Annotated in this window: 202 protein-coding genes and 2 tRNA genes (2 of these 204 running past the window's edge); 86 read left to right on the top strand and 118 right to left on the bottom strand. The window is 72.8% G+C overall.

The window, feature by feature from the left end:
* The 4 genes from rsmA to DTB53_RS33930 all read right to left on the bottom strand — a co-directional run.
* Window positions 1-16: the start of a 16S rRNA (adenine(1518)-N(6)/adenine(1519)-N(6))-dimethyltransferase RsmA gene (gene rsmA / locus DTB53_RS33915; RefSeq protein WP_003968558.1), read on the bottom strand. Its footprint begins 860 nt before the window's first position; the window shows 16 of its 876 coding nt (coding positions 1-16); the start codon lies at window positions 14-16; the stop codon falls past the left edge of the window.
* Complete coding sequence (locus tag DTB53_RS33920) at window positions 13-1269, bottom strand: resuscitation-promoting factor (protein WP_277816363.1); 1257 nt, start codon at window positions 1267-1269, stop codon at window positions 13-15. The genes rsmA and DTB53_RS33920 overlap by 4 nt, the downstream gene beginning before the upstream one ends.
* Before the next feature lie 118 nt (window positions 1270-1387).
* On the bottom strand, window positions 1388-2263 hold the full coding sequence (locus DTB53_RS33925) for a TatD family hydrolase (protein ID WP_012380544.1): 876 nt from the start codon (window positions 2261-2263) through the stop codon (window positions 1388-1390).
* Window positions 2264-2466: 203 nt separating this feature from the next.
* Entirely contained in the window at window positions 2467-2838 is a 372-nt protein-coding gene (locus tag DTB53_RS33930) for a hypothetical protein (protein ID WP_003968554.1), read from the bottom strand.
* Between the two features lie 452 nt (window positions 2839-3290).
* Between DTB53_RS33930 and DTB53_RS37060 the strand changes: the two genes are divergently transcribed.
* The 5 genes from DTB53_RS37060 to DTB53_RS33950 are packed head-to-tail and all read left to right on the top strand — an operon-like array spanning window position 3291 to window position 7251.
* Window positions 3291-3467 carry a hypothetical protein gene (locus DTB53_RS37060; protein ID WP_003968553.1) on the top strand — a complete coding sequence of 59 codons (177 nt, stop codon included), beginning with the start codon at window positions 3291-3293 and terminating at the stop codon, window positions 3465-3467.
* A gap of 10 nt (window positions 3468-3477) precedes the next feature.
* On the top strand, window positions 3478-4185 hold the full coding sequence (locus DTB53_RS33935; protein ID WP_003968551.1) for a hypothetical protein: 708 nt from the start codon (window positions 3478-3480) through the stop codon (window positions 4183-4185).
* The gene (locus DTB53_RS33940) at window positions 4182-5258 is read left to right on the top strand and encodes a DUF6895 family protein (RefSeq protein WP_012380543.1); all 1077 of its coding nucleotides are present in this window, start codon (window positions 4182-4184) and stop codon (window positions 5256-5258) included. The genes DTB53_RS33935 and DTB53_RS33940 overlap by 4 nt, the downstream gene beginning before the upstream one ends.
* Window positions 5255-6184 carry a DUF6895 family protein gene (locus DTB53_RS33945; protein ID WP_012380542.1) on the top strand — a complete coding sequence of 310 codons (930 nt, stop codon included), beginning with the start codon at window positions 5255-5257 and terminating at the stop codon, window positions 6182-6184. Before DTB53_RS33940 ends, DTB53_RS33945 begins: the two co-directional genes overlap by 4 nt.
* On the top strand, window positions 6181-7251 hold the full coding sequence (locus DTB53_RS33950) for a serine hydrolase domain-containing protein (RefSeq protein ID WP_012380541.1): 1071 nt from the start codon (window positions 6181-6183) through the stop codon (window positions 7249-7251). The genes DTB53_RS33945 and DTB53_RS33950 overlap by 4 nt, the downstream gene beginning before the upstream one ends.
* Before the next feature lie 96 nt (window positions 7252-7347).
* Here DTB53_RS33950 and rsmI read toward each other — a convergent pair whose 3' ends face one another.
* Window positions 7348-8232, bottom strand: a complete 885-nt coding sequence (gene rsmI / locus DTB53_RS33955) for a 16S rRNA (cytidine(1402)-2'-O)-methyltransferase (RefSeq protein ID WP_198409280.1) — start codon at window positions 8230-8232, stop codon at window positions 7348-7350.
* A gap of 53 nt (window positions 8233-8285) precedes the next feature.
* Here rsmI and DTB53_RS33960 point away from each other — a divergent pair, with 53 nt between their 5' ends.
* The 3 genes from DTB53_RS33960 (at window position 8286) to DTB53_RS33970 (ending at window position 11562) form a co-directional block, all read left to right on the top strand.
* Window positions 8286-10055 carry a dolichyl-phosphate-mannose--protein mannosyltransferase gene (locus DTB53_RS33960; RefSeq protein ID WP_012380539.1) on the top strand — a complete coding sequence of 590 codons (1770 nt, stop codon included), beginning with the start codon at window positions 8286-8288 and terminating at the stop codon, window positions 10053-10055.
* A 319-nt stretch (window positions 10056-10374) separates the two neighbouring features.
* Complete coding sequence (locus DTB53_RS33965; protein WP_236586335.1) at window positions 10375-10839, top strand: hypothetical protein; 465 nt, start codon at window positions 10375-10377, stop codon at window positions 10837-10839.
* Window positions 10840-10938: 99 nt separating this feature from the next.
* Complete coding sequence (locus tag DTB53_RS33970; RefSeq protein ID WP_042498654.1) at window positions 10939-11562, top strand: hypothetical protein; 624 nt, start codon at window positions 10939-10941, stop codon at window positions 11560-11562.
* Between the two features lie 175 nt (window positions 11563-11737).
* Here DTB53_RS33970 and DTB53_RS33975 read toward each other — a convergent pair whose 3' ends face one another.
* Together DTB53_RS33975 and DTB53_RS33980 are read right to left on the bottom strand one after the other, a co-directional pair.
* Window positions 11738-11893 carry a hypothetical protein gene (locus DTB53_RS33975; protein WP_003968543.1) on the bottom strand — a complete coding sequence of 52 codons (156 nt, stop codon included), beginning with the start codon at window positions 11891-11893 and terminating at the stop codon, window positions 11738-11740.
* A gap of 159 nt (window positions 11894-12052) precedes the next feature.
* A complete protein-coding gene (locus tag DTB53_RS33980; protein WP_052295645.1) occupies window positions 12053-12460 on the bottom strand; it encodes a hypothetical protein in 408 nt (135 codons plus the stop codon).
* A gap of 374 nt (window positions 12461-12834) precedes the next feature.
* Here DTB53_RS33980 and DTB53_RS33985 point away from each other — a divergent pair, with 374 nt between their 5' ends.
* Window positions 12835-13683, top strand: coding sequence for a hypothetical protein (locus DTB53_RS33985; protein ID WP_012380535.1), 849 nt, complete (start codon window positions 12835-12837; stop codon window positions 13681-13683).
* Window positions 13684-13923: 240 nt separating this feature from the next.
* Complete coding sequence (locus DTB53_RS33990) at window positions 13924-15561, top strand: penicillin-binding transpeptidase domain-containing protein (protein ID WP_003968540.1); 1638 nt, start codon at window positions 13924-13926, stop codon at window positions 15559-15561.
* 188 nt (window positions 15562-15749) lie between these two features.
* Here DTB53_RS33990 and DTB53_RS33995 read toward each other — a convergent pair whose 3' ends face one another.
* Together DTB53_RS33995 and DTB53_RS34000 are read right to left on the bottom strand one after the other, a co-directional pair.
* Window positions 15750-16322, bottom strand: coding sequence for a 3'-5' exonuclease (locus DTB53_RS33995; protein WP_012380534.1), 573 nt, complete (start codon window positions 16320-16322; stop codon window positions 15750-15752).
* Window positions 16323-16353: 31 nt separating this feature from the next.
* Window positions 16354-17559 carry an MFS transporter gene (locus tag DTB53_RS34000; RefSeq protein ID WP_012380533.1) on the bottom strand — a complete coding sequence of 402 codons (1206 nt, stop codon included), beginning with the start codon at window positions 17557-17559 and terminating at the stop codon, window positions 16354-16356.
* A gap of 198 nt (window positions 17560-17757) precedes the next feature.
* On the opposite strand from DTB53_RS34000, the gene DTB53_RS34010 reads away from it, so the two are divergent.
* The 3 genes from DTB53_RS34010 to DTB53_RS34020 all read left to right on the top strand — a co-directional run bounded on the left by DTB53_RS34010 (window position 17758) and on the right by DTB53_RS34020 (window position 20004).
* The gene (locus DTB53_RS34010) at window positions 17758-18477 is read left to right on the top strand and encodes an AraC family transcriptional regulator (protein ID WP_042496963.1); all 720 of its coding nucleotides are present in this window, start codon (window positions 17758-17760) and stop codon (window positions 18475-18477) included.
* A 157-nt stretch (window positions 18478-18634) separates the two neighbouring features.
* Window positions 18635-19156: a YbaK/EbsC family protein gene (locus DTB53_RS34015; protein ID WP_012380531.1), complete on the top strand. Its 522-nt coding sequence runs from the start codon at window positions 18635-18637 to the stop codon at window positions 19154-19156.
* Window positions 19153-20004, top strand: a complete 852-nt coding sequence (locus tag DTB53_RS34020; protein ID WP_012380530.1) for an EamA family transporter — start codon at window positions 19153-19155, stop codon at window positions 20002-20004. The genes DTB53_RS34015 and DTB53_RS34020 overlap by 4 nt, the downstream gene beginning before the upstream one ends.
* Window positions 20005-20012: 8 nt before the next feature.
* Here the strand turns inward: DTB53_RS34020 and DTB53_RS34025 are convergent, their stop codons facing one another.
* Together DTB53_RS34025 and DTB53_RS34030 are read right to left on the bottom strand one after the other, a co-directional pair.
* Window positions 20013-20237, bottom strand: a complete 225-nt coding sequence (locus tag DTB53_RS34025; RefSeq protein ID WP_012380529.1) for a DUF397 domain-containing protein — start codon at window positions 20235-20237, stop codon at window positions 20013-20015.
* Window positions 20234-21112 carry a helix-turn-helix domain-containing protein gene (locus DTB53_RS34030; protein WP_003968531.1) on the bottom strand — a complete coding sequence of 293 codons (879 nt, stop codon included), beginning with the start codon at window positions 21110-21112 and terminating at the stop codon, window positions 20234-20236. The genes DTB53_RS34025 and DTB53_RS34030 overlap by 4 nt, the downstream gene beginning before the upstream one ends.
* Before the next feature lie 165 nt (window positions 21113-21277).
* Here DTB53_RS34030 and DTB53_RS34035 point away from each other — a divergent pair, with 165 nt between their 5' ends.
* The 3 genes from DTB53_RS34035 (at window position 21278) to DTB53_RS34045 (ending at window position 23663) form a co-directional block, all read left to right on the top strand.
* Window positions 21278-21718 carry an ATP-binding protein gene (locus DTB53_RS34035; protein WP_003968530.1) on the top strand — a complete coding sequence of 147 codons (441 nt, stop codon included), beginning with the start codon at window positions 21278-21280 and terminating at the stop codon, window positions 21716-21718.
* A gap of 330 nt (window positions 21719-22048) precedes the next feature.
* Window positions 22049-23119: a hypothetical protein gene (locus DTB53_RS34040; protein WP_012380528.1), complete on the top strand. Its 1071-nt coding sequence runs from the start codon at window positions 22049-22051 to the stop codon at window positions 23117-23119.
* Between the two features lie 70 nt (window positions 23120-23189).
* A complete protein-coding gene (locus tag DTB53_RS34045) occupies window positions 23190-23663 on the top strand; it encodes a GNAT family N-acetyltransferase (protein ID WP_012380527.1) in 474 nt (157 codons plus the stop codon).
* A gap of 143 nt (window positions 23664-23806) precedes the next feature.
* Here DTB53_RS34045 and DTB53_RS34050 read toward each other — a convergent pair whose 3' ends face one another.
* Both DTB53_RS34050 and yczR read right to left on the bottom strand, forming a co-directional pair.
* Complete coding sequence (locus tag DTB53_RS34050) at window positions 23807-24325, bottom strand: hypothetical protein (protein WP_012380526.1); 519 nt, start codon at window positions 24323-24325, stop codon at window positions 23807-23809.
* Between the two features lie 200 nt (window positions 24326-24525).
* Complete coding sequence (gene yczR, locus DTB53_RS34055; RefSeq protein WP_012380525.1) at window positions 24526-25917, bottom strand: MocR-like transcription factor YczR; 1392 nt, start codon at window positions 25915-25917, stop codon at window positions 24526-24528.
* 61 nt (window positions 25918-25978) lie between these two features.
* On the opposite strand from yczR, the gene yczE reads away from it, so the two are divergent.
* Window positions 25979-26704, top strand: a complete 726-nt coding sequence (yczE, locus tag DTB53_RS34060; RefSeq protein WP_106431714.1) for a membrane protein YczE — start codon at window positions 25979-25981, stop codon at window positions 26702-26704.
* A 45-nt stretch (window positions 26705-26749) separates the two neighbouring features.
* On the opposite strand, the gene DTB53_RS34065 is transcribed toward yczE, so the two are convergent.
* From DTB53_RS34065 to DTB53_RS34095, 6 genes are all read right to left on the bottom strand, one after another.
* Entirely contained in the window at window positions 26750-27220 is a 471-nt protein-coding gene (locus DTB53_RS34065; protein ID WP_012380523.1) for a GNAT family N-acetyltransferase, read from the bottom strand.
* 68 nt (window positions 27221-27288) lie between these two features.
* Entirely contained in the window at window positions 27289-28122 is an 834-nt protein-coding gene (locus DTB53_RS34070; RefSeq protein WP_012380522.1) for an SDR family NAD(P)-dependent oxidoreductase, read from the bottom strand.
* Window positions 28119-29285 (bottom strand): serine hydrolase domain-containing protein, encoded by a 1167-nt coding sequence (locus tag DTB53_RS34075; protein ID WP_042498645.1) that lies wholly within the window; start codon window positions 29283-29285, stop codon window positions 28119-28121. The genes DTB53_RS34070 and DTB53_RS34075 overlap by 4 nt, the downstream gene beginning before the upstream one ends.
* A 265-nt stretch (window positions 29286-29550) precedes the next feature.
* A complete protein-coding gene (locus DTB53_RS34085; RefSeq protein WP_012380520.1) occupies window positions 29551-30330 on the bottom strand; it encodes an energy-coupling factor ABC transporter ATP-binding protein in 780 nt (259 codons plus the stop codon).
* On the bottom strand, window positions 30318-31079 hold the full coding sequence (cbiQ, locus tag DTB53_RS34090; protein WP_012380519.1) for a cobalt ECF transporter T component CbiQ: 762 nt from the start codon (window positions 31077-31079) through the stop codon (window positions 30318-30320). The genes DTB53_RS34085 and cbiQ overlap by 13 nt, the downstream gene beginning before the upstream one ends.
* A gap of 1 nt (window position 31080) precedes the next feature.
* On the bottom strand, window positions 31081-32256 hold the full coding sequence (locus DTB53_RS34095; RefSeq protein ID WP_012380518.1) for an energy-coupling factor ABC transporter permease: 1176 nt from the start codon (window positions 32254-32256) through the stop codon (window positions 31081-31083).
* A 212-nt stretch (window positions 32257-32468) separates the two neighbouring features.
* On the opposite strand from DTB53_RS34095, the gene DTB53_RS34100 reads away from it, so the two are divergent.
* Window positions 32469-32945: an SsgA family sporulation/cell division regulator gene (locus tag DTB53_RS34100; RefSeq protein ID WP_003968517.1), complete on the top strand. Its 477-nt coding sequence runs from the start codon at window positions 32469-32471 to the stop codon at window positions 32943-32945.
* A gap of 288 nt (window positions 32946-33233) precedes the next feature.
* Window positions 33234-34025, top strand: a complete 792-nt coding sequence (locus tag DTB53_RS34110) for an ABC transporter permease (RefSeq protein ID WP_003968513.1) — start codon at window positions 33234-33236, stop codon at window positions 34023-34025.
* A 242-nt stretch (window positions 34026-34267) separates the two neighbouring features.
* On the opposite strand, the gene DTB53_RS34115 is transcribed toward DTB53_RS34110, so the two are convergent.
* Window positions 34268-36502: an MMPL family transporter gene (locus tag DTB53_RS34115; RefSeq protein WP_003968512.1), complete on the bottom strand. Its 2235-nt coding sequence runs from the start codon at window positions 36500-36502 to the stop codon at window positions 34268-34270.
* 120 nt (window positions 36503-36622) lie between these two features.
* Window positions 36623-37195: a TetR/AcrR family transcriptional regulator gene (locus tag DTB53_RS34120; RefSeq protein WP_003968511.1), complete on the bottom strand. Its 573-nt coding sequence runs from the start codon at window positions 37193-37195 to the stop codon at window positions 36623-36625.
* Window positions 37196-37379: 184 nt separating this feature from the next.
* Here DTB53_RS34120 and DTB53_RS34125 point away from each other — a divergent pair, with 184 nt between their 5' ends.
* Window positions 37380-40775 carry a S41 family peptidase gene (locus DTB53_RS34125; protein WP_112416020.1) on the top strand — a complete coding sequence of 1132 codons (3396 nt, stop codon included), beginning with the start codon at window positions 37380-37382 and terminating at the stop codon, window positions 40773-40775.
* Between the two features lie 155 nt (window positions 40776-40930).
* On the opposite strand, the gene DTB53_RS34135 is transcribed toward DTB53_RS34125, so the two are convergent.
* The 4 genes from DTB53_RS34135 to DTB53_RS34150 form a co-directional block, all read right to left on the bottom strand.
* On the bottom strand, window positions 40931-41125 hold the full coding sequence (locus tag DTB53_RS34135; protein ID WP_003968509.1) for a hypothetical protein: 195 nt from the start codon (window positions 41123-41125) through the stop codon (window positions 40931-40933).
* A 100-nt stretch (window positions 41126-41225) separates the two neighbouring features.
* A complete protein-coding gene (locus tag DTB53_RS34140) occupies window positions 41226-42119 on the bottom strand; it encodes an SDR family oxidoreductase (RefSeq protein ID WP_003968508.1) in 894 nt (297 codons plus the stop codon).
* Entirely contained in the window at window positions 42116-43069 is a 954-nt protein-coding gene (locus DTB53_RS34145) for an alpha/beta fold hydrolase (RefSeq protein WP_012380515.1), read from the bottom strand. The genes DTB53_RS34140 and DTB53_RS34145 overlap by 4 nt, the downstream gene beginning before the upstream one ends.
* Window positions 43066-44706 (bottom strand): flavin-containing monooxygenase, encoded by a 1641-nt coding sequence (locus DTB53_RS34150; RefSeq protein ID WP_012380514.1) that lies wholly within the window; start codon window positions 44704-44706, stop codon window positions 43066-43068. Before DTB53_RS34150 ends, DTB53_RS34145 begins: the two co-directional genes overlap by 4 nt.
* 168 nt (window positions 44707-44874) lie before the next feature.
* Between DTB53_RS34150 and DTB53_RS34155 the strand changes: the two genes are divergently transcribed.
* The gene (locus tag DTB53_RS34155) at window positions 44875-45519 is read left to right on the top strand and encodes a MerR family transcriptional regulator (RefSeq protein WP_030705679.1); all 645 of its coding nucleotides are present in this window, start codon (window positions 44875-44877) and stop codon (window positions 45517-45519) included.
* Between the two features lie 101 nt (window positions 45520-45620).
* On the opposite strand, the gene DTB53_RS34160 is transcribed toward DTB53_RS34155, so the two are convergent.
* Window positions 45621-46436: an exodeoxyribonuclease III gene (locus tag DTB53_RS34160; RefSeq protein ID WP_012380513.1), complete on the bottom strand. Its 816-nt coding sequence runs from the start codon at window positions 46434-46436 to the stop codon at window positions 45621-45623.
* A gap of 50 nt (window positions 46437-46486) precedes the next feature.
* Here DTB53_RS34160 and DTB53_RS34165 point away from each other — a divergent pair, with 50 nt between their 5' ends.
* The gene (locus DTB53_RS34165; RefSeq protein ID WP_003968503.1) at window positions 46487-46978 is read left to right on the top strand and encodes a GNAT family N-acetyltransferase; all 492 of its coding nucleotides are present in this window, start codon (window positions 46487-46489) and stop codon (window positions 46976-46978) included.
* Window positions 46979-47027: 49 nt separating this feature from the next.
* Here DTB53_RS34165 and DTB53_RS34170 read toward each other — a convergent pair whose 3' ends face one another.
* The gene (locus DTB53_RS34170) at window positions 47028-47501 is read right to left on the bottom strand and encodes a GNAT family N-acetyltransferase (RefSeq protein ID WP_012380511.1); all 474 of its coding nucleotides are present in this window, start codon (window positions 47499-47501) and stop codon (window positions 47028-47030) included.
* A 46-nt stretch (window positions 47502-47547) separates the two neighbouring features.
* Window positions 47548-49059 carry a sigma-70 family RNA polymerase sigma factor gene (locus DTB53_RS34175; RefSeq protein WP_012380510.1) on the bottom strand — a complete coding sequence of 504 codons (1512 nt, stop codon included), beginning with the start codon at window positions 49057-49059 and terminating at the stop codon, window positions 47548-47550.
* A gap of 139 nt (window positions 49060-49198) precedes the next feature.
* On the opposite strand from DTB53_RS34175, the gene DTB53_RS34180 reads away from it, so the two are divergent.
* Complete coding sequence (locus DTB53_RS34180; protein ID WP_042496956.1) at window positions 49199-50302, top strand: helix-turn-helix domain-containing protein; 1104 nt, start codon at window positions 49199-49201, stop codon at window positions 50300-50302.
* Between the two features lie 61 nt (window positions 50303-50363).
* Here DTB53_RS34180 and DTB53_RS34185 read toward each other — a convergent pair whose 3' ends face one another.
* Entirely contained in the window at window positions 50364-51584 is a 1221-nt protein-coding gene (locus tag DTB53_RS34185) for a S1 family peptidase (protein WP_012380508.1), read from the bottom strand.
* Between the two features lie 328 nt (window positions 51585-51912).
* Between DTB53_RS34185 and DTB53_RS34190 the strand changes: the two genes are divergently transcribed.
* The gene (locus DTB53_RS34190) at window positions 51913-52263 is read left to right on the top strand and encodes a hypothetical protein (protein WP_236586331.1); all 351 of its coding nucleotides are present in this window, start codon (window positions 51913-51915) and stop codon (window positions 52261-52263) included.
* A gap of 7 nt (window positions 52264-52270) precedes the next feature.
* Window positions 52271-55720, top strand: coding sequence for a hypothetical protein (locus DTB53_RS34195; protein WP_012380506.1), 3450 nt, complete (start codon window positions 52271-52273; stop codon window positions 55718-55720).
* Between the two features lie 63 nt (window positions 55721-55783).
* Here the strand turns inward: DTB53_RS34195 and DTB53_RS34200 are convergent, their stop codons facing one another.
* From DTB53_RS34200 to galU, 8 genes are all read right to left on the bottom strand, one after another.
* A complete protein-coding gene (locus DTB53_RS34200; protein WP_030115584.1) occupies window positions 55784-56002 on the bottom strand; it encodes a hypothetical protein in 219 nt (72 codons plus the stop codon).
* Window positions 56003-56316: 314 nt separating this feature from the next.
* Window positions 56317-56390 (bottom strand) — tRNA-Ala (locus DTB53_RS34205).
* Between the two features lie 98 nt (window positions 56391-56488).
* Window positions 56489-57700, bottom strand: a complete 1212-nt coding sequence (sepX, locus tag DTB53_RS34210) for a divisome protein SepX/GlpR (protein WP_012380504.1) — start codon at window positions 57698-57700, stop codon at window positions 56489-56491.
* 157 nt (window positions 57701-57857) lie between these two features.
* Complete coding sequence (locus tag DTB53_RS34215) at window positions 57858-58487, bottom strand: GNAT family N-acetyltransferase (protein ID WP_012380503.1); 630 nt, start codon at window positions 58485-58487, stop codon at window positions 57858-57860.
* A gap of 17 nt (window positions 58488-58504) precedes the next feature.
* Complete coding sequence (locus tag DTB53_RS34220; RefSeq protein WP_012380502.1) at window positions 58505-59110, bottom strand: MogA/MoaB family molybdenum cofactor biosynthesis protein; 606 nt, start codon at window positions 59108-59110, stop codon at window positions 58505-58507.
* The gene (gene moaC / locus DTB53_RS34225; RefSeq protein ID WP_042496949.1) at window positions 59107-59607 is read right to left on the bottom strand and encodes a cyclic pyranopterin monophosphate synthase MoaC; all 501 of its coding nucleotides are present in this window, start codon (window positions 59605-59607) and stop codon (window positions 59107-59109) included. The genes DTB53_RS34220 and moaC overlap by 4 nt, the downstream gene beginning before the upstream one ends.
* Before the next feature lie 102 nt (window positions 59608-59709).
* Entirely contained in the window at window positions 59710-61020 is a 1311-nt protein-coding gene (glp, locus tag DTB53_RS34230; protein ID WP_030705691.1) for a molybdotransferase-like divisome protein Glp, read from the bottom strand.
* A gap of 4 nt (window positions 61021-61024) precedes the next feature.
* Window positions 61025-61927, bottom strand: a complete 903-nt coding sequence (gene galU / locus DTB53_RS34235) for a UTP--glucose-1-phosphate uridylyltransferase GalU (protein ID WP_003968490.1) — start codon at window positions 61925-61927, stop codon at window positions 61025-61027.
* Between the two features lie 93 nt (window positions 61928-62020).
* Here galU and DTB53_RS34240 point away from each other — a divergent pair, with 93 nt between their 5' ends.
* The gene (locus DTB53_RS34240; RefSeq protein ID WP_172595323.1) at window positions 62021-62626 is read left to right on the top strand and encodes a 5-formyltetrahydrofolate cyclo-ligase; all 606 of its coding nucleotides are present in this window, start codon (window positions 62021-62023) and stop codon (window positions 62624-62626) included.
* 66 nt (window positions 62627-62692) lie between these two features.
* On the opposite strand, the gene DTB53_RS34245 is transcribed toward DTB53_RS34240, so the two are convergent.
* Window positions 62693-65437, bottom strand: a complete 2745-nt coding sequence (locus DTB53_RS34245) for a penicillin acylase family protein (protein ID WP_003968488.1) — start codon at window positions 65435-65437, stop codon at window positions 62693-62695.
* 277 nt (window positions 65438-65714) lie between these two features.
* On the opposite strand from DTB53_RS34245, the gene DTB53_RS34250 reads away from it, so the two are divergent.
* The 5 genes from DTB53_RS34250 to DTB53_RS34270 all read left to right on the top strand — a co-directional run bounded on the left by DTB53_RS34250 (window position 65715) and on the right by DTB53_RS34270 (window position 71111).
* Entirely contained in the window at window positions 65715-67289 is a 1575-nt protein-coding gene (locus DTB53_RS34250) for a potassium/proton antiporter (protein WP_012380498.1), read from the top strand.
* Window positions 67290-67624: 335 nt separating this feature from the next.
* Complete coding sequence (locus DTB53_RS34255) at window positions 67625-68905, top strand: MFS transporter (protein ID WP_012380497.1); 1281 nt, start codon at window positions 67625-67627, stop codon at window positions 68903-68905.
* Between the two features lie 66 nt (window positions 68906-68971).
* Window positions 68972-69319 carry an FmdB family zinc ribbon protein gene (locus DTB53_RS34260; RefSeq protein WP_012380496.1) on the top strand — a complete coding sequence of 116 codons (348 nt, stop codon included), beginning with the start codon at window positions 68972-68974 and terminating at the stop codon, window positions 69317-69319.
* 102 nt (window positions 69320-69421) lie between these two features.
* Window positions 69422-70306 (top strand): S-methyl-5'-thioadenosine phosphorylase, encoded by an 885-nt coding sequence (locus DTB53_RS34265; protein WP_012380495.1) that lies wholly within the window; start codon window positions 69422-69424, stop codon window positions 70304-70306.
* Window positions 70307-70520: 214 nt separating this feature from the next.
* Window positions 70521-71111 carry an RcpC/CpaB family pilus assembly protein gene (locus DTB53_RS34270; RefSeq protein ID WP_012380494.1) on the top strand — a complete coding sequence of 197 codons (591 nt, stop codon included), beginning with the start codon at window positions 70521-70523 and terminating at the stop codon, window positions 71109-71111.
* Between the two features lie 177 nt (window positions 71112-71288).
* Here DTB53_RS34270 and DTB53_RS34280 read toward each other — a convergent pair whose 3' ends face one another.
* The 6 genes from DTB53_RS34280 to DTB53_RS34305 form a co-directional block, all read right to left on the bottom strand.
* The gene (locus DTB53_RS34280) at window positions 71289-71510 is read right to left on the bottom strand and encodes a hypothetical protein (RefSeq protein ID WP_003968482.1); all 222 of its coding nucleotides are present in this window, start codon (window positions 71508-71510) and stop codon (window positions 71289-71291) included.
* 61 nt (window positions 71511-71571) lie between these two features.
* The gene (locus DTB53_RS34285; RefSeq protein ID WP_012380493.1) at window positions 71572-71967 is read right to left on the bottom strand and encodes a hypothetical protein; all 396 of its coding nucleotides are present in this window, start codon (window positions 71965-71967) and stop codon (window positions 71572-71574) included.
* Window positions 71964-72671 (bottom strand): QcrA and Rieske domain-containing protein, encoded by a 708-nt coding sequence (locus DTB53_RS34290; protein ID WP_012380492.1) that lies wholly within the window; start codon window positions 72669-72671, stop codon window positions 71964-71966. The genes DTB53_RS34285 and DTB53_RS34290 overlap by 4 nt, the downstream gene beginning before the upstream one ends.
* Window positions 72668-73270 (bottom strand): 4Fe-4S dicluster domain-containing protein, encoded by a 603-nt coding sequence (locus DTB53_RS34295; RefSeq protein ID WP_003968479.1) that lies wholly within the window; start codon window positions 73268-73270, stop codon window positions 72668-72670. The genes DTB53_RS34290 and DTB53_RS34295 overlap by 4 nt, the downstream gene beginning before the upstream one ends.
* Before the next feature lie 6 nt (window positions 73271-73276).
* Window positions 73277-75604, bottom strand: coding sequence for a molybdopterin oxidoreductase family protein (locus DTB53_RS34300; RefSeq protein ID WP_012380491.1), 2328 nt, complete (start codon window positions 75602-75604; stop codon window positions 73277-73279).
* Window positions 75601-76710: an MFS transporter gene (locus tag DTB53_RS34305; RefSeq protein WP_012380490.1), complete on the bottom strand. Its 1110-nt coding sequence runs from the start codon at window positions 76708-76710 to the stop codon at window positions 75601-75603. Before DTB53_RS34305 ends, DTB53_RS34300 begins: the two co-directional genes overlap by 4 nt.
* A gap of 197 nt (window positions 76711-76907) precedes the next feature.
* On the opposite strand from DTB53_RS34305, the gene DTB53_RS34310 reads away from it, so the two are divergent.
* Window positions 76908-78014 carry a P1 family peptidase gene (locus DTB53_RS34310; RefSeq protein ID WP_012380489.1) on the top strand — a complete coding sequence of 369 codons (1107 nt, stop codon included), beginning with the start codon at window positions 76908-76910 and terminating at the stop codon, window positions 78012-78014.
* 157 nt (window positions 78015-78171) lie between these two features.
* Here the strand turns inward: DTB53_RS34310 and DTB53_RS34315 are convergent, their stop codons facing one another.
* Entirely contained in the window at window positions 78172-78894 is a 723-nt protein-coding gene (locus DTB53_RS34315) for a helix-turn-helix domain-containing protein (RefSeq protein ID WP_012380488.1), read from the bottom strand.
* A gap of 67 nt (window positions 78895-78961) precedes the next feature.
* On the opposite strand from DTB53_RS34315, the gene DTB53_RS34320 reads away from it, so the two are divergent.
* Window positions 78962-79603: a flavin reductase family protein gene (locus tag DTB53_RS34320; RefSeq protein ID WP_003968474.1), complete on the top strand. Its 642-nt coding sequence runs from the start codon at window positions 78962-78964 to the stop codon at window positions 79601-79603.
* Between the two features lie 252 nt (window positions 79604-79855).
* Window positions 79856-80611, top strand: coding sequence for a DUF6227 family protein (locus DTB53_RS34325; protein ID WP_003968473.1), 756 nt, complete (start codon window positions 79856-79858; stop codon window positions 80609-80611).
* Window positions 80612-80708: 97 nt separating this feature from the next.
* Here DTB53_RS34325 and DTB53_RS34330 read toward each other — a convergent pair whose 3' ends face one another.
* Window positions 80709-82262 (bottom strand): MFS transporter, encoded by a 1554-nt coding sequence (locus tag DTB53_RS34330; protein ID WP_042496938.1) that lies wholly within the window; start codon window positions 82260-82262, stop codon window positions 80709-80711.
* Between the two features lie 61 nt (window positions 82263-82323).
* Here DTB53_RS34330 and DTB53_RS34335 point away from each other — a divergent pair, with 61 nt between their 5' ends.
* Window positions 82324-83466, top strand: coding sequence for a helix-turn-helix transcriptional regulator (locus DTB53_RS34335; RefSeq protein ID WP_042498629.1), 1143 nt, complete (start codon window positions 82324-82326; stop codon window positions 83464-83466).
* Between the two features lie 131 nt (window positions 83467-83597).
* Here the strand turns inward: DTB53_RS34335 and DTB53_RS34340 are convergent, their stop codons facing one another.
* Window positions 83598-84599 carry a sigma-70 family RNA polymerase sigma factor gene (locus DTB53_RS34340; protein ID WP_003968470.1) on the bottom strand — a complete coding sequence of 334 codons (1002 nt, stop codon included), beginning with the start codon at window positions 84597-84599 and terminating at the stop codon, window positions 83598-83600.
* 500 nt (window positions 84600-85099) lie between these two features.
* Between DTB53_RS34340 and DTB53_RS34345 the strand changes: the two genes are divergently transcribed.
* Window positions 85100-86122: a questin oxidase family protein gene (locus tag DTB53_RS34345; RefSeq protein WP_012380484.1), complete on the top strand. Its 1023-nt coding sequence runs from the start codon at window positions 85100-85102 to the stop codon at window positions 86120-86122.
* A 72-nt stretch (window positions 86123-86194) separates the two neighbouring features.
* Here DTB53_RS34345 and DTB53_RS34350 read toward each other — a convergent pair whose 3' ends face one another.
* Window positions 86195-86977: a dioxygenase family protein gene (locus tag DTB53_RS34350; protein WP_042496934.1), complete on the bottom strand. Its 783-nt coding sequence runs from the start codon at window positions 86975-86977 to the stop codon at window positions 86195-86197.
* A 253-nt stretch (window positions 86978-87230) separates the two neighbouring features.
* Here DTB53_RS34350 and DTB53_RS34355 point away from each other — a divergent pair, with 253 nt between their 5' ends.
* The gene (locus tag DTB53_RS34355; protein WP_012380482.1) at window positions 87231-87743 is read left to right on the top strand and encodes a MarR family winged helix-turn-helix transcriptional regulator; all 513 of its coding nucleotides are present in this window, start codon (window positions 87231-87233) and stop codon (window positions 87741-87743) included.
* Between the two features lie 106 nt (window positions 87744-87849).
* Here the strand turns inward: DTB53_RS34355 and DTB53_RS34360 are convergent, their stop codons facing one another.
* Both DTB53_RS34360 and DTB53_RS34365 read right to left on the bottom strand, forming a co-directional pair.
* A complete protein-coding gene (locus tag DTB53_RS34360) occupies window positions 87850-89373 on the bottom strand; it encodes an MFS transporter (protein WP_042496932.1) in 1524 nt (507 codons plus the stop codon).
* A 169-nt stretch (window positions 89374-89542) separates the two neighbouring features.
* Window positions 89543-90223, bottom strand: a complete 681-nt coding sequence (locus tag DTB53_RS34365) for a TetR/AcrR family transcriptional regulator (RefSeq protein ID WP_012380480.1) — start codon at window positions 90221-90223, stop codon at window positions 89543-89545.
* Window positions 90224-90515: 292 nt separating this feature from the next.
* Between DTB53_RS34365 and DTB53_RS34370 the strand changes: the two genes are divergently transcribed.
* On the top strand, window positions 90516-91793 hold the full coding sequence (locus tag DTB53_RS34370) for a M6 family metalloprotease domain-containing protein (protein WP_012380479.1): 1278 nt from the start codon (window positions 90516-90518) through the stop codon (window positions 91791-91793).
* On the opposite strand, the gene DTB53_RS34375 is transcribed toward DTB53_RS34370, so the two are convergent.
* The 3 genes from DTB53_RS34375 to DTB53_RS34385 all read right to left on the bottom strand — a co-directional run bounded on the left by DTB53_RS34375 (window position 91780) and on the right by DTB53_RS34385 (window position 95843).
* Window positions 91780-93579, bottom strand: coding sequence for a class I adenylate-forming enzyme family protein (locus DTB53_RS34375; protein ID WP_012380478.1), 1800 nt, complete (start codon window positions 93577-93579; stop codon window positions 91780-91782). The genes DTB53_RS34370 and DTB53_RS34375 overlap by 14 nt on opposite strands.
* Window positions 93580-93915: 336 nt before the next feature.
* The gene (locus tag DTB53_RS34380; protein ID WP_012380477.1) at window positions 93916-95130 is read right to left on the bottom strand and encodes a CU044_5270 family protein; all 1215 of its coding nucleotides are present in this window, start codon (window positions 95128-95130) and stop codon (window positions 93916-93918) included.
* Window positions 95127-95843 carry an RNA polymerase sigma factor gene (locus DTB53_RS34385; protein ID WP_012380476.1) on the bottom strand — a complete coding sequence of 239 codons (717 nt, stop codon included), beginning with the start codon at window positions 95841-95843 and terminating at the stop codon, window positions 95127-95129. The genes DTB53_RS34380 and DTB53_RS34385 overlap by 4 nt, the downstream gene beginning before the upstream one ends.
* A 209-nt stretch (window positions 95844-96052) precedes the next feature.
* Between DTB53_RS34385 and DTB53_RS34390 the strand changes: the two genes are divergently transcribed.
* The 3 genes from DTB53_RS34390 (at window position 96053) to DTB53_RS34400 (ending at window position 97532) form a co-directional block, all read left to right on the top strand.
* Window positions 96053-96550 carry a GNAT family N-acetyltransferase gene (locus DTB53_RS34390; protein WP_012380475.1) on the top strand — a complete coding sequence of 166 codons (498 nt, stop codon included), beginning with the start codon at window positions 96053-96055 and terminating at the stop codon, window positions 96548-96550.
* Between the two features lie 85 nt (window positions 96551-96635).
* Window positions 96636-97127: a hypothetical protein gene (locus tag DTB53_RS34395; RefSeq protein WP_012380474.1), complete on the top strand. Its 492-nt coding sequence runs from the start codon at window positions 96636-96638 to the stop codon at window positions 97125-97127.
* A gap of 332 nt (window positions 97128-97459) precedes the next feature.
* A tRNA-Arg gene (locus DTB53_RS34400) sits at window positions 97460-97532 on the top strand.
* 80 nt (window positions 97533-97612) lie between these two features.
* On the opposite strand, the gene DTB53_RS37065 is transcribed toward DTB53_RS34400, so the two are convergent.
* Entirely contained in the window at window positions 97613-97765 is a 153-nt protein-coding gene (locus DTB53_RS37065; RefSeq protein WP_159402382.1) for a hypothetical protein, read from the bottom strand.
* A gap of 171 nt (window positions 97766-97936) precedes the next feature.
* Between DTB53_RS37065 and DTB53_RS34405 the strand changes: the two genes are divergently transcribed.
* The gene (locus DTB53_RS34405; protein WP_236586330.1) at window positions 97937-99199 is read left to right on the top strand and encodes an erythromycin esterase family protein; all 1263 of its coding nucleotides are present in this window, start codon (window positions 97937-97939) and stop codon (window positions 99197-99199) included.
* A gap of 162 nt (window positions 99200-99361) precedes the next feature.
* On the opposite strand, the gene DTB53_RS34410 is transcribed toward DTB53_RS34405, so the two are convergent.
* Window positions 99362-100255 (bottom strand): aminoglycoside phosphotransferase family protein, encoded by an 894-nt coding sequence (locus DTB53_RS34410; protein ID WP_042498626.1) that lies wholly within the window; start codon window positions 100253-100255, stop codon window positions 99362-99364.
* A gap of 102 nt (window positions 100256-100357) precedes the next feature.
* Here DTB53_RS34410 and DTB53_RS34415 point away from each other — a divergent pair, with 102 nt between their 5' ends.
* The gene (locus tag DTB53_RS34415) at window positions 100358-101272 is read left to right on the top strand and encodes an ATP-grasp domain-containing protein (RefSeq protein WP_042496927.1); all 915 of its coding nucleotides are present in this window, start codon (window positions 100358-100360) and stop codon (window positions 101270-101272) included.
* A 22-nt stretch (window positions 101273-101294) separates the two neighbouring features.
* Here the strand turns inward: DTB53_RS34415 and DTB53_RS34420 are convergent, their stop codons facing one another.
* Window positions 101295-103289, bottom strand: a complete 1995-nt coding sequence (locus tag DTB53_RS34420; RefSeq protein ID WP_042496924.1) for a DUF8823 domain-containing protein — start codon at window positions 103287-103289, stop codon at window positions 101295-101297.
* A 164-nt stretch (window positions 103290-103453) separates the two neighbouring features.
* A complete protein-coding gene (locus tag DTB53_RS34425) occupies window positions 103454-106198 on the bottom strand; it encodes a serine hydrolase (RefSeq protein ID WP_012380468.1) in 2745 nt (914 codons plus the stop codon).
* 192 nt (window positions 106199-106390) lie between these two features.
* Here DTB53_RS34425 and DTB53_RS34430 point away from each other — a divergent pair, with 192 nt between their 5' ends.
* From DTB53_RS34430 to DTB53_RS34440, 3 genes are all read left to right on the top strand, one after another.
* The gene (locus DTB53_RS34430; RefSeq protein WP_003968450.1) at window positions 106391-107110 is read left to right on the top strand and encodes a GOLPH3/VPS74 family protein; all 720 of its coding nucleotides are present in this window, start codon (window positions 106391-106393) and stop codon (window positions 107108-107110) included.
* A gap of 255 nt (window positions 107111-107365) precedes the next feature.
* Window positions 107366-108223, top strand: coding sequence for a helix-turn-helix domain-containing protein (locus tag DTB53_RS34435; RefSeq protein WP_003968449.1), 858 nt, complete (start codon window positions 107366-107368; stop codon window positions 108221-108223).
* 220 nt (window positions 108224-108443) lie between these two features.
* Window positions 108444-108650 carry a DUF397 domain-containing protein gene (locus DTB53_RS34440; RefSeq protein WP_003968448.1) on the top strand — a complete coding sequence of 69 codons (207 nt, stop codon included), beginning with the start codon at window positions 108444-108446 and terminating at the stop codon, window positions 108648-108650.
* A 126-nt stretch (window positions 108651-108776) separates the two neighbouring features.
* Here the strand turns inward: DTB53_RS34440 and DTB53_RS34445 are convergent, their stop codons facing one another.
* On the bottom strand, window positions 108777-109619 hold the full coding sequence (locus DTB53_RS34445; RefSeq protein ID WP_012380467.1) for a hypothetical protein: 843 nt from the start codon (window positions 109617-109619) through the stop codon (window positions 108777-108779).
* Window positions 109620-109704: 85 nt separating this feature from the next.
* Between DTB53_RS34445 and DTB53_RS34450 the strand changes: the two genes are divergently transcribed.
* Together DTB53_RS34450 and DTB53_RS34455 are read left to right on the top strand one after the other, a co-directional pair.
* A complete protein-coding gene (locus tag DTB53_RS34450) occupies window positions 109705-110487 on the top strand; it encodes an SDR family oxidoreductase (RefSeq protein ID WP_012380466.1) in 783 nt (260 codons plus the stop codon).
* A gap of 523 nt (window positions 110488-111010) precedes the next feature.
* Window positions 111011-112591 carry a sodium:solute symporter family protein gene (locus tag DTB53_RS34455; protein ID WP_012380465.1) on the top strand — a complete coding sequence of 527 codons (1581 nt, stop codon included), beginning with the start codon at window positions 111011-111013 and terminating at the stop codon, window positions 112589-112591.
* A gap of 121 nt (window positions 112592-112712) precedes the next feature.
* On the opposite strand, the gene DTB53_RS34460 is transcribed toward DTB53_RS34455, so the two are convergent.
* Both DTB53_RS34460 and DTB53_RS34465 read right to left on the bottom strand, forming a co-directional pair.
* On the bottom strand, window positions 112713-113828 hold the full coding sequence (locus DTB53_RS34460) for an ADP-ribosylglycohydrolase family protein (RefSeq protein ID WP_012380464.1): 1116 nt from the start codon (window positions 113826-113828) through the stop codon (window positions 112713-112715).
* Between the two features lie 291 nt (window positions 113829-114119).
* Window positions 114120-116525: a tetratricopeptide repeat protein gene (locus tag DTB53_RS34465; RefSeq protein WP_003968443.1), complete on the bottom strand. Its 2406-nt coding sequence runs from the start codon at window positions 116523-116525 to the stop codon at window positions 114120-114122.
* A gap of 408 nt (window positions 116526-116933) precedes the next feature.
* Between DTB53_RS34465 and DTB53_RS34470 the strand changes: the two genes are divergently transcribed.
* The gene (locus DTB53_RS34470) at window positions 116934-118217 is read left to right on the top strand and encodes an aspartate kinase (RefSeq protein WP_012380463.1); all 1284 of its coding nucleotides are present in this window, start codon (window positions 116934-116936) and stop codon (window positions 118215-118217) included.
* A 56-nt stretch (window positions 118218-118273) separates the two neighbouring features.
* Window positions 118274-119098: a 2-amino-4,5-dihydroxy-6-oxo-7-(phosphonooxy)heptanoate synthase gene (griI, locus tag DTB53_RS34475; protein ID WP_012380462.1), complete on the top strand. Its 825-nt coding sequence runs from the start codon at window positions 118274-118276 to the stop codon at window positions 119096-119098.
* A gap of 11 nt (window positions 119099-119109) precedes the next feature.
* Here griI and DTB53_RS37775 read toward each other — a convergent pair whose 3' ends face one another.
* Window positions 119110-119280 carry a hypothetical protein gene (locus DTB53_RS37775; protein WP_236586245.1) on the bottom strand — a complete coding sequence of 57 codons (171 nt, stop codon included), beginning with the start codon at window positions 119278-119280 and terminating at the stop codon, window positions 119110-119112.
* 7 nt (window positions 119281-119287) lie between these two features.
* On the opposite strand from DTB53_RS37775, the gene griH reads away from it, so the two are divergent.
* Entirely contained in the window at window positions 119288-120364 is a 1077-nt protein-coding gene (gene griH, locus DTB53_RS34480; RefSeq protein WP_236586246.1) for a 3-amino-4-hydroxybenzoic acid synthase, read from the top strand.
* On the opposite strand, the gene DTB53_RS34485 is transcribed toward griH, so the two are convergent.
* The 9 genes from DTB53_RS34485 to DTB53_RS34525 form a co-directional block, all read right to left on the bottom strand.
* Window positions 120339-121697 (bottom strand): MFS transporter, encoded by a 1359-nt coding sequence (locus tag DTB53_RS34485; RefSeq protein WP_012380460.1) that lies wholly within the window; start codon window positions 121695-121697, stop codon window positions 120339-120341. The two genes, griH and DTB53_RS34485, sit on opposite strands and share 26 nt — an antisense overlap.
* A 129-nt stretch (window positions 121698-121826) precedes the next feature.
* On the bottom strand, window positions 121827-122747 hold the full coding sequence (griF, locus tag DTB53_RS34490; RefSeq protein WP_012380459.1) for a grixazone synthase: 921 nt from the start codon (window positions 122745-122747) through the stop codon (window positions 121827-121829).
* Window positions 122748-122786: 39 nt separating this feature from the next.
* Window positions 122787-123170 carry a tyrosinase family oxidase copper chaperone gene (locus DTB53_RS34495; protein WP_236586247.1) on the bottom strand — a complete coding sequence of 128 codons (384 nt, stop codon included), beginning with the start codon at window positions 123168-123170 and terminating at the stop codon, window positions 122787-122789.
* A gap of 58 nt (window positions 123171-123228) precedes the next feature.
* Window positions 123229-124599: an aldehyde dehydrogenase family protein gene (locus tag DTB53_RS34500; RefSeq protein WP_012380457.1), complete on the bottom strand. Its 1371-nt coding sequence runs from the start codon at window positions 124597-124599 to the stop codon at window positions 123229-123231.
* Window positions 124599-125657: a class I adenylate-forming enzyme family protein gene (locus tag DTB53_RS34505; RefSeq protein WP_012380456.1), complete on the bottom strand. Its 1059-nt coding sequence runs from the start codon at window positions 125655-125657 to the stop codon at window positions 124599-124601. The genes DTB53_RS34500 and DTB53_RS34505 overlap by 1 nt, the downstream gene beginning before the upstream one ends.
* Window positions 125658-125835: 178 nt before the next feature.
* Entirely contained in the window at window positions 125836-127188 is a 1353-nt protein-coding gene (locus DTB53_RS34510) for an MFS transporter (protein ID WP_012380455.1), read from the bottom strand.
* A 108-nt stretch (window positions 127189-127296) separates the two neighbouring features.
* Window positions 127297-128676, bottom strand: coding sequence for an FAD-binding oxidoreductase (locus DTB53_RS34515; protein ID WP_012380454.1), 1380 nt, complete (start codon window positions 128674-128676; stop codon window positions 127297-127299).
* A gap of 229 nt (window positions 128677-128905) precedes the next feature.
* Window positions 128906-129829 carry an AfsR/SARP family transcriptional regulator gene (locus DTB53_RS34520; protein WP_012380453.1) on the bottom strand — a complete coding sequence of 308 codons (924 nt, stop codon included), beginning with the start codon at window positions 129827-129829 and terminating at the stop codon, window positions 128906-128908.
* 42 nt (window positions 129830-129871) lie between these two features.
* Window positions 129872-130495, bottom strand: a complete 624-nt coding sequence (locus DTB53_RS34525) for an NADPH-dependent F420 reductase (RefSeq protein WP_012380452.1) — start codon at window positions 130493-130495, stop codon at window positions 129872-129874.
* 141 nt (window positions 130496-130636) lie between these two features.
* On the opposite strand from DTB53_RS34525, the gene DTB53_RS34530 reads away from it, so the two are divergent.
* A complete protein-coding gene (locus DTB53_RS34530) occupies window positions 130637-131839 on the top strand; it encodes a helix-turn-helix domain-containing protein (RefSeq protein ID WP_012380451.1) in 1203 nt (400 codons plus the stop codon).
* A gap of 311 nt (window positions 131840-132150) precedes the next feature.
* Here DTB53_RS34530 and DTB53_RS34535 read toward each other — a convergent pair whose 3' ends face one another.
* A complete protein-coding gene (locus DTB53_RS34535; RefSeq protein WP_012380450.1) occupies window positions 132151-133035 on the bottom strand; it encodes an NPP1 family protein in 885 nt (294 codons plus the stop codon).
* 218 nt (window positions 133036-133253) lie between these two features.
* On the opposite strand from DTB53_RS34535, the gene DTB53_RS34540 reads away from it, so the two are divergent.
* Window positions 133254-134303, top strand: coding sequence for an aldo/keto reductase (locus DTB53_RS34540; protein ID WP_012380449.1), 1050 nt, complete (start codon window positions 133254-133256; stop codon window positions 134301-134303).
* Between the two features lie 323 nt (window positions 134304-134626).
* Here the strand turns inward: DTB53_RS34540 and DTB53_RS34550 are convergent, their stop codons facing one another.
* Window positions 134627-137221, bottom strand: coding sequence for a bifunctional FO biosynthesis protein CofGH (locus DTB53_RS34550; RefSeq protein WP_012380448.1), 2595 nt, complete (start codon window positions 137219-137221; stop codon window positions 134627-134629).
* Between the two features lie 150 nt (window positions 137222-137371).
* Between DTB53_RS34550 and DTB53_RS34555 the strand changes: the two genes are divergently transcribed.
* Window positions 137372-138064 (top strand): HAD family hydrolase, encoded by a 693-nt coding sequence (locus DTB53_RS34555; protein ID WP_012380447.1) that lies wholly within the window; start codon window positions 137372-137374, stop codon window positions 138062-138064.
* Window positions 138065-138190: 126 nt separating this feature from the next.
* Here the strand turns inward: DTB53_RS34555 and DTB53_RS34560 are convergent, their stop codons facing one another.
* The 3 genes from DTB53_RS34560 to DTB53_RS34570 form a co-directional block, all read right to left on the bottom strand.
* The gene (locus DTB53_RS34560) at window positions 138191-141688 is read right to left on the bottom strand and encodes an IPT/TIG domain-containing protein (RefSeq protein WP_012380446.1); all 3498 of its coding nucleotides are present in this window, start codon (window positions 141686-141688) and stop codon (window positions 138191-138193) included.
* Between the two features lie 169 nt (window positions 141689-141857).
* Entirely contained in the window at window positions 141858-143342 is a 1485-nt protein-coding gene (locus DTB53_RS34565) for a peptidoglycan D,D-transpeptidase FtsI family protein (protein ID WP_003968433.1), read from the bottom strand.
* Window positions 143343-143541: 199 nt separating this feature from the next.
* Window positions 143542-144387, bottom strand: coding sequence for a TIGR03619 family F420-dependent LLM class oxidoreductase (locus DTB53_RS34570; RefSeq protein WP_003968432.1), 846 nt, complete (start codon window positions 144385-144387; stop codon window positions 143542-143544).
* Between the two features lie 120 nt (window positions 144388-144507).
* Between DTB53_RS34570 and DTB53_RS34575 the strand changes: the two genes are divergently transcribed.
* Entirely contained in the window at window positions 144508-145005 is a 498-nt protein-coding gene (locus tag DTB53_RS34575; protein WP_003968431.1) for an SEL1-like repeat protein, read from the top strand.
* Between the two features lie 89 nt (window positions 145006-145094).
* On the opposite strand, the gene DTB53_RS34580 is transcribed toward DTB53_RS34575, so the two are convergent.
* On the bottom strand, window positions 145095-148049 hold the full coding sequence (locus DTB53_RS34580) for a GNAT family N-acetyltransferase (protein WP_075025253.1): 2955 nt from the start codon (window positions 148047-148049) through the stop codon (window positions 145095-145097).
* Window positions 148050-148175: 126 nt separating this feature from the next.
* Here DTB53_RS34580 and DTB53_RS34585 point away from each other — a divergent pair, with 126 nt between their 5' ends.
* Window positions 148176-148904, top strand: a complete 729-nt coding sequence (locus tag DTB53_RS34585) for a siderophore-interacting protein (RefSeq protein WP_003968429.1) — start codon at window positions 148176-148178, stop codon at window positions 148902-148904.
* A gap of 26 nt (window positions 148905-148930) precedes the next feature.
* On the opposite strand, the gene DTB53_RS34590 is transcribed toward DTB53_RS34585, so the two are convergent.
* The 6 genes from DTB53_RS34590 to DTB53_RS34615 all read right to left on the bottom strand — a co-directional run bounded on the left by DTB53_RS34590 (window position 148931) and on the right by DTB53_RS34615 (window position 157132).
* Window positions 148931-150514, bottom strand: a complete 1584-nt coding sequence (locus tag DTB53_RS34590) for an APC family permease (RefSeq protein ID WP_012380444.1) — start codon at window positions 150512-150514, stop codon at window positions 148931-148933.
* A gap of 227 nt (window positions 150515-150741) precedes the next feature.
* On the bottom strand, window positions 150742-152205 hold the full coding sequence (locus tag DTB53_RS34595; protein ID WP_012380443.1) for an aldehyde dehydrogenase family protein: 1464 nt from the start codon (window positions 152203-152205) through the stop codon (window positions 150742-150744).
* Window positions 152202-153941, bottom strand: a complete 1740-nt coding sequence (locus DTB53_RS34600) for an N-acyl-D-amino-acid deacylase family protein (RefSeq protein ID WP_003968426.1) — start codon at window positions 153939-153941, stop codon at window positions 152202-152204. The genes DTB53_RS34595 and DTB53_RS34600 overlap by 4 nt, the downstream gene beginning before the upstream one ends.
* Before the next feature lie 220 nt (window positions 153942-154161).
* Window positions 154162-155280, bottom strand: coding sequence for an LLM class flavin-dependent oxidoreductase (locus tag DTB53_RS34605; RefSeq protein WP_042496916.1), 1119 nt, complete (start codon window positions 155278-155280; stop codon window positions 154162-154164).
* A gap of 110 nt (window positions 155281-155390) precedes the next feature.
* On the bottom strand, window positions 155391-156176 hold the full coding sequence (locus DTB53_RS34610) for an SDR family NAD(P)-dependent oxidoreductase (RefSeq protein WP_042496913.1): 786 nt from the start codon (window positions 156174-156176) through the stop codon (window positions 155391-155393).
* Between the two features lie 11 nt (window positions 156177-156187).
* On the bottom strand, window positions 156188-157132 hold the full coding sequence (locus DTB53_RS34615; RefSeq protein ID WP_012380440.1) for an LLM class F420-dependent oxidoreductase: 945 nt from the start codon (window positions 157130-157132) through the stop codon (window positions 156188-156190).
* Between the two features lie 228 nt (window positions 157133-157360).
* Here DTB53_RS34615 and DTB53_RS34620 point away from each other — a divergent pair, with 228 nt between their 5' ends.
* Complete coding sequence (locus DTB53_RS34620; RefSeq protein WP_012380439.1) at window positions 157361-157765, top strand: VOC family protein; 405 nt, start codon at window positions 157361-157363, stop codon at window positions 157763-157765.
* Between the two features lie 80 nt (window positions 157766-157845).
* On the opposite strand, the gene DTB53_RS34625 is transcribed toward DTB53_RS34620, so the two are convergent.
* Window positions 157846-158733 carry an MOSC domain-containing protein gene (locus DTB53_RS34625; protein ID WP_012380438.1) on the bottom strand — a complete coding sequence of 296 codons (888 nt, stop codon included), beginning with the start codon at window positions 158731-158733 and terminating at the stop codon, window positions 157846-157848.
* Between the two features lie 155 nt (window positions 158734-158888).
* The gene (locus DTB53_RS34630) at window positions 158889-159719 is read right to left on the bottom strand and encodes a M23 family metallopeptidase (protein WP_012380437.1); all 831 of its coding nucleotides are present in this window, start codon (window positions 159717-159719) and stop codon (window positions 158889-158891) included.
* A 523-nt stretch (window positions 159720-160242) separates the two neighbouring features.
* On the opposite strand from DTB53_RS34630, the gene DTB53_RS34635 reads away from it, so the two are divergent.
* Both DTB53_RS34635 and DTB53_RS34640 read left to right on the top strand, forming a co-directional pair.
* Complete coding sequence (locus DTB53_RS34635; protein WP_012380436.1) at window positions 160243-161601, top strand: MFS transporter; 1359 nt, start codon at window positions 160243-160245, stop codon at window positions 161599-161601.
* 158 nt (window positions 161602-161759) lie between these two features.
* Window positions 161760-162368: a hypothetical protein gene (locus DTB53_RS34640; protein WP_012380435.1), complete on the top strand. Its 609-nt coding sequence runs from the start codon at window positions 161760-161762 to the stop codon at window positions 162366-162368.
* A 157-nt stretch (window positions 162369-162525) separates the two neighbouring features.
* On the opposite strand, the gene DTB53_RS34645 is transcribed toward DTB53_RS34640, so the two are convergent.
* Window positions 162526-164448, bottom strand: a complete 1923-nt coding sequence (locus tag DTB53_RS34645; RefSeq protein ID WP_012380434.1) for an AMP-dependent synthetase/ligase — start codon at window positions 164446-164448, stop codon at window positions 162526-162528.
* Between the two features lie 175 nt (window positions 164449-164623).
* Window positions 164624-165919, bottom strand: coding sequence for an acetyl-CoA C-acetyltransferase (locus tag DTB53_RS34650; RefSeq protein ID WP_012380433.1), 1296 nt, complete (start codon window positions 165917-165919; stop codon window positions 164624-164626).
* 100 nt (window positions 165920-166019) lie between these two features.
* On the opposite strand from DTB53_RS34650, the gene DTB53_RS34655 reads away from it, so the two are divergent.
* Window positions 166020-167342, top strand: a complete 1323-nt coding sequence (locus DTB53_RS34655) for a 3-oxoacyl-ACP reductase (protein ID WP_012380432.1) — start codon at window positions 166020-166022, stop codon at window positions 167340-167342.
* A gap of 5 nt (window positions 167343-167347) precedes the next feature.
* Entirely contained in the window at window positions 167348-168184 is an 837-nt protein-coding gene (locus DTB53_RS34660; protein ID WP_012380431.1) for a MaoC family dehydratase, read from the top strand.
* 32 nt (window positions 168185-168216) lie between these two features.
* On the opposite strand, the gene DTB53_RS34665 is transcribed toward DTB53_RS34660, so the two are convergent.
* Together DTB53_RS34665 and DTB53_RS34670 are read right to left on the bottom strand one after the other, a co-directional pair.
* Entirely contained in the window at window positions 168217-169248 is a 1032-nt protein-coding gene (locus DTB53_RS34665; protein ID WP_012380430.1) for a hypothetical protein, read from the bottom strand.
* Between the two features lie 194 nt (window positions 169249-169442).
* On the bottom strand, window positions 169443-170087 hold the full coding sequence (locus DTB53_RS34670; protein ID WP_012380429.1) for a TetR/AcrR family transcriptional regulator: 645 nt from the start codon (window positions 170085-170087) through the stop codon (window positions 169443-169445).
* A gap of 200 nt (window positions 170088-170287) precedes the next feature.
* Between DTB53_RS34670 and DTB53_RS34675 the strand changes: the two genes are divergently transcribed.
* Window positions 170288-171544 (top strand): alpha/beta hydrolase family protein, encoded by a 1257-nt coding sequence (locus DTB53_RS34675; protein WP_042496909.1) that lies wholly within the window; start codon window positions 170288-170290, stop codon window positions 171542-171544.
* Window positions 171545-171644: 100 nt separating this feature from the next.
* Here the strand turns inward: DTB53_RS34675 and DTB53_RS34680 are convergent, their stop codons facing one another.
* The 5 genes from DTB53_RS34680 to DTB53_RS34700 all read right to left on the bottom strand — a co-directional run bounded on the left by DTB53_RS34680 (window position 171645) and on the right by DTB53_RS34700 (window position 176176).
* Window positions 171645-173015, bottom strand: coding sequence for a dicarboxylate/amino acid:cation symporter (locus DTB53_RS34680; RefSeq protein WP_042498611.1), 1371 nt, complete (start codon window positions 173013-173015; stop codon window positions 171645-171647).
* 445 nt (window positions 173016-173460) lie between these two features.
* On the bottom strand, window positions 173461-173754 hold the full coding sequence (locus DTB53_RS34685) for a DUF4229 domain-containing protein (protein WP_030706020.1): 294 nt from the start codon (window positions 173752-173754) through the stop codon (window positions 173461-173463).
* A 113-nt stretch (window positions 173755-173867) separates the two neighbouring features.
* On the bottom strand, window positions 173868-174389 hold the full coding sequence (locus tag DTB53_RS34690; protein ID WP_012380425.1) for a GNAT family N-acetyltransferase: 522 nt from the start codon (window positions 174387-174389) through the stop codon (window positions 173868-173870).
* Between the two features lie 118 nt (window positions 174390-174507).
* Entirely contained in the window at window positions 174508-175671 is a 1164-nt protein-coding gene (mqnE, locus tag DTB53_RS34695) for an aminofutalosine synthase MqnE (protein ID WP_003968406.1), read from the bottom strand.
* Between the two features lie 49 nt (window positions 175672-175720).
* Window positions 175721-176176, bottom strand: a complete 456-nt coding sequence (locus DTB53_RS34700) for an Lrp/AsnC family transcriptional regulator (protein ID WP_003968405.1) — start codon at window positions 176174-176176, stop codon at window positions 175721-175723.
* Between the two features lie 121 nt (window positions 176177-176297).
* Between DTB53_RS34700 and DTB53_RS37070 the strand changes: the two genes are divergently transcribed.
* Complete coding sequence (locus DTB53_RS37070) at window positions 176298-176444, top strand: hypothetical protein (protein ID WP_158073650.1); 147 nt, start codon at window positions 176298-176300, stop codon at window positions 176442-176444.
* Window positions 176445-176451: 7 nt separating this feature from the next.
* Here the strand turns inward: DTB53_RS37070 and DTB53_RS34705 are convergent, their stop codons facing one another.
* Window positions 176452-177141, bottom strand: a complete 690-nt coding sequence (locus tag DTB53_RS34705) for a UbiX family flavin prenyltransferase (RefSeq protein WP_012380424.1) — start codon at window positions 177139-177141, stop codon at window positions 176452-176454.
* A 120-nt stretch (window positions 177142-177261) separates the two neighbouring features.
* On the opposite strand from DTB53_RS34705, the gene DTB53_RS34710 reads away from it, so the two are divergent.
* Complete coding sequence (locus DTB53_RS34710; RefSeq protein WP_003968402.1) at window positions 177262-177888, top strand: rhomboid family intramembrane serine protease; 627 nt, start codon at window positions 177262-177264, stop codon at window positions 177886-177888.
* Between the two features lie 6 nt (window positions 177889-177894).
* On the opposite strand, the gene mqnP is transcribed toward DTB53_RS34710, so the two are convergent.
* Together mqnP and DTB53_RS34720 are read right to left on the bottom strand one after the other, a co-directional pair.
* Window positions 177895-178815, bottom strand: coding sequence for a menaquinone biosynthesis prenyltransferase MqnP (gene mqnP / locus DTB53_RS34715; RefSeq protein ID WP_003968401.1), 921 nt, complete (start codon window positions 178813-178815; stop codon window positions 177895-177897).
* Window positions 178812-180269 carry a menaquinone biosynthesis decarboxylase gene (locus tag DTB53_RS34720; protein ID WP_012380423.1) on the bottom strand — a complete coding sequence of 486 codons (1458 nt, stop codon included), beginning with the start codon at window positions 180267-180269 and terminating at the stop codon, window positions 178812-178814. The genes mqnP and DTB53_RS34720 overlap by 4 nt, the downstream gene beginning before the upstream one ends.
* Window positions 180270-180477: 208 nt before the next feature.
* Between DTB53_RS34720 and DTB53_RS34725 the strand changes: the two genes are divergently transcribed.
* Window positions 180478-180828 (top strand): PLD nuclease N-terminal domain-containing protein, encoded by a 351-nt coding sequence (locus DTB53_RS34725; RefSeq protein ID WP_172595325.1) that lies wholly within the window; start codon window positions 180478-180480, stop codon window positions 180826-180828.
* An 86-nt stretch (window positions 180829-180914) separates the two neighbouring features.
* Here DTB53_RS34725 and ccsB read toward each other — a convergent pair whose 3' ends face one another.
* From ccsB to hemL, 8 genes are all read right to left on the bottom strand, one after another.
* Complete coding sequence (gene ccsB, locus DTB53_RS34730) at window positions 180915-181994, bottom strand: c-type cytochrome biogenesis protein CcsB (protein WP_003968398.1); 1080 nt, start codon at window positions 181992-181994, stop codon at window positions 180915-180917.
* A complete protein-coding gene (gene resB / locus DTB53_RS34735; RefSeq protein WP_012380421.1) occupies window positions 181991-183778 on the bottom strand; it encodes a cytochrome c biogenesis protein ResB in 1788 nt (595 codons plus the stop codon). Before resB ends, ccsB begins: the two co-directional genes overlap by 4 nt.
* 4 nt (window positions 183779-183782) lie before the next feature.
* Window positions 183783-184565, bottom strand: a complete 783-nt coding sequence (locus DTB53_RS34740) for a cytochrome c biogenesis CcdA family protein (protein WP_003968396.1) — start codon at window positions 184563-184565, stop codon at window positions 183783-183785.
* Window positions 184566-184569: 4 nt separating this feature from the next.
* Window positions 184570-185172 (bottom strand): TlpA family protein disulfide reductase, encoded by a 603-nt coding sequence (locus DTB53_RS34745; RefSeq protein WP_003968395.1) that lies wholly within the window; start codon window positions 185170-185172, stop codon window positions 184570-184572.
* Between the two features lie 67 nt (window positions 185173-185239).
* The gene (locus DTB53_RS34750; RefSeq protein WP_003968394.1) at window positions 185240-186502 is read right to left on the bottom strand and encodes a polysaccharide deacetylase family protein; all 1263 of its coding nucleotides are present in this window, start codon (window positions 186500-186502) and stop codon (window positions 185240-185242) included.
* 516 nt (window positions 186503-187018) lie between these two features.
* Window positions 187019-188488 carry an enterochelin esterase domain-containing protein gene (locus tag DTB53_RS34755; protein WP_012380420.1) on the bottom strand — a complete coding sequence of 490 codons (1470 nt, stop codon included), beginning with the start codon at window positions 188486-188488 and terminating at the stop codon, window positions 187019-187021.
* 329 nt (window positions 188489-188817) lie between these two features.
* A complete protein-coding gene (locus tag DTB53_RS34760; protein WP_003968392.1) occupies window positions 188818-189546 on the bottom strand; it encodes a histidine phosphatase family protein in 729 nt (242 codons plus the stop codon).
* Window positions 189543-190850 (bottom strand): glutamate-1-semialdehyde 2,1-aminomutase, encoded by a 1308-nt coding sequence (gene hemL, locus DTB53_RS34765; RefSeq protein ID WP_003968391.1) that lies wholly within the window; start codon window positions 190848-190850, stop codon window positions 189543-189545. Before hemL ends, DTB53_RS34760 begins: the two co-directional genes overlap by 4 nt.
* A gap of 295 nt (window positions 190851-191145) precedes the next feature.
* Between hemL and DTB53_RS34770 the strand changes: the two genes are divergently transcribed.
* On the top strand, window positions 191146-191730 hold the full coding sequence (locus DTB53_RS34770; protein ID WP_073746161.1) for a hypothetical protein: 585 nt from the start codon (window positions 191146-191148) through the stop codon (window positions 191728-191730).
* Window positions 191731-191927: 197 nt separating this feature from the next.
* Window positions 191928-192170 (top strand): hypothetical protein, encoded by a 243-nt coding sequence (locus tag DTB53_RS34775; RefSeq protein WP_030706015.1) that lies wholly within the window; start codon window positions 191928-191930, stop codon window positions 192168-192170.
* Window positions 192171-192283: 113 nt separating this feature from the next.
* On the opposite strand, the gene DTB53_RS34780 is transcribed toward DTB53_RS34775, so the two are convergent.
* Window positions 192284-192940 (bottom strand): TIGR03086 family metal-binding protein, encoded by a 657-nt coding sequence (locus DTB53_RS34780; RefSeq protein ID WP_012380418.1) that lies wholly within the window; start codon window positions 192938-192940, stop codon window positions 192284-192286.
* 114 nt (window positions 192941-193054) lie between these two features.
* Here DTB53_RS34780 and DTB53_RS34785 point away from each other — a divergent pair, with 114 nt between their 5' ends.
* The 3 genes from DTB53_RS34785 (at window position 193055) to DTB53_RS34795 (ending at window position 195742) form a co-directional block, all read left to right on the top strand.
* Window positions 193055-193876: a helix-turn-helix domain-containing protein gene (locus DTB53_RS34785; RefSeq protein WP_003968387.1), complete on the top strand. Its 822-nt coding sequence runs from the start codon at window positions 193055-193057 to the stop codon at window positions 193874-193876.
* 197 nt (window positions 193877-194073) lie between these two features.
* Window positions 194074-194808 (top strand): Mut7-C RNAse domain-containing protein, encoded by a 735-nt coding sequence (locus tag DTB53_RS34790; RefSeq protein ID WP_012380417.1) that lies wholly within the window; start codon window positions 194074-194076, stop codon window positions 194806-194808.
* Between the two features lie 175 nt (window positions 194809-194983).
* The gene (locus DTB53_RS34795) at window positions 194984-195742 is read left to right on the top strand and encodes an SDR family NAD(P)-dependent oxidoreductase (protein ID WP_012380416.1); all 759 of its coding nucleotides are present in this window, start codon (window positions 194984-194986) and stop codon (window positions 195740-195742) included.
* 48 nt (window positions 195743-195790) lie between these two features.
* Here DTB53_RS34795 and DTB53_RS34800 read toward each other — a convergent pair whose 3' ends face one another.
* Window positions 195791-196984: an RtcB family protein gene (locus DTB53_RS34800; protein ID WP_012380415.1), complete on the bottom strand. Its 1194-nt coding sequence runs from the start codon at window positions 196982-196984 to the stop codon at window positions 195791-195793.
* Window positions 196985-197156: 172 nt separating this feature from the next.
* Between DTB53_RS34800 and DTB53_RS34805 the strand changes: the two genes are divergently transcribed.
* The 4 genes from DTB53_RS34805 to DTB53_RS34820 all read left to right on the top strand — a co-directional run bounded on the left by DTB53_RS34805 (window position 197157) and on the right by DTB53_RS34820 (window position 201896).
* On the top strand, window positions 197157-198011 hold the full coding sequence (locus tag DTB53_RS34805; RefSeq protein WP_012380414.1) for a hypothetical protein: 855 nt from the start codon (window positions 197157-197159) through the stop codon (window positions 198009-198011).
* 190 nt (window positions 198012-198201) lie between these two features.
* Window positions 198202-199047, top strand: coding sequence for a hypothetical protein (locus DTB53_RS34810; protein ID WP_003968381.1), 846 nt, complete (start codon window positions 198202-198204; stop codon window positions 199045-199047).
* 243 nt (window positions 199048-199290) lie between these two features.
* Window positions 199291-199977 carry a hypothetical protein gene (locus DTB53_RS34815; protein ID WP_042496903.1) on the top strand — a complete coding sequence of 229 codons (687 nt, stop codon included), beginning with the start codon at window positions 199291-199293 and terminating at the stop codon, window positions 199975-199977.
* Window positions 199978-200306: 329 nt separating this feature from the next.
* Window positions 200307-201896 carry a DUF2637 domain-containing protein gene (locus tag DTB53_RS34820; protein ID WP_012380411.1) on the top strand — a complete coding sequence of 530 codons (1590 nt, stop codon included), beginning with the start codon at window positions 200307-200309 and terminating at the stop codon, window positions 201894-201896.
* A 71-nt stretch (window positions 201897-201967) separates the two neighbouring features.
* On the opposite strand, the gene lysS is transcribed toward DTB53_RS34820, so the two are convergent.
* Entirely contained in the window at window positions 201968-203740 is a 1773-nt protein-coding gene (lysS, locus tag DTB53_RS34825) for a lysine--tRNA ligase (RefSeq protein WP_012380410.1), read from the bottom strand.
* Between the two features lie 156 nt (window positions 203741-203896).
* Between lysS and argS the strand changes: the two genes are divergently transcribed.
* Window positions 203897-205681: an arginine--tRNA ligase gene (gene argS, locus DTB53_RS34830; RefSeq protein WP_012380409.1), complete on the top strand. Its 1785-nt coding sequence runs from the start codon at window positions 203897-203899 to the stop codon at window positions 205679-205681.
* 78 nt (window positions 205682-205759) lie between these two features.
* Here the strand turns inward: argS and DTB53_RS34835 are convergent, their stop codons facing one another.
* The 4 genes from DTB53_RS34835 to DTB53_RS34850 form a co-directional block, all read right to left on the bottom strand.
* A complete protein-coding gene (locus tag DTB53_RS34835; protein WP_012380408.1) occupies window positions 205760-206116 on the bottom strand; it encodes an antibiotic biosynthesis monooxygenase family protein in 357 nt (118 codons plus the stop codon).
* Between the two features lie 205 nt (window positions 206117-206321).
* On the bottom strand, window positions 206322-206759 hold the full coding sequence (locus tag DTB53_RS34840) for a GvpU-like protein (protein ID WP_003968361.1): 438 nt from the start codon (window positions 206757-206759) through the stop codon (window positions 206322-206324).
* Window positions 206760-206848: 89 nt separating this feature from the next.
* Window positions 206849-208057: a phospholipase D-like domain-containing protein gene (locus DTB53_RS34845; RefSeq protein WP_003968360.1), complete on the bottom strand. Its 1209-nt coding sequence runs from the start codon at window positions 208055-208057 to the stop codon at window positions 206849-206851.
* A 350-nt stretch (window positions 208058-208407) separates the two neighbouring features.
* On the bottom strand, window positions 208408-209223 hold the full coding sequence (locus tag DTB53_RS34850) for a GntR family transcriptional regulator (protein WP_042496898.1): 816 nt from the start codon (window positions 209221-209223) through the stop codon (window positions 208408-208410).
* A 269-nt stretch (window positions 209224-209492) separates the two neighbouring features.
* On the opposite strand from DTB53_RS34850, the gene DTB53_RS34855 reads away from it, so the two are divergent.
* On the top strand, window positions 209493-210677 hold the full coding sequence (locus tag DTB53_RS34855) for an acyl-CoA dehydrogenase family protein (protein WP_012380406.1): 1185 nt from the start codon (window positions 209493-209495) through the stop codon (window positions 210675-210677).
* Window positions 210674-211216, top strand: a complete 543-nt coding sequence (locus DTB53_RS34860) for a flavin reductase family protein (RefSeq protein WP_012380405.1) — start codon at window positions 210674-210676, stop codon at window positions 211214-211216. The genes DTB53_RS34855 and DTB53_RS34860 overlap by 4 nt, the downstream gene beginning before the upstream one ends.
* A 20-nt stretch (window positions 211217-211236) precedes the next feature.
* Here DTB53_RS34860 and DTB53_RS34865 read toward each other — a convergent pair whose 3' ends face one another.
* On the bottom strand, window positions 211237-212700 hold the full coding sequence (locus tag DTB53_RS34865) for a helix-turn-helix domain-containing protein (RefSeq protein WP_012380404.1): 1464 nt from the start codon (window positions 212698-212700) through the stop codon (window positions 211237-211239).
* Window positions 212701-212929: 229 nt separating this feature from the next.
* Between DTB53_RS34865 and DTB53_RS34870 the strand changes: the two genes are divergently transcribed.
* Window positions 212930-213649: a DUF4232 domain-containing protein gene (locus DTB53_RS34870; RefSeq protein WP_012380403.1), complete on the top strand. Its 720-nt coding sequence runs from the start codon at window positions 212930-212932 to the stop codon at window positions 213647-213649.
* A 242-nt stretch (window positions 213650-213891) separates the two neighbouring features.
* Here the strand turns inward: DTB53_RS34870 and DTB53_RS34880 are convergent, their stop codons facing one another.
* The 3 genes from DTB53_RS34880 to DTB53_RS34890 all read right to left on the bottom strand — a co-directional run bounded on the left by DTB53_RS34880 (window position 213892) and on the right by DTB53_RS34890 (window position 216269).
* Window positions 213892-214458, bottom strand: a complete 567-nt coding sequence (locus tag DTB53_RS34880) for a dihydrofolate reductase family protein (RefSeq protein WP_003968354.1) — start codon at window positions 214456-214458, stop codon at window positions 213892-213894.
* Between the two features lie 127 nt (window positions 214459-214585).
* Window positions 214586-215557: an alpha/beta fold hydrolase gene (locus DTB53_RS34885; protein ID WP_052295628.1), complete on the bottom strand. Its 972-nt coding sequence runs from the start codon at window positions 215555-215557 to the stop codon at window positions 214586-214588.
* 67 nt (window positions 215558-215624) lie between these two features.
* Window positions 215625-216269: a hypothetical protein gene (locus DTB53_RS34890; RefSeq protein ID WP_106431777.1), complete on the bottom strand. Its 645-nt coding sequence runs from the start codon at window positions 216267-216269 to the stop codon at window positions 215625-215627.
* A 342-nt stretch (window positions 216270-216611) separates the two neighbouring features.
* Here DTB53_RS34890 and DTB53_RS34895 point away from each other — a divergent pair, with 342 nt between their 5' ends.
* The 8 genes from DTB53_RS34895 (at window position 216612) to DTB53_RS34930 (ending at window position 224121) form a co-directional block, all read left to right on the top strand.
* The gene (locus tag DTB53_RS34895) at window positions 216612-217997 is read left to right on the top strand and encodes an MBL fold metallo-hydrolase (protein WP_042496891.1); all 1386 of its coding nucleotides are present in this window, start codon (window positions 216612-216614) and stop codon (window positions 217995-217997) included.
* 137 nt (window positions 217998-218134) lie between these two features.
* Complete coding sequence (locus tag DTB53_RS34900) at window positions 218135-218719, top strand: rhodanese-like domain-containing protein (RefSeq protein ID WP_012380399.1); 585 nt, start codon at window positions 218135-218137, stop codon at window positions 218717-218719.
* Window positions 218720-218935: 216 nt separating this feature from the next.
* Window positions 218936-219301 (top strand): rhodanese-like domain-containing protein, encoded by a 366-nt coding sequence (locus DTB53_RS34905; protein ID WP_172595324.1) that lies wholly within the window; start codon window positions 218936-218938, stop codon window positions 219299-219301.
* Entirely contained in the window at window positions 219298-220041 is a 744-nt protein-coding gene (locus tag DTB53_RS34910; RefSeq protein ID WP_012380397.1) for a sulfite exporter TauE/SafE family protein, read from the top strand. Before DTB53_RS34905 ends, DTB53_RS34910 begins: the two co-directional genes overlap by 4 nt.
* Before the next feature lie 241 nt (window positions 220042-220282).
* The gene (locus tag DTB53_RS34915) at window positions 220283-221134 is read left to right on the top strand and encodes a DUF4253 domain-containing protein (protein ID WP_012380396.1); all 852 of its coding nucleotides are present in this window, start codon (window positions 220283-220285) and stop codon (window positions 221132-221134) included.
* Window positions 221113-223146, top strand: coding sequence for a hypothetical protein (locus DTB53_RS34920; RefSeq protein ID WP_042496889.1), 2034 nt, complete (start codon window positions 221113-221115; stop codon window positions 223144-223146). Before DTB53_RS34915 ends, DTB53_RS34920 begins: the two co-directional genes overlap by 22 nt.
* Window positions 223147-223194: 48 nt before the next feature.
* A complete protein-coding gene (locus tag DTB53_RS34925; protein ID WP_012380394.1) occupies window positions 223195-223578 on the top strand; it encodes a hypothetical protein in 384 nt (127 codons plus the stop codon).
* A gap of 18 nt (window positions 223579-223596) precedes the next feature.
* Window positions 223597-224121 (top strand): hypothetical protein, encoded by a 525-nt coding sequence (locus DTB53_RS34930; RefSeq protein ID WP_042496885.1) that lies wholly within the window; start codon window positions 223597-223599, stop codon window positions 224119-224121.
* A gap of 28 nt (window positions 224122-224149) precedes the next feature.
* Here DTB53_RS34930 and hemB read toward each other — a convergent pair whose 3' ends face one another.
* The 3 genes from hemB to hemC all read right to left on the bottom strand — a co-directional run.
* The gene (gene hemB / locus DTB53_RS34935) at window positions 224150-225157 is read right to left on the bottom strand and encodes a porphobilinogen synthase (RefSeq protein ID WP_003968340.1); all 1008 of its coding nucleotides are present in this window, start codon (window positions 225155-225157) and stop codon (window positions 224150-224152) included.
* A gap of 170 nt (window positions 225158-225327) precedes the next feature.
* Complete coding sequence (locus DTB53_RS34940; RefSeq protein ID WP_003968339.1) at window positions 225328-226998, bottom strand: bifunctional uroporphyrinogen-III C-methyltransferase/uroporphyrinogen-III synthase; 1671 nt, start codon at window positions 226996-226998, stop codon at window positions 225328-225330.
* Window positions 226995-227713: the 3' portion of a hydroxymethylbilane synthase gene (hemC, locus tag DTB53_RS34945; protein WP_003968338.1), read on the bottom strand. The gene runs 268 nt beyond the window's last position; only the last 719 of its 987 coding nucleotides appear in the window; its start codon lies off the right edge, out of view — the gene reads right to left on this strand; it ends in the stop codon at window positions 226995-226997. Before hemC ends, DTB53_RS34940 begins: the two co-directional genes overlap by 4 nt.

A 227713-nucleotide genomic window follows, 5' to 3' on the forward strand; every position in this document is an offset into this window, starting at 1 on the left:
GCTCTGTGCTGCTCACCCGGTAAGCCTACGGCCGCAGTGGGGCCACGGACTCGCCCCCCGCTGCACGTACAGCTTCTTCGCCCGGTGCGTCTGCTCGGCGGCGGGCGCGTCCTGGGGCCGGCCGCTGCCGCCGAGGGACTGCCAGGTCTGCGTGTCGAGCCGGTACAGCCCGCCGTACGTGCCGCTCGCGTCCACCGCCCCGGGACGGCCGCCGGACTCGCAGGCGGCGAGCGCGGACCAGTTCAGGCCGTCCGCCCCGGCGACCGTCGCGGGGCGCGGCCGGGTGCCGGTGCGCACGACGCGGCTCACCGGCGGGTGGACCAGTTCCTCGGCGGTCCTGCGCGGTCTCTGCCGGACGCCGTTGACGGTCCGGACCGCGTACGTGACCCGGCGTACGCCGTTGCGCCCCGCCCGCTCGATGACCTCGGTGCCCCGGAACAGGGCGGGATCCTCGCTGCGTTCGACGGCGTACGGGACCGTCTCCTCGTGCACCTCGCGGGTGTCGGTGATCCGCATGACGGAGATCGTCTGGCCGTCGCGCGGGAAGCTCGTGGGGGCGACGGAGGTGGTGTCCTGGCCGTGCAGGGTGATGCCGGCCTCGGCGAGGGCCTCGTGGACGGTGGCGGCGTTGGTGCGCAGGGTGCGTTCCTGGCCGTCGGCCATGAAGGTCACGGTGCGTTCGGTGCGGACGGTGAGGGTCAGGCCGGTGCGGGCGATCCGGGTGGAGCGGGGCGCGGAGAGGTGCGCCCCCTCGGCCCGGATCCCGAACGCGCGCAGCGCCCCGGCCACGGTGTCGGCGGTCGTCCAGACCTGGCGGCGGACGCCGTCGAGGGTGAGGGTCACGGGCCGCCCGTGGTCGACGACGACCGCGTCCCCGTGGCCGAGGGCGGTGCCGGGGGCCGGGGTGACGACGTCGTGCGCGCCGACGGTGACGCCCTCCTCGGCCAGGAGCCCGGTGACGTCGTCGGCGAAGGTGTGCAGGGTGCGGGGTGTGCCGTCGACGTTCAGCCGGACGGCCTTGTCGTGGGCGACGAAGGCGGTGGTGCCGCCGGCCAGGAAGGCGACGACGAGGGCCTTCGGGACGAGGCGCCGCAGGCTCTCGGGGTTCGCGACGAGCGTCCGGCGGCGCTCGGCGGGCCGCCGGGCGGCGCCCCGGGCGGGGCTCTGCCGGGGCGGCGCGGGCGGCATCCCGGCGGGCGGCGGTGCCCACGCCGCCCCGGTGGGCCGTGCGCCGCGCGCCGTCCGGTGACCGCCCTGCGAAGTGCTCACGCCGCTCCCGAAGATCCGCCCGCTGCCCGCCCGTCGTGCGCGGGGACGATAGCGGAGCGGCGGTGACTCTCCAAAACGGCACGGCTACGCCGCGTGCCCGGCCGGGTCCGGTCGGCGGTCAGAAATCAAACGCGCGGGCGGTGTTGTCGTAGACCGCGGCGGCCAGCACGTCCTCGTCCAGCCCCTTCACCTCGGCCATGGCGCGGAGCGTGACGGGGATGAGGTAGGGCGCGTTGGGCCGCCCCCGGTACGGGGCGGGGGTGAGGAAGGGGGCGTCCGTCTCGACGAGGACCAGCTCGGCCGGGGCGACGGCCAGGGCGTCCCGCAGCGGCTGGGCGTTCTTGAAGGTCACGTTTCCCGCGAAGGACATGAAGTATCCGGCGCGCGCGCAGATCCGGGCCATGTCGGCGTCGCCGGAGTAGCAGTGGAACACCGTCCGCTCGGGCGCGCCCGCGTCGGCCAGGACCCGCAGGACGTCCGCGTGCGCGTCGCGGTCGTGGATGACGAGGGCCTTGCCGTGCCGCTTGGCGATCTCGATGTGGGCCCGGAAGGACTCCTCCTGGGCGGCGACGCCCTCGGGGCCCGTACGGAAGAAGTCGAGGCCGGTCTCGCCGACCCCGCGTACGTGGTCGAGGGCGGCCAGCGCGTCGATCTCCGCGAGCGCCTCGTCCAGCGCCGCCCTGCCGCCGGGCTCCCGGGCCCCCTGCCGCGCGGTGCCGGCGGTGCCCTCGGCGTACCCGTGGACGATGCGCGGGGCCTCGTTGGGGTGCAGGGCGACCGAGGCGTGGACGGCGGGGTGCGCGGCGGCGGTTTCGGCGGCCCAGCGCGAGCCGGCGACGTCGCAGCCGACCTGGACGACGGCCGTCACGTTCACCGCGGCGGCCCGCGCGAGGGCCTCCTCGACGGTGGCGTCCTGCATGTCCAGGTGGGTGTGGGAGTCGGCGACCGGAACCCGCAGGGGCTCGGGCAGCGGCGGGGCTTCGGTACGGCTCATGCCGACGATCGTACGAGGGCCCCACCCTCGTACGATCGTCGGCTTCGGAAGCCACTCGGGTACGTCATCCGCGACGGAAGGCCCACCCCATCCGCGCCGGAAGGATCACGTCACCCGCAGTGGTCGGTCTGGGTCGCCCCCGGTGACCGGTCCGCGTCACCCGCCGCGGGGGAGCCGGCCCACCCGGGGTGACACGGGGTGGCTCACCTGCGGTGGAAGGGGTGCAGCAGGTCGGACAGCCGCCAGTGGCGGGCCGGGGCGGCGGCGGTCGACACCGTCCCGTCCTTCGCGGCGACCTCCGCCGCGCGCGGCGCCTGCTGCTTGCGCAGCAGCTCCTGGACGCCGGCGACCCGCCCCGCCCGCATGATGCGCACCACGTGTCCGCCGCAGTTCGTGCAGGTGGGCGTGGAGAGCGGGGACGGCACGCGCTCGCCGTCCGCCGTGTAGACGACGAAGGCGTGACCGTGGACGTCGACGTGGTGCTCTATCTCGTAGGACTGCTCCCAGCCGTACCCGCACTTCATGCAGGCGAAGGCATATGCCTCATGGACAGTGGTGGCTGCGATCTCGCTCATGCCTGCTCCTCTTGGCCGCGGGTCACGCGCTCCGGGGGCGGGCGGCCCGCCCGAGGGTTTCGAGCAGGTGTCCCGTCCCCTCCAGTGGACACCTCCACCCGTACGGACGCACCAGCTCAGAGCCAATATTGGTGCGTTCTTGGCCTCCTTTGGGCGTCCTTTGCCGACGCATGGCAGTGGACTGGACCAAGCAGGGCCGACGCGTGACCGCCGCACCACCGAGCGCCCCCGAGCGCGCCGCCCACCGGTCGTGAATGCGCCGGGCGCACCACCCCCACCGGCCCCCCTCACTCCCTTGAATTCCCGGCCTTTTCACCCCTTCGCACGCCGTGAATTCACCATTCAATTGAAATCTCGATTTCCCCGGATGTCGTCCGCCGATTTGCGGCGACCCGATTCCTCCTTTTCACTCATTACGTCCACCCCATTTCCCACAGGACGGGGAACAACCCATGTTCACCACGGACACCACTGCCACCGACGTCGAGCTCGACCTCGAGCAGGCCCTCAACCCGGGCGAGGTCGAAGGCCTGTACCGCGACTCCCGTGAATGCGCCTACCTCGCGCTTCTCGCGGGCGGCGGCGCGCTGCTGCTCTCGCCCCCGACCCCGCGCCCGAAGAAGGGCTAGTCGACGGCACATGGACCAGACACATGCTTCGTCGCCCCTCGCGGGCGCCGTGCATGACCTGGCAACAGAGGTGGTCCTCGCTCTTCGGAGCGGGGACCACCTCGCCACGGTGTGCGGCGCGGCGGGAATCGACGAGGAGAACCGGACCGGAATCGCGGCGGCACGGGTCATCGGGGCCGACCTGCTGCTGCCCAGTGTTCTTTACGGACGTCATCCGCACCCGGGTGACGTCGCCGTGCTGGACCGGGCGGTGCGGGAGTTCCCGCCCAAGCCCGACGCCCCGGCCGCGACGGCCTGGAGCCACTGGCACATGATCTCCACGCTCCAGCGGATCGCGCCGCCCCCGCCGGGAGCGGCGGCTCCCGCCGTGTACGCGGAGCCCGACGCCGCCTGGCTGGAGGGTGCGCCCTGGCAGGCGTTCACCCACCAGCTCTCGGTCCTCGCGCCGCTGGCCGTCCCGGCCGCTCCGTCCGCCGTGCGGCGGGCCGCGACGAACCGGGCCGTCGACCTGTCGCGGGGCTTCGTCCGCGCGGTCCGGCGGCGCGACTGGCTCCAGGCGGCGGGCGCGGGCCGCTGGCTCGCGGCCATCGGCGGCGAACCGGCGACGCTGGGCCTGGAGCGCGGCCTGGACTTCGTCGAGCTGATGGGCGGCCACGACCCCCGGGTCACCCTCCACGTGCGGGCCGCCCGGCTGATGGCCGAAGCGAGGGCCAGGTGACCACGACCGCGACCGAGGGCCCCTCCCAGGACGGCCCCGCCGGGTCCCGGGGCCGCCCGGGGCCCGGACGGGGCGGACCCCGCCCGGGCGCGTCCCCCGGCACCCCGCCCGGAGCCGCGCTCGCGGTCCTCCCCGGCGTCCTGCGCTCCGCCCTCGCCTGGACCGACGCGCACCGGGCGGACTTCACGCTCCCCGATGACGTCCTGGAGCCCCACACCCAGGTCAACGCCACGCTCAAACCGCTCGGCGAACTGGCCCAGCTTGGCTCCACGATCCGCCGCACCACCGACCCCGGCGCCCCGGAGCACGAGCTGGCCGGCGACCTCGTCGCGTACGCCTGGGAGCAGGTGGCGGGGGGCGAGCTGCTGCTGGAGCTGCTGCGCGGCGAGCCGTTCGCCGCCTACCCGTACGAGATCTACGCCGCCTTCGCCGGGTACGGGCTGCGCCACGAGGGCTTCGAGGCGCTGGCCCGCCCGCTCACCGCGACCCGCGCCTGGGCCCACACCGAGCAGCACGCCAACCGCCAGCTCGGCCTGGTCAACTCCGAGCGGCGGGTCGGGGCGGTGACCCACACCGACGCGGGCGCGGTCCTGTCCCGGACCTGGCTCGGCGGTCTTTCGGAGCCCTGGATGTTCGAGGGCCCCTCCGGCTACGCGCTCACGCACACCGTCTTCCACCTCACCGACTGGGGCCGGATGCCCGACCGGGTGCCGGAGAGGATCGACGGCTATCTGCGGACCTGGCTGCCCGCCTGGGCGGACGGCTGTCTGGAGAGCGGCCAGTGGGACCTGACCGGGGAACTGCTCGCGGTGGCGGCCTCGCTGCCGGGCCCGGCGCCGGCGGCCCTGCTGGACGCGGTCTGGCCGGTGCTCGCCGACGTACAGCATCCGACCGGCTGCGTCCCGGAGACCGGCATGCCGGTCGAGGATCCCGCGCCGGACCCGTACCCCTTCATCGACTGCTACCACTCCACGCTCGTCACGGCCTTCGCCGCGGCCCTGTCCCTGAGGTCGCTGCGGTCGCCGGGGCAGACGGACGGGTCCGCGCCCGGCCGGGAAAGGCGGACCGCATGAGCAGCGGCATCCAGCAGATCCACGACGTGGGGGCGAAGGCCCTGGGCTGGCTGTACGAACACCGGGAGGGGTTCCGGCTGGAGGCCGACCCGTCGCCGGAGGCGGGGGTGCTGGACCGCTTCAAGCCGCTGGGCGAACTGGCGCTGATCGGCAAGGTCATCTTCCGCGAGGGCGTGGCGGGCTCGCAGCAGTCCTCCCTCGCCCACAAGCTGCTGGACCACGCCTGGCACGAGCTGCTGGACTCCGGAGCCCGGCTGCTGGAGGGCCAGCGGCGCGAACCGCTCTCGCCGGTGCCGCTGGAGGTCTACGTGCCGTTCCGGGAGCTGGGCTACCGGCAACCGGACCTGGAGTCCGCGATCCGGCTCAACCACCGCCTGGCCAGCTGGGCGGCGCTGGAGGTGCTGCCGGTGCGGCGGCTCGGCCTCAGCGCGATCGAGCGGCGGTTCGAGGTGGAGCCGAGCGTCCCGGAGACGGCGGCGCTCGCGCACACCTGGCTGGCGCGGCGGCCGGAGCCGTGGACGGTCGAGGGCCACATCGGCTACGACATCACGCACACGGTGTTCCACCTCACCGACTGGGGCGAGAAGCCGGCCGGGCTGCCCACCGACATCGCGGAGTACCTGGCGCTGTGGCTGCCGGTCTGGCTGGACGACTGGCTGGACCTGAAGCGCTGGGACCTGCTGGGCGAGCTGCTGGTGGTCGACGCGTGCCTCCCCGAACCGACGCTGGACCCGGCGGCCTGGGCCGGGTTCGCGCAGGCCCAGCAGCCGGACGGGGCGATGCCGGTGGTCGGCGGGATGCCGGAGGGCGACGAGGAGGCGGTGTTCGACCTCGTCTACCACCCGACGCTGGTCGCCGCGTTCGCCTCGGCACTGGCGATGTCCCGCGCCCTGTCCGACCTCTCCACCACCCCGGCCCCGGCATGACGGACACGACGGCGGTCCGTGTGACCGCCCCCGGCTCCCCGGCCGCCACCGCCCGCCTCCTGGCCGAGGCCGCGCACTCCGTCGACGCGCCGGACCTGGTGCTCGCGGTCAGCCGGAACGGAATCCGCACGGTCCACACGGGCGGAAGCGCCGAGCCGGGCCCGGTCCCCCGCGAGCTGATGGCCTACGAACTGGGCTCGGCGTCGAAGCCGTACGCGGGGCTGCTGCTGGCCCGGCTGGTGGCGCAGGGCCGGGTGCGGTACGCGGACCGGGCGGCGGACCTGCTGGCCCCGGGCTTCCCGGTGCACCCGGCGGTGCGCCGGATCACCCTGCGCCATCTGCTCACCCACACCTCGGGGCTGCCGGGGCTGCCCGCCGACTTCTACCCGCAGGCGGTGCCCCGCTGGTCCACCGACCCGTACGGCGGCTACCCGGCGGACCGGGTGGTCCGGGCCTTCCTGCGGGCCCGCCCGCGCCACCGGCCCGGGACCCGCTGGCACTACTCGAACTTCGCCGTCTCGGTCCTCGGCCACACCCTGGCGGCGGCCACCGGCACCCCGTGGGAGGTCCTGCTGCACCAGCAGGTGCTGGCCCCGCTGGGTCTGGACGCGACCCGGGTGCGCCCGGGGCCCGAGGGCGCGGAGGCGGTCGGCCACCGCCGCGACGGGACGCCGGTGCCCGCGCTGGACACCGGGGGCTTCACGGCGGCGGGCGCGGTCCGGGCGACCCCACTGGACCTGCTGACGTTCCTGGAGGCGCACCTGGCGGCCCGCCCGGGCGGGCCCGACCCCCGGGACCCGACGCTGGACGCCGCGCTCACCGACGTGTCCCGCCCGCTGCTGCGACGGGGCCTGCGGCACGCGCACACCCACACGCTCACGTGGTTCCACCACCCGTCCCCGTACGGCCCGGTCCTCTTCCACGCGGGGGCGACCCTGGGCCAGCAGGCCTTCCTGGGCTTCCGCCCGGACTCGGGTCTCGCGGTGGCGGCGACGGCGACGCGGCGGGTGCACCGGGCGGACACGTTCGTCGCGGCGGCGTACGGCCTGCTGACGGAGACGCCGTAGGCCTTCGGCCTGTGGTGCGGGCGCTTCCGGCCGGGTCGTCGGCCGCTTTCCGACGCCCTTGTCCGCGTTCCCGTGCGCGCCCTTGTCGGCGCTTCCCTACGTGCCCTTCTCCGCGTTCTCCTCCGCGTTCTTGGCGGCGACCACCGCGTCGAACACCTCCCGCTTCGGCAGCCCCGCGGCGGCGGCGACGGCGGCGATGGCCTCCTTGCGCCGCTCCCCCGCCTCCTCGCGCACCCGCACGCGCCGCACCAGCTCCTCGGCGTCGAGGTCCCCGGGGCCGCTGTCCGCCGCCCCCTCCACCACGACGGTGATCTCGCCGCGCACGCCGTCCTCGGCCCACACGGCCAGCTCGCCGAGAGGCCCGCGCTTGACCTCCTCGTACGTCTTGGTCAGCTCACGGCAGACGGCGGCGCGGCGCTCGGCGCCGAAGACCTCCGCCATCGCGGCGAGGGTGTCGTCGAGCCGGTGGGGGGCCTCGAAGAAGACCATGGTGCGCCGCTCGTCCCCGACCTCGCGGAGCTTGGAGAGCCGTTCCCCGGCCTTGCGGGGCAGGAACCCCTCGAAGCAGAACCGGTCCACGGGCAGCCCGGAGAGCGCGAGTGCCGTGAGGACGGCGCTGGGCCCGGGGACGGCGGTGACACGGATGTCCTGCTCCACGGCGGCGGCGACGAGCCGGTAGCCGGGGTCGGAGACGGACGGCATGCCCGCGTCCGTGACGAGCAGGACCCGCGCGCCGCCGGTCAGGGCTTCGACGAGTTCCGGCGTACGGGCCGACTCGTTCCCCTCGAAGTAGGAGACGACACGCCCCGAGGTGTGGATGCCGAGCGCCTGGGTGAGCCGGCGCAGCCGCCGGGTGTCCTCGGCGGCGACGACGTCGGCCCGCTCCAGTTCGGCGGCGAGACGGGGCGGGGCGTCCGCCACGTCACCGATGGGGGTCCCTGCGAGCACGAGCGTTCCAGTCGTTCCAGTCACATCAGCCATCCTCGCAGCACGGGCAGCGCCCTTCGCACAGATGCGTTCCCTACGATGGCGCGGTGACGAGTACCGCACCCGAGACCCAGCGGGGCCACGACGCCGGGGACCCGCTCGGCGAACAGCCGACCTCCTGGCAACGGCGGCTGCGCCGCTTCGGCCATGTTCCCCGCCCGGAGACCTCGCTCCGCGACCGGCTCGACCCGCCCTACACCCGGCCCGGACGGCAGGTGTGGTCGGTGCTCGCGATCCCGCCGCACGTGGCCGACCGGTTGGTGCGGTGGTCCGGCTGGGGCGGCCCGCTGCTCGTGACGCTGGTCGCCGGGCTGCTGCGCTTCTGGAAGCTGGACCAGCCGCACGCGGTGATATTCGACGAGACGTACTACGCGAAGGACGCGTGGGCGCTGGTCAACCAGGGGTACGAGGGGTCCTGGCCCAAGGACGTCGACAAGCTGATCCTGAAGGACCCCTCCTCCGTCCCGATCCCGACCGACCCGGGCTATGTGGTGCACCCGCCGGTCGGCAAGTGGATCATCGGGCTCGGCGAGCAGATGTTCGGCTTCACGCCGTTCGGCTGGCGCTTCATGGTGGCGGTGCTCGGCACCATCTCCGTGCTCCTGCTCTGCCGGATCGGCCGGCGGCTGTTCCGCTCCACGTTCCTGGGCTGTCTGGCGGGGCTGCTGCTCGCGGTGGACGGCCTGCACTTCGTGATGAGCCGGACCGCGCTGCTCGACCTGATCGTCATGTTCTTCGTGCTGGCCGCGTTCGGCTGCCTGGTGGCCGACCGCGACCACGCCCGCCGCCGGCTGGCCGACGCGCTGCCCGTGGACGAGGAGGGGGTGCTGCGCCCGGACGCCCGGATCGCGGAGACCCTGCGCCTGGGGTGGCGGCCGTGGCGGCTGGCGGCGGGCGTGATGCTGGGCCTGGCCTTCGCCACGAAGTGGAACGGCCTGTACGTGCTGGCCGCGTTCGGCCTGATGACGGTCTTGTGGGACGTCGGCGCCCGGCGCACGGCGGGGGCCGTGCACCCGTACCGGGCGGTGCTGCGCCGCGACCTGGTCCCGGCCTTCTTCTCCACGGTGCCGGTCGCGATCGTCACGTACGTCGTGTCCTGGACCGGCTGGATCGTCACGGACAAGGGCTACTACCGGAACTGGGCCGCCACCGAGGGCAAGGACTCCTCCTGGAGCTGGCTGTTCCCGGACTGGCTGCGCAGTCTGTGGCACTACGAGAACCAGGTGTACGACTTCCACGTCGGCCTGACCTCGGGCCACACCTACGAGTCCAACCCGTGGAGCTGGCTCGTGCTGGGCCGCCCCGTCTCGTACTTCTACGAGGAGCAGGCGGGCTGCAAGGAGTCGGCGACCGGCAAGTGCGCCAGCGAGGTCCTCGCCATCGGCACCCCGCTGCTGTGGTGGCTGGCCTGCTTCGCCCTGGCGTACGTCGTCTGGCGCTGGTTCTTCCGCCGCGACTGGCGGGCGGGCGCGATCGCCTGCGGGGTGGTGGCGGGCTGGCTGCCCTGGTTCTTCTACCAGGAGCGGACGATCTTCCTCTTCTACGCGGTGGTCTTCGTCCCGTTCCTGTGTCTGGCCGTGACGATGATGCTGGGCGCGATCGCGGGCCCGGCGGCGGGCACGGGCGCCCGGGCCGAACTGGGCCTCACCACCCAGGACCCCACCGGCGAACGCCGCCGCACGCTGGGGGCGATCGCGGTCGGCGTGCTGGTGCTCCTGATCATCTGGAACTTCATCTACTTCTGGCCGCTGTTCACGGGGACGTCGATCCCGGAGGACCTGTGGCGGGACCGGATGTGGCTGGACACCTGGGTCTAGCTGGGGAAACGGCGGGCCCGGCACCTGGTGGTGCCGGGCCCGCCCCGCAGCTGCCCCAGCTCCCCGGCCGAACGGCCCGGGCCCGCCGACGCGTCCGCACCCGCATGCCTGTCGCGCATGCCTCACGCGCATGCCTCACGCGCTTGCCGAACTTCGTGACGCCGGGCCATCCGACGGGCAACACTGGGCACCTGCCGCGCCCGTCGCGTGGCGGCCCGGGCGTCGGGTGAACAGGGAGCATGGGGGCGCGGTGGGACAGCTCGACACACAGGAGACCCGCAGGAGATGGTCGGAAGAGGCTTACTCGGCGTTGGTCGACGTGGCTCGTACGTACCACGCGGTGATCACCTACAAGGAGCTGGCGGAGGAGATACAGGCCCGGTCGGGCATCCGCACCAAGGTCCTGCTCCACAACTGGATCGGCCCGATTCTCGGCAGGGTGGTGCGTGAAGCGCACCGAAGAGGAGATCCGCCGCTGACCGCCCTGGTCGTCCACAGCGACGACGGCATGGTGGGCGCGGGCTACAAGGAGGTCTTGGAGATCGCGGGGCAGCCGCCTCTGGACGGGGTGGAGGAGCGCGAACGGCATGCTGCCGAAGCACGGCTCGCCTGCTACCGGCACTTCGGCGCGACCCTCCCCGCCGACGGCGGAATCGCCGCGCTCTCCCCCAGGCATCAGGCGGCCGTCGAGCGCCGACGAGGCGGCGGCAGGACGCCGCCTCCTGTCTGCGCCGGCTGCTTCGTCGAGCTTCCGGCGACAGGAGTCTGCGACTCCTGCGGCTAGACGTCAGCTGGACGTCGCCCGCACAGCGGCCTCCTCCCCGGAATGCCGGGAGGGGAAAAGACCTCGCCCGCCCCACGCCGGCGGAGAACAATGCCGGGCATGGGGACAGACATTCACGGCTTCATCGAGTGCCGGTGGGATCGCTGGCTGGACGAGGACGACCGCGAGTGGTTCCGGGCCATCGACCTCTCGCACCTCTACAACGGGCGCTCCTACGCCGCCTTCGGCTGCCTGTTCGGTGTCCGCGACACCACTTCGTTCCGGCCGCTCGCCGGCCACCGGGGTCTCCCCCCTGACGTGTCGAAAGAGGGCCTCGCCGACTTCGAGACGTGGAGTGACGAGCTGCACGGCGGCTCCTGGATCTCCTGGGCGGAGCTGGCGGCGGCCGACTGGGACGACGTCGCGAACGAGGTCGACGGCTGTGTCCACGAGTTCCGCCGGAGTTCGGACGGCAGTTGGCGGATGCACGGAAGGAACACCGGCCTCACCCGCTTCGCCGAGCTCTCCGGCCCGGCCGATGCCCGGCAGCTCTACTCCGCGGGCAGCGTCTACCCCGAGAACACCGAATGGCCCGACGGCGACACCCGCTTCCGCGTAGGCCGTCTACGGCGAAGGGACGCCGTGCCCGACAGCGAATGGGGCGCCGTCTGGTCGACCATGCGCACTCTGGCGGATCTGCACGGCGACGAGGGAGTCCGCCTGGTCGTCTGGTTCGACAACTGATGCGCATCCGCTCTCGGCCGGTGCGCCGTCCCCGGCCGCTGTCAACGGGACGCCGATTCCGGAGGATGCCGAAATGCGGGCGGGCCGCGACGACTTCTCGTCGCGGCCCGCCCGCATTTCGCAGGATTCCGTCGGTGACAGAATTCCTGGTCTCCTGCTCCTCTGAACCCGCGGGTTAGAAGAAGTGCTTTCGCCCGCCCACCGCGCGGCCGGTCGCGCCCAGGATCCACAGGATGGCACCCACCAGGATGAGGATGCCGCCGATGGTCGTCAGCAGCCCCATGCCGACGAGCAGGCCGATGATCAGCAGAATAAGTCCAAGGACGATCATTTTCTTTTCCCATCGTCAAGTCGGTTCAGACGCGTTCTGCGCCTGCGCTTCACAACGGCCTCAGTGCACCTCACCGGTACGTCCCGGCTCCGAATGTCGCCGGGACCTCGTTGCGAAGAACCTGGTGCCCGGCAATTCGGCGCTCACACATCAGTCACATCATCGATTTCGCGTTCGCCTCTGCCGCGCCAGGTGGAGGGCCGCCGCCCCCGCGATCGCCAGGAAGAACACGGCGGCCCCGCCCGACATCCACGCCAGCAGGGCCGCACCGCCACCGCCGACATCGTCTTCGCGGGCGACCACCCGCGGATCGTCCGCCTGGTACCGGATCGCCATGGCCGCGCCGACGGACCGCTTGCCGCCCCCGCTGCCCACCGGGAGGTCCGCCACCACGGTCCGCCCGTCCGCCTCGAACTCCACCTCGCACTGGCCCGCCATGCACGATCCACTGGTGTGCAGGGTCGCCTGGGCCCGCTCGCCGTCCCGGAGGGAGCGCAGGTGCTCCGCCGCCGGGAACATCACCAGCCCCGAGAGCGCCGCCAGCAGCAGGCCGAGCGCCAGGGACATCAGCAGGGAGGCGCGGGGCCCCAGCCCGTTCGCGCCGCCCGCCGCGCCCGCCTTCGCCGCACCTGCGTTCACCTGGGCGCGCGCTCCGGACGCGCCCCCCTTCGCTTCGCCGTCCACCTGACTCCGCCCCCCGCCCGCTCCGTACCCGCCCTGCGCGCTTCCCGTGCCCGGCGTGCGTCCGTGGCGCCCGCCGGCGTCCGGCCGACGCTCCGTTTCCTCGGACACGGGCAGGGTAGGCGGCTGACCGAGGTGATTTCAGGGGTGATGTCGGCACTACCGGGCCGACCTCGGCTGCCTGTTGTCGGCAACCACGACCGGGGTGTCAGCGCCCTCCCGTAGGTTGAGCGCCGTCGCAGTCGAACGGAAGGCACACGGTGAAGGCGTACGAACTGGGGTTCGGGGAATCCGCGGACGCGCTGACGGTCCGCCCCGGCAAGCCGGTCGAGACCGATCTGCCCGGAGCCCGCGTCGCCGGGTGGTGCGGCGGTCGCGCGCCCGGCATCGGGACGGCGGCGTGGCCCCGGAGCCCCGTCACCGGACTGCCGATGACCCACGTCATCACCCTCGAACTGCCGGAGGACTACCGGCGCAAGGGCGAGGACCTGGTGGCCCTCTCCCTCTTCCACGCCGACGACCATGTCGCCGACGACGTCGAAGGCGTCGCCGAGCTGCTGGCGGGCACCGCGCCCACCGCCGAACAGGCAGCCGATCCGTTCCTCGCCGAGGTGGCCGCGACGGCCGCGGCCCGCCATCCCCGGCAGCGGGATCTGGAGGACCTCATCGGCGGCGCGCACGCGCTCCTGTGGCTCACCGCCGAGGAGTTCGCCGCGCCGCGCACCGACCCTCCGGCCGACATCCGGCCGGCCGGTCTCGGCGACCGGTACAGCCGCGGCCAGAACGCCTGGGACGACAGCGCCCCCGAGACCACGGTCTGGCTCGGCGAGCGCACCGGCGACCCCAACACCGGCATCGCCCCGTCGGAGGACGGCGCGGGCGGCTATGTGGCCGCCTGGTCCTCCGACGACGACGAGGAACTCAAGACGTTCTGGGCGTCCATCGACGGAACCTCCCACCTGGGCGGAACGATCATGCCCTGCCAAGGGATGCCCACCGGGCTCACCCCGTACGTCTTCGAGCTGGAGGACGGGGTCGGCGGCATCAACCTCGGCGGCGGCAACGCACAGATCGACCTGGAGTCGGACGTCTTCGACTGGGCGCAGTGAGGCGGCGGTGCCGCACGGGGTCGGCGCGCGGCACGACGGGGCCGCCGGGGGCTCGGTCGCGCGGCCCACGTCGGGGCCCGGCGGGTCTCGGCAGGTCTCGGCCACAAAGCGGAGAGCGCTTTCCGGTCAAGCATTCCGGTCCGGTAACAACCCCCTCACCGCCCACCAGAAGCCTTTAGGGTTCCTCACAGTTGCCCCTTGAACGTGTTCAGGGGGGCTCCTGGGGAGGGGGACTGCGAGATGCGCAGTGGAGCGAAGGTCGCCGTGATCGGCGGAGCGTTCGTGCTGGTGGCCGGAGGGGTCGGCTACGGGGCGTACAGCATGCTCGGGGACACCGGCGGCGGGGACGGCGGTACGCGGAGCGCGTCCGCGTCGTCGAAGGTGAAGACCGGGCCGCCGAGCGCCGAGGAGATAGCGGAGACGTCGAAGGGCTTCCTCGACGCGTGGGCGGCGGGGGACGCCACGGCCGCGTCGCTCCTCACCAACAACGAGGCGGGCGCGGAACCGGTGCTCGCCTCGTACGGCGAGGACGCCCGCATCGGCGAGGTGAAGATCACCCCGGGCCCGGCGGTCGGCACGAAGGTGCCCTACACGGTCAAGGCCACCGTCTCGTACGAGGGGAAGTCCAAGCCCCTGTCCTACGCCTCGGAGCTGACCGTGGTGCGCGGCCTGACGACGGGCAAGGCCCTCGTCGACTGGGACCCGACGGTCGTGCACCCGCAGCTGACGGAGGGGGCGACGCTGAGGACGGGCGAGTCCTCGACGCCGACGATCGAGGCCGTCGACCGTGACGGGAAGGTGCTGACCAAGGAGAAGTACCCCTCGCTCGGTCCGATCCTGGACACCCTGCGCGAGAAGTACGGGGCGAGCGCGGGCGGTTCGCCCGGCATCGAGACGTGGATCGAGCCCGCGGACGAGACCCAGCCGGACGTCAATCTGCTGACCTTGGCCAAGGGCAGGCCGGGGAAGGTGCAGACGACGATCGACGCGGGCGCGCAGGCGGCGGCGGAGCGGGCCGTGAAGAAGTACCCGGAGGCCTCCGTGGTCGCGGTGAAGCCGTCCACCGGCGCGATCCGCGCGGTGGCCAACAACCCGGCGACCGGGTTCAACGCGGCGATGCAGGGGAAGCAGGCGCCCGGCTCCACGCTGAAGATCGTGACGGCGGCACTGCTGCTGGAGAAGGGCCTGGTCACGGCCAACGGGGCGGCGGAATGCCCGAAGGACGTGCTGTATCAGGGGCGTTCGTTCCACAACCTGGAGCACTTCTCGCTGCCGGACGGCTCCACGTTCACACAGAGCTTCGCCAAGTCGTGCAACACCGCCTTCATCAAGCTGATCGACGACACGAAGGACGACGCCGCACTCGCCAAGGAGGCGCGGGACGTCTTCGGGATCGGCCTGGACTGGAAGACGGGTGTCGTCACGACCGACGGCAGCGTGCCGGAGGAGACCGGTGGCGTGGCCGCCGCCCAGTACATCGGCCAGGGCACGGTCCAGATGAACGCCCTCAACATGGCGTCCATCACCGCAACCGCCCGCACCGGCACGTTCCGCCAGCCGGTCATCGTCCCGCAGTCCCTGGACAACCGGACGCTGGCGACGGCCTCGCGCTCGCTGTCACCGTCCGTCACCCAGCAGCTGACGACGATGATGCGCGCCACCGCCGCCTGGGGCACCGGCGCGGACGCGATGGCCTCGGTGGGCGGTGACAAGGGAGCCAAGACCGGTTCGGCGGAGGTCGACGGGCAGGAGACCTCCAACAGCTGGTTCACCGGCTTCAGCAACGACCTCGCGGCAGCGGCGGTCGTCCAGACCGGCGGCCACGGCGGCGACGCGGCGGGCCCGGTCGTGGCGGAGGTGCTGAAGGCGGGCGGCTGAGGGTGGGCGGCTGAGAGGGCGGGCGGCTGAGAGGGCGGGCGGCCGAGGGCGGGCAGCAGGCGCGGGACGGGGCACGCGGGGCAGCCCCTCGCCGGGCCGCTCGCCGCTCACCGAGCCGGGCCGGGCGGTTCGCCGAGCCCGGCCGCTCACCGGGCCGGGCGGTTCGCCGAGCCCGGCCGACGACGCCCCTACCCCGCCGCCCAGTCTCCCCGGCCCGCCAGGTCCAGCACCAGGGCGGCGATGTTCCACGCGTCGTCGTCGCCCCGGTGGTGGCGGCCCTCCAGCGGGAGGCCGGCCACCTCCAGGGCCTGGGCCATGCCGGGCCGGCGGCGCAGCCCGTACGAAGCGGTGAAGGCGACCTTGGCGTTCGTGTGCCGCTGCCCGAAGGGGTACTCCGCATCCGTCGCCCGGCACTGACGGGTGAACTGGTTACGGTCGTAGTCGCCCCAACTCGCCCACGGCAGCTGCCCCGTACGGTGCTCGACCGCCAGCACCCGGCAGGCCTCGGCGAAGGGCAGGCCGCCGTCCACCTCCGCCTGCGTCAGCCCGGTCAGCTCTGTGCAGAAGGGGCTGACCTTCGAGCGCGCGGGCCGGACCAGCAGCCGGTGCTTGGCCAGCCGCCGGCCCGCGCGCAGGTCGACCACGGTGAGGCCGATCTCGATGATCTCGTTCACCTGGCCGGGCGGCGGCTGCCCGTCCCAGCAGGTCGCCTCGACGTCCACCACGTTCAGCAACCAGCCGTCCTGCGCTCCCCTGTCCATGGGGCGAGCGTAGGAGCCCGCCCGACCCGGGTCATCCGGGTTTCGCCGCCCCGCTCCCGGAGGGCGCCGCGGTGGCGGTCCCGGGCGACGCGGCCCCCATCACCCCCGGTTCCGGAAGGGTGCGGAAGATCAGCCAGCTCAGCAGGGGCATCAGCGCGAGCGGCGCCAGGGCGGTCCGCAGGGACGTCGCGTCGGCGATCGCCCCGACGGCGGGACTGGCCAGGCCGCCGATGCTGACGGTCAGACCGAGGGTGATCCCGCTGGCGGTGCCGACCCGGGAGGGCAGGTAGTCCTGGCCGAGCGTGACCTGCAACGAGAAGGGCACGTACAGGCCGGCCGAGGTCAGCGCGAGGAACAGGAAGACGGCCGGGCCGGGCACCCACACCACGCCCGTGACCGCCGCGACCGAGACCAGGTACGACCAGCGCGCGACCACCACCCGGTCCCACCGGGCGGCCAGTGACCCGCCGAGCACCGCGCCGACCGTGCTGCCGAGGTAGAGCACGAACAGGGCGGCGGTCCCCACGGCGATGCCGCCGCCCAGGCGCTCGCGTACGTACAGCGAGATGAAGGTGCTCAGCCCGATGAACGCGACCGACCGGAAGACCACGGCCAGGGACAGCCGTACGAAGGAGGCGACGTCGTCGCTCCCGGCCGGCGGCGGCGTCGTCCGGGCCCCGGCAGCCTGCCGCTGCTGGAGGACGCGCACGACCGGCAGGCACAGCGCGGCGCCGACGAGGGCCGGCAGCACGAGCAGGGGCGTCCAGCGCAGCCCTCCGACGCTCATCGCGGCGGCAACCATGAGCGGGGCGAGCGCGAAGCCGACCGTGCCGCCCGTGGAGAACCAGCCCATCGCGCGGTGGCTGCCCCGGCCGGCGATCCGGGCGACCCGGGCGGACTCGGGGTGGTAGGCGGCCACCCCGATGCCCGACAGCGCGACGAACACCAGGGTGAGCGGATAGGAGCCGCTCAGGCCGCTCAGCGCGATGCCGAGCCCGCCGAGCAGGGTGCTCACCGGCAGAAGCCACGGCAGCGCCCAGCGGTCGGTGAGCAGGCCGAACAGCGGCTGGGCCACGGAGGACAGCAGCGTGGCGGCCAGCACGATGCCCGAGGCGACCGCGAGGGAGTAGGAGCGCTCGGCGATGAAGAAGGGCACCAGGGCGGCGACGGAGCCCTGGTAGACGTCGACACAGGCATGGCCCACGGACAGCAGGATGATCGGCGCGTTCCTTCGCATCCCGCCATGGTCCGGCCCCGCGCCGCTGTCGCGCTTTCGATAAACTGCCACATGATGACGAACATCCGCCAGGCTGGGCAGCCGGCTCCGGCCCGGCCCGCTCCGGTCCTGAGGTCCTCGGTCCAACCGGCCACCTCCGCCCGGCAGGCCTCCGCCCGGCGGAATGCGCCGCGGCAGGATTCCGTCCGCCACGATCCGGTGGCCCCGACCCGCACCCGGCGGCTGGCTCCCGGCGGCTCGATCGACGCCCACCGGCACGACGACCACCAGATCGTCTACGCGGGCCGCGGGGTTCTGACCGTCACGACCAGCGCGGGGTCCTGGGTCGCCCCGGCCACCCGCGCGATCTGGGTGCCCGCAGGCACCGTCCACGCGCACCGGGCCTACGGCGAACTCGATCTGCACCTCGTGGGGCTCCCCGTCACCGAGAATCCGCTCGGCCTGGAGACACCGACCGTGCTGGCCGTCAGCCCGCTGCTGCGCGAACTGCTCATCGCCTACACCCGCGCCGAGGACGACGACCGCCCCGAACGGGCCCGCCTGCGCGCCGTGCTCCTCGACCAGCTGCGGGCCTCCGCCCAGCAGCCCCTGCACCTGCCCACTCCCACCACGCCCCTGCTGCGCGCCCTGTGCGACATCCTGCGGGCCGACCCGGCCGACAGCCGTACGCTCGCCGAGCTCGGCCACCTGGTCGGGGCGAGCGACCGGACCCTGTCCCGGCTGTTCCGCAGCGACCTCGGCATGACCTTCCCGCAGTGGCGCACCCAGCTCCGCCTGCACCACGCCCTGATCCTCCTGACCGAACGGACGCCGGTGACCACGGTGGCGCACCAGTGCGGCTGGTCGTCGACCAGCGCTTTCATCGAGGTGTTCCGCCGCACGTTCGGCCACACCCCGGGCTCCCACCGGACGGAGTGAGAGCACCGGCCCGCGCGAGGGGACCGGCGTCCGGCGCTGGGAACGGCGCGCGGCGGCCGGCGCTCGCAACGGCGTACGCGGCAGGGCGTCGGCGGCATCGCGCCCACCACCCGGAACCCACTCGCATGCATACTGCACCGACCGCTAGCGTGCAGCCATGAGCACACCCGAACCCCCCGAAAGCACGCCCGCCGCCGCCCCCGTCTCCCACGCCCACCCCCGGTTCGCCGAGGCGCTGGCCGAGCTGGGCCTCCAGGTCGAGGTGCGCCGCTTCCCCGACGCGACCAGGACCGCCGTCGAGGCCGCGGCGGCGGTCGGCTGCGAGCTGAGCGAGATCGTCAAGTCGCTGGTCTTCACGGCGGACGGCGTGCCGGTGCTGGTCCTGATGGACGGGTCGTCCCGGGTGGACGTCGAGCTGGTACGGCGGGAACTGGGCGCGCGGAAGGTCAAGCGGGCGGACGCGGACCTGGTCCGGGAGACCACGGGCTACGCCATCGGGGGCGTGCCCCCGTTCGGCCACGCCACGAAGACCCGCGTCCTGGCCGACCGGCGCCTCCTCGACCACGCGGTGGTGTGGGCGGCGGCGGGCACCCCGCACACGGTGTTCCCGCTGGACCCGAAAACACTGATCGCCCACGCGGGCGCGACGGTCGCGGATGTGCGCGAGCCCGCCAAGTGACCCCTCTGGTCGCCCTCGCCGTCCTCATAGCCGCCGTCACGCACGCCAGTTGGAACGCCATCGCGCACGCGATCAAGGACCAGCTGCTCTCCTTCACGCTGATCTCCGGCGGCGGACTGCTGATCGGCGCGGCGATGGCCCTCTTCGCCCCGTTCCCGGCGGCGGAGGCCTGGCCGTACCTCCTGGTATCGGCCGCGTTGCACGTGGCGTACATGATGCTGCTGATGCGCTCGTTCACGCTCGGCGACTTCGGGCAGATGTACCCGATCGCCCGGGGCACGGCCCCGCTGGTGGTGACGGTCCTGGCGGCGGTGTTCGTCGGCGAGCGCCCGGACGCCTGGGCCACGGCGGGCGTGGCGGTGGCCTCGGCCGGCCTGGTCGGCCTGGCGCTGTGGGGCATCCGGGGCTCCGGGAAGCGCCCGCACTGGCCGGCGATCGTGGCCGCCCTCGGCACGGGCCTGGCCATCGCCGGATACACGACGGTGGACGGCGTCGGTGTCAGGGCCTCCGGCACCCCGCTGGGCTACGTCGCCTGGCTGATGATCCTGGAGGGCCTGGCGATCCCGGCGTACGCGTACTACCGCCGCCGCTCCGAACTGCTGACGCAGCTCAGGCCGTTCGCCGCCCGGGGCCTGCTCGGCGCGGCCCTGTCGGTGGTCGCGTACGGACTGGTCCTCTGGGCCCAGACGAGGGCCCCGCTGGCCCCGATCGCGGCCCTGCGGGAGTCGTCGATCATCGTGGGCGCGGCGATCGGCACGCTGTTCTTCAAGGAGCGCTTCGGGGCTCCGAGGATCGCGGCGGCGGGGCTGATGGTGGTGGGCATCGGCCTGATGCTGCACACGAGTTGAGGCCCGCTTCAGCGGCCTTCGCCGCCGCCGCCGCCCGCGTACGGGACGAAGGCCGCCCATGCGGTGGGGGTGAGGGCGAGGCGGGGACCCTGCGTGTTCTTGGAGTCGCGTACGAGGACGGCGTCGGAGGCCGCCGCGACCTCGACGCACTCGCTTCCGTTGCTGCTGTCGCTGTAGCTGCTCTTGAACCAGCGCAGCTCGGAAGAGTTCCCGGCAAACGGCTTGCGCATCATGTCTCTCCCAGCACTCTCTCGATGAAGGCCGTCGACTCCGGAGGGGTGAGAGCCTGGGCCCGGATCATTCCACACCGCAGATCAAGGATTCGGACCTGCTTGGGGTCCGAGACCGGGCGACCTGCGAACGCACCCTCGGAGCGCCCCACCGCCGTACCGTCCCTGAACTTCAGCACCTGGATCTCCCCATCGATTCCTGCGTGCTCTTCCCGATCCATCGGCATCACCTGGACCGTCACGTTGCGCAACTTGTTCATGACCAACAGGTGTTCGAGCTGGCGACGCAACACCATCCTGCCTCCGAGGGGACGCCGGAGCACCACCTCTTCCAGGACGAATCCGAGCGTCGGAGCAGGTGAACGCTCGAAGATGGTCTGTCGAGCCATGCGCGCGGCCACTCCGCGCTCGATCTCCTCCTGCGGATAGGCGGGTTGGCGCATCGAGAACAGCGACCGCGCGTACTCGGCCGTCTGCAAAAGACCATGGACGCTGCTGTTGCCGTAAGCGAGAACCTCCACCGCCGCAGCCTCCAGCTTGGCAAGCTCCCGGATCTTCTTCGGATACCGCACCTCCGCGACATCCGGCTTCATCGCCGCGAGCTTGCCGCCCGCCCCCACCGCCACATCCACCGCGTCCATGAACTCCGGGCGCGGAATGCGGCTCCCGCCCTCCACCTTGTAGATCAGGTCCTCGCCGTACCCCAGCAACGAACCCAGCTCGCCCGCCCGCAGGCCCGCCGCCTCGCGCCAGGTCTTGATCTGGCGGCCGACCGCCGCGACGACCGCCGCCCCCGACTCGTCGTCCGGGTCGACCTCCCAGCCGGGTTCGTCCACCGCGTCCTTGCCCCGTTCCGTGCCGTCATCGACCATGCTCATGCGAGCCCCCGCTTCCGACGTGCGTGCCGTTCCTGCCTCAACCTCGTCCGTGCCTCGCACGTCACCGCCGACAGCCCGGACAGCACCGGACAAGCCCTGGACAGTGGCCGTACGCAACGGGCGCATCACTGGGAAAGGTACGCCGGGGCGGCCACGCTGAGTGACATGAACCAAGAAGTCGCCCGCACCCAACACGCGCCCATCGACAGGGCGTTCACCGTGCTTCTCTCCCCCACCCGCCGAGGAGCCCGGCTCGCCCGGCTGCTCACGGCGGCCCATCTCGGCGCGTGGGGACTCCCGGCGCAGGCGGAGAACGCAGCGCACATCGTGGCCGAGCTGGCGGCCAACGCCATGGCGCACGGGCGCGTGAAGGGCCGGGACTTCCAACTCGGCCTCGCTGTCCGCAACGGCACCCTCCGGATCGAGGTCACCGACACGCGCGGCGACAGCGTTCCGCCGGGGCCGGGGGCCGTCAAGCCGCCCGAGGACGACGCGGAGACCGGGCGGGGCCTGCTGATCGTGGAGGCGCTGGCCGACCACTGGGGCATCGCACCCGGACCCGTTCCCCGTAAGACCGTGTGGGCGGAGATCGACCTCGTACGGTGACGGCTCCCGCCGGGTCGTGCGCCGCCGCGACCCGGTGCGTCCCCCAGCCCCCCGGCCGGATCGTTCGCCACCGCGATCCGGTGAAGCGCGACATCAACTACCCAAAGAAACAGGAGAAAGAACCCCACCCGACCCACCCCCGGCGGCCACCTGACGCACCCCAGGGGCTCGTCACCCACACGGGTGAGGTTTTCCAACTCGGCTCGCTTTCGGGCCGGTTGTCCGGCATATGCTCACGCCAGCACCACCCCACCGGACATACGTCGGCCCTCGACCGGGAGTGCAATCCCAACCGAGGGCCTGACCACCAAGGAAGAAAGCCGCTTCCCGATGGATACCCAGCAGAATACTGCGCTCAGGCGCGCCTTGGCAGAGGTTCCCGGACCCCTGCCCACCTCCGGCGTGATCCACGTCGTCATCCCGCACACGGACCGCTTCACGGTCGTCGGCAACCACCTCGCCCAGCACCCCGGCCTCAGCTGCACCGCAGTCGGCATCGCCGTGCGCATCCAGTCGCTGCCCCAGGGCGTGGAGGTGAGCATCAAGGCACTCGCCGCCCGCTGCCGCGAAGGCGAGAAGCGCATCGCGGCCGGTCTGCGCGAGCTGGAGGACTTCGGCTACCTGCAACGCGTCCTGGAACGGCTGCCCAGCGGCCGGGTCGTCACCCGCACGGTGTTCTGCAACCAGCCGGCCGCGCTCCTGCACCCCCGCCACCCGGCAGCCCCGCGACAACCCGCCGCACCGGCACCGCTCCCGTCACCGGAACCCGCACCGACCCCTCCCCCGGAACCGGAACCGGCACCGGCACCGGCGGCCGAGCAGCCCATGCCGCCCGAGCAGCCCGTACCGCCCGATGCACCCGCACCGGAAGCACCCGCGCCCCTTCCCGTACCGCCCCCGCTGCCGCTGCCGCAGGCCGAACCCGTCTCGCTGCCGTTCGTACCACCCCCGACCGCCCCCAAGCCGCCGCCCCGGCCCCTCCCCCGGCCCAGCGATCCCACTCCGGAACTGGACCGCGCGGCCACGGCCTTCCTCGGCGACCTGCACCGCCACGCGCCCCGGTTCATGCTCACCGAGGACGACGTCCGCCAACTGGCCCCCGGCGTAGCGGCCTGGCTCGAACGCGCGGTCCACCCCGACGCCCTGCGCCACGCCCTCACCGACGACCCACCCGTCCCGCTCAGGCGCCCCGCCCTCCTCCTCAAACACCGGCTCACCGAACTGCTCCCGCCCCCGCCCCCCGGCGCCCGCGAACTCGCCGCACTCGCCCACCGCCCCCGCACCACCGTCACCCCCTTCCAGACCTGCGACGACTGCGACCGCGCCTTCCGCTCCCCCACCCCGGGCCGCTGCCGCGACTGCCGGGACCGCCGCTCCGAGCCCATCCGGTCCGCAGCCTGAGCCGGGGGTCCGCCCACCGCTCCGACCGCGCGCTCCGGCCCCCGCCAGGCCGCGACTACGATCCCAGCCCATGACGTCCACCACGCGCAGCGCAGACGGAACCGGGAACGGGAACGCGACACCGGACGCCGACCGGTACGCGATCGACACCGACCCGGACCGCATCGACGTCGGCCTGGTCCACCACTGGCTCTCCACCGACGCCTTCTGGGCCCTCGGCCGCAGCCGTGACCTCGTCGAGCGGTCCCTGCGCGGCTCGCTCAACTTCGGTGTCTACGGCCCCGACGGGGCCCAGGTCGCCTACGCCCGGGTCGTCACGGACCGGGCGACCTTCGCCTGGCTCTGCGACGTCTACGTGGACCCGGCGCACCGCGGCCGGGGCCTCGGCGTACGGCTGGCCACCGCCGTGCGCGACCACCTCGCCCCGTACGAGCTCAAGCGGACGCTCCTCGCCACGCTCGACGCCCACGAGCTGTACGCCAAGGTCGGGTTCGCCCCGTTGCCCGACCCCACGACGCTGATGGTCCTGAGCGCCGAACGGTAGGTGCGCACCGCGCCGGAGGGAGACGGCGCAGCGCCTCGCGCCGACCCCCGCCGAGCTGCCGACCGCCTGCCGTGTCGGCTCGCACGGCCATCCGACCCTGCGGTGCCGCCCTTCGGGCGGCGACGGCAGTGTGACGACAGGACCTAGCAGCCCGCCCCGGCGCCGTCGTTCACATACGACTCGACGCCGACCGAGTAACCGGCCCCGGTGGTGAGGTCGGGGCGGCTTCCGTGGCCGTCCTCCGCGAGGCTCTCGGCGGTGAGGAAGACGATCCGCAGGGTCATGCCCTCCCGGGTGAGGCAGAGGTCGCCTGCCGGAGCGTCGGGGTCCGGGGTCCACCCGTCCCGTACCGCGGCCGTCCGGTAGTGCTCCCCCACCTCGGCCCGCGTACCGGGGAAGGCGTACGTCCGGGCGGCGTGCGCCACCACGTCCCCGCTGTCCGCCCAGCAGCCGGCGTCCACCTCCTCGAACCCCTCGGCGACGGTGGCCCCTTCGGGCCTGGAGCCGAGGACGTCGAGCGCCGCCAGCTCCTTCACCCGGGCGTCGGTCCCCTCGCAGTCCGCGGCGAGGTCCAGCAGCGCGCAGCCGGTGAGCGTCACGGCCGCGAGGGCGGTCGGCAGGAGAAGGGATATCGGGCGGGTGACGCCTGTCCGCAGGGGCACAGCGGGCTCCAGGGTGGGTTTCGGGGCGAGGGGAGAGGAAGATCCTCCCGAACACGCGTCAGTTTTACCAGCAGCCGTACGACGACCGTCCGGCGATGACCATCACCGCACGCGGCGACAGGGGCCCGGCCCGCCGCCGGTCCCCGGCCCGGAAGCTCGGATTCCCGATTGCGGCGGAGGAACGCCCGAGGACATGGCGCTCACGCGATGGGCGCGGGGACGTGCGTTCCGGTCGCGCCTCGCGCGAGTGCCTGTTCCGCCCGCGCGAGTCGGCGGACGGCACGGGCCAGCTGATCCGGAGGGAGCGTGTAGGGGAGCCGGATGTTGCGTTCGAAGGCACCGCCGATCCCGAAGCGCGGCCCGGCCGCGATGGTCACCCCGTGGTCGGGTGCCACGGCGGCCAGCCGCGAGCTGATGGGGCCGGGGAAGGTGGCCCAGAGCGTGATGCCTCCGGGCGGCCTCGGGGCGTGTACGTCCGGCAGGTGCTCGGCGAGTGCCTGCCGCAGGGCGTCGCGTCGGCCCCTGAGCCGGTGCAGGGTCTCCGGCCGTCCGGTCAGGTCCTCGTTCAGGAGCGCGGCCGTGGCGAGTTGCTCGACGACAGGGGTGCCCAGGTCCGTCGTGGGGCGGGACCTCTCGACACGTTCCAGGAGAGGAGGCCGCGCGCGGATCCAGCCGATGCGCAGGCCGCCCCAGATGCTCTTGGACACGGAGCCGATGCTGACGGCTGCCGGCATGTGCAGGGCGAAGGGCTCGGGAGCCGGAGCGTCCAGGGCCAGATCGGCCATGGTCTCGTCGACGATCGTGGGACAGGCGAGCCCGAGCCGTTCGCGCACGCTCGTGGACATGCACATCCCGGTCGGATTGTGGAAGTCGGGGATGAGGTAGGCGAGGTCGGCGGACCGTCCCACCGCGCGGAGCTGCTCGGCGTCCCAGCCCGAGCACGTCACGGCGACGGGCAGAAGCCTGGCCCGGGCCTGGGTGAACGTCGTGATCGCGTGCGGGTAGGTCGGATGGTCGATGAGGACCTGGTCGCGCGGTGACAGGAGGACCCGGGTCAGCAGAGCGAGCGCGTGCTGCGCGCCGCTGGTGATCAGGATCTGGTCGGGCCCGGTGGGCAGCCCCCGCCGCCGGTACCAGCGGGCGACCGCTTCCCGCAGCTCCGCGATGCCGTACCGGTCGTATCCGTGCCGCTCGAAGTGCCTGGGCAGTTGTTCGAGGGCGGTCGCGAACGCGGCGTGCAGGACTTCCACGGGCGCGCTCGGTGCGGCGAAGGAGAGGTCGATCGTCTCCGTGTCCGTGCCGGCCGGGGCATCGGCTGCGGTGTCGCCGGGCAGCCGTACGGTCGCCCTGGTACGCGCCCGGGTGGCGAGGTAACCGCCCTCGACCAGCGTACGGAACGCGGTGCCGACGGTGGTTCTGCTGGTCCCGAGCACGGTCGCCAGGTCGCGCTCGCTCGGCAGCGCCGCGCCGAGGGAGAGCCGTCCGTCGAGGATGAGCAGACGCAGCTTGTCGGAGAGCCGCTGATGTGCGGGGCCGGGCCCCTGCTGCCAGGCGCCCAGCATCCGCGCCACCGCGTGCGAGCTGATCTTCACCGGACCAGCGTAGCCAATCTGGCTATGGAATGCCGGTCCAGATGGGCGAGAGGCTCGCCCCATGGCACCTCCCGCACACACCTCCCCCGCCTCCGCCCCGGCTCCCTGCGCCCCGCCCGTGGTCGCGCGCATGACCGCCCTCGCGCAGCTACGGGCGGGCCGCAAGGCACGTCGGATCCCGCAACTCGCCCTGGGACTGGTGGGGTACGGGGCGTCCGTGATGCTGCTCGTCCTGTCCGGACTCGGCGCGGCCGGCTGGAACGTGCTCACCGAGGGCACCGCGCAGACGCTCGGGATCTCCTTCGGCGTGGCGACGAACCTGATCTCGCTGCTGGTGCTCCTCGCCTGGATTCCGCTGCGCGAACTGCCCGGGCTCGGCACGCTCCTCAACGTTGTGATCGTCGGCTTCGCGGCGGACGCCACCGCGATCGTGGTCCCCGCCCCGCAGGGACTCCTCGCGCAGATCGGCTGCTTCGCCCTCGGCCTCGTCGCGCTCGCCTTCTTCGACGCGCTCTACCTCGGGGCGCAGTTCGGGGCGGGGCCGCGTGACGGCGTCATGACCGGACTCGTACGGCTCAGCCGGCTGCCCGTCGCCGTCGTGCGGACCGGCATCGAGGTCACCGTCGCCTGCGCCGGCTGGCTTCTGGGCGGCACGGTCGGGGTGGGCACCGTGCTGGTGGCGCTGTGCCTGGGGCCCCTCGTGGGGTTCTTCCTGCCGCGGGTGGCGGTTCGTCTGCCCGACGCCGCTTCCGCACCGGCCCGGCGCCCTTCCCGGAGACACGGGTAGGGGCAGAGCGGGCGCGGGCCGGGGCGGTCGCCCCGGTCGAGACGATCACGCCGACAGCTCCGCCACCACCTCCCCGTCCTCCTCCACCCCCGTCGGGCGGAAGCCGAGCGAGGCGTAGAGGTGCGCGGCGGCCAGGTTCTCCGGGGCGTAGGAGAGGCGCACGGCCGTGCCGTCCTCGCGGGCAGAGAGCCAGGACGCCAGGGTCCGTACGGCGGCGCGGCCGATGCCCGCTCCCTGGTGGGCGGCGTCGATCAGCATGCCGCCGATCCAGTGCGAACCGTCCTCGTCCCGGGCCCACATGAGGTGGCCGGTCACCTCGTCGCCCGCGCAGACGGCCAGCGAGGTCCAGGTGTCCTCGCGGCCGGTCAGCACCAGGTAGCGGGCGGCCAGGGCCGGGACCCAGTCGCGCTGGTCGTCGCGGGGCGCGCTGTCGGCGACCGCCCGCCAGTTGTCCGCGTCCACCTCGCGCAGGGTGACGGGGCGGCCGGTCTTGTCCGTGTGTCCGTGGTCGATCATCCGCGCAGGGTAGGTCGCCCGCGCGTTGCCCGACCACGGATTTACGGCCGGGCCCTCGGGGTGCGTGGTTACGGCGCGTCCTCGCGGCCGCGCCCCTCCTGCGGCGCCATCGCCTGCCGGAAGCCCGTGTTCACCGCGAGGATGCCGCCGTCCACGCGGAGCGTCGTCCCGGTGATCCAGGCCGCGTCGGCGGAGGCGAGGAAGGCCACGGCGGACGCGATGTCCTCGGGGGTGCCGACGCGGCCCAGCGGGTAGAGGGCGGCGGCCCGGTCCAGTTCGGCGTCGCGGCCCGCCCAGGCGTCGGTGCGGATCGTGCCGGGGGCGACCAGGTTGACGCGTACGCCGCGTGGTCCGGCGTGGCCCGCCAGCGTACGGGTGAGGCTGGCCAGGCCCGCCTTGGCGGCGCTGTACGCGTGGCCGCCGAAGTCCTGTTCGCCGTTGACCGAGCCGATGGTGACGATCGCGCCCCGCCCCGAGGCGACCAGGTGCGGCAGCGCGGCACGGGCGCAGCGGAACGGGCCGGAGAGCGTGATGTCCAGGTCGCGTTCCCAGACGTCGTCCGACTCGTCCTCGAAGAGCGGGGTGTCCGGGCTCGCCGCGTAGGCGTTGTTGACCAGGACGTCGAGCCGTCCGAAGGCGGCGACCGCGTGGGCGACGGCCGCCTCGACCGCCGCCCGGTCGGCCACGTCGCAGACGGCGGATTCGGCGGTGCCGCCCGCCTCGCGTATCGCCGCCGCCGTGTGGGCGGCGCGCTTCGCGTCCAGGTCGGTGACGAGAACGCAGGCCCCTTCCGCCGCCAGCCGGCGGGCCGTCGCCGCGCCGATGCCCTGGCCTGCGGCGGTGATCAGGACACTGTGTCCGGCGAAGCGGGCGGCCGGGATCTGCGCGGGTGCTGGTGTCATAGCGCCGACCGTACTGCCCTGACCAGGGCCTGGGCACGGGGGTCGGCGGTGACTCCCTTCTGGAGGCCGTTGGTGACGTAGCCGAGCGCGATGCCGGACTCCGGGTCGGCGAAGCCGAGTGAGCCGCCGCGCCCGGGGTGGCCGAAGGAGCCGGGGCCCAGCAGCGGCGCGGCCGGACCGTGCAGCATGTAGCCCAGGCCGAAGCGGGTGTTGACGACCAGCACCCGGTCCGGGCCCGCCGATTCCTCCGTACGGGCCAGGGTGAGCGTGGCGGGGGCGAACAGGCGGCGGTGGCCGTCGACGGGGCCGATCATCGCCGCGTAGCAGCGGGCCAGGCCCCGGGCGGTCGCGATGCCGCCCGATGCGGGGAGTTCGGCCGCGCGGTAGGCGGGGTCGTTCTCGTCGGGGAACGGGTCGATCGCGCCGAACGCCCTGCGGGTGAGGGAGTCCGGGTCCCGGTAGGCCTCGACGACGGAGCGTTTGGCGCGTACCCGCAGGGCCCCCGAGGCGGTGGCCGGGGCGGGGGGCTCCACCGGGCCGATGCGGCCGATGCGGTGGGCCTCGTCGGCCGGGAGCCCGAACCAGAAGTCGAGGCCGAGCGGACGGGCGATCTCCTCGGCGATCCAGCGGCCGATGGTGCGGCCGGTGGCGCGGCGGACCAGTTCGCCGATCAGCCAGCTGTAGGTCTGGGCGTGGTAGCCGTGGTCGGTGCCGGGCTCCCAGTAGGGCCGCTGGGCGGCGACGGCGGCGGGCCCGGAGACCCCGTCGGCGGCCTCGGCGGGGGTGAGGGCGGTGTCCAGGGCGGGGACGCCGGCCCGGTGGGCGAGGAGGTCGCGGACGAGGACGCGTTCCTTGCCGTTCGTCTTGAACTCCGGCCAGTAGGTGGAGACCGGGGCGTCCAGGTCGACCTGCCCGCGCTGGTGGAGCAGCAGGGGGACGGCGGCGGCGATGCCCTTGCCGGCCGAGCGGACGACCTGGACGGTGTCGACGGCCCACGGTTCGGTGCCGTCGACGTCGCGCGTCCCGGCCCACAGGTCGACGACCTTGTGCCCGTGACGGTAGACGGCGACGGCCGCGCCGCGCTCCCCGCGCTGCTCGAAGTTGCGGACGAACGCCTCCGCGACCGGTTCGTAGCCGGGCGCGACCGTGCCCCGTACGTCCACGGCGACGGGCCGGGCCACGGTTTCGGCGACGGCCGCCTCCGCTGCCGCGCCCGTATCCGTGCCCGAGTCCGTGCCCGTGCCCGTGCCCGTGCCCGTGCCCGATCCTGCTCCCGTACCCGGCCCCGATTCCGCTCCGGGTCCCGATTCCGTTTCCGCGCCCGCCGTCGTGCTCACTCCCGCGCTCCCGCTCATCCCCCCATGGTGCACGCCCCGGCACGGTGTTCGGGGGGCGGGTCGCCGTGATGGCCGTGCCGTCACGACCTGTTCACGCCGACGGAACGCCGGCGGAGCGCGGGTCGAAGCCGAACGGCAGCTCCAGCCGGTGGGAGCGCATCAGCTTCCCGTCGCACATGAGGTCCCGCGTACGGTCGTCGGCGGCGATGACGCCCTCGCTGAGGATGACGGCGCGCGGGCAGAGCTCCAGGGCGTACGGCAGATCGTGGGTGACCATCAGCACGGTGACGTCCAAGGAGCGGAGGATATCGGCCAGTTCGCGGCGGGATGCCGGGTCCAGGTTGGACGAGGGTTCGTCCAGGACGAGGATCTCCGGCTCCATCGCGAGGACGGTGGCCACCGCGACCCGGCGGCGCTGCCCGAAGGAGAGGTGGTGCGGCGGCCGGGCGGCGTACTCCTCCATCCCGACCTGCTTCAGCGCGCGCAGCACCCGCTCCTCCAGTTCCGGGCCGCGCAGACCGGCGGAGGCGGGGCCGAACGCCACGTCCTCGCGGACGGTGGGCATGAACAGCTGGTCGTCGGGGTCCTGGAAGACGATGCCGACCCGGCGGCGGATCTCGGCCAGATTCCGCTTGGCGACCGGAAGTCCGGCGACGCGGACCGTGCCCGAGCCGGCGTCCAGGATGCCGTTGAGGTGCAGGACGAGCGTGGTCTTGCCCGCCCCGTTGGGGCCGAGGAGCGCGACGCGTTCACCGCGCCCGACGGTCAGGTTCACCCCGAAGAGGGCCTGGTGGCCGTCGGGGTAGGCGTAGGCCAGGCCGCTGACTTCCAGCGACGGGGCGTCATCCGGGGAGGAGGTCACAGGGTCCATCCCAGCAGACAGACGGCGAGGGCGAGTGCGGGTAGGGCCGCCGCGTACGCCCATTGGGCGCGGGTGGCGGTCACTTCGTCGATGACCGGCATGGTGCCGGTGTAGCCACGGCTGACCATGGCGAGGTGGACGCGTTCGCCGCGTTCGTAGGAGCGGATGAACAGGGCGCCCGCCGAGGCCGCGAGCACCCGCCAGTGCCGTACGCCGCGCGCCTCGAAACCCCGGGAGCGGCGGGCGATCGACATGCGGCGCATCTCGTCGGTGACGACGTCCCCGTACCGGATCATGAACGAGGCGATCTGCACCAGCAGTGGCGGCAGCTTGAGGCGCTGGAGGCCGAGCAGCACGGCGCGCAGCTCGGTGGTGGAGGCCAGGAGCACCGAGGCGGCGACGCCGAGGGTGGCCTTGGCCAGGACGTTCCACGCGCCCCAGAGACCGGGGACGCTGACGGAGACGCCGAGCACGCTCGTCTGCTCGCCCGGCACCACGAACGGCATGAGCAGGGCGAACGCGACGAACGGCACCTCGACGACGAGCCGCTTCAGCAGGAAGCCGACGGGAACGCGGGCCACCGCGGCGACGGCGGCGAGCAGGGCCGCGTACAGACCGAAGGCCCACATCGCCTCGCGCGGGGTGGCGACCACCACGAGGACGAAGCAGAAGACGGCGGCGAGTTTGCAGTGCGGGGGCAGGGCGTGGACCGGCGAGTGTCCGTGCCGGTAGAGCTTGTGGGCGTGGCCCGCGCCCATGTCAGGCGTCTCCCTGGTCGCGGCGGTGGCCGGGGGCGCGGTCGGGGCCGGGGTCTCTGTCGGGTGCGGGGGCGGGGCCTCTGTCGGGGCCGGAGGCACGGTCGGGGGCGGGGCCGGAGGCGGCGTCGCGGTCCTGGCCGTGGGGGGCGGGGTCGTGATCGTGGCGGCGGCGGACCACCCAGAAGACCCCGGTACCGACGACGACGGTGGCGCTGACGCCGATCACTCCGGCGAGACCGCCCGAGAGGCGGGTGTTCGTGATGCCCCCGACGCCGTACTCGGCGAGCGGGGAGTCGGCCGCGCCGTGCTCCTCGGCCGTCTCGTCGATGCCCTGGTCGGCGGCGACCCTCTCCAGACCGTCCAGGTCGGTCGAGGCGTAGAAGGACACGACCCCGGCGAGCAGGAAGGCGGAGACCAGGCCGGTGATCCAGAACCCGCGGGTGGAGCGGGCCGCGAGGGGCGGTCCGGGATCACGGGGGGCGGCGGGGGCGTCGACCAGTTCGCCGTCGACGCGGAGCTTGAGGGGGGCGGCCAGGCCGCTGACGCCGTGGACGAGGTCGGGGCGCACGGCCAGGACGGCGCCCACGGTCAGCGCGGTGATGACCGCCTCGCCGATCCCGATCAGGGTGTGCACGCCGACCATGGCCGTGAAGACCTTACCGATCGGGACGTCGGTGGTGCCGCCGACCCAGTAGAGCAGCGTGAAGGCGGCGGCAGCGGCCGGTACGGAGATCAGGGCGGCGACGAACGCGGAGGCGGTGGCCGATCTGCGGGTGCGCGGGAGCACCCCCGTCAGCAGCCGGAACAGGCCGTACGCGACGAGGACGGTGACCACGCCCATGACGGTGATGTTGACGCCGAGAGCGGTGAGGCCGCCGTCGGCGAAGAAGACGCCCTGCATCAGCAGGACCACGGAGACGCAGAGCACCCCCGTGTACGGGCCGACCAGGATCGCGGCCAGCGCCCCGCCCATGAGGTGCCCGCTGGTGCCGGCCGCGACCGGGAAGTTGAGCATCTGCACGGCGAAGATGAAGGCGGCGACGAGCCCGGCGAGCGGGGCGGTGCGCTCGTCCAGCTCACGGCGCGCGCCGCGCAGGCTGACGGCCACCGCGCCGACGGCGACCACCCCGGCGGCCACGGAGACAGGTGCGTCGATGAAACCATCGGGTACATGCATGGGAAGGCTCCGCTTCCTGCGGGGTCCGCACGGTCTCCACGCCCGTGCGGACGAGGTCCTGCGAGCGGGGTCATGAACCCATCAATAGTAGTGCCCTCCTGCGATCGATGCGCAAGAGCGGAGGCCCGGCAGGTGGATCGGACCCACCTCGCCACTTCCGCAAAATATGGGACATTAGAGGGCAGAGCTATACATATAGGAGGAGCCGGCCCATGTCCCCTGTGATCGAAGTACATGCGCGCGCCCGGCTCATCACCGATGGCCCCCTGACCCGCCCGGTCCCCGTCGATCTGCGCTACGACCCCGCCGACGAGCGGCGCACCGTCCACATAGGGCTGCCCGACGGCACCGACTGGTCCTTCGGCCGCGACCTCCTGGAGCGCGGCCTGCGGACCCCCATCGAGCGCGGCGACGTCCGCGTCTGGCCGTGCGGCCGTACGCAGCTGATCGTGGAGCTGCACTCGACGGACGGGGTCGAGGTGTTCCAGTTCGAGATCCGCACCCTGATCCGCTTCCTCGCCCGCACCCGCGCGCAGACACCGGCCACCGCGCCGGACACCGGCCGGGAAGCGCCGCCGCGACCGCCGTCCCGCACCACCCGCCCGGAGCGGGGCACACCGGAGCGGGGTGCGCGGACGGAGCAGCGGGACGCGCGGGCGGGACGGGGCGCGCAGACCGCTCGCGGCTGAGGCGAGCGCGAGGCGGGGCGCCGGGATGCCGTTCAGTCGCGCCCCGAGCCCCGCCCGGCAGGACCGTCCGAAGCGGCGCCCGATGAGGCGTCCGGCCTCACGCCCGATGCCGGCGTCGATCCCGGTGCCGATGCCGGTGCCGACCCCGGTGCCGATGCCGGTGCCGACCCCGGTGCCGATGCCGGTGCCGACTGCGGCGTCGATCCCGGTGCGGACTCCGGCGCCGCGTGGAGGATGTCGCCTGCCCGCGCAGGCCGCCCCGGCCGCGCAGCCCGAGGAGACCCTCCGATGAGCACCCTCGCCCTCACCGTCCGCGACACCACCACCATGCTGCGCCGCAACCTCCTGCACGCCCGGCGCTACCCCTCGCTCACCCTCAACCTGCTCCTCACGCCTGTCATGCTCCTGCTGCTTTTCGTCTACATCTTCGGAGACGTGATGAGCGCGGGCATCGGCGGCGGGGACCGCTCCGACTACATCGCCTACATCGTCCCGGGCATCCTGATGATGACCATCGGCTCCACCGTGATCGGGGCCGCCGTGTCCGTCTCCACGGACATGTCCGAGGGCATCATCGCCCGCTTCCGCACCATGGCGATCCACCGCGGCTCCGTGATCACCGGGCACGTCGTCGGCAGCGTGCTGCAGATCCTCGCCAGCCTGGTCCTGGTCGGAGCCGTGGCCGTGGCCATCGGCTTCCGCTCCGTCGACGCCACCGCCCTGGAGTGGCTGGCCGCCTTCGGACTGGTCACGCTGTTCGCCCTGGCGCTCACCTGGATCGCGGTCGGGATGGGCATGGCCAGCCCGAACGCGGAGGCCGCCGCCAACAGCGCACAGCCGCTGATCCTCCTCCCGCTCATCTCCAGCGCCTTCATCCCGGCCGACACCATGCCCGGCTGGTTCCGGCCGATCGCCGAATACCAGCCCTTCACCCCGGCCATCGAGACCCTGCGCGGCCTGCTCCTCGGCACCGGGATCGGCCACAACGGCTGGCTGGCCGTCGGCTGGAGCCTGGCCCTGATCGCGCTCGGCCACTGGTGGTCGAAGTCGCTGTTCCTCCGCGACCCGGCGGCACGCTGACCACGTGCGGCGCCCCGGCCCCGTACCGCGCACGGCCCACCTGCCGCGCCCCCGCGCCTCGCCCGCCCTCGGCGGGAGGAACACCTCCGGAAGGGGAAAGCCCCCGTGCTGTTCGCACGGGGGCTTTCGCTGTGCCCCGGTCCCCGTCCCCACAGGTAACCGGCGCTTCCGGGGCCGCGCTCCGCTCAGACGCGGCCCCGGAGCTGGGAGGACACCGTCAGGGCGGCGTCGGGGCGGACGGGTCAGACGCGGACGAGCTCGCGCTCTCCCTCACCGCCACCGTCCCCGTGCCCCTGCCCGGAGCCGGAGTCGTCGGTCAGCTGCTTCTGCAGCTTCTCGCCCTCCACGTCCACGTTGGGCAGCGCCCGGTCCAGCCAGCGCGGCAGCCACCAGGCCCGCTTGCCGAGCAGGGCCAGGACGGCGGGCACGATCGCCATCCGCACCACGAAGGCGTCGAAGAAGACGGCGATGGCGAGCGAGAAGCCGATCATCTTGATCATCTGCTCGCTGGAGCCGATGAAGCCGGAGAAGACCGCCATCATGATCACCGCCGCGGCCGTGACCACCCGGGCGCCGTGCTGGAAGCCGGTCACGACGGCCTGGCCCGGGCTCTCGCCGTGGACGTACGCCTCGCGCATCCGCGTGACGAGGAAGACCTCGTAGTCCATCGCGAGACCGAAGACCACGCCGACCATGAAGATCGGCATCATGCTCATGATCGGGCCGGTCTGCTCGACACCGAAGAGGGAGCCGAGCCAGCCCCACTGGAAGACCGCGACGACCGCGCCGAGGGCCGCGACCACCGAGAGCAGGAAGCCCAGGGCCGCCTTCAGCGGGACGAGGATCGAGCGGAAGACCAGCATCAGCAGGAGGAACGCGAGGCCGACGACGAGCGCCAGGTAGGGCAGCAGCGCGTCGTTCATCTTCTGCGAGAAGTCGATGTTCATCGCGGTGGCGCCGGTGACCAGCACCTCGGCCCCGGTGTCGGCCTTGATGTCCCGGCCCGCGTCGCGGATGTCGTGGACGACCTCCTCCGTGGCGTGGGAGGACGGCCGGTCCTTCGGGATGACCGTGATCGTCGCGGTGTCGCCGGCCTTGTTGAAGACGGGCGGGATGACGGCGCTGACGCCGATCGACTCGATCTCCTCGGCGACCCGGTCGGCGGCGGCCTTCCCGTCGGAGCTGTTCTTCGTGTCGACGACGGCCAGCAGCGGACCGTTGAACCCGGGGCCGAAGCCGTCCGAGAGCATGTCGTACGCCTGGCGCTGCGTGGTCGACTTCGGCTGGGCGCCGTCGTCGGGCAGGCCCATCTCCAGCGAGGCGGCGGGTACGGCGATGATGCCGAGGCCGAGGACGCCGACGAGCATCACCCAGACCGGCTTGCGCAGCACGAACCGCGCCCAGCGGGTGCCCATGTTCGGCTTGGCCTCGGGACGCTTCTCCGCCTCGGCGGCCTTGCGCGCCTTGCGGCCCATGACCCGCTTGCCGGCGAAGCCGAGGGCTGCGGGCACGAGGGTGAGCGCGATGAGGACGGCGATGGCCACCGTTCCGGCGGCGGCGAAGCCCATCTTCGTCAGCATCGGGATGTTGACGACGGCCAGGCCCACCAGGGCGATGACCACGGTCAGGCCCGCGAAGACGACCGCGGACCCGGCCGTTCCCACGGCCCGCCCGGCGGCTTCCTCGTGCTCCCGGCCCTCGGCCAGTTCGGCACGGTAGCGGGAGACGATGAAGAGGGCGTAGTCGATGCCGACCGCGAGACCGATCATCATGGCGAGGATCGAGGTGGTGGAGCCCAGGTCGAGGACATTGGCCAGCGCGGTGATCGTGGAGACCCCGATGCCGACCCCGACGAGCGCGGTCACCAGCGGGAGTCCGGCGGCGACCAGCGAGCCGAAGGTGATGACCAGGACGATGGCGGCGATGACGACACCGATGATCTCGGCGGTCCCGGTGTGCGGCATGACCTGGAGGGCGTCGCCGCCGATCTCCACCTTCATGCCGTTCTGCTGGGCGTCCTTGCCCACGTCCTCCAGGGAGTCCCGGGTCCCGTCGGTCAGCTCCATGGAGTTGACCTTGTAGGAGACCGAGATGTACGCGGTCGAACCGTCCTGGCTCACGGCCTGCTGCTCGAACGGGTCGGCGACCGAGGCGATCTGGTCCGAGCCGGACTGCAACTTCTTGACGATTCCGGTGATCTCGCTCTTGTTGGCGGGATCGGTCACCTTCTCGTCCCCGGGCGCCTTGAAGACGACACGGGCGGTGGCACCGTCGGCGCTGGTGCCGGGGTTGCGCTGATCCAGCAGGTCGAAGGCGCGCTGCGCCTCCGTACCGGGGATGGAGAAGGAGCTGGAGGTGGCGGCGGGCGCGGTGGCCGCACCGATTCCGGCGACCGCCAGCAGCGCCACCCAGATCAGGGCGACGAAGCGACGGCGGCGGAAGGTGAGCCGTCCGAGCTTGTAGAGGAAAGTGGCCACGGGGGCGTACTCCCGGTCAGGTCGTATGAGTGGAGTTGGGCGTGAGGAACCAGCCCGACGACGAGAGCGGCGTGTCAGGTGGAGCGTCGGGGAGAGGGCCGTGCGGGTGGGACGGGGACGTCAGACACCGAGGGCGGGGAGAACCACGGAATCCACGTAGTCGATGAGGAACTCCTGGTCGACAGGGCGGTCCTCGATCAGCTGCCGGGCGGCCAGCGCGCCGACCAGCATGTGCGGGATGTACTTCAGCGCCGGATTGTCCGGTCGCAGTTCACCCCGGTCCATCGCCCGTTGCAGCATCTGGTCGAAGCCGGTCATCTCCGGCTCGATCAGCAGCTCGCGCAGGGCCTGGAGCAGCTCGGGGTACTCATGGACGGCATGGCTCAGACCCCGCATCAGCGCGGCGTCCTTCTCCATCTGGCAGTCGTCGGTCCGGCTCAGCGCGGTGTGGAAGTCCCCGCGCAGCGAGCCGGTGTCGATGTCCGCGAGGTTCCCCGGCTTGTTGTGCCGCAGCGCCTTCGCGACCAGTTCGGGCTTGGAGCCCCACTGGCGGTAGAGGGTGGCCTTGCTCGACCGGGTACGGGCGGCGACGGCGTCCATGGTCAGGGCGTCGTAACCGACCTCGCGGAGCAGGTCGAGGACGGCCTCGTACAGCTCGGCCTCACGCTCGGGGGTCAGCCTGGTGCGTGCCATGTGCCGACCTCCTTCGCTTCACCTGTCCGGTGTCCCGCTCATTCTCACTCAGTCCCGCTCAGCATCGAACGAAACTGTTTCGTACAGCTGAACCGTACCCGCACGGTCCAGCGAAACGAAATCGTTTCGCTTGTGTTCTGCACCACAAGTTGCCCCCGGACCCGCACCCCGAAAACATTGGGGGGTGAGTGACGACGTCGCGTATCTCCGTTTCCCGCACCTTCACCAGGACTTGCTGTGCTTCGCGGCCGAGGACGACCTCTGGGTCGCACCCCTCGCCGCCGCCGGGCACCGCCCCGGACGGGCCTGGCGGCTGACCGTCGACCGGACCCGGGTCAGCCATCCGCGCTTCTCGCCCGACGGGTCGTCCATCGCCTACACGACCTGGCGCACCCTGGACCCCGAGATCCACCTCGCGCCGGTGGACGGCGGCCCGGCCCGCCGGCTCACCCACTGGGGCTCGACCGACGCCCGGGTCTGCGGCTGGAGCCCCGATCCGGGCGAGGCCTGCCAGATCCTCGCCGTCTCCTCGCACAACCAGCCGTTCTCGTACTTCTCCTGGGCCTACAGCGTCCCCACCGACGGCGGCCCCGGCGGCAGACTCCCCTGGGGCCCGGTCTCCGACATCGCGGTCGCCGACATCGACGGCGAGCGCCGGACCCTGCTGCTCACCGGCACGCCCCCGCACGAACCGGCCGCCTGGAAGCGCTACCGGGGCGGGGCCATGGGCCGCCTGTGGCTGCACGGCGAACGGCTGCTCCCGGACCTCGACGGCCACCTCGCCAACCCGATGTTCGTGGGCCGCCGCATCGCGTTCCTCTCCGACCACGAGGGCGTCGGCAACCTCTACTCCTGCCTCATGGACGGCACCGACCTGCGCCGCCACACCGACCACGACGCCTTCTACGCCCGCAACGCCGCGAGCGACGGCCGCCGGGTGGTCTACCAGTGCGCGGGCGAGCTGTGGCTGGTCGAGGACCTGGAGACGCCCGACGCCGGCCCGCGCAAGCTGGAGGTGCGCCTCGGGGGCCCGCGCACCGGCCGGCGCGTCCACCAGGTGCCCGCCGCCAGCAACGTCGACTCGCTCTCCGTCGACGAGACGGGCCGGGCCAGCGCCGTCACCGTACGCGGCAGCCTCTACTGGCTCACCCACCGCGACGGCCCCGCCCGCACCATCGCCGACACCCCGGGCGTCCGGGTGCGGCTGCCGGAGATGCTCGGCAGCGGGGGTCGGGTCGCGTACGTCACCGACGCGGACGGGCCGGACGCCGTCGAGATCGCCTATCTGCCGCGCGCCAGCGGCGACCGCCCGCCGCGCAGGCTGGCCACCGGGCAGCTGGGCCGGGTGCAGGAGATGATCTCCGACCCGGACGGCGAACGCCTCGCCATCGCGTCCAACGACGGCCGCCTGCTGCTCCTGGACACGGCGGAGCCCGGGGCGGAGGCGGCGGAGCCCGCGGAAACCGTGGAGAAGCCCCCCAGCGGTTCGACCCGCGCCGACCTGCACGCGGCCACCGGCGCGGCGACCCCGGACAGCGCGGCCCCGGTCGACGAGCACCCGGGCCTCACCGAGCTGATCCGCTCCGTCAACGGCCCGGTCCGCGACCTCGCCTTCTCCCCCGACGGCGACTGGCTGACCTGGTCGCACCCGGGGGTCGGCCGCTCGCTGCGGCAGATCAAGCTGGCCCGGATCTCCGGCCCCGGCGCACCGGTGATCGTGGACGTGACCAACGGCCGCTTCGAGGACGAGAACCCGGTCTTCACGGAGGACGGCCGCTATCTGGCGTTCCTGTCCTGGCGCGGCTTCGACCCGGTGTACGACGTCCACACCGGCGACCTCTCCTTCCCGCTGGGCTGCCGCCCGTACCTGGTGCCGCTCTCCTCGGCGACCCCGTCCCCCTTCGCGCTCTCGCCCGACGGGCGTCCGGCGGCGGGCGGCCTGGACCCGGTGGACGTGCCGGAGGGCGGTACGTCGGAGGGGTCGACGGTGATGGTGGAGTTCGAGGGGCTGGAGAGCCGGGTGACGCCGTTCCCGGTCTCCGCCTCCAAGTACTCGGCGCTCGCCCCCGTGAGCGGCGGCGGTCTGGTCTGGCTGCGCTGGCCGATCTCCGGGGCGCTGGGCGAGACGTTCGCGAACCCGGCCGACATGTCGGGGCGGCCCACCCTGGAGCACTTCAACATCGCGAAGGCCCGCAGAACCGAACTGGTCGACCACCTCGACTGGTTCGCGGTCAGCGGCGACTCCTCACGCCTCGTCGTGATGGACGACGGCGAGCTGCGCGCCGTCCCCGCCACCGAGCCCGGCGACGGCGACACCACGGTCTACCTGGACCTGCGCCGCATCCTGCACGAGGTCGACCCCGGGGCGGAGTGGCGGCAGGCGTACGGGGAGGCGGGCCGGATCATCCGCGACTACTTCTGGGAACCCGACATGTGCGGCATCGACTGGGACGGGGTGCTGGACCAGTACCGCCCGCTGGTCGAACGGGTCGCCTCCCCCGACGAGTTCGCGGATCTGCTGCGCGAGGTGCTGGGCGAGCTGGGCACCTCGCACGCGTACGTCTCCCCCGCCCGCCGCAACGAGGGCCCGCCGCACTACCAGCGGGCGATCGGCCTGCTGGGCGCCAACCTGGTCTGCCGGGACGGCGCGTGGACCGTCCAGCGCATCCTGCCCGGCGACTCCTCGGACTCCAAGGCGCGTTCACCGCTGGCCGGTACGGGGATCAGGGAGGGCGCGGTCCTCACCCACGTCGACGGCCGGCCGGTGGACCCGGTGACGGGCCCCTACCCGCTGCTGTCGGCGGCGGGCGGCACCACCGTGGAGCTGACCTTCACCCCGGCGGGCGGCGGCCCGTCCCGCCGGGTGGCGATCATGCCGCTGGTCGACGAACGTCCGCTGCGCTACCAGGACTGGGTGGCCAAACGCCGGGACGTCGTAAGGGAGTTGAGCGGCGGCAAGTGCGGCTATCTGCACATCCCGGACCTGGGCGGCTCCGGCTGGGCCCAGTTCAACCGGGACCTGCGCCTGGAGGTGGCCCGGCCCGCGCTCATCGTGGACGTACGGGGCAACGCGGGCGGCCACATCAGCGAGCTGGTCGTGGAGAAGCTCACCCGCACGATCCTGGGCTGGGACCTGACCCGCAACGCCCAGGCGGTCAGTTACGCCTCCAACGCGCCGCGCGGCCCGGTCGTGGCCCTGGCCGACGAGGCGACGTCGTCGGACGGCGACATGATCACCGCCGCGTTCCGGCTGCTGAAGCTGGGGCCGGTGGTGGGCCAGCGCACCTGGGGCGGTGTGGTCGGCATGACCGGCCGCCACCGGCTGGGCGACGGCACGTCGATCACGGTCCCGATGAACGCCGCCTGGTTCGACACGTACGGGTGGTCGGTGGAGAACCACGGTGTGGAACCGGACGTGGAGGCCCTGCGCACCCCGCTGGACTGGGCGGAGGGCCGGTACGCCGTCCTCGACGACGCGGTCCGCCTGGCCCTGGAACTGCTGGCGGCACACCCGGCGGCGACACCGCCCTCGTACGACACGGCCCCGAACCTGCGGAGGCCGCCGCTGCCGCCGCGGTGACCCCGGGGGTCCGGGCGGGCCGGACCCCGGGTGCGCGCCCGGGGGGCCGGGCGCGCACCAAGAAGGAGGCGCACCCGGTCACCCGGGTGCGCCTCCTGGAGCGACGCGTACGCACGCGTGAACCGCAGCACGCACGCGTCACACCTCGATGACCGTCAACGGTCAAAACGCTCGCGCGCCCGGTCCTTCGCGTCCCGGGCACGGTCCTGCATGCCCGAGGAGGAGTCCGACTCCTGGTCGCGGGTCTGGGAAGCCCGGTCCCGGGCCTCGTCCTCGCCCTGACCGGCCTTCTGCTTGGCCTGGTCGGCGAGCTGCTGCGCCTTGTCCTTGAACTGGTCTGCGATACCCATGCCGTTCACTCCTGTGGGATGCGTGGGGTAGGTGGGGGACGGCCCCCCGCGGGGCCTCGCCCAGCCTCGCACGGCCCGACATCCCACGCATTTCGTACCGTTACGTACGGTCAGCACGCTCCGCGCGCGCGTCCTGGTCCGCCGCTCCCCCGGCTCCCACGAGCCCCTTCGACACGGTGTGCAGCCGCGGTTCGAAGCGCCGCATCTCGCGCTGCCCGCCGATCGCGATGACGGACGGCAGGTAGCCGCGGACCGACTGCATCCCGCGCAGCCACCACTGGGCGTACACGTGCGGGGAGCGCCGGGCGATGCCCTCCACGATCCGGTCGACGGCCGGGCCGAGCGGGTACGTGCGGTTCATCGGCCACGGCAGCCGCCCGCGCAGCTCGCGCATCACGTCGTCCCGGTCCGCCCCGCGCACCATGTCGGTGTCGGTCCAGGAGAGGTAGCCGACGCCGACCTTGACGCCCTTGTAGCCGACCTCGGCGCGCAGGCTGTGCGCGAAGGCCTCCACGCCCGACTTGGACGCGCAGTACGCCGTCATCATCGGGGCCGGGGTGATCGCGGCCAGCGAGGCTATCTGGAGGAAGTAGCCGCGGCTCTCCATCAGCACCGGCAGGAAGGCCCGCCCGGTGACCGCGCCGCCGATGAGGTTCACCTCGATGACCCGCCGCCACGCGTCCGGGTCGGAGTCGGCGAACGGGCCGCCCGAGGCGACGCCCGCGTTGGCGACGACCACGTCGACCTTGCCGAAGCGGTCCTTCACCTCGCCTGCCACCCGGGCCATCGCCTCGTGGTCGGTGACATCGGCGTACCAGTGGTCGCTCTCGCCGTGCAGCCGTTCGGAGACCTTCTTCAGCTCGTCCCGCTCCAGGCCGACGAGGGCCAGGGTCGCCCCGCGCGCCGACAGCTTGCGGGCCAGCAGTTCGCCCACGCCCCGGGCCGCGCCGGTGACGACGACGACCTGGCCCGCCAGATTCCGCTTGCCGCTCATGCGACATCCTCCTTCTCCGCCGTGACGGCTTTCCGCTCGGCGGCCGCCCCCGTGGCGACGTACCGGGTGACCAGGTCCCTGATCCTCGCCGTGACGGCCTCCGGGGCCTCCATCGGCGTCATGTGCCCCACGCCCGCCAGCTCGGTCAGGCCGAGCCCGACCGGCAGCGCGGCCGCGATCGCCCGCGCGTGGACCGGCGGGGTCAGCCGGTCGTCCGTGCCGGCGATCACCGCGGTCGGCACCCGCAGCTCGCGCACCCCCGCCGCGAGGTCCAGCTCACCGAGGACATGGCCCCACTCCACCCTCGCGCGGCGGGGGCAGGCGTGCACGATGCGGGCGCAGGAGTCGACCCGGTCCGGTGCCGAACCGGCGCCCATCGTCGCGTACTTGAGGATCCTCCGGGAGACCGGGTTGACCGGGCCGAGCGGCGCCTTCGCGCCCAGTACGGCGGTGGTGAGCCGGGTCCGCAGCGCACCCGCGCGCAGCGGCAGGACGGTGGCCTCGGCGGCCAGCCGCGTACTGCCGGTGGAGCAGAGGAGCACCGCGGCGGCGTGCTCGCGGAGTCCGGGGCGCGCGGCGGCGGCCATCACCGTCATCCCGCCCATCGAGTGTCCGGCGAGCACGGCCCTGCGGCCCGGGGCGAGCGTCGCGGCGAGGACCGCTTCGAGGTCGTCGGCCAGCGCGTGCGTGCTGTAGCCGCCGGGGCCCGGTGCCGGGGTGAGGCCGTGGCCGCGCTGGTCGTAGGCGATGACCCGGTGGTCGGCGGCCAGGTCGCGTATCTGGGCGTCCCAGAAGCGGGTGTTGCAGGTCCAGCCGTGGGCCAGGACGACCGCGGGGGCGTCCTCGGGGCCGTGCAGTTCGACGTGGATCCGGGAGCCGTCGGCGGAGCGCGCGGTCAACTCGGCGGCGGGCACGGGCGGGACGGTGTCACGGTGCAGGAGGCGGCTCATCGCGCGGCCTCCTCGGCGACGGAACCGGCGACCGGACCGACGCCGGAGGCCCTGCCGGAAGCCGGGTCGGACGCGGTGGCGGCGGTCACGGTCTCGCGATCGGCGCGGCCGGGCTGCTCGGGGACGCGTCCGCTCCCTGCGGCCCGCCCCGCCCCGCCCGCCGCACCGGCCCGGACGACGTCGTACTCCGCGAGGTCCACCGAACGCGTCTGCCTGCGGAACTCGCCCGTGGTGCCGGGCCAGACGGTGGTGTTGCGGCCCGCCTCGTCCAGATACCAGCTGGTGCAGCCGCCGGTGTTCCACACCGTGCGCTTCATCCGCCGCTGGACCCGGTCGTTCCACGCGGTGACGGCGGCGGAGCGGGCGCCGAGCGCGACGCGTCCGCCCAGCACGTTCAACTGCCGCAGGTAGTCGGCCATGTAGTTCAGCTGGGACTCGATCATCAGGATCATGGAGGAGTTGCCGAGCCCGGTGTTGGGGCCGATGATCGTCATCCAGTTGGGGAACCCGGCGGCGGTCGCGCCGCGCAGCGAGTTCATCCCGTCCTTCCAGGACTCGGCGAGCGTGATGCCCTCCTCGCCGACGACCCGCTCCGCGATCGGCATGTCCGTGACGTGGAAGCCGGTGCCGAAGATGATCGCGTCGACCTCCGCCTCGCTCCCGTCGGCGGCGATCACCGTGGAGCCGCGTACCTCGCTGAGCCCGGAGGCGACCACGTCCACATTGGGCTGGGCGAGGGCCGGGTAGTAGGTGCTGGAGAGCAGGATGCGCTTGCAGCCGATGCGGTAGTCCGGGGTCAGCTTGGCCCGCAGGGCCGGGTCCTTGATGGCCCGCGCCATGTTGGACTTGGCTATCTTCTCCACCAGGCCCAGCTGGTCGGGGTGCTTGGTGAAGGCGCTGACCTGCAACTCCCTTATGCCCCAGAGCAGTCCGCGGCGCGCTGTGCCGGTGGCGGGGACGGCCCGGTGCAGGGCCCGCTCGGCCTTGCTGATCGTGCGGTCCATGCGCGGCATGACCCAGGGCGGGGTGCGCTGGAAGAGGGTGAGCTTCGCGGTCTTCGGCTGTATCGCCGGGACGATCTGGATCGCGGACGCGCCCGTACCGACCATCGCGACGCGCTTGCCGGCCAGGTCGTAGTCGTGGTCCCAGCGCGCGGAGTGGAAGACCTTGCCGGGGAAGGAGTCGAGCCCCGGTATGGCTGGCGTCTTGGGGTCGGAGAGCGGCCCGGTGGCGGAGACGACGACGTCCGCGTGGAGTGTGGTGCCGTTGGCGGACTCGATCACCCAGTACAGGTTCTCCCTGTCCCAGCTCATCAGCTTCACCTCGTGGTTCAGCCGGATGTGCGGGCGGAGACCGAAGGTGTCGGCGACGCGCTCCAGGTAGGCCCGGATGTGCTCCTGGCCGGAAAAGGTGCGCGGCCAGTCCGGGTTGGGCGCGAAGGAGAAGGAGTAGAGGTGGGACGGTACGTCGCAGGCGCAGCCGGGATAGCTGTTGTCGCGCCAGGTGCCGCCCACCGAGGCGGCCCGCTCCAGGACGACGAAATCGGTGATGCCTTCGCGGCGCAGCCGTACGGCGGCCCCCAGGCCCCCGAATCCGGTTCCGATCACCGCCACACGTACGTGCTCCTGCTGGGCCATGCTGCCGCCTCCCGCGGTACGTCACGCGACTCCGCCAGCAATCACTGGCATGGTTCGGAGAGTAGAGCAGGACCGTACTGATGGGTAGGGGGCGGACCGAGGAAAGTTACCGGCGGTACAACATAGGGTGCCCCTGTGGCCGATGGACGCGAGCACCGCGAATACCGCATGGAGGAGCTGGCCGAGGAAGCCGGCATCACCGTGCGGACCCTGCGCTTCTACCGGGAGCGCGGGCTGATCCCGCCACCCCGCCGCGAGGGACGGATCGCCTGGTACGACGACCACCACCTGGCCCGGCTGCGGACCATCACGGGCCTGCTGGAGCGCGGCCACACCCTCAACGGCATCGCCGACCTCGCGGCCACCTTCGAGAGCGGCCGGGACGTCGCCGAGGTGCTGGGCCTGGGCGAGCCGACCGAGGAGACCCCGGTCCGCCTCACCCCGGAACAGCTCGCGGACTACTTCGAGGGCGAGGTCACGCCCGAGAACCTCGCCACCGCGCTGGACCTGGGCTATCTCGCCACCGACGGGGACGAGATCGTGCACATCAGCCGCCGCCTGCTGGAGGTGTCGGCCGAGCTCGTACGGGAAGGGGTGCCGCTGTCCACGGTGCTCTCCTCGGGCCGCCGCGTCCGCGAGCACGCGGACGCGCTCGCCGAGATCTTCGTACGGGTACTGCATGCCCACACGAAGGAGACCGAACCGGCCCAACTCCGGCCACTGGCCCGCGCGGTGGTCGACGCCGAGCTCTCCATGGCGCTCGACCGGAGGCTGCGCCGCGAGGACGGCACCCAGCCCCCGAAGTCCGGCTGACGCACTCCTCCCCCGGGAGGCCGACGGAACCCGCCGGAGCACCGCCCCGACCCGCCCCGGGGCGCCGGCGGGAACCACAGCACCTCCGGCGCGGTCCGGTACTACCGCTCGTAGACGACCGTCACCGGCGCGTGGTCGCTCCAGCGCTCGCCGTGCGTGGCCGCCCGCTCCACCCAGGCCTTCACCGCGCGCCCGGCCAGCCCCGGGGTCGCCATCTGGTAGTCGATGCGCCAGCCGCTGTCGTTGTCGAAGGCCCGCCCCCGGTACGACCACCAGCTGTACGGCCCCTCGACGTCCGGGTGGAGCGCCCGCACGACGTCCACGTACGCGGCCTCCTCCAGGACCCGGGTCAGCCAGGCGCGCTCCTCGGGGAGGAAGCCGGAGCTCTTGCGGTTGGCCTTCCAGTTCTTCAGGTCCGCCTCACGGTGGGCGATGTTCCAGTCACCGCACACCACCACCTCGCGCCCGTCCGCCGCCGCGCGCGCCTTCAGCCCCTGGAGGTAGGGCAGGAAGGCGGCCATGAAGCGCTCCTTCTCGTCCTGGCGCTCGGTGCCGACCTCGCCGGAGGGCAGGTACAGGCTCGCGACGGTGACCCCGGGGAGGTCGATCTCCGCATACCGGCCGCTCGCGTCGAACTCCTCGGCCCCGGGGACGCCGAAGCCCCCGAAGCCGATCTGGGTCCGCTCCGGGGCCTGGCGCGAGTAGAGCGAGACGCCCGCGCGCCCCTTGGCGGCAGCGGGCGCGTGCACGGTGTGCCACCCCTCGGGGGCGCCCACTCCCTCGGGCAGCTGGGCGAGCTCGGCCCGCACTTCCTGGAGGCAGACCACATCGGCGTCGGTCCCCGCGAGCCACTCGACGAAGCCCTTCTTGGCCGCGGCGCGGAGCCCATTAACATTCACGGAGGTCACTGTCAGCATCCCGAAACAGTACCCACACCACCCCTACGCACAGATATACGATGTTCAGCATGCTTATTCAGACTCGGCCCTTCGACCACCCCGACGCCGTCAAACTCAACGACCAGGTGCAGCTCGAATACGCCGAGCGCTACGGCGACGAGGGCGATGTCACACCGCTCGACCCCTCGATGTTCCTCCCGCCGCGCGGCCTGTACCTGCTCGCCTACGACGAGCTGGACCGACCGGTGGCGACCGGCGGCTGGCGGACGCAGGACCGCAACGACCACGGCTACTGGGACGGCGACGCCGAGATCAAGCGGATGTTCGTGGTACCCGAGGGACGCGGCAGGGGCCTGGCCCGGCGGATGCTGGCCGCCCTGGAGGAGGACGCGCGCGCCGCGGGCCGGATCCGGATGGTCCTGGAGACCGGCGACCAGCAGCCCGAGGCCGTCGCGCTGTACACGTCGAGCGGCTACACCGTCTGCGAGAAGTTCGGCCACTACCGGGAGTACGAGAGCAGCATCTGCATGGCCAAGCCGCTCCAGCGGCCCGGCACCTGATCCGGCTCCCCGTCGCCCGGGGAGCCGGCCCGCCCGGCCGGGCGGTGGCTCAGGAGCTCCCCCCGAGCACCAGGACCACGTGCTCGTCCTCCCCGTGCCGCACCGTGCCGGTCGCCACGAACCCGCACTTCTCCAGGAGCCGCACCGAGCCGGTGTTCCCGGCGGCCGGGTCCGCGTACAGCGGGCGGACCGTCTCCACCTCCAGGAACGCGGCCAGCGCCAGGGTGCCGATGCCCCGGCCCCAGTACGCACGGCCCAGCCAGTAGCCCAGGTAGCGCCGCTCGCCCTCCCACCAGGCCACGATGTTCCCCGCGACGCTCTCCGTGGTGCCGTCGTCCACGACGACCGTCCGCACGAGGTTGGCGGGGTCCCCGAGCACCCTCGTCGTCCAGTGCGCCATGAACGCCTCCCGCTCACGGGGAGGGAAGCGCGATCTCCGCACCGCCTCGGGGTCGTGCTCGTATGCGAGGAAGACCTCCAGGTCCGCTGGTTCGACGTCCCTGAGCCGCACGCTGTTCTCCATGCCGACCGAGTCTGGCACCCGCCACTGACAAGCGGCCGGTCACCGCTCAGCGCGGGGTGGCCAGCACCTGGGTCCAGTAGGGGCCGCGCGGGGAGTCGGCGATGCCCACCCCCACGTGGACGAAGTCGCAGTTGAGGAGGGCGCCGCGGTCGGGGTCGGCGCGCCACTCCTCGACGACCGCGGCCGGATCGCTCATGCCGGTCGCGATGGTCTCCCCGACCGCCGACCAGTCGTAGCCCGCGGCCTCGACCCGGTCGCCCGCGCCCCGGCCCGACGAGTCGGTGTGGTCGAAGTAGTTCCGCGCGGCCATGTCGTCGGAGTGGCGCTGGGCCACCTCGGTCAGCCGGGGGTCGGTCTCCAGCTCCGGGCAGCCGTTCGCGGCGCGCAGCGTGTTGACCCGGGTGACCACGCCCGCTTCCGGGCGGGGGCGCGGTGCGGCGGTCCTGGGCGGCGCTGCGGGCGACGGGGCGGCGGCGGTGGGCGTCCGGGTCGCGGCGGTGCGGCTCGGCGTCGGCGTCGGCGAGGGCGGGGCCGTGGTGGGCGTGGGGCGCGGCTCCGCGGGAGCGGCGGCGGGCGGCGGGGGCGCGGGGCTGTGGGTGACGCCGCCACCGCGTGCCGCGGGCGGGGCGGGGGCGGAGGGCCAGATCAGCACGGCGAGGGCGGTCACGGCTGCCGCGCCGGCCATGAGCCCCGCCGCCTTCCCGGCCGAGAACGCGGCGGGGGCGGACGCGGCAGGGGCCGGGACGGACGCGGCGGCCGGGGCCGCCGACGAGGCGAGGGCCACCGCCGTCTGCTGCCCGCTGTCGTAGAGCGGCACCACGAGGGCAAGCCCGGAGAGCAGGCCCTCTGCCGGGACCAGCCCCGCGCTGCCGTCGGAGCAGGAGGCGCAGCCGCGTACGTGCCGGGCGATCCGCTTGCGCCACAGCGGCGTCGGCGTACCGTCCCAGTCGCCCAGCAGGTCCTCCAGGGCCGGGCAGCGGGGGTCGGACGCCAGGGCCCGGACGACCGTGCGGCCGATGTCGAGCTGGTTCTTCACCCGCTGGACGCGTACGGCGGCGTGCTGCGGGGAGAGCCCGAGCGCCTCGGCGAGCTCGGACCGGGTGAGGTCGCCGGTCGTCTCCAGCCACCACAGGGACAGCACGTCGCGCTCGGAGTCGTCCAGCCAGCGGGTGGCCTCGGCCGTCTCGCGCCGCTGGCCGGAGAGTTCGAGGCGCAGGATCGTCAGGTCGACGAAGTCGGCGGCGGGGTCGGCCGGCTCCTCGGTGGCCTCCAGCGGGGCGGGGCGGTGGCCGAGTCCGGACCAGCGGGTGCGGACCTGGTTCATGGCGATGGCGACGAGCCAGGAGCGGAAGCGGGCCGGATCGCGCAGCGAGGGCAGTCCGGACAGCGCCCGGAGCATGGTCTCCTGCACCACGTCGTCCACGTCCGGATGGCCGTTGAGGGCGCGTCCGACGACGTTGTAGACCAGCGGGAGGTAGTGGGCGGCCAGCCGGTCCCCGGCGGCCCGGTCGCCGTTCCTCGCCGCGATGACCAGAGCGGTGGTGTCCACGCCGTTCACGCCCTTCGTTCGGTTCGCCACCGGAATGTGGGACAGGTCACCCCCGAGGGTTTTGTTATCCGTCCCGCGTCCGGTGGTCCACCAGTATGCGGGGGCCCGTAGGCCGTCCCGCCGAGAGAGTGCCGGGAACGGGAGGGACATGTCGAGCGATACGGACACCGACGTCACGCCGGCGGAGGCCGCGGGCGGCGGAACGGGCGACGCCACCGGTCCGGACACCGCCGGAGCGCGGGCCACCGGAGCGCCGGGCACCGAGGCACACGCCACCGCGGCGCGGACGGGCGAGGCCATCACCACGTCGGCCCTGCACGCGGCAGCGACCGGCGCCGAGACCTTCCCCGGGGCCTTGCGGGAGGCGCTGAACCGGCGCGGGCTGTCCCTGGAGCGGGTGAGCGAACGGCTCCGGGTGCGCGGCATCACCATCAGCCAGGCCACCCTCAGCAGTTGGCAGCGGGGCCGCAGCCAGCCCGAACGGGCCCGGTCCCTGCGCGCGGTGGACGTGCTGGAGGAGATCCTGGAGCTGCCCGCCGGAGCCCTGCGCTCCCTGCTCGGACCGCGCCGTCCGCGCGGACGGATCACCCCGCCCGGCGCGGAGGGGGCGGCGCTCCAGATCCTCGGGGAGGACTCCGTGGTCGAGAAGGCGCTCGGCGCGCGCTTCCGCCACTTCAACCAGGAGACGAGCTCCCTGATGGTCCACGACATCGTGCGGATGGGAGAGAGCGGCACCCTGAGCGCGATCTCCACCACGAACGTGCTGCGGGCCAGCCGGGCGGGGGCCGACCGGGCGATCTTCGTGCTCAGCTTCGACGACGAGGCGGCCGAGCCGGTCGACATCCGGGTCAGCTGCGGACGCCTCGCCGAGGCCACGTACCTGAAGGGGCTCAAATCCCTGGTGCTGGAGATCCACTTCGGCCGGGAGCTGGCCAAACTGGACACCACGGTGGTGAGTTACGCGGTCGAGGTGAGCCCGTCCGAGACCCCTGCCACCCACTACGAGCGCTGGTCGCGGACCAATCTCCACGAGTACCTCCAGCAGGTCTTCTTCCATCCCGGGGCCCTGCCGTCGGACTGCCACCGCTACGTCCGCGAGAAGGTCGGCGCACCGCCCCGCGCCCGGCGGCGCATCCCGCTGAGCGAATCGCACGACGTCCATGTCCTCACCTCCCGGTGCAAGCCCGGCGTCCACGGGGTCGCGTGGGACTACGGGACGGGAACAAGTGGAACGGGAGACCGCCCAGGATGAGTGGACGGCCTCCCGCGTCTGGGGGGGGTGGCCTTCGGCCGGTCGTGGAGCCGTGGTGCGGTTACTTGGTGTTGAGCGTCAGCCCGTAGTACGCGAGGGCGTCGTCGAGCGGCTGGAAGTAGGAGGAGCCGGGCGAGTTGACCTGGCCGTTGCAGCGCTGGTTGGTGGGACCGCCGGACGTCATCCCCTGGGCCTGGTCGCCGGAGATGTACGCGCCGCCGCTGTCCCCTCCCTGGGTGCAGACGCTGGAGCTGGCCAGACCGGTCACGACGGTGTCCGGGCCGCCGTTCTGGTCGGTGTAGGTGACGCTGACGTTGTACGAGCCGACCTTGCCGCAGGTCCACTGGGTGGTCTGACCGGACTTGCAGAGCGCCGCGCCCGAGGGGGCCCGCTTGCTGCCCTTGACCGGGACGGTGCCGGCCCGGCCGTACGTGGTGACGTCGAGGCCGATCGAGTTGCCGGCGTCGACGGTGGCGATGCCCATGTCGACGCTGCGGGTGCCCAGCGCGAAGCGGGTGTGGGTGCCCTTGGCGAACCGGGTGCCGTTGTAGGCCAGCGCCGGCAGGTCCTCGATGCAGTGCCCGGCGGTCACGAGCACCTGCTTGCCGTTGCGGTCCTTGGCACCGTAACCGACGGAGCACAGGTAGCCGTTGAAGGTCATCCGGCTGCCGGGCGGAACGACGGCCTGGGTCTCCAGCTTCTCCTGGCCCTTCACGACGCGCACGGCGTCGCCGTTGCTCCGCGCCGCCTCGAGGAAGCTGCGGGTCGCGGCGTCGGAGTCGCCGTTGACCTCGACGGTCACGGTGTCCGACGCGAGGTCGACGGACCAGGCGGAGACCCCGGCCGGGGCGCTCTTGAGCGCCTTGGCGTCGAGCCGCGCCTTGATCCGGTCGAGCTCGCTCTCGCCCCGCTCGGGCACCCGGGCCTTGAGCCCCGCGGCCCGGACGTCCTCGGCCGCTTTGGCGTCGGCGGCGTTGACGACCAGCGAACCGTCCTCGGCGAAGAAGGCCCCGAGCGTGTCGACCCGGTCCTTCCGCAGCTCCGCGAACCGGCCCTGCTGGTCGGCCTCGCGGTCCAGCCGCGCCACGGCGGCCTTCTCGCTGACACCCAGGGTCGTGGCGAGCGCCTTGACCATCTCCGGCTGGTAGGCCGGAGCCGCCGCGGGCGCCGAGGGCTCCTCCGTCGTACCGGCGTAGGCCCCTGTGGCGACTCCGGCCGACAGAAGGGCGCCGATCGAGGCGGCCACGATGTATCTGCGCGCGTTCTTCTTTCCGTGCTTCACGCGATTCCTTCCGCTACGCAGGCGAGCGTCCAGACAATGGGGGGGGTGGCCACACCGCGCCTGGGGAAGCACGATGTGTTCCATGGACACTGCCCGGCGGCGATGACATGTTCCTGTCGCCGCGCCTCGAACTCTGGCCCAGCCGGAACTGCCGCGACAAGAAGCGGCGGTGGTGCTCTTTTCTACAGAACTGGCCGAGAACTGTAGAGAGATCGACGGAAAGCCCAGGTGCAGACCTTTGCGCGGGGAAAACGCGACCGCGCTGAATCCGGTTCGAACAGCCGTGACCAGCAGTACAGTTGCCATTCGAATGACGGGGGACTTCACCGTGAACAGTGGCCGTCGAGCCGTACTGATGTGGACGGGCCTGGGCGTCGCCGTCCTCGCCGGAGTGCTGTCCTTCCTCAGCTGGGACCGGGCCGACCAAGTGGCCGGAGTGGTCTCCGCCGTGGTGGGCGTGGCGGCCCTGGGAGCCGGCGTGTACGCGGCGGTCGGCCCGCCCCGGGGCCCCGACGTGCGGGTCTCGGCGACCGGAAGGGCCACGTCCCGGGGCGGCGACGCCAACACCGGCTTCGTCGCTCCGGCCTCCACCGCCCCGCCCGGCTCGGTGTCCGTCGACGGCACGGGCGACGCGGAGGCCGACGGGGGCAGCGCGAACACCGGCTTCCGGCAGGGGTAGGCGCGCGGTGGCCGATGCCAGGATCGGAGTGAAGGGGACGGGCGACGCGTCGGCGGAGGGCGGCGTGGTGTTCGTGAACACCGGCGCGGTCACGGGCCCCGTGAACCTGCACGCCCCCCGCACCGCCGTGTCGGGTTATCTGCTCCAGGTCGAAAGGATGGCCGCGGCCGACTTCCGAGGACGTGAGGCCGAGCTTTCGGCACTGGCGGCTTTCGGTACGGAGGCGCGCCCCCCAGGCGGTTCCGGGAAGGATTACTGGCGCTGGCTGGCCCCCGCGTGGGCCGGAAAGTCCGCCCTGCTCGCGGAGTTCGTCCTGCATCCGCCGGCCGGAATCGACGTCGTCGCGTTCTTCATCACCTCCCGCATGGCGGGCCAGAACGACGCCGCCGCCTTCTGCGAAGTCGTCCAGCGACAGTTGTACGCCCTCCTGCGGGAGGAGGAGCCGCTGAGCACTCCGCACACCCGCGACGAACAGCTGCGGCTCGCTCTGGACCGCGCGGCCGAGCGCTCCGCCGCGGAGGGCCGGCGGCTCGTACTCGTGGTGGACGGGCTGGACGAGGACCACGGCGTCACCGCCGGGCCGGACTGCCACAGCATCGCCGCGCTGCTGCCGCGGACGCCTCCGCACGGGATGCGGATCATCGTGGCCGGACGGCCCCACCCGCCCGTTCCGGACGATGTGCCCGGCGACCACCCGCTGTGGACCACGGAGATAGACCACTGGCTGGAGCCCTCCCCCCACGCCCAGGCCACCCGCCGGGACGCCGAGCAGGACCTGCTGCGGCTCCTCGACGGCGGCGGGCTGGGGCGGGAGCTGGTCAGCCTGACGGTGGCGGCGGGCGGCGGCCTCAGCGCCCACGACATCGCGGAACTGACCGGCAGCCGCCCCCGCCGGGTGGAACGCGAACTGTCCGCCGCCAGCGGCCGCAGCTTCCGCCGCCGCGCCGCGCACTGGACGCCCGGCGGGCCGGACGTCTACCTGCTGGCCCACGAGGAGATCCAGCGCGGTGCGGCGGACCTGGCCACGGACGCCGAACTGGCCGACGGCCGCACCCGCCTGCACCGGTGGGCACAGACGTACCGGAGCGCGGGCTGGCCCCCCGCGACGCCCGCCTACCTGCTGCGCGGCTACGCACAGCTCCTGCGGGAACTGGGAGACACCGGCCGCCTGGTGGAGCTGGTCTGCGACACCGCACGGCACGAGCGGCTGTGGCAGGTCACCGGGGCGGACCTGGACGCGCTGAGCGAACTGTCGTCATCGCTGGACCAGTTGGCGGCCCACGGCAGGCAGAGCGGCGACCCGGACGTCCCGGCCGCACTGCGCCTGGCCGCCGCCCGCGACGGGCTGCACGAACGGGCCCGCGCCCTGCCGCCCGGTCTCATCGGCCTGTGGGCCCGGCTCGGGCACACCGACCGGGCCGTCAGCATGGCGGAGTCGCAGCGGGGGTGGTCCCTCCGGTCGCTGTCCCTCACGGCCGTCGCGACGTCGCTCGCGGCCACCGGCCACGGAGAGCGGGCGGCCGTCCTGGCCGACGACGCGGAGACCCCCGAGCTCCGGGACGACTTCCTGTGGGCGATCGCGACGGGACTGGCGGAGGCCGGCCGGTACGCCGAGGCGGTGCGCACGGCCTCCCGGGTCACGGACACGGAAACGAGAGCCGAGACGCTCGTGGCGATCCTCAAGGCGGTGGCGGAGGCGCGGGCGCGGTCGGGACCGGTGGACCCCGATGTCGTCGCCTCCCTCCCGGACGCGGCCATGCGGGCCGTGCGGAGGGTGCCCGACACCGTCGTACCGGTCGAGCTGCTCGCCGATCTCGCCCACGCGTACGCGCTGCTCGGCGACGACCGCGGGGCCCGGGAGGCGGCCGGCCTCGCCTTCGCCGCCGGTCCGGACGACCACGGGTGGCTGCGGGCCCTGTACCTCGGCCGCCTCGCCGTGAAGCTGGCCGGGGCGCCGGGTCTGCGGGAGCGCGCGACCGAGGCCGCCCTGGAGTCGGTGAGCACGGTGGCGTCCGTGGACGACCTCCGGGAACGTGACGCGGCGCTACCCGAGATCGCCGCCGGGCTGGCGGCGGTCGGCCGTCACGAACAGGCGGCGGCCCTGGTCGACCTGCTCCGCCCCCTCCCGAGCGCCTTCTCCAACGGGCTGCTGTCCATCGCGACGGCGATCGCGGAATCCGGTGACCCGGACAAGGCACTGGAGTGGGCCGACCGCATCACCGAACCGGCCGACCGGTGCGAGGCCTTCACCGCGATCGGCAGGTGGTCGGTGACGTCCGCCGACCCCCTGCGAACGCGGGGGATGGCCCAGCGGATTCTCGACGAGCTCGACGGGCTGTCCGACGGGGGCACGCAGGTGAACCAGCTCATCGCCATGGCGGACTTCCTGAGCCGGGCGGGCCAGGACGAACCCGCCAGGGCCGCCGTCGTGGCGGCGACCGATGCCGCCCGGGGCGGCTCCGCCGCTCGCGGCCACGTGGTCACCCAGGTGGCCGTCGCGTCGGCACTGGCCGCGGCAGGGGCCGAGGACGACGCGCACCGCCTCATCGACCTGGCCACGCGGACGGCCGAAGCCGAGGAACCGGGACAGCTCCGCCTCACCTACCTGCTGACGGTGGCCGAGGGCCTGCACGCCATGGGATGCGACGACCGGAGGGACGGGCTGCTCTCCGCGCTGCTCGACGAGAACCGACAGGACGCGCACAACCCGGAGCACACCGTCTCCCTGCAGCGCATCGCGGAGACGTTCGGTGCGACCGGCAGTCCGGACCGGGCCGGGGAGCTGGCGCGCGAACTCCTGGACCGGGCGGCCAACGCGGCCAGCCCGTCCCTGAGAAGCTGGATCCGCTATCGCGCCGCGAACGCGTTCCTCGCGGCGGAGGACATCGACGCGGCCCTGGCGCTCACCGCGGCGCTGCCGGAGGGCGAGGAGTCCTCCTTCCTGTCCGGCGTCGTCCAGAAACTGCTGGAGACCGGCGCTCCGGACCGGGCCGCGCGGCTGGCCGAGGAGCTCTCGGACGCCCACGGAGATCAGGGGAGCCTGAGGTACGTCGCGGCGGACCTGGCGGCCAGGGGCGACACCGCCGGCGCGGTCGCCCTGCTCGACGACCTCTCCGTACCCGCTCTGCGCGAGGTCGCCACGGCGGACGTCGTCGGCGCATCGGCCCGGGCGGGCGCGCCGCACGAAGCCCACGCCCTGGCCCGAGCCATCACCGACCCGGGCCACCGGAGCAAGGCCCTCGCGGCCGTCGCCCGCGCTCACGGCCCCACCGCGGAAGGCCGGGCCCTGCTCGTCGAAGCACTGGCCCTGGGCACCTGGGACCAGTTGGTCGAGGCGGTCGCCGCGGTGACGCCGGAACACCTGCTCCTGCTGGCGGACCTGTCCCGGCCCCAGGTGGTGTCCGCGAAGTCTCGCCCGGCCCTCCCGGAACGGCGGAATCCCGCCCGATCGCGATGACCGGACGGGACCCGTCGACCAGGGCCGGCGTCACCCGGCCACGAACAGGTGCTGCCGCGGGCCCTACTTGGCCGCGTCCAGCGCGGCCAGGGCCTGCGCCCAGCCGACGTACTTCAACTCCGCGAGGTCGGCGACGGTCTTGATGCCGAACGCCTCCTTGAGCAGGTCACCCTGCCGGTCCGAGACCCCCTTCAGCGCGGAGACCGGCGCCGCGAGCACCTCGGGCACGCTCTTGTCCGCCCACGCCTTGTCCAGCACCTTGTCCAGATCGATCGAGGCCACGCTCGTTCCCCTCTTCCCGTCGCGCTCACCACGAAGCGCGCACACCTACGGCGGGGCAGCACGGATCGCGCCCACCCCTGACCGTCATCTACAGACGTGTAGAGCATAGGGAGGGAAGGCGTCCGGAAGTGCGCTTACGGGAAGACGAGCCGACAAAGTCCGAAAGGCGCCGCCCGGCGGCACCGCCCGTGACCGACACCCGGAGGGGCCACGAGGTCACCGGCACGCGGCCGGAAACGACGAGATCCCGCCCCGCCTCACGGCGGAACGGGATCTCGTGACGCTCCTGAGAGCTACTCAGAAACTGTCGTTTGTGGACCTGTGGGGATTTGAACCCCAGACCCCCTCGATGCGAACGAGGTGCGCTACCAGACTGCGCCACAGGCCCTTGCGACGTGTGAAACTCTAGCACCCCCACAGGGGTGCTTGGAAATCCGTTCCTCCGCTGGTCAGCGGTGCCGGGATTTCCGAGCTGCCCCCACGGCCTCACTCGTTGGCCGCACGCGGCCGGTCCTCGTCGTCGTACTGGTCGAAGAGTGGCGTCCGGCCCCGGTCGCGGCTGCGGCGGGACGGGTTCGCGCGCTGACGCGGCGCCGGGTCGACCGCGGGGGCCGTCGGATGCGACGTGCCCGTCTGGGTGGGCTCGGCGGTGCTGGAGCGGGCCGCGCTCCAGGTCTCCGGGTCGTTGACCTCCACGCCGCCCGTGGCCCGGGGGGCGACGGGCGCGGTGACGTAGGTGGGCAGCGGCACGGGCACGGGCTCCCAGCTGTCGCCCTGGACACGACCGCGCTCGCGCTGCTGGTCCACCCACTCCGCGTGGTCCGTCTGCTCGACCAGGGCGCGGCGGCCGGCCTCCTGGGGGGAGACCGTGGGCGTGGGCTCCGGCTCCCGGTGGTGGGACTCCGAGTCGTCGTCGGGCTCGGCGGGGGCGGGAGCCGTCGGCTGGTGCCTGCGGGGACGGTTCTCGCGGAGCCGCTGCGCGGCGTCCTCGGCCCGGCGGCGGTCCATGGTGAAGGCGAACCGCCGGCGCTCCTGGGCGCGCAGATGCACGATGTACGTGCTCAGCAGCACGGCCGGGACCGCGGGGGCCCAGAGGAAGCCGAGACCGCCGACCGCCGCGACGACCGCTCCCAGGGTGAAGGCCAGGAAGAGGACGACGGTGGTCCGCCTGCGCCGCGCCAGGACCTGGGAGCGCTGCGCGCGCCGGGCCCGCTCGGCATCGGCCTCGCCGGAGCGGGGGCGCCGCCGGGCGGGTGGCACGTGTTCCGCGGGGCGCTCGCCGGACCGGCGCTCGTGCGCCTGACGGTCCGCCGGCTGATGCGCCGCTCGCCGCTCGTGCGCCTGACGGTCGGAGGCCTGGGCGTCCGAGGCGCGCTCGGGAGCGTGCGCCGGGTCGGCCAGCCTGGCTTCCGTGTGCGCCGGAGGCGCGGCAAAGGCCCGGACGTCCACGGATTCCATACGGTCCGTTTCCCGGTCCGGGTCGACGTCGGGCGTCGCCTCCTCGGCGGTACGCTCCCGCAGCTCCTTGGCATACCGGCGCTCCATCGCCGCCCGTCCGGACAGCAGCCGGATGGCGGTGCTGAAGCGTTCCGTCGGACGGGCTTCGTTGAGCTCGTCCTGCCTGCGGAGCCACATCGGTACCAAGTAGGCGGCCCAGGCCCCGACGATGACTGCGTAGATGAGGCCGCTGCTGCTCACGCTCACACCGTAGAGGGGTTTGCGCGGAAGGATCCGCCAATTGGCCCGGTGTGTCGCACGATCCGGCTGATATCACGGACTTTTTTTGTGATTGTTCGGATCAGCAGCCGCCGATAGCCCGACCTCATACGGTCGTCGGGCGATCAAATTCGAACACTTATTTTATTTCGCCGGTCGGTCCGGGGCCTTTCGACGTCATGGGACGCGACCGGCGCCAGCGCCGGAGCATCCCCTCGGGCACTTCCTCGGCGGTGAGGGCGAAGATCAGGTGGTCACGCCAGGCGCCGTCGATGTGGAGATAGCGCGGGCGCAGGCCCTCCGAACGGAATCCGAGTTTCTCCACCACCCTGCGGCTGGGGCCGTTCTCCGGGCGAATGCAGACCTCGATGCGGTGCAGACCCACCGTACGGAAGCAGTGGTCGACGGCGAGGGCCACGGCCGTCGGCATGACCCCGCGCCCGGCGACGCTCTGGTCGACCCAGTAACCGACGTGCCCGGAACACATCGAGCCCCAGGTGATCCCCGCGACCGTGAGCTGGCCGACCAGCCGGCCCTCGTACTCGATGGCGAACGGGAGCATCCGCCCCGCGTTCGCCTCGGCGCGCAGGTGGCGGACCATCTGCCGGTAGGTGGGGCGCTGCGCCATCGGGCCGCCGGGGGCGGGCGGCGGGACGGTGGCCTCCCAGGGGCGCAGCCAGTCGCGGTTGCGCCGGTTGACCTCACGCCACACCCGCTGGTCACGCATCTTTATCGGGCGCAGGACGATCTCGCCGTCGGTCAGCGTCACCGGCCAGGTCGCGATGTTCAGCTCGGGCTCCCCGGTCGGGGGTGGTCGCCGCCGCGCAGCTGGTCGACGGCGTGCACCAGGAGCCGGCCGAGGACCGCCAGCCCGTCCTTCACCCCTCCGGTGGAGCCGGGGAGGTTGACGATCAGGGTGCGGGAGGCCACCCCCGCGAGCCCCCGGGAGAGGGCGGCGGTCGGGACCTTGGCCAGCCCCTCGGCCCGGATCGCCTCCGGGATGCCGGGGATCTCGTGGTCGAGGACGCGCCGGGTGGCCTCGGGCGTGGCGTCGGTGGGCGAGATGCCCGTACCGCCGGTGGTGACGATCACGTCGTACCCGGCGGCGACTCCGGCGCGCAGGGCCGCCTCGACCGGGTCGCCGTCGGGGACGACCTGCGGTCCGTCGACCGTGAAGCCGAGGGCGGTGAGCGCTTCGGCGATCAGGGGGCCGCCGCGGTCGGCGTACACCCCGGCGGAGGCGCGGTTGGAGGCGGTGACGACGAGGGCGGCGTACGGGGAGGGCCGGGCCGCGTCCGTGGGCTCGGTCCGCGCGGGCCGTTCGTGGCCGGTGACGCCCGGCGCGGTCGCCCCCCGCTCGTGGCCGGGGGCCCGGGGCTCGGGCGCCGTCACGCGTCCGGCCCCTCCGGCGCGGTGCGCCGGTAGTCGCCGGACTTGCCGCCCGACTTCGCCTCGACCCGGACGTCGGTGATGACCGCGCTCTTGTCGACGGCCTTGACCATGTCGATCACCGTGAGGGCCGCCACCGAGACCGCGGTGAGGGCCTCCATCTCGACGCCCGTGCGGTCCGTCGTCTTCACGGTGGCCGTGATCTCCACCGCGTCGTCGGCCACGCCCAGCTCGACCTCCACACCGGAGACGGCCAGCGGATGGCAGAGCGGGATCAGGTCCGGGGTGCGCTTGGCCCCCATGATCCCGGCGATCCGGGCGGTGGCGAGGGCGTCGCCCTTGGGGACTCCCTCGCCGCGCAGCAGCTCGATCACCCGCGGCGAGACGAGCACCCGGCCGGAGGCCCGGGCGAGGCGGGTGGTGACGTCTTTCTGAGACACGTCGACCATGCGGGCCGCGCCCGTCTCGTCGATGTGCGTCAGCCTGTTCTGCGTACTCAACTCACTCCGCCTAGCGCTAGGGGCGCCGGTCACGCCTCGGGGAACCGGAGGGGGTCCCCCGGAAGGCACGGCGGCAGATACCGTACCGCCACGGGGCGGCGGTCAGCCGAGCAGGATCACGTCCGTCTCGGTGCCGGGCTCGACCGACGTGGTGTCCTCGTCCACCACGATCAGCGCGTTCGCGTGCGCGAGCGCGGCGATCAGATGCGAACCGGAACCGCCGACCGGGGTGACCGTCCCCGCCTCGGCGTCGTGACGGCCGCGCAGGAACTGGCGGCGTCCGTCGGGCGACGCGAGGGCCTTGTCGGCGCTCAGCCGGGCGCGGGCCGTCGGGCGGTGCACGTCGGTGAGGCCCATCAGGGCACGGATGGCCGGGCGGACGAACAACTCGAAGGAGACGTAGGCGGAGACCGGGTTGCCCGGCAGCGCCAGCAGCGGCGTGTGGTCCGGGCCGATCGAGCCGAAGCCCTGCGGCTTGCCGGGCTGCATGGCGAGCTTGCGGAACTCGACCCCGCCGCCCGGCTCGTCCTCGTCCCCGACGGAGGACAGCGCCTCCTTGACGACGTCGTACGCGCCGACGCTGACCCCGCCCGTGGTGACGACGATGTCCGCGCGGATCAGCTGGTCCTCGATCGTGGCGCGCAGCGTCTCGGCGTCGTCGGTCACCGCGCCGACCCGGTAGGCGATGGCTCCGGCGTCCCGGGCGGCGGCCGTCAGCGCGAAGCTGTTGGAGTCGTGGATCTGGCCCCCGGTCAGCTGCTCGCCCGGCTGGACCAGTTCGCTGCCGGTGGACAGGACGACCACGCGGGGGCGGGGCCGTACGACCACGGTGGCGCGGCCGATCGCCGCGAGCAGCCCGATCTGCGGCGGGCCGACGACCGACCCGGCGGCCAGGGCCAGATCGCCCGGCTTGACGTCGCTGCCCCGCTCGCGCACATGGGCGCCGGCCACGACGGGCCGGTGCACCCTGACCTCGCCGGTGGCGTCCTCGGGCGCCTCGCTGTGGGCGCGCATGGCGGCGGCCGGGCCCTCGCCCGTACCGCCGTCGGTCCACTCGACCGGGACCACGGCCTGAGCACCGGCGGGCAGCGGGGCGCCCGTCATGATGCGGGCGGCCTGCCCCGGCCCCACGACCTGGTCGTCGGCGAGTCCCGCACTGCCCGCGGCGACGTCGCCGATGACGGTGAGGACCGCGGGGAACTCCTCGCTGGCGCCCTCGACATCGGCGATCCGGACCGCGTAGCCGTCCATGGAGCTGTTGTCGAACGGCGGCAGGGCCACCTCCACGAGAACGTCCTCGACGAGGACGCAGCCCTGGGCGTCCGGCAGCTGCAGCTCGATGGGCTCCAGCGGCGCGACCGCCGCGAGGATGTCGTCGAGGTGCTCGTCCACCGACCAGATCGTGCTGCTCACGGGGTTACATCTCCTCAGCGACGTACTTGCGCAGCCAGGTCCGGAAGTCCGGTCCCAGGTCCTCACGTTCGCACGCCAGTCTGACAATGGCGCGCAGATAGTCGCCGCGGTCGCCGGTGTCATAGCGGCGGCCCTTGAAGACGACGCCGTGCACGGGGCCGCCGATCTTCTCGTCCGCGGCGAGCAGCTGGAGCGCGTCGGTGAGCTGGATCTCGCCGCCGCGGCCCGGCTCGGTGTGTCGCAGTATGTCGAAGACCGCGGGGTCCAGGACGTACCGGCCGATGATGGCGAGGTTGCTGGGGGCGTCGGCCGGGTCCGGCTTCTCGACCAGGTCGGTGATGCGGACCACGTCGCCGTCGACGGTGGCGTCCGCGGCGGCGCAGCCGTAGAGGTGGACCTGCGAGGGCTCGACCTCCATGAGTGCGATGACGCTGCCGCCCTCACGCTCCTGGACCTCGACCATCCGGGCCAGCAGCGCGTCGCGCGGGTCGATCAGGTCGTCGCCGAGGAGCACCGCGAAGGGCTGGTCGCCCACGTGCGGGGCGGCGCACAGCACGGCGTGACCGAGGCCGCGGGGGTCGCCCTGCCGCACGTAGTGCATGGTGGCCAGGTCGCTGGACTCCTGGACCTTGGCGAGGCGTTCGGCGTCGCCCTTGCGGGTGAGCGCGGACTCCAGCTCGTAGTTGCGGTCGAAGTGGTCCTCGAGCGGACGCTTGTTGCGGCCGGTGATCATCAGTACGTCGGAGAGACCCGCCGCCACGGCCTCTTCGACGACATACTGGATGGCCGGCTTGTCGACGACAGGCAGCATCTCCTTGGGAGTGGCCTTCGTGGCGGGCAGGAACCGGGTGCCGAGACCTGCTGCCGGGATGACGGCCTTGCTGATCCTGGGGTGCGACTGAGTCATGTGCAGACCTTAACGGCTGCACACGTCTGGAAGCTGATATTCCGGTTAACTTCGTCCTTAAATATGCCCATACGAGAATCGTGCGAGTCACCCTTGAACACCGACAAGTCCGGAAAGCCGTCCGCGAAGGACTCCCTGCGGCGCGAACTGCTCGCCGCTCGGGCCCTCCTGACGAAGGAGGACGCCGCCCGGACGGCCGCGGTTCTGGCCGGGGCGGCCCTGCGCCTGCCCGAACTGGCCGACGCCCGTACGGTCGCCGCGTACGTCTCCGTGGGGCGCGAACCGGGCACCCGCGCCCTCCTGGAAGCGCTGCGCGGGCGTGGCGTCCGGGTGCTGCTGCCGGTCCTCCTGGCCGACAACGACCTCGACTGGGCGGCCTACGAGGGCCCGGAGCACCTGCTCCCGGCCGGGCGGGGGCTCCTGGAGCCGGACGGGCCGCGCCTGGGCCCCGCAGCCGTCGTGGAAGCCCAGGCGGTGCTGCTGCCCGGCCTGGCGGTGGACGGGGCCGGGATGCGGCTGGGGCGGGGCGGCGGCAGCTACGACCGGGTGCTGGCCCGGCTGACGGCCGCCGGGGCGCACCCTGCCCTCGTCGTGCTCCTGTACGACGACGAGGTGGTCGCCCGGGTCCCCTCGGAACCGCACGACCAGCCCGTGGACGCCGTGGTCACGCCGGCCGGGGCGCGGCGCTTCCCTTCCTGAGCCGCCCCGCACGGCGGAGCCCCCTCGCGGCTCACACGTGAGCTGCGAGGGGGCTCCGGTCGGGCCCTACGGTTTCAGGGTCAGCGTGTCGACCGTGGACGCGTCGACCGCGTCCTTCCCGAAGGACCAGTCGAGCAGTTCACCGTCGACCCACTTGTCGGTCTGATCGGTGTAGTGCGCGCTGAACGCGTGCCCGGAGGCCCCGCTCAGGTTGATCCAGCGGGACTTGTCCCAGTCCCCCACGTTGACGACCATCCGCATCGACGGCACCCAGACGACCTCGTAGCCGCTCGCCGCGTTCCAGCCGGTGGCGTTGACCGCCGCCTCGCCGCCGCCGAGGTTCCAGGGGCCCCGGTTGAGCGCCCGCTGGAGCAGGCCGGGGCCCTCGGTGCCGAGGGTCTGGTTCTTCAGCGTCAGCCGGTGCAGCCGGCCCCAGCTCCAGGTGGAGATGTTCTTGCCGAGCTTGGAGGTCAGCTCCCAGCGGGCGTCCTCCATCGCCCGGGCGAACAGGTCGTCCCGGTTCTCCAGGGCGTCCTCGCGGCCCCGGGCGGGCGCCTTCCACCACTCGTTGTCCTGGTCGTCCACGATGTCGCGGACCACCTGGAACCAGCGGTCGCCGCCGTCCGGCTGCGCGGTGTCGCCGTCGCGCTGGCCGCACTCGCGGACGAGCTTCTTCTGCTGGTCGGCCGGGCCGCTGTTCTTGGCCGGCGGAACATTGAGGCAGTCGCCCTCGACCCGCATCTCCTTGGGCAGCTTGTTGCCGAAGGCGAGCTTCAGGATGTTGCGCCAGACGCCGTTGAAGTACGCGGCGGCGGCCGAGTCGGGCTCCTGGGTGTAGTCCCAGCCCTCCAGCAGCTTCTGGGCCTCGCGGACGCTCGGGTCGGAGATGTTGATCTTCTTCAGCTCGGGCACCAGCAGCGCGGCGATCTCGCTGAAGTTGTCCATCTGCATCTTCTGCATGTCATCGGTCGAGACCTTCTCGCCACCCTTGATCTTCTGGGTCAGGAGGTCGTTGATCCGCTGGCTGCGGGCGCCGTAGCCCCAGTCCTTGGTCAGGAGGTGGGGGTACTTCTCCTCGTCGATGACGGCCTGGTTGGCGGTGACGATGAAGCCGCGGTCCGGGTTGTACTCGTACGGCAGCTCGTCGAAGGGGATGTACCCCTCCCACGCGTACCTCGGGTCCCAGCCCGGGGCCGGCGCCGTCCCGTCGTAGCCCTTGGAGCGGACCGGGATCTTACCGGGGGCCTGGTAGCCGATGTTGCCCTTGGTGTCGGCGTAGATGAGGTTCTGCGAGGGGACCTCGAAGTACTCCGCGGCCTTGCGGAAGGTGGTGAAGTCCTTGGCCCGGTTGAGCGCGAAGACGGCGTCCATGGACTTGCCGGGCTCCAGCGCCGTCCACTTCAGCGCCACCGCGTAGCCGTCGGCCCGGTCGGGGGCCGCGTTGCTGACGGGGGCCTTCTGGCCGACCTTGTCCAGTTCCTTGCTGCGGTCGGAGACCAGGGGGCCGTTGTTCGTCTCGCGGACGGTGATCGTCCGGTCCCGGCCGCCGGCGACCTTGATGGTCTCCTCGCGGGTCTTGAAGGACTTCGTCTCGCCGTCGTACAGGTAGCCGTCGCCGGAGACCTTCTCCAGGAAGAGATCGGTGACGTCGGCGCCGAGGTTGGTGAGACCCCAGGCGATGTCCTGGTTGTGACCGATGATCACACCGGGCATGCCGGAGAAGGTGTAGCCGGCCGTGTCGTACTGGCAGCTCTTGGAGAGCTCCCGGCAGTGCAGGCCCATCTGGTACCAGAGGGAGGGCAGCATCGGCGCGAGGTGCGGGTCGTTCGCGAGCAGCGCCTTGCCGGACGTCGTGTGGTCGCCGTTGACGACCCAGGAGTTCGAGCCGATGCCGTTGCCGTTCGGGCCGAGCAGCGCCGGGATCTCGTCGAGGGTGTCGGAGAGGGCGGAGAGCTGGGTGTTCAGGCCCTCCGTGGCCCCCTCGGGGGTGGTGGAGCCGACGGAGTCCGACGGGGTCGCCTCGGGGTCGAACTTCCCGGTGACCGGGGAGATCGCGCCGTTCTCGACGATCGGCCTGTTCTGCTTGTACGGGTAGCCGGGGTACAGGTCCTCGATCTGGTCCTTGTCGAGGCGGCTGGTCAGCAGCGAACGGTCGATCTCGTCCTGCATGTTGCCGCGCAGGTCCCAGGCCATCGCCTTCAGCCAGGCCACCGAGTCGACCGGGGTCCACTCGCCGGGCTTGTAGTCGTTGGTCAGCCCCAGAGCCGCGTACTCGACCGAGATGTCCCGGCCTTCCTTGCCCTTCAGGTACGCGTTGACGCCCTCCGCGTACGACTGGAGGTTCTTCTTGGTGCTCTCGTCCAGGACCTCGTCGTACTCCTTCTGCGCCACCTTCCGCCAGCCGAGGGTGCGCAGGAAGGAATCGGTCTCCACCTGTCCGGAACCGAACATCTCGGAGAGCCGACCGGCCGTCATGTGCCGCCGGACGTCCATCTCCCAGAAGCGGTCCTGCGCCTGGACGAAGCCCTGGGCGCGGAAGAGGTCGGCGTCGGAGTCCGCGTAGATCTGCGGGATTCCGTAGGAGTCACGTTTGACCTCGACGTCGCCGGAGAGGCCGTCGAGCGTTATCGACCCGGTGGTCTGCGGGTACGAGGCCCGCACGGTGGACACGGACCAGTAGGCCCCGTATCCGACACCCGCGACGAGCGCCAGCACCAGGACGAGCACGAGCAGGCGGGCGCGTCGCCCCTTCTTCCTGCCGGGCTTCTTCGCGTCGGAAGGGCCGGAAGAGGCGGTTGTGTTGGCGGGCATCGCTGTCCTTCGAGGGGCAGGGTGGTCCTGGGAGTGCAGGAGCAACCATAGGCGCAGCGGAGAAGCCACTCGGACGCGGTATGGGGATGCATCCATTTGCGTCTTCCTCGTACGAACACTCGAACCCGTCAAGAAATCGTTAAAGATTAGGTAAGGTAACGAAGTAACTGGCTGCCGGAGGACGATCCGGCAGGCGCACGCAGGGAAGGAACGGACCCTGACTGTCCACGCGCTCAACGAACTCCTGCTCGTCTGCTCGCTCGTCCTGCTCGTCGCCGTGGCGGCGGTGCGGATCTCCTCGCGCAGCGGGCTCCCCAGCCTGCTCCTGTATCTCGGCATCGGGATCGCCCTGGGGCAGGACGGCATCTTCGACGTCAAGTTCGACAACGCCGAACTGACGCAGGTGATCGGCTACGCCGCCCTGGTCGTGATCCTGGCCGAGGGCGGACTCGGGGCGAAGTGGAAAGAGGTCAAACCCGTCCTGCCGGCGGCCGCCGTCGTCTCGACCGTCGGCGTCGGCATCAGCGTGGGCATCACCGCCTCCGCCGCGCACTACCTGGTCGGCCTGGACTGGCGCCAGGCGCTCATCATCGGCGCGGTCGTCTCCTCGACCGACGCGGCGGCCGTCTTCTCCGTCCTGCGCAGGGTGCCCCTGCCGCCGCGGATCACCGGCGTCCTGGAAGCGGAGTCCGGCTTCAACGACGCCCCGGTCGTCATCCTGGTCGTCGCGTTCTCCGCGGCCGGCCCGGTCGAGCACTGGTACGTCCTGGTCGCGGAGATCGCCCTGGAGCTGGCCATCGGCGCCGCCATCGGCATCGCGGTGGGCTGGCTGGGGTCCCTGGGGCTGCGCCATGTCGCGCTGCCCGCCTCCGGCCTGTACCCGATCGCCGTGATGGCCATCGCCGTCTCGGCGTACGCGGCGGGCGCCATGGCGCACGGCAGCGGGTTCCTCGCCGTCTACCTGGCCGCGATGATCCTCGGCAACTCCAAGCTGCCGCACTGGCCCGCCACCCGGGGCTTCGCCGACGGGCTCGGCTGGCTGGCCCAGATCGGCATGTTCGTGCTGCTCGGCCTCCTGGTCACGCCGCACGACCTGGTCGACGACTTCTGGCCCGCCATCGTCGTGGGCCTGGTGCTGACCATGGTGGCGCGACCGCTGTCCGTCTTCCTCAGCCTCGCGCCGTTCCGGATGCCGGCCCGCGAGAAGGTCCTCATGTCGTGGGCCGGGCTGCGCGGGGCGGTGCCCATCATCCTGGCGACCATTCCGATGGTGTCCGGGGTGCAGGGCAGTACGAGAATCTTCAACATCGTCTTCGTCCTGGTCATCGTCTACACCCTGATCCAGGGACCGACGCTGCCCTGGGTCGCGAACAAGCTGAACATCGCCGACGACCCGGCCGAAGCCGACGACCTGGGCATCGAGTCGGCCCCGCTGGAGCGGCTGCGCGGACACCTGCTGTCGGTCGACATCCCCGCGAAGTCCAAGATGCACGGCGTCGAGGTCGGCGAGCTCCGGCTCCCGGCGGGCGCCGCGGTCACCCTGGTGGTCCGCGAGGGCACGAGCTTCGTGCCCTCCCCCGCGACGGTGCTGCGCCGCGGGGACGAGCTGCTGGTGGTGGCCACCGACCCGGTGCGCGACCGGGCGGAGGAACGGCTGCGGGCGGTCGGCGAGGGCGGCAAACTGGCCGGCTGGCTGGGCACGGGCTCCCCCGTCGCCAACGCGCCCGGCATGGTGGGACCCCACGGCGGGTCCGCCATCCCCCAGGCGATGAAGCTGGCCAAGAAGCTCGGCGGCGCCGGCGCCGGCGCCCCGGGCAACGGCAACGGCAGCGGCACGAAGACGAGCTCCTGAGACCCGCCGAGGCGACGAGCCAGGAGTCAGCGGCGTACGCGTCGCAGATCACAGGCCGAGGCAGGAAGCCCCGTACGCAATCACAGGCATACAGGGCTTCCTGCCTGTACGATTAAGGGCAAATCTGATCGACCAACTCTGTCTGATGCAGAGCTGGCGCGACCGTATGGCGGTCGTGGTGTCTCTTCGCCCGGCGTTTCTCCGCCGATTGCAGCGAGTCGCCCGGCATCTACCGCAGTTCCGCGCGAAGAGGACAGCTCTCGGCCGCTTCCGTCCAGCCCGCCCCACAAGGGCGCCGGGAAGCAGGGCCACCAGGCGGCAGAAAGGCAAGGACCGTGGCGACCACGGTCTCCGACCGCCCCGGATACGGGCAACTCCTGCGCACCCCCGGTGCGTGGACCTTCCTCCTCCCGGGCTTCGCCGCACGGCAGCCGTTCGCGATGCTCACCATCGGCATCGTCCTCCTCGTGCAGCACACCACCGGCTCGTACGGCAGCGCCGGCGCCGTCGCGGCGGTCTCCGGCGTCTCCATGGCGCTGTTCGCCCCGCAGAGCGGCAAGCTCGCCGACCGCTTCGGTCAGCGCGCCGTCCTGCTCCCCGGGGTGCTGCTCCACGCCGTCTCCGTGAGCGCCCTGACCGTCCTGGCGCTGGCGGACGCGCCCCTGTGGGCGCTGTTCGCCGCCGCCGTGCCGACCGGCGCCTCGATCCCGCAGATCGGCCCCATGGTGCGGGCCCGCTGGGCGGCGCTGCTGGGGGCGACCCCCGACCGGCCCGCCTCTCCGCTGATGTCCACCGCGGCCGCGTTCGAGTCGGTGACGGACGAGTTCACGTTCGTCCTCGGCCCGGTCATCGCCACCGCGCTGTGCACCGGCGTGCACCCGGCGGCCGGACTGATCACGGAAGCCGCCCTCACCCTGGTCGGCGGCCTGTTCTTCGCCGCGCAGCGCGCCACCCAGCCCGCCCCGCGCAGCGCGGCCACCACGACCGAACCGCACGCCTCGGCGCTCTCCGTGCCCGGTGTGCGCGTCCTGGCCGTCGCCTTCCTGGGCATCGGCGCCGTCTTCGGCGGGATGCAGGTCTCGCTGACCGCGTTCTCCGAGGAGATCGGCCACCCCGGGGTGAACGGGGTCCTCTACGGGGTCTTCGCGGCGGGCAACATGCTGGCCGGCATCGCCTGCGGAGCCATCGCCTGGAAGAGCAGCCCGCGCCGCCGGCTGATCGTCGGGTACGTGGCGCTGACCCTGACCGCCTCCGGCCTCTGGGCCGTGCACTCGGTGCCGCTGCTGGCCGGGCTCGGCCTGCTCGTCGGCCTGTGCATCGCCCCGGCGCTGATCAGCGGCTACACCCTGGTCGAGGCGCTGGTGCCCGCCACCGCCCGCACCGAGGCCTTCACCTGGCTGACGGGGGCCGTGGCGCTCGGGCAGGCGGCGGCCGTCACCGTGGCGGGGCGACTCGCCGACGCCCAGGGCGCGAGCACCGGATTCCTGGTGCCGCTGGCCGCAACCGTGCTGGCGCTGCTGACCCTGTTGGCCCTGCGTTCGCGGCTGACGCCGAGGCTCTCGGGGCGCACCGTCGCGCGTGGGATCGGTCACCGCGAGCCGGTCACGGTGGACTGATTCAACGGAATACGTCAGTATGGAGCGTCGTTAGCACTCATTGAGTGAGAGTGCCAGGAGGAGCAAGTGCCGACCTATCAGTACCAGTGCACCGAGTGCGGCGAGGGCCTCGAGGCGGTGCAGAAGTTCACCGATGACGCCCTGACCGTGTGCCCGAGCTGCGACGGACGCCTCAAGAAGGTGTTCTCCGCGGTCGGCATCGTCTTCAAGGGTTCCGGTTTCTACCGGAACGACAGCCGTGGCTCGTCGTCGAGCAGCACACCGGCGTCGACGGCCTCGAAGTCGTCCGACTCCGCGTCGTCCTCGTCGTCGGGTTCGGACACGAAGGCGAGCGCGTCCTCGTCCTCCTCGTCCGGCTCCTCCTCGTCGTCGGCCTCCGCGCCGGCCTCGTCGAGCGGTACGTCGGCCGCCTGAGCCCGCGTACGCCCCACCCGCTTCTCACCGGACCCCGCCGAGGCCACTCGGCGGGGTCCGGTCGTTCCTCCGGGGGATCATCCCTCCCGATACGGTGACCGCATGGCGAACGCACTTGACGAATCGGGCTCCGGTACGGGCACGGCGGGTACCGGGAGTTCAGCGGAGATCGGTGTCATCGGCGGCTCGGGCTTCTACTCCTTCCTGGAGGACGTCACCGAGGTATCCGTGGACACCCCCTACGGGAAGCCGAGCGACTCGGTCTTCCTCGGCGAGCTCGGCGGCCGGCGGGTGGCCTTCCTGCCGCGCCACGGACGCGGCCACCACCTGCCGCCGCACCGCATCAACTACCGGGCCAACCTGTGGGCGCTGCGCTCCGTAGGGGTCCGGCAGGTGCTCGGCCCGTGCGCGGTGGGCGGGCTGCGGCCGGAGTACGGACCGGGCACCCTGCTCGTCCCCGACCAGCTGGTGGACCGCACCAAGGCCCGCGTGCAGACCTTCTACGACGGTGAGACCCGGGCCGACGGGACCGTGCCCAACGTCGTCCACCTGAGCTTCGCCGACCCGTACTGCCCCGAGGGGCGCAAGGCGGCGCTCGCCGCGGCCCGGGGACGCGACTGGGAGCCGGTGGACGGCGGCACCCTGGTGGTCGTCGAGGGCCCCCGGTTCTCGACCCGCGCGGAATCGCGCTGGCACGCGGCGATGGGCTGGTCGGTCGTGGGCATGACCGGGCACCCCGAAGCGGTCCTCGCCCGTGAGCTGGGCCTCTGCTACACGACGATGACCCTGGTGACCGACCTGGACGCGGGCGCCGAGGCGGGCGAGGGCGTCTCGCACGAGGAGGTGCTCCGGGTGTTCGCGGCCAACGTGGACCGGCTGCGCTCGGTGCTGTTCGACGCGGTGGCCGGGCTGCAGGGGAGCGAGAACCGCACCTGCGCGTGCGCCCACGCCCTGGACGGGATCGACACGGGGATCGCCTTGCCGTAGCGGCGTCGCCGCCGCTCCGGCAGGACGGCGTCACCGGAACGGGTGACGGAGTTGTCCCCAGTGCGAGGACTGTCCACAGGCCTCGGCGGGATCTGCGCGGACGCGGGAGAGTGAGGGGAGTTCGGCCGGTTCGACCGGTCCGGACTCCCCTTCTTCTTGCCTCCCTTCACCTGCCCTTGCCCGTGCCCTCGTCCGCCCGCATCAAGGTGGTGCCATGTCCACGTCCACATCCGTGTCCCCCTTCCCGTCCCGTTGCCCTGTTCCGCCCCCGCCCCCGGCGCCGGTGCCCGCGCCCTGCGGGGTGGGGCCGTTCGGGCCCCTGCGTGTGCGGGGCGGTGGCGCGGACCGGCTGCGCCGGATGATGCGCCGCCGACGGCGGGCGGCGGCCGCGGGGCTCGCGCTGGCGGGGGCCGCGCTGGCCACCACCGGTCTGAACGGGGCCGACGGGGAGACCGGCCCACCGGGCGCTCCGCCGGGGGCCGGCAGGCCGTCCGTGCGGCTGGTGTCCGCCCCGGTCAGGATCGCGGACCCGGAGACGGTACGGCTGCTGCGCCCCGGTGACCGGGTCGATGTGATCGCGGTCGGTGACACGGGCGGCGAAGCGCGCGTGGTGGCGCGAGGGGTGCGGGTGGCGAAGGTGCCGCACGCCGCCGCGGGCGCCGGCGCTCCCGCGGCGGACGTTTCCGGCCCCGGGGCGGAGGCCGGGGCGCTGGTGCTGTTGTCCGTGCAGCGGTCGACGGCCGCGGCGCTGCTGGGCGCGGGCGCTTCGGGGCGGCTGGCCGTGGCGGTGTCCGATGCGACCTGAAGTCTTCTCGGTTCACCCGCGGGAGTCCGCGGGTCGGACATCGCCGCCTTCCCCGCCATGGGTGACGGAGCAGTGCGCTCCCCTCACCGCCCATGGGGACGAAGGCTCACCCGTGAGCGGGAAGAAGGCCGGTCCGCTGGAGGGCTTCAAGGTCTTCCTGACGCGCGGCGACGTCGCTCAGATGTGGTGGGGCGGCTTCTCGTCCAGGAAGCGCGCGAGGTCGGCGGCGCTGCCGCCGGAGAGAGGCCGCTCACCCCACCCCTGGTCCGTATCGTCCGCGGACTGCCGGTCCAGCGGATCGTCGAAGTCCAGAACCGGCTTGGGCTTCGGTTCCGGGTGCGGCTGCTCGTGCGGCTGCTGCTTCGCATCGCGCGGGCTGGGGGCGGGGGCGGCGCTCATGCCTCCAGGGTACGGCGGCCCATCACGAGGTGTGGGCCGCCGTGGAGCCGGGCGGCGGGCGTCAGCGGTCCTTCGGGTCGATGCGCCACAGGCCCAGCACGACGAGGAACGACAGGCAGAGGAAGCCGGCCCCCCACCAGGCCGTGCCGGTGTTGCCCTCCATCCACTCGTCGATCAGGACCGTCAGTCCCCAGAGCTGGCCGATGACGACGGTCATGGCCAGGGTGAGCCGGGCGGTCAGCTTCGAGGAGCGCACCGGGTCCTGGTCGGTGCCCGCTCCCGGCCCGGGGCCGGTGTGCCGGACGCGAGGGTCCCCGTATCCGCTGGTGGGGCGGATCTGCGGGTACCGCTCGTGGACGGGCCGGTTCAGCGCGGGGTCGGCGCTGCCCGGGTGGTACGCGGGATAGTGGCTGCCAGGGGGCGGCAGCGGCTGCTCGGGGTGCGGGGTGTCGCTCATGACCGCCTGCCCGGTTTCTCGGCGGTGGCGGAGGGTGCGCGCGCACCGGCGGCCCGGGGCGGGGACTCGGCGCCGCCGCCGATGTCGGGGCAGCCGATACGGGACGCGAGGTCGGGGCGGTCGCCGCCGAGCTGTCGGCAGAGGCCCGCCTCGACGCTCTCGCCGGAGCGGGTGGTCCCCACGGCCCAGACGCTGCCGTCGTCCTGCTCGATGACCACGACCTTGGGCAGCCCGCGCGGTGGCGGCCCCGCCGTGACCTCGCCGGACCGGGCGTCGAAGACTCCCTCGTGGCAGGGGCAGTACAGCTCGCCCTCGCTGCCCCGGTCCTTGCGCCAGAGCACGGCGCAGGCGAGGTGGGTGCAGACGGCGGAGTAGCCGACGAGGGTGCCGTCGTCGAGGCGGACGGCGACGGCCCGGTCCTCCTCGCCCGGGTAGCGGAAGGCGATCGACTCGCCGGGCAGGAGCCCGCCGGCGATGCGCTTGGGTTCGGGGGCCTTGCCCTCCTCGCCGTCGCCGTGGCGGTGGAGCATGCCCGCGGCCACCCCGATGCCGCCGACGGCGAGCCCGCCGGAGACGGTGGTGACGATCCGGAGGTAGTCGCGTCGGGTGGTGAGGGAGTCGGCGGCGATCCGGTCCTGGAGCGCCTCGCGCGGGTCTCCCCCGGCAGGGTGGTCTCCACCCGGCTGCTGATCGGTGACGCTCATCGGCGGACGTCCTTCCCGTTGATCTCGACGACGGGAAGCCCGCCGGGGACCGGCCACTGGACCCGTTCGGCGGGGACGACCATGGCCACGCCGGTGCGGACCTCGGTCTCGCCGAAGACGAAGGTGTCGGCGACCTGGACGCCGGGGCGCTCCGCCTGGAGCTCCTCGACGGTTCCGTAGAAGAGGGCGCCGGTCGGGCAGACGGTGGCGCACATGGGGGCGAGGCCGTAGGCGGTGCGGTCGTAGCAGAGGTTGCACTTCATCTGGAGCTTCGCCTGAAGGTCGATCTTCGGTACGCCGAAGGGGCAGGCGTTGACGCAGTTGGAGCAGCCGATGCAGCGGGTGGTGTCGGCCTGCTGCACCACACCGTCCGCGGTCACCAGGATCGCGTCGGCGGGACAGACCTCGGCGCACGGGGCGACCGGGTCCTCGCAGTGCATGCAGACGGTGGGAAGGGAGGCGACGGAGTGGCCCTCGTCGGTGTAGTCGAGGTGGATCATCGATGTGCCGCGGTGCGAGTCGCACTCGCGGCAGGCGGAGACACAGGCCTGGCAGCCGATGCAACGCCCCGGGTCGATGAAGATCGTTCTGCCCATCACGGGGCCTCAGCTCCTCTCCGAGGTGCCACGGCCCTGGGGGGCCGTGGGAGGCAGCGGGTCGGTACGGGAGACCTGGGTCTCCGGGTAGGCGACGTGGCCGGGAGCGACCGGCGGGGCGGGGACCTCGTCGATCCGCTCGGCGTGCTCAATACGGCAGGCGCACACCTTGTACTCGGGGATCTTGGACCGGGGGTCGAGGGCGTCGACGGTGAGGGCGTTGGCCGCGGTGGGGACGGGCCAGTGGTAGGGGATGAACACGGTGTCGGGGCGGATCGCCTCGGTGACCAGGGCGGGGAAGACCTCGCTGCCGCGCCGGGTGACGACGCGGACGGGTTCGCCGTTGCGGAAGCCGTGCGAGGGGTGCACCTCGGCCCAGGGGCGCGGGGTCTGTTCGACGAGGGCGCCGAGCCTGCGGGTCTGGTTCCCGGAGAGGAAGTGGGCGACGGTGCGGCCGGTGGTGAGCGACATGGGGTGCTCGTCGTCGTACGGGTCCATCGGCGGGTGCCATTCGACGACCTGGAGGTGGATCTTGCCGTCGGGGTGGTAGGTCTTCCCGTCCTCGAAGAGGCGCGGGGTGCCGGGATGGTCGGTGGTGGGGCAGGGCCAGGCGATGCCGCCGGTCTCCTCCAGGCGTTCGTAGGTGATGCCGTAGTAGTCGTTGACGGTGCCGGCGGAGGCGGTGCGCAACTCGTCGAAGACCGACCGGGAGTCGGGGAAGTCGAACTTGTCGCCGGCGCCGAGCCGTCGGGCGAGCTCGCACATCACCCAGGTGTCGGTGCGGACGCCGGGGGGCGGGTCCTGGGCCTTGTTGTGCTTGACGACCCGGGCTTCCGCGTTGGCCATCACCCCTTCGTCCTCGGCCCAGGTGGTGACGGGGAAGACGACATGGGCGTTGGCCGCGGTCTCGGAGAGGAAGAAGTCGAACTGCGCGTGGAACTCGGTGGCGTCGTACCCCTCCTTGACCACCCGGTAGTTGGGCAGGGAGACGAAGGGGTTGTTGCAGATGCCGATCAGGCCGCGGATCTCCCGGCGCTGCATCTGCCAGACCATTTCCATCATGGAGGTCCCGGCGGGCGGGAGTTCGGACTCCTCGATGCCCCAGATCTCGCAGATCTGGCGGCGGTGCTCCTCGTTCATGATGGAGCGCCCGCCGGGGAGGAGGTCGGACTTCTGTCCGTGCTCGCGGCCGCCCTGCCCGTTGCCCTGGCCGGTGATGGTGCCGTAGCCGGCGCCGGGTTTGCCGATGTGGCCGGTGGCGGCGCAGAGGTTGATCACGGAGAGGCAGTTCTCGACGCCCTGCGAGTGGTGCTCGATGCCCCGGGCGTGCCAGGCCATGGCCTTGGGCGCGCGGGCGAAGGTCCGGGCGACCTGGACGATCTGCTCGGCGGGGATCCCGCAGATCGCGGCGGCGCGGGAAGGCGGGTACGCGGCGGCCTTGGCCTTGACCTCCTCCCAGCCGGTGGCGTGGGCGGCGAGGTAGTCCTCGTCGGTGAGGCCTTCCTCGATGACGACGTGCAGGACGGAGGTGAAGAAGGCGGAGTCGGTGCCGGGCTTGAGGGCGACGTGGATGTCCGCGGTCCGGGCGATGGCCGTCTCGCGCGGGTCGATGACGATGAGGACGGCCCCGCGGTCCCGGGCTCCCCAGACGTACTGGGTCATCACGGGGAAGCACTCGCCGACGTTGGAGCCCGCGATGAGCAGGCAGTCGGTGAGCAGGATGTCGGAGAAGGGGTTGCCGGCCCGGTCGATGCCGAAGGCGAGCTTGTTGGCGCCGGCGGCGCTGACCATGCAGAGGCGCCCGTTGTAGTCGACGTGCCGGGACTTGAGGGCGACCCGGGCGAACTTGCCCACCAGATAGGTCTTCTCGGAGAACAGGCTGGCCCCGCCGAGGAGCCCGAAGGCGTCGTTGCCGTGGGTCTGCTGGATGCGCTTGATCTCGGAGACGGTGAAGTCGAGCGCCTCCTCCCAGGAGGCCTCGCGGAACTCCTCGTCGCGGGAGCGGCGCAGCAGCGGGGCGGTGAGCCGGTCGGGGTGGTTGACCTGCTGGTAGGCGTTGATGCCCTTGGGACAGAGCCGCATCCGGTTGATGTCGTGGTTGCGGGGTTCGACGCCGAAGACCTTGCCGCCCCGGTCCACGCGCAGATACATGCCGCACTGGACGCCGCAGAAGCAGCAGTGGGTGGGGACGAGCGTCTCGCCGTTCTGGTCGGCATGCCACTGGTCGGCCGGGATGCCGCCGGCGTCCCGGAAGGCGCGGGTGCCGGGCGGGGCGAGGGAGGGATCCAGGGGGATGAAGGTGCGGCGGTCGGCGGCGGCTCGCGGTTCCGCGGTCACTTGAAGCCCTTCTTCACGTGGGAGAGGTAGGCGCTGCCGCGCAGCACCCGCTTGCAGCGCGGGCAGTATGCGGCCCAGGAGTCGAAGTCGAGCCGGAGGTCGCGCATGGTGCCGCGCAGGTTCTCGACGTAGGGGCCGGTGTCGATGGGCTCCTCGCAGCGGCGGCAGGCGAACACCTCGTCGTCCTTGCGGCCGGTGTACTTGAACAGCTGCATACCGACCGCGGCCGGTCGCTGGACGATGTGGAAGAACTTGCCGAACGGGAGGTAGATGAGGGTGAAGACGACCGACACCATGTGCAGGATCGCGAGGAACTGGTAGCCGCCGCCGTGCAGGAAGATCGAGGAGAAGGTGAGCAGCAGGCCGGTCACGGAGATGACGATGAGGGCGATCAGCGGCACCAGGTCGTAGGCGAAGCGCTGGCCGGTGGCGGCGCCGCGGTCCTTCATGCGGCGCCACAGGAAGTACGAGGCGCCGGGGATGACGAGGACGGCGGCGATGTCCAGGCCGTGGAACATCAGCCAGCCGAGGATGTTCAGGGAATCGAAGCCGAGGATCTTGAAGCCCCAGATCCGCATCTCGTAGCCGGGTCCCGATCCGCTGCCGGAGGTGAAGGTGAACCAGCCCCAGGTCAGCGGAAAGGTGATCAGGGCGGCGAGGACGCAGCCCCAGAAGATCAGCTGGTGAGCAGCCCAGCGGGCGTGGGAACGGGCGCCGAGGAACTTCTGGAAGCCCAGGTAGGTGGCGATCATCCTCGGCAGGGCGGTGGGGGCCTGACGGAAGTTCTCGTACGAGAAGAGGCTGCGCCAGCCTTGTTTGAAGAGGCGTCGGGCACCGGGGGCGGAGATCCAGACGGTGTAGCGGTAGGCGACGCCGAAGGCGAGGAAGACCGTGGCCACGGCGTAGGGGAGGAGGGCCGAGTCGAAGTTGCGGAGCATGCGGCTGCCGAGCACGATCGCGAGGATCAGCAACGCGGAGACGGCCACGCCGACGAGCGTCGCCCGGGTGGTGACGGACCGGGGGCCGGTAGCGGAGGGAGACGTGGCCGAGGGGCCGTCAGGGGCGTCGGGCTCGGCTGCTGCGGTGGCTTCTGAGGGCTCGGTCACCCGGCCACCGTAGGACTGTTTGGGTTGATTGAACCCGTTTTGGCGGGTGAGAGGGTGAGAGGGTCGCCCGGACAGTCGCAAGGGTTGCCTTGCCCGGGCGGGGCGCTCGGGGCCCGCCGCACCCCGCCCGCCGGTACGTTCGCGGCCCGTGGGCCCGTTCTCCTTTCGGGCCCGATCCCGACCGGAGGAGCCGCACGATGATTCCCGTGAACCCCGAGGACGACGCCGAGGGCCCCGGGGCGGGGGCCGTCGGGCACCCGGTCCCGCTGGACGCGCTGACCGATGTGACCGGAATCCGCGTCGGCCATGCCGAGGTCACCGGTGCGGGCGCGTTGAGCGGAACGACCGTGGTCCTGGCGCCGGAGGGCGGGGCGGTGGCCGCCGTGGACGTACGGGGCGGCGGGCCGGGCACGCGGGAGACGGACGCGTTGGACCCGCGCAATCTGGTGCAGCGGGTCGACGCCGTCGTCCTCACGGGCGGCAGCGCGTACGGGCTCGACGCCGCGTCCGGCGTGATGGCCTGGCTGGAGGAGCGGGGGCGGGGCGTCCGGGTCGGCGCCGGGCCCACCCAGGTGGTGCCGGTCGTCCCGGCCGCCGCCCTCTTCGACCTCGGCCGGGGCGGTGACTGGCGGGCCCGCCCGGACGCGTCGACCGGCCGAGCGGCGGTGGAGGCGGCGGCATCCACCGGGGCCGGGGAACCGGTGGCCGAGGGCTGCGTGGGCGCGGGCGCCGGCGCGGTGGCCGGGCAGCTCAAGGGCGGCATCGGCACGGCGAGCACCCGCCTCAGCTCCGGGGTCACGGTGGCCGCCCTCGTCGCGGTGAACGCGGCGGGCTCGGTGGTCGACCCCCGGACCGGGGTGCTGTTCGGGGAGTACGGGGCCGGGGAGCCGCCGGCCCACCCTGCGGCCGAGGTGCACGCGGCGGCGGAGCGGCGTCTCGCACGGGAGCGGGAGGCGACGGAGGCGGCCGGAGGCGGGGCCACGCCGTTCAACACGACGATCGCGGTCGTCGCCACGGACGCGGACCTGACCCGGGCGCAGGCCCAGAAGCTGGCGGGCACCGCACACGACGGGCTGGCCCGCGCGGTGCGCCCGGTCCATCTGCTGACCGACGGGGACACCGTGTTCACGCTGGCCACCGGGAAGGCACGGGTGCCACCCGGGGACCCGGCCGCCGTCAACGAGATCCTGGCGGCGGGCGCCGACGTCCTGGCGCGGGCCATCGTCAAGGCCGTCCGCGCGGCCCGGAGCACCGAGGGCCCGGGCGGCCGGCTCCTCTCGTACACGGAGCTGTACGGCGGCTAAGGCCCTGTCGTCACACTGCCGCCTGCCCCGCAGGGCCGCCCTTCGGGCGACGACGGCAGTGTGACGACAGGATGGAGGAGCGTGGGTCGGTAACGAGGACTGGTCGTGCCGCGGTGGGACAGGGGGAGCGGTGGCCCCGGTCCGGGGGGGCCGGTGCTCACCCGGCCGGAGTGTGCGTCCCGACGGCCAGGCCGAGGCGGTCCGTGAGCGCGCGCTCGCCGGTGTCGGTGAGCGCGACGGCGCGGCTTGTGCCGATCCGAGTGATCCAGCCGGCGTCGAAGGCGTGACGGCACAGGGCGGCACCGGCGGCGCCGGCCAGGTGGGGACGGCGTTCGGTCCAGTCCAGGCACGAGCGAACCGGCGGACGCCGCGTGGCGGGCGGTAGCGCGATGCCGAGTTCAGCGAGCCAGGCGGTCCCGTCGCCGGTGAGCGTCAGCCCCTGCTCCCAGTCCAGCATCCCCCGATCGGTCATCGCCTCGGTGATCGCGACCCCGAGAGTGCCGGCGAGATGGTCGTAGCACGTGCGGGCGCGGGCCAGCGCCCGGTCGCGGTTGGCGGCGGGCAGAGAGCGGGGCGGATCGGCGCGCCGAGGCGCCATCGAGGCGAGCTTCTCGATCAGCTCGGCCGTGTCGGGGTCGGCCAGGCGAACGTAGCGATGGCGCCCCTGGCGCTCCTGGGTGAGCAGCCCACCGCCGACCAGGAGGTTCAAGTGCCCGGTCGCCGTGGAGGCGGCCACTCCGGCATGGCGCGCCAACTCGATCGCGGTCCATGCTCGGCCGTCCAGAAGGGCCAGGCAGAAGTCGGCGCGGGTGCCGTCGGCCAGCAACGCGGCCAGAGCGGCCAGGTCAGGGCCCCCGACGTGAGTGTCATGGCTGTTCATCGCCGTCCATTGTCTCCCTGCGATCCTTCGGCCTCCACCGAAGTGTCCGCGCTCTACGGTCGGCCCCATGAACACCGCGACGCCCAGCAGCGTGCCCACCGACCTGCCGTCCGAACACGTAACCGTCACCCCGAGCATCCTGTACTTCGGAACGCCGGTCGTGCTGCTCTCCACGGAGAACGAGAACGGCTCCTTCAACCTTGCGCCGATGTCCTCGGCCTGGGCGCTGGGCCACGTGATCGTCCTCGGTCTGGGCGCCGAGGGACAGACCGCGCACAATCTCCGCAGCCGCCGTGATCTGGTGGTCAACCTCCCCGGACCCGCGCAGTGGCCGGCGGTGGAGCGATTGGCGCCGCTGACCGGGCGCACCCCGGTACCGGCGGGCAAGCGCGGTTCCTTCCGTTTCGAGCCGGACAAGTTCGCCGCCGCCGGTGTGCGACCTCAGCCCTCCGAGCTGGTTCGGCCGCCCCGCGTCGCCGAATGCCCGATGCAGCTGGAAGCCCGCGTCGCCCGGGCCCAACCCGATTCCACCGGGGACTTCCTCATCGTCGAAGCCCAGGTGCTCAAGGTGCACGCCGATCCCCGGATCATCGTTTCCGGTTCCCAGCACATCGACCCAGCCGCATGGAGCCCGCTGATCTACAACTTTCGCCACTACTACGGACTCGGCCCCGAACTCGGCCACAGCTTCCGCTCCCAGACGGCCTGACCGAGCCAGTGTCCACCGCGCGCGGCGTGCGTGAGGGGCGTGCGTGAGGGGCGTGCGTGAGGGGCGTGCGATGCGGCCGACTCAGCGGTTGCGCAAGGGAGTTCACCCCGAGCGCCCGAAATGCACCGGGAACACGCGGGGAACTTTCTGCGTGCGCCCTACGTTTTCACGAACCCCGGTCACGATGTCGGACCCAGGGACTACGTTAAGCACGCACCAAGTAACACGCGGCGACGGCCTGGAGACACCACCTTGAGCGATCCGTACGAGACAACCGAGCACCACCTCGACCGACTCCTGCGACGCGCCCTCAACTCCTTCGACCTTCCCGACAGCACGGTCGACCGCCTCGGCACCGCGCTCGCCCACAGCAGTTCGCTGCACTCCTCGCACCACAGTTCCGCGCTGCACCGGGAGACCTACCGTCACACGTATCTCCTGGCCGACGGTTCCGCCCTCACCCTGTGGGAGCTGGTGCACAGCGGAGGCCGGGACGTGCGGATACCGCGTCGGCACGAGCTGTACGAGGACGAGGGCGACGCCCGCATCGCCGCGTCCCGGCTCGCGGGAGGCCTCTCCGACGCACCGGCCTTCGGCGACGAGGGAGTGCAGGAGGGGCAGGGCGAGCTGGAGATGCTGACGCTCCTGATGTCCGCCCCGTCGGCCCCGCTCCCCCGGACGTACGCCCCGGACAATTCCGCGGACCACGCCCGCCGGGTGCTGCGCCGCGCGGAGAACGCCGACCGGCCGGGCGAGCGGAAGGCGCGGCTGCTCCGGTCGGCTTTCGCCCACCACATCACCCAGATCTTCGGGCGTCAGTGCCGTGTCGACGGGCGCTCGGCCGGTTTCACGCTCTACGAGCACGCGTTCCTGCTGCTGGACGGCAGCGAGACGAGCCTGTGGGAGGTCGAGCACACGGCGACACCCGACGGCCGCCACATGTGCGAGGTGTACGAGAGCGAGCACACCGCCCGTGCGGCGATGGAGAGCCGCACCCGGATCTGCTGACCCGAACCGCCATGACCGGCCGGGGCGGGGTCACCGCCGCGGCCGGTCACGCCGCCCACGGGCGGGGCCGGGGCGGGCCGTGCGCACGGCGTGCGGATCAGCTCGCGTCGCCGGCCTCCGCGAGGGCCTCGCCCTCGGCGTGGGCGCGCGGCCGGGCGGGCAGCGCGAACATCACCAGGAAGATCACCGAGAGCACCCCGGCCACCCACCACAGCGACTGCTGGAACGCGTCGACGAACGCCGGTCCGACCTCTGCGGGGGCCAACCGGTCGCCGATCGCCCCGAAGAAGACGACGGACACCAGGCCGAGCCCGAGCGCGGTCCCCATCTGCTGCACGGTGTTGATCAGCCCGGACGCCGAACCGGCGTGCTCCTTGGGCACCTCGGAGAGCACGGCGTCGGTCAGCGGGGCCACGATCAGCCCCATCCCCACGCCCATGACCACCAGCGGGACGGCCATCTGCCAGGACGTGATGCCCAGGCCGTACCGTTCGCTCTCCCAGAGGTAGATCAGCAGTCCGGCGATCATGAGGAGCGCACCGGCCTGGAGGACCTTGCGGCCGAAGCGGGGCACGAGCTTCTGCACGGAGATCCCGGCGGCCACCGAGACGGCGACGGAGAACGGGATGCCCGTCGTGCCGGCGCGCAGCACGCTCCAGCCGAGCCCCATCTGCATGTACATCGTCCAGACCAGGAAGAAGATGCCGAGGCCGACGCCGAAGGTCAGCTGCACGGCGATGCCGGCGGCGAAGCTCTTGACCCGGAACAGGGACAGCTCGATCAGCGGCGAGCCGTCGCCGGTCGCCCTCCGCCGCTGGTGGGCGACCAGCGCCCCGAAGACGAACAGGCTGCCCACCATCGACAGATGACCCCAGAGCGGCCAGCCCAGCTCGTGGCCCCGGGTGAGCGGGTAGATCAGCATCAGCATCGCGAGGGTGATCAGGGCGACGCCGGGCAGGTCGAGACGGACCGCCCTGGGCGCCTTCGACTCGGTGATGAACTTCGCGCCGAGAAGCAGCCCGGCGATCCCGACGGGCAGGTTGATCAGGAAGATCGGCCGCCAGCCGAGCCCGAAGAGGTCCCACTCGGTGAGCAGGGCGCCCAGCAGCGGACCGGAGACCGCGCCGAGTCCGACGATCGCGCCGAAGAGACCGAAGACCTTGCCGCGCTCGTGAGCCGGGAAGGTGGCGTGCACGATCGAGAGGACCTGGGGCACCATCAGGGCCGCCGTCGCGCCCTGGAGGATCCGGGCCGCGACCAGCATCTCGGGGCTGCCGGCGAAGCCGCACAGGGCGGAGGCGAGCGTGAATCCGCCGATGCCGATGAGAAAGAGCCTCTTGCGCCCGTAGATGTCGCCGAGCCGGCCGCCCGTGATCAGCCCGGCCGCGAACGCGAGGGCGTATCCGGCGGTGATCCACTGGATCGCGGAGACCGAGGCCCCGGTCTCGCGCTGGATGCTGGGGATCGCGATGTTGACGATCGTGACGTCGACCAGGTCCATGAAGGCGGCGGTCATCACGATGGCCAGCGCGAACCAGCGCCGCCGGTCGGCCGGGGCGGGCGTGGGTGCGGCCGGGGACTTCACCGGTACGGGTGGCGTGGGCGGAGCGGGGTAGGACGCCGTGGGCGTCGGGGGTGCGGAAGAAGGCATGGGAGGAACCTAGGCATCCATTAGGTCAGACCATGACCTGATGGTCCGCCATCCTGAAGCCATGTCGGACACCCCCGCACGACTGCTGAAACTGCTGTCGCTCCTCCAGACTCCCCGCGAGTGGCCGGGCGGCGAGCTGGCAGAGCGGCTCGACGTCAGTCCGCGCACGATCCGCCGCGACATCGACCGGCTGCGCGACCTGGGCTACCCGGTCGAGGCCTCCCGCGGCTCCGTCGGCGGCTACCGCCTGGTGGCGGGCACCGCCATGCCGCCCCTCCTGCTGGACGACGAAGAGGCGGTGGCCATCGCGGTGGGGCTTCGGGCCGGGGCGGGGCACGCGATCGAAGGCGTCGACGAGGCCTCCGTACGGGCGCTGGCCAAGCTGGAGCAGGTGCTCCCCTCCCGGCTGCGGCACCGGGTCTCCGTGCTCCAGAACGCCACGGTGCCGCTGACCCGGGGCGACGGCGCCACCATCGCCCCCCGGACCCTGACGACGCTGGCCTCGGCGGCCACCGGGCGGGAACGGCTGAGGTTCGCGTACCGCAGCGGCGACGGCACCCGGACGAAGCGGCAGGTCGAGCCGTACCGGTTGGTGAGCGCCGGGCAGCGCTGGTACCTGGTGGCGTACGACCTGGGCCGGGAGGACTGGCGTACGTTCCGGGTGGACCGGGTCGGCGAGCCGTACGCGACGGGGGCGCGGTTCGCGCCGAGGCCGCTGCCCGTCGAGGGCACGGGGAGCGACGCGGAGAGCGGGGACGCCGCGAGGTACTTGTCGCTGTCGATGCGGCGGATGAAGCCGGAGCGGCGGATGCAGCCGGAGCTGTGCCTCGATGTGTGGTTCGGGGCGCCGGCGGAGTTCGTGGCGGCACGGCTGCCCGCGCATCTCGGGACGCCGGAGCCGGACGGGGAGGGCGGTTGCCGGCTGCGGACCTCGTGCACCGATTCGCTGGAGTGGGTGGCGCTGCGGCTGGCGTTGGTGGACTGCGAGTTCTCCGCGCAGGGGCCGCCGCCGCTGGTGGAGTATCTGGAGGGCCTCGGCGCCCGGCTGACCCGCGCCGCGCGGAGCCGCCCCCCGACCGATCCGGAACCGGGGGCCGGTCCCGGACGAGGGGTCGCCCCGAAACCAGGAGCCGATCCCGAGCAAGAGGCCGCCCCCGAGCGGGGAGCCGATTCCGGGCGGGGAGCCGATCCCGGACAGGGATGAGCCCCGACGCCGGGGGGGGGTGGGCGCCGGGGCTCAGCTCGGGGACCGGCGAAAACCGGTCGGGTGACCGGAATGACCCGGTCGGTCAGCCGGTGCGAACCGGCTTGATGGGGAGATTACGGGTTAATGGCTCACGCCGCAGCGTCAAAGCCCGTGTCGTGAGCCATTCGCTTCAATTCGAGCAGTGCGTGCTTCTCTATCTGGCGGATCCGCTCCCGCGTGAGGCCGTGCTGCTTGCCCACTTCGGTCAGGGTGCGCTCCCGGCCGTCCTCGATTCCGTACCGCATCTTGATGATCGAGGCGGTCCGGTTGTCGAGCTTGCCGATCAGGTCCTCCAGCTCCTCGCTGCGGAGCAGGGTCATCACGGACTGCTCGGGCGAGACGGCGGAGGTGTCCTCCAGCAGGTCCCCGAACTGGGTGTCTCCGTCGTCGTCCACGGACATGTTCAGGCTGACCGGGTCGCGTGCCCAGTCCAGGACGTTGCCGACGCGCTCGGCGTTGGAGTCGAGCTCGGCGGCGATCTCCGCGTGCTCCGGGTCGCGCCCGTGCTCACGGTTGAACTCGCGCTGGACCCGGCGGATCCGGCCGAGCTCCTCCACCAGGTGGACGGGGAGCCGGATCGTGCGGGACTGGTCGGCGATGGACCGGGTGATGGCCTGCCGGATCCACCAGGTGGCGTACGTGGAGAACTTGAAGCCCTTGGCGTAGTCGAACTTCTCGACCGCGCGCACCAGGCCCGCGTTGCCCTCCTGGATCAGGTCGAGCAGAGGGAGCCCCGCGCGCGGGTAGCGGCGGGCCACGGCGACGACGAGTCGGAGGTTGGAACGGATGAATATGTCCTTGGCGCGCTCGCCCTCGGCGACCAGCGCCTCCAGCTCCTCACGCTTCGCGTCACCGGTGGTGCTCTCCACCTCGCCGTCGAGGATCTGCTGGGCGAAGACGCCCGCCTCGATGGTCTGGGAGAGGTCGACTTCCTTGGCGGCGTCGAGCAGCGGTGTGCGGGCGATCTCGTCCAGGTACATGCCGACCAGGTCGCGATCGGCGATTTCCCCGCCCACGGCGCGAACACTGCCTGCCCGGCCGGTCTCACCGGAGGCGGTGGACGTACGACGGGCGACGGCACGGGTTGCCATGCGTGCTCCCTTGCTGAGTAGGTCGCGACACCCTTTCGAGGTGCCCTGCATCCGATGGAAACAACGACTGGAATCCGGACAGAATTCCCATGCCGCACATTCACTTTCGCGATCATGCAGTACCCTGTCCGGCGCCGACCGCTGGTCTCCGCTTCCGGTTTCCGCCGGACGCGCAGGTCAGAGCCGGTGGCGGGGCCCAACGGCCCCTTCGCGGCTCTCCGGCCGGATACCCGGAATCGGCCGGAGCATGAGACCGCACTCACACGTACGCCCCATTTCCTCCCGTCCGGCCGCCGCCCGGCGCCCGCAGGGCCGTGCTCCCGGCCCGGAAGACGGATCCGGCGGCGTGCGGGTTGCTCAGGACGTCCGGGCCCCGGGACCTACGACCGCCGACCGATCCGGCGGGTGACCGGGGTCCGGAGGGACCGGGACCTGAGGCCGGGAGCGACCGGGACCGGGGCCCGATCCGCTCCGGCCCGCGGCTGTCTAGCGTGATCGGCATGGACGACACCACAGGCACCCTCGACGAGGCGCTGGAGCGCATCCACCTCTCGGGGCCGGAGCGCGACGGCTGGCTCAGCAATCACGCGCCGATGGCCGTGGAGGCCCTCGTGCGGCACGGTCAGGCGTCGGCCGTGCACCGCTGGCTGGACCGGTACGGCCCGAAGCTGGAGGAGATGCCGGACGCCGGCTCCCCGGTGACCGCGCGGAACTGGCACGAGGCGCTGGGGGACCCGCGCCGCGTCGCCGACTGGACGGCGTACTTCGAGCGGGAGGCCGCCGAGCGCCCCTGGCGCGAGGTGCTCGTCGAGTGGTGGCCCCGGCTGCTGCCCGGCATCGCCGCGGGCGCCACGCACGCGGTGATCCGGGTGGGCCACTCCGTACGGACCCTGCTGGCGGGCGAGGAGAGCGCCCCGCGCGTCCGGGAGCTGGCCCACGCCCTCGGCTACTGGGCAGCCCGGCACCAGCCGCTGCCCGAGCTGCGGCCGCTCGGCCCGGCACCGAGCGCGGCGGCGGCCCTGGACCGGGTGCCGCCGGTGTCCGGGCAGAGCGGCGGCATCCGGGAGCGGTTCGCGCGACTGACCGGGTTCCCGGTCTGGCCGGCCCAGGAGAACGTGTCCGCCGAGGCGGCCCGGGGCGCGCTGCGGGAGCTGGTCCGGGCCTCGACCCACCGGTACGCGACCCACGCGCACGGCGAGCCGATCATGCTGGTCCACGCGGCGACCGCGCCCAACGCGGTCCTGCGCACCCTGCCCGCCCTGCCCGACGAGCTGTGGGCGCCGAGCCTGCGGGCGGCCTGGGCGGCGAGCGCGGCGGTGACCGCCGCCTACGCGCCCCGTGCGGCGGCCCCGGGTCCGGCGTCGGCGTCCGACACCCCGGCGGCCGGGGAACTGTTCGCCCGGGCGGCGGCGCACGGCGACGACCACACCATCAAGTTCGCCGACACGGCACTGGACGTGGGCGACGCGCTCGCGTTCGCCGCAGCCCGGCGCGCGATCGAGCTGAACCCGCCGGTGTTCTAGAGCGCTGAGGGCCGGTCGGGGCCGTTCCGGGGTTCCCTCCGGCCCCGTAGCGACCCCGGAGGTCTGCGCCCCTCAGCCGAACTGCACCGAGCGCTTCGCCAGCCCCATCCAGAAGCCGTCGATGACGCTGCGCCCCCGGTCCAGCTCGTCCTGGGCCGCCCCCAGCGTCACGAACAGCGGCGCGAAGTGCTCGGTGCGCGGGTGGGCCAGCTTCCCGGCCGGGGACGTGTGCTCGAAGTCGATCAGCGCGTCGATGTCCTGGGCCCGCAGCGCGCGGTCGCCCCAGTCGTCGAACTCGGCCGACCAGCCGGGAACCCCGCCGCCCTGGTGCCGCAGGGCGGCCAGGTTGTGCGTGAAGAAGCCGCTGCCGACGATGAGCACGCCCTCGTCGCGCAGGGGGGCCAGCTTGCGCCCGACCTCCATCAGCTTCTGCGGGTCGAGGGTCGGCAGGGAGATCTGGAGTACGGGGATGTCGGCGTCCGGGAACATCTCCACGAGCGGTACGTACGCCCCGTGGTCGAGGCCGCGGTCCGGGATGTCCTGGACCGGCGTACCGGCGCCGCGCAGCAGCTTGCGGACGCTGTCGGCGAGCTCCGGCGCGCCCGGGGCCCCGTAACGCACCGCAAAGTAGTGCTCGGGGAAGCCCCAGAAGTCGTACACGAGCGGCACGGTCTCCGTGGCGCCCAGCGCGAGCGGGGCCTCCTCCCAGTGGGCGGAGACCATCAGGATCGCGCGGGGGCGGGGCAGCCCGGCGGACCAGGCGGCGAGCTCACCGGGCCAGACGGGGTCGTCGGCCAGCGGCGGTGCGCCGTGCGAGAGGTAGAGGGCGGGCATCCGCTCCGCGGTGGCTGTCATGGCACTCCCATCCACGGGACTCGGCCCCGGGGAGACGGGCGCCGCACGGGGCGCACGGACACGGGATCCGGTCACGAACTCGTCAGAGCAGTAGTTCCCCGAGGTCATCCGGGGGATCGTTGTTCAGGGGCCCTGCGAAACTCCTTCGGGCTCCCTGCGGGAATCCTCGGGGGGCAGGTTTCTTGAAACTTCAAGGTCCTACTTCCGGAGACCTTAGCCCTATCTAGTTAAACTTTCAAGAAAAGGTCGTACAGTGGAGTACATGACCACGGCATCCACCAGCGCGCCGCGCTGGCTCACCGACGAGGAGCAGCACGCCTGGCGCGCTTATCTGCATGCCACCACGCTGCTGGAGGATCACCTCGATCGCCAGTTGCAGCGTGATGCCGGCATGCCGCACACCTACTACGGGCTGCTCGTCCAGCTCTCACAGGCGCCCCGCCGCCGGATGCGGATGACGGAGCTGGCCCGGAACGCGAAGATCACCCGCTCCCGGCTCTCGCACGCCATCGCCCGGCTGGAGAAGAACGGCTGGGTGCGCCGGGAGGACTGCCCCTCCGACAAGCGCGGCCAGAACGCGGTGCTCACCGACGACGGCTACGAGATGCTCCGCCGCTCGGCGCCGGGGCACGTGGAGGCCGTACGGCAGGCGATGTTCGACCGGCTCACGCCCGAGCAGGTGAGCAGCCTCGGGGAGATCATGCGGGTGCTCGCCACCGGCCTGGAGCCGGAGGGTACGGACGCGGATCTGCCCTGGCTCCGCTGAGCGATCACTCAGCGGAGCCAGGGCAGAGAACCCACGGGCCGGGAGCCGCGGACCGGACACGGGACGGAAAGCCGCGCGCCGGGAGCCAGGGCCGGGGCCGCCGTCGTCAGTGGGCGACGACCGGGATCCTGAACTCCTCCTCGGCGCCCGCGTCGGACGCGCTGTCGGTCCCACCGGTGCCCGTTCCGGGGCGGCCGGTGTTGATAAGGGCGATCGCGATGACGGCGGCGGCGACGAGAATGCCGACGGCCCACCAGATCGCGGCGGCGAAACCGCTGACCATGGCCTGGAGCTCCAGGAGCCGCGGGTCCGTGGCGCGGGCCGCGTGATCGGCGACGTACGCGGTGGTGGCGCTCGCGGCGATGGTGTTCAGCAGGGCGGTGCCGATGGCGCCGCCGACCTGCTGCGAGGTGTTGACCATCGCGGAGGCCACACCCGCGTCACGCGGCTCGATGCCGTGCGTGGCCAGGGACATCGCCGGCATGAACGCCGTACCCATGCCGAGACCGAGCAGCAGCATGCCGGGCAGGATGACGGCCGCGTAGCTGGTGTTCAGGTCCAACTGGGTCAGGAGCAGCATGCCGACCGCGGCGACCAGGAAGCCGGGGCCCATCAGCAGGCGCGGCGGGACCCGGGTCATCAGCCGGGTGCCGATCTGGGTGGAGCCGGTGATCATGCCGACGATCATGGGCATGAACGCAAAGCCGGTCTTCACCGGGGAGTAGCCCTTCACGACCTGGAGGTAGTAGGTCAGGAAGAGGAACAGCCCGAACATCGCGATGATGGCGAGCCCCAGCGAGAGGTAGACCCCGCCGCGGTTGCGCTCGGTGAGGACGCGCAGCGGCAGCAGCGGCGACTTCACGCGCGCCTCGGTCACGACGAAGGCCAGCAGCAGCACGGCGGCGGCGACGAACATGGAGACGGTCAGCGTGTCCGACCAGCCGGCCGACTCGGCGCGGGTGAAGCCGTAGACCAGGGCGACCAGGCCGAGCGTGGAGAGCACGACTCCGGGGATGTCCAGCGGCGCACGGTTGCGGGCGCCGGAGGGCTCGCGGATCACGAAGTACGCGCCGGCGGCGGCGACGACGGCGAACGGGATGTTGACGAAGAACGTCCAGCGCCAGTTCAGGTACTCGGTGAGGAAGCCGCCGAGGATCAGCCCGACCGCGCCACCGCCACCGGCGATGGCCCCGTAGATGCCGAAGGCCTTGGCGCGCTCCTTGGCGTCGGTGAACATCACGGCGAGCAGGGAGAGGGCGGCCGGGGCGAGCAGGGCGCCGAAGACACCCTGGAGGGCCCGGGAGCCGAACATCATCGCCTCGTTCTGGGCGGCGCCGCCGAGCGCCGAGGCCAGCGCGAAGCCGATCAGCCCGACGACGAAGGTGCGCTTGCGTCCCCAGAGGTCGGCGATCCGGCCGCCGAAGAGGAGGAGCCCGCCGAAGGCGAGGGCGTAGGCGGTGATGACCCACTGCTTGTTGCCGTCGGATATGCCGAGGTCGGTCTGGGCGGAGGGCAGCGCGATGTTCACGATGGTCGCGTCGAGGACGACCATCAGCTGGGCGAGCGCGATGAAGGCCAGGGCTTTCCAGCGGCTCGGATCGGGAAGGGCGGTGTCGGCAGTTTTTGGCATGGGTGTATCCACCTAAGGACGTGCGAGGGCGCCGAGGCGTCGCGAAGTGGGCGTCGGCGGTACGTACTCGTGTACGCGCGACGGGGTGAGGTGAGCTGAAGCGAGGTGGGGTGGAGCGGTGGGCCGGGGTCCTCAGGACACGGCCGGAAGGTTCAGGTCGGTGCGGGCGTCAGGGGCGCCGCAGGTCCTCCAAGGTCGCCGCCGATCCGGGCAGTACGGAGCGGGCCGGGGTCTCCAGTCCGTCCAGGAACAACTGCAGATGGCGGTGGGTGAACCGGTCGATGCCCTGGCAGGCGATGCCGGGGAGCGGCCGGGTGAGCTGGGAGAGGGCGACGAGTACGTCACCGACGGCGATGTCGGTGCGCAGTCGCCCCGCGGACATGGCGCGCGCCACGAGCCCTTCGACGGCCTCTTCCAGGCGTCGGCGCTCGGCGAGCAGTTCGGGGTGGTGCTTGTCGAAGACGCCGGAGAGCATCGGGCACAGGGCCCCGATCCGTTCGTCGGCGGCCGCGTGCACGAAGCGGCTGAGCGCGGCGAACGGATCGGACTCCTCGGCGGCGGCCTCTTCGGCCCGCAGCGTGGTGCGGGAGGTGACCGCGAGGACGACCTCGTGGGTGAGGGCGGCACGGTCGGGGAAGTTCCGGTAGAGCGTGGCGTTGCCGACGCCGGCGCGCCGCGCGACGTCGTCCAGCGCCACGTCCGGCCCGAACTCGACGAACAGCTCGCGCGCGGCGGCGATGATCCGCTCGCGGTTGCGCAGCGCGTCGGCGCGCGGGCGGGGCGCGCGGCACGGTGCCGCGGGTGCGCCGCTGCCGGCTGCTGCCGGTGCGGTGTCCTTCGCGGCGGTCACGGCGGTCCCGGCGGTGGTCTTCACGACGACGCCCCTCCCCTTCTTCCCTCTGTGTAGCCGGTCGGCCCCCTTCGGTAACCGGGGACCACTTCCCCGTTTAGCGGGGACACGTGTGCAAACGGGGAAGACCTCCCCGCTTATTTCCCCACCCCCTGTGACCTGGGCCACATCGCTTCGCGGCGAAAACCCTTCGATCGGCGCACCCAGCAGGCGGCGCCGGACCACCCGGCACAGGCTGATCGCCAGAGCGCAGTCAGGGTCGGCCGACTGCCGCGGACCCGAAGGCGCCTCCATGCAGCAGCCCCGCCGCCGGATACGCGGCCACCGCCGCCCGATCGCCCTGGCCGGAGCGACCGCGCTGGTCATAGCGGCCGTGGCCTCGGCCAGCACCACCCTCCCGGGCGCCGGGCGCGCCTCGGCGGGCCCGGCGGCCACCAGTCAGGACGCGGCGCTCGCCCCGTGCCGGATCTCCGCCACCATGGGCGTACAGATGTCCGAGGGGCTGCCGACGCCGCCCGGGTACGCCCGGTCGACCGGCGAGATCAAGGCGCTCAACCTGATGATCGACTTCCCGGACGCGGAGGGCACGGAACCCGCGACGGACCGGTACGCGGAGTTCTTCCCGCAGACCTCCGAGTGGTTCCGGGCCAGCTCCTACGGCCGGCTCGTCTACCGGCCCGAGGCCCCCGTCGAGGACTGGCTGCGGATGCCGATGCCCTTCACGGAGTACGGGATAGAGCGCGGCTCACCCTTCGAACCGGGCTACCGCCAACTGGTGAAGGACATCGTCGCGGCCGCCGACCCCCAGGTCGACTTCTCCGCGTACGACCTGGTCAACGTCCTGGTCAGCCCGAACGCCGGCCCCTCCGCGCTGGACACCGTGCTCTCGGTGACCTTCTCCGGCAACGACGAGGCCCCGACGGCGGACGGTGTACCGCTGGCCAACACCTCGTTCGTCTACAGCCGCCAGGACGACGGATCGGGGTCGTACGCCGAGACCGGCTACCGCGTCCTGCCGCACGAGAACGGCCATGTCTTCGGGCTGCCCGACCTCTACACGATGGAGGGCGGCGGCTCGGTCGGGCACTGGGACATCATGTCCGAGGACTGGGGCGCCAACAACGACTTCCTGGCCTGGCACAAGTGGAAGCTCGGCTGGCTCGACAACGAGCAGATCAGCTGTGCGTCGCGCTCCGGCGTCAGCGAGCACACCCTCGGCCCGCTGGCCACGGAGGGCGGCACCAAGCTCGCCTTCGTCCCGCTGAGCGCCCAGTCCGGCTACGCCGTGGAGGTCCGCACGGCGGCGGGCAACGACGAGGCGGTCTGCCGGCCGGGGGTGCTGATCTACAAGGTCAGCTCCGACGTGGACACCGGCCAGGGCCCGGTCGCCGTCGCCGACGCCACCGAGGACAGCGGCGGCTGCACCCGGCGCCCCAACGTGCACGCGGAGCTGTCCGACGCCCCGTTCCGCCCCGGCCAGACCTTCACCGACCGCGCCAACGGCGTACGGATATCCGTGCTCGACGAGGACGACGACGGGAACTACCGGGTGCGGGTCACGCGCCCGTGAGCCGCTCCCCCTCCCCACCCCCTCCGGCGCGCTGCCCCGCCCCCTCGGCGAGCCCCTCCGCGAAGGCGCGGAGGCGGTCCTTGAGAAGCTTCCCGGTGACGTTGCGCGGAAGCTCCTCGTCGGTGAACAGCACCCGGGCGGGCACCTTGAAGGCGGCGAGCCTCCCGCCCACGTGCTCGCGCAGGACCCCGGCGGTGACCACGGCCCCGGGGCGCGGCCGGACCACGGCCGCCACCTCCTCCCCCAGCACCGGGTGCGGGACGCCGAGGACGGCGGCGTCGGCCACGTCGGGATGGTCGTGCAGGACGCCCTCGACCTCGACGCAGTACACGTTCTCGCCGCCCCGGATCACCACGTCCTTGAGCCGGTCCACGATGGAGACCCGCCCCTCGCTCCGTACGGCGAGGTCCCCCGTACGGAACCAGCCCCCCTCGCCGAAGGCCTCCTCGGTCGCCGCCGCGTCGCGCCAGTAGCCGCGGAACAGCGACTGGCCGCGCACCCACAGCTCCCCCGCCCGCCCGTCGGGCAGCTCCTCGCCCGACGGCCCGGCGACCCTCACCTCCGTGACCGGGGTGGGCCGTCCCGCACCGCCCGGCTCCGCCCGGTACGCGTCCCCGAAGTGCGCGAGGACCCCGCCGCTGGTCTCGGTGAGGCCGTAGCCGTTGCGGGGCTCGACGCGTTCGCCGTACCGCGCGGTGAGACGGGCGACCATGGCCGGCGGGGCGGGCGCTCCCCCGGTGCTGAACAGCGTGAGGCTCTCCAGCCCGTCCCCGGTCCGCTCGGCGGCCTCCAGCAGCTGGAGCCCGGTGGTGGGGACCCCGGCGAAGTGCGTGACGCGGTGCGCCCGGATCAGCCGCAGCGCCTCGTCCGCGTCCCACCTGTGCATCAGGACGAGGGTGCCGCCGGCCGCCATCGCCCCGTAGAAGCCGGTGAACGCGGCGACGTGGAAGAACGGGAACGTCAACAGCGAGACGGGGGCGGGCCCCTGCCCCGGGATGACGCCGCGCGCCAGCGCGGAGGCCGCCGCGTGGTAGCGGGGGTTGAGCGCGGCCCCGGCCTGGGCGAGATGGGTGGCCACCGCGCCCTTGGGGCGGCCGGTGGTGCCGGAGGTGTACAGGATCGTGGCGTCGTCCTCCGGCCGGGGCTCCACGTCGGGCGGCGCGGCCAGCGGGTCGGGCGCGGGGAACTCCTCGTACCGCTCGACGCGCAGCCCGCCGCCGTCCACCTGCCCGGGGCCCCCGTGGAAGAGGACGATCCGCGCCCCGGCCCGCCGGGCCCAGCCGGAGACCCGCCCCAGCCGCTCCCCGTCCACGAGGAGCACCCCGGGCTCGCAGTCCTCCAGGGCGTGGCCGAACTCGGCCTCCGTCCACCACGCGTTGAGCGGTACGGCGACGAGACCGGCCAACTGGGCGGCCCAGAAGGCGATCTGCCACTCGGGATGGTTCCGCATCGCGATGACGGCCCGGTCGCCGGAGCGCAGCCCGTACCGCTCCCGCAGGCGTACGGCGAGGGCGGAGGCGGCGGCGAAGAACTCCCCGTAGGAGTAGGTCCGTTCCCCCGCGATCAGGAACGGCGCCTCGCCGTAGGCCCACGTGGTCTCCACGAACTCCCGGAGCGTACGCGGCCCGTCGGCGTACTCCGGCGTCCCCTGCTCGCCGATGACCACGGCGAAGGGCGCGCCGGGCGCGGTGAGGGACGCCTCGATGCGCGCGGCGCGCCGGGCGCGTTCGGCGGGGACCCCGTCGTCCTCGGGAGCCGGGGGCGGGGAGGGGTGGGTGTGCGGCACGGACGGCCTCTCTCGCGCTGACGCTGGCTGCTGACTGCTGACTGCTGACTGCTACGCGAGACGCTATGCGGGCGGGGGCGCCGCGCCAAGGCCGGACGGGCAGCGCGCGGGGACGCGGGCGGGGGCGGGACGCGCACCGAGGCCGGGCAGGCAGCGCGGCACGGACACGGGCGGGGGCAGGGCGCGCACCAAGGCCCCACGAGCAGGGCACGGGGACGCGGGCGGGGGCGGGACGCGCACCACGGGCGTACGAGCAGCGCGCACGGACACGGGCAGGAAGGGGGCAGGGTTCCCGCCCGGGCGGAGAGGAGGCCGGGACGGGCGCGGGAGGAGGGGTCAGGTCCCTGCGGAAGGTGCGGCCGGAGCCCCGGCCCGGTCGCCGCCCGGAGCCGAGCCCGCCGGGCGCTGCTTGAGGGCGTCGACGACGGCCCGGCCCGTCACCGCGGTATGCCCCCTGACCGTGCCCGCCCTGATGCCCTCCGCGTCACGCGTCTGCACGGTGCGCTCCCCCAGATACGCGAACGTCTCGCGGTCGAAGATCCACTCGGTGCGCGAGCCGTCCGACTCGTCGGTGCGGGCGATGGCGATCCCGTGGCGACCGGCCGCGTCGACGGAGTCGTCGACGAGGACCACCCCGGGGATCCGCGCCGCGGCACGGTAGAGGCCGGCGGCCAGCTTCGGCGGCACCACCTGTTCCCTCAACAGGTCGCCGATGGTGCCGAAGGCCTGCTGATCGGGGCCGTTGCCCATGCCCCGGGTCTCGTCGTAGATCTTCTCCAACAGAAGAGACGGGTCGGTGGGCAAGGTCTTCAGATACGCGTGGCTGGGCGAGTTGAGCGTGCGTTCCCCTCCTTCGGGGTCGTCCAGTGTGATGCCGTCGCGGCCGGTGCCCTTCCCGTGGGGCTCAAGCAACCACCCCTTGGCCCCGTCGGGCGACATCCAGACCTCGCGGGGATGGATCTTGTCGACATAGCTCCTGTTCTTCCCGTCGGAGCCCTCCCAGGAGACCAGCCCGGAGACCTCGCTCCGGATGTACAGGAACTGCCCCGGGCCCGGCTCGGGCAGCTCCGCCCGCGCCGCCGCCCCGGAGATGTCGGCGACCGCGCCCGCCAGCCCCGCGGTACTGCCCCGGACCACCTGGACGACCGGGGCGGGGACGGCCCCGGCGGGCGGGGCGGCCACGCGGCCGGGGTTCTCCGAACCGCCGGAACCGCCCGGGCCACCCGCGAGTGCGGCGACCCCGGCGGCGGCCAGGGCCAGGGCGGCGGCGACACCGACACCGGCCAGGACCGGCCGACGACCGGAGCGGCGGCCCGGCCGGGAGGCGCGGTCGCCCGCGGGCGCTCCGGCGGGCGGGGGGCCGGCCAGGGGATTGGGCGCGGTGTCGGGCGCGGTGTCGGGCGTCCGGTTCCGGATCTCGGTCATCAGGTGCTCCTCAAGGCCTCTCAGGCGGTCCGAGGAGAGTTCCGGATCACCGGGTGCGGGCAGCAACCGGCGCAGTTCCGCGTGGTCGAGCGGCTCCTCGCGCCGTCGCCAGGGGGTGCGGATCATCGGCTTCTCTCCTCGTTCGACCGGGCCGCTGCGGTGCGGCCACCCTGTACTTGTCCGCCGGACCCATCGGGTTCCGTCCCCTCCGGTTGCGCGCTTCCGGGCCGCGCCCCACCGGCTCCGGGTTCCGCCCCACCGATGCCGGGTTCCGCCCTGCGGGGTTCCCTCCCGCCGCCGCCCCTCCGCCGCAACTCGCTGTCGGTGAGGCTGCGGAGCCGCGTCCGTGCGCGGGACAGCCGGGAGCGCACGGTGCCGACCGGTACGCCGAGGGCCTCCGCCGCCTCGGCATAGCCGAGACCGGACCACACGCAGAGCGCGAACACCTCCCGCTCGGCCCGCCGTAACTGCCCCAACGCGCTCTTGGCAGCGGCCAGTTCGTCGGAGTCGGCGATCCGCCCGACGAGTTCGTCGGCGAAGTCGGGCAGAACGTCACGCAACGGCACCCTGGCCAGGGCCCGTTCATGGCGGCGGGCGGCACGCCCCGTGTTGCGCAACACGTTGACGGCGATACCCATCAGCCAGGGCCGCAGGCTCTCCCCCTCGTCCCGCAGCTTGCCGCGCAGCCGCCACGCCTCCAGGAACGTCAGCGACACGACGTCCTCCGCCGCGCTCCAGTCCCCGGTGGTCCGGACGGCATGCCGGAAGACGAGCTGGGCGTGATCGCGGAACAGCTCCCGGAAGGCATCCGGGTCCCCGGCGCGGACACGCGCGTGCATCGAGTAGTTCACCCCCTGACTTGTCCGCGCTCCCGGCGGGGTTCCGGTGACGCGCATCACAGCGAGCACGGCAGCGCCTCCACCTGCGGGGTGAGCCCGGCAAGAGGCACGGTGCCGGAGCAGCACCCACGAGTACAGGCCCCGTTTCCGCGGTGCCGCTACCCTTCCGGTCCTGCCCGCGCCCGCAAGTCCGAGCCGAGGAGTGCCTGATGGCCGCTCACGTGGTCCTCCACGGAGTGCTGACCCGACTCGTCCCGACGACCGAGGACGATGTGGACCTGCTGGCGCGGTGGTTCGGTTCCCCGGACTTCGCCGAGCACTGGGGCGGCGTCCCGCTGTCGCGTGACGAGGTGGCGCGGAAGTACGTCGGGCGGCGACGGCCAAGCGTGGAGTCGTTCCTCGTACGGATTCACAGCACGGGCACGCCGGTGGGCTACGCGCAGTACTGGCACGCGGGAGCGGCCGAAGGCGGTATCGACATGGTGCTGGGACCGCAGGCGCGAGGCCGGGGCCTGGGCCCGGATGCCGCCCGCGCGCTCCTGGCGCACCTGGGCGGCCGTCTTGGATGGCGGCGCGTGACGGTCGACCCCCTGCGGGAGAACCGGCGGGCGGTGCGCGCCTGGCAGAAGGCGGGCTTCCGGCAGGTCTCGAACGAAGCCGAGGAACTCCTGATGGAGTACGACCTCTCCGCGGCCGGCGAGGAGTGACGTCTGCCCCTTCTCCCCGCCCCTGCTCCACACCGCGCTGATATCGGAGTGCGCACAGGCCCGGGAGAGTGCCACAGTCACGTCCGTGACCCTGATCAACACGCTCGTCGACTTCGCCCGGACCGGCCGGATCGGGCCCCTGATCTGCGGAATGCCCCTGGCCGAGGCCGAGGACCTTCTCGGCCCGGGTCGCCCGCACCCCGCCCACGTCCTGAAGGGGCCCGATATCGACGGCTACCCCTACTCCTGGAACGGGCTGCGACTGGTGGTGACCCAGCGGACCGTCAGCGGCATCTGGATCGACCTCCGGCCCGGCTCGACGGTCAAGCTCCCGCCGCTCGTCCTGCTGGATTCCGAGTCGTTCGAGGCAACCGTGCCCCGCGAGGAACTGATCACCGCCCTCGACGCGGCAGGCTGCCGGCACGAGGTGGACCCCGTCCTGACCATGGGCGAGCAGTCGAGCGTCATCACCCAGCCGGCCGAGGTCCGCGCCGTCTTCAGCCTGCCCGGCCGGGACGATCGCGTCCCGCACCGCGATCGGCAGTACCTCAACGTGATGCACAAGCACACGGCTTGACATCGCCGATCCCCCACAAGGACCCGGTTGCCGCGCCGATCCCCTTCCCGCTCGGTGCGCTCCCGGACCGCCGCAGCGGGGCCCGCCAGGTCACTGCACCCCCGAATCACCACAAAACCGCTGGTCAGCCCAGCCCCACACACCCGCCCGCGAACGTGGGCCCCCCGGCGGATGGTCATCCGCTACGCTGTTCTCTGGTCGGCCGTAGGCGTGGCTCACGCACGAGGCAGCGATGCCGCTCGGCGGGATCCGCACCGCGTCCGACCAGCGGGCCCGGTTTCCTTGCCGAAGATCCATTCACTGGGTCCTCTCCAAGGTTTCCACCAGCCCCGGCCTTCGTAGCTCAGGGGATAGAGCACCGCTCTCCTAAAGCGGGTGTCGCAGGTTCGAATCCTGCCGGGGGCACAAGCGAGAAGGCCACCTAGGAACGTTCCTAGGTGGCCTTCTCCCGCGATGCGCTTGCGCGCCACATCGTCCGCCCCACCTCATCCCTTGCCCGCCCGCTTTCGGATGCCCATCGCCAAGGCGACACCCAGCATCGCTACAGCCATGCTGATTCCGAACGCGAGGCTGTCCGACCAGGTGTCGTGCCACAGACGTGACACCACCCCCGCGAGCGCCCCGTAGGCCAGCGCCACACCTAGGCGTTTCCCCCACAGCACCATGGAGTGCTCGTACCCCGGCAGGTGGACCGGAAGCTTGATCGTGATTCCGCCAGCCGTCGTTGCCGTACAGCGGCGGAGTACCGCAAGAACGCTGCGTGCGGTCGGGCTTGACCTCAATCGGGGTTGATGTTCGAGGGTGGCGTCATGACGACCTCACCGGAACAGCATGCCGCGGTTCGGAAGTGGATCAGGGGGACGGCCCACCCGCTGGGCCCCGTGGACGCGTCGGCGTCGCTGGACGATCTGCGGCCCCTGCTCGGGATGGTCGGTGAACGGACGGTGGTCGGCTGCGGTGCCGGGACGCGTGGCGCGCACGAGGTCTTCGCGCTCCAGACGCGCATGGCCCGGCTGCTGATCGGTGAGGCGGGCTTCCGGGCCGTCGCCCTCGACCAGGACGGGACGCTCGTCGCCCGGCTCGACGCCCATGTCCGCACCGGGGCCGGGGACCCCGTGGCTCTGCTGGAGGCCGCCGAGCCGTTCTCCCGTACCGAGGAGGTCCTCGCGCTCGTCCGGTGGATGCGGGTCTTCAACGAGGGGCACCCCGGTGATCCGGCCCGTCTGATCGGGGTCAGCCCCCATGGGACGGGGGTGTCGGCGTACGACACAGTGGCCGCCTATGTGCGTGCGGCAGCACCCGGACTGATGGCCGAACTGGAGCGCTGCTACGCCAACCTGCGTCCCGAAGGCGACGTGTCCGCGCACGCGAACCGCTTCCGGGCCCTGTCCGACAGGCGCCCCGTGCGCGAGCGCGCGCAGACGGCCCACGACCTGGTGGCGGGGGCCCCGGGGCACGACGGTCATGCGTGGGCGCTCCACAACGCACGGCTGATCGTCCAGTTCCACGAGCTTCACGACCACGACGACGATCCGCTGGACCCGCACAACATGGCCTGCTACGAGAGGTTCTTCGCCGAGAACGTCCTGTGGTGGCAGCGGCACACCGGGCACCGGGTGCTGTTCTGGTCCTCCGGTTCCCACACGGCCGACGCGCGCACCAGGATCGTCAGTTTTCCGCCGGACCCGGCCGGCGCCCCGTCCCGGAACGCGGGGAGCTATCTGCGCGAACACCTCGGAGCCCGCTACCTGTCGCTCGGCATCACCTTCGGTGCGGGGGAACTCGCCACCTACACCGGCGCTCCGCCCCATCAGGTGCCCGGCCCCGTGCCGCCCCTGGTCGAGTCGGTGCTGGACGACGAGGCCGTGGGCGACTACCTGCTGGACCTGCGCGCGGACGCTCCGCGGGAGGTTGCGGACTGGCTCGCCGGGACCACGGGATCCAGGCTCGTCGGACCCCGGCACGACCCGCGACGCGACACCGAGCACCACATGACGGGGGGTTCTCCGGCCGAGTGGTTCGACGTGCTCGCCCATCTGCGGCGGGTGACGCCGGCCCGCCCGCTGCGCTGAACACCATCGGGGGCGGGCGGCTCCCCTCGCTCCCGTCCTGGGCCGGCCCTCGTCAGGGGGCGTTCACTTGCCCCGTGCACACGGCCTCATCCGTCGAGAGGGGCGCGCTCGCCCGGGGCGGCGGGGGCGGTTCCGGCGCGTCCGACCTTGCCGGGCCGCTCGTCAAGGGCCCGGCGGGAATCCGCCCCGCGCGCCGGAGGGAGCGGTGAGGATCTCGGCGATCACGTGCGCCGCGATCTCCGCCATCACCGGGTTCGTGTCCCGGTAGTGAGCGAGCTCCAGCAGGGCGATGGACAGCGCCCAGCCCCGCCCCCGCGCCCACGTGGCGTCATCGGCCCCGACCGCCGTACGGAACGTCTCCCTGGCTCCGGCCGTCAGCAGGTACCAGCCCGCGATCAGGTCGACGGCGGGATCGGCGAGACCGGTGCAGCCGAAGTCGATGACGGCGGTGAGGCGGCCCTCCGCGACCAGGACGTTGCCCGGCTGGAGGTCTCCGTGCACCCAGACGGGCCGGTCCGTGAAGGGCTCGGCGGCCAGGGCCTCCTGCCAGGCGGCGGCGGTGCCGGCCCGGTCCAGGACCCCGTCCAGACGCGCGATCGCCTCACGGGTCGCCGGGTCGCGGGAGGCCAGGGGCTCGGCGCGGTGGGCGGGCGGGGCGTCCGCCGGGTCGATCCGGCGCATCGCCAGGACGAACTCCGCCAGATCGGCCGCGAGCAGTTCGGAGGCCGACGCGTCGTCGCCGGGTCCCGGGTTCGCCCCCGCCAGCCAGGTGCGGACCGACCAGGGCCGGGGAAAGGCCTCGCCCGGAACCCCCTGCGCCAGCGGGAGGGGTACGGGAAAGGGCAGCCGCGGTGCCAGCAGGGGCAGCCAGTGGTGTTCGGTCGCCACGTCCGCCGCGCTGTCCTCGGTGCGGGGCAGCCGTACGGTCTTGTCGGCGCCCAGGCGGTAGATCGCGTTCGCGGTCCCGTTCGCGCCCACCGCCTCCACGGGCAGGTCCGCCCAGTGCGGGAACTGCGCGGCGATCAGGCCGCGTACGAGCGGCGGTTCGATGATCATGCGCCGATCGAACCAGGTGGCCCGGGCGCGCACAACGGGTTCCCCGCCGCACCGGAAAAAGCCGGTGCGGCACGGCGTCCCCGTGCGGGAGGATCTGCGGCCATGACTCGCCCGCCGCGCACCCTCGTCCTCCCGCCCCGGCTCACCGCCTCCGCCCGGACGCTGCGTGCCGCCGCGCTGCGGCGCGGGCTGCGCATCGTGGAGGCGACGGCCTCCGCCGTGCCGGAGGGTCTGGACGGCCCGGGGTGGGCGGGGTGGCCGGAGGGGGCGGGGCCGGACGCGTCCTCCGGGGCCGCGGGGAACGCCGAGGCCGCCGGAAACAGCGGGGCCGCGGGGAACGCCGAGGCCGCGGGAAGCGCCGAGGCCGCCGGGAACACCGCGGGCGAAGCGCCCTCCGTGCATCTGCACGCCGGGCCCTCCTTCGCCGACGTGGTGGCCCCCGCGCTCGGGATCGCCCTCCTGGAGGCCCCCGCCGACTGGCTCGCGCGGCTCCCCCGGGCGCTCACCCGGCGGGAGATCCTGGCGCTGCCGATCGGCGAGGCGTACCGGCTGCGACGCCCCGCCTTCGTCAAGTCGCCCAACGACAAGGGCGTTCCGGCGCTGGTGTACGCCGACGGGTCCCGGCTGCCCGGACCGGACGCCGTGGACCCGGAGACCGTGGTGCTGGTGAGCGACGTGATGACGTTCGCCGCCGAGTACCGCCTCCATCTGCTCGACGGGACCGTCCACGCGGCGGGGCAGTACGCCGAGTCCGGCCGCCTCCGGCTCGGGCCGGCGGGCGGCGACGCGCTCGCCTTCGGGCGGGAGGTCCTCGCGGCGGCCGGCGAGACCCTGCCGTCCGCGATCGTCGTCGACGTCGGCCGGGACGACACGGGCCGGTGGGCCGTGATCGAAGCCAACGCGGCGTGGGCGAGCGGGTGTTACTCGGCCGATCCGGACAGGGCCCTCGACACGGTCCTGCGCGCCGCCGGACCCGCCACGGGCCTGTCGCCGCACGACCGCGGCTTCGTGCGGTAGCTCCGGGAGGACCGGCCGGGGCTCAGCTCAGTTCTTCGGGGCAGGGCGTGCCCGGCTGGAGCTGGTACGGGGCCGCCAGCCGGTAGACGCCCGGTCGCGGCGCGAGCAGTTCGGTCCACTCGTCGCCGTACGGGCCCTCCTCGACCTTGTTGAGGCAGCCGTTGGTGTTGAGGTAGGTCTTGGGCGCGGTCTCGTCCGCCTCCGACCGCGCCTTCGACTCCTCGGTCTCCAGCGGGCGCTCCACGCTCTTGCCCTCCTCGTCGACGAGGGCGAGCCAGCGGGTGTACGGGATGCGGATCAGGACCCGGCCCGCCGACTTCACCGTGATCGTCAGCTCATCCGCGCCCGCCCGCTCCACCGTCGCCGGCGGGTCGGCCAGCGGCACGGGGTCCAGCACGCGGAAGAGCTTCCAGTTCGCGTCGCCCCAGATCTGGCGCAGGTAGGGCTGCCCCTGCTCGACCAGCTCCGCCTCCTGGACCGCCCCGTTGTCCGGCCGGTCCTTGGGCAGCACCACGTAGTGCACGGCCCAGCGGTCCAGCCACTCCCGGTAGTTCACCGGGTCGAGCGTGTCGTCGTAGAAGAGGGGGTTGCGCTTCATGTCCGCCTGGCGGTTCCAGCCGCGCGCCAGGTTGACGTAGGGGGCGAGCGCCGAGGACTCGCGGTGACTGCTCGCGGGCACCACCTCGACCCGGCCGCGCTCCGCCCCCACCTGCTGGAGCTGGTTGACCAGCGGGGCCAGTTCCCGGTTCCAGGACGCCGCGGGCGCGGTCCGGACGATGTCGTCGACGCCCTTGAACCCGATCCAGAAGTTGAGGCCCACGAAGGCCAGGACCAGGGCGTACCAGCGGCGGCTGCGCGGCACCGCGTACGGCAGGGCGGCGAGCAGGGCCACCCCGGCGAACAGCATCGCCATGCGGGTGATGTTCGACCCGATCTGCGAGTCGATGACGTACGTGAGCAGCGTGCCGACCCCGTACACGGCGGCGGCGGTGCGGACGGTGCTCCAGTCGCGGGGGACGAGGACGTACACGAGGACCGCGAAGAGGAACGGCAGCGACAGCGTTCCGAGCGACATCGGCTGCGTACCGGAGAACGGGAACAGCCAGGAGGACAGCCCCACCACGGCGACCGGGGCGAGCCCGACCGCGTAGGCGCCGGGGCGTCGTTTGTGGAGGAACAGCGCCGCCGCGACGACGCCCAGGAAGAGTCCGGCGACGGGGCTGGAGGCGGTGGCGAGCGCGGCGAGCGGGGCGGCGACCCCGGCCTTGGCCCACCGCTTGTAGCGCCACCGGTGCGGCCAGCAGAACACCGCGGCCACCGAGCCGACGGCGAACATCATGCCGAGCCCGAAGGTCACCCGGCCCGACAGCGCGTTGCACAGGAACGCGAAGACTCCGGCGAGCGAGCAGGCCAGCGGATTGCGGACGGCCGGGACCCGCACGAGGATCAGCGCGGTCAGCGCGGAGGAGACCGTGCCGACGATCATCATCGTCGTACGGACGCCCAGCAGCGACATCAGGTAGGGCGAGACCACGCTGTACGAGACGGGGTGCATGCCCCCGTACCAGGCCAGGTTGTACGCCGTGCCGGGGTGCCGGCCCACGAACTCGGCCCAGGCGTCCTGCGCGGCGATGTCGCCGCCCGTGTTGGCGAGGAAGAAGAACCAGAGGAGGTGGCCGACGGCGGCGGCGGCCGTCGCGATGGTGACGGGGTGCCGCAGCAGGCGGCGGGCCCTGGTCGACGGCGGCTCAAGAGCGGCGGCATCCGCGGAGGGACCGGCGGGGCCGGGAGGTCCGGCGGCCGTGGAGGAGCCGGAGGAGCCGGAGGAGCCGCCCGGGGAATCGTCGAAGGAGCCGGAGGGATCCGAGGGATCGGAGGAATCGAGGGGGTCCGGAACGTCCGGGTTCTCCGGGGACTCCGGGACACGGGGGGACGGCACGCGAACGTGCAGGGCGTCGCCCCCGACCCCTGTGGTCTCGTCCGCCTCGCGGCCGGGCTTCGGCTCCGCGGTGGTCACTACGGCTCTCCCCGTCCTCCGCCGGCCCCGTACCTCTACGAGGACGCGTCCCAGCGTCCCTGAGTTGTCCGGGGACGCTAACACGTACCCCCTGCACGTATCCCTGTCATAAACCGGGGAGGGGCGGCCTTCGGCGTCGTCCGCCCCTCCCCGGCTCCGGTGCCTCAGCCGATCCTGGTGAGCTTGTCGCCGAACGCCGGCTCGGTCAGGTCGCTCTGCAGCACCACCGGTGCCGTGACCTTCCCGGTGCCGGTGCCCACGGTCACCATGCCGACCTCGGCCCCGGCCTTCGCGGCGTGGTCGATGCCCCTGCCGTTGTCCGTGACCTTCAGCTCGACCTCCAGGCCGGACCAGCCGACCGCCTTGAGGTTCTTGGTGGCGACCACCGGGGTCTGTCCGCCGAACCCGTTGTCCACGTACCCGACGACGTCGCCCTTCTTCACGACCGTCGCCGAGGTCGCCGCCTTCTGCGCGTCCTTGATCAGCTTCAGGCTGTTCTGGAGGGACAGCTCCAGGCTGTCGTAGACCCGGCCGGTGCCGGCCTGCTGGCCCATGACCGCTCCGTAGATCCACAGCAGCTTGCCGTCGACCTTGGTGTTCGCCGACCAGAGCAGGTTGCCGCCCGCCGGGGTGGAGGAACCGGTCTTGATGCCGCTCACACCGGGCTGGAGCAGGAGGTTGTTGTTGTTGTAGATCTTGCCGTCTATGCCCTTGATCTCGACCTCGGGCATGTCCACGATCTTCCGGAAGACCTCGTTGCGCATGACCGCCTGCGCCAGCTTCAGCTGGTCGGTGGCGGTGGAGACCGTGGTCTTCTCCAGCCCGCTCGGGTCCGTGTACGTCGACCCGGTCATGCCGAGGTCCTTGGCCGCGTCGTTCATCTTGTCGATGAACGCGTCCTCGGAACCGGCGTCCCAGCGGGCGAGCAGCCGTGCCGCGTTGTTGCCCGAGGGGATCATCAGCAGCTGGAGCATCTGCCGCTGGGTGAGCTTCTGCCCCTTGGTCAGCGGGGCCGTCGACTCGTCGGGCCGCTGGGACTCGTCCTCGGCCTTCTGGTCGACGGTGATCGTCTCGCCCTCCTCGTCGCCCTTGAGCGGGTGCTCCTGGAGGATCACGTGGGCGGTCATGACCTTCGCGACGCTGGCGATCGGGGCGGGCTTCTGCGCGCCCTCGGAACCGAGCGACCCGACGCCGTCGACCATCACGGCCGACTGGCCCTGGCCCGGCCAGGACAGCTTCGTCTCTCCGCCCTCGAAGGTGTACGTCGGCTTCGCCGTGAGCTGGAGCGAGGGCTCCGGCAGCGGGCGCATCACCTGCACGATCGCAAAGACGATCAGCAGGAGGAGCACGAGCGGGGTCCAGATCTTGACCCGTCGGACGGCGGTCCGGACCGGGGTCTCCGGCGGCGGCGGCGTGTTCGTCAGCTCGGCGAGCAGATCGAGCGGCGGCCGGGGCGGCAGTGGCTGCTGCCGGGTCCGCTCGGCCGCAGCCCAGGACGGGGCGGCCGGCGGCTGGGAGGCGGTCTCCGGGGTGCGCACGGGCGACTCGGCCTCGGTGCCGGCCTCGGTGCCGGCCCCTGCGCCGGACTCGGGCTTGCGCGGCGCGGGGGCGGACCGTACGTCGTCGGAGCGAAGCGGCACGAACGTGCTCGTGCGCTCCGCGTCGCTCTCGGGCCCGGCCTCCGGCTTGCTTCCGGGCTTGGCAGCGGGCCAGTCCTCGCGCGGCGGGAGCTTCAGCGCGGTCGTGGCCTGGTCGACCCGGTCGTCCGGCTTGACCGCCTTGAAGATGGCGGTGGGCTGATCGATTCCTCGGGGGTCGTCGGCGTCGGCGTCGGCGTCGGACGCACGGTCCGGCTCGGCACCGGCCTTCGGTTCAGCCTGGGATCCGGCCTTCGGGGCGTCCTGGGATTCGGGTGCGGCGGTGGGCGTGACGACCGGCGTGGGGGCGGCCTTCGGCTGGTCGTCGGGCTCATCCTCCGACTCCGGCTCCGACTCCGACTCCGGCTTCGTGCCCGCCTCGGGCTTCGCGTCCGCCCCGGGCTTCGTGCCCGCCTCCGGCCTCGCGTCCGGCTTCGGCTTCGCGTCCGCCGCGTCTCCGACCGCCTCGGGCTTCGCGTCCGCCCCGGGCTTCGTGCCCGGCTCCGGCTTCGCGTCCGCCGCGTCTCCGACCGCCTCAGGCTTCGCGTCCGCCCCGGGCTTCGCGTCCGGCTCCGCTGCCGCGGAGGGCTCGCCCTCGGCGGCGGACACGGGCTCGGCGACGGAGTCGGCCTCGGTGTCCGTGTCGGCGTCCGTGTCTGCCTCGGCGTCCGCCGCCGGCTCGTCCTCGGCCTCGGCGTCGACCCACGCGGCCACCGCTGCGCGCAGCCGGCCGTCCCCGGGCTCGGCCGCCGCCTCCGCGTCGGACGCCTCCGCGCCCGCGTCCCGGCTCGTGCCGCCCTCGGCGGCTCCCGAGCCCTCCGAGGGCGCATCGGCCTTCCCAGAGGCCGTGGAGGCCGCCAGAGGCACGCCCTCCGGCTCGGCGGCGGTCTCCGCGTCGGCCTCGGAACCGGAAGCCGGGCCGCCGTCGGAACCGGAGCCGGCCCCGGAATCGGCGTTCGGCTCGGCCGCGGGCTCCTCCGCGGGCTCCGACCCGCTCTCCGGCTCACCCGCCGCGGTAGGGGATGTGGCCTCGGGCTCGCGCCGGGCGGCGTCCTCCGGCAGCCGGGGGCGGAAGACGGCGGTCGCCGTGTCGGACGTGGGGCCCGGATCGGCGCTCGCCTCCGTGTCCGCAGACCCGCCCGCGTCCGTGTCCACGTCCGCGTCCGTGTCCGCGCCGGGGTCACGGAACACGGCGAAGCGCGGGTCGCGCTCCTCCGCAGCCGTCCCCGACGACTTCCGCTGCTCCGTTTTGTCGGGGGACTCGCCCGCCACCGATGCCTCCTCATGCGCTGCGGGGCCACCCCGCGCTGTCCGAACCATCTACCAGTGTCCTGTGTGAACCCCTGGCCGAGCTGCTAGACGAGAACGACATACCTACTGGTTCCCCTACAAAGCAGGCAGGCGCTCTCGACAGACCAATGTGAGAGGGGTCACCCTGTCAGACATCCACGCGGGGAGGCATGGATGGGCAGGAGCCGCAGAACAATCCCGGAGGAGCTTTTGCTGCTCGCTCTGGACCCGACCACGGGTACCACAGCGCAGCCGCAGTCGCTCGACCTCGGCCTGGCCGGGGCACAGCTAGTGGAGCTGGCTCTGGCAGGACGGATAGCCCCTGACGGGGATCGTATCGCCGTGGTGATGCCACGGCCGACAGGAGATCCGACTCTGGACTCCGCACTGGAGCTGCTGCGCCGTCGTGGCAGCCCGGTTCGGGCGGTCCACTGGATCGGTGGGCCCCGCCTGGGGCTGCGCCAGATCTACCTCGCTCATCTGGAGCGGTGCGGCATGGTTCATGCCGTGGCGGGCCAGATGTGCGGAGTGCTGCCGACGACTCGCTACCAAGCGACGGAGACGGCGATCAGCCGGGACATCAGGAACCGGCTGGACAGCGCGATCCGTACCGGCGTACCGCCGGACCCCCGGACCGCGGCGCTCGCCGCACTGGCCCACGCGGTCGGACTCGGCAAGCATCTGTACCCCGGGAACGAGGGGCGCTCATCGCGCTCCCGGCTCCGGGACCTGATCAGGCACGACCCGATGGGCGGACTCGTGGCGCATGCCGTGATGGACGTCCAGAACGGCGTGGCCGTCCAGCCACGCCGTACGCAGCAGGCAGCGGGCGTTCCGTTGCAGCCGCAAGCACAGGCCCGTCGGGGCAGCATGGCGCACACCGCCGCGAGCTGACCGCAGGGGCCTGAGAACTGCACAACGCCGTACCGTCGTCAGTCGTCACAGGACCCGGTCCGGGAGCCGCACCACGCACGGGGCAGCCGGTAGTCACCACCACCGGCTGCCCCGTGCGCGTGCGCGCCCTCCCGCGCACCGGTGCGTACGCCCCCGCGCCCCGCGTGTGGCCGTTTCCCAGCGCGGCCGGGGCAAGGGGTGGCAATCTGCTGAGCAGTAGATACGCACAGCTACATAGCCGGAGGTGCCGTTTCCGTGCCGTCCAACGTCAACCCCACTGTCAGGCGACGCAGGTTGGGCCAGGAATTGCGCCGCCTGCGCGAACTCAAAGGCATGACGGCCGAGGAAGTGGCGGAGCGTCTGCTGGTCTCGCAGTCGAAGATCAGCCGTCTGGAGAACGGCCGCCGGTCCATCAGCCAGCGCGATGTCCGCGACCTCTGCGGGGTGTACGAGGTCGAGGACCACCGCATCGTCGACTCGCTGATGCAGATGGCGAAGGACTCCCGCCAGCAGGGCTGGTGGCACGCCTTCGGCGACATCCCGTACAGCGTCTACATCGGTCTGGAGACCGACGCGGAATCGCTGCGGGTCTACGAGCCGCAGATGATCCCGGGCCTGCTCCAGACCCGGGCGTACGCCGAGGCGTTGATCAGCGGCGCGCTTCCCGAGGCCCCTCCGTCGGACATCGAGAAGCGGGTCAACGTACGGTCGCGACGGCAGGACCGGGTCAACGCGCCGGAGAACCCGCTGCGCCTGTGGGCCGTGATCGACGAGTCGGCGCTGCGCCGGGTGGTCGGCGACAAGCAGGTGATGATCGACCAGCTGGAGCACCTCGTCGAGCAGTCCCAGCTGCCGCACGTCACCGTCCAGGTCCTGCCGTTCGACATGGGCGCCCACCCGGGCGTCAACGGCCAGTACGCGATCCTGGAGTTCCCGGACGCCGCGGACTCCAGCGTCGTCTACATCGAGGGCGTCACGAGCGATCTCTACCTGGAGAAGGCGAACGACGTGCAGCGCTACAGCGTGATGTACGAACACCTGCGGGCGCAGGCACTGAACGTGGAGCAGACCCGGGAGTTCATCAGCAAGATCGCGAAGTCGTACACGAGTTGACGCGTCGGAGCCGGCGCGTCGCATACGAGCCATTCCGGGAACGAGCGAGCGGGCGGCGCGATGATACACCGCCGCTCACTCGCCACGGAAGGCCTACCGGAGAAAGACCATCCGGTCGAGTGAACGGCCATCTCATGGGCGGGGCTTGGCGAGTAGCGTCGATCACGCCAATCGGAATCAGGTTGGTGCGACCCACCCAACTCTCTGAACCGGAGTGAACATGGCAATTCTTCAGGGTGCTACGGACACGTGGACGAAGTCGTCGTACTCCGGGGGCAACGGCGCGTGCGTCGAGGTCAAGTCCCCGGTCGCGCTCTCCATCGCCGTCCGCGACTCGAAGGCCCCCGAGGGCCCCTCGCTCACCTTCGTCCCCGGTGCGTGGAACGCGTTCGTGCGCGATGTCGCCGCGGGCACGATCAACGCCTGACCTCGCCCCACCGCAACACCCGCCTCACAGCACGACAGCTCGACAGCACCACCTGATGGAGCCCTCTCGACCGGTTCGCCGTCCTGGCCGAGGGGGCTCGGCACGATCCGGCGCCGATCCGCCGCGTCACCGCAGCCGGTCGACGTACCGGTCCGTCCCCGGGACGGTCGGCACGAACGGCGCGACGAGCTCGACCCGCCCGAGCCCCGCCTCCTCGACCGCCGCGTCCAGGCCCGTGAAGCACCGCTCCCAGCAGCTCCGCGGGTCCTCCTGGAGGAACCACAGCAGTGTCAGCCGGGTGTCGACCCCCTCGACCTGCTTCACATACGTCATCCGGTCGCCGGGCAGGGGCGTCGGCCGGAACACCGTGACCATGGCCGCGGGCGACCCCTTCAACCGCTTCGGAAGATGGCGCGAGCACAGCCACTCCAGCAGTTCCGCCCGCCGTTCGGGCCCCTCCGCGTCGACGACCTGGAGAACGAGGCCCGTGTACGGGTGGTCGAGCGCGTGGAAGTCCCGGGGTCCGGCGGCCCCGTCGCGGTAGACGGTGGCCTCGTGGTCCTGGAACGCCGTGAAGACGTGGGTCCGGTCCTGGTAGACCCGGCCGTCCCGGTTCAGCCGCTTGTTGATGGCGACGGTCCACTTCATGTGGTCGTCGTAGCGCCCCTCGGTCACCCAGTACGTCGACAGGTAGCACCCCGCGCCGACCGGCCGGGCCACCGCCGACTCCTCCGGATACCGCAGCTCCTGGAGGTCCTTGGTGGCCACCCAGCGCCGCCCGGCGAAGATCCACGGCATCGCCGTGGCCCCCGCGTAGTAGTGGTCGTCCTCGTACCAGCGGTTGTAGGCGTACTCATGGCCCGGATGCGGTTCGACCATGGTGATCAGGGCGTGCCCCGGGCGCACCCCGTACGGCCCGGCCGACGCCAGCTCCGCGTACCTCTCGCTCGCCGTCCCGTCTTCGCCCACCGTGTCTCCCTTCCCCTTCCATCGGCCCCCGCGCCCCCCTACTCTGACGGTCCGTCAGATAAACTGCCAGGGCCGGGAGGCGCCGATGTTGCTCGCGGGGAAGACCGTCATCGTGTCGGGTGTCGGGCCGGGGCTCGGGCACCGGGTCGCGGAGACCGTGGTCCGGGACGGCGGGCGTGCGGTGCTGGGGGCCCGTACGGCGGCGAATCTGGCCAGGTCCGCGGCGGAGATCGACCCGGACGGCCGGCACACCGCCCACCTCCCCACCGACATCACGGACGAGGCCCAGTGCGAGGCGCTGGCGGCGCTGGCGGTGGAGCGGTTCGGGGGGATCGACGCGGTGGTCCACGTCGCCGCCTGGGACAGCTACTTCGGCGGACTCCAGGACGCCGACTTCGCCACCTGGCAGTCGGTCATCGACGTGAACCTCCTGGGCACGCTGCGGATGACCCGGGCCTGCCTGCCGGCCCTGAAGGAGCGGGGCGGCTCGGTGGTGGTGATCGGCACCCAGTCCGCGGTGGCCGCGCCCTCCCAGGTGTGGCAGGCGGCCTACGCGGCGTCCAAGGGGGCGCTCACCTCGGCCATGTACTCGCTCGCCCGGGAGCTGGGCCCGGACCGGATCCGGGTCAACACGGTGCTGCCGGGATGGATGTGGGGGCCGCCGGTGCAGGCGTACGTCCGGTTCACGGCGGACACCGAGGGCGCACCGGAGTCCGAGGTGCTGGCCCGGCTCACCGAGCGGATGGCGCTGCCGGAGCTGGCCACGGACGGGGACGTGGCGGAGGCCGTCGCCTTCCTGGCCTCCGACCGGGCCCGGGCGATCACCGGCCAGTCGCTACTGGTCAACGCGGGCGAGCTGATGCGCTGACGCCCGCACCACGCGGCTCGCGCGGGCGCTCCGGGCCGCTGCCCGTCACCCCCTCGCACCGCTTCTCCCACGAGCGCCGCCGACGCCGCTGCCGCCGCTGCCGCCACTCGTACCACCGACACCGCTCCCGGCACTCGACCGCACGGCTCACGCCACTCGCGCTACCCGCGCCGCTCGTACACGAGCGCCCTCCCTCCCGACTTCTCGGCCGCACGGGACCCGCATCCCGTGCGGCCTTCGCGCGTCGCCGCGCACTCCCTGATCGTCTCCGCACAGCCTGACGAAGTGCCCGCCCATCGTGTGGCCGCTGTCACGTTCGCGACAACGCCCCACAAGGTCAAGAACGAGTAAAATCGTTCGCCTTGTTGACCTGCGTTCACATCTGTGACCGCAGTCAGCCTTGACCGCGCGCCCTCACAGGGGGTTCAATCCCCGAAGTCCCCGCTCCCGCAAGGGGATGCCGCTGAACGGCCGTACCGGCGAAGTGCGTTCCCGTTCACAAGGCGGACCCCTGGAGGGGGACATGAACAGTCTCGACTGGGCTGTACTCATCGGCTACTTCGGCGTGATGGTCGCGATCGGACTCTGGTCGCACCAACGCGTGGACAACGTCAGCGACTTCTTCACGGCCGGCGGCCGGATGCCGTGGTGGCTGTCGGGCATCTCGCACCACATGTCCGGCTACAGCGCGGTGATGTTCACCGGCTACGCGGGCATCGCGTACCAGTACGGGATCACGTCCTTCGTGACCTGGTCGCTGCCCATCGCCATCGGCATCTTCATCGGCGCGAAGCTTTTCGCCCCCCGGCTGAACCGGCTGCGCTCACGGCTCCACGTCGCCTCGCCCCTGGAGTACCTCAAGAACCGCTACAACATCCGGACCCAGCAGGCGCTCGCCTGGTCGGGGCTGCTGCTGAAGATCGTGGACGTCGGCGCCAAGTGGGCGGCCATCGCCACCCTGCTGTCCGTCTTCACCGGCCTCTCCATCACCCAGGGCATCCTGATCACCGGGGTCGTCACCGGGATCTACTGCACCGTGGGCGGGCTGTGGGCGGACGCCCTCACCGAACTGGGCCAGTTCATCATCCAGTTGTTCGCCGGGCTGGCGATGCTGTACGCCGTGATGAGGGAGCTCGACGGCTTCGCCACCCTGTGGACGGTCTGGGACGAGCTCCCGGAGGGACACGCGGACCCGACCGCGGGCCCGTACACGGTGACGTTCCTGATGGCGTTCCTGTTCATCAAGACCTTCGAGTACAACGGCGGCATGTGGAACCAGGCCCAGCGGTACATGGCGACCGACTCGGCCGCCTCCGCCACCCGGTCGGCACGGCTGTCGGCGCTCCTGTGGTTCGTCTGGCCGCTGGTGCTGTTCTTCCCGATGTGGGTCGCTCCGCTGCTGGTCGACGCCCAGAAGCCGGACGCCTCCGACAGCTACGCCCTGATGACCGAACAGCTGCTGCCGCACGGCCTGTTGGGCCTGGTCATCGTCGGCTTCTTCTCGCACACGATGGCCATGTGCTCCTCCGACGCCAACGCCATCGCGGCCGTCTTCACCCGGGACATCGCCCCGACGCTCTCCAAGGCGGCGCGCGGCTGGAACGAACGCGCCGGGCTGATCGCGGCCCGCTGGACCACCGTGGCCTTCCTCGCACTGTCGATGGCCATCGCGACCCAGATCAACTCCCCCGCGTTCAAGGACATCATCACCGTCGTGATCAAGTGGGTCGCCGGGCTGATGGGCCCGATCGCGATCCCGTTCATGCTGGGTCTGCTGCGCCCGTTCCGGAAGTCCGGGCCGACGGCGGCACTGGTCAGCTGGGCCTCGGGACTGTTCGCCTTCTGGCTGGTCAACTACCCGATCCACTGGTCCGTCGAAGGCGGGGTGCCGCTCCAGTACCAGGTGTCCGTGCCGCTCGCCGTCTCGCTCGTGCTCTACGTCCTGATCGGCCAGGTCAAGCCGGAGGACACCCCGGAGCGGGACGCGCTGCTGACCCGGATCAACGAGGGGGACGGGGGCGGCGAGCCGGACGGTACGGCGACGGCCGCCGAGATCCCCGCCCAGGACGGGGGCCCGGCCCCCGCCCCCCGACCGCGCGGATAGCCGGAGCCGCCCGGCCGGGCGGGTGGGCCGAAGCTGCCCGCCCCGCCCCGGCCGTGCGGGCGGTCGGGCGGGCTGTCAGGAGGCCGGCCGGCGCGGTCGGGCGGTCGGCCCGCCCCGCGCGTCAGCCCCGCGGGTAGCGGGCCAGCCAGCCCGGAGCGACGGCGGCCGGGCTGTGCAGGGCGGGACCCTGGGTCATCTCCATCGCGAAGTCGTCGGCCAGTTCGAGGAGCGTGGCCCGCCCCTCCAGCTCCGCGAGCCAGGCCGGCGGCAGCGCGGTCTCGCCGTGCAGCGCCCCGAGCAGTGCCCCGCAGACCGACGCGGTGGCACGGGAAGGGCCGCTGTGGTTCACCGCGAGCCGCAGCCCGTGCCGGACGTCCTCGCTGACCAACGCGCAGTACACGGCACCGGCGAGGACCTCCTCGGCGGCGTCGCTCGCGCCGAGCGCCTCGATCAGTGCCGGGCCGGGAATACCCTGCCGCACGGAGCCCAGGGCCTCCCGCAGCGCCTCGGTCACCGGCTCGTGGCCCGGACGCTCGGCCAGCAGCGCCAGGACGTTCTGCACGGCCCCGTCCAGGCTCTCGCCCCGCGCGAGGCCGTGCACCAGTACGGCGAAGGCTCCGGCGGCCAGCTGGGCCGCGGGGTGACCGTGGGACTGGGCCGCGCACTCGACGGCCAACTGGAGCACGAGCCCCGGCTCCCAGCCCACCAGCAGCCCGAACGGCGCGGACCGGGTGAGGGCCCCCGCGTCCCGGGCGGTGGGGTTCTTCGGCTGGTCGAGGGTCCCCATGACGGAGTCGCCGAAGCCGCCCAGGCACTCCCGGGTCGGCTCGCGACGGGCGTACAGCCACTCCTCGGCGGCCAGCCAGCCGTTGTCCTCGCGCCGCTCGTCGGGCCCCCAGTCGTGCTGGGTGGCGGCCCAGCGCAGATGGGCGCGGTGCACGTCGCTGGGCGGGTGCCAGGCCCCGGTGTCCCGGCGGACCTGGGCGCGGATCAGCCCGTCGACGGTGAACAGGGTCAGCTGGGTGAGGGAGGTGACGGCGCCGCGTCTGCCGTGCGCGGGGACGTAGTCGACGACCCCCTCGACGCCGTGGGCGGCCCGGATCTCCTCCAGCACCAGCCCGCTGACCCCGGCCCCGAGCGCGTCCCCGACGGCCCCGCCGAGCAGGGTCCCGCGGACCCGGCTGCGGAAGTCCTGCTGTTCGGCCCGGCCCCAGACCGCCGTGGTCCCTGTGCTCACCCCGCCCCTCCCCGTCACCACGTGCTCGCCGCGCGGGCCTCCGCGGGCGACCGCGCAAGCACTGTAATCGAACGGGAACGGGCGGTAGAGGGGGCGACCTGGGTACGTACGGGTATGTCGACGGACGTCCTTGAGGTCGTTTTTGGGCGGTGGTCGGGGGCGGTGGACGGTGGGACGGGGGGCGGTGGGCGGACGGGCCCGCGCGGCTCGGAGTCCGTCCGTCACGATCCGGCAGGCCCCTGCCGGCCCGCGAACCGCCGCGGCGCGCGAAAGCCGCGCGCGGCTTCCTGGTCACCCCTCCGCCGCCAGCCGCCTCCGCTGCGCCCGCGCCCACGCGTAGTCCGGGTCCAGCTCCAGCGCCCGGTCCAGGTCCGCCAACGCCTCCGGGACCCGGCCGAGCGCCTCCAGGGCGAGGGCCCTGCTGCCGTACGCCCAGGCGTAGTCCGGGTCCAGGGCCAAGGCCCGGTCGTAGCAGGCGACGGCCTCCCCGGGCCGGTCCGTCGCCCGGTACACCTCGCCCCGCTCCCCCTCCGTTCCGGCCTGCCCGGGCGACAGCTCCTCGGCCCGGTCCAGATCGGCGAGGGCGCCCACCGGATCGCCCAGGACGGTGCGGACCCGGGACCGCCTCACCAGCGCCCAGGCGTACTCCGGCCACAGCGCGATCGCCCGGTCGAAGTCGTCGAGCGCCTCCTCGTGCCGGCCCAGCGCATGGCGGACCAGGCCGCGGCTGCCCAGCGGCACGGCGTCGGACGGGTCGAGGGCGTGCGCCCGGTCCAGTACGGTCAGGGCCTCGGCAAGGCGCCCCATCCGCCGGTACGTCTCCCCGCGCTCGCGCACCGCCCAGGCCCAGGCGGGCGCGATCTCCTCGGCCCGGTCCAGATCGGCGAGGGCCTCCTCGTGGCGGCCGAGCGAGCGCAGGATCACCGCCCGGCCCTGGTGGGCGCGTTCGCTGCGCGGGTCCACGGCGATGGCCCGCCCGTGGTCGGACAGCGCGGCGTCGAGCTCCCCGGCGCGGAACCGGTCCCAGGCGCGCACCACGAGGGCGGCGGCCCGGTCGGTGTCGGTCAGCTCGGCCCGGGTCAGCAGGAGCCCGAGGGCGGCGGTGGGCCGGGGACCGTGGTCCGTTATGGCGGCCAGCAGGTCCCTGCCCCAGTCGCGCAGTACGGCGTTGTCGGCGTCCTCGCCCGCCTCCGCGAGGGTCCGGGCCCAGTGCCGGGCGCGGGACGGGGCCTGCCCGCACAGCTCGATCCCGGCGCGCAGGGCCTCGGGCAGCGCGGTCCGGGGGCGGGCGCAGAGCCGGTGGTAGAGCACGTCCAGGGCCGCCCGCCGCCAGGGCTGCTCGGCCCAGAGGCGCTCCGGGTCGATGCCCTCGGCCGCCGCGTCGCGCCGGGCGACGAAGGCGTCGGCCAGCCGGTCGTGCGCGGCCTTCCACCGGCGTGGCGACCCGGTGCGCTGGAGGCGGAGCATCGGGGCCCGGACGACGGCGTGGTAGCGGGAGTGGCCGGAGTGCCGCTCGGCGACGAACGGCAGCTCGTGCAGCCAGTCGTAGAGATCGGGCACGGCGTGCGGCCCGTTCCTCGGCGCGGCCACGGCGACGGCGACCAGGTCCTCGTCGAACCGGCGGGGCAGCGCGCAGGCGAGCGCCGCCGCCCGCCGCGCCGGGTCGCTCTCCCCGGCCAGGAAGCGCTCCACGGCGGTGGCGTTGGCCTCGCCGGCCGCCCCGGGGTTGGCGGCGAGCGTGGAGACCAGGACCGGCAGCCCGCCGGAGAGCCGCAGCACCTCCCGTACGACGGACTCCGTCACCACCCCGCGACCGTGCAGGAGTTGGCGCGACTCCGCCTCGGTGAACGGACCGAGCGGCACGTCGGCGACCAGCCGGCTCCGGTCGCCCCAGTGGACGGGGTCGAGGCGGCGCTGGCCGGCCAGGGTGAGCACGAGGTTGGCGGGCAGGTCCCCGTAACGGCCGGGGGTCAGCAGGTCCGCGAGCCAGCGGTCCAGTTGGGGTGCGGTGCGCTCGTAGGTGTCCAGGAAGAGGGCGATCCAGGGCACGGTGTCCGCGACCCGGTCCAGCTCGGCGACGAAGACCGGGGTGAGGACCCGTACCGGTTCCGCCAGCAGCAGCGCCTCCTCCTGCTGCCGGGCCCGGCCCCCGAAAACCGCCCGCAGTCCGCCCGCGCCGCGCGCCACGACCGCCGGGTCGATGCCCCCGGCGAGCGCCCCGACGACGGGGATCGCCCCGGCCGCGATCAGCCCGGCCTGCGCGGCGGCGAGCGCCCCGGGGGAAGGGGCCCCGCCCGGCGTTTCGCTGTCCGCCGCGAGCCGGCCGGCCGCGTCGTGGCGCGCGCGCCGATAGGTAGCGAGCAGCCGGTCCAGCGCCTTGAGCGGGTGGCCCTGCTCGGCGAACTGGGCGGCGAAGTCGGCGAGTACGTCCGGCACGGAGTCGGCGCTCTCGTCGACCGACGCGGTCAGCGCCCCGAACTCCCCCGCCGCCTCGCGCCATTCCCGTACGAGCGAGGTCTTGCCGACCCCGGCGTTGCCCCGCACATGGAAGACGAACCGGTGCCGGGGGTCCTCGGGCGGCAGCGCGAAGTTGGTGCGGTAGAGGCCGAGTTCGGCCTGCCTGCCGACGAAGGCGGCGCGCCGCTGCCCTTCGACGATCTGCTGGAGCGAGAGGCGGCGGGGGCTGGGCGGGGGCATGGGGCCAGTGTGTCAGCGGACCCGGGCATTCGGGAGCGGGAGGCCGGGAGCGGGGTGGCCGCGGGCCGGATGGCCGGGAGGCCGGGAGCGGGGTGGCCGCGGGCCGGATGGCCGGGAGGCCGGGAGCGGGGTGGCCGCGGGCCGGATGGCCGGGAGGCCGGGAGGGGGGTGGCCGGGCCTCGGACGGGTGGGCCGCGGGAAGGCGGGCCACGGGAGGCCGGGGAACGGGCGGGGCCGGGCCACGCGCCCGGGCCACCGGGCCCGGCAGGCCCCCCACCGCGTCCGCACTGTCCCGATACGCACGCAATAGCCCGCCGGTGCGACGGAGAGACGGCCCCGATATCCCCCTCCTGGAAGCTCGTCGCAGTGCTCGGGAGGCCGGGCCCGACAAGGCGGGGGGAAGCAGGCGTGACTACGCAGGGCAGCCGTCCCACGGGCGACGTGGTGGTCCAGAAGTACGGCGGCAGTTCGCTCGCCACCGTGTCCCAGGTACGTCAGGTCGCCGACCGGGTCGGCGCGCTCGCCCGCTCCGGGCGGCGGGTGGTGGTCGTGGTCTCCGCACAGGGCGACACCACCGACGAGCTGGTCGGCCGGGCGGAGGCGGTCAACCCGCGGCCGGCGGGCCACGAACTCGACCAGTTGCTCGCCACCGGCGAGACCGCCTCCGCGGCGCTGATGGCGATGGCCCTCCAGCGGGGCGGACTGGCGGCGACCGCGCTGTCCGGCGCCCGCAGCGGCGTGCTCGCCACCGGGCCGCACGGCGCGGGGGTCATCGTCGCGGTCGACACCGACCAGTTGCGCACGCTCCTGGACGCCGGGCGGACCGTGGTGCTCGCCGGTTTCCAGGGCGTCACCGCCGAGGGCGACATCATCACGCTCGGCCGCGGCGGTTCGGACACCACGGCCGTCGCGGTCGCGGCCGAACTGCGCTCCGGCCACTGCGAGATCTACAGCGACGTGCCCGGCGTGTTCACCGCTGACCCGCGCGTCGTCCCCGACGCCCGGCTCATGCCCGACATCGACATCGACGTGATGACCGAGATGGCCTTCGCCGGAGCCCGGGTCATGCACGCGCGGGCCGTCGAACTGGCCGCCCTCTACGACGTCGACATCCTCGTGGGCCGGTCGACGGCCACGCGGACCGGCACCCGTATCCATCGACGAGACGGAAACGACATGCTTGAGGACAGGACGGCGGTGTCGGCCGTCGTCCACGACGCCGACATCGCCCGGATCACCCTGCGCACCCACGACACCCCCGACCCCTCCGCCGACGTCTTCCGGTTCCTGGCGAAGGAGTCCATCCCCGCCGACATGACCACGGTCTCCTCCGCGCCCGACGGCGGCTTCTCGCTCGGTTTCACGGTGCGCCGCTCGCACGCGGCGGACGTCGGGCGGTCGTTCAGCGACCTCATGGCCCCGCGCCCGCACGGGGTCGAGGTCGAGGACCAGGTCGCCAAGGTCTCGATCGTCGGCCAGGGCCTGCTCAGCCGGCCCGAGTACGCGTCCCGGATGCTGGCCTCGCTCGTCGGCTCCGGCATCAGCGCCCGGTCGCTGACCGCGTCCCAGCTGCGGGTCTCGGTGACGGTGCCCCGCTCCGACGCGGTCCGCGCGGTGGGCCTGCTGCACAGCGAGTTCGGCCTCGGCGCCGAGGCGGGCGCGGTGCCCGCAAGCCTGACTCCCCGGCCCTGAACCCGGCCGGAAAACCCTCCGCCGATGCTCTCCGGCGATACCCGACAGGAGCACTGATGGCCCCGAACGCGCCCTTCGCCAGGAGTCTGCGACTCCAGCGGCTCCATCACCACGACCCCGACCGGCTGTTCATCGTGCCGCTCGACCACTCGATCACCGACGGCCCGCTGAGCCGTGCCCACCGCCTCGACCCGCTCGTCGGCGAACTGGCCTCCCACCACGTCGACGGGATCGTCCTGCACAAGGGCTCGCTGCGCCACGTGGACCCGGAGTGGTTCACGCGGACCTCGCTGATCGTGCACCTCAGCGCCAGCACCGTGCACGCGCCCGACCCGAACGCCAAGTACCTGGTGTCGAGCGTCGAGGAGAGCCTGCGCATGGGCGCGGACGCGGTGAGCGTCCACGTCAATCTCGGCTCCGAGGGGGAACGCCACCAGATCGCGGACATGGCGGCGGTCGCGGAGGCCTGCGACCGCTGGAACGTACCGCTGCTGGCGATGATGTATCCGCGCGGCCCCAAGATCGACGACCCGCGCGATCCGGCGCTCGTCGCCCATGCCGTCCAGGTGGCCGTGGACCTCGGCGCCGACCTGGTCAAGACGCTGTACGTCGGATCGGTCGCGGCGATGGCCGAGATCACCGCGGCCTCGCCCGTTCCGGTCGTCGTGGTCGGCGGACCGCGCGACAGTGACGAGAGCCGGATCCTCGCCTACGTCGACGACGCGCTGCGCGGCGGCGCGGCCGGTGTCGCCATGGGCCGCAACGTCTTCCAGGCCCCTGATCCCGGCGCGATGGCGGACAAGCTCTCCGACCTCATCCACAACAGCGGCACCAGGGGCGCGGCCCGGGCTCCGGCCGGCGCCGCCGCCGGAGCCGCCTGATCCGGCCGACGTCAGCGCCCGGAACCGCACCACGAGTCCCCGTTCACCGTCCCATCGCCACTGAGGAGTTCTCTCATGTCTTCGTCTCCGTCTCCGTCTCCGTCCTCGTCGTCCTCGTCATCTGCGTCCTCGTCGGCTTCGTCGTCGCCTTCGTCGTCGTCGAAGCTGACCTGGCTCGACATCCGTTCCGTGGGCGAGGCCCGTGCCGCCATCGTCCAGGAGGCCCTGCACCACCGGGTGGAAGCGCTGGTCGCCGACGACCCCGCCCACCTCGCGGACCTGCCGCCCACCGTGGCCAAGGTCCTGCTGGTGGTGGGGAAGCAGATCCCGGAGGAGTTCGGCGAGGCGACGGTCGTCGTCGTCGACCCGTCGAAGCACGGTGTGACCCCCGCCGAACTGGCGCTCAAGCACCCGGAGATCGAGTTCGGGCGGTTCGTGGAGATCATCGACGCGCCGACGCTGGAGGACGCCTGCGAGTCCTCGCGGACCGAGAAGTGGTCCGTCCTGCTGTTCCGCGACCCGACCAAGATCCCGCTGGAGATCGTGATCGCCGCCGCCGCGCGCGCCTCCGGTTCGATGGTGACCATCGCGCAGGACCTGGAGGAGGCGGAGATCCTCTTCGGCGTGCTGGAGCACGGCTCGGACGGCGTGATGATGGCCCCGAAGACGGTCGGTGACGCCGCCGAGCTGAAGCGGATCGCCGAGGCCGGCATCCCCAACCTCAACCTCACCGAGCTGCGCGTCGTGGAGACCAGCCACATCGGCATGGGCGAGCGGGCCTGCGTGGACACCACCACGCATTTCGGCGAGGACGAGGGCATCCTGGTCGGCTCGCACTCCAAGGGCATGATCCTCTGCGTCAGCGAGACCCACCCGCTGCCGTACATGCCGACCCGGCCGTTCCGCGTCAACGCCGGCGCCATCCACTCGTACACGCTGGGCAGGGACGAGCGCACGAACTACCTGAGCGAACTGAAGACGGGCAGCAAGCTCACCGCCGTCGACATCAAGGGCAACACCCGGCTGGTGACCGTGGGCCGCGTGAAGATCGAGACCCGCCCGCTGATCTCCATCGACGCCGAGGCCCCGGACGGCCGGCGCGTCAACCTGATCCTCCAGGACGACTGGCACGTCCGGGTCCTCGGCCCCGGTGGCACGGTCCTCAACAGCACCGAGCTGAAGCCCGGCGACACGGTCCTCGGCTACCTGCCCGTCGAGGACCGTCACGTCGGCTACCCGATCAACGAGTTCTGCCTGGAGAAGTAGTCTCCGCCCGGGAGTTCGGCTCCCGCCCGGCCCCGGCCGCGTCGCCCGGTTCTCCCCCGGCGGCGCGGCCGGCGTCCGTGCGCGTGCGGGCCGCCGCGACGACGGGCACCAGGAGCACGGTGACGGCGCCGAGGACGCCGCCGAGGGCGAAGACCAGGAACCCCCCGCTTCCCAGCCCGCGGGCGACGAGCGCGCCGCCGAGCATCGGACTGACCACCGCGCCGAGCCGTCCCACCCCGGTGACCCAGCCCAGGCCCGCGGCGCGGTCGGCGGCGGGGTAGAAGCGCCCGGCGACCGCGTAGACCATGGTGCTGGCGCTGAACAGCCAGATGCCGGTGAAGGCGACGACCGCGTAGGTGAGGGCCAGCGAGGGGCCGGTGGCCAGCAGGGCCAGCCCGGCCGCCGTCAGCAGGAACCAGCAGGTCGCGACGCGGACGGCGCCGAACCGGTCGGCCACCCGTCCGGCGACCGGCATGCCGACGATGCCGCCCGCGTTGATGACCATGAGCAGGGCGACCGAGGTCGACAGGCCGTAGCCGGCGGAGCGCATCAGCTGCGGCAGCCAGGTGGAGATGCCGTACACGAGCAGCAGCCCGCAGAAGGAGGCGGCCCACAGCAGCAGCGTGGCCAGGGCGCGGCCGGGCGCCACGAGGTCGCGGACCGCGCGCAGCCGGCCCGAGGCCCCGGCGGCCGGCGCGTCCGCGGCGGACGGCGCGGGAAGTCCGTACCGTTCGGCGGTCAGGCGCGCCTGCTCGAACCGGCCGCGGGCGTAGAGCACGCCCGGCGACTCCGGCAGGTGGCGCAGCAGCAGGGGTACGGCGATGATCGCGGGCAGCACGCCCGCCGCGAAGGGCCACCGCCAGCCGTGGTCCGGGGCGAGTGCGAGGCCGAGGCCCGTCGCCGCCATGCCGCCCGCGTGGTAGGCGGTCATCAGCACTCCGGTGGCCAGGGCCATCCGCCGCGGCGGTGCGAACTCCGCCACCACGGTCAGGCAGATCGGCATCAGGCCGCCGAGGCCGAGGCCGGCCAGGAACCGGCCGGCTCCGAACGGGAGCGGGTCACCGGCCAGCGCGCAGACGCCGGAGCCGGCGGAGAACAGGAGCACGCACCAGACCAGGACGGTGCGTCTGCCGATCCAGTCCGTGATGGTGCCGGCGGCGAGCGCGCCGATGAGCATGCCGAAGGTGGTCCAGCTGCCGATCCGGCCGGCCGCCGCGGCGTCGAGGCCAAAGGCGGTGTCGTCGAGCATGTACGGCATGACGGCGCCGTAGACCGTGACGTCCAGTCCGTCGAAGAAGACGAGGAGCCAGCACAGGGCGAGTACTGCGTACACGGTGTCTCTCCCGGTTCGTTGCGGTGGAGGTGCGGGGCGGTGAAGGCGCGGTGGGTACCAGAACGCGGCGGCGCCGGGCAGCGGTGATCCGCTGTCCGGCGCCGCCGCGTGGGTGCGGGGCGCGGGGGGCTACTGGTCGTAGGTGTAGAACCGCGTGTGGTCGAGCAGGTCCGCGGGCGTCTTGGTGTGCCAGGGTCCGAGCGGGGTGTTGAGGTCGGGCACGTCCTGGGTCGGCACGGTCGGCAGGTAGTGGGGCACGTCCGGGTGGCGTGCCTGCCACAGGGCCCAGCAGCGGTCGATCATGCAGTGGTTGAGGAAGAACACCGGGTCGTTCGGCGAGCCGATGTACATCATGTGGCCGCCGGTCCACACGTGCGCGGCGCCGTGCAGCTTGCCGAGCCTCGGCTCCCAGGCGAACTTGGTGTAGCCCTCCAGGTGGTTGCGGAAGCTCTCGTACGGCGGGGTGCCGCCGGAGGTGTGGTTCCACGGCGGGCAGTCGTAGACGGTGAGGTCGAGGGTCTGCTCCAGCTCCTGCGGGGTCGGCAGGTCCGGGGTGAGCGTGCCGAAGTCCCGTACGAGGTAGTCGCGGTCGTCGTGGGTGTAGTTGCCGTTCAGGGCCGGATCCTCGGGGCCTTCCGGGATGACGCTGATGTTGAGCTTCCAGCCGTTGCGGCGGGCGAAGGGCCCGGTCATGACGCGGCGGTCGCCGGGCCGGCCGTTGCCTCCCATGAACGTGTCGGACCAGAGCGGTGAGTTCTCGCCGTGGTCGGTGGTCCAGTCCCAGTAGGGCAGGGTGACGCGCGGGTCGACCTTCTGGAGGGCCTGTTCGAACTTCAGCAGGTACTGGCGGTGCCACGGCAGGAACCCCGGGTTGACGTGGCCGAGGCGCTTGCCGGTCTCCTTGTCGAGGTAGTCCGTGGAGTTGATCTGTATGTGGAGCTTGACGAACCGGTCGTAGATGCCGCGCCTCTTGATCTCCAGGACCGCGTGGACGAACCGGCGTTTCTCCTCGGCCGTCATGGTGAGGTGGTTCTTGCGTACGTGGACCATCGCTGGGTTTCCTTCGCTGCGGGGCCGGTTCCGGAGGGGTCAGAGGTGCGTGACGTGGGTGCCGTGCGTGGAGGGCTGGAGTGCGGCGCCGCGCAGTTCCTCGACGGCGCGCCGGGCCGCGTGCAGCGGGGTGGGGGCCATCTCGTAGTGGCACATGGAGCTGAGGTAGGCGTCGTCGGCGAACTTCATGATGTGGAGCGGCCGGCCGTCGATGAACACACCGCCGCCGTCCGCCGGAGCGGCGACCCGTATGGACCGGCCGAGATAGCGCTCGGTGTGCTCCCGGCCCCGGCCGGTGGCCTTCGCCGGTGCGGCGGCGGCCTCGGCGGCTCCCTCGCCTTCGCCGCCGCTCAGCAGGGGGACGGCGGCCGCGGCGGCGAGCGCCGCCCCGGTGGTGGCCATGACCATTTCTCGCCTGTTCATGGGCATGCGGACTGCCTTTCTGACGGTGTCGTGCGGTGCGGAGGGTGGGCGGGAGGGGTCAGCGCCGGGCCACGACGCCCTTGGGCTCCAGCAGGAACTGCGTGTAGTTGTCGTCGTGCGGGATTCCGGGGGTGGCGGTCCAGGGCAGGACCGGCCCGCGCGTCACCTTGCGGACGCTCGGCTCCCGTACGGCGGCCTCGACCAGTTCCTCGCGGTCGGTGAGCAGGTTGAGGACGAGGGAGTCGCGGAGCGGCTCCACGCCGTCGGCCTCCGCCCACGGGGCCACCACGACGAACGGGAAGGGCAGTTCCGTGCCGACCGCCGGATGGTCGGCGCGGTCGGCGGAGAGGACGACCGGCCGCGGCAGGAACGAGCCGTCGGGCAGCTCCACGACGGTCTCCGGATCCCCGGCGCGGGCGCTGTGGTCGGTGAGCGAGGCGCGGAGGGCGGCGACCTGTTCGCGCAGCCCGTCGGCGCGGGCCCGGTTCACCACCAGGAGCGTCGCCGCTTCGTCGGTGGCCGGCAGCGAGGGCAGCCGCGCGAGCCGCTCCGCGAGCCGGTCGGCGACCTCCTCGACCGGTCCGGTGGTCAGGACGGCCGAGAGGTTGGTGCAGCGGGTGCCGCCGTCGAAGGAGGCGGAGAGCGCCAGGTGGTCGATGACGGCGTCGTCCGGGGCCCGGTCCAGGAACGCTTTGGTCCGGCCGGGTCCCCGGACCGCCACCGATTCCCGCTGGTGCCAGGTGGCGACGGCGCTGTCACCGCCGTAGACGATGCCCCGGTCGGCCTCCCGCAGCAGGTATGCGCCGACCTCGCGCGAGCACGGCAGGAACGCGGCCCGGTCGGGCGGCAGGCCCGCCGCGGTCAGTGCGGCGAGCAGCCGGGCCGGGGTGAACGGGTCGCGGCTGCCCGGCTTGACGAGCACGCTGTAGCCGTGGAACAGGGCCTGCGCCCAGGAGATGTTGGGCACCGGGTGGTTGCTCGCCATCACCGCGGCGAAGGTCCTTCCGCGCGGCACCCAGCGGGTGTCGAAGCCGTCGCCGAAGCCGGTGGCCGGCAGTTCGGCGGCGGTGGTCGCCGGGAGGGCGCGCAGTTCGCCGGTCAGGTCGGTGACGGCCTGCTCGACGGCGGTGGCGGTGAGGCCGGTGGCGTGGCAGACCCGCCTCGCGTACTCCCGCGGGGTCTCCCCGTCCAGTGTCGCGGTGGCGAACAGCCGGGCCGCTTCGGTGAACACCTCGGAGGCGGGCGGTCTGCCGTCCGCGTGTGCGCGGATCTCGTTCAGCGCGGCGACCGCGAGGAGCCGGGGCGCGGTCCCGACGTCGGCGAGGTCGCCGCCGAGGACGCTCGGCAGCCGGGTGCGGTCGGAGCTGGCGACCAGGCGACCGCGGACGCGCGGATCGAGGACGACGGCGGGGGGTGCGACGGTGCTCATCAGTAGACCCCCTCGATGATGGCCACGTCGTCGAGGCTGCGGTAGGTCTGCACGTCGGCGAGGCCGTCCACGGTCGAGCCTTCCCCGGGCTCGACACGGATCGCGGTGTCCCGTTCCAGGACGTTGGGCAGGAACATCTCCTCCGAGACCAGGTGGAGCCGGACCCGGCCGCGTTCGCCGTACGCCACCGGCGTGCCGTCCTCGTCCACGAGGTGGAGGCGCGTGGTCTCGGGGTACGGCTCGAAGACGCAGCGGTGGGCGTCGCCGGGCCGGCCCGACCGTTGCGGGGCCACGCCCATCAGGCTGTTGCCGTAGACGCCGACCACGCTCGCCGCCGGGAAGAAGACGTCGTCGAGCTGGGTGAGGGTCTCCCGGCTGATGGACGTTCCGGCCCAGATGATCGCGCGGACCCCGGAGCGCACCAGCTCGTACAGGCGCGGTCTGGCGCAGATCGCCTCCAGGAGCGGCGGGGTGGTGTTGAGCACCGCGATCTCCTGGCTCTCCAGGATGGTCTCCGCCTGGTCCAGCAGGTGCTGGACGTACGCTTCGGACTCCTCGCCGCGCCCCTGCGACAGGAGCCGCTTCACCCAGCGCGGGTCGAGGTCGACGGTGTAGAAGACGCCGCCGCCGAGCGCGGCGTAGCGGGCCGTGTCGAATCCGATGACGTGCGGGCCGCCGGGCCCCAGGTGCAGCCAGTTGCCGTCCGCGGGGACGCCGTTCGCGATCAGCCTCTCCCGCGCCCACTCGGTCACCAGCGACCGGTAGCCGCTGTCCACGATGCGCTTGGGCGATCCGGTGGTGCCGCCCGAGTCGTAGACCCGGAAGGGGCGGTCGGACAGTCCTCGGGGGATCAGGTCCTGGGCCGGTACGGAGCGGAGTTCGGCGCTGACGTCCGGGAAGCGGGTCAGGTCGGCCAGGCCCCGGACGTCGGTGACGGGATCGAAACCGAGCCCGGCCAGCTTTCCCAGCCAGAACGGCGAGCCGGTCTCGGCACCGAAGTGCCAGGCCATCAACTTCACTACGTGACTGTCGAATTCGGGATCATCGATGAGGCTCATGTCGGTCTTCCGCTCTCCTGATCACGGGGCAAGGGCGGTACGGCACCCATCGTGCGGGCGGGGCCTATCGGCCACGTATCGCCCGGGTGTCGTGAAACGTGTCCGCGGGTCGGGGAACGCTTCCGCCCGCACGGCGCCCGGAAGCGGCGCCGTGCGGGCGGTCGGGGTCCCGCCGCGGTCAGGGGGTGCGCCGCCCCAGGGTGAAGGCGACCAGGGCGGCGATCAGCGGGAAGAGGGCGACCACGCCGAGCGCCGTGGCGAGCGACATCGACTTCGCCAGGGCGCCCGCGGTGGCGCTGCCGACGCCGCCGCCGACGAAGAACGTGAGGTTGAGCAGCCCCATCGCCCCGCCGCGCCGGGCCGGTTCGATGTGTCCCGACATCAGCGCGGTGGTGAAGACCTGGGTGACGGAGAACGCGGAGAAGCCGAGCGAGGCGCCGAGGATCAGCAGCAGCACGCCGGAGCCGGCGAGGGCCGCGGCCAGCGCCGCGGCGAAGGCGAGCGAGACGGCGGCGAGGAGCCGGTTGCCGTGGTCGCCCGCGGTGAGCCGGCCGGCCAGCCTGGAGAGGACCGCGCCGACGACCGCGCCGGGCAGCAGCCAGACGCCGACCGACAGGACGCTCCAGCCGTGGTCGCGGACGAGGAGCTGCGGGACGGCGTACATCGCGGCGAACAGGCCGCCGTACACGCCGATGCCGATCACGGCGGCCTTCAGGAACACGCGGTCGGTGACGAGGGCGCGGGGCACGAAGGAGGAGTCGCTGCCGCGGGTGCGCCAGGTGAGCCCGGCGGCCGACAGGACGAGTACGGCGGCGGTGGCGACCACCAGCGGGGTGCTCAGCGCGAGGGCGGAGGACTGGATCAGCACGAGGAACGACATGGCGGTGAGCGTCAGCAGGGCGGCGCCTGGCAGGTCCATCGAGCGGCCGGAGTTCTTGCGCGCGGGCGCCCCGGCCAGGCACAGCGGGACGACGAGCAGGGAGAGCGCGGGCAGGACCAGGGCGATGCGCCAGGTGACCCACTCGGTGAAGACGCCGCCCGCCAGGGTGGCGCTGGCGGAGAAGATGGCCATCGTCGCCCCGAATCCGGCGAAGACCTGCGGCCGCCTCTCCGGCGGCACCGAGGCGGTGAGCGCCATGGCGCAGGCCGCCATGGCGCCGGAGCCGGCGGCCTGGACGAAGCGCCCGGCCACCAGGACGCCGAGGTTGGGCGCGACGAGGCAGATGACGGCGCCGGCCGCGAGGGCCAGCGAGCCGAGCAGCAGGGCGGCGCGGACGCCGCGGGTGTCGGCGAGGCGGCCGAACAGCGCGGTGCCGACGCCGAGGGCGAGCGCGTGGGCCGTCAGGACCCAGGCCGTGGCGGTGGAGGAGGCGTCGAGCGAGGACGCCACGTCGGGCAGGGCCACTCCGGCGGCGGTGACGCCGAAGACGACCGGGCCGAACAGGGCGCCGTAGCGCAGCCCGTCCGAGCGGGCTCCCGGAGGGGAGACGGTGCCGGCGGCCGCGGTCGAAGCGGCCTCGTGCGTGGTCATGAATGGACTCCCAATCTTGACGAGTACCTGCCAAATGACGAGCGGCTCCGGTCGGCAGGACGCCCACGGGGGCCGCTCGTCGATACGGGCGGGCAAAGGGCGCCCGCCCTACGGAAGGGGCGCGATGTTGTGGTTGAGCCGGAAGAGGTTGCCGGGGTCGACCGCGGCCTTCACGCGCGCCAGCCGGCCGAGGGTCTCCGGGTCGAAGCACTCCGCCGCCGAGCCCGCCGTGTCCGCGCCCGCGAGGAAGTTCAGATAGCGGCGGCCCGTGCCCCAGGGCTCCATCGCCCCGAGGACCACGTCCGGCGAGTCCGGGGGCGAGAGCGTCGCGAGGGTGAACGCGCCGTCGCGGGCGCCGACCGCGTTGGGCACCTCGGCGGGCCGGGAGAGCGCACCGCCCAGGTGCCGCACCTCGACCATCAGATCGCCGCACGACGAACCGGCCCCGGCCGCCCGCAGCAGCGCCTCCATGGCGTCGGAGCCCAACTCCCGCAACACGATGTTGCGTTCGTGGTAGGGCAGGGGATGCACCGGATCCTGGTGGATGTCGGCCACCGCGGTGTACGGCATCTCGCCGACCGTGTCCGCCAGCGGCGTACCGCACTCGCGCAGCGGACGGACGAGCCGCTCCCCCTCCTCGGCCCGGCCGGTGAACGCGATCCGCACATGCGCGGCGAACGTCCCGCGGAGGAACTCCGGCACGTCCGGCACGTCCGGCAGCCGCAGCAGCGCCACGGAGGAGGTCATCTCCTCGGGAACGGTCGCGGTCCACTGCCGCCAGGTGTGCAGGGCCTGCGCCGCCTGCTCACCGGGGAAGTAGATCCCGCCGCCGTGGAGCCGGCGCACCGGCACCAGTCCGAACCACAGGCCGGTGACGATGCCGAAGTTCCCCTTGCCGCCGCGCAGCGCCCAGAACAGGTCCGGATGCCGGTCGCGGGTGACCCGCAGGATGCTTCCGTCGGCGGTGACGACCTCGATACAGGTCACGTGGTCCGCCGCGTACCCGTACTGGCGGCCCAGCGGGCCGAGCCCGCCGCCCAGCGTGTAGCCCACCACGCCGACCAGCGGCGACGACCCGTTGAGCGGCGCCAGACCGTGCGGCGCACCCGCGGCGATCACCTGGTGCCACTGTGCTCCGGCCTCCACGTGCGCCGTACGGGTGAGCGGGTCGACGGCGACCGCGTTCATCCGGCGGGTGGAGACGAGGACACCGCCGCGCGCGGACGCCGCGATGCCGTGGCCGGTCGCCTGGACGGCGACCGGGAGCGCCTCCCGGGCGGCGAAGGAGACCGCGGCGGACACGTCCCCGGCCGACTGGGCGGCGACGATCACATCGGGCCGGTGCCGCCCGATCCGGTTGAACCCCGCGAGCTCCCTCTCGTACCCCGCGTCGCGCGGAGTGAAGACCTCGCCCCTGAGCCGTGCGACGAGCCCGTCCAGAGCGCTCTCGGCGATGCCCGCGTGTCCGGTCTGTCCTGCCACGATCATGTCCTTCCTCCCGTGCCGCGCGGCGGTCCCGCAAGGCGCGGCGGCGATGAGGAGCAGTGTTCTCGTCCGGCGGGGCGTCTCCCATCCCCTGCTTAGGGGGGATGGGAGACGCCCCGTCCCTCCATCGGGGCGGGGAGGGACCTCGGCCCTCCACCGGGCCGCGGCCTCCACCGGGTCCGGGGCCGGGCCCGGCCCCCGGAGCGCGCGGGCACGCGATGGCGGACGCCGGTCAGCCGGAGCGCCCTTTCGCCGCACGCGGCACGCCCGTGCCGGACGGCCCGCCCGCGTCCCGCAGGTCCGCGATCTCCCGCTCCAGCAGGGCGATCCGGTCCTGCGGCCCCGGAGCGCCGGCCCGCACGGGCAGCGGCGGCGCCGGGGCGAGGCCCGGCGAGATCTCTCCCGCCGGGCGCCGGTCCAGGATCAGCCGCTCCATCAGGCGCAGCTTCTCGCTCGGTTCGAGACCCAGCTCCCGCGCCAGCCTCCGGCGCGTGTCCCGGTAGACCGACAGCGCCTCGGCGGTCCGGCCGGACCGGTACAGCGCCAGCATCAGCTGGAGGCACAGCGACTCCTGGAACGGGTTCTCCGCCACGTGCCGGGTCAGCTCGCCCAGCACCTGGCGGTGCCGGCCCAGCGCGAGTTCGAGCTCGATGCGGTCCTCGATCGCGGACAGCCGGTCCTCGTTCACCTTCAGGGCCACGGTCTCCAGGAGCTCGCTCCCCAGCCCGGACCCCACCGGCCCGTGCCAGAGCTGGAGCGCCTGCTGGAACAGCACGACCGCGCGTTCCGGTGACGCCGAGCGCGCCTCCGCCCGCGCCCGGCTGAGCAGATCCTCGAAGTGGGACAGGTCGAGATGCACCCGCGGCACCCGGATCAGGTAGCCCGACGGGTGCGTCTCTATCTCGGCCGCGACACCCGCGGCCGAGAGGAGTCTTCGGAGGCCGGACACGCAGATCCGCAGCTGGCTGCGGACCGTCGCCGGGGGCGCCTCTCTCCAGATCGCCTCGATCAGCCGGCCCACGCCGATCACCCGGTTCGCTTCCAGGAGCAGCAGGGTCAGCAGGATCCGCTGCCGATTTCCGCCGAGGCGCACGGGACCGTGCGCGCCTTGGACGACGAGTGGACCCAGTACGGAGAATTGATGGTGCGTAGACATGTGTGAACGCCTTCCTGAAACTCAACCGCGATGTCCGGGAGATCACCAGCTGGGCATGAACTTGAAGCTCCAGCTCTCGCTGAGCTGCAGCCGCTCTCCCACCTCCTGCCCCAGCCGCCCCATGCCTTCCAGCACCCAGGCGTTGTCCAGGCCACCGGCGTCGAAGGCGCGCAGCCCCGACCGGTCGAGCAGCTCCACGACGGCCACCTTGGCGCGGTCGTCATCGGCCGCGACGAACACGTCCACCACGAGCCCGTCGCTGGAACCCCGGCGCAGGGCACCGGCGTCGGCGGTGGTCAGCGCCTTGACCCACCGCACCTCCGGGGCGAGACCGACCAGTTGGCGGACCGCGCTCGACGCCGGGTCGGTCCGCGAGGGAACGCTCAGGTCCACGACCGCCTTGCCGGCCAGCAGACCGGCGTGCAGCCGGGTCAGCTCCAGGGCCTGGGGCCAGTCGATCGCGAAGACCACGATCTCCGGCCGGAGCGCGGCGGCCACCGTGGTGGCCACCACGGTTCCGGCCGCCCCCGCCGTCGTCGCCCCGGCCGCCGCGGCTCGGGCCCGTCCGATGCTCCGGTCCGCCAGCAGCACCGCGGCGCCCGCCAGCGCCGCCCGCCGGGCGACCGCAAGCCCCAACATTCCCGCTCCGATAATCCCAATCCGCATGAACGGCACACTTGCGGGATACGGGCGCGGTTCCCATCCCGCAATCAAGGGGGGCGGCGCTCCCCGGAGGAACGGCGCGAAAGAACCGCCCCCCTCAGACAGGGGGTTGGAGCGGGACGACGGGACTGTCACAGTCGGGGGATGACCGGTTCGACGATCTCGCGCACCTCGGTAGGCCGGGCGGAACTGCTCTCCCGGTCCGCGAAGGCCACCGACGCGCTCAGCATGTTCGCCGAGGCCTCGACGCAACTGCGCCGGCTCATGCCGTACGACGCGGCGGTGTGGCGGGTCACCGACCCGGTGACCGGCATGATGACCGCGCCGATCCGCGCGGAGAACCTGGACGAGGGCGGCTGCGCCGTCTACTGGGAATCCGAGCTGTTCACCGAGAACGTCAACCTGTTCCGGGATCTGGCGCAGGCCTCGGTCCCGGTCGCCGGGCTCCGGCAGACCACCGGTGACCTGCCCGCGCGCAGCACGCTCTACCAGACCTTCATGCGTCCTCGCGGACTCCAGGACGAACTGCGCGCGGTCCTGCGCGTGGGGGGCCGCCCCCAGGGCCACATCAGCCTGTTCCGGGCCGAGGGGCGCCCGGCCTTCGACGACGCCGAGACCCAGCTGATCGCCTCCGTCCTCACGCCGCTCGCCAAGCAGCTGCGCTCGTTCGCCGAGCCCTCCCCGCAGCCGCTGCCGGACGCCCCGCACGGCCCCGGTCTCCTCCTGTTCGACGCGGGCGGCGGGCTGCTGTCGGTCAACGACGACGCCCTCGCTTATCTCGACACCCTGCCCGAAGGCCCCGCCGTGCCCTCGCCCCAGGGCATCCGGGTGCCGGCCTGGGTCCAGGCGACCGCGATGAAGGCCCGGGCCGTCGCGCAGGAGCGCGACCGCGGCCAGGCGCGTGCGCGCGTACGGAACCGGGCCGGCCGCTGGCTGGTCTGCCACGCCTCCTGCCTGCGGGAGGCGGGCGACCGGCTCGGCGCCTCCGCGGTGGTGATCGAGCCCGCGAAGACCTCGGAGATCGTCCCGCTGATCGTGGACGCGTACGAACTCACCGACCGGGAGACCGAGGTCACCCAGTTCATCGCCCGCGGCCTCCCGACCGGGGAGATCGCGGCACAGCTGCACCTCTCCCCGCACACGGTCCGGGACCACATCAAGGCGGTCTTCGAGAAGGTCGGGGTCTCCAGCCGCGGTGAGCTGGTGGGCAAACTGTTCACCGAGTACTACGCGCCGCTCGCGGAGCGGAACATGACGCGGGTCCACACCGGCGACACGACGGACGACGCACCGAAGCAGCGACACCACTCCCCCATTCGCCCCGGGTCGCGTGCGGGGCACTGCTGAGAACGGTGCACGCCCTCGGTATGTTCTCCGGTCGGGACGGCGTGGAATCGGGCCATCGGGAATAGGCGCGTAGTAGCCCCCCGAGCCCTGTCCGGTCACCGGGAAGAAGCCCGCAGTCCATCGGGGGGCACCACAACGCGCCATGACCGGAGGTCACACGGGCCCCCGTGTCACCGTCCCACCGGAGCCGCCGTGTCCGGGCGGAGGGTTTTCGGTCGCGGACCGGGGGCGGCCCGCGACCGACTTCGTCCGAATGTCGGCGAGAGGCCCCTCACCGCCCGGAGTGCGGCGCCGGGCGGCGGGGTGCGGCCTCAGGCCCAGGGGTCGAAGGGGATCCCGGCGGGCTTGGCGTTGTCGAGCAGCCGGCGGAAGCGGTCGTCCTTGTCGGTGACCTTGATGGTCGCCGACCCGAAGTCGGCGTTCATGAGCCGGTCGCGCAACTCCGTGCTGGGGAAGCCGTTCCAGTCGACGAGCGGCGGGTAGCGCCAGTCGCCGTAGTGGTTCTCGGGCGGCTCGTCGTCGCCGTTGGCGAGCCGGAAGAAGTGGGTGCCCCAACCGTCCTTGTGGTAGACGGCCTTGGGGTGGGTGCCGTCGAACCGCACCTGCGAGCGCGGATAGGTCTTCACCGTGCTGTGCTGCGTGGTCGAGACGTGATCCACCCGGCCGGAAGCCTGGTCGACCCAGGAGATCACGTGCTCGAAGTCATGGCGGTGGCCGCCGAGCCCGCTGCCGTGGACGGCCTGGTCCTTCTCGAAGTAGCTCGCGTAGACGATGCCGCACCAGCCGTTGTTGCACTTCGACCGGGCGTACGTCTGGGAGTTGTCCAGATCCCCGCGGTCCCGGCAGCTGCCGTTGACCGCTCCGGTCGTCTTCAGTCCGGGCGCGAGGGTGCCGTCGGGGCCGATGGCGGGGGTGGCGTAGCAGCCGTCGCCGTCGTAGTCGAAGGCCGGCGAGAACGTCTGCTCGTAACCTCCCGCGTTCTGGGGAAGGCCGGCCGGCGGGTCGGCGTGGGCGGCCGAGGCGGTGCCCACCACGAGGAGGCCCGCGGCAGCGAGGACGGCGGCGGTGCGGGCGGCGCGCCGGTGGACGGCGCCGGCCGCCGCGAACCGGTCGCGGAGGGAAAGCGGAACGCTCTCGGCAGTGGGGGCGGCACCGCGCTTCCCGGCGGGCGTCGGCGCTATCGGGGGAGTTCGCATGGGTTCTCGCTCCTGACTCATCGGGCTCACCGGTACAGGGCGACGGGGGTCGGCCTCCGCAAGAGTTGCCCGGGCCATGACAGAAAGAAACGGAAGGCGGGACAGCTCGGCAGCGCCGCACCGGACAGCGAAAAGGCCTTGCCCTAGAACGCACTCGAAGTCCTACAGTGCCGGGGGTCCGGCCCCAGCCCACCGCTCACCCACCAGGGAGCTCGACCATGCTCTACCGCACACTCGGCGGCACCGGCATCGAGGTCAGCGCGCACTGCCTCGGCACGATGATGTTCGGCTCGGTCGGCAATCCCGACCACGCGGACTCCGTACGCGTCATCCATGCGGCCCTCGACGCGGGCATCAACTTCGTCGACACCGCCGACATGTACTCCGCCGGGGAGTCCGAGACCATCCTCGGCAAGGCGCTGAAGGGGCGGCGCGACGACGTCGTCCTCGCCACCAAGGTGCACTTCCCGATGGGCGAAGGGCCCAACCGGGGCGGCAACTCGCGGCGTTGGATCGTCCAGGAGGTCGAGGAGAGCCTGCGCCGCCTCGGCACCGACCGGATCGACCTCTACCAGGTCCACCGCCCCGACCACACCACGGACATCGAGGAGACCCTCTCGGCGCTGACCGACCTCGTGCGGGCGGGCAAGATCCGCGCCTTCGGCTGCTCGACGTTCCCGGCCGAGGAGATCGTGGAGTCGCACGTCGCGGCCGAGCGGCGCGGCCTCGGGCGGTTCCGGACCGAGCAGCCGCCGTACTCGGTCCTCGCCCGCGGCATCGAGCGGTCCGTCCTGCCGGTCTGCCGCCGCTACGGGATGGGCGTGCTGACCTGGTCCCCGCTCGCCTCCGGCTTCCTGACCGGCAGATACCGCAAGGGCGGGGCCATCGACCTGTCCACGGGCCGGGCGGCGCTCACCCCGCACCGGTTCGACCCGGAGGCCCCGCTGACCGCCGCCAAGCTGGAGGTCGTCGAGCAGCTCGTCGCCGTGGCCGACAGCATCGGAACCACCCTGCCCGCGCTGGCGGTCGCCTTCCCCCTGGCCCACCCGGCGGTGACCTCGGTGATCATCGGCCCGCGCACGATGGAACAGCTGGAGGGGCTGGTGAAGGGCGCCTCGCTCACCCTGGACGACGAGACGCTCGACCGGATCGACGCGATCGTCGCCCCGGGGACCGACGTCTACCCCCCGGACGGCGCGTGGACCCCGCCCTCCCTGACCGATGTCGCCCTGCGCAGGCGCCCGGTGGGCGAGCGGGCGGCGGCGTAGGGAACGCGGGGGCCGCCTCCGCGCCGTGGCGTCCTCGGAGACCGGAGACACGGGGGGCCCGCCCGGGGCGTTCGGGGAAGGCGCCCAGCACGGCGCGCGACAGCGGGTCCAGCTCGCTCGGGTCCTTGACGGACCGGGCGTAGTCGGCGGCGACGGCGTCGTACGACAGCCGGACCGCGTCCAGGTACGGGGATTCCGTCCCACGACGCCAAGCCCCCGGCGCCCTCGAAGGCCACGGGCCCGGGGCGGGCGGCCCCGAAGGCCGCGTCCCGGGCCCGGGACGGTCCGGGCGGGGACCCGCCCCCGCCCGGACCGTCCCGCCCTCAGCTCGGCAGCACCGGCAGCAGCTCCGGCAGATGCCCGTCCGAGGCCGTGGCCGCCGCCACGCGTTCGGCCGGGACCTCGCCGTAGAGCGTCGTACGGGGACGGGACGGGCGGCCCGCCAGGTCGGCGATGGCCTCCAGGTCCTGGATCGAGCGGTACGAGCCGTAACTCGACCCCGCCATCCGGGAGATGGTCTCCTCCATCAGCGTGCCGCCCAGGTCGTTCGCGCCCGAGCGGAGCATCTCCGCCGCGCCCTCCGTGCCGAGCTTCACCCAGCTCGTCTGGATGTTGGTGATGTGCGGGTGGAGCAGGAGCCGCGCCATCGCGGTGACCGCGCGGTTGTCGCGGTCCGTCGGGCCGGGGCGGGCGATGCCGGCCAGGTAGACGGGGGCGTTGGTGTGGATGAAGGGGAGGGTGACGAACTCCGTCAGACCGCCCGTCTCCTGCTGGAGCCGAGCCAGCGTACGGAAGTGGCCCAGCCAGTGGCGGGGCTGGTCGACATGCCCGTACATCATCGTCGAGGACGACCGCAGCCCCACCTCGTGCGCCGTCCTGATGACCTCCAGCCAGGTGGCCGTGGGCAGTTTGCCCTTGGTCAGGACCCAGCGGACCTCGTCGTCCAGGATCTCCGCCGCCGTGCCGGGGATCGAGTCGAGCCCGGCCTCCTTGGCGGCGGTCAGCCAGTCGCGGATCGACATGCCGGTGCGGGTGGCCCCGTTGACGACCTCCATGGGCGAGAACGCGTGGACGTGCATGCCGGGGACGCGTTCCTTCACCGCCCGCGCGATGTCGAAGTACGCCGTGCCGGGCAGGTCCGGGTGGATGCCGCCCTGCATGCAGACCTCGACCGCGCCCACGTCCCACGCCTGCGCCGCCCGGTCCGCGACCTGGTCCAGGGAGAGGGTGTACGCGTCGGCGTCGGTGCGGCGCTGGGCGAAGGCGCAGAAGCGGCAGCCGGTGTAGCAGACGTTGGTGAAGTTGATGTTCCGCGTGACGATGTACGTGACGTCGTCGCCGACCACATCCTTGCGCAGGGCGTCCGCGATCCGGCACAGCTCGTCCAGCGCCGGGCCGTCCGCGTGGAGCAGGGCGAGGGCCTGGTCGTCGGTGAGCTTCGTCGGGTCGTCGGCGGCCTGGCCGAGCGCCTGGCGCACGTCGGCGTCGATGCGCGACGGCACCATGCCGGGGGCCGCCGCCTCGCGGAGCGCCTCCCAGTCCCCGTACACCTCGTCGAAGTCGTCACGGCGGTCGCCGGTGCGGCCCTCGGTGTCGATGGTGGCGTGCAGGTCGGTGCGGCCGGAGGAGGCGAACCCCTCGTCCGGCTCCTGCCAGGGCAGGCCGACGGGCAGTACGTCCTCGCGGGCCAGGCCCGTCTCCGGGTCGGCCAGGGCGCGGACGTGCGGGAGGAGACGGGGGTCGAGCCAGGGCTCGCCGCGCTGGATGAACTCGGGGTAGATGGTGAGGCGTTCACGGAGCGTGAAGCCCGAATCGGAGGTGCGCGCGGCCAGTTCGTCGATGTGCGGCCAGGGGCGCTCGGGGTTGACGTGGTCGGGGGTGAGCGGCGAGACCCCGCCCCAGTCGTCGATGCCCGCGCCGATGAGCAGCGCGTACTCCGCGTCCACCAGGTTCGGCGGGGCCTGGATCCGGGCCGAGGGGCCGAGGATGTGCCGGGCCACCGCGATGGCGGCGGCCAGCTCCTCCAGCTCGGCGTCGGGCATCCCGCGCATCGCCGTGTCCGGCTTGGCCCGGAAGTTCTGCACGATGACTTCCTGGATGCCGTGGTAGGCGCGGGCCGTCTTCCGCAGCTCGAAGAGGGAGTCGGCGCGCTCCTCGTAGGACTCGCCGATCCCGATCAGGATGCCGGTGGTGAAGGGCACGTTGGAGCGGCCGGCGTCCTCCAGGACTCGCAGCCGTACGGCCGGTTCCTTGTCCGGGGAGCCGTGGTGCGGGCCGCCCGGCTCGGACCACAGGCGGGTCGCCGTCGTCTCCAGCATCATCCCCATCGAGGGGGCGACCGGCTTGAGGCGCTGGAGGTCGGTCCAGGTCATGACGCCCGGGTTGAGGTGGGGCAGCAGGCCCGTCTCCTCCAGGACCCGGATCGCCATGGCGCGGACGTACGCGAGGGTGTCGTCGTACCCCTCCGCCTCCAGCCACTCCCGCGCCTCGGGCCAGCGGTCCTCGGGGCGGTCGCCGAGGGTGAACAGGGCTTCCTTGCAGCCCATCGCCGCGCCTTCGCGGGCGATCTCCAGCACCTCGTCGGGCGACAGGAACATGCCGTGGCCGGCCCGGCGGAGCTTGCCGGGGACGGTGACGAAGGTGCAGTAGTGGCACTTGTCACGGCAGAGACGGGTGAGCGGGATGAACACCTTGCGGGAGTACGTGATCACGCCCGGGCGGCCCGCCGCCTCCAGGCCCGCGTTCCGGACGCGCGCGGCGGAGGCGGCCAGATCCTTCAGGTCGTCACCGCGCGCCCGGAGCAGGACGGCGGCCTCGGTGACATCGAGGGCGACACCGTCACGGGCGCGTTTGAGCGCGCGCCGCATGGCGTTGGAGGTGGGGCGTCCGCTCTGGGGATCGGCATCGGGATCGGTCATGAACCGAGCATACGAGCGAGGTGCGGCTACCGGACCAGGGCCCGGGGCCCGTATCCGCAGGCCCGGGGGTGCTCCTGGTCACTCGTGCGGGCCGACTCACGCGGATGAGACCCCGTCGGCGGTGTCCCGACGCCTAGTGTCGGAACGGTGATGGAAACGATCGTCCTCGACATCGGCGAAACCCTCGTACGCGACGACCGGCACTGGGCGTCCTGGGCCGACTGGCTCGGCGTACCACCGCACACGCTCAGCGGGCTGGTGGGCGCGGCCGTCGCCCAGGGCCGCGAGGCCACGGACGCGCTGCGCGTCCTGCGGCCCGACATGGACGTCGAGGAGGCCTACCGCGCACGGGCCGCCGCCGGGCGCGGGGAGCACCTCGACGAGTCGGACCTCTACCAGGACGTCCGGCCCGCGCTGGGCGAGCTGCGGGCCGCGGGCGTCCGGGTCGTGGTGGCGGGGAACGGCACGGTCCGGGCCGGGGAGTTGTTGCGGGGTCTGGACCTGCCCGTCGACCTGGTGGTCACCGCGGACGAGTGGGGCGCCCGGAAGCCGGACCCGGAGTTCTTCGCGCGGGTCGCCGAAGTGGCGGCGGCGGCACCGGAGTCGACGCTGTACGTGGGCGACCACCCGGCGGAGGACCTGTTCCCGGCCGCCGCGGCGGGGATGCGGACGGCGCACCTGCGGCGGGGGCCGTACGGGCACTGGTGGGCGGAGCACCCGGACGTGGTGGAGACGGCGGACTTCCGCATCGACGCGCTGACGGAGCTGGTGGCCCTGGCGGTCCCGGCCGGGGACGGGGAGCCGCGGGCGGAGCGGCCGAGGGCCCTGCGGGCGGTGCGTTAGCGGGGTGCGTCGAAGGGGTGCCGCGCCGATCGGCCCGCGGGCCGCGGGAGTGCGGCGGCCGGACCCGGGAACCTCCGGCGGCCTCCCACCGGAGGTCCGGTGGGAGGCCGCTGGAGGTGCTGGTGTCTAGGCGACCGCCTTCGTCGCCTTGCTGACCGCCGATCCACTGGCGTGGCCGGTGAGGTGCGCGGTGACCTTCACCGTGATCGTCCGGCCCCGCTGGGCCGCCTTGAGCGGCAGCGTGGCGGCGGTGGCCCCGGAGATGGCGGTGCCGTTGGCGTACCACTGGTAGGCCCACGACGACGGCTTGGGCGCCCACGCGCCGCGGCCGACGGTGAGGGTGGACCCCACCTTGGGCGTACCGGAGATCACCGGCGCGACCGTCGCCTTCGGGGCGTCGCCCTTGGCGACCGTGACCGCCGCGCTCGTCGCGGCGCCGTCGGCGTGCCCCGTCAGCCGGGCGGTGACGGTGACGGTGATCTTCTTGCCGAGCTGCGTCGCCGGCACGACGTACGTGGTGGCCGTCGCGCCGGAGACCGCCACCCCGTCCGCCTTCCACTGGTAGGCCCAGGCGGAGGGCTTCGGCGCCCAGGCGCCGCGGCCGATCCCGAGCGTCGCGCCGACCTTGGCGGTGCCGGTGACGACCGGTGCGACCGTGGCCTTCGGGGCGTCGCCCTTGGCGACCGTGACCGCCGCCGAGGTCCCCTGGGCGTCCGGGTCGCCGGTGCGGCGGGCGGTGACGGTGACGGTGATCTTCTTGCCGAGCTGCGCGGCCGGCACCGCGTACGTGGCGGCCGTCGCGCCGGAGACCGCCACCCCGTCCGCCTTCCACTGGTAGGCGTACGACGACGGCGCCACCGTCCAGGAACCGGTGCTCGCGCTCAGCGTCGCGCCGACCTTCGCCGTCCCGGTGATCACCGGCGGCTTGGTGGAGGCGAGCCGCGCGGGCGTCACGGTGAACGAACCCCGCGGGTGGGCGACGGCGTTGTGCGTGACGACGGTGACGCTCCAGGTGCCCGTCGCGACGCCCGTCAGGTCGAGGACGGCCGTGAGCGTCCTGCGGTCGGCGGAGACGGCGGTGGTCGTCGACTCCACCTCCTTGCCGCCGAGGCTGAGGCGGACGATGTCGTCCTTGTGCAGCGCCGTGCCCGTGAGCGTCACCGTGGCCTTGCCACCGGCGGGGGCGGTGGTCGGACTGACCGTGCCGATGGTGACCGCCTCCGCGCCGCAGCGGATGCCGGAGCAGACGGCCTCCGCCGAGTACGAGGTCTTCGCCGCCGTCTCCGGCAGCGACAGGACCAGGGTGCTCGGGGTGGGGTCCTTGGAGTAGGGCTCGTCGACGCCGCACTTGTAGCCGGTGGGGATGTACCGGACGCAGCCGTTGTTGAGGCTGGCGTCGTAGAGCGAGGGCACCGCCGTCTCCTCGGCGCCGTCCGTGTCGCTGATCTTCATGTCGAAGCGGTCGCGGTAGGCGGTCGGCAGCTGCGCGCAGAAGGTGCTGCGCGCCTCGTCGAGGGTGCCGGTGACGGGGCCGTACCCGTAACTGACGTTGGGCGCCACGACGCATCCCTCGGCGGGGCCGGCCGCGGTGGCGATGCGCACGGCGTCGAACCGGTAGTCGGGCGCGGCCTTGAGTCCCGTGCGCACGGTGACGAGGACCTGGTAGCTGGTGGAACCGGTGACCGCACAGGCCTGGTTCCGGTTGCACAGGGCATCGCCGTCCGCCCCGTAGACCACCACGTTCGCGGTGCCCAGGGCGTCGCGCACATCGACGTGCACGGTGTCCCCGGCGTCGGCGGTGGTGACCTTGCGGCAGCGCAGCTCACCGGGTGCGCCCATCGCACCGCCCGCGGAGGGGCCGCCGGCCCGGACCACCGGGTTGGCCGTGCAGCCCTTCGCGGTGGCGGTGACGTCCCTGCGGGTCAGCGTGTAGGTGGTCTTGCTGTCCCGGCCCGTGAACAGCACGGTGTACGCGGCGCCGGGCTTCAGGTCGCAGGTGGTCCAGGTGCTGGTGGAGGGGTAGATGGAGCAGGCCTCGACGCCCTTCTCGTCCAGCACCGTGAACTCGGCCGTCAGCGTCTGGTTCGGTGCGGCCTGGAGCTGGATGTTCTCCCGCCCGCTGTGCGCGTCGGCGGGAATGCTCAGGCACTGCGAGAAGACGCCGTCGCCGGTGGTGATCCGGGCGGCGGGGCTCTGTGCGGTGAAGTCGCCGGCCGGGAAGGCCGGGCAGCCGGAGGCGACGTCGGTGCGGTGCAGCGCCAGGGCGTAGGCGCCGGTCGCCGGCTCGTCGTCGTCGGTGGAGATGTGCAGCCGGAAGGGCGCCCTGCCGTCCAGCTCGCAGGTGCCGGACGCGAGGGCGGACCCCTCGCACTGGTAGGCGCCGTCGGCGTCGTACACCGTCGTCTCGGGGTGCGGGCCGGGCCCGCCGAGGGACTTCAGCGCGGCCATCCGGGCCCCGGTGGGAAGGTCCAGCAGGACGCAGTCGATCTCCCCCGCCGAGGCGAAGCCGGACCGGTACAGGCCCATGCCGGCGGGTACGCAGCCGGCGTCCGAGGCGCGGTCGATGATGAGGGTGGCCTGGTCGGTGTAGACCGTGTAGTCACCGGCGGCGGGCAGCTCGCACCCGTCCCAGGTGGTGCAGACGGTCTTGCCGGCGCGGTCGTAGACCGTGAGCTTGGTGCGGGAGGTGTCGACCGCGTAGACCTCGTGGGGGCCGGCGTGCGACGCGGTGAACGTCTTGCAGCCGGTGGCCGGAGTCACGGTGGTGGGCGCGGAGTTGTAGGCGTTGACCGGGACGCTCGCGCAGCCGACCGGGTCGGAGATGCGGCGGACCTTCAGCGTGTACTCGGCCGGGAAGCCGCCCTCCGCCTCCCTGACGTGGGTCAGGACGCGGTAGGGGCCGTCGCCCGGGAGCACGCAGCCGTCGCTGTCGTCCTCGTTGAAGTGCGGGCAGATCCGGGCGCCGGTCTCGTCGGTGATCCAGGAGAGCCCGTGGCCGTACTTCGTGGTGGTGATCCGGTCGGTCAGCCGCTCGCCCGGCTCCGCCTCGATCCGCACGCACTGCACGGCCGTCGGGCCCGCGGCCAGGCCGACGAGGGGCGGGGCGTCCCAGCCGGTCGGGATCGGGGGCGCGCAGCCCTCGTCGGTGCCGATCGGGACCAGACCGAAGGTGAACTCGCTCGTGTCCGCCCAGTTGTTGAGCAGTCGCAGGGTGTACGTGCCGGTGCGCTCCAGGCGGCACCAGCCCTCGCCCCACTCGGGGTCGTAGCAGTCGACCTGCTCCTCGCCGTCGTAGACCGTGGTGTACACGTTGTGGCTTCCGGTGCCCGACTCCAGGAGGCGGTGCAGGCCCGGCTTGTCGACGGTGAAGGTGAAGCAGGCGGTCCCGTCGGCGGGGAGGGTGAGCGTGTTCCCCTCGGGCGCCGCCTCGCCGTACGCGGAGAGCGCGAAGGACGGGCAGTCCTCGGCGGCGGCCGGAGCGGCGGGCGCGGCGGGCGCGGACGTGACGGTGGCGTCGGCCCGCGCCGCCCCCACCGGGACCAGCAGGGTGACCAGAACGGTGAGCGTGAGCAGAAGCGCGGTGTACGCCGCGGATCTCGCGGCCGTACACAGACGTGGTGGCATGGGTCCGTTCCCCCCGGAGCGGTGAAGGTGGTGCTCCGGGTCTCCGCGGACAGCGCGTTCGGCGGGCCTCCGAGCACAACGACATGTGCCCGCCCCGTGAAGGGCGGGCACATGATGATCGCACAGTTGAGCGACCGGAGGACATGTCAATTCAGGGCCGCGGAGGGGCTCAGTCCCCCAGCACCGCCTGCATCACGCTCTTCGCGATCGGGGCGCCGAGCCGGCCGCCCGAGATGTCGGAGCGGGAGATGTCCATGTCCGTCGGGTCGATGAACACGGCGACGGCGACCGAACGGCCGTCGTCCTTCTTGCCGTAGCTGACGAACCAGCCGTACGGGACCTCGTCGCGGACGTCCACGCCGCGCTGGGCGGTGCCCGTCTTGCCGCCGACCGTCACACCGTCGATCAGGGCGCGCTGGGCGCTGCCCTCCTTCGCGGTGTGCTCCATCATCTCCTGGACCTTCTTCGCCGTCTCGGACGAGACGGCCTGGCTCATCTCCATCGGCTCGTTCTTCTCCAGCGTGGAGAGGTCCGGTCCGCGCAGCTCGTCGACGATGTAGGGCTGCATCAGCTTGCCGTCGTTGGCGAGGGCCGCGGTGACCATCGCCATCTGCATCGGGGTGCTGGTGAGGCTGCCCTGGCCCATGCCGGTGAGGGCCGTGCCGGGCTTGTCGAGCTTCGGCGGGTAGAGGCTCTTGGTGGCGAGCATGTCGCCGAACTCCTCCGCGTAGACGTCCTCGTTGAAGCCGAACTTCTCCGCCGTCTCCCGCATCCGGTCCTCGCCCAGCTCGGCCGCCGCGTCGAGGAAGACGTTGTTGCAGGAGTACTGCATGGCGGTCTTCATCGACGCCTTGTTGCAGACCGCGTCGCCCGCCTCGCTGCCGATCTTGTTGGTGGAGAGCGGCAGGGGGTACGGCGAGACCGCGTCCGTCCGGGCGTCCACGTCCGTGACCACCCCGTGCTCCAGCGCCGCCGCGGCGGTGAGGATCTTGAAGGTGGAGCCGGGCGGGTAGGTCTCGCGGAGGGGGCGGTTGGCCAGCGGCTTGCCCTTCTTCTTCTCCAGCGCCGTGAAGCGGTCGCTCTCCTTGAAGGAGATGCCGGCGAAGGACTCGGGGTCGTACGAGGGGGTGGAGACCAGGGACAGCACCTTGCCGGTGCGCGGGTCCAGGGCGACCACCGCGCCCCGGGCGCCCAGGTCCGTCAGCCCCTTGTAGGCCGCCTTCTGCGCCTTGGCGTCGATCGTGGTGATCACGTCGCCGCCGCGCCGGGGCTGCCCCGTCAGGACGTCCTTGGCGTGCCGGAAGGCGAACCGGTCGTCCTGGCCGCTGAGGACGCTGTCGTAGGTCCGCTCCAGCAGCGAGGTGCCCCGGGACTGGGAGGCGTACCCGGTGACGGGCGCGTACATCGCACCGTCCTTGTTGGTCCGGAGGAACGCGTAGTCCCGGCTCTCGGTCTCCTTCGATCCGGTGATCGCCTTGCCGCCGACGATGATGTCGCCGCGCGGGGTGGCGAAGCGTTCGAACCTCACCCGGGCGTTGTGCTCGTGCTGGGCCAGCTCCTGGCGGTCGACGTGCTGAAGCCAGTTCGCCCGCAGCAGCAGGGCCAGCACCAGCAGCCCGCAGAAGATGGCTATGTGCCGCAACGGCCTGTTCATTCCACTCCCCACCCGGTCGGGCTCCGGTCCGCGCGGCGGGGCGTCCGCCGGCCGGGCCCGCTTATGCGTTCCCCGATGAACAAGGATGCCCTGTGGGCGTGCCCGGTTGCACCGGCGGCCCCGGGCACCCCTCCTCGGCGGTACGCGGCGTAGCCGTCAGAGGTACACGGCGTAGCGGAAAGGGTACGCGTCGTGGGTGTCAGAGATACGCGGCGTAGTCGTCCAGCGTCCGCAGGACCTCCGCCTCGCCCGCCGGGGGCAGCTGGAGCACGACCTCCTCGATGCCCAGCTCGGCGTAGTGGGCGAGCTTCCCCGGGCCGGGCAGGACCGCGTACGGCACCACCTGGGGGCCCTCCGGGCCGCGCCCGGCCTCCTCCCAGGCCGCCCGCAGCTTCGGCAGGGACTCGGTGAGGCCTCCGCCGCCGATGGGCAGCCAGCCGTCCGCGTACTGCGCGATGTGCGCGAACAGCTTGGGGCCCGCCCCGCCGCCGATCAGGGTGCGCGGGCCGTTGACCGGGCCGCGGGGCCGCCGGGCCGGCTTGGGGTGCGCCTCGCTCGCCCGTACGGAGCCGAACGCGCCCTCGTACGCGGTGGGCCCGTCCGCCCACAGCGCCCGCATCAGGGCCATCCGGTCCCGGACCCGGTCCCGGCGCGTCGCCCACTCCACCCCGTGGTCGGCGGCCTCCTCGACGTTCCAGCCGTAGCCGACGCCGAGCGTGAACCGGCCCCCGGAGAGGTGGTCCAGGGTGGCCGCCTGCTTGGCCAGGTCGATCGGGTCGTGCTGGGCGACCAGGGTGATGCCGGTGCCCAGGACGAGGCGCTCGGTGACGGCGGCGGCCTGGCCGAGGGCGACGAACGGGTCCAGGGTGCGGCCGTACTCCCGGGGCAGCTCACCGCCCATCGGGTACGGCGTGCTGCGGATCACCGGGATGTGCGTGTGCTCGGGCAGGTACAGTCCGCCGAACCCCCGCTGTTCCAGCTCGCGGGCGAGCCTGACCGGGGTCACCGTCTCGTCGGTGAGGAAGATCGTCGTGGAGATCCGCATCGAGAACACCTCCGTCGTCCGTCAGCGCGTCATGCGTGCGAAGGGCCAAGGTATGCCGTACGACAGGGAAATCCGAGACCGTTGCCCAGGTGGGTCGGGAGCGGACGGAGAGGAGTGGCGATGGCACGGGGAACGGGGCGGGGCAACGGGCCGGGAGGTCCGGGGCTCGGGTACTTCCTGTTGCCGGCGGGCGGCGCGCTGAGCCTGACGGGGGTCGTCACCGGCAACGGCACGCTGATCGGCCTGAGCTGGATCATGTGGGTGCTCGGGATCCTGCTGCTGTTCCGGAGCCGCTCCCGCCGTCCCGTCGATCCGGCCGCGCTCGCGGCGGCGGCCGCCGCCGGGGACGCCCGGGCCGTGCGCGGGCTGCGGACGCTCGCCCTGACCGCGCGGGCCGAGGGGCGGCCCGACACCGCCGAGCGGCTGCTGCGGCAGGCGGTGCGGGCCGGTGACGTGGAGTCGATGTGGGAGCTGGGCCGCCTGGTCGAGCACCGCGAGGGTCTGGCGGCGGCGGAGCCGTGGTTCCGGATGGCGGCGGAGGGCGGGCACGTGGTGGCCAAGCGGCTGTTCCGGCCGGGCGGCGCGCTGCACCCGGACGGGGCGGACCCGGCGCCGTAGGGTCCGCCCGGCCGCCGGGCGGCACAGCACCGTCCCCCGGGCGGGTCCCCCGCCCCGGGGACCAGCCCGCCCCGCGCGAGCGGCTTCCGTCACGCCAGTCCCAGCGCCGCCCGCGTCAGGAACGCGAGCCGGGCCGTCTTCTCCGGCTTCCGGATCTCCGGTCCCAGCTCGAACCCGATCCGGACCATGCGGGCGATGGCCTTCTCGTTGCGGGCGTCCGGCTCCACGACGACCCGCAGGTGGGCCGGGTCGCTGAAGACGTGGGCGATGAACGCGGTGAGCAGGGCGTCCGTGTACCCCTTCACCGCCCCCTCGCCCTCGGCGGGCGCGATCAGCAGGTGGACGCCGAAGTCCCCGGGCTGCACGTCGTAGCACTCGCCGACCGGGTCGGCGTCCGGCTCGTACGTCTGGAAGAGGGCTGCCGGGACCCCGTCGCGCAGGGCGAGGTAGGCGTGGTGCGTGGGGAGCGAGTCGACGAACGCGTAGATCTCGCGGACCTGTTCACGGGTGTGGTCGGCCATGCCCCAGAAGCGGGCCCGTTCCTCGGTGACCCAGCCGTGCAGCAGCCCGGCGTCGGCCGCCGGGTCGACCGGGACGAGACGGACGGTGCCGAAGCCCTCGATCTTCTGCTCGTGGACGGCCGGGCGCAGGGCGGGCGCGACGGACTCGGGGGCTGCGGTCATGGCGGGGGTCTCCTCGGGGTGGTGCGACGTGCGGTGGGGCGTCGTGCGGTGCAGCAGGTTCCAGTCCGTGACGACCGGGGCGAGCTCGCCCCGTGCCCACAGGGGCGTCTGGTCGCGGTGGTGGGGGGATCCGGGGACCCCGGACGCGCCGAACGGGACGGCCCACCGGCTGTCCTCACGGCGGGCCAGGTCCCAGACGTACCGGGCGGCCGGGCCGCGGGCGAACAGGTCGGTGACGCCGGGGACGCCGGAGGTGGACAGCACGCAGTCGTGGTCGCCGGCGACCCCCGGCCGGATCGCCTGATCGTCCGAGCCGTCGGTCGCGAGGTCCGGCAGCGCCTGCCAGGGGGAGAGCCGGTGCAGCTCGCCCCACGGGGCGGGCGGGGTCTCCTCGGCCGCCGCGGCGACGGCCTCGGCCGAGGCCGCGACGAGCGCCAACCGGTCCGCGTACGGCAGGAGTCCGACGGTCAGCAGGCTCTCCAGGGCGTAGCCGATCCGGGGGACGGCGGCGAGCCAGGGGCGGAAGAGTGCGGGGTAGGCGGTCGAGCGCCAGGGGTCGTCCGCGCCGGTGACGCCCTTCAGCGCGGGGTGGGCGGCCAGCCGGTGGACGACGTCGGTGCGCAGGCGGGCGTAGAGGGTCGCGTCGGTGCTGTCGGCGTCCATGTGGCGGTCCCAGCGCAGCAGCCGGTCCCGGAGGCGTTCGGCGGCGGGGCCGAGGCCGGGGGCCCAGGCGAGCAGGGACAGCAGCGGGCGGGAGGAGGCGAGGCGGGTGTCGGTGTGGACGGCGGCCTGGGCGTCGGGGGTCCAGCCGGTGTCCGCGCCGAGCAGTTCCCGTATCCGGCGGGCCCGGTGCGCGGGTGCGAACTCGACGCCGAGCGGGGCGGCGAGGCCCCGCTCGTTGGCCATCACCGCGATCCCGCCGGGGCCGTCGACCTCGGTACGGGGCAGGGGGACGGTCTCGCCCTCGCGCCAGGCGTACGCCGGATCCTCGGCCGGAACGACCCGCAGCCGGTTGGCGTACGGGCGCACCGGGACGTGTCCGGCGACCCGGTGCAGGGTGGCCCCGGCGGTGTCGGCGGCCAGGACCACGTTGACGGGTTCGACCCAGCGGTCGAGGGCGGTGTCGACGTCGGCGACCGTACGGGCCCGGAGCAGCGCGGGCAGTACGTCGAAGCCGAGATCGCCGGTGACGCGGGGCGGGTGGCGGAGGCTGACGAAGATGCCGTCGGCCGCCTCGTCCCCGGCCCCGTCGGCCGCCTCCTCCCCGGTCCCGGGGTCGCCGCCGATGATCACCGGCCCCCGGTCCGTCTCGATCACCTCGACCCGTTCCGGCTCCGCCCCCGCCACCTCGATCGTCTCGGTGTGGGCGTGGGCCCGGTACCAGCCGTCCGGGCCGAGCGCCTCCACCGAGCCGTCCGGGGTGCGGCGCAACCGCTCCCGGTAGAGGTCCTGGTAGTCGGCCATGGCGTTGGTGATCGCCCAGGCGACGTGGCCGGCGTGCCCGAAGTGGGCGATGCCGGGGACGCCGGGGACCGCGAGGCCGACGACGTCGAACTCGGGGCACGCGAGCCGGATCTGCTGGTAGACGCCGGGGGCCTCGATGAAGCGGTGCGGGTCGCCCGCGAGGAGCGGGGCGCCGGTGGCGGTGCGGGCGCCGGTGAGCAGCCAGCCGTTGCTGCCGGCCGTGCCGGGCCCGTCCGTCGCGAACAGGGTCATCCGCTCCTCGCCGAGCCGGCGGGCCACCTCTTCGCGCCAGAGTTTGGTCGGGAACCCCGCGAACAGGATGTGGGTGGAGAGCCAGACGCCGAGCGGGGTCCAGGGCTCCCAGCGGCCCGGGGCGAGGCCCACCGCGGCGAACTCGGGTGCGTGGGCCGCCCCTTCGGCGAGACCGCTGTTGACTCCGTCGACGTACGCCCGCACCCAGGCGGCCGTCCCGGGCGCGAGCCGGTCGAAGCAGCGGCGGGCGGTGTCGGCGAGCCGGGCCCGCCGGACGAACCGGTCCCAGTCGACGGCTTCCGGGCCGAGGACGGAGGCGCTGGTACCGAGCAACCGGTGGCGCTCGGTCTCCAGTTGCCAGGCCCGGTCGAGGGCGGTGACGTGCCCCTGGGCGCGGGCCAGCGCGAGGGCGTCGGCGGCCCGCAGGTGGGGTATCCCCCAGTCGTCGCGGAACACCTCGAAGTCCCCGAACCCTTCGCAGCCCTCGAAGGGTTCGAAGGGTTCGAAGGGTTCGAAGTCCCCGCGGGCCTCGGATTCCCCGCAGTCCCCGGACTCTTCGCGGGGCGCTCGCGCGTCGCCCCGGAGCGCCTCGGAACCGCCGTGCGCGCCCGCGCCCGGTCTCTCGCTGTCGACGTCGGTCGTCATCGTTTCGCCCATCCCCTGCATCCGGTGGTTTTCAGCCACTCCCCAGCCCCCGGAATTTAGGTTAGCCTAACCTAAAGTGACCTTTTGGGCAGAGGGCCGGGACACCGGGGCGAGGCAGGAGACACCGTGGGGCATGGCTGGGAAGGCGTCGTTCTCAAACTGTTCAGGGGGCGTGACTTCACGTTCACGGTGACCGGCACGGAACAGGTCACCGACCGCTTCCGCCGGGTGTACGTGACCGACGGCGGCCTGCTCGCCGCGACGGGCGGGGCGCACCCGACGATGTGGGTGCGGCTGTGGTTCGAGAAGGACGGCAAACCGCACCAGCGTGCCTACACCCTGGTCGACCCCGACCCGGAGACGGGCACCTTCGGTCTGGAATTCGCCCTGCACGACGGCCCCGCCTGCGACTGGGCGAGGACCGTCGAGATCGGCGCGACGATCGACGCGACGCTCCAGGGCACCGGCTTCACCCTGCCCGAACCGGCGCCCGCGCGGCTGTTCGTGATCGGGGACGCGGCGGCGCTTCCGGCGATCAACTCCCTGCTGGACGCGGTCCCGTCGGCCCGGGCGACGATCTGGTTCGAGACCGCGCACGAGGAGGACCGGAAACTGCCGTTCCGCCTCGACGAGGCCCGCCACACCCTGCACCACGTGGAGCGCCGCGAGGCGGGGGCCCACCTCGTCTCCGAGGTGCGGGCGGCCCTGCCGGAACTGCTGGGCGACGACCGCTCGGACGCCTACGTCTGGGTCGCCTGCGACACGGCGACCACCCGGACCCTGTCGGCCTACCTCCGCAAGGAGCTGGGCCTGCCCAAGGACCGGGTGAACGCGCTGGGTTACTGGCGGCCGTAGCCGTCGGGACCGCGGTACCGGAGACCTCAGTCCTCGACCACGAGGGCCGGGGTCTCCTTCGTCAGGACCTCGCCCCGGAAGAACGCCGGGCTGCGGCGCTCCATCGCGACCATCAGCACGACGCCGAGGAGCAGCAGCCCCACCCCGATGACGAAGACCGAGCCGACGCCGAACACCGAGGATCCGGAACCGTAGGCCGGGTCCCACATGTCGTAGAGCGTCTTGGCGAAGACGGCGGCGAGCAGCACGCCGCCGAGCAGCGGGAAGAGTCCCTTGAAGACCAGGTCCCGGGCGGAGCGGGTCAGTTCGGCGCGGAAGTACCAGGCGCAGGCGAAGGCGGTCAGCGCGTAGTAGAAGCAGATCATCAGACCGAGCGCGTAGATGGTGTCGACCAGGACGTGCTCGCTGACCAGGGTCATCACGGTGTAGAAGACGCCGGTGCCGATGCCCGCCGTGATCGTCGCCCGGCCGGGGGTCCTGAAGCGGGGGTGGACCTTGGCGTACGAGGCCGGCATCGCCTCGTACGCGGACATCGCGAGCACCGTGCGGGCGACCGGGATGAACGTGGTCTGGAGGCTGGCGGCGGCCGAGGCGAGGACCGCGAGGAACAGCAGGACGCCGAGGCCGGGGCCCATGACCGGTCCGGCGAGGGCGGCGAAGACGTTGTCGGAGGTGTCCGGGTTGGCGAGGCCGAGCCCCGAGGCGCCGGAGCCGACGGCCATCTGCGCGGCGATGCCGGTGGCGAGGTAGGAGCCGACCAGGACGACCATCGCGATGAGGGCCGCGCGGCCGGGGGTCTTCTCGCTGCCGGTGGTCTCCTCGTTGGCGGTCAGACAGGCGTCCCAGCCCCAGAACATGAAGATCGAGAGGGACAGCCCGGCGGTGAAGGCCGCGAAGGACTGGACGGCGAAGGGGTTCAGCCAGGACCAGGAGAAGTCGAGCGAGGAGGCGAAGTCCGGGCCGCCGCTGCCCGCCTTGCTCAGCGCCATCGTCACGAACACGGCGAGGACGACCAACTGGAGCCCGACCAGGGCGTACTGGATGCCCTTGGTGGCGGTCATGCCCCGGTAGCTGATCGCGGTGGCGACGGCGATGAGGACCAGGCAGGTCAGGATGTGGACCGGCTTGCTGTCGTCCAGGGCGGCGACCGAAGCGCTGCCGGTGATCTCGCCCGCGAGCAGCCAGAAGTACGAGGTGGCGACGCCCGCCAGGTTGGACAGCACGATGATCGTCGCGATGACGAGACCCCAGCCGCACATCCAGCCGACGCGCGGCCCGAAGGCCTTCACCGTCCAGGTGAACGAGGTGCCGCAGTCCGGCACGGCCCGGTTCAGCTCGCGGTAGGCGAAGGCCACGAGCAGCATCGGCAGGAACCCGGCCAGGAAGACGGCGGGCATCTGCACGCCGACCTCTCCGGCGGTGGAGCCGAGGGTGGAGGTCAGGCAGTAGACGGGCGCGACGGTGGAGACACCGATGACGGCGCTGCCCATGAGGCCGACGGAGTTCCCGCCGAGGCCCTTGCCGCGCACGCCGCCGCCCGTGCCACCGTCGGCCGGGGCGCTTCCCCGTACCGTGTCTCCGGCCCGTGGCCGCGCGTCCAGCTGACTCATGAGGAGGACGCTATGCGCTGCGATATCCACATCCGGAGCGTGAGACTCCAGCGTCTCACCCTTGGATATATCAGCCAACTCCCCAGAAATGCTTCATCAATTCAAGGTCACATCCACATGAAGCCTTGTAATACATGCCACTCAGCCGGGCGCGACGACGTACGGTAATCGCAGCGCTGTCCGTTTTGCACTGATTCAAAATTTTCCCGCGGCCCGTGGAGGCGTCTTCAGCCGGGCCAGACGATCGCCTGCGTCTCGCTGTAGGCGTGCAGCGCGTACGAGCCCACGTCCCGCCCCACCCCGCTCCTCTTGAACCCGCCGAACGGGGCCTCCATGTTCCGCCCGACCGTGTTCACGCCGACCCCGCCCGCGCGCAACCGCCGGGCGACGCGGAAGGCGCGGGCGACGTCCCCGGACCAGACGTAGTCGATGAGGCCGTAGTCGCTGTCGTTGGCGAGCGCGACGCCCTCCTCCTCGTCGTCGAAGGGGACGACCACCACGACCGGCCCGAAGATCTCCTCGCGGACCACCCGCATCTGCGGGGTGCAGTCGGCCAGCAGCGTGGGCGCCACGTAGAAGCCCCGGTCCAGATGGCCGGGCCGGACGCCGCCCGTGACGACCCGCGCGCCCTCCTTTCGGCCCTGTGCCACGTACGCCTCGACGCGGTCGCGGTGGGCGGCGGAGATGACCGGGCCGACGACGGTGGCCCGGTCCGAGGGGTCGCCGACGGCGAGGGAGGCGGCGTACGCGGCCAGCGAGCCGATCAGCTCGTCCTGCCGGGACCGGTGGACCAGGACGCGGGTCGGAGCCGTACAGATCTGTCCGCTGTAGAAGGAGAACGTGGTCCCGATGCCCGCGACCGCGGAGTCCAGATCGGCGTCCTCGAGGACCAGCGCGGCGCCCTTCCCGCCCAGCTCCATCAGCTGCCGCTTCATCCCGCGCCCGCACACCTCCGCGATGCGCTGCCCCACGGCGGTGGACCCCGTGAAGCTGACCATGTCGACGTCGGGCGAGTCCACGGCCGCCTCCCCCGCCTCCACGCCCGACCCGGTGACGACGTTCACCACCCCCGGCGGAACGCCCGCCTCCGCGAGAGCGGCGGCCATCCGGTAGACGGAGAGCGGATCCTGCGGGGCGGGCTTCACCACGACCGTGTTGCCCATCGCGAGCGCGGGCGCGATCTTGCCCGCCGGGTTGGCCCAGGGGTTGTTGTAGGAGGTGACGCAGGTGACCACGCCGACCGGATGGCGGACGGCCAGCGCCCCGAAGACCCCGGCCCGCCCCATCGGCCCGGCCTCGTTGATCTGCGGCGCGATGGCCTCCTCGGCGGGCTCCAGGGCGCCGCGCGCGTACCGCCGGAACCGGGCGATACCCACCCCGACCTGCATCCCCCGGGCGGTGGAGGCGGTGGCTCCGCTCTCCGCGCGGGCGACGTCGGTGTGGGCGAGGAAGTCCCGCTGGACGAGGTCGGCGGCCCGGTCGAGGATCGCGGCACGCTCCTCCGGCCGGGTCCGCGACCAGGCCGGGAAGGCCGCTCTCGCCGCCGCTGCCGCCTCGTACACCTGGGCGCGGCTCGCCTCGGGGGCGAGGCCGACGACCTCCTCGGTGGCGGGGTCGACCACCTCGTAGTGCCCGGCGGCGGGCTGGACCCACTCGCCGCCGATGAACAGCCGCTCGGTCGGGTGGCTCACGCCGTGCTCACCGTCCGGGTGTCGCGGCCCGAGCGCAGCACCGTCCCCGGCACGGCCCCCGTCACCTTGTCGTCGCGCAGGGTCTCGACCCCGTTGACGCGTACGGAGACGATCCCGATCGCCCTGGAGTCCAGGCGGGGGCTGTCCCCGGGCAGGTCGTGGACCAGGGTGGCGGGCCCGGCGTCGATCCGTTCGGGGTCGAAGAGGACGAGGTCGGCGTGGAAGCCCTCCTCGATCCGGCCGCGTTCCCGCAGCCCGAAGAGGCGGGCGGGGTCGTCGGTGAGCATCTTCACGGCGGCGGTCAGGGGGACGAGCCTCCGCCCGCGCAGACAGTCGCCGAGGAAGCGGGTGGTGTACGGGGCTCCGCACATCCGGTCCAGGTGCGCGCCCGCGTCGGAGCCGCCGAGCATGACGTCCTCGTGCTCCCAGGTCCGCTGCCGCAGCGCCCAGGAGGCCGGGTCGTTGTCGGTGGGCATCGGCCACAGGACCGTGCGCAGGTCGTCGGCGGCGCAGATCTCCACCAGGCAGTGGAAGGCGTCCTGGCCGCGTTCGGCGGCGATGTCGTCGACGACCCGGCCGCTGAGCCCTTCGTTGGCGGCGCTGTAGGTGTCCCCGATGACGTACCGGCCGAAGTTCGCGAGCCGGCGGAAGACCCCGGCCTCCTTGCTGTCGGCGCGGCGCAGCATCTCGGCGCGGGTGGCGGGGTCCCGGAGCCGTTCGACGCGCTCGGGGACGGGAAGGGCGAGGATCTCGCCCCACCCGGGGATGAGGTTGAGGGCGCAGAAGGTGCCGAGCGACATGTTCATCGGGGTGAGGATCGGCATGGTGAGGGCGACGATCCGCCCGCCGGCGCGGCGGGCGCGTTCGCTGGGGATCAACTGGCGCGGTACGCGTTCGGGTACGGCGGCGTCGATGGTGAGGACGTTCCAGTTGAGCGGGCGTCCGGCGGCGGCGGTCATGTCGACGAAGAGGTCGATCTCCTCGTCGGAGAACTGGTCCAGGCACCCGGCGACGATCGCCTCCAGTTGCGTCCCCTCGTGCTCGCCGACCGCGCGGGACAGCGCGAGCAGTTCCTCGGGCCGGGCGTGCCGGGAGGCGACGGGCTCGCCGTCGCCGTCGGAGTGGGTGGAGGACTGGGTGGTGGAGAGCCCCCAGGCCCCGGCGTCCATCGCGTCGTGGAACAGGGCGAGCATGGCGTCCAGTTGCTCCGGTGTCGGCTGCCCGCCGACGGCGTCCGGCCCCATGACGTGCCGCCGCAGGGCGCAGTGCCCGACCATGAACCCGGCGTTGACGGCGATGCGCCCTTCGAGGGCGTCGAGGTACTCGCGGAAGGTGGACCAGGTCCAGTCGACGCCTTCCTCCAGCGCGGCGAGCGCCATGCCCTCGACCCGGGACATCATCCGCCGGGTGTAGTCGGCGTCCTCGGGCCGGTCGGGGTGGAGCGGGGCGAGGGTGAACCCGCAGTTGCCGCCCGCGACGGTGGTGACGCCGTGGTTCATGGAGGGGGTGGCGTAGGGGTCCCAGAACAGCTGGGCGTCGTAGTGGGTGTGCGGGTCGACGAAGCCCGGGGCGAGGACGAGACCGTCGGCGTCCTCGCTGGTGACGGCCTCTTCGGTGAGGGTCCCCGGTTCGGCGACGACGGCGATCCGGCCGTCGCGGATGCCGACGTCGGCGGTGCGGGCGGGGCCGCCGGTGCCGTCCACGACGGTCGCGCGGCGGATGAGGTGGTCGAGCATGACGGTTCCCTTCTGGGGTTCCTTGCTTCGGCCCGGCTGGGACAGCCGGGGTACGCACGCTCGGGCCGCGGTACGTACCCCGGCTCACAGGGCGGCGGTCCGGGAAGACGCCGCCCGGCTCACCGGCGGGGGCTGCGCCCCGACCTGGCCCGGGGCCTGTCGTCACACTGCCGTCGTCGCCCGAAGGGCCACCCGGCAGCCGGCAGCTCGATGACAGGCCCTAGGCGGCCCGCATCCGCGAGGTCCGGTGCACCGGGTCCGTGTCGATCCGCGGGATCACGTGCTCCCCGATCAGCCGGATCGTGTTCATCGTGTCCTCGGGGCTGATCCCGATCGGCAGGCCGAAGCTCAGCTGGTCGGCCCCCGCCCGATCCCACCGCCGGCACTGCTTCAGCACCTCGTCCGGATCACCGCAGATCATCAGCTCCTCGGCGATCAGCAGCTCGACGATCTCCTCGGTGTACTCCGGAAGAAGCTCCGGCCACTCCGGAATCCCCTCCGGCCGCGGAAACGTGTCGTGGTAGCGGAACAGCAGCGACTGGAGGTAGTTGAGCCCTCCGCCCACCGCGATCTCCACCGCCTTCGCGTGCGTCTCGGCACAGATGGCGGTGGACGTCACCATCACGTTGTCGTTGACGAACGCTCCGACCGGCTCCGCGTCCTTGACCGCGTTCTTGTAGGACTCGACGACCCACTCCATGTCGGAGACCTTCTGCACGCTGAAGCCCAGCACGCCGAGCCCCTTCTTGCCCGCCATGGCGTACGAGGACGGCGATCCGGCCGCGTACCACATGGCCGGGTGGGCCTTCCCGTACGGCTTCGGAAGGATCTTGCGCGGCGGCAGCGACCAGTGCTTGCCCTGGAAGCCGGCGTACTCGTCCTGGAGCCACATCTTGGGGAACTCGGCGATCGTCTCCTCCCACAGCTCCTTCGTGTGGTTCATGTCGGTGATGCCCGGCATGAACCCGAGGATCTCGTGGCTGCCCGCCCCCCGCCCGGTGCCGAACTCGAACCGCCCCCCGGAGAGGTGGTCGAGCATCGCGACCTTCTCGGCGACCTTCACCGGGTGGTTGACGGGCGCGAGCGGGTTGAAGATGCCGGAGCCGAGGTGGATGTGCTCGGTGGCGTGCGCGAGATAGCCGAGGTAGACGTCGTTGGCGGAGAGGTGCGAGTACTCCTCCAGGAAGTGGTGCTCGGAGGCCCAGGCGTACTTGAAGCCGGACTTGTCCGCCTGGATGACGTACTCGGTCTCCTCGATCAGCGCCTTGTGCTCTGCCTCGGGGTCCACCTTGGCACGCGCGGCGGGCACGTACCCCTGGACAAAGAGCCCGAATTCCACGGAGGTTCACCGTCCTCAAGTCTTCCTGACGACTTATCTGACGACCCGTCAGATTGCGATGCGACCGACTGTTCCACCACCACCGCGACCCGTCAATAGCTGACGCTTCGTCAGAACGGGCTGACCCCGGCCAGCCACCCCCCGTCCACGACGAACGGCTGCCCGGTGATGTACGAGGAGTCGGGGCCGGTGAGGAACAGCACCAGCGCGGCGACCTCCTCGGGCCGGCCGATCCGGCCCATCGGCACGAGCTTGCGGTAGTACGCGTCCAGGGCCGCGCTCGACGTCGACAGATCGGCCTCCGCGTCCAGCAGGGCCGGATTGCTCATCGCGGTGTCGACGGCCCCCGGGCATACGGCGTTGACCCGGATCCCCTTCCCGGCCAGCTCCATGGCGGCGACCCTGGTCAGCCCCAGCACCGCGTGCTTGGTCGCGGCGTACGCGCCCACCAGGGGCATGCCGGTCAGGCCGGTGTACGAGGACGTGTTCACGATCGTCCCGCCGCCCGCGGCCTCGATCTCGGGCGCGACGGCGCGCATCCCGAGGAACGCGCCCGTCATGTTGACCCGCACCACCTGCTCGAACTCGTCCAGCGGGGTGTTGACCAGCTCGTTGAAGCGCAGGATGCCGGCGTTGTTGACCAGTCCGTCGATCTTGCCGAAGGCGTCCTTGGCCACGGCGACGGCGGCGCCCCAGTCCTCCTCGCTCCCGACGTCCAGCCGCACGAACCGGGCGACCGACTCCCCCAGCTCCTCGGCCAGCGACTCCCCCTGCTCGACCAGCACATCGGCGACGACGACCCGCGCCCCCTCCTCGACGAAGATCCGCGCCTCCTGCTCGCCCTGCCCGCGCGCCGCCCCGGTGACCAGGACGACCCGCCCGTCCAGCTTGCCCATGCCCGTCTCCTTCACGTGCCGAGGTGGGGGGCCACGTCCGTGCCGAACGCCGCCATCTGATCGGTCAGTTCGTCCACGCTCCGGCTGCGGAAGCGGACCTGGATCTGGTGCACGCCGATCGCCGCGTACTCCCGCAGCGACTCGGCGAGCGCTTCCGGCTTCCCGCTGAGCGTGCGCCGCCCCACGGACCACCCGGGCTCACCCACGTACAGCGGCTCGGTGATCGCACCGACGACGATGCGCTCCTCGATCCCCACCTCCTCCCGCAGGGCGTGCACCCGGGCGATCTGGGCGGGCAGCCGGTCCCGGGCATCGCCCTGCGGCAGCCACCCGTCCCCGCGCACGGCGGCCCGGCGGGTGGCGGCGGGCGAGGAGCCGCCCACCCAGATCGGCACCCGCTCCTGGACCGGCCGGGGCAACTGCCCGAGCCCGCCGAACGAGAACCGCTCCCCCGCGAACTCCGGGTACTCCTCCGGCCCGAGCGCGGCCCGCAGCGCGTCGATCGACTCGTCCAGCACCCGCCCGCGCCCGTCGAAGTCCGCCCCGACCGCCTCGAACTCCTCCCGCACGTGCCCGGCCCCGACCCCGAGGATCAGCCGCCCGCCACTGAGGTGGTCGAGGGTGGCGTACTGCTTGGCGGTGACGAGCGGATGGCGCAGCCCGACGACGGCGACATGGCTCATGAGCAGAACGCGCTCGGTGACCCCGGCGAGAAAGGCGAGCGTGGCGACCGGGTCGTACCAGACGGTGCTCATGCCCTCCGCCAGCCGACGCGGGATCGCGACGTGGTCGCAGCCGGCGACGTAGGCGAACCCGCAGCGATCGGCGGCGCGGGCGACGCGGACGAGATCGGCGGGGGTCGCCGCCGCCTCCCAGGGTTCCGCGTAGATGGCGCTCTGCGACTGGACCGGCAGCTGCATCCCGTACGCCGGCGGCCCATCGGGCGATATCGGCACGGCGGCCTCCTTCCCCTCCGGCCCGGAACGGTCCCGCCCCGGGCGACGGCCGCCATCGTCATACCTGACGGACCATCAGACAAGGGGTGGGGGGACATCCGGGTGCGCCGGCGCCGGACACCGATGAGTTTCGCGGCCGGCCGCGGTCACCCCTACGCGAGAGAACGGCACGACCGGCGCGGCCACCCGGCACGCGGCGACACATGATCACCAGAGCGGGGAACAGCCATGACAGCCTCCACCGACGACAGCACCGGCACCACGGACGCCGCGGGCATCACCGGCCTCGGGGTCGTCCTCGGCAGCACGGACTCCGACGCCCTGATCGCCTGGTACCGGGCGGCGCTGGAGCCCCTGGGCGCCCACTGGGCGGAGCACCTCCTGGTCATCGGCCCGGGCGCGATCATCGGATTCGACGAACGGGACGACGTGGCGGACCAGGCCGCCGAACCGGGCCGCCAGCTGATCAACCTCACCGTGCGCGACATCCGGGCGGCGGAGAGGCACCTGAACGCGCTGGGGGTGACCTGGGTGCGCCCGGTCGAGGAGGTCGGGGGCGGCTGGTACTTCTCGACGATCGTGGACCCGGTGGGCAACTACCTCCAGATCCTCCAGGGCCCGGGCGCACCCTGACGCCCCGATGCCGGGCGGCCCCTTGGGTCGCCGGTGCCCCACCCGGGTGCTGGGGCGGGGGGACGGCGCTCGACCGGGTCTCACGCCTCCGCGTCGCCCCACTCCGCCACGTCCACCTCGTCGCCCACCGACAGCTTGCCCGGCCGCACCACGGAGAACTTCGCGCCGAACACCACCCCGCCGCCCGGTGCCCGGCGGTAGCCCGCGAGGGTCCGCAGCGGCTCCGGGCCGCCCCGCGCCCCGGCCTCCTGGTCGACCAGGGTCACCGCGCAGCGGACGGCGAGCTTGGTGTAGCCCAGGTCGGCCGCACCGATGGTCATGCGGCGGATCCGGTCCTCGGCGTGCGGCTCCGCCGCCCAGTCCTCACCGTGGCTCCCCTCGGGGCGGCTGTCGACGACGATGTTCGGCCGGAAGCGGTCCATGGCCAGGGGCGGGGCGCCGCGCTCGGCCATCCGCGCGTTCAGGTTCCCGAGCGAGGCGCGGGAGAGCAGATGCACGGCACTGCTGTCCGCGTAGCCGGAGGTGCCCGGGGTCAGACCGTCGGTCCTGCGGTCGTGCTCCGGCGGCACCCGGACCAGTCGGCTCGGGGCGCCCAGGAAGTCCGAGAGCCAGGCCGCCGCCGCCTCGCCCTGGTCGATGCCCCGGAACGTCGCTCCGAAGAGGTCGACGTCGCGCCGGGGCGCGGAAGTGACGACGTCGAGGTCCAGCCCGTCGCCACCACCGCGGACCCCGTCACCGCTCCCCCGCTCCGCCGACGCGAGCGTGAGCCTGCCGCCGTCGGCGCTGATGGTGGGCCGGACGAGGGCGAGGCGGGGGTCGCGGCGTTGGGTGCGGTAGACCCCGTCGACGCTGACGACCATGAAGCTGCGGTCGTGCGCGAGACCCGCCGGCGTGAGGTACGCACTGTCCAGGGACGTTCCCGCGCAGCCCTTGACGGGGTAGGTCAACAGATCGACGACGGTCGCCATGCGGCCCGCTCCTCCGTGAGGTCCCCGGCCCCCGGAACTTCCGCCGTCGGGCCCGTACGGCCAGGGTGCCAGGCCGGGCCGATCTTGCTCGACGGCTTTTGCGCCGGACCGGGGCGCGCCAGCGGGCCGGGCCTCCCCGGCTCAGCAGTCCGGGCTCAGCAGTTCGGGATCACCGCCCCGTTGTTGTCGCGGGCCTCGTCATTGCCCCAGCGGGAGAGGTAGTACGCGGAGACGTACGCGTTGCGGCCGTTCTTGCCCGCGTACACCGTGTCCAGGTCGGTGCGCAGCCACCAGTGGTTGAACTGGGTGGCGGTGCCGACCCGCGCTCCCCACACCTTGCAGTACACGTAGTTCGTGCCGGCGTTCAGGACGCCCTGGGCGTCGGCCGTGTTCGCGGCGGCGTAGCCGGTGGCGTTGGCGAACGTGTCGACCCAGTGCTTGCCGCCGCTGCCACCGCAACCGTTGTCGCTGGTCAGGTACTTGCTGTAGTACGAGCCCGGATACGGGGCGAGCGAGCGGCCGTTGATGACGATGTTCTGGCCGACGCCGTTGTACAGCTGCTCGTAGTGGATGTGGGCGCCGGAGCTGTTCCCGGTCGATCCGGTGGTGCCGATCTGCTGGCCCTGGGCGACCTGGGCCCCGTTGGCGACGGAGAAGGCGGCGAGGTGGAAGTAGTACGTCTTCCAGCCGCCGCCGTGCTCGACCGCGATGTAGTTGCCCGCGCCGCTCGGCTGGGAGTAGCGGTAGGCGGTTCCGGCGGCCGAGGCGAGGACCGGGGAGCCGGCGGTCGCCCCGCCGTCGGTGCGGACGAAGTCGAGGGCCTGTCTGACCTCGGCGGAGTGATGGCTGTACGTCCATTGCTGGCCGCAGCCGTAAGGGGCCTTGAAGTTGGGGGCGGCGGCGGCCGGGCTCGCGGTGGCGGTGACCGTGAGCAGGCCCCCGAGGAGCGCCAGCAGGGCCAGCAGACTGGTACGGGTCGAGCGCATGGGCGGGACGTCCTCCGGGTCGACAACCGGGCAGTGGGGTGCGGGGTGCGGAACGTGAGGTGGGCGCGGCGCGAAGTACCTGTATGTCTACGCGAGTTGAACGCGAGACCAGGGTGCCGCAACTTCCGGCCGAGGGACAGCCCCCGCGAGGGACTTCCGGGGCCCGGGGGGCGGGTGCACGGCCCCGCGCCCCGGCGCTCCCCGGCCCGCCCCGGCCCCCCTGATACCGTCGATCGCATGTCTGCAGCTTCGTGTGCGGCCGGTTGCGCCGCGGTGACCAGGACCCTCCGCTAGCGGCGGGGCGTTCTGCTCACCCGTCACCAGAGCGTCCAGCCGCTTCGTGATCAGATCCGGGCGGCCTCTTCGCGCTGCTCGGAACCGTTTCTGAGCTACGGAGCACCTGATGTTCTCAGGCATCCCCTCTTCCCGCGGATCGTCCCGCGGATGGTCCCGCCGTTCTTCCCGCCGGTGCGCCGGCGGGCGCGGCCCGTCCCCCGCACGCGCGTGGCTGGTGCTGTGCGCGATGTCCATGCTCCAGTTCTTCATCGCGGTCGACGTGACCGTGGTCACCGTCGCCCTGCCGTCGATCGGCGCCGACCTCGGCGTCGACGGGCACTCCCTGACCTGGGTCGTGGTCGGCTACACGGTCTCCGGCGGCGGCCTGCTGATGTTCGGCGGCCGGCTGGGCGACCTGCTCGGGCGACGGCGCGTACTGCTGCTGGGCACCGGCCTGTTCGGCGTCGCGTCGCTGCTGGCGGGCCTGGCCCCCACGTTCGGCCTGCTGGTCGTCGCGCGCCTGCTCCAGGGCGCCGGGGAGGCCGTCGCGCTGCCCGCCGCGATGGCCACCGTCATCCTGATGTTCCCGGAGGGGCCGCGCCGGTCGCGGGCCCTCGGCGTGTGGGCGGCGGTGGCCAGCTGCGGACTCGTGCTCGGGTTCGTGCTGTCCGGTGTCATCACCGCGCACCTGGGGTGGCGGTGGATCTTCCTGATCTCGGTACCGTTCATCCTGGTCGTCCTGTCGGCGGCCGTCTTCCTGGTCGACCGCGACCGGCCCGTGTCCGGGGACCGGCGGGCGCTGGACCTTCCCGGCGCACTGCTGCTGACCGCCTGCCCGCTGCTGTTCACGCTCGGCGTGGTCGAGGCCGGTGAGCCCGGCACGTCCCCGTGGCCGGCCCCGGCGGCGCTGACCGGGGCGGTGGCGGCCGGGATCGGGTTCGTACGGGTCGAGGCGCGCTCGCGCAATCCGCTGGTGCCGCTGCGCCTGATCGCCCACCGCACCCGGGTCGCGGCCAACCTGGCCACGATGCTGCTGAGCGGGGCCCTGTCGACGTCGTTCCTGCTGTTCACGTTCTCCCTTCAGGACCGGCTGGGCATGGGACCGCTGGGCGCGGGGCTGACGATGCTGCCCCTGGCGGTCTCGCTGATCGTGTTCTCCCTGCTGGCGCCCCGCCTGCTGGGCCGCTGGGGGCCCCGCGCGTGCGTGCTCGCCGGCCTGGGGTGCACGGCGGCGGCGATGGCGGCCATCGCGCTCGTCTCGGCCTCGTCCGCGGACGGGGCCGCGCTGGTCCCGGCCATGGTGCTGGTCGCGGCCGGTATGGGATTCGGCATCGTCGGTCTCCAGTACGTCGCGGTCACCGGCGTCACCGAGGACGACGCCGGGATCGCCTCGGGCGTCCAGCGCGCCGCCGACCAGCTGGGCGGCGCGGCCGGGGTGACCGTCTGCGTGGGGGTCGGCTTCGCGCCCACCCTGCACTCCTTCGATCCGTTCCTGGTGGCCACGGTGCTCGCCGGCGCGGGTCTGGTGGCGGGTGCGGTCGTGGCCCGGCGGATGCCCGGGCCCGCCGCGGCGGCCGGGGCGGGCGCGCGGGAACAGGCCGGGTGAGCTGACGGGGGCACGCCGCGGCCCGGCCGCCTCCGGGTGGGCGCCGGCCGCGGCGTGCCCGCTCCGCCTTCACCCGGCGGAGTGGAGCCGGTCGCCCGCAGGGGTGGTACGGCCTCGCCGTGCGCGGTTCGCGCGGCCGGGTGCCGAACCATGAGCGCATGTCACGGAACAGTCTGCGTTCGCTGGCCCGCCGTGTGGTTCCCACACTGCTGGTCGCCCAAGTCGTCCTGCTCCCCCTCCAGTCCGCCTCCGCCGCCACGCTCACCGCGCACCCGTGCGGGTCGGCCGCCGGCTGCGGATCGGTCGTGGTCGCGCCCGTCTCCCAGGCGGCCCCGGACCACGGCGACTGCACGAGTCCGGAACCGGTGGTGTGCCTGATCCGGAGCGAGACGCCGCAGGAGCGCGAGGTGGCCCGCGATCAGCGGATGCGCTACCACGGCCTCATCGCGGACATGGAGCGCACCGCGTGCGCGATGCGCGCCGAAGGGCGCTCGGAGGAGGAGATCGCCCGCACCCTGGTGCGGATGCGCAATGACGCCAAGGACATCGTCCGTGCCGGCATGACCCCGGAGCAGGTCGCGGAGCTGGAGGCGCGCAACCAGAAGAAGTACGGGAACCCGCTCGGCCCGACGGCGGACCAGCTCTACCTGAAGTACGGCTCCTGGGAGAAGGTCTCCGAGGCCGCCACCCGGACGAGCGCGGCCGTCGACCGGGAACTGGGCCTGGAGTACCGCCACTGCTCCTGCGACGTCCTCCGGGCCGCCTGACCGGGGTGGCCCTCCGCCGGTCCCGTCCGCCCGTCCCCCCGCCGGTGTGCGGTGGGAGGACGGGCGGCGGGCCGGGCCGGGCGGCAGGCGGCGGACGCCGGGCGTCGAGAGCGTCCGGGACCGGGCGGCGGAGCCGTCGCCGTCGAGGACGCGCCCCTCACTTCCGGTACAACGCCTCGATCTCGCCCGCGAAGTCCCGGGCGATCGCGTCCCGCTTCAGCTTCAGCGACGGCGTCAGATGCCCCTTCTCCTCCGTGAAGTCCACCGGCAGGACCGTGAACTTGCGGATCGACTCCGCGCGGGAGACCAGGCGGTTGGCCTCGTCGACGGCCTTCTGGAGCGACGTGCGCAGATCCTCGTCGTGGATCAGGTCCCGCATCGGGACGTCCTGTTTCTTGGTCATCTGGCGCCAGTGCTGGAGGCCGTCCGGCTCCAGGGTGATCAGGGCGGTGATGAAGGAGCGGTTGTCGCCGACGACCATGCACTGACTGACCAGGGGGTGGGCGCGCAGCCAGTCCTCCAGCGGCGCCGGGGTCACGTTCTTGCCGCCCGACGTGATGATGATGTCCTTCTTGCGGCCCGTGATCGTCAGATAGCCGTCCTCGTCCAGTGCGCCCAGGTCGCCCGTGGGGAACCAGTCGTCCGGCAGGAGCGCCGGGGTCACGTCCGCCCGTTCGCCGTCCCAGTAGCCCCGGAAGACCTGGCCGCCCCGCAGCAGCACCTCGCCGTCCTCCGCGATGCGCACCGATGTCCCGGGCAGGGGCCAACCGACCGTGCCCAGGCGGGGTTTGAGGGGCGGGGTGACCGTGTGTGCGGCCGTGGTCTCCGTCAGTCCGTAGCCCTCGAAGATGCCGATGCCCGCGCCCTCGTAGAACGCGGCGAGCCGGCGGCCGAGCGGGGAGCCGCCGCAGATCACGTACCGGACCTTCCCGCCGAGCGCCGCCCGGATGCGGCGGTAGACCAGCGGGTCGTAGAGGGCCCGGGCGGCCCGCAGGCCGAGGCCGGGGCCGGGGCCCGTGCCGTGTTCGGCGCCCTCGACCGCCTTGCCGTAGCGCTGGGCGATGCGGGCCGCCCGGTCGAACGACGAGGCCCGGCCCATCTTCTCGGCCGTCGCCCGCCCGGTGTTGTAGACCTTCTCCAGGACGTACGGAATGGCGAGCAGGAAGGTCGGGCGGAAGCCCGCCAGGTCCGCCAGCAACTCCTCCGTCCCGATGGACGGGGCGTGGCCCAGGCGGACCCTCGCCCGCATGCAGCCGATCGCCACCATGCGGCCGAAGACGTGGGAGAGGGGGAGGAAGAGGAGGGTGGAGGCCGGGTCCTTCGAGACCGACTTGAAGACCGGGTGGAGGAGTTCGATCGCGTTGTCGACCTCGGCGAAGAAGTTGCCGTGGGTCAGGACGCAGCCCTTCGGGCGGCCCGTGGTGCCCGAGGTGTAGATCAGGGTGGCGGGGGTGTCCGGTTCCAGGGCCGCCCGGCGGGCCGTCACCGCCGCGTCCGGGATGTCCTTGCCGAGGGACTTGAGCCGGCCGATCGCCCCCGTGTCGAACTGCCACAGGTGCGCCAGGTCGCCGAGCTGCTTGCGCTCCTGGCTGATCAGACGCCCCTGTTCCTTCGTCTCCACGGCGCACGCGACCGCGCCCGAGTTCTGGAGGATCCAGCGGGCCTGGAACGCCGAGGAGGTCGGGTAGATGGGGACCGTCACCAGTCCGGCCGCCCACGCAGCGAAGTCCAGCAGCGTCCACTCGTACGTCGTCCGGGCCATGATCGCGACCCGGTCCCCCTGGCGCAGGCCCTCCGCCATCAGGCCCTTGGCCACCGCCAGTACCTCGGCGGCGAACGCGGCGGCCGTCACGTCCCGCCACACGCCCCCGGCGTCCTTGCGGCTGAGCACCGGGTCCGACGGGGCCTCGCGGGCGTTGTCGAACGGGATCTCGGCCAGGGAGCCGCGCGCCACGACCGGGGCGAACTTCGGTACGGAGACCTCCTGGACCCTCCCGTCGGGGCCTCGCTTCTTCGTCGGCTCGACCAGAACGGGTGTGGCCGCGGGGGCGGTCGCGGATGCGGAAGGTGGCGTTGACACGTGCGGCTCCTCGGTTGGGGGGTCGGGCGGGTCGGGTCGCCGGGTCGTCCGTCCGGCAGGGTGCGGAAGGGGCGGGCGGGCAGAAGAGTCAGGGGCGGATGGAGCGGGCGGGGCGGGCGGGTCAGGGGCGGGCGCGCAGGAGGCGGACAGGGCGGGTGCGGAAGTGGGCGGCGGGTCAGGGGCGTTCGAGGATGGCCGTCACCCCCTGGCCGCCCGCCGCGCAGATCGAGATCAGGCCCCGGCCCGGCGCGTCCCGTTCCGCGAGGAGCTTGGCCAGGGTGGCGACGATCCGGGCGCCCGTCGCGGCGAAGGGGTGGCCGGTGGCCAGGGAGGATCCGGCGACGTTCAGCCGGGCCCGGTCCAGCGGGGCCAGGCCCTGCTTCTCCCAGGCGGCGAGGGTGGCCAGCACCTGGGAGGCGAAGGCCTCGTGGATCTCGTACAGGTCGAAGTCCTCGATGCCGAGCCCGGCCCGCTCCAGCAGGCGCGGCACCGCGTGCGCCGGGGCCATGAGGAGACCGTCGTCGCCGTCCACGTAGTCCACGGCCGCCGTCTCGTACAGGGAGAGATAGGCGAGCGGCTCCAGGCCCCGCTCCCGGGCCCACTCCTCGCTCGCCAGCAGGACCGTCGCCGCACCGTCCGTCAGCGGGGTCGAATTGCCCGCGGTCATGGTGGGGTCGGGGCCGTCGGTCCCGAACACCGGTTTCAGGCGGGCTAGTTTCCCGGCCGTCGAGTCCGGGCGAAGGTTCTGGTCGCGGTCCAGGCCCCGGTACGGGACCACCAGGTCGTCCAGGAAGCCCCGTTCGTACGCGGCGGCCAGGCGCTGGTGGCTCGTGGCGGCCAGCAGGTCCTGGTCCTCCCGGGTCACGGCCCAGCGGCGCGCGGTGACGGCGGCGTGCTCGCCCATCGACAGACCGGTGCGGGGTTCCGCGTTGCGCGGGATGTCCGGGACGAGGTGGCGGGGGCGGACGGCGGCCAGCGCCTTGACGCGGGCGCCCGTCGTCCTGGCCCGGCGGGCGGCGAGCAGGATGCGGCGCAGTTCGTCGTTGACGCCGAGCGGGGCGTCGCTGGTGGTGTCGGAGCCGCCCGCGATCGCCGAGTCGACGGCCCCGAGCGCGATCTGGTTCGCGGCGGCGATGACCGCCTGGAGGCCGGTGCCGCAGGCCTGCTGGATGTCGTACGCCGGGGTGCGCGGGTCGAGCGCGGAGCCGAGGACGGTCTCGCGGGCCAGGTTGAAGTCCCGGCTGTGCTTGAGGACCGCGCCCGCGACGAACGCCCCGACCCGCTCCCCGGCCAGACCGTACCGCTCCACCAGGCCGTCCAGCGCGGCGGTCAGCAGGTCCTGGTTGGAGGCGGTCGCGTACGGGCCGTCGGAGCGGGCGAAGGGGGTGCGGCTGCCGCCGACGACCGCCACGCGGCGCGACCGCGGCGGAGCGAGCGGAACGAACGGGTCCTGGCGCGTCATCGTGACCATCTCGTCTCGGTCGGTCCGGGATTGTTCATCTCGACCAGCTCCTGACTCTTAAGTAACCTTACTCAAGAGTAAATCTACGACCGAGCAGGGAGTCAGGACAATGGCCGATCGCTATCTGCACCTCACCGGCACAGCACCCGGCCGCTTCCTCACCCGGCGGCTCGGCCTGCCGCAGCCCGCGCCGCTGCGCCGCTGGACCCTGGACACCCCGCGCCTGGACGGGCCGCTGCTGCACCTGACCGCCGGGACCTCCGCCATCCGGGACGGGCTGGCGAAGGTGCTGGCCACCACCGGGCTCACGGTCGAGGAGCGGCCGGCGCGACCCGCCGGGATCGTCCTGGACGCCACAGGGGTCGCCTCCGCCCGGGGGCTCGCCGAGGTGCACGCGGCCCTCCACCCCGTCGTACGGTCGCTGGCCCCCGGCGGCCGGATCGTCGTCCTCGGCACGCCCCCGTCCTCCGGGGACCACCATCAGGCCGCCGCCCAGCAGGCGTTGGAGGGTTTCGTCCGGTCGCTGGGCAAGGAGGTCGGGCGGGGCTCCACGGTCCAGCTCCTGCGGCTGCCGGCCGACGGGACGCCGGAAGCAGCCGAGTCCACCCTCCGCTTCCTCCTCTCCCCCCGCTCCGCGTACGTCAGCGGCCAGGTGATCGAGCTGACCGCCGCCGCCCCCGGCTCCGTGCCCGACCGGGACGCCCCGCTCACCGGCCGGACCGCCCTGGTCACCGGCGCGGCCCGGGGCATCGGGGCGTCCGTCGCCTCGGTGCTCGCCCGCGACGGGGCGGACGTCATCGTGCTGGACGTCCCCGGGGCCCGGGACGACCTGGTGCGCACCGCCGACCGGCTCGGGGCCACCGCGCTGCCGCTGGACATCACCGCCCCCGACGCCGCCGCCCGCATCGCCGCCGCCGCCCCGGGCGGGCTCGACGTCCTCGTCCACAACGCGGGCATCACCCGCGACCGCCGCCTCGCCAACATGCCGGCCGAACGCTGGGCCCAGGTCATCGAGGTCAACCTCGACAGCGTGCTCCGCACCACCGACGAACTGCTCGCCGCCGGCGCCCTGAACCGGGGCGGCCGGATCGTCGCCACCGCCTCCATCGCGGGCATCGCGGGCAACGACGGCCAGACCAACTACGCGGCCAGCAAGGCGGGCGTCATCGGCCTGGTCCGCTCGCTCGGCCCGCGGGCCGCCGCCGAGCACGGCGTCACCGTCAACGCGGTGGCCCCCGGCTTCATCGAGACGAGGATGACCGCCGCCGTGCCCTTCCTCATCCGGGAGGCGGGCCGCAGGATGAACTCCCTCTCCCAGGGCGGGCTTCCGGCCGATGTCGCGGAGGCCGTCGCCTGGTTCGCCCAGCCCGACTCGGGAGCCGTCAACGGCCAGGTGCTGCGCGTCTGCGGCCAGAGCCTGCTGGGGGCGTGAGCCCGATGACCTCCCTCACCGCCTCGCTCGCGCGCGGGGCCCTCACCTCGCCGTTCAAGCGCGCCGGACGGCCGGACGCCACGCTGCCCCCCGGCCGCCTCACCCGCCCGCCCGCACCCGTCGCACCCGGCCCCCTCGCCGCGTACGGGAGGATCTGCGGGTTCCCGGAGACCGGGGCGCTGCCGCTCACCTACCCGCATGTGCTGGCCTTCCCGCTGACCATGCAGCTGATGACCGGCCGCGCCTTCCCACTGCCGGTGCTCGGGCTCGTCCACACCTGGATCGAGATCACCCCGCACCGGACCGTGCAGCCCGCCGAGCGCCTCGAACTGTCGGTGTACGCGCGAGAGCTGACGCCGCACCGGCGGGGCACCGAGGTCACGATGACGACCGAGGCGCGGGTGGACGGGGAGCTGGTGTGGGAGTCGAGCAGCGGCTATCTGTCCCGCCACCGGCGGGACACCCCGGGCCACACGCCCCCGGACCGGGCGGCGACCGCCCCGGAGGACCTGCCGGCCCACGCCGAGTGGCGGCTGCCCGGCGATCTGGGGCGGCGGTACGGAGCCGTCTCCGGGGACCGCAACCCGATCCACCTGCACCCGCTGACCGCCCGGCTGTTCGGCTTCCCCCGGGCCGTCGCACACGGCATGTGGACGGTCGCCCGCTGTCTGGCCGAGGCCGACGACCCGGCCGGGATCCGCGGCGTACGGGCCGACTTCAGGGCCCCCGTCCTGCTGCCCGCCACCGTGACGTACGCGGCCGACGCCGCCGGGAACGCCTTCGCGCTGCGCGGTCCCGACGGGCGCGTGCACCTCACGGGGGCGGTGGGCCGGCACATCTGAGAGCTGTCCGGTCGGTCGCCGGGGACAGCGGACTACCGTCGGATCAGGGCCGCGGCTTCGACGGCCCCGGCCGCGGCTTCGAGTTCCGGCGCGACGTACCGCTCGAACGCGGCGGGCAGGCCGGGGCCGAACACGGCGGACACGGCCTCCGGCTCGCCGTGGTAGAACGCCGCGACCTCCGCCTCGACCAGATAGGGGACGGCCTCCCGGTCCCAGTCCTCCGGGCGCATGTCCCGCAGGCTCTCCGCCAGGTGCTTGAGAACCTGCCGCAGGCCGGCGTGCGAGACGGCGGTCAGCTCGCTCGCCAGCGCTCTCCTCCCCGCCGCCACCGCGTCGGCGAAGGCACGCCGCAGGGCGTCGGTGCGGCCCGGCTCGTAGCTCCGGTCGTCCGGCCACGGCAGGCTGGCGTTGGCGTAGATCCGCCCGAGTGCCACATGGGTGTACTCGTGCAGGAGGTTCGCGGTCATGGGCACGGGATCCCTCCGCAGATCCTCGGCGGGGACGCCCGCGAGGTAGACAGCCGCCGGGAAGTACTGCGTGTAGCCGGCTCCCCGGTGCCCCTGGACGACCAGCGGCTGGCCCTCGGGCAGCAGGACGGTGACGAACCGGTCCAGTCCGCTCCAGGGCTGCGCACCGCGGTCTGCCGACGGGCCCTCCGGTTCCGGATGGACCCGGATGTTCCAGGGACGCGTCCCCCGATGGGCTTCCAGCGGATCCACCGCACCGATCGTCACGCCCGCGGCGATGTACAGGATGTCGGCCAGGTGCCCCGGCAGGGGCGCTCGCTCGCACAGCAGGTACAGGACCGTGTCGTTGAACGCCTCGTACTGCTCGACCGAATCCGCGCGTACGGAGTGCCGCAGCACGTCGCCGACCGCGAACCGCTTCCACGCGTCGGCTTCGTCGGGCCAGCCGAGGTGCTCGGCGCCGGACCACGCCCCTCCGTCGTCGACGGGCCTGTCGAGCACCGTCCTGGCGTCACCCCATGGCCCCAGCCCCACGATCCGATTGCCGTGTGCGCCGAAGTAGTTGACGCCGCCCGCTGATCCCTGGTCCTCGCTCACCGCTGCCCCTCCTCAGGTGCCCGCTGTCTCCGCAGGCTATCGACGGGGGGCTCAGACCGCTGGAGATCCGGGAAGCCCCTGGCTCCGGCCCGGGCCGGAGGGAGAGGCTCCGGGTTCCTGGGGAGCGTCCGGACAGTCTCGTCGGGCGGGCCGGACGATACCTCGCGGACACGGCGGCAGTTCGACGACAGGGCCTAGCCGGCCGGGGGCTGCCAGGGGCGGGCGTGCATCAGGTTCTCCAGGCCTGCCCAGGCGAAGTTCATCAGGGTCGCCGCGGCCTCCTTCGCCGAGACGTCCGGGGTGTCGTTGGCCCAGCCCGCCAGCGACTCCGCGGCCCCCACGAGCGCCTGCGCGAGCCCCGCCACATCCCGGTCCGCCAGCGCGGGGTCGCTGTGCGCCTCACGGGCGGCGGCCCCGATCAGCCCCGTCACGAACGCGACGATCTCGTCCCGCATGCCGCCGAGTTCGCTGACGAACGGCTCCCCGTGCGAACGCGCCTGGCGGTGCAGGACCGACCAGCCGTCCGGGTTCTCGGCGGTGTGCAGGAAGAACGCCCGCAGCCCCGCCCACAGTTGGCCGTCGGCGGGCAGCCCCGGCTCCACCCCGGCCCGCACCGCCTCCAGCAGGGCGTTCGCCTCACGACGGATGCAGGCGGAGAACAGGTCCTCCTTGGAATTCAGGTACAGGTAGACCAACGGCTTGGACACGCCCGCCAGCTCCGCGATCTCGTCCATCGAGGCGGCCCGGTAGCCGCGCTGCCCGAAGGTCCGCACCGCGGCGTCCATCATCTGCTGCTCGCGCACGGCGCGCGGCATCCGTTTGCTCTTCACTGCACCCACGTCCGGATCCTCCCCGCCCCCACTGCCCTGCTCCCGTCCCAGGGTACGGCGGCGCGCGGCCCGCCGTCGTGGCGAGCGATCACCGGGGGACGGGGCCGGCCCGGTCCGACCGGAGGAGGAGAGGGGTCGTCCCGTGGTCCGACAGCGGGCACACCCTGCGTCCGATGCGCGCGTCCGGGCGCCTCCCTAGCGTTGCGGACATGACGATCTCCCTTCGCAACAGACCGGTCGGGGCCGCCGCCACCGCCGCGGTGCTCGCCCTGGCCGCGCTGGTCTCGCCGGCGGCGGCCGCGCCCGCTTCGGCGTCCGCCCCCGCGCGGGCCGCCGCCTTATCCGCCGCCCCCGCCGCCTCCGGCGAGGCGGCCGAGCCGTCCGCGGCCGCGGAAGGCCTGCGGCTTCCCCGCCCCACCGGCCGGTACGCCACCGGCCGCGACACCCTGTTCCTCACCGACCACGCGCGCCCCGACCCATGGGTGCCGTCCGCCGGGCCGCGGCGGTTGCTGGTGTCGCTGAACTACCCGGCCCGCCCCGGCACCGGCGGTGGCCCGGCCCCGTACATTCCGCGGGAGGAGGCGCGGCTGATGCTCGCGCAGCGCGGGCTGGACGACCCCGCGTGGCCCGGCCTGGTCGCCGCCACCCGGACCTCCTCCCGGACGGCGGCCGACCCGGCACCGGGGCGCTTCCCGCTGGTCCTGCTCTCCCCCGGCTTCGGCACGCCGCGGGCCACGCTGACCGGGCTCGCGGAGGAGCTGGCGAGCCGGGGCTACGTCGTGGCGACCGCGGACCACCCGTACGAGTCGACCGGTACGCAACTGCCCGACGGGCGGGTCCTCACCTGCGCGGCCTGCGACACGGTGGACGCCCAGCCCGACGCGACCGCGCGGCGGAAGGTGCTGGCCGCCGTGTCCGCCGGGCGGGCCGCCGACTTCTCGTTCCTGCTGGACCGGCTGACCGGCCCGGCCCCGGCGTGGCGGCACGCCCGGGCGATCGACCCGCGCCGGGTGGGCATGGCCGGCCACTCCATCGGGGGCAACGCGGCCTCCTCCACGATGGCGGGCGACCGCCGGGTCGACGCGGGCGTCACCATGGACGGCACCTTCTTCGATCCGGTCGCCGCCCGGGGGCTGGGCGGGCGGCCGTTCCTGATGCTGGGCACCGACCCCGGACACGGCCCCGGCGCCGACACGTCCTGGGACGAGGGCTGGGACCGGCTGGACGGCTGGAAGCGGTGGCTGACGGTGCGGGACTCCGGGCACTTCACCTTCACGGACACCCCGGAGATCGGTGAGCAGCTCGGCATCGAGGACCCGGACGCGCCGCTCTCCGCCGCCCGCTCGACCGCGATCACCAGGGCTTACGTGACGGCCTTCTTCGACCGGAGTCTGCGCGGCCGGCCGGCCCGGCTGCTGAACGGCCCGACCCCGGGCAACCCCGAGGTCCTCTTCCAGCGCCCCTGACCGCGCGCCCGGACCCTTCGGACACGCCCGCGCCCCCGGACCACGTACGAAAGACGTGGTCCGGGGGCGCGGGCGTGCGCGGCGCGTGCCGCCCGCCGGGTCAGGCGGGGGCCGGCAGGGTCACCTTCTGCTCGGCGTCGCGGACGTCGTCCTGGTCGAAGGAGTCGATCGGGGAGGACGAGGCCGAGTTGTACGCGTCATGGTCGAGGATCTTCTCCCGGGCCGCGACGATCACCGGGACCAGCGCCTGGCCGGCCACGTTGGTGGCGGTGCGCATCATGTCCAGGATCGGGTCGATGGCCATCAGCAGGCCGACGCCCTCCAGCGGGAGGCCCAGCGTGGACAGGGTGAGGGTCAGCATGACCGTGGCGCCGGTGAGACCGGCGGTGGCCGCCGAGCCGATCACCGAGACGAAGGCGATCAGGAGGTAGTCGCCGATGCCCAGCTGCACGTCGAAGATCTGCGCGATGAAGATCGCCGCCAGCGCCGGGTAGATCGCGGCGCAGCCGTCCATCTTGGTGGTCGCGCCGAACGGGACGGCGAAGGAGGCGTACTCCTTCGGAACGCCGAGGCGCTCGGTGACCCGCTGGGTGACCGGCATGGTGCCGACCGAGGAGCGGGAGACGAAGGCGAGCTGGATCGCGGGCCAGGCGCCCTTGAAGAACTGGAGCGGGCTGACCTTGGCGACGGTGGCCAGGAGCAGCGGGTAGACGCCGAACAGCACCAGGGCGCAGCCGATGTAGACGTCCGCGGTGAAGGTGGCGTACTTGCCGATGAGGTCCCAGCCGTAGTCGGCGATGGCGTAGCCGATGAGGCCGACGGTGCCGATGGGGGCGAGGCGGATGACCCACCACAGGGCCTTCTGGAGGAGCTCCAGGATCGACTGGCTGAGGGTGAGGATCGGCTTGGCCTTCTCACCGAGCTTGAGGGCGGCGATACCGGCGACGGCGGCCATGAACACGATCTGGAGCACGTTCAGCTCGGTGAACGGCGTGATCACGTTGTCCGGGACGATGCCGGTCAGGAAGTCGATCCAGCTGCCCTTGGTCTCGGAGAGCGCGCCGTCCTTCGGCGTGAGGCCGGTGCCGGAGCCCGGGTTGGTGACCAGACCGATCGCGAGGCCGATGGCGACCGCGATCAGCGAGGTGATCATGAACCAGAGCAGGGTGCGGGTCGCGAGCCGGGCGGCGTTGTTGACCTGGCGCAGGTTGGTGATCGACACGAGGATCGCGAAGAAGACCAGCGGGGCGACGGCCAGCTTCAGCAGCTGGACGAAGAGTGAGCCGATCTCGTCGAGGGTGGTGACGAGCCAGCCGAGGTCCTGGCTGCGGGCCAGCCAGCCGAGCAGCACGCCGAGGACCAGACCGACGACGATCTGGGCCCAGAAGGGGAACCTGGGTATGCGGGAACCGGAGCCGGAGCCGGTGGGCTCCTCGGCCTCGGGGGTGGCGGACGCGGGATTCGCGGACACGGACACACTCCAACTGGGGACGCATCGGGACGCACGGATCCATCCGTGCGGTCGTGCGGTGGAACGGGGACGGGGTCGCGGCGCCCGCGTCGGGGGGCGGCGCCGCTGCATGATGCCGTATCAGACCTCGCGGCAACAGACCGCGGACATACAGCGGCAGAGATCGACATGCAGGCGCGCCACGAGCGGGGTGCTCGCGGCATGACGGAGGCGCACAGCTGTCTTCACGTCGAATACGTTAACACTTGAACTTTGGGAACCTCAAAGCGTTTCTTTGGCTTCCGGACAGAGGTCCACCGGGCGGGAATGGCTGGAAAGCGGCGCAAAACAGCGGAGAACGCCGCGGGCCCCGGGCGGGAGCCTGGTGACTCCCGCCCGGGGCCCGGCGGAGAAGAGGTGCGCGCGGTGCGCGGGTGTGAGGAAGCTTACGTGGCGCCTACAGGCGCTACTGGACCGCGTCCTCGCGGGTGCGGTTGGCGTCGAGGCGCGCCTTGGTGCGGTCGACGCCGGCGACGATCTGCTCGGACATCTCGTCGCGCTGCTTGCGCAGCAGCACGTAGCTGAGCGGGGCGGAGAGGACGAGACCGAGGAGGATCACCCAGACCGTGTTGGAACCGCCGAGCCCGGAGGGGATCAGCCCGAAGTGCACGGCGACACCGGCGACGAAGAAACAGCCGACGAAGATCAGCAGGCGCAACGCCGTGTAACGGATCATCGCGCTCGGCTTGGCAGCGGACACAGCTGGCCCTCTCTTCCCGTGGACTCTCGACACGCTTCTGCCCGTCCAGTGAAGCATGGCCCGAATTCTCTCGGTTCAGGGGGTTGCCGGGCCGCCCTCCCCCGCCGCCGGCCTCACAGCCGGAGCAGCATGATGATGTCGTCCCGGTCGTCGCCGGGAGCGACCCGGATCGCGTCCGGCACCCGGCCGACCTCCTTGTATCCGCAGGCGGCGTAGAAGCGGTCGGCGCCGGTGCCACCCCGGCAGGTGAGGCGGATCGCCTCGACGCCCTCGATGGAACGGGCCGCGTCGGCGGCGGCGGCCATGAGGTCGCGGCCGTACCCCTCGCCCTGGTGGCGGGGGTGGACCATGACGGTGTAGAGCCACAGCCAGTGCTTCATCAGCCGGTGGTCGTTGAGGGTGAGGAAGGCGGTGGCGGCGACGGCGCCCTCCGCGTCACGGGCGACGAGCAGCCGGGCACGGCCCTGTTCGATGGCCACGAGGTGCTTGAGCAGGTCGGGCCGGACCTCCTCGGCCGTGACGGGCGGGACGAAGCCGACCGCTCCGCCCGCGTTGGTGACGTCGGCCCAGAGGGCGCAGATGCCGTCGCGCAGGGCGGGGGTGAACGAGGGATCCAACTCGAAGGTAAGCGCCATGGGCGCAGAGTAACCATTACGCCCGCTGCGGCTCAAACCCTGTCCGGCAACCGGGAAAGCCCCGGCCGGGGACGGCGGCCGGGGCTTTGATCCGGTGCGGATCCGGTCAGGTCGGGCGTCAGATGCGCATCGGCTGCGGCGACTCGCGCCGGTCCGCCTCGGGACCCGGGTACTCGCGCAGGATCTCGTACCGGGTGTTCCGCTCGACCGGCCGGAAACCGGCGTCACGGATCAGGTCCAGCAGATCCTCGCGGCCGAGCTTGTTCGGCGTGCCGAAGTCGTCGGCGTCGTGCGTGATCTTGTACTCGACGACCGAGCCGTCCATGTCGTCCGCGCCGTGCTGGAGCGCGAGCTGGGCGGTCTGCACCCCGTGCATCACCCAGAACACCTTGACGTGCGGCACGTTGTCGAAGAGGAGACGGGAGACCGCGAAGGTCTTCAGGGCCTCCGCGCCGGTCGCCATCGTCGTGCGGGCCTGGAGCTTGTTGCGGACCTTGCCGTCCTTCATGTCCACGAAGTCGTGCTGGTAGCGCAGCGGGATGAAGACCTGGAAGCCGCCGGTCTCGTCCTGCATCTCCCGCAGCCGCAGCACGTGGTCGACGCGGTGACGGTGCTCCTCGATGTGCCCGTACAGCATCGTCGCGGGGGTCTTGAGCCCCTTCTCGTGCGCGAGGCGGTGGATGCGCGACCAGTCCTCCCAGTGGGTGCGGTGGTCGACGATGTGCTGGCGGACCTCCCAGTCGAAGATCTCCGCGCCGCCGCCGGTCAGCGATTCGAGACCGGCCTCGATCAGCTCGTCGAGGATCTCGGAGGCCGAGAGGCCGGAGATCGTCTCGAAGTGGTGGATCTCCGTCGCCGTGAACGCCTTCAGCGCCACGTCCGGCAGGGCTTCCTTCAGCGCGCTGAGCGAGCGCGGGTAGTAGCGCCACGGCAGCGTCGGGTGGAGTCCGTTGACGATGTGCAGCTCGGTGAGGTTCTCGCCCTCCATCGCCTTGGCGAGGCGGACGGCCTCCTCGATGCGCATCGTGTACGCGTCCTTCTCGCCCGGCTTGCGCTGGAACGAGCAGTACGCGCACGAGGCGGTGCACACGTTGGTCATGTTGAGGTGACGGTTGACGTTGAAGTGCACCACGTCGCCGTTCTTGCGCGTGCGCACCTCGTGCGCGAGACCGCCCAGCCACGCCAGGTCGTCGGACGCGTAGAGCGCGATCCCGTCCTCGCGGGTCAGCCGCTCGCCGGCCCGGACCTTCTCCTCCAGCTCGCGCTTGAGTCCCGCGTCCACCCGTCCGCCTCCCATATCTCCGTGTAACAGACTCCGACCAACCGTACGCCTACGCCTCTTCGGGGAGTTCTCCGACCCGGTTCTCCCACTTGGTGGAGAGCACGATCGTCGTACGCGTCCGGGAGACGCCCTTCGTACCGCTGAGGCGGCGGATCGTCTTCTCCAGCCCGTCCACGTCCCCGACCCGGACCTTGAGCATGTACGAGTCGTCGCCCGCGATGAACCAGGCGTCCTCGATCTCCGCGAGGTCCTTCAGCCGGCGCGCCACGTCCTCGTGGTCGGCCGCGTCCGAGAGCGAGATCCCGATCAGCGCGGTCACGCCGAGCCCCAGCGAAGCGGAGTCGACGGTGGCGCGGTAGCCGGTGATGACTCCGGCGGTTTCCAGCCGGTTGATGCGGTCGGTGACGCTGGGCCCGGAGAGCCCCACGAGCCGTCCGAGCTCGGCGTACGAGGCCCTCCCGTTCTCCCTGAGGGCCTGGATGAGCTGCCTGTCCACCGCGTCCATATGACTGAAGCCTTCCATTGTTCAGCAGTACCGCGAGTTTACGTGTAGAATCTAAGGCATGCGAGGCTGACGCCCTGCAAATCTTCTAGAACATCCAAGAAACGCTTTCGAATCTTCAGGAGTGAACTTCACCGTGTACACGATCGAGATGGCCTACGCCCGGATGCGCGAGCTGCAGGACCTGGCCAACCGCTCGCGTGCCCACCAGCCCGCCGCCGCGCACCGCGTCGACAAGACCCGCGCCCCGCGCGCGCACAAGAAGCGCTGACCAGGCCCTAGGGCGCGTTTCGGGGGTCTCGGGAACCGCCACCGAGCTCTCCTTCCCAACGGCGGTACAGCCGGTGCGGCACGCCTCCCGCGTCCAGCACCCGCCCCGCGACGAAATCCACCAGGTCCTGGATGTGCGTCGCACCCGCGTAGAACGCCGGAGAGGCGGGCAGCACGATCGCGCCCGCCTCGTCCAGGGCCACCATCTGCTTCAGCGTCTGGCCGCTCAGCGGAGTCTCGCGCACCGCGACGACGAGCGGGCGGCGTTCCTTGAGCGTCACGCTCGCGGCCCGCTGGAGCAGATCCTTCGACAGACCGAGCGCCACTCCGGCCACACAGGCCGTCGAGGCCGGCACGATGAGCATCCCCTTCGCCGGGTACGACCCGGAGGACGGCCCGGCCGCCAGATCACCGGCGGGCCAGTGGCGTACGCGCTCCAGCGCCGCGTCCCCGACCGCGAACGCGTCGGGCTTCCCGTCGGCCCCCCGCTCCAGCCAGGTCCGCAGATCCTCCCGCCAGTGCCCGTCCCGGAACGCGATACCGGTCTCGTCCAGCAGCGTGAGCCGCGAGGCCCGGCTCACCACCAGGTCCACCTGCTCGCCCGCCGCCAGCAGCCCGCGCAGCACGGCGGCCGCGAACGGGGTACCCGAAGCGCCGGAGACCCCGACAATCCAAGGCCGCCGCTGCTGATCAGTCACTGAAGTCCTGGATTCCACACCCGCGAGCCTATCCGGCACGCCCTCCCGCCCGGCACCCGGAACCGGGCGGACGCCGCAGACGTTCACCGGGTGACGGGCAACCCGGGGCAGGGGCAGACCATGGGCGACTACTGGACCACCGACCGCACCACGCGCAACGGCACCACCGGCGGTGCGCGGGCCCTGACCGCAGGGCTCCTGATGGCGGGCTGGGTGGCCCTGCTCTGGATCCTCGAAGGGATCGACACCGCCACGGGCAACGCCCTGGACACCTACGGCATCAGCCCGCGCGAGGCGGCGGAGCTGCGGGACGTGGTGCCCGCCGCGTTCCTCCACAGCGGCTGGGAGCACCTGGCCTCCAACAGCGTCCCGCTGCTGGTCCTCGGCTTCATCGCGGCCCTCGCGGGGCTGCGCCGGTTCGCCGCCGTCGTCGTGACGATCATCCTGGTCAGCGGCCTCGGCGTCTGGCTCACCGCTCCGGCGAACACCATCACGCTCGGCGCGTCCGGCGTGGTCTTCGGACTGTTCGGCTATCTGCTGGTCCGCGGCTTCGTGGACCGCCGCCCCTGGGACGTCCTCATAGGCGTCGGCGTCGCCGTGGTCTACGGCTCCCTGCTGTGGGGCGTCCTGCCGACCGCCACGGGCGTCAGCTGGCAGGGGCACCTGTTCGGGCTGGCCGGCGGGGTCGCGGCGGCCTTCCTCTTCCGCCGCCCGCGCCGCGCGCCCGACAACCTCGTCACCGTCTGAGCGGCCTCACGGGGTCAGGCCGCGCACCAGCAGGTCCAGCAGCGCGCAGGCGAACAGCGCGATGCCGATGAAGCCGTTCACCGAGAAGAACGCCCGGTTCAGCCGGGACAGGTCGTGCGGCCGCACCACCCGGTGCTCGTAGACGAACGCCACCGCCACGATCGCCATGCCGATCCAGTAGAAGACCTCGGCGTCCGTGGCCAGCCCGAACCACACCAGCAGCCCGGTCGTGATCACGTGGCACACCCGCGCCCCCCACAGCGCCGCCGGGATCCCGAAGCGCGCCGGGAAGGACAGCACCCCGTGCGCCCGGTCGGCCTGGACGTCCTGGCAGGCGAAGATCAGGTCGAAGCCGCCGATCCAGATCCCCACCGCGAGCCCGAGGATCACCGCGTCCCACGACCAGCTGCCCGTCACCGCGAGCCACGCGCCGACCGGACCGATGGCCTGCGCGAGCCCCAGGATGGCGTGCGGGAAGTTCGTGAACCGCTTGCCGTACGGGTAGACCACCATCGGCACCACGGCCAGCGGCGCGAGGACCAGGCAGAGCGGGTTGAGCAGGGCGGCGGCCCCGAGGAAGACGGCGAGCGCGACGATCGCACCGGTCCACGCGGACTTCACCGACACCGCGCCGGTCACCAGCTCGCGGCCCGCGGTGCGCGGGTTGCGGGCGTCGATCTCCCGGTCGATGATCCGGTTGGCGGCCATCGCGAAGGTCCGCAGCCCCACCATCGCCAGCGTGACCAGCAGCAGGACGCCCCAGTGGATGGTGCCGTCCAGCTGGAACATGGCGGTCAGCGCGGCGATGTAGGCGAAGGGCAGCGCGAAGACCGAGTGCTCGATCATCACGAGCCGCAGGAAGGCCTTCACCTTGCTGTTGGAGGGCGCCGGCCCGGGGACGGACGCCGCTTCCGCCGTACTGCTCACAGCCCGTATTCCTTCCAGCGACGGTCGACCTTCGCCGCCGTCTCCGGGTCGGAGACGACCATCTCCGGCCAGCCGCCGTCCCGGGTGTAACCCTCGGTGGGCAGCTTCTTCGTGGCGTCGATGCCCGCCTTGCCGCCCCAGAACTGCTGGTAGGAGGCGTGGTCCAGGTGGTCGACCGGCCCCTCGGTGACCGTGAGGTCGCGGGCGTAGTCGGTGTTGCCGAGCGCCCGCCAGGCGACCTCGTGCAGATCGTGGACGTCGCAGTCGGAGTCGACCACCACGATCAGCTTGGTCAGCGACATCATGTGCGCGCCCCAGATCGCGCTCATCACCTTCTGCGCGTGCTTCGGGTACTTCTTGTCGATCGAGACGATCGCGCAGTTGTGGAAGCCGCCCGCCTCGGGGAGGTGGTAGTCCACGATGTCCGGCACGATGATCTTCAGCAGCGGCAGGAAGAAACGTTCCGTGGCCCGGCCCAGCGGCCCGTCCTCGGTCGGCGGGCGGCCCACCACGATGGACTGGAGCAGCGGCCGCTTCCGCATCGTGACGCAGTCGATGGTCAGTGCGGGGAACGGTTCCTGCGGGGTGTAGAAGCCGGTGTGGTCCCCGAACGGACCCTCCGGGAGCATCTCGCCCGGCTCCAGCCACCCCTCGATGACGACCTCCGCCTGTGCGGGCACCTGGAGCGGCACGGTCTTGCAGTCGACCATCTCGATCCGCTTGCCCTGGACGAACCCGGCGAAGAGGTACTCGTCGATGTCCCCGGGCAGCGGCGCGGTGGAGGCGTACGTCACGGCGGGCGGACAGCCGAAGGCGATGGCGACGGGCAGCCGCTCCCCGCGCCGCGCCGCGACCTGGTAGTGGTTGGCGCTGTCCTTGTGGATCTGCCAGTGCATCCCGATGGTGCGCTTGTCGTGCCGCTGGAGCCGGTAGAGGCCCAGGTTCCGGACGCCGTTCTCCGGGTGCTTGGTGTGGGTGAGGCCGAGGTTGAAGAACGAGCCGCCGTCCTCGGGCCAGGTGAACAGCGCGGGCAGCTGGTCCAGGTCGACGTCGTCGCCGGTCAGCACCACTTCCTGGACGGGCGCGTCGCCGGACTTCACCTTCTTCGGCGGCACGTGCACCATCGAGCCGAGCTTCCCGAAGGCTTCCCGTACGCCGACGAAGCCCTGAGGCAGCTCGGGTTTGAGGAGCCCGCCGATCTTGTCGCTGATGTCGCTGTACGACTTCAGCCCGAGGGCCTTGAGCAGGCGCCGGTCGGTCCCGAAGACGTTCATGGCCAGGGGCATCGAGGACCCCTTGACGTTCTCGAACAGCAGGGCCGGCCCGCCCGCCTTGTTGACCCGGTCGACGATCTCGCCGACCTCCAGGTGGGGGTCGACCTCGACCTTGACGCGCTTGAGATCACCATCGCGCTCGAGAGCCCGGAGCAGGGAGCGAAGATCGTCGTAAGCCATGCGGTCCAGTTTGTCATCCCCGCCCCCGCCGCCCCGCCGGGGCTCCCCCCGCGCCGCGTGCCGAAAGTCCGCCGACCGTCCGCGCACACGCCCCGCGGGTCCGGCTCCGGGCCCCGGTTCCTTCATGTCGAGCCGGTACCCTGGCCGCGACACCGGGCTTCGATCCCGCCCGCCGCCGCTTCCTGGGGGACGCACCATGAGAGCCCTGATGTTCATCGTCCCGCTGGCTCTGACGATCTACGCGTTCATCGACTGCCTGAACACCACGGAGGAGGACACCAAGCATCTGCCGAAGATCGCCTGGGTCTTCATCATCCTGCTGTTCTGGATCGTCGGCCCGGTCGTGTGGCTCGTCGCCGGCAAGAACCGCCACCACAGGTCCGGGGGCGCCGGGTCCGCCTCCTGGCAGCGGCGCGGCCGGCAGCAGTGGGTGGCCCCGGACGACAACCCGGACTTCCTCAAGTCGCTCAAGGACGACAAGGACGCCGAGGCCGAGGAGGAGCGGGGCCGCCGCGACGGCGGCACGGCCCCCGACGACAAGACCCCGCCGGCCTCCTGACGGCGCACCGGCACGTGTGGCACGACACGACGGCTCCCCGGACGAGAATCCGTCCGGGGAGCCGTCGTGTGCCGGGTGCGGCCTTCTCAGACCCCCGCGTAGGAGTGCAGGCCGGAGACGAAGATGTTCACGCCGTAGTAGTTGAACAGCCAGCAGGCGAACGCGACGAGCGCCAGGTAGGCGGCCTTGCGGCCCTTCCAGCCCGCGGTGGCGCGGGCGTGCAGATAGGCGGCGTAGGCGACCCAGGTGATGAACGACCAGACCTCCTTGGGGTCCCAGCCCCAGTAGCGGCCCCAGGCGTCGCCCGCCCAGATCGCGCCGGCGATGATCGTGAACGTCCACAGCGGGAAGACGGCCGCGTTGATCCGGTACGAGAACTTGTCCAGCGAGGACGCCGAGGGCAGCCGCTCCATGACCGAGGACGCGAACTTCCCGGGCGTGCCGCCGGAGGCGAGCTTGTTCTCGTAGCTGTCGCGGAAGAGGTAGAGGACCGTGCCGACCGCGCCGAGGTAGAAGACGGCGCCGCAGATGATCGCGGTCGAGACGTGGATCCACAGCCAGTACGAGTGGAGCGCGGGCACCAGCTGGTCGCTGTCGGTGTAGAGCGTCGTGACCGCGATGCCCAGGTCCAGCAGGACGGTGGTGACCAGCGGGAGGCCGATCCAGCGGACGTTCTTCTTCAGGGCGAGCAGCACCAGGTAGGAGCCGACCGCCACCGTGGAGAAGGTGATGGAGAACTCGTACATGTTGGCCCAGGGGGCCCGCTGCACCGACAGGGCGCGGGTGGCGACCCCGCCCGCCTCGACGAGGAAGGCCACCACGGTCAGCGAGACCGCGATCCGGCCCCACAGGTCGCCCTTGAACGTGCCGCCGGCCGCACCCGGGCCGTCGGGCACGTCACGCGTGCCCGCGGCGGAGCGGGTGATGACCTCGGGCCGGTCCAGCACCGCCGTACCACCGGCCCCCGCCTTCTTCACGGCGGCGGCGGGGGCGGCGGCTCCGGGGGCGGACAGCGCGGCGGCCGTGCGGCCGACCTTGCTGCGGCTGCCGAGCACCCACTCCGCGATGTGCGCGAAGAACGCCAGGGTGTAGACGGCCATCGACGAATAGATCAGCACATTGCTGGTGTTCGCCAGGCTCTCGTTGGTTGCGGCGGCGAGATTCACTTCTCAGCCCCTTCGGCAGGTGCTTCGGCAGGTTGTACGGGCCGGCTCCCGGCCTCGTTGGTGGCATCGGGTCCGTCCACGTCCGCGGACGTGGACACCGCGGGTTTCTCCGGCGCGACCGGCGCCGTCGTGACGAGGGCGGCCGACAGGTCGCCCAGCTCCTCGGGGAGCCTCGCGGACTCGCTGCGGCCCAGGCCCGCCATCTCCACGACCGTGACGCCGTCGGCGCCCCGGACCGCCCGCACCCACACCCGGCGGCGCTGGATGAACAGCGAGCCGGCGAGGCCGGCGATGGCGGCGACGGATCCGCCGAGCGCCCAGCCGTTCCCCGGCTGCTGCGAGATCTGGAAGCTGGCCCACTCCTCGACGCCCTCGAAGGTGATGGATCCGGCGCCGTCGGGCAGGTCCAGCTTCTCGCCCGGCATCATCATCTTCTTGAGCAGCTCGCCGTCCTCGCCCTTGAACTCCTTCATCTTGGACGTGTCGAGCTGGTAGACGTTCTGCGCCAGTCCCGAGTCGACGCCGAGGGAGCCGTGGTAGGCGCTGAGCGCCAGCACGGGGAAGTCCAGGGCGGGGAACTGCGAGAACATCTGGCCCTTGCCCTCGCCCGCGAAGGTCGGCACGAAGAACGCCTTGAAGCCCAGCTGGGTCTTCTTGCCGTTCTTGTCCTTGTAGCCGTCCATCACCTTGATGGCGCCGGACGAGGTGATGTTGTTGTCGATCGGCAGCAGCGGGACGGCGGACCGCGAGACGACGTTCCCCCTGCCGTCCCGGACGGTGACGACGGGCGCGTAGCCGTGGGCGATCAGATAGATCTTGGTGCCGTCCACGAGGAGCGGTTCGTTGACCTTGATGACGTCCTTGCGCTCCGCGCCGTCGGCCCCCTCGCTGTACGTCACCCGGGCCTCGAAGGTCCGCGGGGTGCCGCGCTGCGGACCGCTCTCCTCGTACGTACCGACGAACTCGTCGAGCACGAAGCTGAACGGGGCCAGCGAGTCGGAGTCGTAGAGCGAGCCCGACTTGAAGTCGTCGTACTGGGTGAGCGTGTTGGAGAAGCCGTCGCCCTCGACGATCAGCTTGCCGCCCTCGGACTTGAAAAGCTGCCCGGAGGCGAAGGCCACCAGCATCACGATCAGGGCGATGTGGAAGACCAGGTTCCCGGCCTCGCGGAGGTAGCCCTTCTCGGCGGCGACCGCGTCACCCACCTCGTGCACCCGGAAGCGCCGCTTGCGCAGGACCGCGAGAGCCGCCGCGCGGACCTCGTCGGGCTCGGCCCCGGTGCGCCAGGTGGTGTACGCGGGCAGCCGGGTCAGCCGCTTCGGCGCGCCCGGCGGGCGGCTGCGCAGCTGGCCCACGAACTGGCCGGTGCGCGGCACGATGCAGCCGATGAGCGAGACGAACAGCAGGATGTAGATCGCGGAGAACCACACCGAGCTGTACACGTCGAAAAGCTGGAGCTTCTCGTAGATCGGGGTGAGGGTGGTGTGCTGTTCCTTGAAGGCCTGCACCTTCATGTCGTCGACGCTGGTCTGGGGGATCAGCGACCCCGGGATGGCCCCGAGGGAGAGCAGGAAGAGCAGGATCAGCGCCACCCGCATCGAGGTCAGCTGACGCCAGAACCAGCGCGCCCAGCCGATCACGCTCATCGCGGGCACGCCCGCCCCGGTGTCGGGGCGCTCCTCGCGGGGCGCGGTGGAGAGCTGGTCGCCCGCCGCTCCGTGGGCGGAGCCCCGGTCGCGCTCGTCCTCGCGCTGCCGCGTCTCCGTGCTGTTCGCCTTGCTCATGAACTCAGATCCCTACAACGAAGCCGGTGGTCCAGCTCTGCATCTGCTGCATGAACGTGGCCCACACCCCGGTCAGCAGCAGGATGCCGGTCACGATCATCATGACGCCGCCGATCCGCATCACCCATGCGTAGTGGCGCTTGACCCAGTCGAACGCGCCGAGCGCCCTGCGGAAGGCGACCGCGGCGAGGATGAACGGGACACCGAGACCGAGACAGTACGCGACGGTCAGTATCGCGCCGCGTCCGGCGGTGCCCTCGGTGAACGCCAGCGTGCTCACGGCGGCGAAGGTCGGCCCCATGCAGGGGGTCCAGCCGACCCCGAAGAGAGCGCCCAGCACCGGTGCGCCGGCCAGCCCGGTCACCGGCCGCTTGTGGAACCGGAACTCGCGCATCGTCACCCCCGGCAGGAGCCCCATGAAGAAGATCCCCATGAGGATCATCAGGACGCCGAGGATCTTGTTGAGCACCCCGGCGTGCGACTGGAGCTCCTGGCCGAAGTAGCCGAAGAGGGCCCCGCCCGAGACGAACACGGCCGTGAAACCGAGCACGAAGAGGGCGGCCCCCGACACCACGCGGCCCCGGCGCGCGTCGGCGAGGTCGGTGCCGCTGACCCCCGTGACGTAACTCAGGTAGCCGGGCACCAGGGGGAGCACGCACGGGGAGAAGAACGAGACGAGGCCGGCCAGCAGGGCGATCGGCAGGGACACCAGGAGGGTCCCGGTCATGACGGTCTCGTTGTACGCGGCCAGCGTGACGGCCTCGTGGTGGGCGGCGAGCGCGATCACTGGATCACTTCTCCGCGATGATCGGGTCGATCATCTTGCGCAGTTCGTCGGCGTCGAGCGCCTGGAGCGTGCGGGCGGCGATCTTCCCGTCCCGGTCGAGCACCACGGTGGACGGGATGGCCTGCGGGTTCAGGGTGCCCTTGGGGAAGCGGAGGATGAGCTTGCCGATCGGGTCGTAGAAGCTGGGGTACTCGACCCCGTAGTCCTTCTCGAAGTTGATCGCCTTGTCCCGCTCGGGGTCCCGGGTGTTGATGCCGATGAACTGGACGCCCTGGGCCTTCGTCGCCTCGGAGACCTGCGCGAAGTACTTGGCCTCCAGCCGGCAGGGGCCGCACCAGGAGCCCCAGACGTTGAGCACGACGACCTTGCCCTTGTAGTCGGCGAGGTCGAGCGGCTTCCCGTCCAGACCCTCGCCGTCGAGCTTCGGCGCCGCCACCCGGTCGCCCTTGGCGACGGTGGAGACGCCCCCGCTGCCGGCGATGAAGTTGGTGTTGCCACCGCCTCCGGCCTTGTTGCCGTCGCCACACGCGGACAGCGTCAGGGCACCGGCCACAGCGGTGGCGGCGAGCAGGGTGAAGCGGCGTCGGGACGCGCGGCCAAAGCTCATGTGAAAAGTTTCGCATGGCGGATTCCGGGCTCCCCCGCGCCCCCCTCGGTGCCCGTAAAGCCCCTTGTCAAGCCTGTTTAAAGAAGGAGTTCCAACCGCCGGCGGGCGCCTGTCCGACCTCCAGTGTCCGGAGCTTGGCGAGGACGGCGGGATCCTGCGCGTCGAGCCAGTCGACGTACTGCCGGAACGAGACGAGCCGCACGTCGTCCTTGTCCGCCACCTTCTTGATCACTTCTTCGACGGCGTCCATATAGATGCCGCCGTTCCACTCCTCGAAGTGGTTGCCGATGTAGAACGGCGCGCGATTCGACTCGTACGCGCGCTGGAAACCGGCGAGATAGGCCCCCGTCGCCTGAGTGCGCCAGCCCGGATAGCGCGAGGGCATGCCCTTCGTCGAATTCTGCGACTGATTGGCGAGGATGTTGTAGTCCATCGAGAGCACCTCGAAGGAGTGTCCGGGGAACGGCATCGCCTGGAGCGGCAGATCCCAGACGCCGCCGCGCTTCACGGGCCAGGTCTGACGGCCGCCGGGCGAGCTGGCGTCGTAGCGCCAGCCCAGTTTGCTCGCGGTCGGCAGGAGGTTGTCCTGGCCGAGCAGGCAGGGGGTGCGCCCGCCGATCAGTTCCTTGCGATAGTCGAACGGAAGCGGATCCTCGTCCTGCCAGCCGGTGTTCGTCCGCCATTCCGTGACGAACGACACAGCCTGATTGATCTCGCTGTGCCATTGGGCGGGCGTCCAGCGCTCGACGGATCCGGAACCACCGCAGAAATGCCCGTTGAAGTGGGTGCCGATCTCATGGCCGTCCAGCCACGCCTGGCGCACGTACTTCAGCGTGTCCTTGACGTGATCGTCGGTGAGATAGCCGATGTCGGAGGCGCCGCGGGGGTTGTTCGGCGGGCGGTAGAGGGATTTCTTCGACTCGGGCAGCAGATAGATGCCGGAGAGGAAGAACGTCATGGCCGCGTCGTGTTCTCGGGCCAGTTCGAGAAAGCGCGGGAAGAGTCCGTTGCCGACCTCGCCCGCACCGTCCCAGGAAAAGATCACGAACTGCGGGGGCTTCTGGCCGGGTTCGAGGGGGACGGGCGCCTGCGGCTGACGGGGCTGCTTTCCGGTGTCGGCGGTCGAGCCGTCACCGATCAGCCGGACCTTGTTCTTCGGCGCGCCGTTCCCGCCGCTGTTGGCGTTGCCGCTGTTGCCGGTGTCACCTTTGCCGCCCTGGCCGGACCCTCCGTCGCCGGAGGAGTCCGAGGCGCCACAGCCGGCGAGACCGATCGCGGCCGCGGCGCCGAGCCCCGCCCCGAGCAGGCCCCTTCGATTGATGTCGCGCATACCGTCCCCATCTGCGGTCGTTTTATCTCAATCCCATACAAACTGCTGAAGGGTTAGATGGGGCGCTTAACACGTCGGTTCCGCATATTTGGGGACTTTCTTTACGCTTTACCTTGCAGTCCGGCCGACGGGCCGCCCGAGCGGTCGCCCTACGCCGATACGACGCTCGTACGTCTTTGCGGTCAGCCCTGAGAGGGGACGCGGGAGGGGACCTCCGCAGTTCTGCCGTCGCCCGCCGGATCGCCGACCGGCTTCGGGGGGAAGAGAGCCGGTCGGCGGTCCGGCGACCGGCTTCGGGGGTGAGAGCCGGTCGGCGATACGGCGACCGGCTCTCGGGGGGAGAGAGCCGGTCGGCGCCGACAGATCGGCTTCCCTGGATCGTCGAACTCATGCGCTGGCACACGCAGCGAGTTCGATTCGCTCGTCGGCACGCCCGTCGCCCGCCGCGCGCCGCCGACCCCCGCCGCCCCCACCGATCCCCACCGGCCTCCTGCCGGTCACCCCCGGGGACGGCCCTCAGCGGAAGGCCGCCACCAGGGCGTCGGCCAGGAGACCCTGCCAACAGGCGTGGTCGGGGCCGCCGTTGTAGACCGTGCGGACGACCCGGTGCCCCCGGGCGCGCAACGCCGGAACGAGAGCCGCTCCGTGCGCGGCCGAGGCGGCCCCGTCGTGCAGGCCGAGGGCGAGGTGGACGACGGGGCCGCAGGACCGGGCCCCGCCGGCCGGGGCCCGGTCCTGGCCGTCGGGGCCCGGGGCGAGACCGTCGAGAGCCTGGTCCCGGCCGTCGAGGGGCCGGTCCGCCTCGCCCGGGGCCTGGTGCCCGTCGCCGGGCGGACCGCCCGGTGCGGGCGACTGGACGAGAACCCGGCCGAAGCGTTCGGGCCGGGTGAGAGCGGCGTACAGCGCCGTCGTCCCGCCGACCCCCTGGCCGGAGACGGCGGTCCGGTCCGCGTCGGCGGTCAGCGGCCACCGGGTGCGCGCCCAGGGCAACAACGCGTCGGTGAGGAAGGCGGCGAGGGCGGCACGGGCCTCGCTCCCGCCCGGCTCGCCCGGCCGGGGCCCCACGTCCCCGGCACCCGTTCCGCCTCCGCCGGCCCCGGTGTCCTCGGCATCCGGGGAGAGCACGACGAGCGGCGGGAGGGCCCCGTCGGCGATCAGCGCGTCCAGCGTGTCCTGGAAGCCGAGCCGCCCGAACCACATGCCCCCGTCGCAGAGCACGAGCACCGGCAGCGGCCCCGGAACCGGACGCCCGCTCCCGGAACGGTCGGCCCCGGAGAGGCCCGTCCCGGAACGGTCGGCCCCGGAATGACGACCGGCCCCGGAGAGACCGGCCCCCTCCGGCGGAAGGTACGTCCAGACCTCGCGCGCCTCGCCCGGCGCCCGGCCGGCGACGGTGTGCCGCTCGACGGCGCCGCGCCGGATGCCGGGCCGCCGGCCCGCGAAGGGCTGGGCCGGGGCCTCCGGGAGGGCGAACACTGAACTCTCCCCCGCCCGTCGGCGGACCGGCAGGCGGCACGGGTTGAGGGGGTCCGCCACACCGTGCGCGGTCAGCGCCGCCAGCCTCCGCTGGAGCAGGGCGGGATCGGCGGGCGCGGGACCCGGGGAGATGTCGGCGACCAGCCGGTAGGACCCCCGGTGGTCGGCGCGCAGCCGGTAGCCGAGGTACCAGACGTCGGTGCCCGGGAGGTGGTGGAGGAGCGTGTCGGCCCGCCGGCCGTGGTCGCCGATGCCGGTCGCCATGAGGAGGACCTGGCGGGTCGCCCGGTGTCCGCGCCACAGGAAGGTGACGGCGCGATGGCCGGGGTCCGCGTCGAGCGGTTCGACGAGCGGGGTGCCGGTACGGGCCGCCCCCTCCCAGAACGCCTCGGTGAGGGCGTCCCGGGCGGCGGCGTCCCGGGCGGCTTCGAGCTGCCGGGCGAGCCGGGCTATCCGGGGGCCGGTGACCGGCCGGGGGGCGGCGTCCGCCGCACGGGCCGCGTCACTCATCGGCCGGCCTCACCGGGGTGGCGCGCCCGACCGGACCCGCCTGGGCGGCCCGCCCGGCCGGCCTCACCGGATCGGCGCGCTCGGCGGGTCTCCGGGCGGGCGTGGTCGTGGGGAAGTTGCGGATCATCGTTCCACCGTTCCGTCGCAGGCGTCCGTGACCACGACGAGCCCCACGGGAACCAGCAGGGCCCGGCGGGCCATCGGCCCGCCCACCTGGAGTCAAGTTAGCTTAGCCTAAGCTAACTTATCGTTTCGGTGGCGCGGAAAAGGGGACGGGACCGCCCGCCGCGGTGCGCGGCAGCCGGTCCCGTACGTCCCGTGGCGTGGGCCTACGCGCCGAACGCCTTGGACTGCCCCTTCGCGGCCTTCCCCTTCACCGGCTTGGCCCCGGCCAGCAGATGCGCGGGCACCAGGTCCCGGGCCGGCTCCGAGTAGCCGACCGAGACGATCCGGTCGCCCCGGTAGGTGAAGCTCGTCAGCGAGGCCAGCGTGCACTGCCGCTTGCGCGGGTCGTGCCACAGGCGGCGGCGCTCGACGAAGGAGCGCAGGATCCAGATCGGCAGCTGATGGCTGACGCAGACCGCCTCGTGCCCGCGCGCCGCGTCCCGGGCCGCGTCGATCGCGCCCATCATCCGGACGACCTGCTCGATGTACGGCTCGCCCCAGGACGGCTTGAACGGGTTGGTGAGGTGCTTCCAGTTGTCGGGCTTGCGCAGCGCGCCGTCCCCGACGCCGAAGGTCTTGCCCTCGAAGACGTTGGCCGCCTCGATCAGCCGGCCGTCGGTGGCGAGGTCCAGGCCGTGCGCCGCGGCGATGGGCGCGGCCGTCTCCTGGGCGCGCTCCAGCGGGGAGGCGACGACATGGGTGACGTCGCGCTTCTCCAGGTGTTCGGCGACCCGGTCGGCCATCTTCCGGCCCAGGTCGGAGAGGTGGTAGCCGGGGCGGCGCCCGTAGAGCACGCCGTCCGGGTTGTGCACCTCGCCGTGCCGGACCACGTGCACCACGGTCAGCTGCTCGTCGCGGTCGACGCTCGCGCGGTCCGCGCTCCGCTCGCTCATGCGGTGGCCTCCGCCGCGGCACGGGCGGCGGCGGGCAGGGCGGCGGCGACGCGCTCGACCGCCCGCTCGTCGTGGGCCGTGGAGACGAACCAGGACTCGAACGCCGAGGGCGGCAGGTAGACGCCCTGCGCCAGCATGGAGTGGAAGAACGCGGTGAAGCGGAAGACGTCCTGCTGCTTGGCGTCCTCGTAGTCGCGCACCGGCCGGTCGGTGAAGAAGACGGAGAACATGTTGCTCGCGGCCGACACCGTGTGCGCGACGCCCTCCTTGGTGAGCGCCTCGCCCACCAGGGAGCGCAGCCCGGCGGAGACCGCGTCGATCCTGGCGTACGCCGCGTCGTCCAGCAGCCGCAGCTGGGCGAGCCCGGCGGCGGTGGCGACCGGGTTCCCGGAGAGGGTGCCCGCCTGGTAGACCGGGCCGGCCGGGGCCAGGTGCGCCATCACGTCGCCACGACCGCCGAAGGCCGCCGCGGGGAAGCCGCCGCCCATCACCTTGCCGAAGGTCATCAGGTCGGGGCGGACGCCGTCCACGCCGTACCAGCCGGCCTTCGACGTACGGAAGCCCGTCATGACCTCGTCGGAGATGTACAGCGCGCCGTTGGCCGCGCACAGCTCCTTGAGCCCGGCGTTGAAGCCGTCCGCCGGCGGGACGACGCCCATGTTGCCGGGCGAGGCCTCGGTGATCACGCAGGCGATCTCGCCCGGGTGCGCGGCGAAGGCGGCGCGCACCGCTTCCAGGTCGTTGTAGGGGAGTACGACGGTGTCGCCGGCCGTGGCGCCCGTGACCCCAGGGGTGTCGGGCAGCCCGAAGGTAGCCACGCCCGACCCGGCGGCGGCCAGCAGCGCGTCCACGTGCCCGTGGTAGCAGCCGGCGAACTTCACGACCTTGGCCCGGCCCGTGAAGCCGCGGGCCAGCCGGATCGCCGACATGGTCGCCTCGGTGCCGGAGGAGACCAGCCGCACCTGCTCGACGGGCTCGATCCGCGCCACGATCTCCTCGGCGAGCGCGACCTCGCCCTCACCCGGTGTCCCGAAGGAGGTGCCCCGGGAGACCGCCTCCTGGACGGCGGCGATGACCTCGGGGTGAGAGTGGCCGAGAATCATCGGCCCCCACGAGCACACGAGGTCGACGTACTCGCGGCCGTCGGCGTCGGTGAGGTACGGACCGGTGCCGGACACCATGAACCGGGGCGTACCGCCCACGGCCCGGAAGGCACGCACGGGAGAGTTCACGCCGCCGGGCGTCACGACGGACGCCCGGTCGAACAGCGACTGCGAAACTGGGGCTTCGTATGAATACGCCACTTTGGTCCTGATCTGCGATTCGGGTATCGGGAGGCCGGGCCGGGAAATCACTGACAATCTCGGCCACCGGTGAGCAGGGAGCGCGCTCCCCTCGTATCACGAAAGAGCGTCAGCCCCCTCGCGTCTGCGAAACTGGGGCGACATAGGGAAAGCTCACACATGCCATGGTGTCAGAGGCGCGCACGGTCTTGCGGGCAGGTGTTTCACCGCACGCCCGCGGGGGAGGTCACTGACACGATGATCGGGTTGCGCGGCGGGGGCTGTGTCTCCTAAGAAGTAGTCGGGTGGATGAGATATGCATCGCGGTGGCGGAGTGGGCGAAGGGACCGACGACCTGGGGCCCGAGCCTGCCCGGCGAGGGCGGCACCGGCGCAGGGCCGAGCGCGCTCAGAGCAGGGGCGCGGACAGCACGCCGCCCCCCGGGACCAGGAGCGGGGGCGGGATGGGGGTGACGTACAAGTACTTCGGCGCCCCGGACGGGGCCACCGCCGCACGTGTGCCCATCTCGATGCGCCCGGAGGAGCTCGGCGGTGACGAGCTGGGCATGGGCGGCATGTTCACCAAGATCAAGCCGGAGACCGTGGCGGCCATGGTCCTGACCGGGATCCAGGGCATACCCCTGCACAAGGTCCCCCCGCTGGAACTGGTCGTCCTCCACCCCGACTACGCCGTGGTCAAACTGCCGATGACCGTCGTCGACCCGCTGCGCGGCGTCGGCGAGGAGTCGGTCGGCGCGGCGGCCTTCATCTGGTCCACGGTCCCCGACCGCGGCGGCCCGCGCGACGCCTTCAACGTCTACCAGCTGCTCCACGAGTGGCAGGACTTCTCCCACCGGCTCCACGACGCGGGGCATCAGGCGTACTGCCTGGTCTGGCCCTGATCCGGGGGCGGGCGGCGTTCGAGCGGCCCCGTCCCGCGGCCCCGTCCCGCGGCGCCGGTAGCGCGGGGCGAGGCGACACGGCACAGGCGTACGGCCGGTTCACGCCAAATATCGTGAGGATTTGGCCGACAGTCGGTCTTCAGCCGACCCACCGGGCACGCCGATGCACAGGACACCCGACCCTCTGGAGGTCCGCCGTGGGCGACGTTCTGCTGGCCCTGTCCCTCCCCGTGCTCGTCTTCGGCGGCGGCATCTACGCGGCCTGCGACTGCTGGTGGCGCCGTGGACATCCGGCGCCCCCGTCCCCGTACACCCACCGGGCGGCCCGGCTGGCGGAGCGGGAGATGCTGCTCCTGGCCGAGGAGATCGTCGACGACGCGCACGCCGCGCTCAGCCCCCTCTACGACGCCCCTGGACCCTGTCGGCACACCGCCGCCTGACCCCGCAGGGCCGCCCTTCCGGCGACGACGGCAGGGTGACGACAGGACCTGGCCCCGCCGACCGGCCCTCCGGCGTCCCCGGCCCCCGGCCGCACCGCTCGTCCGGGCTCCCCTCACCCCCCGGCCGTTCCGGGGTTCCCGTCCGCCCCGGGGTTCCCGTCCGTCCCGGGGTTCCCGGCCGTCCCGGGGTTCCCGGCCGTCCCGGCGGGACGCCACCCCGGATCACGCCCCGTCACCGCCAGCAGCCGCTCGAAAGCGGTAGCCCCCTCCCCCACCGGGAACGGCTCACCGAACACCTTCATCTCGCGCGCCTGCGGAGCCATCGCCGCAAGCCCCGGCCCCAGTTCGTCGACCACGCCCTCCTCCGGCACGAAGTCCGAGCCCGTCGCCCGCGCCAGGTCCCAGGCATGCACCGTCAGATCACCGAGCACCATGAGCCCCACCGTCCGGGCCGGCAGCCCCATCTGCCCGGTCGTGCCCTCCTCGACGCCCGGCACGCTCCACGCCGCCACCAGCCGGGCCGTCTCGTCACCGAACCTGCCCCGCCAGTCGCCCGCCACGAACTCCGGCTCCCGCCCGAAGTCCACCTCCTCGCGGGCCGCCAGGGCCTGGAAGTTCACGACCACCTGGAACAGGTGGTTCACCAGCGCCCGTACGTCGTACTCGGCACAGGGCGTACCCGCGCCCAGCTGCCCGTCGTCGATCCCCCGCACGACGGGCACAGCCCGCTCCGCGGCGGCTTCCAGCAGTTCACCGATCGTCTGTGTCATGCCCCCACCCTGCGCCCGCGCACCACCCGGCGTCTTGAAGAAACACGACAGGCGCGGCGGACACGGGACGACGACACGACAGGCGCGCGGCGGGCACCGGACTACGATCGGGCCATGGCCGCCGGACCCCGCCGCGACACCCGGGGCATCGTCGACGCCCCGGACCTGTTCGCGCACGTGCGCTTCCGCCGCCGCGAGCCCGCCGCCGCGCTGCGCCCGTATCTGGAGCACTACTGGCTGATCGACTGGGACCTCACCGAGCCGTACGCCGCCCATGTGGTCCCGCACCCGTCGGTGAACCTGGTCTTCCAGCGGTACGAGGCCGGGGACGGCCCCCGCGAGCGGTCCGGGTACGCCGAGGTCGCGGGCGTCGACCCCGGACTCTTCGCCCGGAAGCTGGCCGGGCGCGGCCGGGTCTGCGGGGTGCAGTTCCGGCCCGGCGGGTTCCGCCCGTTCGCCCCCGGACGCCCGGTCTCCGCGTGGACCGGGCTGCGGTCCGACGCCGCCGCCGCGCTGCGGCTGCCGCCACCCGTCCGGGGCGTCCTGGACCCGGACGACGAGAACGCGCGGGTCACGGCCCTGGACGCCTTCCTGCTGGCCCTGGAGCCCCGCCCCGATCCACAGGCGACGCTGGCCATGGCCGTCGTCGACCGGGTGCGCACGGACCGCACCGTGCTCCGGGTCGACCGGCTCGCCCGGGACGCCGGGCTCTCCGCCCGTTCCCTGCAACGGCTTTTCTCCGCGTACGTCGGCGTCGGCCCCAAGTGGGTCATCCTCCGCTACCGCATCCACGAGGCCCTGGAACGCGCCGGATCCGACCCGGCCGTCGACTGGGCGCGGCTCGCGGCGGACCTGGGCTACAGCGACCAGGCCCACCTGGTGCGGGACTTCACCGCGACCGTGGGCGTGCCCCCGACCGCGTTCGCCCCGCGTTGACGGCGGGCGGCCGACCGTTCCGCCCCGTACCGACGGCAGGCGGGCGACCGGGACCGGCCGTTCTCCGCCCCGCGTCGACGTCGGCCGGGCGCGGCCGGGCACGCGCATCCACCCGCACACCCGCACGCCCGCACGGCCCCCGCACGCTCCGCCCAAATCCCTGGCAGCCCGTCCCGTCCCGGTGGCATCCTGACCGGGTGAACGGACCCGAGATCACCCTCGAAGTAGCCCCTGAGCTGCGACTCTTCGTCCCGCACGACCGTCGCGGCGGGCCCACGCCCCTCGTCACGGACGGCTCCTCGACCCTCGGCCACGTCATCGAGTCCCTCGGCGTCCCGCTCACCGAGGCCGGAACGCTGCTGGTGAACGGCGCCCCGGTGGCCCGCTCGCACGTGCCCGGCCCCGGCGAACACGTCGACGTACACGCCGTGGAGCGCCCCCAGCGGGTCCCCGGCGCGCCCCTGCGCTTCCTCCTCGACGTCCATCTCGGGACGCTGGCCCGCCGCTTGCGGCTGCTGGGCGTCGACGCGGCGTACGAGAGCGAGGACATCGGCGACCCCGCCCTGGCCGCCCTCTCCGCACGGGAGCGGCGCGTCCTGCTCTCCCGGGACCGCGGGCTGCTGCGCCGCCGCGAGATCTGGGCGGGCGCGTACGTCTACAGCGACCGCCCCGCGGAACAGCTCCGCGACGTCCTCGGCCGCTTCACCCCGGCCCTGGCCCCGTGGACCCGCTGCACCGCGTGCAACGGCATGCTGGCCGGAGCCTCGAAGGACACGGTGAGCGAACTCCTCGAACACGGCACCCAGGAGGCGTACGACGTGTTCGCCCAGTGCACGGAGTGCTCCCGGGTGTACTGGCGCGGCGCCCACCACGGCCACCTGGAGACGATCGTGTCCGAGGCGGTGGCCGAATTCGGGGGCGCGCCGGCCTGAGGCCCTTCATGCGGAGCGTGCCCGGCCAGCGGCCGGGGTCCGGCGGCGGCCCGCCGCCCGGTCGGTCGGGTCCGCGGGGCAGGCGGCCCCGGCCGTGGGCTCCCGCGCTCGGGGCGTCCCGCACCGCCTGCCTATCCTTCTCCCCGTACCCGATCAGCAGTCCGAGGAGATCGCCATGGCCGCCACCCCCATCGCCGTCATCACCGGCGCGAGCAGCGGCATCGGCGCCGCGACCGCCCGTACGCTGGCCGCCGCCGGCTTCCGGGTCGTGCTGACCGCCCGCCGCAAGGACCGCATCGAGGCGCTGGCCGCCGAGATCACCGAGGCCGGCCACCAGGCGACCGCCTACCCCCTGGACGTCACCGACCGGGCGGCGGTCGACGAGTTCGCCACCGCGTTCCGCTCCCTCGCCGTCCTCGTCAACAACGCGGGCGGGGCGCTCGGCGCCGACCCCGTCGCGACCGGCGACCCCGCCGACTGGCGGCAGATGTACGAGACCAACGTCATCGGCACCCTGAACGTCACCCAGGCCCTGCTGCCCGCCCTCACCGCGAGCGGCGACGGCACCGTCGTGATCCTCTCCTCGACCGCCGCGCTCTCCTCCTACGAGGGCGGCGGCGGTTACGTGGCGGCCAAGCACGGCGAGCACGTCCTGGCCGAGACCCTGCGCCTGGAGATCGTCGGCACCCCGGTCCGGGTCATCGAGGTGGCCCCCGGCATGGTCAGGACCGAGGAGTTCGCCACCACCCGCTTCCGCGGCGACACCGAGAAGGCCGCCAAGGTCTACGCGGGCGTCGACGCCCCGCTGACCGCCGAGGACGTGGCCGACACGATCGGCTGGGCCGTCACCCGCCCCAGCCACGTCAACATCGACCTCCTGGTGGTCCGCCCCCGCGCCCAGGCCTCCAACACGAAGGTCCACCGCACCCTGTAGCGGATGCGGTGGACCGGGCGGTGGTGAGGGGACTGGGGCGACAGGGCCTCAGCCCTTCACGCACACCACCTGCTTGAGCTTCGCGACGACCTCGACCAGGTCCCGCTGCTGCTCCATGACCTGCTCGATAGGCTTGTACGCGGCCGGGATCTCGTCCAGGACGCCGGAGTCCTTGCGGCACTCGACACCCCGCGTCTGCTCCTCCAGGTCACGCACCGTGAAGCGACGCTTGGCCGCGTTCCGGCTCATCCTGCGACCGGCTCCGTGGGAGGCCGAGTTGAACGCCTTCTCGTTTCCGAGGCCCCGCACGATGTACGAACTGGTGCCCATCGAGCCGGGAATGATCCCGTACTCACCGGATCCGGCGCGGATCGCTCCCTTCCGGGTGACCAGCAGGTCCGCTCCGTCGTACCGTTCCTCCGCCACGTAATTGTGGTGGCAGGAGATCTCCTGCCCGAAGACCGGCTTCGCCTTCTTGAACTCCTTGCGGACCACGTCCTTGAAAAGCGCCATCATGATCGCGCGGTTGTACTTGGCGTACTCCTGCGCCCAGTACAGATCGTTCCGGTAGGCGGCCATCTGCGGGGTCTCCGAGATGAAGACGGCCAGGTCTCGGTCGACGAGACTCTGATTGTGCGGAAGCTTCTGGGCGACGCCGATGTGGTGCTCGGCGAGCTCCTTTCCGATGTTGCGAGAGCCCGAGTGCAGCATCAGCCACACCGCACCCTCGCTGTCCAGACAGAACTCGATCATGTGATTTCCCGAGCCGAGCGTTCCCATCTGTTTCGTGGCGCGCTCCTGACGGAATTTGACCGCGTCGGCGATCCCCCCGAACCGCCCCCAGAAGTCGTCCCACCCCGACGTCGGGAACCCGTGCAGCTTCCCCGGGTCCACGGCGTCACCGTGCATGCCCCGGCCGACCGGAATGGCCTGCTCGATCCTGGAGCGCAGTCGTGACAGGTCGCCGGGGAGATCGTTCGCGGTGAGGGACGTCCTGACGGCGGACATCCCGCAGCCGATGTCGACGCCGACCGCGGCCGGGCACACCGCGCCCTGCATCGCGATCACCGAACCGACCGTCGCCCCCTTGCCGAAGTGGACGTCCGGCATGACGGCGAGACCCTTGATCCACGGCAGTGTGGAGACGTTGCGCAGCTGCTGCATCGCCCCGTCCTCGACCGACGCGGGGTCCGCCCACATCCGGATGGGAACCTTCGCTCCCGGCACCTCTACGTACGACATAACTCCTCGATCCCCCCGAAAAGACTGAAAGCGCAAAACCGGTGCCAAGATCGGCAAACCTGTCGGCCGACCGGCAATCACAGCGGCGCGTGCGATACACATTGTGTCCATCGGCCGCCTTCGAGCGGCAACCCGTTTTCCGTACCGAAGGGAGCCTGGGACGGTGCGAGACATGGCGTACGTACCCGGCGTCGCGCTTCTGGCAGCGCTCGTCGTCGGCTGCAGCGCCGGCTCCGACAGCAACGCGAACGGCGCCGACAGCAAGGCGGGCAGCCCGACGGTCACCCCCGCGCCCCCGGGCAAGTACGAGACCCTGCCCGCCCCCTGCCGCGCCGTGCCGCGCGGCATGCTCAAGGACCTGCTGCCCGGCGCCGCGCAACTGCCCGGGGACCAGCAGGAGAAGGTGTTCCGGGGGTCCGCGTCCGTCACCTACGACACCGACCGCAAGGTCGGGTGCAGCTGGAAGTCCGACGCGCCGAACGCGACCCGGAGCCTCTCCATCGACCTGGAGCGGGTCGTCTCCTACGACCCCGCGGTCAGCGACGACGACCGAGCCGACACCGTGTACTCGAAGAAGGAGAAGGCGGCGGGCCTGTCGTCGTCGACGGCCCCCGGGCCGGACGCGGAGAAGAACGGCGGGACCCCGAGCGGGACGGGGAAGGACGCGGGCAAGAGCGGCGACGAGGGCACACCGGACGGCGCGGCGACCGGTTCGGCGGACCCGTCGTCCTCCTCCTCGCCCTCCGGCGGCGACGGCGGCGCCGGGGGCTCCGGCACGGAGGAGGCCCTTCCCTCCCGCGTCCTCGACAACCTCGGAGATGCCGCATTTCTGCACGATCTGCCCACTCGGGCAGGTTCCACCGCACAGCACCGCACGGTGAGCGTGGTATTCCGCACATCGAACGTGGTCGTGACCGTCCGGTACGCCGAGCAGCCGGCCCTCATCACCCTGGTGCCCGACAGCAAGGAACTCCAGGAGAAGGCCCAGGCACTGGCCCGGAAGCTGGCCGAGACGCTCGCCGAATAGCCCCCGCCCGACGGGCACCCACAGGCCGGATTCCGGTCTCCGGGGGTCCTCGGCGGCGGCACGGGCCGGCCGCCGGCCGTCGTACCGTGGCAGTCCGGAAGACGTACCGCCCGCTACCGAGCCCACCCGTACACCGCACGAACCGAGACCTCCAGCACCGAGAGCTCCGTGCCATCCGAGTGAAGGAACCATGCACCGATCAGCCCCGCGCCTGTCCCGCATCCTCGCCTGCGCCGCCGTTCCGGTGATGCTCGTAGCCGCCGGCTGCTCGTCGGACTCCGGCTCCGACAGCAAGAAGAACGCGGGCTCCTCGTCGTCCGGCACCCCCAGCGCCAAGCCCTCGGAGCCCACCGTCGAAGCGGCCAGGTTCGACGATCTGCCCGATCCGTGCGGCGCGATCGCCAAGAAGACGATCAAGGATCTGGTGCCCGAGGCCAAGAAGGAGAACGGCACGGCCGGCCGGTCCAACGACCTTGCCGCCCGCAGCAGTTGCTCCTGGAACGGCCTGGACGACAAGGGCGTCGACGGCTCGCAGTACCGCTGGCTGGACGTCGGCTTCACCCGCTTCGACTCGGACCAGTCGCTGGGCAGCGGCGCCAAGCGCGCCACCGCCGAGTACACGAAGCAGGTCGCCAAGGCGAAGGCGGCCGAGGGAGCCGAGAAGGTCGCCGCCGAGCCCACCACGGGCGTCGGCGAGGAGGCCACCACCGTCACCTACGGCCTCAGCAAGACGGGCGAGGACTTCGTGTACGCCACCGTCGTGGCCCGCACGGGCAATGTCGTCGTCACCCTGACGTACAACGGAGCGGGTTACGCGGGCGCGAAGACGCCCTCGTCCGCGAGCATCGTCAAGGGCGCCCAGAAGGCGACCAAGGAAGCCGTCGCCGCCGTCGCCGACACGGCCGACACCAAGGCCACTCCCCCGCCGGCGGGCGGCTCCGACGATGCCAAGAAGGACGCCAAGAAGGACACGGCCAAGGGCAGCGGCAGCGACAGCCCCAAGTCGAAGGCGAAGCCGAACACCAAGACGAGCTGACGCGACTCCGCTCGCTGTCCCGAGACCCGGCCCTCCCCCGAGGGCCGGGTCTCGTGCGTTCCGGTGAAACGTGCGCCGCATGCCTCCGGGACCGGGACCGGCCGGCGTCGGGCGCAGTCCGTCGCTCGGGCAAGCCCCGGGGGCATGTGCCTGTCAGCTTCATGCCAACCCTCTCCCCGTTCCGTTCCGATCGCCTCGGGCGCCGATACGCTCCACCGCGAACCCCGAGGAAAGGCAAGGGAATTGCGCAATCGAATCGCACTCGCCGCCGCATTGGCGACCGGTCTTCTCGCGCTCACGGCGGCCTCCGCCACCGCGGCACCGAACGAGGTGCGGACGGCGGCCTCCGGCGACGCCCGTGCGTGCGCGGACGTGAAGCTGTCCGGCGCCCTGCCCGTGCCGCCCGCGGGCATGTCCGTCCGCCAGGACGTCTCCATCGGCCCCGACTGCGCTCCGGTGCTCGGCCCCGCACGGCTGGTGGCGAAGGCCGGCCCGGCCGCGACCGCGCAGGCCGCTCCGGCCGCCGCCCCGGCCGACCGGCAGGTCCGCAGCTGGTCGGAGATGTACGACTGCTGCAACATCCGGATGACGGGCCTCTACACGACGTCCTCCTGGAGCTCCGACGGCACCGTGGTCACCACCTCGGCCACGGACGCGACCCAGCAGTGGAACCGTGAACCCTGGAACGCCGGCTGGTCGCTGAAGTCCTCGGCCAAGTCCGCCGACTGCGTGGCGAACTGCGCGGTCTCCACCAACGTGGCCAACGCCTCGTTCACCTACAAGGGGATCTTCGACCCGACGGGCAACGTGTACGCGAACACGCACCGCTCCACCGTGGCCCTCAAGGCCGACGGGACCGCGTCCTGCACCTTCGAGGTCGACCTGAAGAACACCTTCGTCGGCTGGAACTGGCAGCGCGGCTGCGAGTGACCCTTCGGCGGTGGCGACCCCCCAAGCCGCCACCGCCGAAGCTCCACCGAACCACCCCGAAGCCGCGGCCGAATCCGCGGCCGAAGCACCGACCGGGACCCTGCCGAAGCACCGCCCGAGCCCCTCGCCAAGCTCCGCCGAGGCCACGCACGGGCCCGGCCCGAAGCTCCCCCCGGACCTCGAAACAGCCCCGCAACTCCTCCCCCGCGTAACGAAACTCGCACACGTGTGCCAGGCTGTCCCATCGCCGGGCGTCTGAAGCCTGGCCGAAAATCAAGGTCGGCCGCACACGGCGGGCCCGGGTACAGGGGTCGGGGAGGGGATCGCGCGTGGCCGCGATGCAGCTGACACGCACGCACCGCATACTCATCGGGGTCGTCGTCGCCGGTGCGGTGCTCATCGCCGCGATCGGCTTCGCGGGTTCCTACGCCGCCGTGCGCGAACTCGCGGAGGACAAGGGCTTCGGCGAGTTCTCGCTGGTCTTCCCCATCGGCATCGACGCGGGCATCTGCGTCCTGCTGGCCCTCGACCTCCTGCTGACCTGGATGCGGATCCCGTTCCCGCTGCTGCGCCAGACGGCGTGGCTGCTGACCGCCGCGACGATCGCGTTCAACGGCGCGGCCTCCTGGCCGGATCCGCTCGGCACCGCGATGCACGCGGTGATCCCGGTGCTGTTCGTCGTCTCCGTCGAGGCCGCCCGGCACGCGGTGGGCCGGATCGCGGACATCACGGCCGACAAGCACATGGAGGGGGTCCGCCTCACCCGCTGGCTGCTCTCGCCGATCCCGACGTTCAAGCTGTGGCGGCGGATGAAGCTGTGGGAGCTGCGCAGTTACGAGCAGGTCATCAAGCTCGAACAGGACCGGCTGATCTACCAGGCCCGGCTCCAGGCCCGCTTCGGCCGCAACTGGCGGCGCAAGGCCCCGGTCGAGGCGATGATGCCGCTGCGCCTCGCGAAGTACGGCGTGCCGCTCGCCGAGACCGCCCCGGCCGGACTCGCCGCCGCCGGCATCGAGCCGGCCCTGCTGCCGCCCGTACCGAAGGCCGAACTGCCCTACGACCCCCGGCCGGAGCAGGAGCGGGAGCGGGGACAAGGGCAGGAGCAGGGACAAGGGCAGGAGCAGGACCGCGAGCGGAGCCGGGTGGACGGGCGCGAGCACGGGTACGAGCAGGCGCACGAACAGCGGGCGCCGCAGCAGGAACAGGCTCAGGCAGAGGCACACCCGCAACCACACCCGCACCCGCAACACCCACAGCCGCAACCACACCCGGACCCGCAACCGCAACCTCAGCCGCACCCACACCCGCAGCACGCGCAGCTCCAACTCGCCCAGCAGCAGGCTCCGGAGACCCCGCAGGTCCCGCCCACCCACGACAGCCCCTGGTTCGCGGCGCAGAAGCTTCCGGAGGGAGCGCCGCACGCCAGCGCGTACGACCCGCGGCACACCGAGGGCCTGGAGCCCACTCCGGCTGCTGTCCCCCTGGGCCCCGGCCGTACCCGCCCCCTCGGCGACGTCGGCACGATCGGCGCGGTCCCGCACCCCCGCCGTGAGGAGGCCCGTGAGGAGGCCCGCGAGGAGGTCCGTGAAGAGGTCCGCGAGGAGCCGCCCGCGGAGCCGGAGCCCGTACAGCAGGCCGCCGACGAGGAGCCGCCCGCCGTGCCCGCCCCCGGGCCCGAGGACGCGCCGCAGCTGGAGGAGTGGTCCCAGGAGGACAACGACTTCGCCGACCGCGCGTACGAGGAGTTCAGCGCGTACACGGACCAGGAAGGCCAGTTCCCGAACGTCGAGACCCTCGACATCCACCTGGCCGACCGGCACGACGTGCACCACCCGCGCTCGACCCAGCTGCTCCAGTACCTGATGCCGCAGTTCCGCAACCTGTACATGCAGCGCGCGACGGCCGACCAGAGCGCCTGAGCGACAGCCGCACAGCACGGCGGAGGGCCACCGCCCGGATTCCCGGGTGGTGGCCCTCCGCCGTCACGTCGCTAGGCGCCGAGCAGCCTGCGCACCCGGTCCGCCCCCACCGCGAGCAGCAGGGTGGGCAGGCGGGGCCCCGTGTCGCGGCTGACGAGCAGCCGGTAGAGCAGGGCGAAGAAGGACCGCTGGGCGGCCTTCAGCTCGGGCGTGGGCTTGGCGTCCGGCTCCAGGCCCGCCAGCACCTTCGGCACGCCGTAGACGAGCGTGGTGAGCCCGTCCAGCGACCAGTGCGTGTCCAGCCCCTCCAGGAGGAGGCGCAGCGACTCGCGGCCCTGGTCGTCGAGCGAGCCCAGGAGCTCCTTGTCGGGCTCGTCGCGGACGATGGTGCGGGCCTCGGCCGGGACCTGGGTGGTGATCCAGTTCTCGGCCCGGTCGAGGCGCGGGCGCGCCTCGTCCAGCGAGGTCAGCGGGTTGGCCGGGTCCAGCTCGCCGAGGATGCGGAGCGTCTGGTCCTCGGCGCCGGCGGTGATGTCGGCGACCGAGGCGAGCGTCCGGTACGGCAGCGGGCGCGGGGTGCTCGGAAGCTCCCCGGCCGCCGTGCGGACGGCACGGGAGTACGCGGCGGCGTCGGCGGGCAGCACCGTGCCGTCGGCGACCTTGCGGCCCAGCGAGTCCCACTCGTCGTACAGCCGCTGGATCTCCTGGTCGAAGGCGATCTTGAACGACTGGTTGGGCTTGCGGCGGGCGTAGAGCCAGCGCAGCAGCGGCGCCTCCATGATCTCCAGCGCGTCGGCCGGGGTGGGGACCCCGCCCTTGCTGGAGGACATCTTGGCCATGCCGGAGATGCCGACGAAGGCGTACATGGGCCCGATGGGCTGTACGCCGTCGAAGACCTCGCGGACGATCTGGCCGCCGACGACGAAGGAGGAGCCGGGCGAGGAGTGGTCGACGCCGCTGGGCTCGAAGATCACGCCTTCGTAGGCCCAGCGCATCGGCCAGTCGACCTTCCAGACGAGCTTGCCGCGGTTGAACTCGCTCAGCCGGACCGTCTCGGCGAAGCCGCACGCCGAGCAGGTGTAGTTCAGCTCGGTGGTGTCGTCGTCGTAGGAGGTGACGACGGTGAGGTCCTTCTCGCAGTTGCCGCAGTAGGGCTTGTACGGGAAGTAGCCGGCGCTGTTGCCGCTGCCGTCGTCCTCGGCGGCGGCGCCGGAGCCCTCGGCGGCCTCCAGCTCGGCCTCGTCGACCTTCTTCTGCTGCTGCGGCTTCTTGCCGCCCTTGCCCTGCGGGCCGCCGGCCGGGTCCTTCTTCGTCCGGTAGCGGTCGAGGACGGCGTCGATGTCGGCGCGGTGCTTCATCGCGTGCAGGATCTGCTCGCGGTAGGCGCCGGCGGTGTACTGCTCCGTCTGGCTGATGCCGTCGTACTCGACGCCCAGCTCGTCCAGGGCCGCCGTCATGGCGGCCTTGAAGTGCTCGGCCCAGTTCGCGTACGGCGAGCCGGCCGGGGCGGGCACCGAGGTCAGCGGCTTGCCGATGTGCTCGGTCCAGGTCGCCTTGTCGACCCCCGGGATGCCCTCCGGGACCTTGCGGTAGCGGTCGTAGTCGTCCCAGGAGATCAGGTGGCGCACGGTGTGTCCGCGGCGGCGGATCTCGTCGGCGACCAGGTGCGGGGTCATGACCTCGCGGAGGTTGCCGAGGTGGATCGGGCCCGACGGGGACAGGCCGGAGGCGACGACGACCGGTTTGCCAGGCGCACGACGCTCCGATTCGGCGATGACATCGTCCGCGAAGCGGGAGACCCAGTCGGTCTCGGTGCTGGTCTGACTCTCGGCCACGGTCGGCACGTCCTTCTCTCGTCTGTCGGTCCCAGTGGGTTGCCGACCATTCTCCCAGCTACCCCCCGCAGCGCGAAAACGGCTTTACCCCCCGTGGGATACTGGGGAGATCCCTTGGACACCCAAGAGAATCCCTCGTACCCCCTACGGAAACGGCAGCCAGACATGGCCTCGGTCCCTTCCCTCGCTTCCACGCTCCAGCAGCAGCTGGCGGACGCCCTGACGGCAGCCCTGCCGGATGCCGGCGCCGCGGACCCGCTGCTGCGACGTAGCGACCGGGCCGACTTCCAGGCCAACGGCATCCTGGCGCTCGCCAAGAAGCTCAAGGGCAACCCGCGGGAGCTGGCCGCCCAGGTCACCGCCGCCCTTCCGGCGGGCGGGCTGATCAAGGACATCGAGGTGTCCGGGCCCGGCTTCCTCAACGTCACGCTCACCGACCGGGCGATCGTCGAGACGCTGGCCGCCCGGGCGGCGGACGGCGAGGGCCGGCTCGGCGTGCCGTTGAAGGACGACGCCGGGACGACGGTCATCGACTACGCCCAGCCGAACGTGGCCAAGGAGATGCACGTCGGCCACCTGCGGTCGGCGGTCATCGGCGACGCCGTGGTCAGGATCCTGGAGTTCACCGGCGAGAACGTGGTCCGGCGGCACCACATCGGCGACTGGGGCACCCAGTTCGGGATGCTCATCCAGTATCTGATCGAGCACCCGGGCGCGCTGCAGCACGAGGGCGGTCCGGGCGACGGCGCGAGCGACGGCGAAGCGGCGATGTCGACGCTGAACCGGGTCTACAAGGAGTCGCGGGCCCTGTTCGACTCCGACGAGGAGTTCAAGGCCCGGTCCCGGGACCGGGTGGTGGCCCTCCAGGCCGGGGACCCCGGGACGCTGGAGCTGTGGCACCGCTTCGTCGACGAGTCGAAGATCTACTTCCACTCCGTGTTCGACAAGCTCGACATGGAGATCCGTGACCCGGACATCGTCGGCGAGTCCGGTTACAACGACATGCTGGAGGAGACCTGCCGGATCCTGGAGGAGACGGGCGTCGCCGTCCGCTCCGAGGGTGCGCTGTGCGTGTTCTTCGACGATGTGAAGGGCCCGGACGGCAACAGGGTCCCGCTCATCGTGAAGAAGACGAACGGCGGTTACGGCTACGCGGCGACCGACCTCTCCGCGGTCCGCAACCGGGTGCAGGACCTCAAGGCGGACACCCTGCTGTACGTGGTGGACGCGCGGCAGTCGCTGCACTTCCGGATGGTCTTCGAGACGGCCCGCCGGGCGGGCTGGCTGGGCGACGACGTCAAGGCCGTGCAGCTCGCGTTCGGCACGGTCCTGGGCAAGGACGGCAAGCCGTTCAAGACCCGTGAGGGCGAGACGGTCCGGCTGGAGGACCTGCTCGACGAGGCGGTTCAGCGGGCCACCGCGGTCGTCCGGGACAAGGCCGAGAAGGTGGGCCTGTCCGAGGAGGAGATCGTCGAGAACGGCCGGTACGTCGGCATCGGCGCGGTGAAGTACGCGGACCTGTCGACCTCCGCCGTACGGGACTACAAGTTCGACCTGGACCAGATGGTGGCGCTGCACGGCGACACGTCGGTGTACCTCCAGTACGCGTACGCCCGGATCCGGTCGATCCTGCGCAAGGCGGGGGACGCGGTCCCGGCCGCCCACCCGGAGCTGGAGCTGGCCCCGGCGGAGCGGGCGCTCGGTCTGCACCTGGACCAGTTCGGCGAGGTCCTCGCCGAGGTCGGCACGGGGTACGAGCCGCACAAGCTGGCCGCGTATCTCTACCAGCTGGCGTCGCACCTGACCACGTTCTACGACCAGTGCCAGGTGCTCAGCCCGGACAACGCCCCGGAGGTCGTCGAGAACCGGCTCTTCCTGGTGGAGCTGACCGCCCGGACCCTGCACCGGGGGATGGCGCTGCTGGGCATCCGGACGCCCGAGCGGCTCTGACGCCCCCCGCTGTACGCGGGTCGGCCCCGGCGCCCTTTCCCGGGCACCGGGGCCGATCGCGTACCGGAACGGAAGCCCTCAGGGTGCGGTGAGTTCCACGACGACGTCGTAGACCGCCGGGTTCGGGGTGACCGGCTGCTTCGCCCCCTCGCGCGCGGCCCGGGTCCGGGCGGAGAAGTCGGGGTCGGCGGTGGCGGCCTCCCACGCCTCCTGGCTCTCCCAGTGGGAGACGTTGACGAGTTGGAAGCGGGAGTCGGAGGAGCGGGCCCGGTGCATCCGCGAGTCGATGAAGCCCGGCTTGTCCCGCATGAGGCGGGCCCGCTCCTCCCACTTCCCGACGAAGGCGTCGAGTTCGTCGGCGGAGATCTCGAAGACGTTGATGAAGGTGACGGGCGATCCAGGGGTGCCGGCGGTTAAGCCGTTCTCTGCGGTCATGCCGAAACCCTAGGGCGTGTTCCGAACGGAGCGCCGTCCGCCCGGAGGGCGGGCTCCGCGGCGTCCGGTGCGGGCGGTCGCACGGCGGAGGGGCACCCCGATACCGGAGGTACCGGGGTGATCCCGACGACGCGGCGAGCGTGCGTGCCGGACGCCGCCGAGCAGGCGGGGCTCTCGCGACACGCCCCGGGAGCGGGCCGGCCGGCTACTGCGGGCGGCCCAGCGCCCAGCCCGACACGTCGGCGAGGCGTCCGCGCCACAGCGGCAGGGAGACCGGGTTCATGGACCCGACGACGAGTGTGACGTCCCGCAGGTGGATCCAGCGGGGCAGGCGGCGGGTCTCCGCGTCCTCGTCGGCGCGCAGTTCCCGTACGCCCTGGTCGACCGTCTCGGGGAACTCGGCGAGCAGGTTGGCCCCCTCGCCCTCGACCTGGCGCAGGCTCCTGGCCCATTCGGCCTTCCACTGCTCGTGTCCGATGACGTCCCCGTGGAGGAGGCCGCCGGGGTGCGTGAGGGTGAGGGGCAGGCTGGAGCGGGGGTCCTCGTCGAGAAGCTGGATGAGGAGCTGGAGCTGAAGGTCGGGCAGGGGTTCAGTGATCACCGCGGCGGACGGTGCCGGTGAGGTGTCGGTGATGGCGCTCATGGGCCCTTCCCTTCACATGGCGGACGGGGTCGTCGTCCTCCCCGCCTGCCCGCCGAACGCCGGAACACGCCCCCGGGGCGGGCGGTGCCTCAGAGGAAACGGCGGATGGGGACGACGGCCGCTTCCTTGGCCCGCTGGACGAGGTCGCGGCGCTTCCACCGGCCGCGCTCGATCTGCACGCTCTTCTCCCGGTCCTCCTCGAAGTGACCGTCGAGGGTGGCGGTGAAGTCCTGGTCGAGGACGGCGAGCATGACTTCCTCGTCGTGGTCGAGGGAGCGCCGGTTGAAGTTGGTGGAGCCGATGAGCGAGGCGACCCGGTCGACCGTGAGGGACTTCGTGTGCATCATCGTCGGCTGGTACTGGTAGATCTTCACACCGCAGGCGGTCAGGTCCTCGTAGTACCGCTGCCCGGCGAGCTGGCAGACCCGCTTGTCGGTGTGCGGCCCCGGCAGCAGGATCTCGACCTCCACCCCGCGCCGGGCGGCGGCGCACAGCAGCCCGGTGAAGTAGGCGTCGGGGGCGAAGTAGGCGGTGGTGAGGCGGATGCGCTCCTCGGCGGACTCCAGGACGACCCGGATCAGGGTCTGCATGTCCTGCCAGCCGAAGGAGGCGGAGCCGCGCACCACCTGGACGACGGCGTCACCGTCGTGCTCCTCCGTGACGAACCGGTCGTGCTCGTCGAACAGCTCGTCGTGGCACTCGGCCCAGTTCTGGGCGAAGGCGGCGGCCAGCCCGTCGACGGCGGGGCCGGTGACCCGGACGTGGGTGTCGCGCCACTCGTGTTCGTTGCGGGCGTCGCCGCACCATTCCTCGGCTATCCCGACGCCGCCGGTGAACGCGGTGCACTCGTCGACGACGAGGACCTTGCGGTGGCAGCGGTGGTTCTGCTTGAGCGGCGAGAGGTAGAGGGGCTTGCGGAACCAGGTGACGGTGACCCCGGCCTCGTCCATCAGGGCCAGCTGGTCCTTCTCGATGAGCCGCGACCCGAAGCCGTCCAGCATCAGCCGCACCCGGACCCCGGCGCGGGCCCGGTCGGCGAGCGCCTCGGCGAACTTGTGGGCGATGTCACCACGCCAGTAGACGAAGGTCATCAGGTCGATGGTGTGCTCGGCACCCCGGATGGCGTCCAGCATCGCGCCGAAGATCTCGTCGCCGTTGCGGAGCGGGAGGAGGGAGTTCCCCTCGGTGGCGGCGATCCCGATCAGCCGCTCCAGTCTGCGTCTGAGCCGCAGGGACCGCTCCTCGCAGGTCCGGGTGTCCAGGGCCAGGGGGTCGGGGGCTTCGGCGGTCGCGGACATGGGTCACCTGGGAGGGGAGAGGGCGGAGCGGCGGGCACGGAGGATCCGGGCGCACCGCGGCGGGCGGGGCGACTGTACTCCTGTGCGCATGCGGACGGAATCCGCCCTCCGCCCCGGACGCGTGAGCGCCGCCCGCCGCGTGCGGCGCCCCGCCGGCGCGCGCGGGGGGTGTTCCCGGGCGGGCGCCGGGGGTGTTCCCGGCCGGGCGCGGGCGGTGTTCCCGCCGGGTGCGGCTGGTGTTCCCGGCCCGCACGGGAAGCATGTCCGACCGGGCGCGGGCGGCCCTTCCGGCCCGTACGAGGGGCCACCTACGACCGGGCGCGGGCAGGGTCCCCGGCCCGCGCGGGGGGTCAGGGGCCGGGGGCGGGCCGGGCCGGGGGTGAGGGCGGTCCGCCGTCTGCCGCGTCCTGTTCGGCGAGGCGCAGCGCCTTGATCCGGTGGCTCGCGGGGCGTCGGCCGCCCTTGCGTCCGGCGGCCCGGTCCATCGCGGAGGGGACCACGTTGCCGGGTCGCCGCAGCGCGTCCAGCACCTCGGCGAGGTGGCGGCCCATCTCGGCCGACGCGGCGGCCCCGTCCCGATCCGCCACCGCGTCGCGGACCACCCGGTGGGAGGCCCAGCCCTCGGGCTCCGCCGTCATCACGATGGACACGAACGCCAGCATGGTCCGGTACTGGAGGGGCTCCAGCACCTCGATCAGCGTCGCGTGCCCCGACATCAGGGTCAGGACCCGCAGGAATTCTCGGTGCGCCCGGTTGGCGTCCGGCCGCGCCCCGCGCGCCAGCGCGTCGAAGCCCTGCTCCAGGGCCCGGTCCAGCTTGGCCAGTTGGTCCGCGTCGTGGTGCTCGGCGGCGCGCTCGGCGGCCCAGGGCTCCAGCCTGGCCCGCGCCTCCACGGTCTCCACGATCCGGTCGAGGTCCTCCGGCCCGAGGCGGGGGATGAACGCCCCCCGGTGCGCGTGCATGTCGATCAGCCCCCGCCCCGCCAGGCTGCGCAGGGCCTCGCGCACCGGCAGCCGGGAGACCCCGAGCGCCTCCGCCACCGCCTCGGTGACGATGTGCTCGCCGGGGCCGAGGCGCAGGCCGAGGATCTCCGCGTTGAGCAGGTCGAAGACGCGTTTCTCCAGCGTGACGGCCACGGGCGGGCGGGCGGGGCGGCTAGGCGGCATGGTCCTCAGTATCCGGTACGGGCCCGGTGTCACCCCGGCCGCCGAGGGCCCCCCGCCGCCGCCGGCTGCCACGCCGCCACTCGCCCCGCTGGGCCCACGCGCCGCCGCCCGGCCCGCTCGGCCCGCTCGGCCCGCCCGGCCCGCCCGGCCCGCCCGGCCCGCTCACAGGGTGTCCACCCGTAGTCACTTGACGAGAACCCCAATCGGATCCAATCTAACTATGGGTACCCTAACCACGTGGACGCCCGAGCAACCGAAGCAGGTGCCGCATGACCACCACCAGCGCTCCGACCCCTTCCGCACCGGCCGAGGGCCCCCGCCCGCCGCTGACCCACCAGGAGGCCCTCGCCGCCGCCCGCGCGCTCGCCCCCCGGCTGAGGGACCACGCCCCCGAGGCCGACCGGCTGCGCACCCTCCCCGACGCGGCCGTCCGCCTCCTCGACGAGGCCCACCTCTTCGACCTCCTGACCCCCCGCGGCCTGGGCGGCAGCGGACTCGGCTTCGACACCGCGCTCCTGGTCACCGAGGAGCTGTCCCGGGGCTGCGCCTCGGCGGGCTGGGTACGCGCGGTGATGGGCGGCACCACCTGGGCCGTCGCCCAGATGCCCCTCCGGGCGCGCCAGGAGGTCTTCGCCGCGCCCTCCACCCGCGTCGCCCTCCAACTGCGGCTCGACGGACCGCCCGCCGAACGGACCGCCGAAGGCTGCCTGTTGCCCGCCCAGCGCGGACGCTTCTGCTCCGGCGTCGACCACGCCGAGTGGATCCTCGCCGGGGTGAGCGCCCCGGCCGTGCCCGGGGGCGAGCCGGAACCGCACGTCGTGCTCCTGCCCCGGCGGCGCACCGAGGGCATCGACGACTGGCACACCGGGGGACTGCGCGGCACGGGCAGCCGTTCCTTCACCACCCCCGCGCTCCTCGTCCCGGAACACCGCGTCCTGCCCCTGAGCGCCCTCGACCCGGTCACCCCCTCGCCCCACGGGCGTCCGGAGACCGCCCCGTACCGGATGGCGTTCGCCGCCACCGGCACGACGGCCCTCGCGGGGGTCCTGCTCGGCACGGCACGTGCGGCCCTGGACGCCCACGCGGAGCACGGCGGCCGTGGCTCGGCCCTCGACGCGCCGGCCCTCACCGCCGCGGTCGACGCCGCCCGTGCCCTGCTCCTCGCCGACCTGGCGGCCCTCGCCGCCTCGGGCACCCCGGGCGGAAGTCCGCAGGAGCGGGCCCGCATGCGCCGGGACATCGCCTACGCCGGTACGCGCTGCCGCGAGGTCGTCAACGCCGTGTACGAGGCGTCCGGCGCGGGCGCGATCTACGACACCGCGCCCGTCCAGCGGATCTGGCGGGACGCCAACGCCGCCGCCCAGCACCCCGCGTTCGACCTCCGCCGCTGGGGCCCGCCCCACGCGGAAGCCCTGTCCGCCGCCGTCACCGCACCCCCGGAGGCATCCCCGTGAACACCACCGACACCACCGGCGCGCCGCTGCGCTCCGGGGCCGCCGCCCTGCTGCGCCGCACCCTGCGCGGCCACGCGTCGGGCGTCACCGTCATCACCGTGCCCGGCCCCGCCGGCTTCACCGCGTCCTCGTTCACCTCGGTGTCCCTGGAGCCGGCGCTGGTCTCGTTCTGCCTGGACGCGGAGATCTCCGCCGCCCCCGCCGTTCTGCGCGCCGAGCACTTCGCGGTGCATCTCCTGGGCGCCCGGCACACCGGCCTGGCCCGGACGTTCGCCCGTTGGAGCCCCGACCGCTTCGCGGCCCCCGGCTGGACCGACCACCGCCTCGGACCCCCGCTGTTCCCCTCGGCGGCGGGCTGGCTGGTGGCCGGGGTCACACTGCGGCAGCGCATCGGGGACCACTGGCTGATCGTCGGCGAGCTCGCGGACGCGGCGCCTCCGGCCGCCTCTTCCCCGGACCACCACGACGCCTCGGTCGCCGGTCCCCTGATCCACCACAACGGTTCCTTCGCCTCAGCCGCCCCGCTGCCCCCGGAGTGAGGGGCCCGCCGGGGCGCCCGTCAGGTCGCGGGCTGCCACCCGACCTCCTCGTTGCCGTAGACGTACTCCGGCCGCCCCTTCATCCCGCTGAGCCGGAACGGCTTCCCCCGGTCGTCGATCCGCAGCGTCCCCTCGCTCCCGCCGCTGGTCCACTCCAGCTCCAGGTACCAGCTGACGTCGTAGTTCACGGCCGTCATGTCGAGGTTGAACACCTCCACGTCCTCGGACGTCACCTTGTACGGGAAGTCCACGGCCGGAACCTCGATGTCCCCCTGCGACCCCGGCACCGGCCGGAGGGTGGGGTGCCCGGCGTCGAGGTGGGAGGCGAAGGTCTGGGGCGTGATCCCGCTGCCGCAGCCGTTGCCCATCAGATACGCCGACCAGGGCAGGGGGGCCTTCCGCGACACCACGCGGATGTTCATGCCCTTGAGGACCACCGCCTCGCGCGAGGTCCCCTGCACGGTGAGCTGGAGCAGCATGTTCCCGGCGTCGACCCCGCCGTACGACTCCGCCCAGCCTCGCCGGTCCTGCGGCGCGGGCGGCGGGTCCAGGCCGTCGGGCCCCTGGTTCACCAGATAGTGCTGGCCGCAGGGTTCGGCCCAGTTGTACGAGGAGATGCTGACGGCCGGCGGAGCCCCGAGCCCCGTACCGCCGCCGCTGTCGCCGCCACCGCTCTGCGCCTGCCCCGGTCCGGAGCCCGCCGGGGGCTTCACGGACGGCACGCCGGAGGGGGACGCGGGGGCGCTCGCCGAGGGATCGGCCGACCGGGGGCTCGCCGAGGGGCGGGGCGTGGCCGGGGCGGGGGCCTCCGGCGTCGGCCCGGGGTCTCCGCCCGCGTCCTCCACCCGGTCCGCGGCGCTCCCGCCGTCCTTGTTCCCCGACCCGACGAGATCGGCCGCGACGACGGTGGTGGGCACGAGGAGCGCGGCCACCCCGGCGGTCGCGACGATCACCCGCGTACGCCGGGAGAGCCGGGACCACCGGGAGCCCGGGGCCGGGGGCCGCCCGCCCCCGGCGCGGTCGCTCGCCGTGACGTCCGGCGCGAAGCCCTCGTCGTCCGCGGTGCGGTCCTCGCCCCCGGAACCCGTCCCTCCCGCAGCAGTCCCGGGACCCCCACCGACCCCGGAGGCTTCCGCGGGAGCAACGGCTTGCGCGGGAGCAACTGCGGGCTCGGCCGCGGGAGCGACCGCCCCCGCCCCGCTCCCCGCCTCCGCGCTCGCCCCCGCCGGAGGCCGCCGCCGCGCCGCGTCCGCCACGATCCACCGCCGGTGCACCTCCACCAGCTCGTCGCCCGACGCCCCGCACACCCGCGCGAACCGCTCCACCGGAGCGAACTCGTTCGGCACGGCGTCCCCGTTGCAGTACCGGTGGAGGGTCGACGTGCTGACGTGCAGCTTCCCCGCCAGCACCCCGTAGCTGCGCCCCGAACGGTCCTTCAGATCCTTGAGCAGAGCCGCGAATTCCACGGCCTCCGGCGTCGCCACGACGGCGTTCCCCTTCCTCGGGCGTCCCGGAACGGCGTTCCAGGGACGCGGAATTCCCGCAGGTCACCGTACGCGTAGACGTTCCAGCATCCCCAATGGTTCGACAGGCGTTGCGGCCGGAATCAGCCGTCCCACAAGCTCGGACCAGACCACGGCAACAGCAGCACCACAGCGGACCGGCCGTTCAACCGGACCGACACGTCAACCGATCACGGGGAGTACCACCGCCATGCGCACCAACCGCTTCCGCACCATCGCCGTCACCGCCACCGCCCTCGTCGCCGCCCTCTCGCTCACCGCCTGCGGCGGCGACGACAAGGCCATGGGGACCAAGCCGGCCGGAACCGCCGACACGGCGGCCCCCGCGGCGACGAGCACCGACGACAAGGCGCGGCCGGAGTCGGACGCGCCGGAGGCCGCGAAGCCCGAGACGCAGACCGTTCCCGCCGAGGGGAAGCACGCGGGCGGCAACGGCGACGGCGACAACCACGGCAAGAAGCCGGAGGCCGGGCCGAACGGCGAGGCCGCGGCCGAGATCCCGGCCTGCACGCCGAAGAACTCCACGGTCGAGGTCTCCTCGGTGAGCCGCCCGATCAACCACCTGCTGCTCACGGTGACCAACACCGGCTCCACCCGCTGCTCCGCCTACTACGCCCCGTTCCTCCGCTTCGACGGCGCGCAGGCGGTGTACCCGATCCTCGACGACAGCAAGCCGCAGGCGGTCGTCACGCTCGCCCCCGGCGAGGAGGCGTACGCGGGCATCGGCCTCCTCGGGGAGCCCGGCCAGAACGAGCCGGTCCCGAGCGACAACCTCGGCGTGATCATGGTCGACAAGAACAACAAGTCCAAGGGCGAGACCACGCTGAAGCTCCCGGCGGACACCGCGACGGACGGCCTCGGCTTCGTCACCTACTGGCAGTCGGACGTCGAGAACGCCCTGATGTTCTGATCCCCACGAGCCGCCCCGGGCCAGGGCCCGACATGCGGTGACGGTGCGCGACCCGTACACATTTCCCGTACGGGTCGCGCGTGCGTGCAGCGGGTCCCGGGGGAGGTCGCCGCCCACCCCGCCGCCGTCCACGTCCGTGGCTCCGAGGACCGTCGAGGGCCCGGTCGCCACCGTCGCGCCCACCGCCCGGTCGGCGTCGGCCGCCTACGCACCCACCGCCTGACCCCTCGTCACCGCGGGCCTCATGCCCGGACCGTCTCGTAACGGAGCATCGCGACTCCGTTCCCGAAGGTCCGGGTCTCCACCAGCCGGAGCATCTGCCGCTCCTCCGCGTCCCGGAAGAAGCGGCGGCCCCGGCCGAGGATGACCGGGTGGACGTAGATCCGGTACTCGTCGATCAGATCGGCCCGCCGGAACGACTCCAGCAGATCCGCCCCGCCCACCGCCAGGTCCCCCGAGGCGGCGTCCCGCAGACCGCGCACCTGCTCGGGGTCGACCTCGTGCAGCAGCGTCGCGTTCGGTCCCACGCTCTCCAGCGTCCGCGAGAAGACGAACTTCGGCACATCCCGCCAGATCCCCGCGAACTCGGCCATCGGGCCCTCGTTGGCCGGGTCCTGATCGGCGGTCGGCCAGAACTCCTCCATCAGCTCGTAGGTGACACGCCCCTCGACGAAGCCGCCCATCGTCCGGAAGTAGTCGTTGAAGTGCTGGTGCACCTCCTCGTCGACGGTGTGCCAGTCGATGTCGTGGTCGGGCCCTTCGAAGAACCCGTCGAGGGAGAGCGAGATGGACGTGACGATCCTGTTCACGGCGGCTCCTGCCGGATCGGCCCGGCCGACGGCAACGACGACCGGGCGGCGCGCAACGGGATTCGACGATAAGCCCGGGCACTGACAGCCGGGCCCAAGCCTCTCCCGCGATTCCCGGTGGATCGGGTCAGCCGCGCCCGCCCCCCTGCGCGGCCCCCGGCCGTCTCCCCCGTACGGTCCTGCGCCGGGCCTGCTCCTCCCGCCAGTCCCGCTCGACCGGCTCGTCCGGCCGTACGGTCTCCGCCAGCGACGCCAGGATCGGCTCCGCCGTGGCCCAGAGCAGCGCGCCGCCGACGCCCGGCACGACCGTGCGCCGCGCCCCGGGGATACGGGAGACGAGCCGGCGGCCCAGGTCCGGCGCGTGCGAGACGTCCTCCTCGCCGTACCAGACCTCGACCGGGACGGTGATCGCGCCGAGGTCGATGGGCCAGCGCCCCATCGCGAGCACGGTGTCCCGCGCGTACCCGGCCGCCGCGCCCTGGCAGAACGCCTCGTCGAGGGCGCGACCGTAGGCGGCGGCGAAGCCGGGGTCCTCGTACACCGCGAGGTCGCACGCCGGGCTCCCGGCCAGGACCATGCGGCGCATCGCGTCCGCGTCGAACCCGGCGAACACCTTCTCCGCCCCGGCCGGGTCCTCCGCCACCCGCGCGACCAGGCCCCGCAGATCGTCGGGCAGGGCGGCGGCGACCTCGGGATCCGCGACCTCGTCGGCGGGCGAGACGAGCGTGAGCGCGGAGACCACGCCGGCCGCCGCGCAGGCCAGGGCGAAGGGCGCGCCCTGGGAGTTCCCCAGCATGGCCGGAAGCGGACCCAGCCCGAGCAGCCCGGTCAGCTCCGACACGTCGTCGACGAAGTCGGCGAAGGTCCGGTCGGGCGCGGGCGTGGAGACCCCGAGCCCGGGGCGGTCCACCGACACCAGCCGGACGCCCTCCGTCTCGACGGCACCGGCCCCGATCCCGAGCCAGCGGCTGGTCGCGGCGCCGGGCGAGAGCAGGACGGGCAGGCCGTCCCGCGGCCCCCACTCGGCCCAGCCGAGCACCCTCCCGTCGGCGAGGCGCGTGGTTCCGAGGCGGGTGGGATCATCGACGTACAAACTCATGCCCGACATCATTATCCAGCCACCCCCGTCCTGCACCGGCTTTCGGCCCCCGGGCCGGTCGCGGCGCTCAAGAGGCTTGTCGCGTACCGCCGTTCGCGGGTACGTCGAGCACCCGGGCGAGCGCCTCGATGACGGGTTCGGCGTGGTCGGGCAGGTGCAGGCGGACCCACTCGGCGGCCAGGACGAGGAAGGCGGAGAGGTCCCGTCCGACCCCGTCCAGCAGCCATCGCAGCTCGGCCGCGGGCAACTCGATCACCGGGCTGTCGCTCTGCTCGAAGTCCACGACCAGCCGGACGGATTCCCCGGACCGTTCGACGACGGGGTCGGGGTCGTGCCCGAGGAAGGGCGACACGGCGCCGTCGAGGACCGCGTACATGCCGCGCCAGTCCTCCAGGCCGTGGCAGCAGCCGGGGAGCAGCGTGACCCCGGTCGCACCGTCCACGACCCGCAGGCCGCCCGAGACGAACGGGTCCTCGGACGTCAGCAGGCCGTGCAGGAAGGACGCGAGCGGGTCGGCCGGGCGCGGCGGGCGGTCGTCGCCCGCACCGGGATCGGGGTCGATGTCGTTGCAGCGGGCGATCAGCATCAGCACGGTCCCGACCTCGGCGGGGCCGAGGTTCCCGCTCAACGCCGTGAACCGCGACGACGCGCCCTCGGCGACGGGCCAGAGGGAGAAGCCGTCGGGTGCGCGGGTCTCCAGGACGGGCTGCATCACGATCATCCGGCCGAGTGTCCCGTATCCCCTTCCGCTCCGCACCTGCGATTTCCGCGACCGAAGTCGTCGCGCGCCGTCCGGCGGGCCGACGGTCGGCGGCGCCCCCGGCACCGTGATACCCCCCAGGGTATTTGACAAGCCGATCGAGGGTCCGTACGGTCGAAAGCGTTATACCCCATGGGGTATTTCTCGCGGGCCGGGATCCGCGGTCGTCGCCGAACAGGCCGACACCGGGTCCCATGAGCCCCCACCCCGCCCTGCGCACCCCCTCGCGCCGGGCCGACGTTTGGCCCGAAAAATACCCCCCCGGGTATGGGCCTGTCCGCTCAGGAGGTTTCCGTGTTCTTCTCGCAGTACTACCTCGACTGCCTGTCCCAGGCGTCGTACATGATCGGCGACGAGACCACGGGCCGGGCCGTGGTCGTGGACCCGCGCCGGGACGTCTCGGAGTACCTGAACGACGCCGAGTCCCACGGGTTCACCATCGTGGGTGTCATCAACACGCACTTCCACGCGGACTTCGTCGCCGGACATCTGGAGATGGCCTCCCGCACCGGCGCGTGGATCGGCTACGGACGGCGGGCCGAGACCGAGTACGAGATCCGCAAGCTGGCCGAGGGCGACACCATCAGCCTCGGCGAGGTGACGCTGACGGTCATGGAGACCCCGGGGCACACCCCCGAGTCGATCAGCGTGCTGGTCCACGAGCGCGCCGACGACACGGTCCCGTACGGGGTGCTGACCGGTGACGCCCTGTTCATCGGCGACGTCGGCCGCCCCGACCTCCTGGCCTCCGTCGGCGTGACCGCCGAGGAACTGGGCGCGATGCTGCACGACAGCGTGCAGCACAAGCTGATGGGCCTGCCCGACGAGGTGCGCGTGTTCCCCGCGCACGGCGCCGGCTCCTCCTGCGGCAAGAACCTGTCCACCGAGCGGCAGTCGACGATCGGTGAGCAGCGGGCGACGAACTACGCGTGCGCTCCGATGACCGAGCAGGAGTTCGTCGCGATCGTCACCGCCGGACAGTCGGCGGCTCCCGGGTACTTCGCCTACGACGCGGACCTCAACCGCAGGGAGCGCGCGCTGTTCGACCCGGCGAGCGCGCCGAAGGCGCTCGACGCGCAGGACTTCCTGGCCCACCGTGCCGCGGGCGCCGTGGTCGTCGACGCGCGCGACCCGCAGGAGTTCGCCGCCGGTCACGTGCGCGGAGCGGTCAACGTCCCGGCCGACGGCCGGTTCGCCGAGCAAGCGGGCACCGTCCTGCCGGTCGACGCCGATCTCCTGGTCGTGGCGCCCGAGGAGCGTGAGGAGGAGATCGTCACCCGGCTCGCCCGGGTCGGCTTCGACCGTGCGGCCGGATACCTGGCCTCCCCCGACTCGGCCATGGCCGCGATGGCCGAGGAGGTCGCCCCCGCCAGCCGTCTGACCGCCGCACAGCTCCGCGCCGAGCTGGCCGGGGAGAACCCGCCGGTCGTCGTCGACGTCCGCACCTGCGGCGAGCGTGGTGACACCGGCTTCATCGAGGGCGCCCTGCACCTCCCCCTCGGAGAACTGCCCGGCCGACTGGACGAGATCCCTCGTGACGAACCGCTGGTCGTGCACTGCGCGGGCGGTCACCGCTCCTCCATCGCCGCAAGCCTGCTGCGCCACCGGGGCTTCGAGGACGTCTCCGACATCCTGGGCGGCTACACCGCCTGGGCCCTTCTGAACGCGCCCGCCGCCTGACGCGGCGCCGCTGCTTCCCCCCTCGGCCGCCGACGCCCCGCACAAAACCCCCGCGCGCCCCGCGCACGGGTACGCCGGCCCTCCGCGTCCCGCCCCCGATCCACCCCCTGTCCACCTCTCCCCACGGAGCAGCCCTCATGACCACCGACGCTTCCCGCACCACCTCCTTCACCCCCGCCGCCCTCCAGCACCTGCTCACCACCGGCGACGGCCCCCGTCTGCTCGATGTGCGCACACCCGGCGAGTTCCGGACCGGTCACATCCCCGGCGCCTACAACGTGCCCCTGGACACCCTGCGCGAGCACCGCATGGAGCTGGGGCGGCACCTGGACCAGGACGTGGTGCTGGTCTGCCGCTCCGGCGCCCGCGCCACCCGGGCCGAGGAGGCGCTCGCCGAGGCGGGCCTGCCCAACCTGCGCGTCCTCGACGGCGGCATGATGGCCTGGGAGGCGTCCGGCGCACCGGTCAACCGCGGTGAGCAGCGCTGGGAAATGGAACGTCAGGTCCGTCTCATCGCCGGCTCGATCGTGCTCGTCAGCGGCGTCGTGGGCTTCTTCGTCCCCGGCGTGCACCTGATCGGCACGGCGATCGGCGCCGGACTGACCTTCGCCGCGCTCAGCAACACCTGTGCCATGGGCATGATGCTCGCCAAGCTGCCCTACAACCGCGGCCCGCGCACCGACATCCGCTCCGTCATCGCCTCCCTCCGGAACCGGGCGTGAGCCTCACGCACGCGGCCCGGCCGGCGATCCTCCGAGCCGAGCCGCCGCGGGACCCCGCTCCCGGCGACCGCGGCGAACCCCTTCCCCGGTCCCGCCGGCCTCCCGTACCGCCGAGGCCCGGACCCGGCGACGTCCCGCCGAAGATCACCCGGTAACCGGTGGCCGCCCCCCTGCCCGCGACAACTTTCCGCACGAGCGCGTTCGAGAGGTCCTGTGATGTCCCTGTTCTCCCGAGACAAGCAGCGGGTCGCCGTCGAGGAGACCCGGCGGCACACCCGGGGCGCCCACGCCCCGGCCGTCCTGCCGGACATACGTGAGCAGAGCGAGTGGGACGCCGGGCGGGCGCCCGGCGCTCTGCACGCACCGCTGTCCGCCCCGGTCCCGGGGGCGGCCCTGCCGAAGGCGGCCCGGGGACGGCCGCTGGTGGTGATCTGTCGCAGCGGGAACCGCTCGCAACAGGCCGTCGGGCTGCTCCGCGCGCGCGGCGTGGAAGCGGTGGACGTCGAGGGCGGTATGCGGCAAAGGGCTGCCGCCGGACACTCGGTGGTCGGCCCGGGCGGCGACGAGGGCTCGGCGGCATGACCGCCCTGATCCTCGCGCTCGTCGCCGGAGCCGTCGTCGGCCTCGCCCTCGGCGGCCTCGGCGGTGGCGGCAGCGTCCTGGCCGTCCCCGCCCTGACCTACCTCATCGGCATGTCTCCGGCGGAGGCGATCACCGCCAGTCTGATCATCGTCGCCCTCACGTCGATCACCGCGCTCACCGGGCACGCCCGCGACGGCAACGTGGCCTGGCGGACCGGGCTCCTCTTCGCGGCGGCCGGAATCGTCCCCGCCATGCTCGTCGGCACGGCCGCCGGCCACCTGCCCCAGGCCGGGCTCACCCTCGCCTTCGCCGCCGTCGCGGCACTCGCCGCACTGCGCATGCTGCGCCCCGCACCCGCCCCGGCCACGGGCGGGACACGCCCCGCCAGGGCGGGCGCGGCCGGCGCCGGCCTCGGCGCGGTGACCGGGCTGCTGGGCGTGGGCGGCGGCTTCCTCGCCGTACCGGCCCTGACACGCGTGCTGAACCTCCCCGTGCGCCGGGCCATCGGCACCAGCCTGCTGGTCATCACCGTCAACTCGCTCGCCGCGCTCGGCGCCCGGGCCGGTACCGGAACACCGCTGGACTGGTCCGTCATCGCGCCCTTCACCGCCGCCGCCGTCCTCGGCGCCTGGGACGGCAAACGCTACGCACAGCGGCTCAGCGGCGACACGTTGCGGCGCCTCTTCGCCTACGCCCTGCTCGCGGTGGCGGCCTTCATGCTCGCCGACGCGTTGATCTGACCCCCTCCGCCGCCTGCCCCGTGCCGGTCCCCGGCCGAGCCCGCCACCCGCACACCACGAGGAGACCACGGACGACGAAGGCCGCCACGCCCCAGCGGCCCGACGGGCCCGCCGTGCGCCTCGGACCGAGCGCCACCGTGATAGCCGCCGCCTCCGGCCCCTGGGCCGCACGTGCCCGACGGCGCCCGTGACAAGGGTGCTGCCGGGGGCAGTGTCAGTGGCCCCGCCTAGGCTCCCCACCATGGCGACGCTCCCGAATCCCCTGCCCTCCCTGGCCACTTCCGGCCTGGACCTCCCGCCCGGCACCCTGGTGGACACCACGCTGGACGGCACCTGGCACGAGCCGCTGCTCTGGTACGCGGACGGCCCACCGGCCGACCTGCGCGCCTGGTCGAGACTGCGCGCGGCCGGCCGGCCGCTCGGGCTGCTGCCGGTGCTGGTCACGGGCGGCCGGCGCGACCAGTGGCCCGAGGAGTGGGACCTGTGCCCCGACGCCGCCTCGTATCCCGGCGACCACGACGCCGACGAGGTGCTCGCGGGCTACTGGACGGAGTACGCGGCCGACGAAGTCGCCCCGGAGGACACCGGACCGGGCACGGACGGGACCGGGCCGGACGCCGACGGCTCCGAGGGCCCCGGGCCCTGGCCCGGCCTCGCGCCCGTTCCCGCCCGGGAGGCGGCCGAGGACGCGGACACGGCCGCCGCGGGACTCGCCGGCGTGATCACCGCCGACGCGGACGAGTGGCTCGGCGGGGCCCGCACGGCCCTCGTCCCGGCCCGCCGCAGCGCCGACATACCGGCGGCGATCGGCTGGTCGGGCCCGATGAACCACGAGAACGACGTGGCCCGGCTCTGCGCGGTGCTCCGCTCCTGGGAGGACCGGTACGACGCCCGGGTCGTGGTGCTCGGCTTCGACACGATGATCGTCTCCGTGGGCCGCCCGCCCGGCACCATCGAGGAGGCCCGCGCGCTGGCCGCCGAGCACTACGCGTTCTGCCCGGACAACATCGACCAGTCCCCGCCCTACGACCTCGACGCCTACGCCGAGAAGGCCGTGCTCAACCAGGAAGCGTGGTCGTTCTGGTGGGACTGAACACGGACCTCGGCAGGATCAGGGCCTGGTGGCGCACGCTGGGCGGCGACCGCTTCGCCGTCCTCCCGCCCCCCACCCGCGGCCGCTACACCCAGTCCGACGGCCACGAGGACGCGGCGGAGATGTTCGCGGTCCGGGGCATCGCCACCGACACCTCCTTCGCCTACTGGCACTGGCAGTCCCATGACGCCTTCGCCCGCTCCGGCGAACTGACCGGCGAACTCTGTCTGCACTGGGGCGGCGACCACGCCACGGTCGCCGCCGGGCTCGGCGAAGGCCCGGAAGGCTATCGGATCGTCAACGGCGGTCCGCGGGGCGCGTTCCTGCTCGACAAGGTCACGGCGACGGACGCCGACGGGCTGCCGGACCCCGAAGACACCGCGGGCGTTCGCCAGTTCCTCGCCCGCCTCGACGAGCCCCGCCGCCGGACCGCCCGCTCCACGGAGTACGCCCCGCTGTCCGCCGCCGAGGAGCGGTGGCTCCACGACCGGCTGGCGGGCCCCGTGGACCTGGCCGCCGCCGTCCGGTTCGCCGCCCCGCTGGAACACCGGCAGGCGCTGACCCCGGACGAGACGGAACGGCTGCTGTCCGCCTGGCGGAAGGCGTACGCCGGACGGCTCACGGCCTGGCGCGGATGGCGCTTTGTGCTCCCCGCGCTGCTGCGCCAGGAGCACTCCGAGGCCTGGGAGGTGGCCGCGGAGCTGGGCGCCGACGCGGCGCACGCCCTCGCCGCGCACCCTTCGCCGCGCTCGCTGGAGCTGCTGCGCACCGCGGCGCTGACCGGTGACGGCGGCGCCGTGCGCTGCTGGTTCCGCGCCCACCACGCCCTGCGCGAACCGGACCCGGTGCGCGCGGCCGCCGCACTCTCCGAGGAGCTGACGGAGCACACCGCGCCCGAGACCGCGCAGACCGGCCTCCTCCAGGCGCTGCGGGAAGCCGTCGTGCGGGAGCCCGTCACCCGTCCCCCCGCCGCCGACGCGTCCTTCCCGCTCCTCCTCGCCGCCGTCGGGTTCGCCACGGACGAGCGGCTGCCGCGCCCGCTGCGGGTCGCCGCCGCGAAGGCCGCCGCCGACACGGCCGACCGCGTGCGCGAGGCGGCCGGACGCCTCACCGACGCCGCCGGAGCAGCCGACGCGCTGGCCGCCGTGGAGCGGTACGAGGCCGCCCGCGACGGCCTCCTGGCCGGCACCGGCCCCGACCTCACCGGCTACGAGGGCCGCCTCGGCGACATCTACCACCGCTACCGCACCCTCGCCCCCGCCGACCTCCAGTGGCTGCGCGACCGGGTGGCCGACCCGTCCACCGGCCTCCAGGGCATCGCCTTCTGCCTCGAACTGCTCCTCGCCCACGGCGAGGCGGGCGAAGCAGAGCTGGCGGCGCTCCTGCCGCGCTGGAAAAAGGAGCTGACCAAGCAGTACCGCACCACGTACACCGAGTGGCGTCACCCCCTGGTCACCCTGACCTGCCTCGCCCTGGACCTGGACCACCCGGCCGCCGCCGCCCTCACCGCCTGGTGGGCCAAGCCCAAGCCGCTCTGGAAGGCCCCGGTCCGGCTGCTGACCCACCTCGGCGCACCCGACGAGGAGAAGGCCGCCGAGCTGTGGGCGTTCATCGTCTCCGACGGACACGACACCGGGCAGCTGATGACCTGGGTGCTGCTCCGCGCCCGCCTCGACGGCACCCACCCGCTCCAGGTGGCGGAGAAGCTGATCGGCGCGCCGGGCGTCCACCCGTACACCCTGGAACACGTCCTGATCGGGGTGGCCGACCCCGCCCAGCCGCTGTGGCACTACGCGATCGACCCGCGCAGCCACAGCTGGCTGCGACGCGCCCAGGAGGTCGCCGACGACCCCCGGCTCACCGAAGCGGCCCGCGCCATCGGGCTGAAGGCGGCCCGCGAGCACCACGTGTTCCGCCACCCGGACCAGGTCAGCCCGGCCCTCACGGACGGGCAGCGGGCGGCGGCGCTCGCCTGGGCGGAGGCCCACGCCGACAGGACCGCCGCGGACTGAGCCCTCGTACTCATGCGTACGGCAGCCCCCGGAGCTTGACTCGGACCCATGAGCCTCAACAGCCACGACAGCGGCAGCACCCCGGCGAGCGACCCCGCGCAGGCCCCCGATCCCCGCGCGTGGGTCGCCCCGCTGATCTCCACGCTCCTGACGCTGCCGATGGGCCTCGTCGCGCTGTTCGTCGGCGGCCTCACCCCGATGGCGTGCGACTCCTGCGACGGGGCGGCGGCCGACCGTTTCGACGCGAGCTTCACCACCGCCTGGACCGTCCTGTGGATCGGTCTGGTCCTCGCCCTGATCGTGGTCGCCGCCTCCTGGGCCGTCCCCCACCGGATCCGCCACGCCGCCCGGCGGGTGGGCCTGGCCCTCACCGCCCCCGCCACCGTGGTGGTCACTTTCGTAGCATTCATGGCACTGGTCGACTGGCCCTGACAGAAAGTGTCCACCCCCATGAACGACACGAACCTCACGACCACGACGGAAGCCGCTTCCACGGCGGAAGCGGCCGAAGCCACGGAAGCCACGGAAGCCACGGAAGCAGCCGAAGCCGCCGAACGCCTGATAGCGGAGTTCCGCGCCCTGGCCCCCGACAACGACCGCAAGCGCGAGATCATCACCGAGCTGGACGCCAACGCCCAGGCGCTGCCGTTCCTCGTCTCGGTCGTCGCCGACCCCGGCGAGTACGACCTCGCCCGCGTCGAGAGCGCCACCGTCCTGCGCCTGTGGCCCCCGGCCGACCCCGCTCTGCGCCACCGGGCGGGCCGCGCCCTGCTCACGGCACTGCGGGACCCGGAGGAGGACCTCGTCCGGCAGTACGCGGCGATGTCGCTGGCGCCCTACACCGCCGACCCGGCCGTCGCCACGGCCCTGGACGCCACCGCGCGGGCCGACGAGGACCCGCTCGTGCAGTCCGGCGCCCGCTTCGCCATCAGGGAGGCCCACCGGCTCCAGGAGACCGGAGCGGGTGGGCCGTGAACCACGTCGGGCCGCGAGCGGGACCGGCTCAGCGCCGCGCGTCCCGCCCGAGCCACTGGGCCGCCTCGGTCGCCCAGTAGGTGAGGATCATCCGGGCCCCGGCCCGCCGGATCCCGGTCAGGCTCTCCAGGATCGCCTTGTCCCGGTCGATCCAGCCCCGCTCGGCGGCGGCCTCGATCATCGCGTACTCGCCGCTGATCTGGTACGCCGCGACCGGCACGTCCACGGACTCCGCGACCTTGGCGAGGATGTCCAGATACGGCCCGGCGGGCTTCACCATGACCATGTCCGCGCCCTCCGCCAGGTCCAGCGCCAGCTCCCGCAGCGACTCGCGGGCGTTGGCCGGGTCCTGCTGGTAGGTCTTGCGGTCGCCGGTCAGCGAGGAGCCGACGGCCTCGCGGAACGGGCCGTAGAAGGCGGAGCTGTACTTCACGGCGTAGGCGAGGATCGACACGTCCTCGTGGCCCGTCTGGTCCAGGGCGTCCCGGACCACGCCGACCTGGCCGTCCATCATCCCGCTGGGCCCCACCACATGGGCGCCCGCGTCCGCCTGCACCTGGGCCATCTCCGCGTACCGCTCCAGCGTCGCGTCGTTGTCCACCCGGCCGTCGGCCGTCAGGACCCCGCAGTGGCCGTGGTCGGTGTACTCGTCCAGGCACAGGTCCGACATGATGACGAGGTCGTCGCCGACCTCCTCGCGGACCGCGCGCAGGGCAACCTGGAGGATCCCGTCCGGGTCCGTGCCCGCCGTGCCCCGGGCGTCCTTCTTCTCGTCCTCCGGCACTCCGAAGACCATGATCCCCGAGACCCCGGCCGAGACCGCCTCGACGGCCGCCTTCCGCAGGGTGTCCAGGGTGTGCTGGTACACACCGGGCATCGCCGCGATGGCGACCGGGGCGTCGATACCCTCCCGCACGAACGCGGGCAGGATCAGGTTCGCGGGGTCGAGCCGTGTCTCGGCGACCATCCGCCGCATCGCCGGGGTCGTCCGCAGCCGCCGGGGGCGGGAGCCGGGGAAGTTTCCGTACGCAGTCATCCTCCGACGATAGACCCGTACGCAGCACGGTCTTACCGACACCGGCGCCGGGAAAGGCCCGCGCACAAGGCCCGCCGACCGGCACCGCTGACCCGGCACCGGCGGACGGTGCCGGAAAGACGGGTGGGCCCCGCCGCCGAAGCGACCGGGCCCACCCCTCCACGTGACCGCTACGTCGTCGTCCGCCGCCTGCGCGCACCCGGACGCCGCTCGCTCGGCCGGGTCACCGGGTCACCGGCCTCCTTCGCCGCGTCCCGGCGCTGCGCGCCGAAGGCGGCGAGCGCCTCGGCGAGCTTGTGCACCGACGGCTCCGGGGACAGCACGTCGACCCGCAGGCCGTGCTCCTCGGCGGTCTTCGCGGTGGCGGGGCCGATGCACGCGATCACGGTCACGTTGTGCGGCTTGCCCGCGATCCCGACCAGGTTGCGCACCGTCGAGGACGAGGTGAACAGGACCGCGTCGAAGCCGCCGCCCTTGATCGCCTCACGGGTGTCGGCCGGCGGCGGCGAGGCGCGGACCGTGCGGTACGCGGTGACGTCGTCGACCTCCCAGCCCAGCTCGATGAGCCCGGCCACCAGCGTCTCGGTGGCGATGTCCGCGCGCGGCAGGAACACCCGGTCGATCGGGTCGAAGACCGGGTCGTAGGGCGGCCAGTCCTCCAGCAGCCCGGCGGCCGACTGCTCGCCGGAGGGCACCAGGTCGGGCTTCACACCGAAGTCGACCAGGGCGGCGGCGGTCTGCTCGCCGACGGCGGCGACCTTGATGCCGGCGAAGGCACGGGCGTCGAGCCCGTACTCCTCGAACTTCTCCCGGACCGCCTTGACCGCGTTGACGCTGGTGAAGGCGATCCACTCGTAGCGCCCGGTGACCAGGCCCTTGACCGCGCGCTCCATCTGCTGGGGCGTACGCGGCGGCTCCACGGCGATCGTCGGCACCTCGTGCGGCACCGCACCGTAGGAACGCAGCTGGTCGGAGAGCGACGCGGCCTGCTCCTTCGTCCGCGGGACGAGCACCTTCCAGCCGAACATCGGCTTCGACTCGAACCACGCGAGCTGGTCGCGCTGGGCGGCGGAGCTGCGCTCTCCGACCACGGCTATGACCGGCCGGTGCCCCTCGGGCGAGGGCAGCACCTTGGCCTGCTTGAGGACCTGGGCGATCGTCCCGAGGGTCGCCGTCCAGGTGCGCTGGCGGGTGGTGGTGCCCGCGATCGTCACGGTGAGCGGGGTGTCGGGCTTGCGGCCCGCGGAGACCAGCTCGCCGGCGGCGGAGGCCACCGCGTCCAGCGTGGTGGAGACGACGGCGGTCGCGTCGCTCGCGCCGACCTCGCTCCAGCAGCGGTCGGAGGCGGTACGGGCGTCGACGAAGCGGACGTCCGCGCCCTGCGCGTCACGCAGGGGCACCCCGGCGTACGCGGGCACGCCGACGGCGTTCGCGATGCCCGGGACCACCTCGAAGGGCACCCCGGCGGCGGCGCAGGCGAGCATCTCCGCCCCCGCCTCCCCGTCCAGGCCGGGGTCGCCCGCGACAGCACGGACCACCCGCCTGCCGCCCTTGGCGGCCTCCATGACAAGATTGGCCGCATCCCTGAGAACGGGTACACCGACGGTTGTTGACGAGGTGTCAACGACGGTGAGCTCAGGGGTGCTCACGCCTGCCCGCGCATGGCTGCGAACGACGTCGAGCACATCGGGCTCGGCGACAAGGACGTCCGCGCTCGCGAGCGCCTCGACGGCGCGCAGGGTCAGCAGTCCCGGGTCGCCGGGACCGGCGCCGAGGAAGGTGACCTGCCCTTGGGCGGACAGGGCCGGAAAGTCGGATGCGGCGGGGCCGGTGGGGCTCAAAGTGCTCGCTCCCCCATAAGACCGGCCGCACCCTTGGCGAGCATCTCGGCCGCGAGTTCGCGACCGATGGCCGCCGCGTCGTCGTGCGACGTGGGGACGGGACCGGTGGTGGACAGCTGTACCAGCGAGGAACCGTCGGTGGTACCGACGACTCCGCGCAGGCGCAGTTCGTTGACAACCTGTCCGTCGACCAGGAGGTCGGCCAGCGCACCCACGGGTGCGGAGCAGCCGGCCTCCAGGGCGGCGAGCAGGGCACGCTCGGCGGTCACGGCGGCCCGGGTGTACGGGTCGTCGAGCTCGGCGAGCGCGGCGGCGAGGTCGGCGCTGGACGCGGCGCACTCGATCGCCAGTGCTCCCTGGCCGGGAGCGGGCAGGACGGTGTCGACCGGCAGGAACTCGGTCACCTCACCGCTCCGGCCGAGACGGCTGAGCCCGGCGGCGGCGAGAACCACCGCGTCGAGCTCCCCGTCGCGCACGAACCCGATCCGCGTGTCGACGTTGCCCCGGATGGGGACGGTCTCGATCCGCAGTCCGTGGGAACGGGCGTACGCGTTGAGCTGCGCCATGCGGCGCGGCGAACCGGTGCCGACCCGGGCGCCTTCGGGCAGCTGCCCGAAGGTCAGCCCATCCCGGGCGATCAGCGCGTCGCGCGGGTCCTCCCGCTGCGGCACGGCCGCCAGCACGAGGTCGTCGGGCTGGAAGGTCGGCAGGTCCT

Origin of the sequence: Streptomyces griseus, from assembly GCF_900460065.1 — a bacterium.
GTDB lineage: Bacteria > Actinomycetota > Actinomycetes > Streptomycetales > Streptomycetaceae > Streptomyces > Streptomyces griseus.

Bases quoted from the DNA above. Each gene is read 5' to 3' on its own strand.
- DTB53_RS34065 (WP_012380523.1), bottom strand. From the start codon at position 27,220: ATGATCGACCACGGACACACGGACAAGACCGGCCGCCCCGTCACCCTG.
- DTB53_RS34180 (WP_042496956.1), top strand. From the start codon at position 49,199: ATGTCGAGCGATACGGACACCGACGTCACGCCGGCGGAGGCCGCGGGC.
- DTB53_RS34315 (WP_012380488.1), bottom strand. From the start codon at position 78,894: ATGAACAGCCATGACACTCACGTCGGGGGCCCTGACCTGGCCGCTCTG.
- DTB53_RS34530 (WP_012380451.1), top strand. From the start codon at position 130,637: ATGACCGGTTCGACGATCTCGCGCACCTCGGTAGGCCGGGCGGAACTG.
- DTB53_RS34930 (WP_042496885.1), top strand. From the start codon at position 223,597: ATGAACGACACGAACCTCACGACCACGACGGAAGCCGCTTCCACGGCG.
- DTB53_RS34340 (WP_003968470.1), bottom strand. From the start codon at position 84,599: ATGGCAACCCGTGCCGTCGCCCGTCGTACGTCCACCGCCTCCGGTGAG.
- hemB (WP_003968340.1), bottom strand. From the start codon at position 225,157: ATGACTGCGTACGGAAACTTCCCCGGCTCCCGCCCCCGGCGGCTGCGG.
- DTB53_RS34030 (WP_003968531.1), bottom strand. From the start codon at position 21,112: ATGAGCATGGTCGATGACGGCACGGAACGGGGCAAGGACGCGGTGGAC.
- DTB53_RS34910 (WP_012380397.1), top strand. From the start codon at position 219,298: ATGACCGCCCTGATCCTCGCGCTCGTCGCCGGAGCCGTCGTCGGCCTC.
- DTB53_RS34555 (WP_012380447.1), top strand. From the start codon at position 137,372: ATGGAAACGATCGTCCTCGACATCGGCGAAACCCTCGTACGCGACGAC.
- DTB53_RS34390 (WP_012380475.1), top strand. From the start codon at position 96,053: ATGGCCGCTCACGTGGTCCTCCACGGAGTGCTGACCCGACTCGTCCCG.
- DTB53_RS34440 (WP_003968448.1), top strand. From the start codon at position 108,444: ATGGCAATTCTTCAGGGTGCTACGGACACGTGGACGAAGTCGTCGTAC.
- rsmI (WP_198409280.1), bottom strand. From the start codon at position 8,232: ATGGCTGATGTGACTGGAACGACTGGAACGCTCGTGCTCGCAGGGACC.
- DTB53_RS34135 (WP_003968509.1), bottom strand. From the start codon at position 41,125: ATGGGTATCGCAGACCAGTTCAAGGACAAGGCGCAGCAGCTCGCCGAC.
- DTB53_RS34795 (WP_012380416.1), top strand. From the start codon at position 194,984: ATGGCCGCCACCCCCATCGCCGTCATCACCGGCGCGAGCAGCGGCATC.
- DTB53_RS34915 (WP_012380396.1), top strand. From the start codon at position 220,283: ATGGCGACGCTCCCGAATCCCCTGCCCTCCCTGGCCACTTCCGGCCTG.
- DTB53_RS34885 (WP_052295628.1), bottom strand. From the start codon at position 215,557: ATGAGTTTGTACGTCGATGATCCCACCCGCCTCGGAACCACGCGCCTC.
- DTB53_RS34160 (WP_012380513.1), bottom strand. From the start codon at position 46,436: ATGCTGACAGTGACCTCCGTGAATGTTAATGGGCTCCGCGCCGCGGCC.
- DTB53_RS34245 (WP_003968488.1), bottom strand. From the start codon at position 65,437: ATGCCCGCCAACACAACCGCCTCTTCCGGCCCTTCCGACGCGAAGAAG.
- DTB53_RS34840 (WP_003968361.1), bottom strand. From the start codon at position 206,759: ATGAGCGCCATCACCGACACCTCACCGGCACCGTCCGCCGCGGTGATC.
- DTB53_RS34415 (WP_042496927.1), top strand. From the start codon at position 100,358: ATGACTCGCCCGCCGCGCACCCTCGTCCTCCCGCCCCGGCTCACCGCC.
- galU (WP_003968490.1), bottom strand. From the start codon at position 61,927: ATGACTCAGTCGCACCCCAGGATCAGCAAGGCCGTCATCCCGGCAGCA.
- DTB53_RS34770 (WP_073746161.1), top strand. From the start codon at position 191,146: ATGCATCGCGGTGGCGGAGTGGGCGAAGGGACCGACGACCTGGGGCCC.
- DTB53_RS34635 (WP_012380436.1), top strand. From the start codon at position 160,243: ATGTCCATGCTCCAGTTCTTCATCGCGGTCGACGTGACCGTGGTCACC.
- DTB53_RS34560 (WP_012380446.1), bottom strand. From the start codon at position 141,688: ATGCCACCACGTCTGTGTACGGCCGCGAGATCCGCGGCGTACACCGCG.
- DTB53_RS34505 (WP_012380456.1), bottom strand. From the start codon at position 125,657: ATGAGCCTCATCGATGATCCCGAATTCGACAGTCACGTAGTGAAGTTG.
- DTB53_RS34710 (WP_003968402.1), top strand. From the start codon at position 177,262: ATGGGCGACTACTGGACCACCGACCGCACCACGCGCAACGGCACCACC.
- DTB53_RS34070 (WP_012380522.1), bottom strand. From the start codon at position 28,122: ATGACACCAGCACCCGCGCAGATCCCGGCCGCCCGCTTCGCCGGACAC.
- DTB53_RS33980 (WP_052295645.1), bottom strand. From the start codon at position 12,460: ATGTCCCTGGCGCTCGGCCTGCTGCTGGCGGCGCTCTCGGGGCTGGTG.
- resB (WP_012380421.1), bottom strand. From the start codon at position 183,778: ATGAGCAAGGCGAACAGCACGGAGACGCGGCAGCGCGAGGACGAGCGC.
- DTB53_RS33930 (WP_003968554.1), bottom strand. From the start codon at position 2,838: ATGAGCGAGATCGCAGCCACCACTGTCCATGAGGCATATGCCTTCGCC.
- DTB53_RS34100 (WP_003968517.1), top strand. From the start codon at position 32,469: ATGTCCCCTGTGATCGAAGTACATGCGCGCGCCCGGCTCATCACCGAT.
- DTB53_RS34590 (WP_012380444.1), bottom strand. From the start codon at position 150,514: ATGAGTCAGCTGGACGCGCGGCCACGGGCCGGAGACACGGTACGGGGA.
- DTB53_RS34610 (WP_042496913.1), bottom strand. From the start codon at position 156,176: ATGGGCAAGCTGGACGGGCGGGTCGTCCTGGTCACCGGGGCGGCGCGC.
- DTB53_RS34165 (WP_003968503.1), top strand. From the start codon at position 46,487: ATGCTTATTCAGACTCGGCCCTTCGACCACCCCGACGCCGTCAAACTC.
- DTB53_RS34650 (WP_012380433.1), bottom strand. From the start codon at position 165,919: ATGGTCACGATGACGCGCCAGGACCCGTTCGTTCCGCTCGCTCCGCCG.
- DTB53_RS34140 (WP_003968508.1), bottom strand. From the start codon at position 42,119: ATGAGCGGCAAGCGGAATCTGGCGGGCCAGGTCGTCGTCGTCACCGGC.
- cbiQ (WP_012380519.1), bottom strand. From the start codon at position 31,079: ATGGGCGCGGGCCACGCCCACAAGCTCTACCGGCACGGACACTCGCCG.
- DTB53_RS34380 (WP_012380477.1), bottom strand. From the start codon at position 95,130: ATGATCCGCACCCCCTGGCGACGGCGCGAGGAGCCGCTCGACCACGCG.
- DTB53_RS34720 (WP_012380423.1), bottom strand. From the start codon at position 180,269: ATGGCTTACGACGATCTTCGCTCCCTGCTCCGGGCTCTCGAGCGCGAT.
- DTB53_RS33970 (WP_042498654.1), top strand. From the start codon at position 10,939: ATGGGGACAGACATTCACGGCTTCATCGAGTGCCGGTGGGATCGCTGG.
- argS (WP_012380409.1), top strand. From the start codon at position 203,897: ATGGCCTCGGTCCCTTCCCTCGCTTCCACGCTCCAGCAGCAGCTGGCG.
- DTB53_RS34800 (WP_012380415.1), bottom strand. From the start codon at position 196,984: ATGTCGTACGTAGAGGTGCCGGGAGCGAAGGTTCCCATCCGGATGTGG.
- DTB53_RS34085 (WP_012380520.1), bottom strand. From the start codon at position 30,330: ATGGACCCTGTGACCTCCTCCCCGGATGACGCCCCGTCGCTGGAAGTC.
- DTB53_RS34035 (WP_003968530.1), top strand. From the start codon at position 21,278: ATGAACCAAGAAGTCGCCCGCACCCAACACGCGCCCATCGACAGGGCG.
- griF (WP_012380459.1), bottom strand. From the start codon at position 122,747: ATGGTCCACGTACGCAAGAACCACCTCACCATGACGGCCGAGGAGAAA.
- DTB53_RS34780 (WP_012380418.1), bottom strand. From the start codon at position 192,940: ATGACACAGACGATCGGTGAACTGCTGGAAGCCGCCGCGGAGCGGGCT.
- DTB53_RS34565 (WP_003968433.1), bottom strand. From the start codon at position 143,342: ATGAACAGGCCGTTGCGGCACATAGCCATCTTCTGCGGGCTGCTGGTG.
- DTB53_RS34330 (WP_042496938.1), bottom strand. From the start codon at position 82,262: ATGCCTTCTTCCGCACCCCCGACGCCCACGGCGTCCTACCCCGCTCCG.
- DTB53_RS33935 (WP_003968551.1), top strand. From the start codon at position 3,478: ATGGACCAGACACATGCTTCGTCGCCCCTCGCGGGCGCCGTGCATGAC.
- DTB53_RS34040 (WP_012380528.1), top strand. From the start codon at position 22,049: ATGGATACCCAGCAGAATACTGCGCTCAGGCGCGCCTTGGCAGAGGTT.
- DTB53_RS34455 (WP_012380465.1), top strand. From the start codon at position 111,011: ATGAACAGTCTCGACTGGGCTGTACTCATCGGCTACTTCGGCGTGATG.
- DTB53_RS34760 (WP_003968392.1), bottom strand. From the start codon at position 189,546: ATGAGCGAGCGGAGCGCGGACCGCGCGAGCGTCGACCGCGACGAGCAG.
- DTB53_RS34525 (WP_012380452.1), bottom strand. From the start codon at position 130,495: ATGCGGATTGGGATTATCGGAGCGGGAATGTTGGGGCTTGCGGTCGCC.
- DTB53_RS34580 (WP_075025253.1), bottom strand. From the start codon at position 148,049: ATGACGACCGACGTCGACAGCGAGAGACCGGGCGCGGGCGCGCACGGC.
- DTB53_RS34890 (WP_106431777.1), bottom strand. From the start codon at position 216,269: ATGCAGCCCGTCCTGGAGACCCGCGCACCCGACGGCTTCTCCCTCTGG.
- DTB53_RS34900 (WP_012380399.1), top strand. From the start codon at position 218,135: ATGACCACCGACGCTTCCCGCACCACCTCCTTCACCCCCGCCGCCCTC.
- DTB53_RS34500 (WP_012380457.1), bottom strand. From the start codon at position 124,599: ATGAGCACCGTCGCACCCCCCGCCGTCGTCCTCGATCCGCGCGTCCGC.
- DTB53_RS34510 (WP_012380455.1), bottom strand. From the start codon at position 127,188: ATGACCACGCACGAGGCCGCTTCGACCGCGGCCGCCGGCACCGTCTCC.
- DTB53_RS34360 (WP_042496932.1), bottom strand. From the start codon at position 89,373: ATGCCAAAAACTGCCGACACCGCCCTTCCCGATCCGAGCCGCTGGAAA.
- DTB53_RS34515 (WP_012380454.1), bottom strand. From the start codon at position 128,676: ATGATCGTGGCAGGACAGACCGGACACGCGGGCATCGCCGAGAGCGCT.
- DTB53_RS34575 (WP_003968431.1), top strand. From the start codon at position 144,508: ATGGCACGGGGAACGGGGCGGGGCAACGGGCCGGGAGGTCCGGGGCTC.
- DTB53_RS34450 (WP_012380466.1), top strand. From the start codon at position 109,705: ATGTTGCTCGCGGGGAAGACCGTCATCGTGTCGGGTGTCGGGCCGGGG.
- DTB53_RS34810 (WP_003968381.1), top strand. From the start codon at position 198,202: ATGCACCGATCAGCCCCGCGCCTGTCCCGCATCCTCGCCTGCGCCGCC.
- DTB53_RS34350 (WP_042496934.1), bottom strand. From the start codon at position 86,977: ATGACAGCCACCGCGGAGCGGATGCCCGCCCTCTACCTCTCGCACGGC.
- DTB53_RS34660 (WP_012380431.1), top strand. From the start codon at position 167,348: ATGACCTCCCTCACCGCCTCGCTCGCGCGCGGGGCCCTCACCTCGCCG.
- DTB53_RS34620 (WP_012380439.1), top strand. From the start codon at position 157,361: ATGACAGCCTCCACCGACGACAGCACCGGCACCACGGACGCCGCGGGC.
- DTB53_RS34265 (WP_012380495.1), top strand. From the start codon at position 69,422: ATGGCGAACGCACTTGACGAATCGGGCTCCGGTACGGGCACGGCGGGT.
- DTB53_RS34870 (WP_012380403.1), top strand. From the start codon at position 212,930: ATGCGCACCAACCGCTTCCGCACCATCGCCGTCACCGCCACCGCCCTC.
- DTB53_RS34745 (WP_003968395.1), bottom strand. From the start codon at position 185,172: ATGAGCTTTGGCCGCGCGTCCCGACGCCGCTTCACCCTGCTCGCCGCC.
- DTB53_RS34550 (WP_012380448.1), bottom strand. From the start codon at position 137,221: ATGACCGATCCCGATGCCGATCCCCAGAGCGGACGCCCCACCTCCAAC.
- DTB53_RS34690 (WP_012380425.1), bottom strand. From the start codon at position 174,389: ATGGCGCTTACCTTCGAGTTGGATCCCTCGTTCACCCCCGCCCTGCGC.
- DTB53_RS34290 (WP_012380492.1), bottom strand. From the start codon at position 72,671: ATGAGCGTCACCGATCAGCAGCCGGGTGGAGACCACCCTGCCGGGGGA.
- DTB53_RS34000 (WP_012380533.1), bottom strand. From the start codon at position 17,559: ATGCGAAGGAACGCGCCGATCATCCTGCTGTCCGTGGGCCATGCCTGT.
- DTB53_RS34600 (WP_003968426.1), bottom strand. From the start codon at position 153,941: ATGCTCGACCACCTCATCCGCCGCGCGACCGTCGTGGACGGCACCGGC.
- DTB53_RS34410 (WP_042498626.1), bottom strand. From the start codon at position 100,255: ATGATCATCGAACCGCCGCTCGTACGCGGCCTGATCGCCGCGCAGTTC.
- DTB53_RS33945 (WP_012380542.1), top strand. From the start codon at position 5,255: ATGAGCAGCGGCATCCAGCAGATCCACGACGTGGGGGCGAAGGCCCTG.
- DTB53_RS34905 (WP_172595324.1), top strand. From the start codon at position 218,936: ATGTCCCTGTTCTCCCGAGACAAGCAGCGGGTCGCCGTCGAGGAGACC.
- DTB53_RS34120 (WP_003968511.1), bottom strand. From the start codon at position 37,195: ATGGCACGCACCAGGCTGACCCCCGAGCGTGAGGCCGAGCTGTACGAG.
- DTB53_RS34535 (WP_012380450.1), bottom strand. From the start codon at position 133,035: ATGCGAACTCCCCCGATAGCGCCGACGCCCGCCGGGAAGCGCGGTGCC.
- DTB53_RS34320 (WP_003968474.1), top strand. From the start codon at position 78,962: ATGAACACCGCGACGCCCAGCAGCGTGCCCACCGACCTGCCGTCCGAA.
- DTB53_RS34570 (WP_003968432.1), bottom strand. From the start codon at position 144,387: ATGCGGATCTCCACGACGATCTTCCTCACCGACGAGACGGTGACCCCG.
- DTB53_RS34785 (WP_003968387.1), top strand. From the start codon at position 193,055: ATGGCCGCCGGACCCCGCCGCGACACCCGGGGCATCGTCGACGCCCCG.
- DTB53_RS34855 (WP_012380406.1), top strand. From the start codon at position 209,493: ATGACCACCACCAGCGCTCCGACCCCTTCCGCACCGGCCGAGGGCCCC.
- griI (WP_012380462.1), top strand. From the start codon at position 118,274: ATGGCCCCGAACGCGCCCTTCGCCAGGAGTCTGCGACTCCAGCGGCTC.
- DTB53_RS34520 (WP_012380453.1), bottom strand. From the start codon at position 129,829: ATGTCTACGCACCATCAATTCTCCGTACTGGGTCCACTCGTCGTCCAA.
- DTB53_RS34270 (WP_012380494.1), top strand. From the start codon at position 70,521: ATGTCCACGTCCACATCCGTGTCCCCCTTCCCGTCCCGTTGCCCTGTT.
- DTB53_RS37775 (WP_236586245.1), bottom strand. From the start codon at position 119,280: ATGTCGAGCCAGGTCAGCTTCGACGACGACGAAGGCGACGACGAAGCC.
- DTB53_RS34335 (WP_042498629.1), top strand. From the start codon at position 82,324: ATGTCGGACACCCCCGCACGACTGCTGAAACTGCTGTCGCTCCTCCAG.
- DTB53_RS34145 (WP_012380515.1), bottom strand. From the start codon at position 43,069: ATGAGCCGCCTCCTGCACCGTGACACCGTCCCGCCCGTGCCCGCCGCC.
- DTB53_RS34700 (WP_003968405.1), bottom strand. From the start codon at position 176,176: ATGGACGCGGTGGACAGGCAGCTCATCCAGGCCCTCAGGGAGAACGGG.
- DTB53_RS33975 (WP_003968543.1), bottom strand. From the start codon at position 11,893: ATGATCGTCCTTGGACTTATTCTGCTGATCATCGGCCTGCTCGTCGGC.
- DTB53_RS33950 (WP_012380541.1), top strand. From the start codon at position 6,181: ATGACGGACACGACGGCGGTCCGTGTGACCGCCCCCGGCTCCCCGGCC.
- DTB53_RS34750 (WP_003968394.1), bottom strand. From the start codon at position 186,502: ATGCGCGACATCAATCGAAGGGGCCTGCTCGGGGCGGGGCTCGGCGCC.
- DTB53_RS34755 (WP_012380420.1), bottom strand. From the start codon at position 188,488: ATGAGTGACGCGGCCCGTGCGGCGGACGCCGCCCCCCGGCCGGTCACC.
- DTB53_RS34675 (WP_042496909.1), top strand. From the start codon at position 170,288: ATGACGATCTCCCTTCGCAACAGACCGGTCGGGGCCGCCGCCACCGCC.
- DTB53_RS34310 (WP_012380489.1), top strand. From the start codon at position 76,908: ATGATTCCCGTGAACCCCGAGGACGACGCCGAGGGCCCCGGGGCGGGG.
- DTB53_RS34405 (WP_236586330.1), top strand. From the start codon at position 97,937: ATGACGACCTCACCGGAACAGCATGCCGCGGTTCGGAAGTGGATCAGG.
- DTB53_RS34095 (WP_012380518.1), bottom strand. From the start codon at position 32,256: ATGCATGTACCCGATGGTTTCATCGACGCACCTGTCTCCGTGGCCGCC.
- DTB53_RS34170 (WP_012380511.1), bottom strand. From the start codon at position 47,501: ATGGAGAACAGCGTGCGGCTCAGGGACGTCGAACCAGCGGACCTGGAG.
- DTB53_RS34025 (WP_012380529.1), bottom strand. From the start codon at position 20,237: ATGATGCGCAAGCCGTTTGCCGGGAACTCTTCCGAGCTGCGCTGGTTC.
- DTB53_RS34370 (WP_012380479.1), top strand. From the start codon at position 90,516: ATGCAGCAGCCCCGCCGCCGGATACGCGGCCACCGCCGCCCGATCGCC.
- DTB53_RS34630 (WP_012380437.1), bottom strand. From the start codon at position 159,719: ATGCGCTCGACCCGTACCAGTCTGCTGGCCCTGCTGGCGCTCCTCGGG.
- DTB53_RS34150 (WP_012380514.1), bottom strand. From the start codon at position 44,706: ATGGCCCAGCAGGAGCACGTACGTGTGGCGGTGATCGGAACCGGATTC.
- DTB53_RS33995 (WP_012380534.1), bottom strand. From the start codon at position 16,322: ATGGACAGGGGAGCGCAGGACGGCTGGTTGCTGAACGTGGTGGACGTC.
- DTB53_RS34845 (WP_003968360.1), bottom strand. From the start codon at position 208,057: ATGTCCGCGACCGCCGAAGCCCCCGACCCCCTGGCCCTGGACACCCGG.
- DTB53_RS34045 (WP_012380527.1), top strand. From the start codon at position 23,190: ATGACGTCCACCACGCGCAGCGCAGACGGAACCGGGAACGGGAACGCG.
- DTB53_RS34850 (WP_042496898.1), bottom strand. From the start codon at position 209,223: ATGCCGCCTAGCCGCCCCGCCCGCCCGCCCGTGGCCGTCACGCTGGAG.
- DTB53_RS34430 (WP_003968450.1), top strand. From the start codon at position 106,391: ATGGGCAGGAGCCGCAGAACAATCCCGGAGGAGCTTTTGCTGCTCGCT.
- DTB53_RS34540 (WP_012380449.1), top strand. From the start codon at position 133,254: ATGCTCTACCGCACACTCGGCGGCACCGGCATCGAGGTCAGCGCGCAC.
- DTB53_RS34385 (WP_012380476.1), bottom strand. From the start codon at position 95,843: ATGCACGCGCGTGTCCGCGCCGGGGACCCGGATGCCTTCCGGGAGCTG.
- DTB53_RS34640 (WP_012380435.1), top strand. From the start codon at position 161,760: ATGTCACGGAACAGTCTGCGTTCGCTGGCCCGCCGTGTGGTTCCCACA.
- DTB53_RS34925 (WP_012380394.1), top strand. From the start codon at position 223,195: ATGAGCCTCAACAGCCACGACAGCGGCAGCACCCCGGCGAGCGACCCC.
- DTB53_RS33925 (WP_012380544.1), bottom strand. From the start codon at position 2,263: ATGAGCCGTACCGAAGCCCCGCCGCTGCCCGAGCCCCTGCGGGTTCCG.
- DTB53_RS34625 (WP_012380438.1), bottom strand. From the start codon at position 158,733: ATGGCGACCGTCGTCGATCTGTTGACCTACCCCGTCAAGGGCTGCGCG.
- yczE (WP_106431714.1), top strand. From the start codon at position 25,979: ATGGCACCTCCCGCACACACCTCCCCCGCCTCCGCCCCGGCTCCCTGC.
- DTB53_RS34285 (WP_012380493.1), bottom strand. From the start codon at position 71,967: ATGAGCGACACCCCGCACCCCGAGCAGCCGCTGCCGCCCCCTGGCAGC.
- DTB53_RS37060 (WP_003968553.1), top strand. From the start codon at position 3,291: ATGTTCACCACGGACACCACTGCCACCGACGTCGAGCTCGACCTCGAG.
- DTB53_RS34110 (WP_003968513.1), top strand. From the start codon at position 33,234: ATGAGCACCCTCGCCCTCACCGTCCGCGACACCACCACCATGCTGCGC.
- DTB53_RS34155 (WP_030705679.1), top strand. From the start codon at position 44,875: ATGGAGGAGCTGGCCGAGGAAGCCGGCATCACCGTGCGGACCCTGCGC.
- DTB53_RS34725 (WP_172595325.1), top strand. From the start codon at position 180,478: ATGTTCATCGTCCCGCTGGCTCTGACGATCTACGCGTTCATCGACTGC.
- DTB53_RS34015 (WP_012380531.1), top strand. From the start codon at position 18,635: ATGAGCACACCCGAACCCCCCGAAAGCACGCCCGCCGCCGCCCCCGTC.
- DTB53_RS33990 (WP_003968540.1), top strand. From the start codon at position 13,924: ATGCGCAGTGGAGCGAAGGTCGCCGTGATCGGCGGAGCGTTCGTGCTG.
- DTB53_RS34835 (WP_012380408.1), bottom strand. From the start codon at position 206,116: ATGACCGCAGAGAACGGCTTAACCGCCGGCACCCCTGGATCGCCCGTC.
- DTB53_RS34655 (WP_012380432.1), top strand. From the start codon at position 166,020: ATGGCCGATCGCTATCTGCACCTCACCGGCACAGCACCCGGCCGCTTC.
- DTB53_RS34345 (WP_012380484.1), top strand. From the start codon at position 85,100: ATGGACGACACCACAGGCACCCTCGACGAGGCGCTGGAGCGCATCCAC.
- DTB53_RS34495 (WP_236586247.1), bottom strand. From the start codon at position 123,170: ATGAACAGGCGAGAAATGGTCATGGCCACCACCGGGGCGGCGCTCGCC.
- DTB53_RS34280 (WP_003968482.1), bottom strand. From the start codon at position 71,510: ATGAGCGCCGCCCCCGCCCCCAGCCCGCGCGATGCGAAGCAGCAGCCG.
- DTB53_RS34465 (WP_003968443.1), bottom strand. From the start codon at position 116,525: ATGCCCCCGCCCAGCCCCCGCCGCCTCTCGCTCCAGCAGATCGTCGAA.
- DTB53_RS34805 (WP_012380414.1), top strand. From the start codon at position 197,157: ATGGCGTACGTACCCGGCGTCGCGCTTCTGGCAGCGCTCGTCGTCGGC.